The 229,144-nt window shown below is 73.0% G+C and carries 198 protein-coding genes, 1 tRNA gene, 3 pseudogenes and 2 riboswitches (2 of these 204 running past the window's edge); of the genes and pseudogenes, 123 read left to right on the forward strand and 79 right to left on the reverse strand.

The annotated features are described in order from the left end of the window. Positions 1-1,219, reverse strand: the 5' portion of a protein-coding gene (locus ACZ66Z_RS14870) for an aminotransferase class V-fold PLP-dependent enzyme (protein WP_469934375.1). Its footprint begins 167 nt before the window's first position; 1,219 of the gene's 1,386 nt are visible here — the first part of the coding sequence; it begins with the start codon at positions 1,217-1,219; its stop codon lies off the left edge, out of view. 462 nt (positions 1,220-1,681) lie between these two features. Between ACZ66Z_RS14870 and ctaC the strand changes: the two genes are divergently transcribed. The 4 genes from ctaC to ACZ66Z_RS14890 all read left to right on the forward strand — a co-directional run bounded on the left by ctaC (position 1,682) and on the right by ACZ66Z_RS14890 (position 6,151). Further along, positions 1,682-2,647 carry an aa3-type cytochrome oxidase subunit II gene (gene ctaC / locus ACZ66Z_RS14875; protein ID WP_469934376.1) on the forward strand — a complete coding sequence of 322 codons (966 nt, stop codon included), beginning with the start codon at positions 1,682-1,684 and terminating at the stop codon, positions 2,645-2,647. Further along, entirely contained in the window at positions 2,644-4,380 is a 1,737-nt protein-coding gene (gene ctaD, locus ACZ66Z_RS14880; RefSeq protein WP_469934377.1) for an aa3-type cytochrome oxidase subunit I, read from the forward strand. The genes ctaC and ctaD overlap by 4 nt, the downstream gene beginning before the upstream one ends. Continuing rightward, positions 4,377-4,775 carry a cytochrome c oxidase subunit 4 gene (locus tag ACZ66Z_RS14885; protein ID WP_190157189.1) on the forward strand — a complete coding sequence of 133 codons (399 nt, stop codon included), beginning with the start codon at positions 4,377-4,379 and terminating at the stop codon, positions 4,773-4,775. The genes ctaD and ACZ66Z_RS14885 overlap by 4 nt, the downstream gene beginning before the upstream one ends. 122 nt (positions 4,776-4,897) lie before the next feature. Beyond that, a complete protein-coding gene (locus tag ACZ66Z_RS14890; protein ID WP_469934378.1) occupies positions 4,898-6,151 on the forward strand; it encodes a L,D-transpeptidase in 1,254 nt (417 codons plus the stop codon). A gap of 17 nt (positions 6,152-6,168) precedes the next feature. On the opposite strand, the gene ACZ66Z_RS14895 is transcribed toward ACZ66Z_RS14890, so the two are convergent. Then, the gene (locus ACZ66Z_RS14895; RefSeq protein WP_190157187.1) at positions 6,169-6,570 is read right to left on the reverse strand and encodes a DNA-binding transcriptional response regulator; all 402 of its coding nucleotides are present in this window, start codon (positions 6,568-6,570) and stop codon (positions 6,169-6,171) included. 202 nt (positions 6,571-6,772) lie between these two features. Here ACZ66Z_RS14895 and ctaE point away from each other — a divergent pair, with 202 nt between their 5' ends. The 6 genes from ctaE to ACZ66Z_RS14925 all read left to right on the forward strand — a co-directional run bounded on the left by ctaE (position 6,773) and on the right by ACZ66Z_RS14925 (position 13,942). After that, positions 6,773-7,393, forward strand: a complete 621-nt coding sequence (gene ctaE, locus ACZ66Z_RS14900) for an aa3-type cytochrome oxidase subunit III (RefSeq protein ID WP_469934379.1) — start codon at positions 6,773-6,775, stop codon at positions 7,391-7,393. A 74-nt stretch (positions 7,394-7,467) separates the two neighbouring features. Next, on the forward strand, positions 7,468-8,277 hold the full coding sequence (gene qcrC / locus ACZ66Z_RS14905) for a cytochrome bc1 complex diheme cytochrome c subunit (RefSeq protein ID WP_469934380.1): 810 nt from the start codon (positions 7,468-7,470) through the stop codon (positions 8,275-8,277). After that, complete coding sequence (gene qcrA, locus ACZ66Z_RS14910) at positions 8,274-9,326, forward strand: cytochrome bc1 complex Rieske iron-sulfur subunit (protein WP_469934381.1); 1,053 nt, start codon at positions 8,274-8,276, stop codon at positions 9,324-9,326. Before qcrC ends, qcrA begins: the two co-directional genes overlap by 4 nt. Next, entirely contained in the window at positions 9,323-10,948 is a 1,626-nt protein-coding gene (qcrB, locus tag ACZ66Z_RS14915) for a cytochrome bc1 complex cytochrome b subunit (protein WP_469934382.1), read from the forward strand. Before qcrA ends, qcrB begins: the two co-directional genes overlap by 4 nt. A gap of 129 nt (positions 10,949-11,077) precedes the next feature. Then, positions 11,078-12,142: an anthranilate phosphoribosyltransferase gene (trpD, locus tag ACZ66Z_RS14920; protein ID WP_469934383.1), complete on the forward strand. Its 1,065-nt coding sequence runs from the start codon at positions 11,078-11,080 to the stop codon at positions 12,140-12,142. Positions 12,143-12,221: 79 nt separating this feature from the next. Next, positions 12,222-12,338, forward strand: a riboswitch (SAM riboswitch). 209 nt (positions 12,339-12,547) lie between these two features. Next, a complete protein-coding gene (locus tag ACZ66Z_RS14925) occupies positions 12,548-13,942 on the forward strand; it encodes an aminotransferase class V-fold PLP-dependent enzyme (protein ID WP_469934384.1) in 1,395 nt (464 codons plus the stop codon). 72 nt (positions 13,943-14,014) lie between these two features. Here the strand turns inward: ACZ66Z_RS14925 and ACZ66Z_RS14930 are convergent, their stop codons facing one another. After that, positions 14,015-14,296: an Lrp/AsnC family transcriptional regulator gene (locus ACZ66Z_RS14930; protein WP_017238849.1), complete on the reverse strand. Its 282-nt coding sequence runs from the start codon at positions 14,294-14,296 to the stop codon at positions 14,015-14,017. After that, complete coding sequence (locus ACZ66Z_RS14935) at positions 14,293-15,027, reverse strand: rhomboid family intramembrane serine protease (RefSeq protein ID WP_469934385.1); 735 nt, start codon at positions 15,025-15,027, stop codon at positions 14,293-14,295. Before ACZ66Z_RS14935 ends, ACZ66Z_RS14930 begins: the two co-directional genes overlap by 4 nt. 160 nt (positions 15,028-15,187) lie before the next feature. Between ACZ66Z_RS14935 and ACZ66Z_RS14940 the strand changes: the two genes are divergently transcribed. The 5 genes from ACZ66Z_RS14940 to ACZ66Z_RS14960 all read left to right on the forward strand — a co-directional run bounded on the left by ACZ66Z_RS14940 (position 15,188) and on the right by ACZ66Z_RS14960 (position 20,669). Then, positions 15,188-15,430, forward strand: a complete 243-nt coding sequence (locus ACZ66Z_RS14940; RefSeq protein ID WP_055644001.1) for a hypothetical protein — start codon at positions 15,188-15,190, stop codon at positions 15,428-15,430. A gap of 33 nt (positions 15,431-15,463) precedes the next feature. Next, a complete protein-coding gene (locus tag ACZ66Z_RS14945) occupies positions 15,464-16,828 on the forward strand; it encodes an NYN domain-containing protein (RefSeq protein WP_469934386.1) in 1,365 nt (454 codons plus the stop codon). Positions 16,829-17,084: 256 nt separating this feature from the next. Further along, positions 17,085-18,119 (forward strand): C40 family peptidase, encoded by a 1,035-nt coding sequence (locus ACZ66Z_RS14950; protein ID WP_469934387.1) that lies wholly within the window; start codon positions 17,085-17,087, stop codon positions 18,117-18,119. Between the two features lie 195 nt (positions 18,120-18,314). Beyond that, positions 18,315-19,346 carry a C40 family peptidase gene (locus ACZ66Z_RS14955; protein WP_469934388.1) on the forward strand — a complete coding sequence of 344 codons (1,032 nt, stop codon included), beginning with the start codon at positions 18,315-18,317 and terminating at the stop codon, positions 19,344-19,346. A 108-nt stretch (positions 19,347-19,454) separates the two neighbouring features. Beyond that, the gene (locus tag ACZ66Z_RS14960) at positions 19,455-20,669 is read left to right on the forward strand and encodes a hypothetical protein (protein WP_469934389.1); all 1,215 of its coding nucleotides are present in this window, start codon (positions 19,455-19,457) and stop codon (positions 20,667-20,669) included. A gap of 20 nt (positions 20,670-20,689) precedes the next feature. On the opposite strand, the pseudogene ACZ66Z_RS14965 reads toward ACZ66Z_RS14960, so the two are convergent. Next, positions 20,690-20,974 (reverse strand): annotated as a pseudogene (locus ACZ66Z_RS14965) (PadR family transcriptional regulator); the annotation flags it as partial. Between the two features lie 2 nt (positions 20,975-20,976). Between ACZ66Z_RS14965 and ACZ66Z_RS14970 the strand changes: the two are divergent. Then, positions 20,977-21,981: pseudogene (locus ACZ66Z_RS14970) on the forward strand (MATE family efflux transporter); the annotation flags it as partial. Here ACZ66Z_RS14970 and ACZ66Z_RS14975 read toward each other — a convergent pair. Further along, positions 21,942-23,225 (reverse strand): glycosyltransferase 87 family protein, encoded by a 1,284-nt coding sequence (locus ACZ66Z_RS14975; protein ID WP_469934390.1) that lies wholly within the window; start codon positions 23,223-23,225, stop codon positions 21,942-21,944. The pseudogene ACZ66Z_RS14970 and the gene ACZ66Z_RS14975 overlap by 40 nt on opposite strands. A 118-nt stretch (positions 23,226-23,343) precedes the next feature. Between ACZ66Z_RS14975 and ACZ66Z_RS14980 the strand changes: the two genes are divergently transcribed. After that, positions 23,344-24,486 carry a glycosyltransferase family 4 protein gene (locus ACZ66Z_RS14980; protein ID WP_469934391.1) on the forward strand — a complete coding sequence of 381 codons (1,143 nt, stop codon included), beginning with the start codon at positions 23,344-23,346 and terminating at the stop codon, positions 24,484-24,486. Positions 24,487-24,544: 58 nt separating this feature from the next. Here ACZ66Z_RS14980 and ACZ66Z_RS14985 read toward each other — a convergent pair whose 3' ends face one another. Beyond that, complete coding sequence (locus tag ACZ66Z_RS14985; protein WP_469934392.1) at positions 24,545-26,341, reverse strand: AMP-dependent synthetase/ligase; 1,797 nt, start codon at positions 26,339-26,341, stop codon at positions 24,545-24,547. A gap of 267 nt (positions 26,342-26,608) precedes the next feature. Here ACZ66Z_RS14985 and ACZ66Z_RS14990 point away from each other — a divergent pair, with 267 nt between their 5' ends. The 6 genes from ACZ66Z_RS14990 to ACZ66Z_RS15015 all read left to right on the forward strand — a co-directional run bounded on the left by ACZ66Z_RS14990 (position 26,609) and on the right by ACZ66Z_RS15015 (position 31,557). After that, complete coding sequence (locus ACZ66Z_RS14990) at positions 26,609-27,364, forward strand: metallophosphoesterase family protein (RefSeq protein ID WP_469934556.1); 756 nt, start codon at positions 26,609-26,611, stop codon at positions 27,362-27,364. A gap of 101 nt (positions 27,365-27,465) precedes the next feature. Next, entirely contained in the window at positions 27,466-27,906 is a 441-nt protein-coding gene (locus ACZ66Z_RS14995; RefSeq protein ID WP_469934393.1) for an SRPBCC family protein, read from the forward strand. Positions 27,907-28,101: 195 nt separating this feature from the next. Beyond that, a complete protein-coding gene (locus tag ACZ66Z_RS15000; RefSeq protein WP_469934394.1) occupies positions 28,102-29,223 on the forward strand; it encodes an ArsA family ATPase in 1,122 nt (373 codons plus the stop codon). A 43-nt stretch (positions 29,224-29,266) separates the two neighbouring features. Continuing rightward, positions 29,267-29,728 carry a DUF5304 domain-containing protein gene (locus ACZ66Z_RS15005; RefSeq protein ID WP_469934395.1) on the forward strand — a complete coding sequence of 154 codons (462 nt, stop codon included), beginning with the start codon at positions 29,267-29,269 and terminating at the stop codon, positions 29,726-29,728. Between the two features lie 66 nt (positions 29,729-29,794). Further along, on the forward strand, positions 29,795-30,736 hold the full coding sequence (locus tag ACZ66Z_RS15010; RefSeq protein ID WP_469934396.1) for an ROK family glucokinase: 942 nt from the start codon (positions 29,795-29,797) through the stop codon (positions 30,734-30,736). A 77-nt stretch (positions 30,737-30,813) separates the two neighbouring features. After that, positions 30,814-31,557, forward strand: a complete 744-nt coding sequence (locus ACZ66Z_RS15015) for an endonuclease/exonuclease/phosphatase family protein (protein ID WP_469934397.1) — start codon at positions 30,814-30,816, stop codon at positions 31,555-31,557. A 34-nt stretch (positions 31,558-31,591) separates the two neighbouring features. Here ACZ66Z_RS15015 and ACZ66Z_RS15020 read toward each other — a convergent pair whose 3' ends face one another. Then, complete coding sequence (locus ACZ66Z_RS15020; RefSeq protein WP_469934398.1) at positions 31,592-32,242, reverse strand: hypothetical protein; 651 nt, start codon at positions 32,240-32,242, stop codon at positions 31,592-31,594. Beyond that, a complete protein-coding gene (locus ACZ66Z_RS15025; protein WP_469934399.1) occupies positions 32,235-33,017 on the reverse strand; it encodes an alpha/beta hydrolase in 783 nt (260 codons plus the stop codon). The genes ACZ66Z_RS15020 and ACZ66Z_RS15025 overlap by 8 nt, the downstream gene beginning before the upstream one ends. A gap of 172 nt (positions 33,018-33,189) precedes the next feature. Here ACZ66Z_RS15025 and ACZ66Z_RS15030 point away from each other — a divergent pair, with 172 nt between their 5' ends. The 4 genes from ACZ66Z_RS15030 to ACZ66Z_RS15045 all read left to right on the forward strand — a co-directional run bounded on the left by ACZ66Z_RS15030 (position 33,190) and on the right by ACZ66Z_RS15045 (position 36,960). Further along, entirely contained in the window at positions 33,190-33,936 is a 747-nt protein-coding gene (locus ACZ66Z_RS15030) for a lysophospholipid acyltransferase family protein (RefSeq protein ID WP_469934400.1), read from the forward strand. 29 nt (positions 33,937-33,965) lie between these two features. After that, complete coding sequence (gene macS, locus ACZ66Z_RS15035) at positions 33,966-35,177, forward strand: MacS family sensor histidine kinase (RefSeq protein WP_469934401.1); 1,212 nt, start codon at positions 33,966-33,968, stop codon at positions 35,175-35,177. Beyond that, positions 35,174-35,845, forward strand: a complete 672-nt coding sequence (locus tag ACZ66Z_RS15040; protein ID WP_469934402.1) for a response regulator — start codon at positions 35,174-35,176, stop codon at positions 35,843-35,845. The genes macS and ACZ66Z_RS15040 overlap by 4 nt, the downstream gene beginning before the upstream one ends. A 113-nt stretch (positions 35,846-35,958) precedes the next feature. Further along, entirely contained in the window at positions 35,959-36,960 is a 1,002-nt protein-coding gene (locus ACZ66Z_RS15045) for a 2-hydroxyacid dehydrogenase (RefSeq protein ID WP_469934403.1), read from the forward strand. A 10-nt stretch (positions 36,961-36,970) separates the two neighbouring features. Here ACZ66Z_RS15045 and ACZ66Z_RS15050 read toward each other — a convergent pair whose 3' ends face one another. The 3 genes from ACZ66Z_RS15050 to ACZ66Z_RS15060 form a co-directional block, all read right to left on the reverse strand. Then, a complete protein-coding gene (locus ACZ66Z_RS15050; RefSeq protein WP_469934404.1) occupies positions 36,971-38,842 on the reverse strand; it encodes an anthranilate synthase family protein in 1,872 nt (623 codons plus the stop codon). 108 nt (positions 38,843-38,950) lie between these two features. Further along, on the reverse strand, positions 38,951-39,007 hold the full coding sequence (locus ACZ66Z_RS15055) for a trp operon leader peptide (protein WP_371129679.1): 57 nt from the start codon (positions 39,005-39,007) through the stop codon (positions 38,951-38,953). 90 nt (positions 39,008-39,097) lie between these two features. Beyond that, the gene (locus tag ACZ66Z_RS15060; protein ID WP_469934405.1) at positions 39,098-41,929 is read right to left on the reverse strand and encodes an N-acetylmuramoyl-L-alanine amidase; all 2,832 of its coding nucleotides are present in this window, start codon (positions 41,927-41,929) and stop codon (positions 39,098-39,100) included. Between the two features lie 168 nt (positions 41,930-42,097). Here ACZ66Z_RS15060 and ACZ66Z_RS15065 point away from each other — a divergent pair, with 168 nt between their 5' ends. Together ACZ66Z_RS15065 and ACZ66Z_RS15070 are read left to right on the forward strand one after the other, a co-directional pair. Then, positions 42,098-43,450: a class II 3-deoxy-7-phosphoheptulonate synthase gene (locus ACZ66Z_RS15065; protein WP_469934406.1), complete on the forward strand. Its 1,353-nt coding sequence runs from the start codon at positions 42,098-42,100 to the stop codon at positions 43,448-43,450. Positions 43,451-43,570: 120 nt separating this feature from the next. Then, positions 43,571-43,819, forward strand: a complete 249-nt coding sequence (locus ACZ66Z_RS15070) for a (2Fe-2S)-binding protein (RefSeq protein WP_469934407.1) — start codon at positions 43,571-43,573, stop codon at positions 43,817-43,819. 13 nt (positions 43,820-43,832) lie between these two features. On the opposite strand, the gene bfr is transcribed toward ACZ66Z_RS15070, so the two are convergent. Then, positions 43,833-44,309: a bacterioferritin gene (bfr, locus tag ACZ66Z_RS15075; RefSeq protein ID WP_123451457.1), complete on the reverse strand. Its 477-nt coding sequence runs from the start codon at positions 44,307-44,309 to the stop codon at positions 43,833-43,835. Positions 44,310-44,488: 179 nt separating this feature from the next. Here bfr and ACZ66Z_RS15080 point away from each other — a divergent pair, with 179 nt between their 5' ends. Continuing rightward, a complete protein-coding gene (locus ACZ66Z_RS15080; protein WP_469934408.1) occupies positions 44,489-45,145 on the forward strand; it encodes a sulfite oxidase-like oxidoreductase in 657 nt (218 codons plus the stop codon). A 41-nt stretch (positions 45,146-45,186) separates the two neighbouring features. On the opposite strand, the gene ACZ66Z_RS15085 is transcribed toward ACZ66Z_RS15080, so the two are convergent. The 6 genes from ACZ66Z_RS15085 to thiO form a co-directional block, all read right to left on the reverse strand. Then, the gene (locus tag ACZ66Z_RS15085; RefSeq protein ID WP_469934409.1) at positions 45,187-45,816 is read right to left on the reverse strand and encodes a DUF4396 domain-containing protein; all 630 of its coding nucleotides are present in this window, start codon (positions 45,814-45,816) and stop codon (positions 45,187-45,189) included. A gap of 83 nt (positions 45,817-45,899) precedes the next feature. After that, a complete protein-coding gene (locus ACZ66Z_RS15090; RefSeq protein ID WP_469934410.1) occupies positions 45,900-46,760 on the reverse strand; it encodes a deoxyribonuclease IV in 861 nt (286 codons plus the stop codon). A gap of 6 nt (positions 46,761-46,766) precedes the next feature. After that, entirely contained in the window at positions 46,767-48,662 is a 1,896-nt protein-coding gene (gene pknB, locus ACZ66Z_RS15095) for a Stk1 family PASTA domain-containing Ser/Thr kinase (protein ID WP_469934411.1), read from the reverse strand. A gap of 522 nt (positions 48,663-49,184) precedes the next feature. Beyond that, positions 49,185-49,979 (reverse strand): thiazole synthase, encoded by a 795-nt coding sequence (locus tag ACZ66Z_RS15100; RefSeq protein ID WP_469934412.1) that lies wholly within the window; start codon positions 49,977-49,979, stop codon positions 49,185-49,187. Positions 49,980-49,984: 5 nt separating this feature from the next. Then, positions 49,985-50,185 (reverse strand): sulfur carrier protein ThiS, encoded by a 201-nt coding sequence (gene thiS / locus ACZ66Z_RS15105; RefSeq protein WP_469934413.1) that lies wholly within the window; start codon positions 50,183-50,185, stop codon positions 49,985-49,987. Beyond that, the gene (gene thiO, locus ACZ66Z_RS15110) at positions 50,182-51,390 is read right to left on the reverse strand and encodes a glycine oxidase ThiO (RefSeq protein WP_469934414.1); all 1,209 of its coding nucleotides are present in this window, start codon (positions 51,388-51,390) and stop codon (positions 50,182-50,184) included. The genes thiS and thiO overlap by 4 nt, the downstream gene beginning before the upstream one ends. Then, positions 51,388-51,501: riboswitch (TPP riboswitch) on the reverse strand. Its footprint overlaps the gene before it by 3 nt. 144 nt (positions 51,502-51,645) lie before the next feature. Here thiO and ACZ66Z_RS15115 point away from each other — a divergent pair. The 5 genes from ACZ66Z_RS15115 (at position 51,646) to ACZ66Z_RS15135 (ending at position 55,978) form a co-directional block, all read left to right on the forward strand. Then, entirely contained in the window at positions 51,646-52,818 is a 1,173-nt protein-coding gene (locus ACZ66Z_RS15115; RefSeq protein WP_469934557.1) for an NAD(P)/FAD-dependent oxidoreductase, read from the forward strand. A 43-nt stretch (positions 52,819-52,861) separates the two neighbouring features. Continuing rightward, complete coding sequence (locus tag ACZ66Z_RS15120) at positions 52,862-53,227, forward strand: Rv2175c family DNA-binding protein (protein WP_030693433.1); 366 nt, start codon at positions 52,862-52,864, stop codon at positions 53,225-53,227. Between the two features lie 114 nt (positions 53,228-53,341). Further along, positions 53,342-53,995, forward strand: coding sequence for a thiamine phosphate synthase (thiE, locus tag ACZ66Z_RS15125; protein WP_469934415.1), 654 nt, complete (start codon positions 53,342-53,344; stop codon positions 53,993-53,995). Between the two features lie 177 nt (positions 53,996-54,172). Continuing rightward, the gene (gene metF, locus ACZ66Z_RS15130) at positions 54,173-55,090 is read left to right on the forward strand and encodes a methylenetetrahydrofolate reductase [NAD(P)H] (protein WP_469934416.1); all 918 of its coding nucleotides are present in this window, start codon (positions 54,173-54,175) and stop codon (positions 55,088-55,090) included. Between the two features lie 54 nt (positions 55,091-55,144). Further along, positions 55,145-55,978 (forward strand): hypothetical protein, encoded by an 834-nt coding sequence (locus ACZ66Z_RS15135; RefSeq protein WP_469934417.1) that lies wholly within the window; start codon positions 55,145-55,147, stop codon positions 55,976-55,978. A gap of 4 nt (positions 55,979-55,982) precedes the next feature. Here ACZ66Z_RS15135 and ACZ66Z_RS15140 read toward each other — a convergent pair whose 3' ends face one another. The 5 genes from ACZ66Z_RS15140 to ACZ66Z_RS15160 form a co-directional block, all read right to left on the reverse strand. Beyond that, on the reverse strand, positions 55,983-57,392 hold the full coding sequence (locus ACZ66Z_RS15140; RefSeq protein WP_469934418.1) for a phytoene desaturase family protein: 1,410 nt from the start codon (positions 57,390-57,392) through the stop codon (positions 55,983-55,985). A 54-nt stretch (positions 57,393-57,446) separates the two neighbouring features. Next, a complete protein-coding gene (locus tag ACZ66Z_RS15145; RefSeq protein WP_469934419.1) occupies positions 57,447-58,094 on the reverse strand; it encodes a DUF4126 domain-containing protein in 648 nt (215 codons plus the stop codon). Between the two features lie 248 nt (positions 58,095-58,342). Then, positions 58,343-58,951, reverse strand: coding sequence for a TetR/AcrR family transcriptional regulator (locus ACZ66Z_RS15150; RefSeq protein ID WP_469934420.1), 609 nt, complete (start codon positions 58,949-58,951; stop codon positions 58,343-58,345). A gap of 19 nt (positions 58,952-58,970) precedes the next feature. Beyond that, complete coding sequence (locus ACZ66Z_RS15155) at positions 58,971-61,070, reverse strand: YhgE/Pip family protein (RefSeq protein ID WP_469934421.1); 2,100 nt, start codon at positions 61,068-61,070, stop codon at positions 58,971-58,973. Next, positions 61,042-62,040 (reverse strand): ATP-binding cassette domain-containing protein, encoded by a 999-nt coding sequence (locus tag ACZ66Z_RS15160; RefSeq protein WP_469934422.1) that lies wholly within the window; start codon positions 62,038-62,040, stop codon positions 61,042-61,044. Before ACZ66Z_RS15160 ends, ACZ66Z_RS15155 begins: the two co-directional genes overlap by 29 nt. 162 nt (positions 62,041-62,202) lie before the next feature. Between ACZ66Z_RS15160 and ACZ66Z_RS15165 the strand changes: the two genes are divergently transcribed. From ACZ66Z_RS15165 to ACZ66Z_RS15175, 3 genes are all read left to right on the forward strand, one after another. Further along, on the forward strand, positions 62,203-62,721 hold the full coding sequence (locus tag ACZ66Z_RS15165) for an SAV_6107 family HEPN domain-containing protein (protein ID WP_469934423.1): 519 nt from the start codon (positions 62,203-62,205) through the stop codon (positions 62,719-62,721). Positions 62,722-62,788: 67 nt separating this feature from the next. Next, on the forward strand, positions 62,789-63,577 hold the full coding sequence (locus ACZ66Z_RS15170) for a methyltransferase (protein ID WP_469934424.1): 789 nt from the start codon (positions 62,789-62,791) through the stop codon (positions 63,575-63,577). A 285-nt stretch (positions 63,578-63,862) separates the two neighbouring features. After that, complete coding sequence (locus ACZ66Z_RS15175) at positions 63,863-64,267, forward strand: DUF3040 domain-containing protein (RefSeq protein WP_469934425.1); 405 nt, start codon at positions 63,863-63,865, stop codon at positions 64,265-64,267. A 452-nt stretch (positions 64,268-64,719) separates the two neighbouring features. Here the strand turns inward: ACZ66Z_RS15175 and ACZ66Z_RS15180 are convergent, their stop codons facing one another. From ACZ66Z_RS15180 to ACZ66Z_RS15190, 3 genes are read right to left on the reverse strand one after another with little or no spacing between them, the layout of a single operon-like run. Beyond that, complete coding sequence (locus ACZ66Z_RS15180; protein WP_469934426.1) at positions 64,720-67,110, reverse strand: transglutaminase TgpA family protein; 2,391 nt, start codon at positions 67,108-67,110, stop codon at positions 64,720-64,722. After that, positions 67,107-68,459, reverse strand: coding sequence for a DUF58 domain-containing protein (locus ACZ66Z_RS15185; protein WP_469934427.1), 1,353 nt, complete (start codon positions 68,457-68,459; stop codon positions 67,107-67,109). Before ACZ66Z_RS15185 ends, ACZ66Z_RS15180 begins: the two co-directional genes overlap by 4 nt. Beyond that, positions 68,459-69,478, reverse strand: a complete 1,020-nt coding sequence (locus ACZ66Z_RS15190; RefSeq protein WP_469934428.1) for an AAA family ATPase — start codon at positions 69,476-69,478, stop codon at positions 68,459-68,461. The genes ACZ66Z_RS15185 and ACZ66Z_RS15190 overlap by 1 nt, the downstream gene beginning before the upstream one ends. A gap of 508 nt (positions 69,479-69,986) precedes the next feature. Here ACZ66Z_RS15190 and rsmH point away from each other — a divergent pair. The 16 genes from rsmH (at position 69,987) to ACZ66Z_RS15270 (ending at position 87,802) form a co-directional block, all read left to right on the forward strand. Beyond that, complete coding sequence (rsmH, locus tag ACZ66Z_RS15195) at positions 69,987-70,943, forward strand: 16S rRNA (cytosine(1402)-N(4))-methyltransferase RsmH (RefSeq protein ID WP_469934429.1); 957 nt, start codon at positions 69,987-69,989, stop codon at positions 70,941-70,943. Beyond that, complete coding sequence (ftsL, locus tag ACZ66Z_RS15200) at positions 70,940-71,602, forward strand: cell division protein FtsL (protein ID WP_469934430.1); 663 nt, start codon at positions 70,940-70,942, stop codon at positions 71,600-71,602. Before rsmH ends, ftsL begins: the two co-directional genes overlap by 4 nt. Before the next feature lie 7 nt (positions 71,603-71,609). Beyond that, positions 71,610-73,619 carry a peptidoglycan D,D-transpeptidase FtsI family protein gene (locus ACZ66Z_RS15205; protein ID WP_469934431.1) on the forward strand — a complete coding sequence of 670 codons (2,010 nt, stop codon included), beginning with the start codon at positions 71,610-71,612 and terminating at the stop codon, positions 73,617-73,619. A gap of 16 nt (positions 73,620-73,635) precedes the next feature. Next, complete coding sequence (locus ACZ66Z_RS15210; protein WP_469934432.1) at positions 73,636-75,327, forward strand: UDP-N-acetylmuramoyl-L-alanyl-D-glutamate--2,6-diaminopimelate ligase; 1,692 nt, start codon at positions 73,636-73,638, stop codon at positions 75,325-75,327. Between the two features lie 4 nt (positions 75,328-75,331). Then, a complete protein-coding gene (locus ACZ66Z_RS15215) occupies positions 75,332-76,756 on the forward strand; it encodes a UDP-N-acetylmuramoyl-tripeptide--D-alanyl-D-alanine ligase (protein WP_469934433.1) in 1,425 nt (474 codons plus the stop codon). Continuing rightward, a complete protein-coding gene (gene mraY / locus ACZ66Z_RS15220; protein WP_093876542.1) occupies positions 76,753-77,823 on the forward strand; it encodes a phospho-N-acetylmuramoyl-pentapeptide-transferase in 1,071 nt (356 codons plus the stop codon). The genes ACZ66Z_RS15215 and mraY overlap by 4 nt, the downstream gene beginning before the upstream one ends. Then, the gene (murD, locus tag ACZ66Z_RS15225; RefSeq protein WP_469934434.1) at positions 77,805-79,244 is read left to right on the forward strand and encodes a UDP-N-acetylmuramoyl-L-alanine--D-glutamate ligase; all 1,440 of its coding nucleotides are present in this window, start codon (positions 77,805-77,807) and stop codon (positions 79,242-79,244) included. The genes mraY and murD overlap by 19 nt, the downstream gene beginning before the upstream one ends. A 55-nt stretch (positions 79,245-79,299) precedes the next feature. After that, positions 79,300-80,640: a putative lipid II flippase FtsW gene (gene ftsW / locus ACZ66Z_RS15230; protein ID WP_469934435.1), complete on the forward strand. Its 1,341-nt coding sequence runs from the start codon at positions 79,300-79,302 to the stop codon at positions 80,638-80,640. Between the two features lie 6 nt (positions 80,641-80,646). Then, positions 80,647-81,741 carry an undecaprenyldiphospho-muramoylpentapeptide beta-N-acetylglucosaminyltransferase gene (murG, locus tag ACZ66Z_RS15235; RefSeq protein ID WP_093876545.1) on the forward strand — a complete coding sequence of 365 codons (1,095 nt, stop codon included), beginning with the start codon at positions 80,647-80,649 and terminating at the stop codon, positions 81,739-81,741. 26 nt (positions 81,742-81,767) lie between these two features. Then, positions 81,768-82,571 carry a cell division protein FtsQ/DivIB gene (locus ACZ66Z_RS15240; RefSeq protein ID WP_469934436.1) on the forward strand — a complete coding sequence of 268 codons (804 nt, stop codon included), beginning with the start codon at positions 81,768-81,770 and terminating at the stop codon, positions 82,569-82,571. Between the two features lie 278 nt (positions 82,572-82,849). After that, positions 82,850-84,064, forward strand: a complete 1,215-nt coding sequence (gene ftsZ / locus ACZ66Z_RS15245; protein ID WP_469934437.1) for a cell division protein FtsZ — start codon at positions 82,850-82,852, stop codon at positions 84,062-84,064. Then, a complete protein-coding gene (gene pgeF, locus ACZ66Z_RS15250) occupies positions 84,061-84,801 on the forward strand; it encodes a peptidoglycan editing factor PgeF (protein ID WP_469934438.1) in 741 nt (246 codons plus the stop codon). Before ftsZ ends, pgeF begins: the two co-directional genes overlap by 4 nt. Beyond that, positions 84,798-85,517 carry a YggS family pyridoxal phosphate-dependent enzyme gene (locus ACZ66Z_RS15255; RefSeq protein WP_469934439.1) on the forward strand — a complete coding sequence of 240 codons (720 nt, stop codon included), beginning with the start codon at positions 84,798-84,800 and terminating at the stop codon, positions 85,515-85,517. Before pgeF ends, ACZ66Z_RS15255 begins: the two co-directional genes overlap by 4 nt. A 122-nt stretch (positions 85,518-85,639) precedes the next feature. Beyond that, positions 85,640-86,260, forward strand: coding sequence for a cell division protein SepF (locus ACZ66Z_RS15260; protein ID WP_190157125.1), 621 nt, complete (start codon positions 85,640-85,642; stop codon positions 86,258-86,260). Positions 86,261-86,340: 80 nt separating this feature from the next. After that, positions 86,341-86,631: a YggT family protein gene (locus ACZ66Z_RS15265; protein ID WP_017238790.1), complete on the forward strand. Its 291-nt coding sequence runs from the start codon at positions 86,341-86,343 to the stop codon at positions 86,629-86,631. A 67-nt stretch (positions 86,632-86,698) separates the two neighbouring features. Further along, positions 86,699-87,802 carry a DivIVA domain-containing protein gene (locus ACZ66Z_RS15270; RefSeq protein WP_469934440.1) on the forward strand — a complete coding sequence of 368 codons (1,104 nt, stop codon included), beginning with the start codon at positions 86,699-86,701 and terminating at the stop codon, positions 87,800-87,802. Positions 87,803-88,278: 476 nt separating this feature from the next. Here ACZ66Z_RS15270 and ileS read toward each other — a convergent pair whose 3' ends face one another. Beyond that, a complete protein-coding gene (gene ileS / locus ACZ66Z_RS15275) occupies positions 88,279-91,416 on the reverse strand; it encodes an isoleucine--tRNA ligase (RefSeq protein WP_469934441.1) in 3,138 nt (1,045 codons plus the stop codon). 547 nt (positions 91,417-91,963) lie between these two features. Between ileS and ACZ66Z_RS15280 the strand changes: the two genes are divergently transcribed. The 6 genes from ACZ66Z_RS15280 to ACZ66Z_RS15305 all read left to right on the forward strand — a co-directional run bounded on the left by ACZ66Z_RS15280 (position 91,964) and on the right by ACZ66Z_RS15305 (position 97,369). Continuing rightward, complete coding sequence (locus tag ACZ66Z_RS15280) at positions 91,964-92,767, forward strand: TraR/DksA C4-type zinc finger protein (RefSeq protein WP_469934442.1); 804 nt, start codon at positions 91,964-91,966, stop codon at positions 92,765-92,767. A gap of 80 nt (positions 92,768-92,847) precedes the next feature. Beyond that, positions 92,848-93,504: a signal peptidase II gene (lspA, locus tag ACZ66Z_RS15285; RefSeq protein ID WP_469934443.1), complete on the forward strand. Its 657-nt coding sequence runs from the start codon at positions 92,848-92,850 to the stop codon at positions 93,502-93,504. 52 nt (positions 93,505-93,556) lie between these two features. Then, positions 93,557-94,498, forward strand: coding sequence for an RluA family pseudouridine synthase (locus ACZ66Z_RS15290; protein WP_469934444.1), 942 nt, complete (start codon positions 93,557-93,559; stop codon positions 94,496-94,498). Beyond that, entirely contained in the window at positions 94,495-94,962 is a 468-nt protein-coding gene (locus ACZ66Z_RS15295; RefSeq protein ID WP_469934445.1) for a GNAT family N-acetyltransferase, read from the forward strand. The genes ACZ66Z_RS15290 and ACZ66Z_RS15295 overlap by 4 nt, the downstream gene beginning before the upstream one ends. Before the next feature lie 184 nt (positions 94,963-95,146). Beyond that, on the forward strand, positions 95,147-96,733 hold the full coding sequence (locus tag ACZ66Z_RS15300) for a Na+/H+ antiporter (RefSeq protein ID WP_469934446.1): 1,587 nt from the start codon (positions 95,147-95,149) through the stop codon (positions 96,731-96,733). Positions 96,734-96,799: 66 nt separating this feature from the next. Next, entirely contained in the window at positions 96,800-97,369 is a 570-nt protein-coding gene (locus tag ACZ66Z_RS15305; protein ID WP_469934447.1) for a dienelactone hydrolase family protein, read from the forward strand. 69 nt (positions 97,370-97,438) lie between these two features. Here ACZ66Z_RS15305 and ACZ66Z_RS15310 read toward each other — a convergent pair whose 3' ends face one another. The 5 genes from ACZ66Z_RS15310 to ACZ66Z_RS15330 all read right to left on the reverse strand — a co-directional run bounded on the left by ACZ66Z_RS15310 (position 97,439) and on the right by ACZ66Z_RS15330 (position 103,502). After that, positions 97,439-98,398 carry a zinc metalloprotease gene (locus tag ACZ66Z_RS15310; RefSeq protein WP_469934448.1) on the reverse strand — a complete coding sequence of 320 codons (960 nt, stop codon included), beginning with the start codon at positions 98,396-98,398 and terminating at the stop codon, positions 97,439-97,441. Positions 98,399-98,724: 326 nt separating this feature from the next. Continuing rightward, positions 98,725-100,374, reverse strand: a complete 1,650-nt coding sequence (locus tag ACZ66Z_RS15315; protein WP_469934449.1) for an alkaline phosphatase D family protein — start codon at positions 100,372-100,374, stop codon at positions 98,725-98,727. Positions 100,375-100,551: 177 nt separating this feature from the next. After that, positions 100,552-101,367, reverse strand: coding sequence for a thioredoxin domain-containing protein (locus ACZ66Z_RS15320; protein WP_469934450.1), 816 nt, complete (start codon positions 101,365-101,367; stop codon positions 100,552-100,554). Positions 101,368-101,419: 52 nt separating this feature from the next. After that, positions 101,420-102,106: a hypothetical protein gene (locus ACZ66Z_RS15325; protein ID WP_469934451.1), complete on the reverse strand. Its 687-nt coding sequence runs from the start codon at positions 102,104-102,106 to the stop codon at positions 101,420-101,422. Positions 102,107-102,176: 70 nt separating this feature from the next. Next, the gene (locus ACZ66Z_RS15330; protein WP_469934452.1) at positions 102,177-103,502 is read right to left on the reverse strand and encodes a DUF2252 domain-containing protein; all 1,326 of its coding nucleotides are present in this window, start codon (positions 103,500-103,502) and stop codon (positions 102,177-102,179) included. Between the two features lie 169 nt (positions 103,503-103,671). Between ACZ66Z_RS15330 and dnaE the strand changes: the two genes are divergently transcribed. After that, positions 103,672-107,211, forward strand: coding sequence for a DNA polymerase III subunit alpha (dnaE, locus tag ACZ66Z_RS15335; RefSeq protein WP_469934453.1), 3,540 nt, complete (start codon positions 103,672-103,674; stop codon positions 107,209-107,211). 68 nt (positions 107,212-107,279) lie between these two features. Here the strand turns inward: dnaE and ACZ66Z_RS15340 are convergent, their stop codons facing one another. Next, positions 107,280-107,453, reverse strand: coding sequence for a hypothetical protein (locus ACZ66Z_RS15340; protein ID WP_469934454.1), 174 nt, complete (start codon positions 107,451-107,453; stop codon positions 107,280-107,282). Between the two features lie 241 nt (positions 107,454-107,694). On the opposite strand from ACZ66Z_RS15340, the gene ACZ66Z_RS15345 reads away from it, so the two are divergent. Genes ACZ66Z_RS15345 through ACZ66Z_RS15360 form a run of 4 tightly spaced genes read left to right on the forward strand, consistent with a single transcriptional unit; the run spans position 107,695 to position 111,547 of the window. After that, a complete protein-coding gene (locus ACZ66Z_RS15345; protein WP_469934455.1) occupies positions 107,695-109,017 on the forward strand; it encodes an NYN domain-containing protein in 1,323 nt (440 codons plus the stop codon). Positions 109,018-109,037: 20 nt separating this feature from the next. Further along, positions 109,038-110,009: an ABC transporter ATP-binding protein gene (locus tag ACZ66Z_RS15350; RefSeq protein WP_469934558.1), complete on the forward strand. Its 972-nt coding sequence runs from the start codon at positions 109,038-109,040 to the stop codon at positions 110,007-110,009. 40 nt (positions 110,010-110,049) lie between these two features. Next, positions 110,050-110,877, forward strand: a complete 828-nt coding sequence (locus ACZ66Z_RS15355; protein WP_469934456.1) for an ABC transporter permease — start codon at positions 110,050-110,052, stop codon at positions 110,875-110,877. A gap of 34 nt (positions 110,878-110,911) precedes the next feature. Beyond that, positions 110,912-111,547 carry a DUF2567 domain-containing protein gene (locus tag ACZ66Z_RS15360; RefSeq protein WP_469934457.1) on the forward strand — a complete coding sequence of 212 codons (636 nt, stop codon included), beginning with the start codon at positions 110,912-110,914 and terminating at the stop codon, positions 111,545-111,547. A 23-nt stretch (positions 111,548-111,570) separates the two neighbouring features. Here ACZ66Z_RS15360 and ybaK read toward each other — a convergent pair whose 3' ends face one another. The 4 genes from ybaK to ACZ66Z_RS15380 all read right to left on the reverse strand — a co-directional run bounded on the left by ybaK (position 111,571) and on the right by ACZ66Z_RS15380 (position 115,656). Beyond that, the gene (gene ybaK, locus ACZ66Z_RS15365; RefSeq protein WP_469934458.1) at positions 111,571-112,068 is read right to left on the reverse strand and encodes a Cys-tRNA(Pro) deacylase; all 498 of its coding nucleotides are present in this window, start codon (positions 112,066-112,068) and stop codon (positions 111,571-111,573) included. Positions 112,069-112,122: 54 nt separating this feature from the next. Beyond that, positions 112,123-112,860, reverse strand: a complete 738-nt coding sequence (locus tag ACZ66Z_RS15370; RefSeq protein WP_469934459.1) for an LON peptidase substrate-binding domain-containing protein — start codon at positions 112,858-112,860, stop codon at positions 112,123-112,125. A gap of 11 nt (positions 112,861-112,871) precedes the next feature. Continuing rightward, the gene (locus ACZ66Z_RS15375) at positions 112,872-113,951 is read right to left on the reverse strand and encodes a hypothetical protein (protein ID WP_469934460.1); all 1,080 of its coding nucleotides are present in this window, start codon (positions 113,949-113,951) and stop codon (positions 112,872-112,874) included. A gap of 91 nt (positions 113,952-114,042) precedes the next feature. Further along, positions 114,043-115,656, reverse strand: a complete 1,614-nt coding sequence (locus ACZ66Z_RS15380; RefSeq protein ID WP_469934461.1) for an oxidoreductase — start codon at positions 115,654-115,656, stop codon at positions 114,043-114,045. Between the two features lie 216 nt (positions 115,657-115,872). On the opposite strand from ACZ66Z_RS15380, the gene hisD reads away from it, so the two are divergent. The 10 genes from hisD (at position 115,873) to ACZ66Z_RS15430 (ending at position 123,547) form a co-directional block, all read left to right on the forward strand. Further along, complete coding sequence (gene hisD / locus ACZ66Z_RS15385; RefSeq protein WP_469934462.1) at positions 115,873-117,216, forward strand: histidinol dehydrogenase; 1,344 nt, start codon at positions 115,873-115,875, stop codon at positions 117,214-117,216. Next, complete coding sequence (locus tag ACZ66Z_RS15390; protein WP_469934463.1) at positions 117,213-118,325, forward strand: histidinol-phosphate transaminase; 1,113 nt, start codon at positions 117,213-117,215, stop codon at positions 118,323-118,325. Before hisD ends, ACZ66Z_RS15390 begins: the two co-directional genes overlap by 4 nt. Continuing rightward, the gene (gene hisB / locus ACZ66Z_RS15395) at positions 118,322-118,915 is read left to right on the forward strand and encodes an imidazoleglycerol-phosphate dehydratase HisB (RefSeq protein ID WP_030492957.1); all 594 of its coding nucleotides are present in this window, start codon (positions 118,322-118,324) and stop codon (positions 118,913-118,915) included. Before ACZ66Z_RS15390 ends, hisB begins: the two co-directional genes overlap by 4 nt. 2 nt (positions 118,916-118,917) lie before the next feature. Then, positions 118,918-119,082 carry a hypothetical protein gene (locus tag ACZ66Z_RS15400; RefSeq protein WP_356906339.1) on the forward strand — a complete coding sequence of 55 codons (165 nt, stop codon included), beginning with the start codon at positions 118,918-118,920 and terminating at the stop codon, positions 119,080-119,082. Continuing rightward, positions 119,079-119,726, forward strand: coding sequence for an imidazole glycerol phosphate synthase subunit HisH (gene hisH, locus ACZ66Z_RS15405; protein ID WP_469934464.1), 648 nt, complete (start codon positions 119,079-119,081; stop codon positions 119,724-119,726). The genes ACZ66Z_RS15400 and hisH overlap by 4 nt, the downstream gene beginning before the upstream one ends. Then, positions 119,723-120,448 (forward strand): bifunctional 1-(5-phosphoribosyl)-5-((5-phosphoribosylamino)methylideneamino)imidazole-4-carboxamide isomerase/phosphoribosylanthranilate isomerase PriA, encoded by a 726-nt coding sequence (gene priA / locus ACZ66Z_RS15410; RefSeq protein WP_469934465.1) that lies wholly within the window; start codon positions 119,723-119,725, stop codon positions 120,446-120,448. Before hisH ends, priA begins: the two co-directional genes overlap by 4 nt. Beyond that, on the forward strand, positions 120,445-120,855 hold the full coding sequence (locus ACZ66Z_RS15415) for a RidA family protein (RefSeq protein WP_469934466.1): 411 nt from the start codon (positions 120,445-120,447) through the stop codon (positions 120,853-120,855). The genes priA and ACZ66Z_RS15415 overlap by 4 nt, the downstream gene beginning before the upstream one ends. Then, positions 120,852-121,607, forward strand: coding sequence for an imidazole glycerol phosphate synthase subunit HisF (gene hisF, locus ACZ66Z_RS15420; protein WP_469934467.1), 756 nt, complete (start codon positions 120,852-120,854; stop codon positions 121,605-121,607). The genes ACZ66Z_RS15415 and hisF overlap by 4 nt, the downstream gene beginning before the upstream one ends. Positions 121,608-121,736: 129 nt before the next feature. After that, positions 121,737-122,324, forward strand: a complete 588-nt coding sequence (locus ACZ66Z_RS15425; protein WP_469934468.1) for an ArsR/SmtB family transcription factor — start codon at positions 121,737-121,739, stop codon at positions 122,322-122,324. Continuing rightward, a complete protein-coding gene (locus ACZ66Z_RS15430; protein WP_469934469.1) occupies positions 122,321-123,547 on the forward strand; it encodes an MFS transporter in 1,227 nt (408 codons plus the stop codon). The genes ACZ66Z_RS15425 and ACZ66Z_RS15430 overlap by 4 nt, the downstream gene beginning before the upstream one ends. 8 nt (positions 123,548-123,555) lie before the next feature. On the opposite strand, the gene ACZ66Z_RS15435 is transcribed toward ACZ66Z_RS15430, so the two are convergent. Beyond that, entirely contained in the window at positions 123,556-124,191 is a 636-nt protein-coding gene (locus tag ACZ66Z_RS15435; protein WP_469934470.1) for a TIGR03085 family metal-binding protein, read from the reverse strand. 83 nt (positions 124,192-124,274) lie between these two features. Between ACZ66Z_RS15435 and hisI the strand changes: the two genes are divergently transcribed. From hisI to lgt, 11 genes are all read left to right on the forward strand, one after another. Then, the gene (gene hisI, locus ACZ66Z_RS15440; RefSeq protein WP_469934471.1) at positions 124,275-124,643 is read left to right on the forward strand and encodes a phosphoribosyl-AMP cyclohydrolase; all 369 of its coding nucleotides are present in this window, start codon (positions 124,275-124,277) and stop codon (positions 124,641-124,643) included. A gap of 11 nt (positions 124,644-124,654) precedes the next feature. After that, positions 124,655-126,160 carry an anthranilate synthase component I gene (locus ACZ66Z_RS15445; protein WP_469934472.1) on the forward strand — a complete coding sequence of 502 codons (1,506 nt, stop codon included), beginning with the start codon at positions 124,655-124,657 and terminating at the stop codon, positions 126,158-126,160. Next, on the forward strand, positions 126,160-126,810 hold the full coding sequence (locus ACZ66Z_RS15450) for a TIGR02234 family membrane protein (protein WP_469934473.1): 651 nt from the start codon (positions 126,160-126,162) through the stop codon (positions 126,808-126,810). Before ACZ66Z_RS15445 ends, ACZ66Z_RS15450 begins: the two co-directional genes overlap by 1 nt. Positions 126,811-126,947: 137 nt before the next feature. Continuing rightward, complete coding sequence (locus ACZ66Z_RS15455) at positions 126,948-127,202, forward strand: HGxxPAAW family protein (protein WP_469934474.1); 255 nt, start codon at positions 126,948-126,950, stop codon at positions 127,200-127,202. Positions 127,203-127,441: 239 nt separating this feature from the next. Further along, positions 127,442-128,011 carry a DUF2752 domain-containing protein gene (locus ACZ66Z_RS15460; RefSeq protein WP_469934475.1) on the forward strand — a complete coding sequence of 190 codons (570 nt, stop codon included), beginning with the start codon at positions 127,442-127,444 and terminating at the stop codon, positions 128,009-128,011. Positions 128,012-128,155: 144 nt separating this feature from the next. Beyond that, positions 128,156-128,965: an indole-3-glycerol phosphate synthase TrpC gene (gene trpC, locus ACZ66Z_RS15465; RefSeq protein ID WP_123451331.1), complete on the forward strand. Its 810-nt coding sequence runs from the start codon at positions 128,156-128,158 to the stop codon at positions 128,963-128,965. Positions 128,966-128,972: 7 nt separating this feature from the next. Next, positions 128,973-129,254, forward strand: coding sequence for a tryptophan biosynthesis modulator TrpM (gene trpM, locus ACZ66Z_RS15470; RefSeq protein ID WP_469934476.1), 282 nt, complete (start codon positions 128,973-128,975; stop codon positions 129,252-129,254). Between the two features lie 254 nt (positions 129,255-129,508). Beyond that, positions 129,509-130,792: a tryptophan synthase subunit beta gene (gene trpB / locus ACZ66Z_RS15475; protein WP_469934477.1), complete on the forward strand. Its 1,284-nt coding sequence runs from the start codon at positions 129,509-129,511 to the stop codon at positions 130,790-130,792. Then, on the forward strand, positions 130,789-131,619 hold the full coding sequence (trpA, locus tag ACZ66Z_RS15480) for a tryptophan synthase subunit alpha (protein ID WP_469934478.1): 831 nt from the start codon (positions 130,789-130,791) through the stop codon (positions 131,617-131,619). The genes trpB and trpA overlap by 4 nt, the downstream gene beginning before the upstream one ends. Positions 131,620-131,683: 64 nt before the next feature. Beyond that, positions 131,684-132,508 (forward strand): DsbA family protein, encoded by an 825-nt coding sequence (locus ACZ66Z_RS15485; protein WP_469934479.1) that lies wholly within the window; start codon positions 131,684-131,686, stop codon positions 132,506-132,508. Between the two features lie 84 nt (positions 132,509-132,592). Continuing rightward, positions 132,593-133,600, forward strand: coding sequence for a prolipoprotein diacylglyceryl transferase (gene lgt, locus ACZ66Z_RS15490; RefSeq protein ID WP_469934480.1), 1,008 nt, complete (start codon positions 132,593-132,595; stop codon positions 133,598-133,600). Positions 133,601-133,671: 71 nt separating this feature from the next. Here the strand turns inward: lgt and ACZ66Z_RS15495 are convergent, their stop codons facing one another. From ACZ66Z_RS15495 to ACZ66Z_RS15525, 7 genes are all read right to left on the reverse strand, one after another. Further along, positions 133,672-134,466 (reverse strand): HpcH/HpaI aldolase/citrate lyase family protein, encoded by a 795-nt coding sequence (locus ACZ66Z_RS15495; protein ID WP_469934559.1) that lies wholly within the window; start codon positions 134,464-134,466, stop codon positions 133,672-133,674. A 77-nt stretch (positions 134,467-134,543) separates the two neighbouring features. Further along, the gene (locus tag ACZ66Z_RS15500; RefSeq protein ID WP_469934481.1) at positions 134,544-135,782 is read right to left on the reverse strand and encodes a CaiB/BaiF CoA transferase family protein; all 1,239 of its coding nucleotides are present in this window, start codon (positions 135,780-135,782) and stop codon (positions 134,544-134,546) included. Next, entirely contained in the window at positions 135,779-136,699 is a 921-nt protein-coding gene (gene rbsK, locus ACZ66Z_RS15505; protein ID WP_469934482.1) for a ribokinase, read from the reverse strand. The genes ACZ66Z_RS15500 and rbsK overlap by 4 nt, the downstream gene beginning before the upstream one ends. Further along, complete coding sequence (locus tag ACZ66Z_RS15510) at positions 136,696-138,342, reverse strand: ADP-ribosylglycohydrolase family protein (RefSeq protein WP_469934483.1); 1,647 nt, start codon at positions 138,340-138,342, stop codon at positions 136,696-136,698. The genes rbsK and ACZ66Z_RS15510 overlap by 4 nt, the downstream gene beginning before the upstream one ends. Beyond that, positions 138,339-139,490 (reverse strand): ADP-ribosylglycohydrolase family protein, encoded by a 1,152-nt coding sequence (locus tag ACZ66Z_RS15515; protein WP_469934484.1) that lies wholly within the window; start codon positions 139,488-139,490, stop codon positions 138,339-138,341. The genes ACZ66Z_RS15510 and ACZ66Z_RS15515 overlap by 4 nt, the downstream gene beginning before the upstream one ends. Continuing rightward, positions 139,471-140,964, reverse strand: coding sequence for an ADP-ribosylglycohydrolase family protein (locus ACZ66Z_RS15520; RefSeq protein ID WP_469934560.1), 1,494 nt, complete (start codon positions 140,962-140,964; stop codon positions 139,471-139,473). Before ACZ66Z_RS15520 ends, ACZ66Z_RS15515 begins: the two co-directional genes overlap by 20 nt. Before the next feature lie 302 nt (positions 140,965-141,266). Continuing rightward, a complete protein-coding gene (locus ACZ66Z_RS15525; protein WP_469934485.1) occupies positions 141,267-142,262 on the reverse strand; it encodes an ADP-ribosylglycohydrolase family protein in 996 nt (331 codons plus the stop codon). Between the two features lie 251 nt (positions 142,263-142,513). Here ACZ66Z_RS15525 and ACZ66Z_RS15530 point away from each other — a divergent pair, with 251 nt between their 5' ends. The 3 genes from ACZ66Z_RS15530 to ACZ66Z_RS15540 all read left to right on the forward strand — a co-directional run bounded on the left by ACZ66Z_RS15530 (position 142,514) and on the right by ACZ66Z_RS15540 (position 149,754). Next, the gene (locus ACZ66Z_RS15530) at positions 142,514-143,242 is read left to right on the forward strand and encodes a VIT1/CCC1 transporter family protein (RefSeq protein WP_469934486.1); all 729 of its coding nucleotides are present in this window, start codon (positions 142,514-142,516) and stop codon (positions 143,240-143,242) included. 499 nt (positions 143,243-143,741) lie between these two features. Next, positions 143,742-148,301, forward strand: coding sequence for a glutamate synthase large subunit (gene gltB, locus ACZ66Z_RS15535; protein ID WP_469934487.1), 4,560 nt, complete (start codon positions 143,742-143,744; stop codon positions 148,299-148,301). Further along, positions 148,294-149,754 carry a glutamate synthase subunit beta gene (locus tag ACZ66Z_RS15540; RefSeq protein WP_469934488.1) on the forward strand — a complete coding sequence of 487 codons (1,461 nt, stop codon included), beginning with the start codon at positions 148,294-148,296 and terminating at the stop codon, positions 149,752-149,754. Before gltB ends, ACZ66Z_RS15540 begins: the two co-directional genes overlap by 8 nt. 106 nt (positions 149,755-149,860) lie before the next feature. Here ACZ66Z_RS15540 and ACZ66Z_RS15545 read toward each other — a convergent pair whose 3' ends face one another. From ACZ66Z_RS15545 to ACZ66Z_RS15560, 4 genes are all read right to left on the reverse strand, one after another. Beyond that, positions 149,861-150,313 carry a hypothetical protein gene (locus ACZ66Z_RS15545; RefSeq protein WP_469934489.1) on the reverse strand — a complete coding sequence of 151 codons (453 nt, stop codon included), beginning with the start codon at positions 150,311-150,313 and terminating at the stop codon, positions 149,861-149,863. Further along, on the reverse strand, positions 150,310-150,633 hold the full coding sequence (locus ACZ66Z_RS15550) for a hypothetical protein (protein ID WP_469934490.1): 324 nt from the start codon (positions 150,631-150,633) through the stop codon (positions 150,310-150,312). The genes ACZ66Z_RS15545 and ACZ66Z_RS15550 overlap by 4 nt, the downstream gene beginning before the upstream one ends. Beyond that, positions 150,630-155,783 carry an HD domain-containing protein gene (locus ACZ66Z_RS15555; RefSeq protein ID WP_469934491.1) on the reverse strand — a complete coding sequence of 1,718 codons (5,154 nt, stop codon included), beginning with the start codon at positions 155,781-155,783 and terminating at the stop codon, positions 150,630-150,632. The genes ACZ66Z_RS15550 and ACZ66Z_RS15555 overlap by 4 nt, the downstream gene beginning before the upstream one ends. Positions 155,784-155,876: 93 nt before the next feature. After that, positions 155,877-157,004, reverse strand: a complete 1,128-nt coding sequence (locus ACZ66Z_RS15560; protein ID WP_469934492.1) for an LLM class flavin-dependent oxidoreductase — start codon at positions 157,002-157,004, stop codon at positions 155,877-155,879. A 94-nt stretch (positions 157,005-157,098) separates the two neighbouring features. Here ACZ66Z_RS15560 and ACZ66Z_RS15565 point away from each other — a divergent pair, with 94 nt between their 5' ends. The 5 genes from ACZ66Z_RS15565 to ACZ66Z_RS15585 all read left to right on the forward strand — a co-directional run bounded on the left by ACZ66Z_RS15565 (position 157,099) and on the right by ACZ66Z_RS15585 (position 161,708). Further along, positions 157,099-157,683: a PadR family transcriptional regulator gene (locus ACZ66Z_RS15565; protein ID WP_469934493.1), complete on the forward strand. Its 585-nt coding sequence runs from the start codon at positions 157,099-157,101 to the stop codon at positions 157,681-157,683. After that, positions 157,674-158,393 (forward strand): vWA domain-containing protein, encoded by a 720-nt coding sequence (locus ACZ66Z_RS15570; protein WP_469934494.1) that lies wholly within the window; start codon positions 157,674-157,676, stop codon positions 158,391-158,393. The genes ACZ66Z_RS15565 and ACZ66Z_RS15570 overlap by 10 nt, the downstream gene beginning before the upstream one ends. A 98-nt stretch (positions 158,394-158,491) precedes the next feature. Continuing rightward, a complete protein-coding gene (locus ACZ66Z_RS15575; protein WP_469934495.1) occupies positions 158,492-158,872 on the forward strand; it encodes a VOC family protein in 381 nt (126 codons plus the stop codon). Positions 158,873-159,079: 207 nt separating this feature from the next. Then, positions 159,080-159,742: a TetR/AcrR family transcriptional regulator gene (locus ACZ66Z_RS15580; RefSeq protein WP_469934496.1), complete on the forward strand. Its 663-nt coding sequence runs from the start codon at positions 159,080-159,082 to the stop codon at positions 159,740-159,742. Positions 159,743-159,932: 190 nt separating this feature from the next. After that, positions 159,933-161,708: a DEAD/DEAH box helicase gene (locus ACZ66Z_RS15585; RefSeq protein WP_469934497.1), complete on the forward strand. Its 1,776-nt coding sequence runs from the start codon at positions 159,933-159,935 to the stop codon at positions 161,706-161,708. Here ACZ66Z_RS15585 and ACZ66Z_RS15590 read toward each other — a convergent pair. After that, the gene (locus ACZ66Z_RS15590) at positions 161,633-162,532 is read right to left on the reverse strand and encodes a tyrosine-protein phosphatase (RefSeq protein WP_469934498.1); all 900 of its coding nucleotides are present in this window, start codon (positions 162,530-162,532) and stop codon (positions 161,633-161,635) included. The genes ACZ66Z_RS15585 and ACZ66Z_RS15590 overlap by 76 nt on opposite strands. Before the next feature lie 681 nt (positions 162,533-163,213). Between ACZ66Z_RS15590 and ACZ66Z_RS15595 the strand changes: the two genes are divergently transcribed. Next, a complete protein-coding gene (locus tag ACZ66Z_RS15595) occupies positions 163,214-163,657 on the forward strand; it encodes a ribonuclease (RefSeq protein WP_469934499.1) in 444 nt (147 codons plus the stop codon). A gap of 18 nt (positions 163,658-163,675) precedes the next feature. Here ACZ66Z_RS15595 and ACZ66Z_RS15600 read toward each other — a convergent pair whose 3' ends face one another. Both ACZ66Z_RS15600 and ACZ66Z_RS15605 read right to left on the reverse strand, forming a co-directional pair. Continuing rightward, positions 163,676-165,145: an ankyrin repeat domain-containing protein gene (locus tag ACZ66Z_RS15600; RefSeq protein WP_469934500.1), complete on the reverse strand. Its 1,470-nt coding sequence runs from the start codon at positions 165,143-165,145 to the stop codon at positions 163,676-163,678. 45 nt (positions 165,146-165,190) lie between these two features. Then, a complete protein-coding gene (locus ACZ66Z_RS15605) occupies positions 165,191-166,075 on the reverse strand; it encodes a hypothetical protein (protein WP_469934501.1) in 885 nt (294 codons plus the stop codon). A gap of 191 nt (positions 166,076-166,266) precedes the next feature. Between ACZ66Z_RS15605 and ACZ66Z_RS15610 the strand changes: the two genes are divergently transcribed. Beyond that, positions 166,267-167,034: a S1 family peptidase gene (locus tag ACZ66Z_RS15610; RefSeq protein WP_469934561.1), complete on the forward strand. Its 768-nt coding sequence runs from the start codon at positions 166,267-166,269 to the stop codon at positions 167,032-167,034. A 56-nt stretch (positions 167,035-167,090) separates the two neighbouring features. On the opposite strand, the gene ACZ66Z_RS15615 is transcribed toward ACZ66Z_RS15610, so the two are convergent. Further along, positions 167,091-168,845: a glycoside hydrolase family 35 protein gene (locus tag ACZ66Z_RS15615; protein WP_469934502.1), complete on the reverse strand. Its 1,755-nt coding sequence runs from the start codon at positions 168,843-168,845 to the stop codon at positions 167,091-167,093. Positions 168,846-168,925: 80 nt separating this feature from the next. Between ACZ66Z_RS15615 and ACZ66Z_RS15620 the strand changes: the two genes are divergently transcribed. The 6 genes from ACZ66Z_RS15620 to ACZ66Z_RS15645 all read left to right on the forward strand — a co-directional run bounded on the left by ACZ66Z_RS15620 (position 168,926) and on the right by ACZ66Z_RS15645 (position 176,781). After that, entirely contained in the window at positions 168,926-169,813 is an 888-nt protein-coding gene (locus ACZ66Z_RS15620; RefSeq protein ID WP_469934503.1) for a helix-turn-helix transcriptional regulator, read from the forward strand. A gap of 11 nt (positions 169,814-169,824) precedes the next feature. Next, positions 169,825-170,148, forward strand: a complete 324-nt coding sequence (locus ACZ66Z_RS15625; protein ID WP_093876613.1) for a chorismate mutase — start codon at positions 169,825-169,827, stop codon at positions 170,146-170,148. Further along, entirely contained in the window at positions 170,148-171,134 is a 987-nt protein-coding gene (locus ACZ66Z_RS15630; protein ID WP_469934504.1) for an asparaginase, read from the forward strand. Before ACZ66Z_RS15625 ends, ACZ66Z_RS15630 begins: the two co-directional genes overlap by 1 nt. A 50-nt stretch (positions 171,135-171,184) precedes the next feature. Further along, the gene (pepN, locus tag ACZ66Z_RS15635) at positions 171,185-173,668 is read left to right on the forward strand and encodes an aminopeptidase N (RefSeq protein WP_469934505.1); all 2,484 of its coding nucleotides are present in this window, start codon (positions 171,185-171,187) and stop codon (positions 173,666-173,668) included. A gap of 321 nt (positions 173,669-173,989) precedes the next feature. Continuing rightward, the gene (locus ACZ66Z_RS15640) at positions 173,990-175,372 is read left to right on the forward strand and encodes a pyridoxal phosphate-dependent decarboxylase family protein (protein ID WP_469934506.1); all 1,383 of its coding nucleotides are present in this window, start codon (positions 173,990-173,992) and stop codon (positions 175,370-175,372) included. Then, a complete protein-coding gene (locus tag ACZ66Z_RS15645; protein WP_469934507.1) occupies positions 175,369-176,781 on the forward strand; it encodes a lysine N(6)-hydroxylase/L-ornithine N(5)-oxygenase family protein in 1,413 nt (470 codons plus the stop codon). Before ACZ66Z_RS15640 ends, ACZ66Z_RS15645 begins: the two co-directional genes overlap by 4 nt. A 3-nt stretch (positions 176,782-176,784) precedes the next feature. On the opposite strand, the gene ACZ66Z_RS15650 is transcribed toward ACZ66Z_RS15645, so the two are convergent. After that, positions 176,785-178,584 (reverse strand): bifunctional metallophosphatase/5'-nucleotidase, encoded by a 1,800-nt coding sequence (locus ACZ66Z_RS15650; protein ID WP_469934508.1) that lies wholly within the window; start codon positions 178,582-178,584, stop codon positions 176,785-176,787. A 124-nt stretch (positions 178,585-178,708) separates the two neighbouring features. Here ACZ66Z_RS15650 and ACZ66Z_RS15655 point away from each other — a divergent pair, with 124 nt between their 5' ends. Together ACZ66Z_RS15655 and pyk are read left to right on the forward strand one after the other, a co-directional pair. Then, positions 178,709-179,383 (forward strand): SIMPL domain-containing protein, encoded by a 675-nt coding sequence (locus ACZ66Z_RS15655; RefSeq protein WP_469934509.1) that lies wholly within the window; start codon positions 178,709-178,711, stop codon positions 179,381-179,383. A gap of 146 nt (positions 179,384-179,529) precedes the next feature. Next, on the forward strand, positions 179,530-180,957 hold the full coding sequence (gene pyk / locus ACZ66Z_RS15660) for a pyruvate kinase (RefSeq protein WP_469934510.1): 1,428 nt from the start codon (positions 179,530-179,532) through the stop codon (positions 180,955-180,957). A 64-nt stretch (positions 180,958-181,021) separates the two neighbouring features. Here the strand turns inward: pyk and ACZ66Z_RS15665 are convergent. Beyond that, positions 181,022-181,094, reverse strand: a tRNA-Leu gene (locus tag ACZ66Z_RS15665). Between the two features lie 115 nt (positions 181,095-181,209). Between ACZ66Z_RS15665 and ACZ66Z_RS15670 the strand changes: the two genes are divergently transcribed. After that, the gene (locus ACZ66Z_RS15670) at positions 181,210-181,863 is read left to right on the forward strand and encodes an ANTAR domain-containing response regulator (protein WP_469934511.1); all 654 of its coding nucleotides are present in this window, start codon (positions 181,210-181,212) and stop codon (positions 181,861-181,863) included. A gap of 77 nt (positions 181,864-181,940) precedes the next feature. On the opposite strand, the gene ACZ66Z_RS15675 is transcribed toward ACZ66Z_RS15670, so the two are convergent. The 9 genes from ACZ66Z_RS15675 to ACZ66Z_RS15715 form a co-directional block, all read right to left on the reverse strand. Then, positions 181,941-182,657 carry an ABC transporter ATP-binding protein gene (locus ACZ66Z_RS15675; protein ID WP_469934512.1) on the reverse strand — a complete coding sequence of 239 codons (717 nt, stop codon included), beginning with the start codon at positions 182,655-182,657 and terminating at the stop codon, positions 181,941-181,943. Next, on the reverse strand, positions 182,654-183,733 hold the full coding sequence (locus ACZ66Z_RS15680) for an ABC transporter ATP-binding protein (RefSeq protein ID WP_469934513.1): 1,080 nt from the start codon (positions 183,731-183,733) through the stop codon (positions 182,654-182,656). The genes ACZ66Z_RS15675 and ACZ66Z_RS15680 overlap by 4 nt, the downstream gene beginning before the upstream one ends. A gap of 5 nt (positions 183,734-183,738) precedes the next feature. Beyond that, positions 183,739-185,484, reverse strand: coding sequence for a branched-chain amino acid ABC transporter permease (locus tag ACZ66Z_RS15685; protein ID WP_469934514.1), 1,746 nt, complete (start codon positions 185,482-185,484; stop codon positions 183,739-183,741). Beyond that, entirely contained in the window at positions 185,481-186,413 is a 933-nt protein-coding gene (locus ACZ66Z_RS15690; protein ID WP_469934515.1) for a branched-chain amino acid ABC transporter permease, read from the reverse strand. The genes ACZ66Z_RS15685 and ACZ66Z_RS15690 overlap by 4 nt, the downstream gene beginning before the upstream one ends. A 134-nt stretch (positions 186,414-186,547) precedes the next feature. Next, positions 186,548-187,789, reverse strand: coding sequence for a branched-chain amino acid ABC transporter substrate-binding protein (locus ACZ66Z_RS15695; RefSeq protein ID WP_469934516.1), 1,242 nt, complete (start codon positions 187,787-187,789; stop codon positions 186,548-186,550). 470 nt (positions 187,790-188,259) lie between these two features. After that, entirely contained in the window at positions 188,260-188,709 is a 450-nt protein-coding gene (locus ACZ66Z_RS15700; protein ID WP_469934517.1) for a hypothetical protein, read from the reverse strand. Continuing rightward, positions 188,706-189,587, reverse strand: a complete 882-nt coding sequence (locus tag ACZ66Z_RS15705; RefSeq protein ID WP_469934518.1) for a trypsin-like serine protease — start codon at positions 189,585-189,587, stop codon at positions 188,706-188,708. Before ACZ66Z_RS15705 ends, ACZ66Z_RS15700 begins: the two co-directional genes overlap by 4 nt. Before the next feature lie 274 nt (positions 189,588-189,861). After that, on the reverse strand, positions 189,862-190,356 hold the full coding sequence (locus ACZ66Z_RS15710; protein ID WP_469934519.1) for a hotdog fold thioesterase: 495 nt from the start codon (positions 190,354-190,356) through the stop codon (positions 189,862-189,864). A gap of 74 nt (positions 190,357-190,430) precedes the next feature. Further along, complete coding sequence (locus tag ACZ66Z_RS15715) at positions 190,431-192,713, reverse strand: FdhF/YdeP family oxidoreductase (RefSeq protein WP_469934520.1); 2,283 nt, start codon at positions 192,711-192,713, stop codon at positions 190,431-190,433. 122 nt (positions 192,714-192,835) lie between these two features. On the opposite strand from ACZ66Z_RS15715, the gene polA reads away from it, so the two are divergent. After that, positions 192,836-195,547, forward strand: coding sequence for a DNA polymerase I (gene polA / locus ACZ66Z_RS15720; protein WP_469934521.1), 2,712 nt, complete (start codon positions 192,836-192,838; stop codon positions 195,545-195,547). Between the two features lie 798 nt (positions 195,548-196,345). Further along, positions 196,346-196,672: pseudogene (locus ACZ66Z_RS15725) on the forward strand (serine hydrolase); the annotation flags it as partial. Positions 196,673-196,982: 310 nt separating this feature from the next. Here the strand turns inward: ACZ66Z_RS15725 and ACZ66Z_RS15730 are convergent. Next, positions 196,983-197,885 carry a DUF4184 family protein gene (locus ACZ66Z_RS15730; protein ID WP_469934522.1) on the reverse strand — a complete coding sequence of 301 codons (903 nt, stop codon included), beginning with the start codon at positions 197,883-197,885 and terminating at the stop codon, positions 196,983-196,985. A 241-nt stretch (positions 197,886-198,126) separates the two neighbouring features. On the opposite strand from ACZ66Z_RS15730, the gene ACZ66Z_RS15735 reads away from it, so the two are divergent. The 3 genes from ACZ66Z_RS15735 to pgfA all read left to right on the forward strand — a co-directional run bounded on the left by ACZ66Z_RS15735 (position 198,127) and on the right by pgfA (position 201,292). Beyond that, complete coding sequence (locus ACZ66Z_RS15735; protein WP_469934523.1) at positions 198,127-199,980, forward strand: lytic transglycosylase domain-containing protein; 1,854 nt, start codon at positions 198,127-198,129, stop codon at positions 199,978-199,980. Positions 199,981-200,146: 166 nt separating this feature from the next. Then, positions 200,147-200,287 (forward strand): SPW_0924 family protein, encoded by a 141-nt coding sequence (locus ACZ66Z_RS15740; protein ID WP_469934524.1) that lies wholly within the window; start codon positions 200,147-200,149, stop codon positions 200,285-200,287. 9 nt (positions 200,288-200,296) lie between these two features. Continuing rightward, the gene (pgfA, locus tag ACZ66Z_RS15745; RefSeq protein ID WP_469934525.1) at positions 200,297-201,292 is read left to right on the forward strand and encodes a cell envelope lipid trafficking protein PgfA; all 996 of its coding nucleotides are present in this window, start codon (positions 200,297-200,299) and stop codon (positions 201,290-201,292) included. Here the strand turns inward: pgfA and hrpB are convergent. Both hrpB and ACZ66Z_RS15755 read right to left on the reverse strand, forming a co-directional pair. Continuing rightward, a complete protein-coding gene (gene hrpB / locus ACZ66Z_RS15750; RefSeq protein WP_469934526.1) occupies positions 201,276-203,873 on the reverse strand; it encodes an ATP-dependent helicase HrpB in 2,598 nt (865 codons plus the stop codon). The genes pgfA and hrpB overlap by 17 nt on opposite strands. Positions 203,874-204,027: 154 nt before the next feature. Beyond that, positions 204,028-204,867 carry a class I SAM-dependent methyltransferase gene (locus ACZ66Z_RS15755; protein WP_469934527.1) on the reverse strand — a complete coding sequence of 280 codons (840 nt, stop codon included), beginning with the start codon at positions 204,865-204,867 and terminating at the stop codon, positions 204,028-204,030. A 346-nt stretch (positions 204,868-205,213) separates the two neighbouring features. On the opposite strand from ACZ66Z_RS15755, the gene rpsA reads away from it, so the two are divergent. The 4 genes from rpsA (at position 205,214) to ACZ66Z_RS15775 (ending at position 208,918) form a co-directional block, all read left to right on the forward strand. Then, positions 205,214-206,719 carry a 30S ribosomal protein S1 gene (gene rpsA / locus ACZ66Z_RS15760; protein WP_469934528.1) on the forward strand — a complete coding sequence of 502 codons (1,506 nt, stop codon included), beginning with the start codon at positions 205,214-205,216 and terminating at the stop codon, positions 206,717-206,719. 176 nt (positions 206,720-206,895) lie between these two features. After that, positions 206,896-207,834, forward strand: a complete 939-nt coding sequence (locus ACZ66Z_RS15765) for a PAC2 family protein (protein ID WP_469934529.1) — start codon at positions 206,896-206,898, stop codon at positions 207,832-207,834. 31 nt (positions 207,835-207,865) lie between these two features. Continuing rightward, on the forward strand, positions 207,866-208,477 hold the full coding sequence (gene coaE, locus ACZ66Z_RS15770; RefSeq protein WP_469934530.1) for a dephospho-CoA kinase: 612 nt from the start codon (positions 207,866-207,868) through the stop codon (positions 208,475-208,477). 72 nt (positions 208,478-208,549) lie between these two features. Then, the gene (locus ACZ66Z_RS15775) at positions 208,550-208,918 is read left to right on the forward strand and encodes a tetratricopeptide repeat protein (RefSeq protein WP_190157040.1); all 369 of its coding nucleotides are present in this window, start codon (positions 208,550-208,552) and stop codon (positions 208,916-208,918) included. A 13-nt stretch (positions 208,919-208,931) separates the two neighbouring features. Here ACZ66Z_RS15775 and ACZ66Z_RS15780 read toward each other — a convergent pair whose 3' ends face one another. Further along, positions 208,932-209,201 carry a DUF6343 family protein gene (locus tag ACZ66Z_RS15780; protein WP_469934531.1) on the reverse strand — a complete coding sequence of 90 codons (270 nt, stop codon included), beginning with the start codon at positions 209,199-209,201 and terminating at the stop codon, positions 208,932-208,934. Positions 209,202-209,292: 91 nt separating this feature from the next. Further along, complete coding sequence (locus ACZ66Z_RS15785) at positions 209,293-209,628, reverse strand: hypothetical protein (RefSeq protein WP_469934532.1); 336 nt, start codon at positions 209,626-209,628, stop codon at positions 209,293-209,295. A 221-nt stretch (positions 209,629-209,849) separates the two neighbouring features. Here ACZ66Z_RS15785 and ACZ66Z_RS15790 point away from each other — a divergent pair, with 221 nt between their 5' ends. From ACZ66Z_RS15790 to ACZ66Z_RS15800, 3 genes are all read left to right on the forward strand, one after another. Beyond that, positions 209,850-212,741 (forward strand): DEAD/DEAH box helicase, encoded by a 2,892-nt coding sequence (locus ACZ66Z_RS15790; RefSeq protein WP_469934533.1) that lies wholly within the window; start codon positions 209,850-209,852, stop codon positions 212,739-212,741. Then, the gene (locus ACZ66Z_RS15795) at positions 212,738-214,009 is read left to right on the forward strand and encodes an SWIM zinc finger family protein (RefSeq protein WP_469934534.1); all 1,272 of its coding nucleotides are present in this window, start codon (positions 212,738-212,740) and stop codon (positions 214,007-214,009) included. Before ACZ66Z_RS15790 ends, ACZ66Z_RS15795 begins: the two co-directional genes overlap by 4 nt. A gap of 199 nt (positions 214,010-214,208) precedes the next feature. After that, positions 214,209-215,015: a chaplin gene (locus ACZ66Z_RS15800; protein ID WP_469934535.1), complete on the forward strand. Its 807-nt coding sequence runs from the start codon at positions 214,209-214,211 to the stop codon at positions 215,013-215,015. Positions 215,016-215,062: 47 nt separating this feature from the next. Here ACZ66Z_RS15800 and ACZ66Z_RS15805 read toward each other — a convergent pair whose 3' ends face one another. The 3 genes from ACZ66Z_RS15805 to ACZ66Z_RS15815 form a co-directional block, all read right to left on the reverse strand. Further along, on the reverse strand, positions 215,063-215,752 hold the full coding sequence (locus ACZ66Z_RS15805) for a DUF2293 domain-containing protein (protein WP_469934536.1): 690 nt from the start codon (positions 215,750-215,752) through the stop codon (positions 215,063-215,065). Positions 215,753-215,765: 13 nt separating this feature from the next. Further along, entirely contained in the window at positions 215,766-216,224 is a 459-nt protein-coding gene (locus ACZ66Z_RS15810) for a hypothetical protein (RefSeq protein WP_469934537.1), read from the reverse strand. Positions 216,225-216,293: 69 nt separating this feature from the next. Then, on the reverse strand, positions 216,294-217,505 hold the full coding sequence (locus tag ACZ66Z_RS15815; protein WP_469934538.1) for a pyridoxal phosphate-dependent aminotransferase: 1,212 nt from the start codon (positions 217,503-217,505) through the stop codon (positions 216,294-216,296). A gap of 84 nt (positions 217,506-217,589) precedes the next feature. On the opposite strand from ACZ66Z_RS15815, the gene ACZ66Z_RS15820 reads away from it, so the two are divergent. Then, positions 217,590-218,219, forward strand: coding sequence for a winged helix-turn-helix transcriptional regulator (locus tag ACZ66Z_RS15820; RefSeq protein ID WP_469934539.1), 630 nt, complete (start codon positions 217,590-217,592; stop codon positions 218,217-218,219). Positions 218,220-218,288: 69 nt separating this feature from the next. On the opposite strand, the gene ACZ66Z_RS15825 is transcribed toward ACZ66Z_RS15820, so the two are convergent. Both ACZ66Z_RS15825 and ACZ66Z_RS15830 read right to left on the reverse strand, forming a co-directional pair. Further along, positions 218,289-218,636, reverse strand: a complete 348-nt coding sequence (locus ACZ66Z_RS15825) for a MerR family transcriptional regulator (protein WP_469934540.1) — start codon at positions 218,634-218,636, stop codon at positions 218,289-218,291. Between the two features lie 26 nt (positions 218,637-218,662). Then, a complete protein-coding gene (locus tag ACZ66Z_RS15830) occupies positions 218,663-219,415 on the reverse strand; it encodes an SDR family NAD(P)-dependent oxidoreductase (protein WP_469934541.1) in 753 nt (250 codons plus the stop codon). Positions 219,416-219,995: 580 nt separating this feature from the next. Here ACZ66Z_RS15830 and ACZ66Z_RS15835 point away from each other — a divergent pair. Beyond that, positions 219,996-220,631 (forward strand): nucleoside/nucleotide kinase family protein, encoded by a 636-nt coding sequence (locus ACZ66Z_RS15835; RefSeq protein ID WP_469934562.1) that lies wholly within the window; start codon positions 219,996-219,998, stop codon positions 220,629-220,631. A gap of 207 nt (positions 220,632-220,838) precedes the next feature. Here the strand turns inward: ACZ66Z_RS15835 and ACZ66Z_RS15840 are convergent, their stop codons facing one another. Together ACZ66Z_RS15840 and ACZ66Z_RS15845 are read right to left on the reverse strand one after the other, a co-directional pair. Beyond that, positions 220,839-221,753 (reverse strand): carbohydrate kinase family protein, encoded by a 915-nt coding sequence (locus tag ACZ66Z_RS15840; protein ID WP_469934542.1) that lies wholly within the window; start codon positions 221,751-221,753, stop codon positions 220,839-220,841. Beyond that, positions 221,750-222,769, reverse strand: a complete 1,020-nt coding sequence (locus tag ACZ66Z_RS15845) for a pseudouridine-5'-phosphate glycosidase (RefSeq protein WP_469934543.1) — start codon at positions 222,767-222,769, stop codon at positions 221,750-221,752. The genes ACZ66Z_RS15840 and ACZ66Z_RS15845 overlap by 4 nt, the downstream gene beginning before the upstream one ends. Positions 222,770-223,043: 274 nt before the next feature. Here ACZ66Z_RS15845 and ACZ66Z_RS15850 point away from each other — a divergent pair, with 274 nt between their 5' ends. The 4 genes from ACZ66Z_RS15850 (at position 223,044) to ACZ66Z_RS15865 (ending at position 227,373) form a co-directional block, all read left to right on the forward strand. Then, the gene (locus ACZ66Z_RS15850) at positions 223,044-223,400 is read left to right on the forward strand and encodes a cupin domain-containing protein (RefSeq protein WP_469934544.1); all 357 of its coding nucleotides are present in this window, start codon (positions 223,044-223,046) and stop codon (positions 223,398-223,400) included. 307 nt (positions 223,401-223,707) lie between these two features. Then, the gene (locus tag ACZ66Z_RS15855; RefSeq protein ID WP_469934545.1) at positions 223,708-225,063 is read left to right on the forward strand and encodes a discoidin domain-containing protein; all 1,356 of its coding nucleotides are present in this window, start codon (positions 223,708-223,710) and stop codon (positions 225,061-225,063) included. Next, positions 225,063-226,370, forward strand: coding sequence for an MFS transporter (locus ACZ66Z_RS15860; protein WP_469934546.1), 1,308 nt, complete (start codon positions 225,063-225,065; stop codon positions 226,368-226,370). Before ACZ66Z_RS15855 ends, ACZ66Z_RS15860 begins: the two co-directional genes overlap by 1 nt. 22 nt (positions 226,371-226,392) lie before the next feature. Next, the gene (locus tag ACZ66Z_RS15865; protein WP_469934547.1) at positions 226,393-227,373 is read left to right on the forward strand and encodes a TolB family protein; all 981 of its coding nucleotides are present in this window, start codon (positions 226,393-226,395) and stop codon (positions 227,371-227,373) included. Between the two features lie 16 nt (positions 227,374-227,389). Here the strand turns inward: ACZ66Z_RS15865 and ACZ66Z_RS15870 are convergent, their stop codons facing one another. Both ACZ66Z_RS15870 and ACZ66Z_RS15875 read right to left on the reverse strand, forming a co-directional pair. Beyond that, complete coding sequence (locus ACZ66Z_RS15870; protein ID WP_469934548.1) at positions 227,390-228,682, reverse strand: MFS transporter; 1,293 nt, start codon at positions 228,680-228,682, stop codon at positions 227,390-227,392. A 67-nt stretch (positions 228,683-228,749) separates the two neighbouring features. Then, positions 228,750-229,144, reverse strand: partial view of a methylated-DNA--[protein]-cysteine S-methyltransferase gene (locus tag ACZ66Z_RS15875; RefSeq protein ID WP_469934549.1) — the 3' portion only. The gene runs 184 nt beyond the window's last position; only the last 395 of its 579 coding nucleotides appear in the window; the start codon falls outside the window, past its right edge — the gene reads right to left on this strand; it ends in the stop codon at positions 228,750-228,752.

Consider the following 229,144-nt stretch of genomic DNA (forward strand, 5'->3'; position numbering starts at 1 on the left):
TCGCGAGTTCGATCACCGGGATCGGGCACCGCTTGCCCAGGGAGTCCACGACGAGCGAGCCCGGGGCCGACGGGGCCGACGGGGCGGAGGCGGGGGCCCCGAGCCGTTCCCGCACCCCCGCCACCACACCCGGCAGCACGTCCAGGAAACGGTCCACGTCCTCCTCCGAGGTCCCCACGGGCAGCGACACCCGGACGTTCCCCTCGCTCAGGACCCCCATCGCGCGCAGCACGTGGCTGGGCGTCAGCGTCGAACTCGTACACGACGAACCGGATGAAACGGAGAAACCCTCCCGGTCCAGCTCGTGCAGGAGCGTCTCCCCGTCGACGTACAGACAGGAGAAGGTGACGAGGTGGGGGAGCCGGCGCACCGCGTCGCCCACCACCTCCACGTCCGGCACCAGCCGGGGCACCCGTGCCCGGATCCGGTCCACCAGGGCCCGCAGCCGCGCCCCTTCGGCCGCCGCCTCCGCCCGGACCGCCCGCAGCGAGGCCGCCGCCGCCACGATCGCCGGCAGGTTCTCGAAGCCCGGCGCCCGGCCCGACTCCCGCTCGTCCGAGGGCCCTTGCGGCGCGAACCTGACCCCCTTCCGCACGGCGAGCAGCCCGACCCCCGCGGGCCCGCCCCACTTGTGCGCGCTCGCCGCGAGCAGCGACCAGCCGCCGTCCACCGGACCCCAGCCCAGCGACTGGGCCGCGTCCACGAGCAGCGGCACCTCCGCCGTCCGGCAGGCCTCGGCGACCTCGGCCACCGGCTGCTCGGTCCCCACCTCGTGGTTGGCCGACTGGAGGCAGGCCAGGGCCGTGCCGGGGACGAGCGCGGCCGCGAAGGCGTCCGCGTCCACCGCGCCCGACCGGCCCACCGGCACCTCGGTCACCGTGCCGCCCGCCGCCGCGTGCGTCTCGCCCGCGTGCAGGACGGAGGAGTGTTCGACCGCGGAGACGACGAGCCGGTTTCCGACACGCCGACGTCCCGCGAGCGCGCCGGAGACTCCCGCGTGAACCGCGCGCGTCCCCGAAGGAGTGAACACGAGCTCGTCCGGACGGCACCCCACGGCCTCCGCGGCGGCCTCCCGGGCCGCGTCGAGCAGCAGCCGGGCGCGCCGCCCCTCCCGGTACAGCCGGGCGGGGTCGGCCCAGCCCTCGTCGAGGGAGGCGAGCAGCGCCTGACGGGCGACGGGGTGCAGCGGGGCGGCGGACGCGGCGTCGAAGTACGGCATCCGCCCACGGTAGGGCCTGGGGACGACCGTCCCCCCGACGACCCGGGGACGAGCGCCCCCGCCCCCGGGGACGGACGCTCCCCGTCACCCCCGTACGAGCGCCCCCGCCACCCCCGGCGCGGACGCCCCCGCCACCCCCGGCGCGGACGCCGCCCGTCGCCCCGGGCGCGGACGCCCGCCCCCGCCCCACCCCCGGATGAGCCCCCGTCAGAAGCCCCTCCCTCCGGGGCGTCAGCCCGCCGAACGGGCGCCTCCGGTGCTCCTCCGGAAGGACGGAGTCCACCCCTTCGGGGGCTCGGACGGCGCGTTGGGCACCCTCCCCGCGCGACCCCAAATAGCGTCCAGTAGGGTTTGGTCCGCATAAACATCCAAACCCCTGCCCGCGGCCGGGGCGGCGACCGACCAGCGAGACGGACGGCCGTGGCCGACCACTGCGGGCCGAGACTCTCGGGAAGGCGCTACGTGAGTCCCAACGGCTCCGACCGCTCGTCGCGGCGCCCGATGCGGCGGAAGCTGCCGCAGGTGCTGACTGCGGGCCTGATCCTGGCGACAGCCACCGGCTGCTCGTACAACTGGGAAGACTTCCCCCGCCTTGGCATGCCCACCCCCGTCACGGAAGAGGCGCCTCGGATCCTCTCCCTGTGGCAGGGCTCCTGGGCCGCCGCCCTGATCACGGGCATCCTGGTGTGGGGCCTGATCCTCTGGGCCACCATCTTCCACCGGCGCAGCCGGACCAAGGTCGAGGTACCTCCGCAGACCCGTTACAACATGCCCATCGAGGCGCTGTACACGGTCACCCCCCTCATCATCGTCTCGGTGCTCTTCTACTTCACCGCGCGCGACGAGTCCGAGCTCCTCAAGCTCACCCCGAAGCCGGCTCACACGGTCAACGTGGTCGGCTACCAGTGGAGCTGGGGCTTCAACTACGTCGAGAACGTGCCCGGTGTGCAGGGCGACGCCAAGACGGACAAGAACCTGGCGACGCTTCCGGATCGCTACAAGGTCCAGTTCCCGGAGAACGCGGGCGGCGTCTACGACGCCGGCATCCCCGGCGACCGGAACCCCCAGACCGGCAACCCGGGACCGACGCTCTGGCTCCCCAAGGGCGAGAGGGTCCGGTTCGTCCTGACCTCGCGTGACGTGATCCACTCCTTCTGGGTGGTTCCCTTCCTGATGAAGCAGGACGTCATCCCGGGCCACCCCAACGCCTTCGAGGTCACCCCGACGCAGGAAGGCACCTTCCTCGGCAAGTGCGCCGAGCTCTGCGGTGTCGACCACTCCCGGATGCTCTTCAACGTCAAGGTGGTCTCTCCGGAGCGCTACCAGCAGCACCTGAAGGAGCTGGCGGAGAAGGGGCAGACCGGCTACATCCCGTCAGGCATCGAGCAGACGGACCCGGCCAGGAATGCGGAGAAGAAGCAGCTGTGAGCACCCTCAACGAACCCCACGGGGCGGCAGCGGCTGAGGACTCGTACGAGAACGAGCTCCCGGTACGCCGCAAGCAGCCCGGCAACGTCGTGGTGAAGTGGCTGACCACCACCGACCACAAGACCATCGGCACGATGTACCTGGTCACGTCGTTCGCCTTCTTCTGCATCGGCGGTCTCCTGGCGCTCTTCATGCGCGCCGAGCTGGCCCGTCCGGGTACGCAGATCATGTCGAACGAGCAGTTCAACCAGGCGTTCACGATGCACGGCACGATCATGCTGCTGATGTTCGCGACGCCGCTGTTCGCCGGATTCGCGAACTGGATCATGCCGCTCCAGATCGGCGCGCCCGACGTGGCGTTCCCGCGGCTGAACATGTTCGCGTACTGGCTGTACCTCTTCGGCTCGATCATCGCGGTGGCCGGCTTCCTCACCCCGCAGGGTGCGGCCGACTTCGGCTGGTTCGCCTACTCCCCGCTGTCGGACGCCGTCCGCTCGCCGGGTGTCGGCGCCGACATGTGGATCATGGGTCTGGCCTTCTCCGGCTTCGGCACGATCCTCGGTTCGGTCAACTTCATCACCACGATCATCTGCATGCGCGCTCCGGGCATGACGATGTTCCGCATGCCGATCTTCACCTGGAACGTGCTGCTGACCGGTGTCCTGGTCCTGCTCGCCTTCCCGGTCCTGGCGGCCGCGCTGTTCGCCCTGGAGGCGGACCGCAAGTTCGGTGCCCACGTCTTCGACGCGGCCAACGGCGGGGCCCTGCTCTGGCAACACCTCTTCTGGTTCTTCGGACACCCAGAGGTGTACATCATCGCCCTGCCGTTCTTCGGCATCATCTCCGAGGTCATCCCGGTCTTCAGCCGCAAGCCGATGTTCGGCTACATCGGTCTGATCGCCGCGACGATCGCGATCGCCGGTCTGTCCGTGACCGTGTGGGCGCACCACATGTACGTCACCGGTGGCGTGCTCCTCCCGTTCTTCTCCTTCATGACGTTCCTCATCGCCGTACCGACCGGCGTGAAGTTCTTCAACTGGATCGGAACGATGTGGAAGGGCTCGTTGTCCTTCGAGACCCCGATGCTCTGGGCCGTCGGCTTCCTGATCACCTTCACCTTCGGTGGTCTGACCGGCGTCATCCTGGCCTCGCCCCCGATGGACTTCCACATCTCCGACTCGTACTTCGTGGTCGCGCACTTCCACTACGTCGTCTTCGGCACCGTCGTCTTCGCGATGTTCTCCGGCTTCCACTTCTGGTGGCCGAAGTTCACCGGCAAGATGCTCGACGAGCGCCTCGGCAAGATCACGTTCTGGACGCTGTTCATCGGCTTCCACGGCACCTTCCTGGTGCAGCACTGGCTGGGTGCCGAGGGCATGCCGCGTCGTTACGCGGACTACCTCGACGCCGACGGCTTCACCACGCTGAACACGATCTCGACGATCTCCTCGTTCCTGCTCGGCCTGTCGATCCTGCCGTTCCTCTACAACGTCTGGAAGACCGCCAAGTACGGCAAGAAGATCGAGGTCGACGACCCGTGGGGCTACGGCCGTTCGCTCGAGTGGGCGACCTCCTGCCCGCCGCCGCGGCACAACTTCCTCACCCTGCCGCGGATCCGTTCGGAATCCCCGGCGTTCGACCTGCACCACCCTGAGATCGCCGCTCTCGACCAGCTCGAGAACAAGCCGCACGAGGCCGCGGCCCTCACGGGCAGCAAGGAGGCCGGCAAGTGAAGATCCAGGGCAAGATGTTCATCTGGCTGAGCGTCTTCATCCTTGCCATGGCGATCCTCTACGGCGTCTGGTCCAAGGAGCCGGTCGGCACGACGGCGCTCTTCCTGGCCTTCGGCCTGGCCATCATGATCGGCTACTACCTGGCCTTCACGGCCAAGCGCGTCGACGCGATGGCGCAGGACGACAAGGAGGCCGACGTCGCGGACGAGGCCGGTGAGGTGGGCTTCTTCGCCCCGCACAGCTGGCAGCCGCTCTCGCTGGCCGTCGGTGGCGCGCTCGCCTTCCTCGGGATCGCGATGGGCTGGTGGATCCTGTACTTCTCCGCCCCGCTGATCCTCGTCGGCCTGTTCGGCTGGGTCTTCGAGTTCTACCGCGGCGAGAACCAGAACCAGTAGGCATACCCCGCTCCGCACCGGAGCACACCGAGGGGCCCGGACGCTTCGTCACCGAAGCGTCCGGGCCCCTCTTTTGCAGCACTCGGCGCGCCGGTCGCGAGGAACGTACTTAGCGTGAGGTCATGAACGACACGCCGCGCATTCGGACTGTTCTGAGCTGCACCCTTCTGGCCGTCACCGTCACCGCGGGCACCTCCGCGTGCTCGGGCTCCGACGGCCACCCGCTGTCGGAGAAGACCTACGACGCGGCGGACCAGCTCGCGGTCAACGCTCCCGCCGACGGTGCCAAGGCGGACCCCGAGAAGCCCCTGGAGATCACCGCCAAGGACGGCGACGGCCGGATCACCGACGTCACGGCCACCGACGCCTCCGGGCACCACCTCGCCGGCGAGCTCACCGCGGACGGCCGGCGCTGGCGCTCCACGGCGGCCCTGGCGGCCGGCGCCCGCTACACCGTACGGGTGGCCACCGAGGACGAGGACGGCGCTCCGGGCGCCCGTACGTTCACTTTCGAGACGGCTCCGGCCAAACGGGCCCTGACCGTGACCTTCGGGCCGGAGGCGGGCACGTACGGCGTCGGGCAGCCCATCACGGCGGAGCTCAGCCTCCCCGTCAAGGACCGGGCGGCCCGCGCGGTCGTCGAGCGGGCCCTCAAGGTCCGCTCCACACCCGCCGTCGAGGGCGCCTGGTACTGGGTCGACGACAAGAAACTGCACTTCCGTCCGAAGGAGTACTGGCCGGCCGGGGCGCTCGTCACGGCCACCGGCAACCTGGACGGCCTCAAGGTCGGCGACAAGCTCTACGGCGGCGCGTCCAAACCGCTGAAGCTCACCATCGGCGACCGGATCGAGGCGGTCGCGGACGCCGGCGCGCACCAGATGACCGTGAAGCGCAACGGAGAAGTGATCAACACCATGCCGGTGACCACCGGCAAGCCCGGCTTCTCCACCCGCAACGGCATCAAGGTCGTGCTCGGCAAGGAGTACTACGTCCGGATGCGGAGCACCACCGTCGGCATCGCGGAGGGCAGCTCCGACTCGTACGACCTGCCCGTGTACTACGCCACCCGGGTGACCTGGAGCGGCGAGTACGTGCACGCCGCGCCCTGGTCCGTCGGCTCCCAGGGCATCGAGAACGTCAGCCACGGCTGCGTCGGCATGTCGACGGAGAACGCCGCCTGGTTCTACAAGACCGTCCGCCCCGGCGACGTCGTCCGCGTCGTCAACAGCATCGGCGACACGATGGACACCTTCGGCAACGGCTTCGGCGACTGGAACATGGAGTGGGACAAGTGGCGTCAGGGCAGCGCTTTGGTGGAGGCCGCCGGAGTCCCGGTGGCCTCCACCGAGAAGGCCCGGCTGCGGCCCTCGGTCTGAGGCGGGGCCCGACCGGCTCAGGCGCCGATCGACAGGCGCGAGCGCAGCAGGGCCGCCAGGGACGCCGCGAACTCGACCGGTTCCACCGGAAGGGTGACCGCGGCGTCCGCACGGCTCCAGGTGGCCAGCCAGGCGTCCTGCGGGCGCCCGATCAGCAGCAGCACCGGCGGGCAGCGGAAGACCTCGTCCTTGATCTGTCGGCAGACCCCCATGCCCCCGGCGGGCACCGCCTCGCCGTCGAGCACGCACACGTCGATCCCGCCCTCGTCCAGGCGCTTCAGCACCGCGGGCAGCGTCGCGCACTCCACGAACTCGACCGGGGGAACGTCGGTCGCGGGCCTGCGTCCGGCCGCGAGCCGCACCTGCGCGCGGGTGTTCGCGTCGTCGCTGTAGACCAGGACCGTGGCACTCGACTGCATCGTTCCTCCGTGGGGAAGTCCGTGGGAAGGTCGTCGATCGATGCGCCGGATGCTACTCCGCTCCCTACCCCGTCAACACCCGTTCAACACCTGTTCGAACGGTGCTCCGGGGCCCCGGCGATGGGCCGTTCGGGCTGGACACACCCCTCTGACACTCCGAACGGCACCCCCCGGAGTGAGGGCGGGATAAGCGACCGACATAATGTCGGTCGTGGCGACAGTAACGACAGTAGAAACAGGGCACGCGCACCCGTCGGTCAATCGACCGAACCTCACCAGCGTCGGAACCATCATCTGGTTGAGCTCCGAGCTGATGTTCTTCGCGGCCCTCTTCGCGATGTACTTCACCCTGCGATCGGTGATGGGTGCCGAGTTCTGGGCAGAAAAGTCCTCGGCCCTGAACTTCCCGTTCTCAGCGACCAACACCACGATCCTGGTGCTCTCCTCCCTCACCTGCCAGCTCGGCGTCTTCGCCGCGGAGCGGGGCGATGTGAAGAAGCTCCGGACGTGGTTCATCATCACGTTCGTGATGGGTGCGATCTTCATCGGCGGCCAGGTCTTCGAGTACACCGAGCTGGTCAAGAAGGACGGCCTCTCGCTGTCCTCGGACCCGTACGGCACGGTGTTCTACCTGACCACCGGCTTCCACGGCCTGCACGTGACGGGCGGTCTCATCGCCTTCCTGCTGGTCCTCGGCCGGACGTACGCCGCCAAGAGGTTCACTCACGAGCAGGCAACCGCCGCCATCGTCGTGTCCTACTACTGGCACTTCGTCGATGTCGTCTGGATCGGCCTCTTCGCCACGATCTACATGATCAAGTAATCGGCTCCGCCTCCACGGCGGACCGAGACATCCAGCAAGCATCGACGCAGAAGATCCTGACACCGGGGTAATCCGTGAAAAAGCTCTCCGCACGACGACGCCATCCGCTGGCGGCGGTCGTCGTCCTACTTCTCGCGCTGGCGGCCACGGGGGGGCTGTACGCCGCGTTCGCGCCCGCGGGCACGGCGAAGGCCGATGACACCGCCCAGTCCCTCGCCATCGAGGAGGGCAAGAAGCTCTACTCCGTCGGCTGCGCCAGCTGCCACGGAACCGGCGGTCAGGGCACCTCTGACGGCCCCTCCCTGGTCGGCGTGGGTTCGGCGGCCGTGGACTTCCAGGTCGGCACGGGCCGCATGCCGGCCCAGCAGCCGGGCGCCCAGGTCCCGAAGAAGAAGGTCATCTACTCGCAGGCCGAGATCGATCAGCTCGCGGCGTACGTGGCCTCCCTCGGCGCCGGCCCGATCAAGCCGACCGAGGCCCAGTACAGCCCTGACGGTGCCGACGTCGCCAAGGGTGGCGAGCTGTTCCGCACCAACTGTGCCCAGTGCCACAACTTCACCGGTGAGGGCGGCGCGCTGACCTACGGCAAGTACGCCCCCAACCTCGAGGGCGTGGACCCGAAGCACCTCTACGAGGCCATGCAGACCGGCCCGCAGAACATGCCCTCCTTCCCCGACACCACGATGCCGGAGAAGGAGAAGAAGGACATCATCGCGTACGTCCAGGCCGTCAACAGCGACTCGTCCGAGAGCCCGGGCGGTCTCAAGCTCGGTGGCCTCGGCCCCGTCAGCGAGGGCCTGTTCGCCTGGGTCTTCGGCCTGGGCGCGCTGATCGCAGTTGCCGTCTGGGTCGCGGCCCACACCGCTAAGGCCAAGAAGTCATGAGTAGCCAAGAGATTCCAGAAGAGAACCTGCCGGCAGGGCAGGACACCGCGCACGGCGCGGTGACGGTCGCCGACGACCCGTTCGCCGACCCGGGCCTCCCGCCCCACAAGCCCCGCATCCAGGACATCGACGAGCGGGCCGCCCGCCGGTCCGAGCGTGCGGTCGCCTTCATGTTCACGCTGTCGATGCTGGCCACCATCGGCTTCATCGCCTCGTACGTGATCTTCCCGGTCGACGAGATCGTGTACATCTGGCCCTTCGGCCACGTGTCCGCGCTCAACTTCGCCCTGGGTCTGACCCTCGGTGCCGCCCTCTTCTTCATCGGCGCGGGCGCGGTCCACTGGGGCCGCACCCTGATGTCCGACGTCGAGGTCGCCGACGAGCGTCACCCGATTCAGGCGTCGCCCGAGGTCAAGGCGCAGGTCATGGCGGACTTCGCGGCCGGCGCCGCGGAGTCGGGCATGGGCCGCCGCAAGCTCATCCGCAACACGATGTTCGGCGCGCTGACGCTCGTGCCGCTCTCCGGCATCGTCCTGCTGCGCGACATGGGCCCGCTGCCCGAGAAGAAGCTCCGGACCACCATGTGGGCCAAGGGGCTCCAGCTCATCAACATGAACACGCACGAGCCGCTGCGTCCCGAGGACGTCGCGGTCGGTTCGCTGACCTTCGCGATGCCCGAGGGCCTCTCGGAGCACGACGAGCACTTCCAGGTCCAGATCGCCAAGGCCGCCCTGATGATCGTCCGGATCCAGCCGGAGGACATCAAGGACAAGCGCGAGCTCGAGTGGTCCCACGAGGGCATCGTCGCGTTCTCGAAGATCTGCACCCACGTCGGCTGCCCGATCTCCCTGTACGAGCAGCAGACGCACCACGTGCTCTGCCCGTGCCACCAGTCCACCTTCGACCTCTCCGACGGCGCCCGCGTCATCTTCGGCCCGGCCGGTCACCCCCTTCCGCAGCTGCGGATCGGTGTGAACGACAAGGGCTTCCTCGAGGCGCTCGGCGACTTCGACGAGCCCGTCGGCCCGGCATTCTGGGAGCGCGGATGAGCACCGTGACCAACACGCAGAAGAAGGCGCCCGCCGGTGAGCGGGTCGCGGACTGGGCCGACGGCCGCCTGGGGATCTACACGCTGGCCAAGGCCAACATGCGGAAGATCTTCCCGGACCACTGGTCCTTCATGCTGGGCGAGATCTGCCTCTACAGCTTCCTCATCATCATCCTGACGGGCGTCTACCTGACGCTGTTCTTCCACCCGTCGATGAACGAGGTGGAGTACGTCGGACCGTACGTCCCGCTCCAGGGACAGCTGATGTCCGAGGCGTTCAACTCGACCATGCACATCTCCTTCGAGGTGCGCGGTGGTCTGCTGATCCGGCAGATCCACCACTGGGCGGCGCTGATCTTCCTCGCCGGCATGTTCGTGCACATGATGCGCGTGTTCTTCACCGGCGCGTTCCGCAAGCCGCGTGAGATCAACTGGCTGTTCGGCTTCCTGCTGTTCTTCCTGGGCATGTTCACCGGCTTCACCGGTTACTCGCTCCCGGACGACCTGCTCTCCGGCACCGGTGTCCGCTTCATGCAGGGCGCGATCCTGTCCGTGCCGGTCCTCGGCACGTACCTGTCGATGTTCCTGTTCGGCGGCGAGTTCCCCGGCGGCGACTTCGTCGCCCGGTTCTACTCGGCGCACGTGCTGCTGCTCCCCGGCATCATGCTGGGCCTCGTGGTCGCCCACCTCATCCTGGTGGTCGTCCACAAGCACACGCAGTTCGCCGGCCCCGGCCGGACGAACAACAACGTCGTCGGCATGCCGCTGCTGCCCGTGTACATGGCGAAGGCCGGAGGCTTCTTCTTCCTGGTCTTCGGCGTCATCGCGGTCGTCGCGGCGATCGCCTCGATCAACCCGATCTGGGCCATCGGCCCGTACCGCCCGGACCAGGTGTCCACCGGCGCCCAGCCCGACTGGTACATGGGCTTCGCCGAGGGTCTGATCCGCGTCATGCCGGGCTGGGAGATCAACCTGTGGGGCCACACGCTGGTCCTCGGCGTGATGATCCCGCTGGCGATCTTCCCGGCGGTCCTCGCGGCCATCGCGGTCTACCCGTTCATCGAGTCCTGGATCACCGGCGACAAGCGCGAGCACCACATCTCGCAGCGCCCGCGCAACGCTCCGACGCGCACCGCCTTCGGCGTCGCCTGGATCACCGCGTACATGATCATGCTCGTGGGTGGTGGAAACGACCTCTGGGCGACCCACTTCCACCTGTCGCTGAACTCGATCACCTGGTTCGTGCGGATCTTCTTCTTCCTCGGTCCGGTCATCGCGTTCATCGTCACCAAGCGGATCTGCCTCGGCCTCCAGCGCCGCGACAAGGACAAGGTGCTGCACGGCCGCGAGTCGGGCATCATCAAGCGCCTGCCGCACGGTGAGTTCGTCGAGGTCCACGAGCCGCTCAGCCAGGGCGAGCTGCACCGCCTCACCGCGCACGAGCAGTACGAGGCCGCGGAGCTTCCGCCGGCCGTCGACGAGAACGGCGTGGAGCGCAAGATCGGCGCGATGGAGAAGCTCCGGGTCAAGCTCAACAAGGGCTACTACGGCGACGACAGCCAGGTCGCCAAGCCCACGGTCGAGGAGTACAAGGAGATCCAGAGCGGCCACGGCCACCACTGATCTCCCCGAACGCCTGACCTGAAGGTCGCCACGGCAGGAGCCCCGTCCATTCGATGGACGGGGCTCTTTGCCGTCCCCGGGGGTGGATAGGGTGGGACCGTATCCGTCACGTGATCACCAGGAGCTGCCATGAGCGCTGCGACCCCCGCTGGAGGACCCACGTCGGCGGGCCGCTCCTGGCCCGTCCTGCTGAACGGTCTGCTCGACGGCAAGGACCTCTCCGCCGACGACACCGCCTGGGCGATGGACCTGATCATGAGCGGCGAGGCGACCGACGCGCAGATCGCCGGCTTCATGGTGGCGCTGCGGGCCAAGGGCGAGACCGTCCAGGAGATCACCGGCCTCGTCCGCACCATGTACGCGCACGCCAACACCATCGAGGTGCCCGGCCCCGCCGTCGACATCGTCGGCACCGGCGGCGACGGCGCCAAGACCGTCAACATCTCCACGATGGCCTCCATCGTCGTCGCCGGCACGGGGGCGAAGGTCGTCAAGCACGGCAACCGCGCCGCCTCCTCCGCCTCCGGCTCCTCCGACGTCCTGGAGAAGCTCGGCATCAACCTCCACCTCACCCCGCGACGGGTCGCCGAGGTCGCCGAGGAAGCCGGCATCACCATCTGCTTCGCCGTGAAGTTCCACCCCTCGCTGCGGCACGTCGCCGCGGCCCGCGGCCAGCTGGGCATCCGGACCACCTTCAACGTCCTGGGTCCGCTGACCAACCCGGCCCGGGTGAAGGCCCAGGCCGTCGGGGTCGCCGACCCGCGCATGGCGCCGATCGTCGCCGGCGTCCTCGCCGAGCGCGGCAACTCCGCCCTGGTCTTCCGCGGCGACGACGGCCTGGACGAGCTGACGACCACCGCCACCTCCCGGGTCTGGGTGGTCCGGGACGGCGGCGTCACCGAGGAGCGCTTCGACCCGCGGGACGTCGGCATCGAGCTCGTCCCCCTGGAGGCCCTGCGCGGCGCCGACGCCTCGTACAACGCCGACGTGGCCCGCCGACTGCTCGCGGGGGAGACCGGTCCCGTGCGGGACGCGGTGCTGCTCAACGCGGCGGCGGCGCTCACCGCCCTGGAGCCCGGCACGGGCACCCTGGCGGAGCGGCTGGGCGCGGGCATCGCGAGGGCGGCCGAGTCGATCGACTCCGGCGCGGCCCTCCGGTCCCTGGAGCGATGGGTCGCCGCCAGCAACGCGTGACCCGTGCGGCGCACGACCCCGGTCCACCATGCGGACCGGGGTCGTGCGCTTCGGCGATCATGTGGCAGGATGCTCCACAGGTCACGAGTGACAGCGTTTTGGCCCCGGCTTGCTGTCCGGCAACCCTCCTTCCGTGGCGGGGTGCCCCGGGTGATGACCAGGCCGTGGGCAGCGAGGTCTACGGCAAGCGCGGATCCCTCGAACACCAGGGGTCCTGGTCAGTCGAGGAGCTTTTTCCGTGAGCAAGCGAATGCGATAGGGCGACTCCGCCCCTACTTCACCCTCGGAACAGGGTCCCTTCCGCGTACCCCCGTGTCCTCCGAGGCATCACCCGTACCCCGCCGCACCCGGCCGCGTACGGGATTCACCGAAGCCATTCCGCACCGCCCGCCGGGAGATACCGCCATGTCCGCACGCCCGAACGCCGTCACCGCCCCGACCGTCGCCGCCGATTCCGCCGACCCCTGCTGCGACGCCCCGCTGCCGGTCCTCGGCCGGGACGTGACCGTCCCGCTCGTCACCGGCGGCGAGGTGACCTACGCGGCGCTCGACTACGCGGCCAGCGCACCGGCCCTCCAGCGGGTCTGGGACGACGTCGCCGCCTACGCCCCCTACTACGGCAGCGTCCACCGCGGCGCCGGCTACCTCTCCCAGCTCTCCACCGACCTCTTCGAGAACAGCCGCGCCACCGTCGCCGAGTTCCTCGACTGCCGCCCCGGCGACCAGGTCGTCTTCACCCGCTCCACCACCGACTCGCTGAACCTGCTCGCCCAGGTCCTCCCGGCCGGCTGCGAGGTCTTCGTCTTCGAGACCGAGCACCACGCCTCGCTGCTGCCGTGGAGGGACGCCGGCGTCACCTACCTCGACGCGCCGCGCACCCCGGCCCAGGCCGTCGAGACCCTGGAGCGCGCGCTCGCCGACCGTGACCCCCACGGCCCCGCCCTGGTCTGCGTCACCGGCGCCTCTAACGTCACCGGCGAGCTGTGGCCGGTGAAGGAGCTCGCCGCCGCCGCGCACGCGCACGGCGCCCGGATCGTGCTCGACGCCGCCCAGCTGGCCCCCCACCACCCCGTCTCCGTGCGGGAGCTGGACGTGGACTGGGTCGCCTTCTCCGGGCACAAGCTGTACGCGCCCTTCGGCTCCGGCGTCCTGGCCGGCCGCGCCGACTGGCTGCAGGATTCCGAGCCCTACCTCGCGGGCGGTGGAGCGTCCCGCAAGGTGGCCCGTCGGGCCGACGGCGGTGTGGACGTGGAGTGGCACACCACCCCGGCCCGACACGAAGCCGGTTCGCCGAACGTCATCGGCGTCTACTCGATCGCCTCCGCCTGCAAGGCGCTCGCCGAGGCCGGCTTCGACTCCCTCGTCGCCCGCGAGCGGCACCTGATCGCGAAGGTCCGCGAGGGCCTGGCCGAGGTGCCCGAGGTGCGCGTGCTCTCGCTCTTCGGCGACGACGCGCCCCGCGTGGGCGTCATCTCCTTCGTCGTGGAGGGCTGGAACAGCTCCCACTTCGCCGCCGCGCTCTCCGCCGAGTACGGCATCGGCGTCCGGGACGGCCTCTTCTGCGCCCACCCGCTGGTCCGCACCCTGCTCGGCAGCGACCCGCAGGACCCGGGCGAGTGCGGCGCGCCCGAGGCGAACCCGGGCGAGCGCTCCCTCAACGCCATCCGGGTGAGCTTCGGCGCCGGCACGCCGGACGAGCACGTGGAGCGGTTCGTCGGCGCGGTCAAGGAGCTCGTCCGGGACGGCGCGCAGTGGAAGTACCGCACCGAGGACGGCCGCTGCGTCCCCGACCGCGGCTGATCGCTCACTCGTACGGGTGAAGGGGGCCTCCCGGTCGGGAGGCCCCCTTCGGCCGTGTCGCGTGCGCGGTGTTCAGGACTCCAGGCCGATGGCGAAGGCCGCCTCCAGGTCGTGCTGGGAGTACGTCCGGAAGGCGACGTGCGTGTCCGTGGCCTCGACGCCCGGAATCTTGCTGATGCGACCGGGGATCACGTCCGCCAGGTCGTCGTGGCGCGGCACCCGGACCATGGCGATCAGGTCGTACGTACCGGTGACGGAGAAGACCTCGCTGACGCTGTCGAGCGCGGCGATCGACTCGGCGATCTCGGGGATGCGGTCCACGCTGGTCTTGATGAGCACGATCGCGGTGATCACGGCTGGCTTTCTCCCTCGGTCGCCGCGGCTTGGGCTTTCACTCTATCCCCACCGCGGAAGCGCCCCCAGGCGTAGAGGAAGCCGACCGAGAAGCCCACGACGTGGGCCAGATAGGCGACGCCGGGCCCCGCGCCCGCCGCCCGCGCGGCCAGCCACTGCAGCGTGAACCAGAAGATCAGCACGATCCAGGCGGGGAAGCGCAGCGGCAGGAAGAAGAGGAAGGGGAAGAGGCTGGTGACGCGGGAGCGCGGGAAGAGGAAGAGGAAGGCGCCGAGCACCGCCGAGATCGCCCCGGAGGCCCCGACCAGGGTCTGCTCGCTGTCCGCGTGCGCCACCGCGTACCCGGACAGGGCCACGTAGCCGGTGCCCAGGTAGAAGAGGCAGAACCCGACCGGGCCCATCCGCTCCTCGGCCATCGCCCCGAAGACGTACAGGAAGAGCATGTTGCCGAGCAGGTGGAGCCAGCTGCCGTGGACGAAGAGCGCGGTCAGCGGAGTGAGCAGGGCGCCCGGATCGCCGCCCGTCAGCTCGGCGGGGATCACGCCCCAGCGGCGGAAGTAGGCGCCCTGGGCGGCCAGGAGTCCGTCGCCCGTGCCGTACGCCGGATCGAGTCCGGCGACCGGGCTGCTCACGAAGAGGAGACAGCAGGCGGCGATCAGTCCGTACGTCACCGTGGGGCCGCCGCGGAGGCCCCGCCAGGCACCGAGGACTCCGCCTCGCCAGTCGATCATGGACAGATCATGGCGTACCGGGGCCGAAGTGGGCAGAGTGCCTCGCCGTGTCCCGCCCTCCCCGCGAGGCCGTAGGGTTACGGGCACCACCGACCGCAGTTCGACGGCGCACCGCGGCTCCCGCACCTGGTACCACGCAACAGGAAGAAGGACGGCACCGATGACGACGGTTCCCCTGCCGACCGACGAGACCCGCTGGCGCTGCACGCTCTGCGGCAACCTGACCCGCTTCGACGTGACCCGCTCCTCCAAGGTCGTGGAGTACGTCCATCTGGACCTCGCCGGGGACCCGACGGTCGAGGAGCGACAGGTGGTGAGTGAGACCATCGAGTCGGTCCGCTGCCGCTGGTGCAACGCGGTGGACCAGATCGAACTGGTGGACAGGCCGGGCGCCGCCTCCTGAGGGACGGCGCGGACGACATAGGGGTGACGGATCGTGGAGCAGCCCGCGCACGGTGGTGAGCCGGCCGGCGCGGCAGGTGACGCTGCCGAGACGCTCGACCACCCATTGCCGGAAGGCGTACGGCGACGGGTCGTCGCGCTGGTCGCGGACGCCTTCGGCGGCCTCACCGTCGCGGAGCTGCCCGCGCCCCTGCGGCAGTACGCCCGCTTCACCGCGAGCCGGCGGGCCAAGTTCGCCGGCAACGCGATGGCCGCCGCGCTCGACGCCGACCCGCTCTTCCGCCAGCGGATCGGCGAACGGTTCAAGCAGGGCCAGCCCGAGCTGGCCGGAGCCGTGGAGACCGGCACCCTGCCCGCGGCCGCCGACCCCGTCGAGGTGGCGGCGGCGGCCTACGTGCTGCGCCCGCCCGGCTGGGTCAAGCTCGTCGCCGCCGCCGGCGAGGAGGCCCAGCGGGCCGACGCCGAGCGGGCCGACGAGGCCGGCCGGCGCGAGCTGCGGCGGCTGCGCGAGGAGCTCGCCGTCGCCCGGGACCGCTCCCGGAGCGAGACCGAGCAGCTCCGGCACGACCTGGAGGCCGCCCGCAGGGAAGCGGAATCGCTTCACCGCAAGCTGCGCAGCGCCCAGAGCGACGTCAAGCGCGGCGAGGCCGCGCTGCGCAAGGCGCAGGGCGAGATCGAGGCCGCGCGGGGCGAGGCGGCGGCGCAGGTGTCCGCCGCCGAGAGCGAGACCCGTCGGCTCAGGGCGCGGCTCGGCGAGGTCGAGGCCGCCCTGGAGGCGAGCCGCAGGACCGCCCGCGAGGGCCGCTCGGTGGAGGACATGCGGCTGCGGCTGCTGCTCGACACGGTCCTCGACGCGGCCCAGGGGCTGCGTCGCGAACTCGCGCTGCCGCCCGTCTCAGTGCATCCGGCGGACACCGTGGACGCGGTGGAGCCGGGGCGGATGTCCCCGAAGGACATCGCGGCGCGGGCGCTCTCCGAGACGGACCCGGCGCTGCTCGACCAGCTGCTCGCGCTGCCGCAGGCGCACCTGGTCGTCGACGGCTACAACGTCACCAAGACCGGCTATCCGACGATGCCGCTGGAGAAGCAGCGGCTGCGCCTGCTCGGCGGGCTCTCGGCGCTCGCGGCCCGCTCGGGGGCCGAGGTCACCTGTGTCTTCGACGGGGCGGAGCTGGCGGCCCCGGTGCTGCTCGCGCCGCCGCGCGGGGTGCGGGTGCTGTTCTCCAAGCCGGGTGTCACGGCGGACGAGTTGATCCGGCAGCTGGTCCGGGCGGAGCCGCCGGGGCGGCCGGTCGTGGTGGCCTCCACCGACCGCGAGGTCGCCGACGGCGTCGCGAAGGCGGGGGCGCGCCCGGTGGCGTCCGCCTTGTTGCTCAAGCGGCTTTCGCGCCTCTCGTGAGGCATCGCAACCCCTGCGCCTTATGCCCGGATTGTGGGTGGCGCACCGTCAAGTGCCCCTCACGGGCCGTGTGATGCATGTAAATAAAGTGGTGCGTGAGCGAGATTTTTGCCATCGGGATTTGAACTGATCACAACTTGGTCACTAGGGTCGGCCTTCGAACCTTCGCGCGGTTGATCACCCATCCGGGGTGGCAGCGGAGGAACCGCCTGTCCTGACCGGTCGGGCGGCTCTGAGGAAGAAGGAGCTCGCCTTCGTGGCGTCCCACCGTCGACCCAAGCAGCCGAGCCGTACCCGTGTGACCGTGTTCACCGCGGCAGCGGCCGCCGCCGTCGCGCTCTCCGCCCAGTCCGGAGCACAGGCGGCCCCCGCAAAGCCCAAGATCGACGAGGTCAAGTCGAAGGTCGACAAGCTGAACCACGAGGCCGAGCAGGCCACGGAGCAGTACAACCTCGCCGAGGAGCGGCGGGGCAAGCTGCAGAAGGAGATCAGCAACCTCCAGGACAAGGTGGCCCGCGGCCAGGAGGAGCTCAACACCCTGCGCGACCAGATCGGTTCGGTCGCCAGCGCCCAGTACCGCTCCGGCGGCATCGACCCGGCGCTCCAGCTCTTCCTCTCCGCCGACCCGGACACCTACCTCGACAAGGCGTCCGCGATCGACCAGCTGAGCGCCCAGCAGGCCGACGTGCTCACCTCGATCCAGGCCAAGCAGCGCACGCTCGCCCAGGAGCGGGCCGAGGCCACCTCGAAGCTGGCCGACCTCGAGGACGTCCGCAAGACCCTCGGCGAGAAGAAGAAGAAGTTCCAGGGCAAGCTCGCCGAGGCCCGCCAGCTCCTCAACACCCTCACCGCCGAAGAGCGCGCCAAGGTGCAGCAGCAGGAGCAGCGCGCCAGCCGCGCCGCCGGCGAGCGCATCGACCTGGGCCACGAGGTCCCGGCCTCGCAGCGCGGCGCCGACGCCCTCGCCGCCGCGGCCACCCAGATCGGCAAGCCGTACGCCTCGGGCATGGAAGGCCCCAACTCGTACGACTGCTCGGGTCTGACCCAGTGGGCGTACGGCCAGGCCGGCGTCGACCTCACCCGCACCACGTACACCCAGCAGAACGACGGCGTGAAGATCGGCCGCAGCCAGCTCAAGCCGGGCGACCTGGTCTTCTTCAACGGCCTCCAGCACGTGGGCCTGTACGCGGGCAACAACACGGTCCTGCACGCCCCCTACACGGGCGCCTACGTCCGCTACGAGTCCATGAACACCATCGGTGGGTTCATGTTCGGCGTCCGCGTCGGCTGATCCGCCGCGACCCGCTCCGGCACACCGCCCGAACGGGTGGTTCGTCGTGACGCGCACTGACCTGACGCCCCGCCGGTGACCTGTGTTCTCCGGCGGGGCGTCACTTTGTGTGCCCGGCGCCTTCGTTGGTCGGGGACTGATCAGCGGCTACTGTCTGCCGCGCCAGTCTGCGTCGAGCCGAACGGAGCGCGATTCGTGGCGTCCCACCGCCGACCCGCGAGGGTCACCGTCCTCACCGCCGCCGCCGCGGCCACCGCGGCGGCGTCCCTCGGGGCCGTCCCCGCGAGCGCCGACCCCGGGCCCACGCCCGCGGCCACCCGCGCCACGGTCGACCGGCTCTTCGAGGAGGCCGAGAAGGCCACCGAGGGCTACAACCGGGCGGACGAGAAGGCGGACGCGCTGCGCCGGACGGTCTCCCAGGCACAGGACAGCCTCGCCCGCGGCCAGGAACGCATCAACCGCATGCGGGGCGCGCTCGGTTCGGTCGCCGGCGCCCAGTACCGCTCCGGCGGCATCGACCCCGCCCTCGCCCTGCTGCTCTCCTCCGACCCCGACAGCTATCTGGACCGGGCCTCCGCGCTGGACCGGATCACCGCCCGCCAGAGCGCCGCGCTCGACGAGCTGCGGCGCGAGCAGCGCCGCCTGGGCCAGCGGCGGAGCGAGGCCCGCGCGGTCCTCGCCGACCTGGAGCGCAGCCGGGCCGAGGTCGCCCGCCACAAGCGCACGGTCGAGCGGAAGCTGGCCGAGGCCCGCCGGGTGCTCGCCTCCCTCACCGTCGAGCAGCGCGCCGACTACGACCGCGCCTCCCGCACCGGGGAGCGCGCCGGGGGACCGGCCGAGGGCCCTGCGGCGGAGCTGCCGCCGCTCGCCGACCTCGGTCCCTCGCGGGCCGCCGCAGCGGTGATCGCCGCCCGCAGCGCGATCGGCAGGCCGTACGTGTGGGGGGCGACCGGCCCCTCGGCCTTCGACTGCTCGGGCCTGATGGTCTGGTCGTACCGGCAGGCCGGGATCAGCCTGCCCCGCACCTCCTCGGCTCAGCGGTACGCGGGCCGGCAGGTGCCGCTCTCGCAGGCGCAGCCGGGCGACCTCGTCACGTACCGCGGCGACGCCAGCCACGTGGCCATCTACGCGGGCAACGGCCAGGTCATCCACGCCCCGTACCCGGGCGCTCGGGTCCGCTACGACCCGGTGAACATGATGTCGCACGTGACCGTGACCCGGGTCTGAGGCCGCCGCCCCGTTCTCGCCGCCCGCCTCCGGGGCGCGGCCGGGGGAACGGGCCCGAGGGCGCGGAGCCCCGGCCGCGCCCCTTCGGCGCCCCGTACGATCGGGGGCGTGGCGGGACGGCGGAGCACGGGGGCGCGCGGCGCGGCGGCGGGGCTGCTGGCCGCGCTGCTCGCCCTCGCCGGGTGCGCGGCCCCCGAGCCGGCCGGACCGGCGACCGGGGAGGTCCAGGACCTGCTCGACCGGCACGCGCGGGCGCTGCTCGACCGCGACGAGGCCGGCTACCTCGCGGCCCTCGACCCCGCGCTCGCGCCGGCCGCGCGCACCGAGTTCGACCGGCTCGCGAAGATCCCGCTGGGCGGCTGGACGTACCGGGTCACCGACCTCGACCGGACCGGCGGGGACCGGGCCACCGCCAGGGCCGAGCTCGGCTACCGGATCAAGGGCTACGACTCCGGGCCCGCCACCACCGAGCGGGTCCTCGACCTCGCCGAGCGGGACGGCCGCTGGTACGTGACCGGTGACCGCGCCGCCGACGGCGCCCCGCAGCAGCTGTGGCAGCAGGGCGAGGTCACCCCCGTGACCGGCCGGCGCAGCCTCGTCCTGGGCGTGGGGCAGAGCCCGGAGCGGCTGCGGGAGATCGCGGCGGCGGCGGACCGGGCGGTGCCCGCGGTCGGGGACGCCTGGCGCGGGAACTGGGCGGGCCGGATCGTGGTCCTCGTCCCGGCGTCGATCGAGGCGATGGGCCGGCTCCTCGGCGGGCCGGCCGCCTCCTACCGGGGCATCGCGGCCGTCACGACCGGCCGGGCGGGCGGCGGGCCGACGGCGCCCGCGGACCGGGTGATCGTGAACCCGGACGCGTACGCGGTGCTCGGCGCGTTCGGCCGGCAGATGGTCCTCACCCACGAGACCACCCACGTGGCGACCCGCGTCCAGACCACCGGGGCCACTCCGGTCTGGCTCTCCGAGGGCTTCGCCGACTGGGCCGCCTACCGGGGCACCGACCGCACCGCCGCCCAGGCCGCCCCCGAGCTGCGCCGCGCGGTCCTGGCCGGCGACCTCCCGGCGGAGCTCCCCGCCGACGGGGCCTTCGCCTTCGGCGGTGACGCGGAGGCGATGGCCCGGGCCTACGAGGGCGGGTGGCTGGCCTGCGAGCTGATCGCGGACCGCTGGGGCGAGGAGGAGCTGACGGCGTTCTACCGGGCGGTGGGCGCGCACCCGGCCCGGGAGGGCGCGGTGGAGAAGGCGCTCCGGGAGGTCCTGGACACCACGCCGGAGGACTTCACCGCCGACTGGCGCGCGTACCTGACCGAGCGGCTGGGCTAGGGCGCCTTGCCGGCCGGGCCCTACCCCTCCAGGACGTCGAGGGCCTCCGTCAGCCAGGCCTTCTCCTCGGTGCCCGTCGCGCGGGCGATCCGCAGCATCCCCTGCCGGAAGAGGTCGGGCCCCCGCTCGACGCTGAGCGGGGTCCCGTCCTCGTAGAAGAAGCTGGCCGGGGTGAGCAGGAACTCCTGGCGGCGGCGGAGGACGGCCGCCTGGTCCGCCCGGTCGGGGAGGTGCCCGAGGAAGGCGAGCAGGGTGAACCAGCGCTGGCCGTCGGTGATCTCGGCGTCCTTGGGCGTGCGCAGCCGGGGCCGCCCTCCTGCTCGGCGGCTCGGACCACCCCGCCCACGCCCTGGCCACCGCCTACTTCGCGATCTCGCTCCCCGGCACGGCCGTCTTCTTCGCCACGCACGTGCTCGACGGGATCCTCAAGGGCGCCGGCGACACCCGCACCCCCATGCGGCTCGCCTTCCTCGCCAACGGGCTGATCCTCGTCCTCGACCCGCTGCTCATCCACGCGCACGGGGTGCCGGGCGCCGCCCTCGCCACCGTCACCGGCCGGAGCGTCGCCCTCGCCGCGGGCCTCCTCGCCCTGCGCCGCGACCCGCTCCTCAGGGCCGCCCGGGCCGCCGGGGCGGCCCTGCCCACGGCCGCCGCACTGCGCCGCACCGCCGCCACCGGGCTGCCCATGTCCGTCGACTTCGTGGTCCGGATGGCCGGAGCCCTCGCGCTCGTCTCCGTCGTCGCCCGGCTCGGCGTCACCGAGATCGCCGCCTACGGCATCGCCACCAAGGCCATGTACGTGGCGACCATGGCCTTCTACTCCGTCCGACAGGCCGCCGCCATCCACAGCGCCCACCTCCTCGGCTCGGGCCTGGACGAGCGCCGGGCCGTCGGCCGGCAGGCCCTCCTCCTCGGCGGAGCCCTCGGCGCGGGCGCCGCCGGACTGCTGTTCCTCGGCGCGGGACCCGTGATGCGGGCCTTCGGCGCCGAGCCGGAGGCGGCGGCGGGCGCGCTCTTCCTGCGCTGCCTCGGCCCCCACCTGCTGCTCCTGGCCGGGTACATCGCGCTCGCCGGCGTCTTCGAGGGCACCGGGGCGAGCCCGTACCCCGCCCGGATCACCGTCGCGGGCGTCCTCGTGCAACTCCCGCTCGCCCACGCCCTCTCAGGCGCCGGCCTCCCCGGGATCTGCCTGGCCACGGCCCTCGCCACGGGAGCCCAGTGCGCGGCCCTCGGCCTGCTGCACCGCCGCACCCTCGGCGCCTCCCGGAAGCCTCAGCGCGAGCCGGACAGGGTCTTCTCGCGCTCCGGCTGAGTCGCCTGCGCGGGGATCCTCCCGACCCCGGCCGCCGCGAGCCGCGGCTCCGCCACCGTGTGGCGCCACAGGATCCCGCAGGCGATGACGGTGGCGGCGACCAGCAGGCCGTTCCGGGTGAACAGCACCGCCATGCCCAGCGGATCGCTCCGCGTCACGTGCGAGAACCACACCGGGAACTCGAACTGCGTCACCGCCGTCGCCCAGAGCACCAGATGCGCGGGCCGCCGCATCCGGCTCGACCGGTAGGCGAGGCACACCGCGGCCAGACCGACCAGCCACAGCATGTACTGGGGGGAGAGCACCCGGCTCGTCGTCGTGAACAGCAGCACCGCGACGAAGGCCGCGTCCGCCACCGTCGACGAGGCGAAGTGCCGCGCCCGCAGCCGCCACACGAGCAGCCAGCCGAACGCGGCGATCGTGAGGACCAGCGCGGCCGTCGAGACCGCGGACACGTACGGGCCGAGGAACTCGATCGAGCCGTAGTTCATCCGCGCCTCGCCGTCCCAGCCGAAGTGCCGGACGACGTGGAAGACCGTCGCGCCCAGCGACTCGACCTCCGTGCCCCGGTCGCGCTGGAAGCCGAGGAAGGCCAGCGCCCCCGGCATCCACACCACGCAGAACGCGAGCACCGCCGCCGCCGCGCCCGCCGCCGTCGACCAGGAGCGGAGGGTCGCCCGCCCCTTCGGGGTGCCGGCGAGCAGCAGCACCGGCCACACCTTCAGGACAGCGCCGAAACCGGCGAGCGCGCCGAGCACGCGCGGGCTGCGGCCCGCCGCGAGCAGCCCCGCCACCGCGACGGCGGTGACCATCACGTCGTACCGGGCGTACGCCGTCGGGCCGAGCAGCGCGACGCCCGCCAGCCAGAACCAGGCACCCCGGGACGAGCGGCCGGGGCGGCGGCCCGTGTGGAGGAGCAGCCCGAAGACGAGCGCGTCGCAGAGGAAGGCGAGGACGAAGAAGGCGGACGCGTAGCCGAGGAACGGCAGCAGCCTGGGGGAGAGGATCGCGAACGCGGCGGCCGGCGGGTACTGCCAGGTGACGTCGTCCAGCGGATACGTGCCCGTCCGCAGGACCTCGTACCAGCCCTGGTAGATGTTCGACACGTCGAAGGTGATGTCCGGCCCCGGGACCACCACGACCTTGAAGGCGCACAGCAGCAGAAGGACCCGGGACAGACCCCACAGGCCGAGCGGAAGCCGCAGGCTCGTGCGTGACCCGTTCCCCGCCGCACCCGTCGTCACTGTCGCGTCCTTCTCCTGTCGACCCGCGGTGGCGGGGGCGGTCGTGGTCCTGTCGGCCCGCGGTGGCGGGGCAGGTGTGGTGCCGGGCGGTGCAGGCGATCGCGTACTGTCGGCCACGATGCACAAGACCCTGATCGTAACCAACGACTTCCCGCCGCGTCCCGGCGGAATCCAGGCCTTCCTGCACAACATGGCGCTCCGCCTGGACCCCGACCGGATCGTGGTCTACGCCTCCACCTGGAAGCGCAGCCGCGAAGGGATCGAGGCGACGGCCGCGTTCGACGCCGAACAGCCTTTCACGGTCGTGCGGGATCGCACCACCATGCTGTTGCCGACTCCTCGGGTCACCGCCCGCGCCACCGCGCTGCTGCGCGAGCACGGCTGCGCGTCCGTGTGGTTCGGCGCGGCCGCGCCGCTCGGCCTGATGGCGCCCGCGCTGCGCCGGGCCGGCGCCCGCCGGCTCGTCGCCACCACCCACGGGCACGAGGCCGGCTGGGCCCAGCTCCCCGCCGCCCGGCAGCTCCTGCGCCGCATCGGCGAGGGCACGGACACGATCACCTACCTCGGCGAGTACACCCGTTCCCGGATCGCGAGCGCCCTCACCCCGGCCGCCGCCGGCCGCATGGTCCAGCTCCCGCCCGGCGTCGACGAGAAGACCTTCCACCCCGGCTCGGGCGGCGACGAGGTCCGCGCCCGCCTCGGGCTCAGCGACCGTCCCGTCGTCGTCTGCGTCTCCCGGCTCGTCCCCCGCAAGGGCCAGGACACCCTGATCCGGGCCGTGCCCGCGATCCTCCGCCGGGTCCCCGACGCCGTCCTCCTGGTCGTCGGCGGCGGACCGTACGAGAAGGACCTGCGCCGCCTCGCCGCCGAGACCGGCGTGACCGGATCCGTACGCTTCACCGGCGCCGTGCCCTGGTCCGAGCTGCCCGCCCACTACGGCGCCGGCGACGTCTTCGCCATGCCCTGCCGCACCCGGCGCGGCGGCCTCGACGTCGAGGGCCTCGGCATCGTCTACCTGGAGGCCTCCGCCACCGGCCTCCCCGTCGTCGCCGGCGACTCCGGCGGCGCCCCCGACGCCGTCCTCGACGGCGAGACCGGCTGGGTCGTCCGCGGCGAGTCCGCCGAGGAGACCGCCGACCGCGTCGCCACCCTCCTCCTCGACCCCGAGCTCCGCGCCCGCATGGGCGAGCGCGGCCGGGCCTGGGTGGAGGAGCGCTGGCGCTGGGACCTGCTGGCGGAGCGACTGCGCGAACTGCTGTAGGGAGAGCGCGGAGGGGCCCGGGGCGATGCGATCGCCCCGGGCCCCTCCGCACCCGCTCCTACTTGCTGTAGATCGACTCGATCTCGTCCGCGAAGTCCTTCGCCACCACGTTCCGCTTCAGCTTCAGGGACGGGGTGATGTGGCCCGCCTCCTCGGTGAACTGGGCCGGGAGGATGCGGAACTTGCGGACCGACTCCGCCTTGGAGACGGCGGCGTTGCCGTCGTCGACCGCCCGCTGGACCTCCGCGATCAGCTCGGCGTCCTCCCGCAGGGACGCCGCCGTCGAACCGGCCGGCTTGCCGTGCTCGCTCGCCCAGCGGCCCAGGAACTCCTCGTCGATCGTGACCAGCGCGCCCACGAACGGACGCCCGTCGCCGACCACCATGCACTCCGCGACCAGCGCGTGCGCCCGGATCCGGTCCTCGATGACCGCCGGAGCGACGTTCTTGCCGCCCGCCGTCACCAGGATCTCCTTCTTGCGGCCGGTGATCGCGAGGTAGCCGTCCTCGTCGAGCGTGCCGATGTCACCCGTGTGGAACCAGCCGTCCGCCAGCGCCTCGGCCGTCGCCGCCGGGTTGTTCCAGTACTCCGTGAAGATGTGCTCGCCGTGCAGCAGCACCTCGCCGTCGTCGGCGATCCGCACCACCGAGCCCGGCAGCGGCTGGCCGACCGTGCCGATCTTCTGCCGGTCCCACGGGTTGAACGCGGTCGCCGCGCACGACTCCGTCAGGCCGTAGCCCTCCAGGACCGTGAAGCCGATGCCCCGGAAGAAGTGGCCGAGCCGCTCGCCCAGCGGCGCGCCGCCCGAGATCGCGTACTCGCCGCGACCGCCGAGCACCGCCCGCAGCTTGCTGAAGACCAGCTTGTCGAAGACCTTGTGCTTCAGCCTCAGCCCGAAGGACGGGCCCTGCGGGGTGCCGAGCGCCCGGCTGTACGCGATGGCCGTGTGCGCGGCCTTGTCGAAGATCTTGCCCTTGCCGTCGGCCTGCGCCTTCGCCCGCGCCGAGTTGTAGACCTTCTCGAAGACGCGCGGCACGCCCAGGATCAGCGTCGGCCGGAACGAGGCCAGCTCGTCCGTGAGGTTCTTGATGTCCGGGACGCAGCCAAGACGGATCGGCGCCATCACGGACGCGACCTCGACGAGCCGTCCGAAGACGTGCGCGGCCGGCAGGAACAGCAGCACCGAGCACTCGCCCGTACGGAAGAGGGGCTTCAGCCGCTCCACCACGTTGCCGCACTCGGCGAAGAAGGCCCGGTGGGTCAGGACGCAGCCCTTGGGGCGGCCCGTCGTGCCCGAGGTGTAGACGATCGTCGCCGGGTCGTCCGCGTGCGCCGCCGACATGCGCTCGTCGAGCAGCTCGTCGGAGACGTCCATGCCGGTGGCCGTGAGCTGCGCGACCGCGTCGTCCTCGATCTGCCAGACGCCCTTGAGCTCCGGGAGCCGGTCCCGTACGGACTCCACCGCGGCCTGGTGCGCCGGGCTCTCGGCGAGCACCACGGTCGCGCCCGAGTCGCCCAGGATCCACTGGATCTGCTCCGGCGAGCTCGTCTCGTACACCGGCACGGTCACCGCGCCCGCGCTCCAGACCGCGAAGTCGAGGAGCACCCACTCGTAGCGCGTGCGGGAGAGCAGCGCGACCCGGTCGCCCGGCTCCACGCCGGAGGCGATCAGACCCTTGGCGACCCCGCGGACCTCGGCGAGGAACTCGGTGGCGGTGACGTCCGTCCAGACGCCGTCGACCTTGCGCCCCATCACGGCGACGTCTGGGTGCTGGGAGGCGTTGCGGCGGATGAGATCCGTCAGGTTGCCGTCCGTGGGGACCTCGTACAGGGCCGGAAGGCTGAACTCGCGCAAGACTGCTGCTCCTCATCGGGCGCCGGCGCCACGGCTCTGTGTGATGCACCGGTGAAGTCCATGATCGGGCAGGTGCTCAGTGGGGGTGAGCACGACTGGACTGCCCGGACGTTACTCGTCAGTACACGGTTCCCGATAGGGGGTCCCGGCCAGATGTTCCGTGCGTCACACCGGTGTGACGGTGCTCTGCGCACAGTAATCCACAGCTTTCACGACTCCCAAGTAACCGCAGGTGACACCCCCTAAGGTGGGGTCATGCGAGTCCATGTGGTCAGTGACGTACACGGCAACGCCGACGACCTCGCCAAGGCGGGGGAGGGCGCCGACGCCCTCATATGTCTCGGTGACCTGGTCCTCTTCCTCGACTACGCCGACCACAGCCGGGGGATCTTCCCCGATCTCTTCGGCACCGAGAACGCCGACCTGATCGTCGAGCTCCGCACCGCCCGCCGCTTCGACGAGGCCCGCGACCTCGGCCGCCGCCTCTGGGCCGGGCTCGACGTCGACCGCGAGACCGCCGTCGAGACCGCCGTCCGCCGCCAGTACGCCGAACTCTTCGCCGCCTTCCCCACCCCCACGTACGCCACCTACGGGAACGTGGACATCCCCCGGCTCTGGCCCGAGTACGCAGGCCCCGGCACCACGGTCCTCGACGGCGACCGGATCGAGCTCGGCGGCCTGGTCCTCGGCTTCGTCGGCGGCGGGCTGCGCACGCCCATGCGCACCCCGTACGAGATCTCGGACGAGGAGTACGCGGCCAAGGTCGAGGCCCTCGGCGACGTCGACGTGCTCTGCTCCCACATCCCGCCGGACGTCCCCGAACTGACCTACGACACGGTCGCCCGCCGCTTCGAGCGCGGCAGCCGGGCGCTGCTCGACGCCATCCACCGGGTCCGCCCCCGCTACGCCCTCTTCGGCCACGTCCACCAGCCGCTGGCCCGGCGCATGCGGATCGCCTCCACCGAGTGCGTGAACGTCGGCCACTTCGCCTCGACCGGGACGCCCTTCGCCCTGGAGTGGTGACGGCGGGGGCACGGGGGCGCGATAGCCTTCCGTCGGCACGTCTGTGCCCTTTTGCTTCCGCCTTTACTTCCGCCGGACCGCACAGTGGAGGAGCCACCGCGATGGCCGAACACACCAGCTCGAGCATCACCATCGAGGCGGCGCCGGCCGACGTCATGGGCGTGATCGCCGACTTCGCCCGCTATCCGGAGTGGACCGGCGAGGTGAAGGAGGCGGAGGTCCTGGAGAAGGACTCCGCGGGCCGTGCGGAGAAGGTCCGCCTCCTCCTCGACGCGGGCGCCATCAGGGACGACCACACCCTCGCGTACACCTGGACCGGGGACAACGAGGTCAGCTGGACCCTCGTCAAGTCCCAGATGCTCCGCTCCCTCGACGGCTCCTACCTCCTGAAGGCGCTCGGCGCCGGCCGCACCGAGGTGACGTACCAGCTCACCGTGGACGTCAAGATCCCCATGCTCGGCATGATCAAGCGCAAGGCGGAGAAGGTCATCATCGACCGGGCGCTGGACGGCCTGAAGAAGCGCGTCGAATCGGGCGCGTGATTCCGAGCCCCCGATCCCGGCTGGGCGGTGCGCTTCCGCCCCCTGCCCGTGTGGGCAATCCTCCCGCTCGAGCAGGGGGGACCCCCTTCGCCCCGGCGGAACGGTTGCCCGCAACGGGGGTGGGCGGGGGCAACGCCCCCACGGAACGACTGCCCACAACGGGGGGCGCGGGGTGGGCCCGGTAACGTCGCCCGTATGCGGATCATCCTTGTCACCGGCCCCGGCGGCGCCGGACGCACCACCCTCGCCGCCGCCACCGCCCTCACCGAGGCGCGGGCCGGCCGCCGGGTCCTGCTCGTCTCCGAGGACGCGGAACCGGTCGAGGGCCTCCGGATCCTCCGGCCCGAGCCCGGCGCCGACTTCCGCCGGGAGTTCCTCGCCCTCCAGGCCCGCTCCTCCGCCGCCCTCGACCTGCTCGGCGCCGCGCCCTTCGAGGACGCCGAACTGACCGAGCTCCCGGGCAGCCGCCCGTTCGCCCTGCTGCGGGCCCTGCGCGACGCCGCCGCCGGCGACCACGACCTCGCGGTCGTCGACCTGCCCCCGCTCCCCGAGGCCCTCGCCCTCCTCGCCCTCCCCGGACAGCTCCGCCGCTATCTGCGCCGCCTGCTGCCCCCGGAGCGCCAGGCCGCCCGCGCCCTGCGCCCGATGCTCGCCCAGCTCGCCGGCGTCCCCATGCCCGCGCAGTGGCTGTACGAGACCACCGCCCGCTGGGAGGCCGAGCTCGCCGCCGCCCAGGCCGTCGTCGAGGCCCCCGCCACCACCGTCCGCCTCGTCCTCGAACCCGGCCCCGCCGCCGCCCGCACCCTGCGCACCGCCCGGCTCGGCCTCGCCGTCCAGCGCCTCGCCCTCGACGCCGTCGTCGCGAACCGGATCCTCCCGGCCGGCTCCGAGGACCCGTGGCTGGCCGGGCTCACCGCCGAACAGCACCGGCACCTCGCGGAGCTCCGTACCGCCGCCGGCGAGCTGTACGAGCTCCCGCACCTGGGCCGCGCCCCGCGCGGAGCCGAGGACCTGCTCCTCCTCGCGGCCGCCCGGCCCGCGCCGGTCCCCGCCCCCGTACCGGAGTGGACCGTCGAGGACCGGCGCGAGAAGGACGGCGTCCTCGTCTGGCACATCCCCCTGCCGGGGGCCGTCAAGGAGGAGCTCTCGCTCGTCCGCCGCGGCGACGAACTGCTCCTGACCGTCGGCGCGTTCCGCCGCGGCGTCCCGCTGCCGGGCGCCCTGCGCCGCTGCACGGTCACCGGCGCCGGGCTCGTCGAGGGGGACCTCCGGGTGCGCTTCACCCCGGACCCGGGTCTCTGGCCCCGTACCTCCTGAACGGGCGTGTACCGTCGAAGTAACAGCCATTGAGGAGTACGCCATGAGCGATTCGGACGCCTGGGCCAAGGCCTGTGCCGAGGACCTGGAGGCGGAGAGGGCCCGTCGTCGGGCGCAGCGCGCGGCCGAGCCCGGCTCGCCCGCGGAGGAGTTCCGCAGGCTCTTCGAGGCCGTGGCCGACAAGGTCTCCGGCGGCCTCGGGAACCCGCTCCTCGGCGGTCAGGCCGCGCAGGCCGCCGCGCAGACCGTGCAGCAGCTCGTCCACCAGGCGAAGGCCGTCGTCGAGCCCGTCATCGAGCGCAACCCGCAGGTCTTCGACCACCTCGCCGCCGCCGGCAGCGAGCTGCTCGCCGCCTACCGCTCCGCCGTCGAGGGCCACGAGAGCCGCTGGACCCGCGGCGGCGCCGTACCCGAGGACGACGACCCGCGTCGGGACGCCGACCCGGACGTCCCCCGCGAGGACGACGGAGGGACCGGAACCGGCCAGCACATCGACCTCGACTGATCGGTGGGGCACCTCCCCTCGGGTACGGTGGGCCTTAGCGGGGCTCGACCGAAAACTGAGGGACACATGGGACTCACCATCGGCGTCGACATCGGCGGCACGAAGATCGCGGCCGGCGTGGTCGACGAGGAGGGCAACATCCTCGACACGCACACCGTGCCCACCCCGCCGACCCCCGAAGGCATCGTCGACGCCATCTGCGCCGCCGTGTCCGAGGCCGGCAAGGGTCACTCGATCGAGGCCGTCGGCATCGGAGCCGCGGGCTACGTCGACGACAAGCGTGCCACCGTCCTCTTCGCGCCGAACATCGACTGGCGGCACGAGCCGCTCAAGGACAAGGTCGAGCAGCGGGTCGGTCTGCCCGTCGTCGTCGAGAACGACGCCAACGCGGCGGCCTGGGGCGAGTACCGCTTCGGCGCCGGCCAGGGCCACGAGGACGTCATCTGCATCACCCTCGGCACCGGTCTCGGCGGCGGCATCATCATCGGCAACAAGCTGCGCCGCGGACGCTTCGGCGTGGCCGCCGAGTTCGGCCACATCCGGGTCGTCCCGGACGGTCTGCTGTGCGGCTGCGGCAGCCAGGGCTGCTGGGAGCAGTACGCCTCCGGGCGCGCGCTCGTCCGGTACGCCAGGCAGCGCGCCAACGCCACCCCGGAGCGCGCGGAGATCCTCCTCGGCCTCGGCGACGGCTCCCCGGAGGGCATCGAGGGCAGGCACGTCAGCGAGGCCGCCCGCGCGGGCGACCCGGTGGCCATCGACTCCTTCCGCGAGCTGGCCCGCTGGGCGGGCGCCGGCCTCGCCGACCTGGCCTCGCTCTTCGACCCGTCCGCGTTCATCGTCGGCGGCGGCGTCTCGGACGAGGGGGACCTCGTCCTCGACCCCATTCGCAAGTCCTTCCGGCGCTGGCTGATCGGCGGGCAGTGGCGGCCGCACGCGCAGGTCCTCGCGGCCCAGCTGGGCAACAAGGCCGGCCTGGTCGGCGCCGCGGACCTGGCCCGCCAGGGCTGAGCTCCGTACGGGGCCGTACGACGACCGCCCGCCGCGTCCTCCCGGACGCGGCGGGCGGTCGTCGTATGTTGGCCGTCATGGCGATCAGTGAGCTGCCCAACTCCCGGACCGAGAGCGACGGTTCGGCCGTCCTCCGGGTCCTGAGCTACAACGTCCGCTCGATGCGCGACGACGAGGACGCCCTCGCGCGGGTGATCCGCGCCTGCGCCCCGGACCTCGTCTTCGTCCAGGAAGCCCCTCGCTTCTTCCGCTGGCGCAAACACGCCGCCCGGCTCGCCGCCAAGAGCGAGCTCGTCGTCCTGAGCGGCGGCGCCACCGCGGCGGGGCCGCTCCTGCTCTGCTCCCTGCGGGCCGCCGTGGAGCGGACCGAGGACGTCCTGCTGCCGCTCACGCCGGGCCTGCACCGGCGCGGCCTCGCGACCGCGGTCGTCCGCTTCGGCGGGGCCCGGGTCGGCCTCGTCAGCTGCCACCTGAGCCTGCGGAAGGACGAGCGGTACGCCCAGGCCGGGATGGTCCTCGACCGGGTCGCCGCCCTCGGCACCCCGTACGCCCTCGTCGCCGGCGACCTGAACGAACGCCCCGGCGGCCCCGCCTTCACCCGCCTCGCCGAGGAGCTCCAGGACGGGTGGGCGGTCAGCCCCTGGGGCGGCGAGTACACCTCGACCCCCGTCGACCCGCACCAGCGCATCGACGCGATCCTGGCGACCCCGGGCGTCGAGTTCCTCGGCTGCGGAGTCCCGACGGACCTCGACCCGGAGGACCTGCGGGCCGCCACCGACCACCTCCCGGTGCTGGCGGCGGTCCGCGTCCCCGCGACCTAGGGCGGCGGTCCGCGTCCCGCGGGGCGCCCGGCGGTTACACCACCGCCCCGCGCCCCGGGTCGTCGAAGCCGTCGTCATCGTCGTCGTCGTGCTTCATCCGGGCCACCAGGGTCGCGAAGCCGCCCAGGAAGCCGCCCACGCAGAGCGTCGTCAGCCACCAGGTCATGTCCCACTGGAGCAGCACGGCGAGCAGCATCAGGACCGGGCCGCCGACGACCGCGAGCCAGGCGAACTTGGTCGTCGTGTCCGCCTCGGGCAGCGGAGGCGGCTCCGGCGGGACGAAGTGGCCCTCGTCGCCGCCGCCCGCCGTGTCGTCCGGCTCGGCCGGCGAGTGGTCCCGGGGGCCGCCCGTCCGCACCCCGGGCGCGAACACGATCGAGCTGCCGAGCGCCGGCCGCTCGGGGCCCGCCTCCGGGTCCTCCTCCGTCCCGCCGTCCTCCGGCGCGGTCTCCGCGGGCTTCGGCCTCGGCTTCCAGGCCGTGCCCTTCACGGGCCGGACCTCCCCGGCGGCCCCGTCCTCCCCGTCCTCCGGCTCCGGCAGCGACAGGTTCTCGACGGGCCGGAACGGCTTCGTCCCCGGAGGGTCCGCGGGCTCCTCGCCGTACCCGGCGACGATCGCGGCCCAGGCCGCCTCCTCGTCGACGGGCTGCGGCTCCCGCCCGTCGCCGTCCTGCTGCTCAGCCACCGCTCCTGCTCCCCTTCCCGTCGACCAGCTCCGGGGCCAGACGCTCGACGAAGGCCAGGCTCTCGTCGAAGATCCGCTCCGCGTCATGGTCCAACGTCGCCACGTGGTAGCTCTGTTCCAGCAGGATCTCCTCGACGTCCGTCGAGGAGATGCGGGAGAGGATCCGGGCCGAGTCGGCGGGCGGCACGACGTGGTCCTGGGGGCTGTGGAGCAGTACCACCGGCTGGGTGACCTGGGGGAGCTGCGCGTCCACCGTCCGGAAGAGCCGCCGCATGGTGTGCGCGGCGTGCAGCGGCACCCGGTCGTAGCCGAGCTCGGTCACGCCCTCCTTGGCGATGTCGCTGGCGATGCCCCTCGTGGAGGGGACCAGGTGCCGGACGACGGGCAGCGCGTGCGCGGCGACGCCGTGCACCTTGTTCGCCGGGTTGACCAGGACGATGCCGCGCACCGCGTCACCGTGCTGGGCGGCCAGCCGCAGCGCGAGGGCCCCGCCCATGGAGAGGCCGAAGACGAAGACGGTCCGGCACCGGTCCAGGAGCTCGCGCAGGGCCCGGTCCACCTCCGCGTACCAGTCGTGCCAGGTGGTGAGCTGCATGTCCTGCCAGCGGGTGCCGTGCCCCGGCAGCAGCGGCACCGACACCGACAGGCCGCGCTCGGCCAGGTACTCGGCCCACGGACGCATGGACTGCGGGGAACCGGTGAATCCGTGACAGAGAAGGACGCCGACCTCTCCGCCTTCGTGGCGGTACGGCTCGGCTCCGGGAAGGACCGGCACCGGGGTCTCCTGTTCGTTGCGACTCCGGCGTCTTCGGGTGCGCCGGAGCGACGGAATGTGGGGAAGGACCTTCACGGTACGCGACCGGACCGACACCGACCAGGGCCGTAGCCGGGGCCGTGCGCCGGTACGGGATAAAGTCGTGGCGACGGCACACGGAAGGCATGGCGAGTTGATCTACGGCGCAATGAAGTTCTCCCTCGGAGGCTCCCTGAAGCTCGCCTTCCGGCCCTGGGTGGAGGGTCTGGAGAACATCCCCGCCGAGGGACCCGCGATCCTCGCGAGCAACCACCTGTCCTTCTCGGACTCCTTCTTCCTGCCCGCCGTGCTGGACCGCAAGGTCACCTTCATCGCCAAGGCCGAGTACTTCACCACCCCCGGTGTGAAGGGCAAGCTCACCGCCGCCTTCTTCAAGGGCGTCGGCCAGCTCCCGGTGGACCGTTCGGGTGCCCGCGGCGCGGGCGAGGCGGCGATCAAGGCCGGCATCGAGGTCATCGAGGGCGGCGGCCTCTTCGGCATCTACCCCGAGGGCACCCGCTCGCCCGACGGACGCCTCTACCGGGGCAAGCCCGGCGGTCTGGCGCGCGTCGCCCTGGCCACCGGCGCGCCCGTGATCCCGGTCGCCATGATCGACACCGAGAAGATCCAGCCGCCCGGCAAGGTCCTCCCCAAGCTGATGCGCCCGGGCATCCGGATCGGCAAGCCGCTGGACTTCACCCGCTACCAGGGCATGGAGGGGGACCGCTTCATCCTCCGCTCGGTGACCGACGAGGTCATGTACGAGATCATGAAGCTGTCCGGCCAGGAGTACGTCGACATCTACGCGACGGCCGCCAAGCGGCAGATCGCGGACGCGGAGAAGGCGGCCAAGGAGGCCGTCAAGGCCGAGATCGCCGCTCGGGAAGAGTCCGGCGCGTAGGTCCCGCGGGGGACCCGGGGGTGGGGGAGATGGCCAAGCGCGAGCGTGTCGTGCGCATGTCGGTCGAGCAGCCGCTGTGGCGTGCGCTGACCGGCTACCGCGTCCTGACGATGGTCTATGCGGTCCTGCTGTTCGCCTTCAACCGGAGCGGCTACGAGCGGCCCTGGATCGCCGTCGGCTATCTGGCGGTGCTGTGCTGCTGGACCCTGGCCACCCTCCCCAAGGTGGCGAACGCGGCCGGCTGCACCAGGCGCTTCCTCGGCGCCGACCTCGCCGTCGCCCTCGTCGGCATCCTCCTGACCCCGCTCGCCGACGCCCAGGCCCAGTCCTTCGACGGCCCCACCCTGCCGTCGATATGGACCGCCGGCTCCGTCCTCGCCTACGCCGTCAAGGGCGGCTGGCGCTGGGCCGGCGCCGCCTCCTCCCTGGTCGCCGTGGCCAACATCGTCGAGCGCGGCCACCCCAGCCGGGACACCCTCCACAACGTGCTCCTCGTCTGGGTCGCCTCCATCGCCATCGGCTACGTCGTCGAGGTCGCCCGCGCCTCCGAGCGCACCCTCGCCCGCGCCCTGGAGATCGAGGCCGCGACCCGGGAGCGGGAGCGGCTCGCCCGGGACATCCACGACAGCGTCCTCCAGGTCCTCGCGATGGTGCAGCGGCGCGGCACCGCGCTCGGCGGAGAGGCGGCCGAGCTCGGCCGGATGGCGGGGGAGCAGGAGGTCGCCCTCCGCACCCTCGTCGCGGGCGGGCTCGCCCGGCCCAGCCTGGTCTCCGAGGACGAGTCCGAGGGCGCCGTCGTCCGGGTCGTGGACGTGGACGACGAAGCCGACGCGGACGCCCCCGCCGACCTCCGCGTCCTGCTCGCCCCGCGCGCCGGGGCCCGGACCACGCTCTCCGAGCCGGGCGCCCCGGTCCTCCTGCCGCCGGCCGCGGCCCGCGAGCTGGCCGCCGCCGTCGGGGCCGCCCTGGACAACGTCCGGGTGCACGCCGGCGAGGACGCGCACGCGTGGATCCTGATCGAGGACTGGTCGGACGAGGTGATCGTCACCGTCCGGGACGACGGCCCCGGCATCCCGGAGGGCCGTCTCGCGCAGGCGGAGGGCGAGGGCCGGATGGGCGTCGCCCTGTCCATCCGGGGGAGACTGCGGGATCTGGGCGGCACGGCCGAGCTGGTCTCGGTCCCCGGTCAGGGCACGGAAGTCGAGTTGAAGGTTCCACGGGGGAAGGCAGGGGAGAAGTGAGCGAGCAGCGGATCAAGGTGATGGTCGTCGACGACCATCCGATGTGGCGGGACGCGGTCGCCCGCGACCTCGCCGAGGCGGGTTTCGACGTGGTCGCCACCGCCGGCGACGGCGAGCAGGCCGTGCGCCGCGCCGTCGCGGCCGGCCCCGACGTCCTCGTCCTGGACCTGAACCTGCCGGTCAAGCCGGGCGTCCAGGTCTGCAAGGAGCTCGTCGGCGGCCGGCCCGAGCTGCGGGTCCTCGTCCTCTCGGCGAGCGGCGAGCACGCCGACGTCCTGGAGGCGGTCAAGTCCGGCGCCACGGGCTACCTCCTGAAGTCGGCCAGTACGGGGGAGCTGATCGACGCGGTCCGCCGGACGGCCGTCGGCGACCCCGTCTTCACGCCGGGCCTGGCCGGGCTGGTCCTCGGCGAGTACCGCCGGCTGGCCTCCGAGCCCGCCCCGGCGGCCGGCGCCGACGAGCCGAAGGCCCCGCAGCTGACCGAGCGCGAGACGGAGGTCCTGCGGCTCGTCGCGAAGGGGCTCAGCTACAAGCAGATCGCCGAGCGCCTGGTCATCTCCCACCGCACGGTGCAGAACCACGTCCAGAACACCCTGGGCAAGCTCCAGCTGCACAACAGGGTGGAGCTCGTCCGGTACGCCATCGAGCGCGGCCTCGACGACGCCTGAGGCGCCGGGAGGACGAAGGGCCGTACGTGCGCGATACTCGCACGTACGCGTACACGTGCACATACGCGTACATACGCGCACATGCGGCCCGTCGTGACGATGAGGGGAACCTCGTGGACATCCTGGCATTCGGCGTGCAGGCGGACGAGAAGCCCCTCATGGAGAAGGCCTTCGCGGGACACCACGACGTCCGCTGCCTGGACGTCTTCCTCGACGAGGACACCGCCCCCATCGCCGCCGGCTACGAGATCGTCTCCACGAGCGTCAACGCCGACCTGAACCACCGGGTCCTGGAGACCCTCGCGGCCGGCGGGACCCGGCTGATCGCCCAGCGCTCCACGGGCTTCAACAACATCGACCTGGAGGTCGCCGAACGACTCGGCCTCACCGTCGCCCGGGTCTCCTCCTACTCGCCGTACTCCGTCGCCGAGTTCGCCTGGACCCTCGCCCTGGCCGTCAACCGCCGGATCGTCCGCGCCTCCAACCGGACCCGCGACTTCGACTTCCGGCTCGACGGCCTGATGGGACGTGACCTGCGGGGCCGTACCGTCGGCGTCCTCGGCACCGGCAGGATCGGCGAGGCCTTCACCCGCATCGCCCACGGCTTCGGCATGGAACTCCTCGGCTGGGACGTCGCCGAGAACCCCGCCTGCGTGGAACTCGGCATGAAGTACGTAGACAAGGAACGGCTCCTCGCCGAGGCCGACCTCGTCAGCCTCCACGTCCCGCTCATGGAGGCCACCCACCACCTCGTCGACGCCGCCGCCCTCAAGGCCATGAAGGACGACGCCATCCTGGTGAACTCCAGCCGCGGCGGCCTCGTCGACACCGAGGCCCTCGTCACCGAGCTCCGGGCCGGCCGCTTCACCGGTGTCGGCCTGGACGTGTACGAGGCGGAGGCCGGGCTCTTCTTCCTCGACAAGTCCCTGGAGGCCGTGGAGGACGACACCCTGGCCCGGCTGGTCACCTTCCCGAACGTGGTGGTCACCTCCCACCAGGCGTACTACACGGCCGACGCGGTCGGCCAGATCATCGAGGTCACCGTCCAGAACGTCCTCGACCACGTCGCCGGGCGGCGCAGCGAGAACGTCCTGGTGCCGAGGGCCCGGACCTGACGACCAGGCCCTAGACCAGCACGCCCGCCAGCAGGGAGGCGGTGAGCGCCGCCCCGTCCGTCGTGAGCACCGACTCCGGGTGGAACTGCACGCCCGCGAAGCCCGGTCCGCGCAGGGCGTGCACCTCACCGGTCTCCGCGTCCCGGCTGACCTCGATGCGGTGCAGCGCCAGCTCCGTCGCCGTCCGGTCGTCGCACCGCGCCGTGAAGCTGTTGTAGAAGCCGACCGTCTGCCGCCGGCCGAAGAGGTCGATCCGCAGCTGCGCCCCCTGGAAAGGGGTCCGCTTGCGGACGATGTCCAGGCCCAGCTCGGCCGCGATCAGCTCGTGCCCGAGGCAGACGCCCAGCAGACCGTGGCGGTGGTCCCGCACCAGCTCGCCCGTCAGACCGCGCAGGAAGCGCATCTTCGGGTCGGCGGCGTCCGACGGGTTCCCGGGACCGGGCCCCAGGACGACCGGACCCTCGTGGGCGAGGGCCAGCTCCCGCAGCCCCGGCTCGTCGTAGCGGAACACCGACACCTCCAGGCCCGAGGAGCGCAGGACGTGCGCCAGCATCGCCGTGAAGGTGTCCTCGGCGTCGACCACCAGCGCGTGCCCGGACAGCTCCGCGGAGCGGGCCTGCATCTTCAGCCAGAACGGCGCCAGGTCCGCGCGGCGCGCGTCGAGCGCGGCCCGCACCCGGGGGTCGTCGGCGAGCCGCGGCGGCACCGGCGCCGACGGGTCGACCGGCCGGCCCTCCCGCACCCCCAGGGCCGTGAGGACGCCCGCCGCCTTGGCGTGGGTCTCCGCGACCTCCCCCCCGGGGTCCGAGTGCCGCACCAGCGTGGCCCCCACCGGCACCCGCAGCCGGCCGTCGGCGGCGATGTCGGCGGTCCGGATGAGGATGGGGGAGTCCAGCGTCTGCGCCCCGCTCCCGTCCGTGCCGAGCAGGGCGAGCGCGCCCGCGTAGTACCCCCGGCCGCCCTCCTCGTGACGCTCGATCACCCGGCAGGCGTTCTGCACCGGCGACCCGGTCACGGTCGCCGCGAACATCGTCTCCCGCAGCACCTCCCGCACGTCGAGCGAGGACCGGCCCCGCAACTCGTACTCCGTGTGCGCGAGATGGGCCATCTCCTTCAGGCGCGGCCCGACCACCACCCCGCCCATGTCGCCCACCGTGCACATCATCTTCAGCTCCTCGTCCACCACCATGGAGAGCTCCTCGGTCTCCTTGCGGTCGGCGAGGAAGGCGAGCAGGCCCTCGGCGGTCGGGGCGGCCCCGGCCGGGTAGCGGTACGTGCCGCTGATCGGGTTCATCACGACCGTCCCTCCCGTCATCCGCACGTGCACCTCGGGGCTCGCCCCGACGAGCGTCCGCTCCCCGGTGTGCACGACGAACGTCCAGTACGCGCCCCGCTCGCCCGCGAGCAGCCGCCGGAACAGGGCGAGCGCGTCGGCGCGCCCGAAGCCCGGGATCCCGCCGGTGTAGGTGCGCCGGATCACGAAGTTCGCGCCCTCGCCGGAGCCGATCTCCTCGTCGACGACCCTTCGCACGGTCCGCGCGTAGGCCTCGTCGGAGACGTCGAACCCGCCGCCCTCCACCCGCACGTCGTGGGCGGGCAGTGCGGCCAGGGCCTCGGCGAGCGGCAGCTCGTACGCCTCGTCGGCGACCAGCACGGAGAGCGGGGTGCCGTCGTCCCGCACGTCGAAGCCGCGCTCCCGGATCTGCCGGAACGGCACGAGGGCGAGCGTCGGCATCGGGCCGACGGGCAGCTCCGCGAGGCGCTCGGCCTCGTGGACCCGGCCGATCAGCACCTCGACGGTGTCGTGGTCGCGGCCGGGGGTGCGGCGGCGCAGCAGGGCGAAGGGAGGGCAGGAGTCGTCGAGGAGACGGGAGAGGTCCATGGGGCGTGTCGTTCCTTCCGAGCGGATGTACGGAGAGGAGGAACGGCCCGGGTACGAGAAAGGCCGCCCCCTCGGGCGGCCTTCGCGTGTCTGTCGGTGTACGCGCGATCAGTGGGCCGCCGGATGAGCGGTCCACCACCAGTTCTGGTTCGCGTGCGCGTACATGGGAGCACTGTAACCCGGCCGGACACGCGAGCGGGGCCCGTTCCGCACCGTGGACGGTGCGGAACGGGCCCCGGGGCCGACCTGCGTCGATCAGACGATCAGGTTGTAGGCCCCCCAGCCGCTGCCGATGCTGACGCGGGTGGCGTACGGGTTCGGGTAGCCGTTCGTGTTCTTGTAGAACCACAGGGTGCCGGTCGTGTCGCGGGCGATCAGGTCCGGCTTCCCGTCCTTGTCCAGGTCGCTCGGGCCGACCATGACGTTGTAGACGCCCCAGCCGCCGCCGACCTTGGCACGGGTGGCGTACGGGTTCGGGGAGCCGCCCGTGTTCTTGTACAGCCACAGGGTGCCGGTCGTGTCGCGGGCGATCAGGTCCGGCTTGCCGTCACCGGTCATGTCGCCGGTGCTGATGAGCTCGTTGTAGACGTTCCAGCCGCCGCCGACCCTCACCCGGGTCGCGAAGGGGTTCGGGGTGGCGCCCGTGTTCGTGTACAGCCACAGGACGCCCGACGCGTCGCGGGCGATCAGGTCCGGCCTGCCGTCGGCGTTCATGTCCCGCGCGCCGAGGAGCTTGTTGTAGACGTTCCAGCCGCCGCCGACCTTGAGCCGCGCCTTGAACGGGGCGGAGGGGTTGCCGCTGCCCCGGTAGTACCAGAGCACGCCGTCCTTGTCCCGGGCGACGACGTCCCCGGTGCCGTCGGCCCGGAGGGCCGTCAGCGGGGTGACGGCGTTGTAGATCTGCCAGCCGGGACCGACCCGGTACTTGGCCAGGAACGGCGCGGCGCCGGAACCGGTGCCCTGGTACTGCCAGAGGACGCCGGAGGAGTCGCGGGCGATGACGTTGTAGCGGTTGTCGGTGCGGACGGACGCCGTGGTGGCGACCTCCTTGACGTCGCTCGCCTTCACCCACGCCAGACGGTGGTTGTAGCGGATCGGGACGAAGACGTTGGTCTTGCCGACGACCCGGGTGCCGTCGGTGTTGTAGGCGCTGTAGTAGTAGTCGCCCGGGACCGGGTCGCCGGCCTTCACGTACAGCTGCCCGGCCGGGAGGCTGTACTTCGTCAGGGACGCGTTGTTGTTGTTCTGGACCGGGACGCCGGTGCCCGCGTAGGCGGCGTCCTCGGGGTAGGTGCGGCCGTAGACCGGGATCGAGGCGGCGCCGTCCTTGGCGGTGATCGCCGTCTTCACGCCCGCGGGGGCCGTGTACTGGCCGCCGGGGTTGTAGAACCAGGCCTTCTTGCCGCCGTACCAGATGGCGGTCCAGTCGGTGCGCGACTCGGCGACGACGTGGGTGCTGCCGGCCGTGACCTTGTTCGTCCAGTTGGCGCCCTCCTGCCAGTTCGCCTGAACGTACGGGTCGGTCAGCGCCATGCTCTGGTCGGCCACCGGCTCCGAGTAGAGGTAGCCGAAGTTGACCGGCAGCGCCACGGTGGTCTTGGTGACGTACTGGTCGCCGACCTTCTCCGTGTACTTCATCTGCTGCTGGTTGGCCGAGGTGAACGGCGGGACGATCCGGACGAGCTGTCCGGCCTGGAGGAGGCCGCCCGCGCCACCGGCACCGGTGGGGGCGCCCACCAGGCTCATGAAGTGGTTCCAGTCCCAGAACGGGCCCGGGTCCCAGTGGTCCTGGCGCGTGGTGTCCGTGATGCTCGGCACGTCGTCGTGGCCGATGACGTGCTCGCGGTCCAGCGGGATGGAGAACTTCGCGGCCAAGTGCTTCACGAGGGCCGCGGAGGACTCGTACTCCGGCTCGGTGTACCAGCCGGCGTCGCCCTTGATGGCGTAGCCCTCGTGCTCGATGCCGATCGAGTGCATGTTGAGGGTCTTGTTGCCGGCGTGGTACGCCTCGTTCTTGGTCTCCACCATCTGCGTCACGCGGCCGTCGGCGCGCACGATGTAGTGGGCGCTGGCGTAGCTCAGCGGGTTCTGGAAGACCGAGACCGCCCCGTCGTGGTCGCCCTCGATGTCGTGGATGACGATCTGGCGGACGTCGAAGCCGTTCGTGCCGCGACTCGCGATGTTGTAGTTGCCGTCGTTCTGCGAGTAGGCGGCCGGGATGAAGGTGCAGACGGGGGCCGTCGGGCCGGTCGGGCACTCGACCGCCGGGGTGTCGGTGGTGGCCGCGGAGCTCGCCGCCAGCGGCACGTTCGACGGCTTGACCGGCTCCACCGACGGGTCCGCCGGCAGGACGACCTGCTCGCCGTCCGCGGTGATCTCCCGCTCGCCCGTCTTGATGGACTCGAAGACGCGCCTCGCGAAGAGGTCGGCGCCCTTCCGGTCCTCGGACTGGCTGTAGCGGGCCACGGCCGGGTACCAGGCGCCGGGATCCTCGGACAGTTCGGCGCCGGCCTGCTTCTGGTACTCGGCGAGGAGCGCGGCACCGGCGCGGATCGAGGCGGCGCTGTCGTTCTGCACGGACTCGGTCGAGCCGTCGATCAGCTCGGCGGCCTTGTCGAGCGTGTGCAGCGTCGGGTCGGAGGTGTCGACCTTCGTCTCGTCCTCGGGGAGGGCGGCCAGCGCCTTCTTCCCGTCGAACCGCTTCTCGACGCGCGGGTCGCCGCTCCGGTTCATCAGGTCGAGCAGGTGCTCGTCCGTGTCCTGCTCCACGTCCTCGGCGTCGACCTTCGTCAACCCCATGACGTTGTACGCGCCCGTGGTGCTCGGCTGCCCCTCGTGCGACTCCCACCGGGTCTGGCGGTACGACACCGCCATCAGCACGCTCTGCGGCACATCGAACTCACGGGCCGCGTTTGCGAACTGCGTCTGGAGGGAAGCATCGCCTCCGGACCTGCTGTCGCCGGCCGCGCCGAGGAGGCCCGGCGAGGCGACTGCGATGCTGCCGATGGTGGCGGTGGCGACGACAGCAGCCGCCGCCCCGTACAAGAGTCGTTTCTTCTTGCGGTCCCTGCGGTGCCTCTGGGTCACGCCCACCCCTGTGGATTCGACTTTGCTCGTGTCAAACGGGCCAGAGGGTAACACCACTCGACGACTTGAAGATCCTCGGCGGACATTTCGGGTGTGACGCGGGGGGCGCGCGTCTCAGTCATTGGGCAGGGGACAGGACCGGACGAAGAACCCCTTACTGTGGTGGTTGTGACCGTGAACGCTGATTCCCACGCCGTCGCCAAGGCGACCTGGCGAGACCTGCCCGCGGCGCAGCAGCCCGAGTACCCCGATGCCGAGGCTCTGCGCGATGTGATCGCGGACCTCGAGTCGTATCCTCCGCTCGTCTTCGCCGGCGAGTGCGACCAGCTGCGCGCCCGGATGGGAGCCGTCGCCCGTGGCGAGGCGTTCCTGCTCCAGGGCGGCGACTGCGCCGAGGCCTTCGACGCCGTGTCGGCCGACCACATCAGGGCCAAGCTCAAGACGCTGCTCCAGATGAGCGCCGTCCTCACCTACGCGGCCTCCGTGCCCGTGGTGAAGGTCGGCCGCATCGCCGGTCAGTACTCGAAGCCCCGCTCCAAGGGGACCGAGACCCGAGACGGCGTGACGCTCCCCACCTACCGGGGCGACTCCGTCAACGGCTTCGACTTCAACGAGAAGGCCCGCATCCCGGACCCCGAGCGCCTGAAGCGGATGTACAACGCCTCCGCCTCCACGCTCAACCTGGTCCGTGCCTTCACCACCGGTGGCTACGCCGACCTGCGCCAGGTCCACGCCTGGAACCAGGACTTCGTGAAGTCGTCCCCCTCGGGCCAGCGCTACGAGGCGCTCGCCCGCGAGATCGACAACGCCCTGAACTTCATGAAGGCCTGTGGCACCGACCCGGCCGAGTTCAAGGCCGTCGAGTTCTACGCCTCCCACGAGGCGCTGCTGCTCGACTACGAGGGCGCCCTGACCCGTACGGACTCCCGCACCGGGAAGCTGTACGACACCTCCGGCCACATGGTCTGGATCGGTGAGCGCACCCGCCAGCTGGACCACGCCCACATCGAGTTCGCCTCGCAGATCGCGAACCCGATCGGCATCAAGCTGGGCCCGACGACCTCGGTGGACGAGGCGCTCACGTACATCGACCGTCTCGACCCGGACCGCGAGCCGGGCCGGCTGACCTTCATCGTCCGCATGGGCGCCGACAAGGTCCGCGACAAGCTCCCCGAGCTGGTCGAGAAGGTCACCGCCTCCGGTGCGGTCGTCGCCTGGGTCACCGACCCGATGCACGGCAACACCTTCGAGGCCGCCTCCGGCCACAAGACCCGCCGCTTCGACGACGTGCTCGACGAGGTCAAGGGCTTCTTCGAGGTCCACAAGGCGCTGGGCACCCACCCGGGCGGCATCCACGTCGAGCTCACCGGTGACGACGTCACCGAGTGCGTGGGCGGCGGCGACGAGATCTTCGTCGACGACCTGCACCAGCGCTACGAGACGGCCTGCGACCCGCGGCTCAACCGCAGCCAGTCGCTCGACCTGGCGTTCCTGGTGGCGGAGATGTACCGCGATCAGTAAGTAGGTTCCTACGGAGATGGGGCCCGGATCTGTGATCCGGGCCCCATCTCCGCATTCGGGGCTTTTCGGGCCCCGGGCCGCCAGGTAAGGTTAGGTTAGCCTTAACGATCTCGGCGGGAGGTGAACCGCGTGTACGTCTGCTCATGCTTCGGTGTCACGGAGAAGCAGGTCAAGGAGCATGCGGACGCGGGTGCGTGCACGCCCCGCCAGATAGCCTCGGCCTGCAAGGCCGGCACGGACTGCGGTTCCTGCGTCCGTCGCATCCAGGCCATCCTCGGGCGCGGCAACTGCCCGCGACGCGAGCTCCTGGACCAGGGCGTGCCCGCCCTGACGGCGGAGACGGTCGCGGAACTCCAGGAAGCCGCCTGATCCCCCCGGCGCCCTAGCTGGGCTGCTCGATCAGCGTCGAGACGTACAGCGCCTCGCCCAGGGACTCGATCAGCTCCAGCTGCGTGTCCAGGTAGTCGATGTGGTGCTCCTCGTCGGCCAGGATCTCCTCGAAGAGGTTGGCGGACGTGACGTCTCCCTTGGCGCGCATGACCTCGATCCCGCGCCGCAGGCGGTCGATCGCCTCCACCTCGACCTGGCGGTCCGCCTGGAACATCTCGGTGATCGTCTGGCCGACCCGCACGTGGAAGAGCCGCTGGTAGTTGGGCAGGCCGTCGAGCATCAGGATGCGCTCGGTCAGCTTGTCCGCGTGCTTCATCTCGTCGATGGACTCTTCGCGGGTGTACTTGGCGAGCTTCGTCCACCCCTTGTTGTCCTGGATGCGGTAGTGCAGCCAGTACTGGTTGATGGCCGTCAGCTCGCCGGTCAGCTGCTCGTTGAGGAACTCGAGGACCTCGGGGTCGCCCTGCATCGCTCCAGGCTCCTTCCACGCTACGTGTCTACGTCGTCACCAGGCGGTATGGCCGCATCCTCGCACCCCCGAATGGGGGGCGTCCAGTAAGTGCAGGCTTAGTCGTACTTGCCCGAATCGCACCGCCCGGATGATCGCCTGGTCATGACCACCCCTCGCCGTCTGTCACCATGGAGGACATGGGTCAGCCGGAGAGCGGAGCACACCGGGAAGCGGGTCGGCCGGATCGTTCGCCGGACTCTCCGCCGGATCTGCCCCCGGGGCAGCGGCTGCAGCGCGGCTGGCCGGTCACCCATTACGGGCCCGTGCCCAAGTTCAAGCCGGACCGCTGGGAGTTCCGCGTCTTCGGGGCGACCGCCGACGGCGACAAGCGGTGCTGGAACCACGAGGAGTTCTCGGCCCTCCCGTTCTCCTCGGTCGTGGCCGATCTGCACTGCGTCACGAAGTTCAGCATGCTCGGGGCCGAATGGGGCGGTGTCCCCGCCCGCACGATCCTGGAGCTCGCTCCGCCCGCACCCCAGGTGACGCACGTGATGGTCTGGGCCGAGTACGGGTACAGCGCCAACATGCGGCTCGCCGACTTCGCCGCGGACGGCACGATCTTCGCCACCCACAAGGACGGGGAGCTGCTCACCGCCGAGCACGGTTTCCCGCTGCGGCTCGTCGTCCCGCACCTGTACGCCTGGAAGGGGCCCAAGTGGGTCCGGGGCGTGGAGTACATGCCGGCCGACCGCCGGGGCTTCTGGGAGGAGCGCGGCTACCACAACCTCGGTGATCCGTGGACGGAGCAGCGCTACTCGTACCAGGAGGAACCGGGAGACGGCCCGGAGCTGTAGCGGCTCCGGACCGTCCGTGATGCGGTCGTGGGGTCGTGCGGTCAGTGGTGGTACCGGTGGACCACCGCGTGGCCCTTGCCGCGGCCGATCATCCACTTGTTGACCGGCGTGGTCAGCACGAAGGCGACGCCGAGCGAGATCGCGAGCACGATCCAGAAGAGCAGCTCGTCGAGGTGCGCGTCCATGGCGCCGGGCCAGAGGGCGATGACGCCGTTGTCGACGATCTCCATGACGGTGATGGAGAGGGTGTCGGCGGCGAGGGCGACCTTGAAGGCCGTCCTGAAGTCGACGCCGGCGGCCAGGATGCCGCGCAGGGTGAGCGCGTAACCGAAGAAGAAGGCCAGGACGATCGCGAGGACCATCGTCGGCACGTTGCCCCAGCCGAACGCGGTGCCGACGATCATGCCGAGGATCTCGCCGATGGCGCAGCCGGTGAGGCAGTGCAGGGTGGCCCGGGCCGCCATCGCCCAGGAGACGGTGCCGCCGGGGGCGTGATGTCCCTCGTGGCCGGCGTGGGCCGCGTGGCCCTGGTGGTCGCCGTGGCCTGCGTGTCCCTCGTGACCGGCGTGGTTCCCGTGTCCCTCGTGGCCCTCATGACCGCCGTGACCGGTATGGCCTTCGTGTCCTTCGTGGCCTTCATGGTCGTGGTGTGCGTGTGCGTCGTGCTGCATGGGAGGTGCCCCCAACCCGGTGTACGGTTCCTGCCCTCACAGGAACCGTATACCCCCCTAGGGTATTCCTCAAGGGGAAACGATCACCCTCGGCGCTCGCGGAGCTTCTTCAGGAGCTCGATGTCGGCGACGTGCCCCTCCTTGCCGCCCGGGGTCTCGATGATCAACGGCACGTTCTCGGTGGCCGGGTGTCGCAGGAGCCGTTCGAAGGCCTCCTCGCCGATGTGACCCGCCCCGATGTTCGCGTGCCGGTCCTTGTGCGCCCCCACGACGTCCTTCGAGTCGTTGGCGTGGATCAGCTTCAGCCGCCCCTCGCCGACCGTGTCCACCAGCAGGTCCAGCGTCTGCGCCGCCCCGTGCGGGCCCGCCAGGTCGTGGCCGGCCGCGAAGACGTGACAGGTGTCGAGGCAGACGCCCAGCTTCGGGTGGTGGTCGAGCGCGTCGAAGTACGGGCCGAAGTCCCAGGTCCGCGAGCAGAGCGAGAAGCCCTGGCCCGCCGTCGACTCCAGGAGGAGGTACGGGTCGTCCTCGTGCGTCAGCTCGTCGAGGAGCGGCAGCATCCGCTCCCGCACCTGGGCGAGGGCCACCTCGCGCGGCCGGCCGCCGGTCGCCGAGCCGGTGTGCACCACCACGCCCTCGGCGCCGATCTCCCGGCCCCGGCGCAGCGAGTGCCGCAGCGACTCCACCGACTTCTCGACCGTGGCCTCGGTGTGGGACCCGAAGTTGATCAGGTACGGGGCGTGCACCCACGCCGAGATCGACTCGGCCTCGCACGCGGCCCGGAAGCGCTCGTCCTGGGCCGGGTTGCCGACCGGGGTCGCCCAGCCGCGCGGGTTGGCGACGAAGACCTGGACGGACTCGGCGCCGAGCTCACGGGCGTAGCCGAGGCCGACCGTGGCGAGGCCACCGGCCACGGGGACGTGGCCGCCGACGGGGTTGCGCATGGGTTTCTAGAGTCCCTTGATCGTGATGGTGATGGTGGAGCCCTCGGGCGCGGTCTGGCCGCCCTGCACGGACTGGCTCGCGACCGTGTCGCCGAGGTAGGGGAAGGACTTCTTGACCTCCACCTCGAAGCCGGCGTCCTCCAGGGTGGTGCGCGCGTCCGCGGCCGACTTCTCCGTCACGTCCGGGACCTCGACCGGCTTCGGCCCCTTGGAGACGGTGAGGGTGATGACGTCGCCCTCGGCGGCGCGGCTGCCCCCGGCGAGGGACTGGGCCGCGACGGTGCCGGCGCCCTCGGGGGAGTCGATCCGCTCCGGGGCGACCCGGACGGTGAGCCCCTCCTCCTGGAGGGCGGCCGTGGCGTCGGCGACGGTCTCGCCGCCGACGTCGGGCACGTCGATCGGGGAGCCCTTGCTGACCACCAGGGCGACGGCCGAGTCGGGGCTGCGCTCGGTGCCGGGCTCGGGGTCGGAACCGATCACGGAGCCCTGCGCGACCGAGTCGCTGAACTCGTGGGTGATCACCCCGGGGGCCAGGCCCTCCTGCTCCAGGAGGCGCCTGGCCTTCGCGAGCGGCTTGCCCTTGAGGTTGGGCACCTTCACGACCTCCGGGCCGCGGGAGAGCGTGAGGGTGACCGTGCCGTTGCCCCGGACGCGCTCGCCGGGAGCCGGGTCGACGGCCATGACCGTGCCGCGCTCGTACGCGTCGCTGAAGGCGCGCTTCGTGGTGCCGACGTCGAGACCGGCGTCGGTGAGGCGCTTCGTCGCGGCGGCCTCGGACTGGCCGAGGACGGCCGGGACCCGGGTGAACTGGCCGGAGCTGATGTACCAGACGCCGGTGCCCAGGCCGAGGGCGAGCAGGACGGCGACGACGACGAGGAGCGGGCCGCGCGGGGGCATCCGGCGGGCGGCCGGGGGCGCCTCCGGGGCGGGCAGCCGGTTCGTGTGCAGCACCTGCCCGTGGTCCGCGGGCACGGGCCGGGCGATCACGCTCGTCCGGTCCTCGGCGGTGTCCCGGGCCTCGGACCGCGCGAGCGGGGGCGCCGCGTCCAGCTGTTCGTCGCCGAGTCCGGCACGGGCCTCCCGGAGCAGGGCGAGCAGGGCGACGGCGTCGTGCGGACGGGCCTCGGGATCGCGGGCCGCGGCCGCCGCGACCAGCTCGTCCAGTTCCGGGGCGAGCCCGGGGACGCGGGCCGAGGGGGCGGGCACGTCGGTGTTCAGGTGCTGGTAGAGCACCTGGGCGGGGGTGTCGCCGGAGTGCGGCTTCCCGCCGGTCAGCATCTCGTAGAGGACGACGCCGCAGGCGTACACGTCGGCGCGGGTGTCGGCGGTGCCGTGCTCGATCTGCTCCGGCGCGAGGTACGAGACCGTGCCGAGGACCGCGCCGGTGGTGGCCGTCGCCGAGCCCACGGCCCGTACGAGGCCGAAGTCGGCGACCTTCACCCGGCCGTCGTCCCCTATCAGGACGTTCTCCGGCTTCATGTCCCGGTGCACGAATCCCGCCCGGTGCGCGGCGCCCAGCGCGGCGAGCACCGGCTCCAGGATGTCGAGCGCGGCACGGGGCGGGAGGGCGCCGCGCTCGCGCAGGACGTCGCGGAGGGTGCAGCCGGCGACGTACTCCATCGCCAGGTAGACGTACGCGCCCTCGGCGCCCTGGTCGAAGACCCCGACGACGTTCGGGTGCGCCAGCCGGGCCACGGACTTCGCCTCGCGGATGAACCGCTCGACGAAGGCGGCGTCGGCGGCGAGGGCCGGGTGCATCACCTTGAGCGCGAGGACGCGGTCGAGGCGGGTGTCGACGGCCCGGTAGACGGTGGCCATCCCGCCGACGGCGATGCGCGCGTCGACGCGGTAGCGGCCGTCGAGCAGCCGCCCGACGAGGGGGTCCTGAAGGGTCGTGTCCACGGCGACGAGTCTACGAGCCGGGGGCGGGGGGTCCGTGCGGTCGGGCCGGGACTGCAGCGCAGCTGTGACGAGCCCGACGCGCCGACGCGCTTCCGCCCCCGGTGCGGGCCGCGCCTCGGCGGACGGCGCGCTTCGCCCCCGCCCGTGGGGGAGGGTGGGCACACGGGACGGCGCCCCTGACGGCGCCTCCGCGTTCCGCGCCTGAGCCCGCACCACTTCGCGCGGCGGACATCCGGCGCGGGTCAAGGCGCGGGAGCCTGGGCCCGGCAAGGGGCGCCGTTCCGTTGTGCCCACCCTCCCCCAAGCTCTCGGCTTCGCTCGAGCAGGGGGGACCCCCTTCGCCCCAGCGGAACAGTTGCCCACAACGGGGGTGGCGGAAGTAGGGGAGGGCACCGCCCCGGCGGAACAGTTGCCCACAACGGGGTCCAACGGGGGTGGTGGGCACCGCCCCGGCGGAACGGCTGCCCACAGCGGGGCGGGGGTTCCGGCGGGACGGCTGCTCAGGACGGGGGCCCGGTGGGGTCAGAAGGCCGGGTGTTCGGGGTTCAGGTGGGCCCGGCCCGTCGTCGGCGAGGACGCGGACGCGAAGTGGCGGCGCGGAATGCGCCCCGCCCGAAAGGCCAGCCGCCCCGCCGAGACCGCGTGCCGCATCGCCGAGGCCATCAGCACCGGCTCCTGCGCCCGCGTCACCGCCGACGCCAGCATCACCGCCGCGCACCCCAGCTCCATCGCGAGCGCCGCGTCCGAGGCCGTTCCCGCGCCGGCGTCGAGGATCACCGGGACCCCGGCCCGCTCGACGATCAGCTGGAAGTTGTGCGGGTTGCGGATGCCGAGCCCGGAGCCGATGGGCGAGCCGAGCGGCATGATCGCCGCGCAGCCCACGTCCTCCAGCTTGCGGGCCAGGACCGGGTCGTCGTTGGTGTAGGGGAGGACCACGAAGCCGTCGTCGACCAGGGTCTCGGCCGCCGCCAGGAGCTCCTCGCCGTCCGGCAGGAGGGTCCGCTCGTCGGCGACGACCTCCAGCTTGATCCAGTTCGTGCCGAGCGCCTCCCTGGCCAGGCGGGCCGTGAGGACGGCCTCGCCCGCCGTGTAACAGCCCGCCGTGTTCGGCAGGGCCCGGATGCCGAGGCGGTCCAGGACGGAGAGGACCGAGCCCTGGACCGTCGGGTCCAGGCGCCGCATGGCGACCGTCGTCAGTTCCGTACCGCTGGCGACGAGGGAGCGCTCCAGGACGTCGAGGCTGGGGGCGCCGCCGGTGCCCATGACGAGGCGGGAGGTGAAGTCCGTGCCGCCGAGGGTGAAGGTGTCGTCGGACATTCCGGTCAGCCTCCCTGCACCGCGGTGAGGACCTCCACCCGGTCGCCCTCGCCGAGCAGCGTCGTGGCCCACTCGCCGCGCGGCACGACCGTCTCGTTGAGCGCCGCCGCGACGCCCGAGGGGGCCGTGGTCAGGGTCGCCACGAGGGCGTCCAGGGAGAGGGGGCCGGAGAGCTCGCGGGGCTCCCCGTTCACGGACACGTTCATGCGGGCTGCTCCTGTCGTACGGGAGGGGCGGGGGAGAAGCGTCGGGGGGTGAAGGGGCGCGCCTCGTCGGGGAGGGCGCCCGTGGTGAGCGCCTCGGCCATGACGTCGCCGGTGACGGGGGTGAGCAGCACCCCGTTGCGGTAGTGGCCGGTGGCCAGGTGCAGGCCGGGCAGGGCGGTGGGGCCGAGCAGCGGCGCGTTGTCGGGGGAGGCGGGGCGCAGCCCGGCGCGCGTCTCGGTGAGCGGCAGCTCGGTGATGCCCGGGACGAGGTCGTGGGCGTCGCGCAGCAGCTCGTACACCCCGCCCGCCGTCACCGTGGTGTCCCAGCCGAGCTCCTCGCTGGTGGCGCCGACGACGAGCTCGCCGTTCTCGCGCGGCACCAGGTAGACGTGGCTGCCGCGGACGACGGCCCGGACGGTGCGGGACAGGAAGGGGGCGTACGCGGGGGGCACCCGCAGCCGGAGGACCTGGCCCTTGACGGGGCGGACCGGCGGCAGCACCTCCTCGGGCACGCCCGCGAGCCGCCCGCTGAGGCTGCCCGCGGCGAGCACGACCTGGTCGGCCGTCAGCTCCGCGCCGCCGGCGAGCACGGCGCCGCGCGCCCGGTCCCGCACGACCGCGAGCCGCTCCGCGAGGGTCCGGTGGAAGACGACCCCGGACCGTTCGCAGGCGCGCAGGAGCGCGGCGGCCAGCCGGCGCGGGTCGACCTGGTGGTCGCCGTCGACCCGCAGTCCGCCCCGGACACCGGGCGCCAGCATCGGTTCGAGCCGGCGGCACTCACGGCCGCTGAGCCATTCCGAGGCGAGCCCGCAGCGGGTCTGCAGGGCGTGCAGCTCGCGCATGTGGGCCCGGTCGTCGGCGTCGAGGGCGACGGCGAGGGTGCCGCAGGCGCGGTAGCCGAGGTCGTGGCCGGCGGCCTCCTCCAGTTCGGCGACGAACGCGGGGTAGCGTGCCGCGGAGGCGAGGTTGAGCCCGAGCAGGGTCTCCTCGCCGTAGTGGAGTTCGGTGACGGCGGCGAGCATGCCGGCCGCGACCCGCGCGGCCCCGCCGCCCGGGTCCGGGTCGACGACGGCGGTGCGCAGTCCGCGCTGCGCGGCCCGCCAGGCCGTGACCAGGCCGATGACGCCGCCCCCGACCACGAGGACGTCGGACGCGCGGACACCGGACACATGGATGTCGGACGCATGGACATCGGAAGAACGCATGGGCGTCCAGCCCCTCCCTTCGCCGGCATGACCCGGATCAGGTTCGTACGGTCGGAGGCCGTCCCAGCCTCCCTCTCAGCCCGGTGCGTCCGGGCTCCCGCGAGTGCTTTACGCCCGCCAGACTAGCCCGCGCCGCCGGGGGGCCGCAGGCCCCTCCCTCGCCCCTCCCTTCCTGACGATTCGTCAGATGCGTAAGGTGGTCGGGTGAGCGAGCAGAAGCAGGCCCAGCAGCACGTCGTGATCGTCGGCGCCGGAATGGCGGGCGTCCAGACCGCCGTCGCCCTGCGCGAGCAGGGCTTCACCGGCCCCCTGACCCTCATCGGGGCCGAACCCCACCAGCCCTACGACCGGCCGCCGCTCTCCAAGGCGATCCTCCTCGGCAAGGCCGAGGACTCCGCCTTCGAGATCGACTTCGAGGACCTCGGCATCGAGCTCCGGCTCGGCCTGGACGTCACCGGACTGCGCGCCGCCGACCACGAGATCGACACCGAGGCCGGGCCCGTCGCGTACGACACCCTGGTCGTCGCCACCGGCGCCCTCCCCGTCACGCTCCCCGGCGCCGAGGGCGTCCCCGGCGTCCACCTGCTGCGCACCCTCGACGACGCCGTGCGCCTCGGGCCCGTCCTGGAGCGCCGCCACTCCGTCGTGGTCGTCGGCGCCGGCTGGATCGGTGCCGAGTTCGCCACCGCCGCGCGCGGGGCGGGCTGCGCCGTCACCGTCGTCGAGGCCGCCGACCGCCCCCTCGCCGGAGCGCTGCCCGCCGAGGTCGCCGCCCCCATGGCCGAGTGGTACGGGGCGAGCGGCGCCGAACTCCTCACCCACGCGCGCGTGCTCACCGTCGAGCCCGGTGCGCCCGGTCGCGTCGTCCTCGCCGACGGCCGCGAACTGCCCGCCGACGCCGTCGTCGTCGGCATCGGCGCCCGCCCCGCCACCGGCTGGCTCGCCGGCTCCGGCATCGCCCTCGACCCGAGCGGCGCCGTCACCGCGGACGACCGGCTGCGCACCTCCCTGCCCGACGTGTACGCCGTCGGCGACTGCGCCTCCTTCCCCTCCGCCCGCTACGGGGAGCGGCTCCTCGTCCACCACTGGGACAACGCCCTCCAGGGGCCCCGCGCGGTCGCCGCGGCGATCACCGGCGCCGCCGACGTCCCGTACGACCCGGTGCCGTACTTCTGGTCCGAGCAGTTCGGCCGCTTCGTCCAGTACGCGGGACACCACGCGGACGCCGACGAACTGCTGTGGCGCGGCGACCCGGCCGACGAGGCCTGGTCCGTGCTCTGGCTGCGCGCCGGCGTGCCGGTGGCCCTCCTCGCGGTCGGCCGCCCGCGCGACCTGGCCCAGGGCCGCAAGCTCATCGAGGCCGCCGTGCCCGTCGACCCCGAGCGCGCCGCGGACCCGTCCGTCCCCCTGAAGGCGGCAGTCCGGTAGGGCCCGACTACCGGCTGTCGGTCCGGGATGGCAGGCTTGTCCCGTGACCGAGATTGACGTAAAGATCGATGCTCTCGTCCCCGCCTGGCTCAACCTGCCCGAGATCGCGGAGATGCTCGATGTCGAGGTGACGCGCGTGCGGCAGCTGGTCAAGGAGGGCCAGCTCATCGCCGTGCGCCGCGGACCGAACAACGCGCTGTACGTGCCCGCCGCCTTCATCCAGGGCGACAAGGTCGTCAAGGGTCTGGTCGGGACCCTGACGCTGCTGCGGGACGACGGCTTCACCGACGAAGAGATGCTGGAGTGGCTCTTCACTCCGGACGAGAGCCTGCCGGGCACGCCCGCGCAGGCGCTCAACGAGAACCGCGGCACGGAGGTGAAGCGCCGCGCCCAGGCGCTCGCCGTCTGACGCGCCCGCGCCGACGCACGCACGCACCGAAGACACCACCAGCGGGTGTCGCGGCGCCCGCCCCGCACGGGCCGGGCGCCGCGGCACCGGCGCACGAACGGGGGGAACCCACCCATGTCCACGCCTCGTGAGCGGCTCGCCGACGCCCGGCTCTACCTGTGCACCGACGCCCGGAAGCGCCAGGGCGACCTGCCGGACTTCCTCGACGCCGTGCTCTCCTCCGGAGTGGACGTCGTGCAGCTCCGCGACAAGGGCATGGAGGCCGGTGAGGAGCTGGAGCACCTCGCCGTCTTCGCCGACGCCGCCCGCCGGCACGGCAGGCTCCTCGCGGTGAACGACCGGGCCGACGTCGCCCACGCCATCGGCTCCGACGTCCTCCACCTCGGCCAGGGCGACCTGCCCGTGCCCGCGGCCCGCGCGATCCTCGGCGACGGGGTGCTGATCGGCCGCTCCTGCCACGCCGAGGCCGAGGTGGCCGCGGCCGCCGTCGAGCCGGGCGTGGACTACTTCTGCACCGGCCCCTGCTGGCCCACCCCCACCAAGCCCGGACGGTACGCACCGGGGCTCGGCCTCGTGCGGTACGCGGCGGAGTCGGCCCGGGACCGGCCCTGGTTCGCCATCGGCGGGATCGACGAGACCAACCTCGACGAGGTCCTGGACGCGGGCGCCCGCCGGATCGTCGTCGTCCGCGCCATCACCGAGGCCGCCGACCCGGCCGCCGCGACGGCCGCCCTCGCCAAGCGCGTCCGCGAGCGCGCCGAGGCCTGAGGGCGCCGCCGGATCCGGAGGCGCGCCGAGGTCCGGGGACGCGCCCGCGGGACGTCCGGCGCGCGCCTGAACGCCGTCCGACCGCCGTCCGACCGCTGTCCGAAAAGGTGTCCGAAAAGGTGTCCAACACTCGGACGGTGCTTACGCGGTTTCCTGGACCGCGTCTAACCTGCCCGTATGGCCCTTGGTACCGCTTCCGTCCGATCGGACCGTGCGCGCACGGTCCGCGAGATCCTCGCTGCCGGTGACACGTCGTACTCCTTCGAGTTCTACGCGCCCCGCACCGAGAAGGGCGAGCAGGGCCTCTGGAACGCCATGCGCCGGGTCGAGGCGGTCGGCCCCAGCTTCGTCTCCGTGACCTACGGCGCCGGCGGCTCCACCCGCGGCGGCACCGTCAAGGCCACCCAGAAGATCGCCTCCGACACCACGCTCACCCCCGTCGCCCACCTCACGGCCGTCGACCACTCGGTCGCCGAACTGCGCAACGTCCTCGGCCAGTACGCCGACGCGGGCATCCGCAACATGCTCGCCCTGCGCGGCGACCCGGCGGGCGACCCGCTGGGGGAGTGGGTCGAGCACCCGGAGGGCGTGAAGTACGCCGCCGACCTCGTCCGGCTGATCAAGGAGTCGGGGGACTTCTGCGTCGGCGTCGCCGCCTTCCCGGAGATGCACCCCCGGTCCACCGACTGGGACACGGACATCCGTCACTTCGTGGACAAGTGCCGCGCGGGCGCCGACTACGCGATCACCCAGATGTTCTTCGACCCGGAGAACTACCTGCGGCTGCGGGACAGCGTGGTGAAGGCGGGCTGCGAGACCCCGATCATCCCCGAGGTCATGCCCGTCGTGAACGTGAAGACGCTCGACCGGCTGCCCCAGCTCAGCAACGCCGTCTTCCCCGCGGACGTGAAAGAGCGCATCCTCGCCGTCAAGGACGATCCCGCCGCTGTACGCTCCATCGGTATCGAGTTCGCGACGGAGTTCTGCGCGCGTCTGCTCTCCGAGGGTGTCCCCGGACTGCACTTCATCACGCTCAACAGCTCCACCGCGACGCTCGAGATCTACGAGAATCTCGGACTGCACCAGCAGTCGTGACCGGTCGTACCCGCCCCGACCCGCGGCGGTGACCGTGGAGAGGGGCGGCGGGGCATGGGGTGGACGGTCCTCTACATCGCGTTCGGCGTGGTCGCGCTGTGGCTGCTGGGGGAGGTGCTCCTCCAGTACAAGGCGCGGCTGCGCTGGCGCCTGCTCGCCTTCGGCGGCTTCGTCTGCGTGGTCCTGGGCGTCCTGCTGCCCTCGGTCCTCGTCATCATCGCCGGGGCCGTGGCCTTCGCCGTCGGCCAGACCTACGTGACGCTCTCCTTCCGCCGCGGCTTCTCCACCGGCTGGGCGATCGGCGGCAGCCCGGGCGCGAGCCGTCGCCGCAAGGCCGCCGCGCCGGCCGGGGCCGGACCCACCCTGGAGGTCACCGAGGTCTCGTACGACACGGTGGACACCGCGTACGGCACGGAGGACGGTCCCGGCCACGAGGCGGTCGGCCACGACGGGCACCGGGAGGCGGCCGCGGAGACCACGGCGGTCTACGAGCCGCTGCCGCTGCCCGACGAGACCGGCCAGTACGGGATCTACGACGCCGCCGGCCAGGGCGCCGGCTACGGCACGGGATACGACTCCTACGCCCCGGGGTACGAGCAGCCCGCGTACGGACAGCCCTCCTACGAGCAGCAGCTGGCCTACGACTACGGCACCGCCTCCGGGCAGCAGCAGTACGCCGCGTACTCCGACCCGTACATCGGCCCGGGCACGGACAGCCAGCAGTACACCCCGTACTACACGGACCCCTACGCCCCCTCGTACACCTACGACACCCCGCCGGGCGGCGTCTGGGTCCCGCAGCAGCGCGACACCGAGCAGGCCCCGCAGCAGCCCCCGTACGGCCACGAGCAGCCGCACCCGGACGACCAGCAGCAGTACCGCTACTAGCTGCTCACCGGGAGCCGCGGAAGTCCGCGCCCTCCACGATGAGCCCGGCCACCAGCGCGCCCGACATGCCCGCGTGGGCGAGCCCGCCGCCCGGGTGCGACCAGCCGCCCGCGAAGTACAGGCCCGGCAGCGGGGAGCGGTTGGCGGCGGGCAGGAACCGACCGTCCGCCCCGGCGAGCGCGGGCCCCGGCACCTCGGCGGCGCCCGTGTCCCGCCGGACGTCCTCCGGGGTGCGGACGTGCCGCCACAGCAGCCGCTCCGCGAGCCCAGGCACCGCGCGCGCGGCCGCCTCGACCATCCGGTCGGCGAAGGGCTCCCAGCCCTGGCCGGGGGAGAGGCGGACGGTCGCCGTGACCGTCACCGACTCGTGCTCCCCGTCCGGGCGCAGCGCCGGGTCGTCCGGCCGCAGCACGGTCACGGTCGGCCGCCCGCCCTCCGCGTGCACGACGGTCCGGTGGACCGCGTCCGCCTCCCGGGGGCCGCGCAGGGCCAGACAGGCCGTCACCCGGCCCGTGCCGTTCACCTGGTGGCGCGGCACGTCCCGGCCGTGGTGCAGCGCCGGCACCGGCGCCCCGGAGACCACGTGGTCGGCCTCGACGGTCCCGCCGTCGGCCGTCCGCACACCGGCCGCCCGGCCGTCCTCCTCCACGACGGCCTCGACGGGGGTGTCGAACACGAACTCCACGCGCCGCTTCCGGCACCGCTCGTACACCGCGTCGGCGAGCGCCCGCAGGCCCCCGCCCACGTACCAGCTGCCGAAGGTCTGCTCCATGTACGGCAGGACGGCGGCCGAGGCCGGGGCGGTCGCCGGGTCGAAGCCGTACGACCACGCGTACGCGTCGAGGAGGGCGGCGAGCCGGGGGTCGCGCAGCTCCCGCGCCCCGACCCGGGCGAGCGTCGTCGTCGGGCGCCGCAGCAGGCCCGGCTTCAGGGCCGGGTACGGCTCGCGGGACAGCGGCGCCGGATCGGCAGGCTGCGGCTCCTCCAGGAGCGGGCGCCGGGTCCGGTCCCAGGCCTCGCGGGCCCGCGTCAGGAAGTCGCCCCAGCGCTCGCCCGCGCCCGTGCCGAGGGCCGCGTCCAGGGCGGCGACCGTGCCGGCCCGGGAGGCGTTCGGCAGGTCGACGCGGGTGCCGTCGGCGAAGACGTGACGGGCCGCCGGATCGACCTGCGTCAGCGAGACGCACTCCTCAAGGGATTCCCTGCCGGTCTTCACGAACAGGTCCCGGTAGACGGCGGGCAGGTGCAGCAGCCCCGGGCCGGTGTCGAACGCGAAGCCGTCGCGCTCGAAGCGACCGACCGCGCCGCCGTACGTCGACGTCTTCTCGTACACCGTCACCGTGTGCCCGGCGACCGCAAGGCGCGCCGCCGTCGCCATGGCGCCGAGACCCGCGCCGATCACCACAATCCGTGCCATGCGGGCGAGTCTATGGGGCGCCCGGGACGGCGGCGGAAGCCCGGTCGGCCGAGGTCAGAAGTGGTCGGACCCGTCGTCCGGCAGGCGCTGGGCCCGTGGTCGCGCCCCCGGGGCCGCGAGCCGTCCCTCCTCCCGCCGCCGGGCCCGGCGCCGCAGGAAGCGACGGATCCGCCGGGCCAGGAAGACCAGGACCGCCAGGCCCGACAGGAGCAGGACGGCCGCGACGACCGACGCCGCCACCGGATGGAAGACCGCGAAGGTGATGACCGCGGCCACCCCGAGGTCCTCCGCCAGGCTCAGCACGATGTTCGAGAACGGCTCCGGCGAGGAGTTGACCGCCATCCTCGTCCCGGCCTTGACGAAGTGACTGAGCAGCGCCGTCGAACCGCCGACCGCGCCGGCAGCCAGCTCCGGCAGCGAACCGTTCTGCCCGGCGAGCAGGGCGCCGACCACGGCACCCGCGACCGGCCGGATCACCGTGTGGACGGAGTCCCACACCGAGTCGACGTACGGGATCTTGTCCGCCACCGCCTCGCACAGGAACAGCACGCCCGCCGCGACGAGGACGTCGGTGCGCTGCAAGGACGCGGGCACCTCGTCGGTCAGCCCGGTCGCGCCGAAGACGCCGAACAGCAGGACCACCGCGTACGCGTTGATCCCGCTCGCCCAGCCGCTGGTGAACACCAGGGGGAGTACGGACACGCCCGCGATCGTAACCAGGACTGAGTACCCGTACCTAGGGGTCGAGATGAGTAGGCGCGCGGATGGGGCCGGCGGCGTCCGGAGGAGAGAGTGGAGCCCACGGAAGGGGCGCGGCTCCGGTACCGCCGGCACGGGGCTGCGGAACGGGGCCGCGCACCCACCGGCACGGGGGTGCGAAAGGGAAGAGGCCGGTGCGGCGGGGCTCGGGGGGATCGAGCCTCGCCGCACCGGCCTCGCCGCACGTCCCGTCAGCGGCCGCCGACGCGGCCGTGCAGCAGGCGGGAGAGCGCCGCGTGCACGTCGTCGAGCGACCGCTCGCTCTGGAAGGCCTGCCAGTCGAGTGCCGCCACCAGCACCATCCCGACCAGCGCCGCCGCCGTCAGCTGGACGTCGATCTCCTCGCTCAGCTCACCGGCCGCGACCCCCTCGCGCAACACCCCCTCGACCACCGCGACGGCCTCCTGGCGCACCACCAGGAGGGTGGAGTTCCAGGCCCGGTTGGTGCGCCAGAGCTCGGCCACGTACAGCTGGGTGAAGGCCGGGTAGCGGTCGATGAAGACGAGGCCCGCGCGGATCATCGCGTCCAGCGCGTCGACCCGGCTCCCGCCGCGCTCGGCGGTCTCCTCGGCCGCCGCGCGCAGGGAGGCGGCGAGCAGCGACACCCCGTGGCGCAGCAGCTCCTCGAAGAGCTCGGTCTTGCTCTTGAAGTTGTAGTAGACCGTCCCCTTGGCCACGCCGGCCCGCTCGGCGATCTCGTCCACCGTCGTCGCGGAGAAGCCCTGCTCCGCGATGAGGGTGACGGCCGCCTCGTAGAGCTTCGTGCGCGTGGCCCGGCGTCGGGTGCTGCTGCTGTCCATGGCGTCGATTCTCACAGGTTCAGAGCGACAGTTCGGGGTGGAGCCGGTCGAGGGTCCACACCTGCTTCCGGCGCGCCGAGACGGCGGTCAGGGCCAGGGCGCCCGCGGTGAAGGCCGTCAGGACCGCGCAGGCCTGCCAGACCGGTCCGATCCCGCCGCCGGTGATCAGCCGGCGCAGCGCCTCGACCACGTGGCTCATCGGCAGGAACGGGTGGACGGCGTTGAAGAAGGCCGGGCTCGTCTGGACGGGGTACGTGCCGCCCGCCGAGGTCAGCTGGAGCATCAGGAGCGCGAGCACCAGGATCCGGCCCGCCGCGCCGAAGCGGGCGTTGAGCCACTGGATGATCGCGGCGAAGCAGCAGGTGACGAGGGCGAGGAAGCCGATCGTGCCGGCGGCCCGGGTCATCTGGAGGCCGAGGCCCCAGTGCAGGACCGACATCAGGGCCGCGACCTGGAGGACGCCGATGGCGGCCACCGGGAGCCAGCCCGCCAGCGCGATCCGCCAGGCGGAGCCGCCGGCGGCGAGGGCGCGCCGGTTCAGCGGCTGGATGAGCATGTACGCGACCATCGCGCCGACCCAGAGGGAGAGCGGGATGAAGTACGGGGCGAAGCCCGTGCCGTAGTTCGGCGCCTTGTGCAGGGACTGCGAGGCCAGCCGCACCGGGTCGGCCATGACCTCCGTGCGCCGGTCGCGGTCCTGCTCGTCGTAGTCGGGGATCTTGCCGACCCCGTCCTTGAGGCCGGTGGCGAGGGTGCCCGAGCCGTCGGCCAGCTTGAACAGACCGCCGTCGAGGGCGCCCGCACCCTTCTTGAGCTTGCCGACGCCGGTGTCGAGGCTGACCGAACCGGCCTTCGCCTCGGTGAGGCCGGTGTGCAGCCGGTCCGCGCCGTTCGCGACCTTCCGCGCGCCCGCGTTGAGCTCGTTGATCTTCCTGATGGCGCCCTCGACGTCCTCGTCGAGGTGCGGGGCGCGGGCGGCCAGCTCGTCGGCCTGCTTCCGGAGCTTGGTGAGGCGCGCGTCCAGGGTCTTCAGGTCGTCGGCGTCGTCCTCGGTGAGCTCGTGCACGTCGTCGGCGATGGTGGCGACGTCGTCGGCGGAGACCGAGGCCTTCCTGAGCTTCTCGCAGATTCCGGGGTCGAGGGCGGGGGTGGTGACGGGGGCGTTCACGCACAGCTCGCGGTGGAGTTCGGCGAGGTCGTCGTCCGCCTTGTGGGCGGCGGCGCGGACCAGGGGCGCCCGCCTGACCAGGTCGTCCAGGTTGTGCTGGGCGGCCGCGGCGGAGTCGGAGACGAGCCGGGCGGTGTCGCGGATCGACCTGCCGTTGTTCGCCAGGTACGGGCGGACCTTGTCGGCGGTGCCGTTGACCTTGTCGGCGAGGGTCTGCGTGCCGTTCGCGACCTTGCGGGAGCCGTTCTCCAGGTCCTTGGCGCCCTTGTCGAGCTTCTTGAGGCCGGCGGCCAGGTCGCCGCTGCCGGACTTGGCGTCGGTGAGGCCGTCCGACAGGCTCTTGGAGCCCTTCTTCGCCTTGTCCACGCCCTGCTTGAGGTCGGCCGCGCCCTTGGCGGCCTTCGCGGTGGCGTCGTGGATGTCGGAGAAGGAGATGAAGATCCTGTCGAGGAAGGTGCGGGAGGACTTCGTGGAGGCCGCGGTGCGCACCTCGGAGAAGACCGTCCGGGAGATCTGGCCGACGATGTAGTTGTTCGCGTCGTTCGTCCGCACCCGGAGCGCGCCGGTCTCGGGGGAGTCGCCGGAGCTGGAGGCGATGCGGGAGCTGAAGTCGCCGGGCATGGTCAGGGACAGGTAGTACGTCCCGTCCTCCACGCCCGCGCGCGCCTCGGCGTCGCTCACCCGGTGCCACTCGAAGGTCTCGCTCTTCAGGAGCCCCTCGGTGATGTCGTCACCGGCGTGGACCTCCTTGCCGCCGGCGGTGGCGCCCCGGTCCTCGTTGACGAGGGCGACGGGGATCCTGTCGAGCCTGCCGTACGGGTCCCAGAACGAGTACAGGTACAGGGCGCCGTACAGCAGGGGCAGCAGCAGGATCGCGACGAGCGCGGCGCGCGGCAGCTTTCCCCTGCCGAAGCGCTTCAGCTCAAGCGCGGCCAGTTTCGGCGAGCGCATCGGCCGCCCCCTCCTCGGTCGTGGCGTCGGTGGTGTCGTCGGTCGCCGTCTCCCCGACGGCGGTCCGGTCTGCGTCTGCGTCTGTGTCGGTATCGGCGGCGGTGTCCGCGGCGGTGTCGGCATCGCCATCGGCATCGGCATCGGCATCGGCATCGGCATCGGCCTCGGCATCGGCCTCGGCATCGGCGGCGGCGTCCGTGTCGGCGTCGCCGGGAGCCGGGGTCCCGGGGGCGTCCGGGGCGGTCCCGCCGGAGAGCGTCGTGATGCGCAGGGCGTCCTCGGGGGCCTCGCTGCAGACGGCGAGGACCGTCGTCCCGGCGGCGGCCAGGGAGCGCAGCAGCGCCCAGGCCTCGGCGCGGTCGGCGTCCGAGAGCTTCAGGTCCGTGTCGTCCACGGCGAGCAGCCGGGGACGGCCGATCAGGGCGAGGGCGATCGAGAGCCGCAGCGCCTCCAGCCGCTCCAGGTCCCGTACGGAGGTCCGCTCGCCCTTCGGCAGGGCGGCGAGGTCCAGCCCCGCGGCCGCCACGGCCTCCTCGATCCGGGCCCGGGCCGTCGCGGCCCGCTCGGCGGGGCCGCGCAGGAGCGCCCGTACGGAACCGTCGTAGCGGCGCTGGAGCAGGACCCGCTCGCGCAGGTGCTCGGCGACCGTGAAGGCGGGGTCGAGCTCGCTGACGCCCGGGACCTGGCCGAGCGCGCTGATCCGGCGTACGGCGGCCATCTTGCGGGGCAGGGGGAGGCCGCCGACCTCGGCGTGGCCCTCCGTGGCCTTCATCCGCCCGGTGAGCGCCAGCAGCAGACAGGTGCGGCCGGAGCCCGAAGGGCCCTCGACGGCCACCAGCGCGCCGGGCTCGGCGCGGAAGGAGACCTGCCGGAAGGCCCAGCCGCGCGGCCCCTTCAGTCCGAACCCGTCCGCGACGACGGCGGCGCCGTGCGGCTGTTCGCCGGTTTCCGTGCCCGGTTCCGTGCCCAACGGACTCACCCCCACTCCCCTTTTTGAACTGACCAGTCAGTCTAAAAGTTACCCCCGAGTGGGGATTCAGGCAAAACCGCAGGTCGGCGCGATTGTCAGTGGGGCGCGCCACGATGAACACATACGGACACAGTGCCGTCACGCGACGACAGGAGGCTCGACATGGCCGGCCCTTCCGCAGCAGCCGCGCCCCGCCGCCGCCCCGTTCCCGGGGAGACGGGGCCCGCGTCCGACATCCACCCCGTCCCGCGCCGCTCCGCCGCCCCGCCCGCCGCCCTCGACCTCCTCGCCAAGTCCCACGCCGGACTCGCCGAGGCCGCCGCCCTCGACCGCCCCCACGAGCGGTACGCCACCGCCCACCTCGCCGCCCTGCGCGCCGCGGCCGCCGTGCTCGCCGCCCGGAGCAGGCCCGAGGCCGACCCCCGCCGCCGGCAGCGGATACGGAGCGCCTGGGAGATCCTCGCCGAACTGGCGCCCGAGCTGACCGAATGGAGCGCCCTCTTCGCCGCCGGCGCCCAGCGCCGGGCCCGCGCCGAGGCCGGCATCAGCGGCGCGGCCACCCGGCGCGAGGCCGACGACCTGCTCAGGGACGCCGGGCACTTCCTGCGCCTGGTCGAGCGGCTGCTCGCCCTCCAGCCCCCACCGCCCCGCCGGCCCGGGGCCGACGGGGCCGGAGGATGATCCGAAAGGCGGGGACGAGGCCATAGGGTGGGGAGCGTCCGTACCCGTCACCGAGGAGTCAACAACCGTGCCGGACCCTTCCCCTGTCTTCGGTCGAGAGGCGTCGTCGCGTCCGTCGCGCGCCTCCCTGCGTACCGCCGTCGTCTGGGACGTCCTCAAAGACGCCCTGGACCGCCGGGTCGAGGCGACCGGGAAGGACAGCCTCGACGTCCTCGACACGGGCGGCGGCTCCGGGAACTTCGCGGTGCCGGTGGCCCGCCTCGGCCACCGGGTCACCGTCGTCGACCCCAGCCCCAACGCGCTCTTCGCGCTGGAGCGCCGGGCCGCCGAGGCCGGCGTCGCCGACCTCGTCACCGGCGTCCAAGGCGACATCCGCGGCCTCTTCGACGTGGTCGGGCGCGAGGAGTACGACACCGTGCTCTGCCACGGCGTCCTGGAGTACGTCGACGACCCCGCCGAGGGCGTGCGGAACGCGACCGCCGCGCTCCGCCCCGCCGGCAGCCTCAGCCTGCTCGCCGCCGGGGTCGGCGGCGCCGTCCTGGCCCGCGCCCTCGCCGGCCACTTCACCGAGGCCCGGCACGCGCTCGACGACCCCGCCGGCCGCTGGGGCGCCGGTGACCCCGTGCCCCGGCGCTTCACCGCCGAGCAGCTCACCGGGCTCGCCGACGGGGCCGGACTCCAGGTCGGCGCCGTGCACGGCGTCCGGGTCTTCGCCGACCTGGTGCCCGGCGTCCTCGTCGACACCGAGCCCGGCGCCGCCGAGGCCCTGCTCAAGCTGGAGGCGGCCGCGGCGGAGCTGCCCTCCTTCCACGCCATCGCCACCCAGCTGCACCTTCTCGGCGAGAAGCGGGCCTGAGCGGGACGCCCGCGCGCGGCGCCCACCCGCGCGGCGCCGGGATGCCGGGCGCTCCATGGAGTACGCCACAGCCCGCCCGATGAGGGGCTCCGCCCCGTATGATCGGGGGACAGCATCCGGCATGACGGGGAAGGGGCTGGGGAATCAACGCCTCAGCAACCGATCCGCATGGCGGCCCGGATTGGCTATTCGGCATTGAGGGCGGGTTTCACGGGGGCGATTCCCTGCCTATCCTGAAAGGGCCGCAAACCGGTCGCCCCCGCGACCGACGACTAGGAGGACTCCGTGCCGCTCTCGGAGCACGAGCAGCGAATGCTCGAGCAGATGGAGCGAGCGCTGTACGCCGAAGATCCCAAGTTCGCGACAGCGCTCGAGGGAAGCGGACTGCGTACGTACACCCGGCGACGGGTCTACCAGGCAGTCGCCGGCTTCCTGGTGGGTATCGCGCTCCTCATGGCCGGAATGGTCGCACAGCAGATCTGGATCAGCGTGGTGGGATTCCTCGTCATGCTGGGCTGCGCGGTCCTGGCGATCACCGGATGGCGCAAGGCGCCGAAGCCGGGTGAGCAGCGGGCCAGAGGCGGGACGGCGGCCGGTGGCCGTCAGACCCGGCAGCGACGCTCCATGATGAACCGGATCGAGGAGCGGTGGCAGCGCCGCCGTGACGAGCAGCAGGGCGGCGGCCACTGACGGCGCCCGAGCGGTAGCCCCGCCCCCTCCGAAACGACCGAGCCCCGCAGGACACCTTTCCTGCGGGGCTCGTCCCGTGCCCGGACCTGCGGCGGGTGCGGTGCCGCGCCCGGCGGGGCGGCGCCCTCCCCGCACCCCCGTATGGGCCCGCGCGCTCCGGGGCGGTGCCCCCCTCGCCCACCGCCGTGTGGGCAATCGTTCCGCTGGGGCGGGACGGGTGGGCACACGGGACGGCGCCCATAGCGGCGCCTCCGCCTTCCGCGCCTGGACCCGTACCGGCAGCGCGGCGCGCAACAGGGTGCGGGTCAGGGCGCGGGAGCCTCGGGCGCCGGCAAGGGCGCCGTTCCGTTGTGCCCACCCGTCCCGCCCTGCGGGACGATTGCCCACAACGGGGTGGGCGGGGGCATCGCCTCCACGGAACGACCGTTCACAACGGGGCCCCGGTCGCGCGGTCAGTTCGCCTCGCGGGGGCCCCGGCGGAGGAGGCCCGACGCTCGGGTTCTCACCGCCTCGGTACCGGCCGACCAGCGGAGCGTCGCGGTCGCCCAGCGGGACGACGCCGTCCAGCGGAGACGGGCGGCCGAGCGGGGCACCAGAAGAGCGCGGAGCCGGCCGCGGCGGTCGGCGCCCGCGTGGAAACCGGCCCGGACCCGCGCGGCCTCGGCGGCCAGGCCCACGACGGGCTGCGGCCGGGGCGCGTACAGCACCTCCTCCACCGCCCGCGCCACCCGGTGCACCGCGTCCGCGGGCTCGCCCCGCAGCTCACCCAGGCGGACGATCCGCGCCGCCGACTTCCTCGGCGTCAGGGAGTCGTCCGGCTCGACCCCGTGGTCCCAGGCCGTGTCGTTGATCTCCTCCCAGACCGCGAGCACGTCCGAGCCGAGCCGCCGGGCCCGGACCCGGGACCGCCACAGCAGCGGGAGGAAGGGGACGGAGAGGAGGAGCACGGCCGCGAGGGACAGCAGCGCCACCGTCAGGGGGTCGGGGCCCGAGCCGTCCGAGGACACTCCGGCCACCGCCTCGTCCGGGCCGCAGTCGCCGAGCTTCCGCTCCTGCGGAGTGCAGCTCGCCGAGGCGCTCGGCGCGACGGACGGCTGCGCCGAGGCGCTCTGCCGCGGCTGCGCGGGCCCGGTGGCCGTGCCCGAGGGCGTGTTCTGCCGGGTGTACGAGGGGGTGGAGCCCCGCGAGGGGGTCGGCTCGAACCGGGTCCACCCGGCACCCTCGAAGTACAGCTCGGGCCAGGCGTGCGCGTCCCGGATGCCGACGGAGACCGAGCCGTCGGTCTGGGTCGTGCCCGGCATGAAGCCCACGGCCACGCGGGCCGGGATGCCGAGGGAGCGGGCCATCGCCGCCATGGAGAAGGAGAAGTGGACGCAGAAGCCCTCCTTGTCCCTCAGGAAGCGGGAGATCGCCTGCACGCCGGTGCCGGACACCACGTCGACGTCGTAGCGGAAGCCGCCGTCCTGGGCGAACCAGTCCTGGAGCTTCACCGCCTTCTCGTAGTCGTCGCGCGCGCCCTTGGTGACCGACAGGGCCGTCGCCCGCACGTCGGCGGGCAGCGACGCGGGCACCTTGGTGTACTCGCGGCGCAGCTTCTCCGGAGCGGGCCCGGCACCGGCCAGCTGCTCGGCCGTCGGCTGCACGTCCAGGCTGGCGACCTGGTAGCGGGCGCCCTTGGTGGTCTGCTTGGCGTCGCCGACGAGCATCCGGCCGGCCGGCTCGTACCGCCAGCGGCCGTCGATGTCGACCCGGCCGGCCGGGTACGGCATGGGCAGCCACTTCTGCTCGTACGCCTCGGAGGCGACGAAGTTGCTGGTCACCTCGGTGATCTTGACGCTCTGGGAGAGGCCGTCCGGCCAGGGCAGCTGCCCCGGCACGTCCTCGATCGGGCGGACCGAAGACTTCCACGAGGTGCCGTCGAACTGGTCGAGCGCGACGAGCCGCAGGTACATGCCGCTGGTGTCGCGGGCGTTGGTCCGGTAGCGGATGACCTCGCGGTCCTCCGGCTGGCGCAGGTTGTTCTGGAGGGAGACCAGCGGGTTCACGGCGGAGATCGTGCCGCCCTTGCCGGCGCCCCCGCCCCCCTCGCCGTTGCCGCCGAGGAAACCGCCGGAGAAGCCCGGCAGCGCGAGCGGTGCCACCAGCGCGACGCCCATGGCGACGGCGCCGATCCGGCGGCCGGTGCGGACCGGGGCGAAGGCGGGGCCGCCGGCGGCGACGGCCGAGCCGGGGCGCCCGGAGCGCTGGGCGCCGCCGAAGACCCGGCCCCACTGGGAGAGCCGGTCACGGCCCTCGGCGAGGAGCAGCAGCAGATAGCCGGAGGCCGCGAGGAGGAACCAGAGCCGGCCCGCGCCGCCGCCGGAGAGCCCGGCGGCCACCGAGTACAGGGCGAGCAGCGGCAGGCCGGCCGGCGCCGCCTTGCGGAAGGTGACCGCGAGGGCGTCCACCAGGAGCCCGATCGCGACGACGCCGCCGACCAGCATGAGCCGGATGCCCTCGGTGTCGGGCGCGGGGATCGCGTACCGCCCGACGTCCTCGGCGCCCGCCCGGAACAGCTCGACGGCGTGGGTGAAGGCCTCGGGGCCGGGGAGGAGCCAGAGGAGGGCCTGCTCCCGGGCGAAGAACAGGGTCAGCGCGAGGAGCACGGTGACGGTCTGGGCGAGCAGGGTCAGCGGCCGGGCCAGCGGCACCCGTCGCGCCAGCGCGCCCACCCCGCTCACCAGGGCGAGGACGAAGGCCGCCGTGAAGATCCAGGTCGCCGGCTTCACCAGGGGGAGCAGCGCCCCGGCCGCCATCAGGGTGGCGCCCCAGGAAGCGAGCGTCAGCCGTGTGCGGCCGCTCATGACCATCCTCCGTAGGTGTCGGCGGCGGCGGTCTCCGGACGGAGCCCGGCCGCCTGCTGCCACAGGTCGGCGAGCGGGGCGCCGGGCGGCACGGCGAGCGCCGTCCAGCCCGCCTCCCGCAGCTGCCGCACCCGGTCCTCGACGGCTCCGGCGACCGCGCCGCCGGTGAGCCAGGTGCCGGAGTCCAGGACGAAGGCGACGGCCGCGCCGGACCGTCCGCGCATCCGGGCGGTGAGGGCCGCCTGCTCCTCGTCGAGGTCGCCGAGGAAGGCGATGAGCAGCCCGTCGCCGCCGCCGCGCAGCACGTCCGAGGCGCGGGAGAGCCCGCCCCCCTCGGAGTGGTCGACGACCGCGAGGGTGTCCATCATCAGCCCGGCCGCCTCGGCCGAGTCCTGTGCCGAGCCGGCGAAGCCCTCGGAGCCCTCGCCGGGGATCGCGCTGCCGGTGTCGGTGAGCAGCCGGACCGCGTAGCCGCGCTCCAGCATGTGGACGAGCGCGGAGGCGGTGCCGGAGACCGCCCACTCGAAGGCGGAGTCGGGTCCCGCGCCCTGGAAGGCGATCCGGCGGGTGTCGAGGAGGACGGTGCAGCGGGCCCGCTGGGGCAGCTCCTCGCGGCGGACCATCAGCTCGCCGTAGCGGGCGGTGGAGCGCCAGTGGACCCGGCGCAGGTCGTCGCCGTGGCGGTAGGTGCGCGGGATGACGTCGTCGTCGCCGGCGAGCGCGAGGGAGCGCGACTGCCCGTCCCCGTACCCCGAGGCCTCGCCGAAGAGCTTCACCGGCGGGAGGGCCTCGGTCCGGGGCACGACGGTGAGGGTGTCGTACGCGCTGAAGGAGCGGGTCAGCTCGCACATGCCGAAGGGGTCGTTGAGCCGCAGCTGGAGGGGGCCCAGCGGAAAGCGGCCGCGCAGGTCGGAACGGACCCGGTAGGACACCTCGCGCCGCCCGCCGGCCTCGACCCGGTCGAGGACGAAGCGGGGGCGGGGCCCCAGCATGTACGGCACGTGGTCCTGGAGCATCAGGAGGCCGGTGGGGAGCTTGGAGACGTTCTCCATCCGCAGCTGGACCCGCGCCTCGGTGCCGGTCTCCACCCGCTGGGGGGTGAGCCGGCGGGAGGCGGCGACCCGGTAGCGGGTCCGGTGCAGCACGAGGACGCAGATCAGCGGCAGGGCGGCGAGCAGCAGCCCGACGCGCAGCAGGTCGGCCTGGCCGAGGACGTACGCGCAGGCGGCGGCGGCCACCCCCGCAGCGAGGAAGGAGCGGCCGCGGGTGGTGAGACCGCCGAAGGCGGCCCGCAGTCCGCCCCGGTCGTCCTCGTCGCCCCGCTGTCCGTCCGGCACGGCGCCACTCATCACAGCCGCCGGGCGCCGGGCTGCTGCTGGCCGTAGAGCGGTCCGGAGGGCGGGGCCGCGGCCGGGACGGGGGTGCGCTGCAGGATGTCCTGGACGACCTGCTCGGCGGTGCGGCGGTTCAGCTGGGCCTGCGCCGTCGGCAGCAGTCGGTGGGCGAGGACGGGCGGGGCGAGGGCCTGGAGGTCGTCGGGCAGGACGTACTCCCGGCCGCTGAGCGCCGCGGAGGCCTTGGCGGCCCGCAGCAGGTGGAGCGTGGCCCGGGGGGAGGCGCCGAGCCGCAGGTCGGGGTGGGTGCGGGTGGCGGCGACGATGTCGACCGCGTACCGGCGGACGGCGTCGGCGACGTGGACCCCGCGCACCGCGTCGATCAGCTTGAGGACGTCGTGGGCGTGGGCGACCGGCTGGAGGTCGTCCAGCGGGGAGACCGAGCCGTGCACGTCGAGCATCCGGAGTTCGGCCTCGGCGCTCGGGTAGCCGATGGAGACCCGGGCCATGAAGCGGTCGCGCTGGGCCTCGGGCAGCGGGTAGGTGCCCTCCATCTCGACCGGGTTCTGGGTGGCGACGACCATGAACGGGCTGGGCAGCTCGTACGTCTGGCCGTCGACCGTGACCTGGCGCTCCTCCATGGACTCCAGGAGCGCGGACTGGGTCTTCGGCGAGGCGCGGTTGATCTCGTCGCCGATCACGATCTGGGCGAAGATCGCGCCCGGCTTGAACTCGAAGTCCCGCTGCTGCTGGTCGAAGATCGACACGCCGGTGACGTCCGAGGGCAGCAGGTCGGGGGTGAACTGGATGCGGCGCACCGAGCAGTCGATGGACCGGGCCAGCGTCTTGGCGAGCATGGTCTTGCCGACGCCGGGAACGTCCTCGATGAGGAGGTGCCCCTCGGCGAGCAGCACGGTCAGCGAAAGCCGCACGACCTCGGGCTTGCCCTCGATCACACTCTCCACCGATCGGCGGACTCGCTCCACAGTGGTGGTCAGATCAGCGAGGCTCGCTCGATCGTCATAGGTCGTCACCCCGGCCCTCCTCGGCCTTTCGGAACTGTCGTCCGAGCATTGTTGTTGGCCCGGCGGGGCCGTGTCACTCGCCTGCTGACAAGTGAGAGGGAAATGCCGGGGTTTGGTGCGTTGTGCCGGGTCGATCTCGCGCGGCGGACCGGTCGTGACGTCGAGGGCGAAGCCGCGGACGCCGTCGGGACGCGGCAGGAAGGGGGAGGTCCGCCCCCGCCGCGTCGACTGCCGGACGACCAGAAGGACTCGACGGGCCTCGTTGTGAGCCGTGCCACAGGCACGTGCGGCTCCACCCCCGAACGGGTGAGCCGTCCGGAACGTCCGGCCCGGCCGCCGACGCCGGGCGACGCGCCAGTCGGTTGGTTGACCGGCGGGTCCCGTGGACTAAAGTGACGCGGAGTTCACGGAGACAACGAGCGATTTCCCGCGGTTTCTCCCCCCGTGTGTGCGGCGGTACCTCCGGCTCGGCCTCCGCCCGCGGTACGTGCCTCCGCGCCGGACCTGAGAGGGCGCATTGAGCAACGACCGACACGTCCCGGTGATGCTCCAGCGGTGCCTGGACATGTTGGCCCCCGCACTGCAGCGCCCCGGCGCGGTCGTCGTCGACTGCACCCTGGGTCTCGGCGGCCACAGCGAGGCCCTGCTGGAGCGGTTCCCCGAGGCGCGGCTCGTCGCCCTCGACCGCGACAAGGAGGCCCTGCGGCTCTCCGGCGAGCGGCTCGCCCCGTACGGGGACCGGGCCACGCTCGTCCACGCCGTGTACGACGAGCTGCCCGAGGTCCTCGACCGGCTCGGCATCCCGAAGGTGGACGGCGTCCTCTTCGACCTGGGCGTCTCCTCCATGCAGCTGGACGAGGCCGACCGCGGCTTCGCCTACGCCCAGGACGCCCCGCTCGACATGCGCATGGACCAGACGACCGGCATCAGCGCGGCCGAGGTCCTCAACACCTACCCAGCGGGCGAGCTGGTCCGGATCCTGCGCGCGTACGGCGAGGAGAAGCAGGCCAAGCGGATCGTCTCCGCGATCGTGCGCGAGCGCGAGAAGGAGCCCTTCACCAACAGCGCCCGGCTCGTCGAGCTCATCCGCGACGCACTGCCGCAGGCCGCCAAGCGCACCGGTGGCAACCCGGCCAAGCGCACCTTCCAGGCCCTGCGCATCGAGGTCAACCACGAGCTCGACAGCGTCGAGAAGGCCGTCCCGGCCGCCGTGAAGGCCCTCGCCGTCGGCGGACGGGTCGTCGTCCTGTCGTACCAGTCCCTGGAGGACCGGATCGTGAAGGGCGTCTTCGCGGCCGGTGCGGCGACCACCGCCCCGCCCGGGCTGCCGGTCGTCCCCGAGAAGTACCAGCCCCGGCTGAAGCTGCTCACCCGGGGCGCCGAGCTGCCCACGGAGGAGGAGGTCGCCGAGAACCGGCGCGCCGCTCCCGCCCGGCTCCGGGGCGTCGAGCGCATCCGGGAAGACGTCCTGTGAGCACGGCGAAGGGGCCCCTCAAAGGGCGGGCCGAGCGGCTCGGCCGGCTCATGCCGTCGGGGCCCAGCTCGGCCGCCCGCACCCCCTTCGTCCTGCTCGTCGTCGTCCTGCTCGGCGGCGGGCTGATCAGCCTGCTCCTGCTGAACTCGGCCCTCAACCAGGGCTCCTTCAAACTGAACGAGCTCAAGGACAGGACCACCGAGCTCACCGACGAGGAGCAGGCGCTCCAGCGGGACGTCGACGACTACGCGGCCCCCGACGCCCTGGAGCGGCGGGCCCGCGAGCTCGGCATGGTCCCCGGCGGCAGCCCCGCCTTCCTCGGCCCGGACGGCAAGGTGCTGGGCGAGCCCTCGGTCGCGGTCGCCCCCGAGCCGACCCCGAAGCCGACGCCCGCGCCGAAGCCCCCGGTGACCTCCGGGGCCGCACCCGCCACCCGGACCGACACCACCCGCACCTCCGGCCTCCCCGTGACCCCCGGTACGTTCGAGAGCCGGGCCGGCACCGGAACGGCCCCGGCGCACACCGGCACGGGTCCGACCGGCGCCCTCCCCACCGGCGGGAGCCCCACCGGCGTCCTTCCCGCCGGCCCGGGTCCCGCCGGCACCGAGCAGACGCGGACGGCGCCCGCACCCGAGCCCCTACCACCCTTCGGCAGGTGACCGAGCAGTGCCTCCCAAGGATCCCCCGGGCCGTCGCGTCCCCGGTCCCGCCCGGCCCGCCCGCCCCCGGCCCGCCTCCGCCGGGGCCCGGACGCCCGGAGCCCGTCCGTCCGGAGCCCGTCCGTCCCGGCCCGCTCCGCGCCCGGCGGCGAAGCGGCCCGCGGCCCGGCCCCCGGCCCGGCAGCCCCGCACCATCCGGCTCGGCAACCCCCGGCCCCGGCTGCGGCTGATCTCCCTCGGCCTGACCCTCGTCATGCTGGTCTTCGTGGTGCGGCTGCTCCAGGTCCAGGCCGTCGACGCCAGCGCGTACGCCGCCAAGGCCGACAAGTACCGCTTCCAGGAGTACACGCTCTCCGCCGAGCGGGGCGAGATCACCGACCGCAACGGCATCGCGCTCGCCGCCAGCGTCGACGCGTACGACATCACCGCCGACCCCAAGCTCTTCACCCGCGAGGAGTCGAAGACCGTCGACGCCCCCGAGCAGGCGGCCGCGCTCCTCGCCCCGATCCTCGGCAAGCAGCCCGCCGAGCTCGCGAAGAAGCTCCGCACCCCCAAGTCCCGCTACACCCTGCTCGCCCGCAAGCAGACCCCGCAGGTCTGGAACCAGATCAAGGACCTCAAGCGGGTCTACGGGCAGAAGGCCCAGGCCGTCGGCGGGAACGGGATCAACCTCCTCGGCGGCGTCCTCAGCGAGCCCAGCACCAAGCGCGTGTACCCGAACGGCGAACTCGCCGCCGGGATACTGGGATACGTCAACGCCGAGGGCCGCGGCGCCGGCGGCCTGGAGTCCATGCTCGACCGGGAACTCGCCGGCAAGGACGGCAAGATCCGCTTCACCCAGTCCGGCGGCCGCCAGGTGCCCACCGCGGGCTCCCAGGGCACCCCCGCCGTCCCCGGCTCCGACATCGAGCTGACCATCGACCGGGACATCCAGTGGGCCGCCCAGCGGGCCATCACCGAGCAGGTGGAGAAGTCCAAGGCCGACCGCGGCTACGTCGTCGTGCAGGACACCCGGACCGGCGAGGTCCTCGCCATGGCGAACGCCCCCGGCTTCGACCCCAACGACCTCTCCGCCGCCAACTCCGCCGCCATGGGCAACGCCGCCCTCCAGGACGCCTACGAGCCCGGCTCCACCAGCAAGATCATGTCCATGGCCGCCGTCCTGGAGGAGGGCAAGGCCGCCCCCGACACCCACGTCACCGTCCCCAACCGGCTCCACCGCGGCGACCGGCTCTTCAAGGACGACGTCGACCACAAGACCTGGTACCTGACCCTCAACGGGGTCCTCGCCAGGTCCAGCAACATCGGCACCATCCTCGCCACCGGCCAACTCGGCTCCACCCAGGCCGAGTCCAACCGGATCCTCCACTCCTACCTGCGCAAGTTCGGCATCGGCAGCCCCACCGGCCTGCACTACCCGGGGGAGACGCCGGGCATCCTCGCCAAGCCGCAGGACTGGTCCACCTCGCAGCAGTACACGATCCCCTTCGGCCAGGGACTCTCCGTCAGCGCCATGCAGGCCGCCTCCGTCTACTCGACCATCGCCAACGGAGGCGTACGGATCGAGCCGACCCTCGTGCGCGGCACCAAGGGGCCCGACGGGCGCTTCGCCGCGGCCGCCGCGCCCAAGGAGTCCCGGGTCGTCAGCGAGAAGACCGCCAAGTCCCTCGCGCAGATGCTGGAGTCCGTCGTCGGCGACGAGGAGGGCACCGGCACCAAGGCCGCGATCCCCGGCTACCGCGTCGCGGGCAAGACCGGCACCGCCAACCGCGTCGACCCCGAACTCGGCCGCTACAAGGGATACACCGCCTCCTTCGCCGGCTTCGCCCCCGCCGACGCCCCTCGGATCACCGTCTACTGCTCCATCCAGAACCCCACCAAGGGCAACTACTTCGGCGGCCAGATCTGCGGACCCATCTACAAGAAGGTCATGGAGTTCGCCCTGAAGACCCTCCACGTCGCCCCGACGGGCAGCGCACCCGCCCGACTGCCGGTCACCTTCGAACCCACCCCGTGACACTCCGGGAGCACCAGTGACAACGATCACCCCCCATTCCGGGAACCGGAAATCGAACTCCGGCGAGGCCCCGGGCTCTTTTGGCCCCGCACAGGGTGCGCCCGGTACGCTCACCGCCGTGCCACACGCTGATCAGTACCGAAACGCCCCACCCCGGCCGGAGCAGGCCCGCCCCACACCCCTGGGCGACCTGGCCGCGCAGCTCGGGGTCGACGCCCCGCAGGACGCCGAGATCTCGGGCATCACGCACGACTCGCGGGCCGTGCGCCCCGGGGACGTGTACGCGGCCCTGCCCGGTGCCCGCGCGCACGGCGCGGACTTCGTCGCCCAGGCCGCGGGGCTCGGAGCCGCCGCGATCCTCACCGACCCGACGGGAGCCGAGCGCGCCGCCGCGACCGGCCTCCCGGTCCTCGTCGTGGAGAACCCGCGCGGCCGGATGGGCGAACTCGCGGCCGCGATCTACGGACGCCCCGGCGAGGACCTCCTCCAGATCGGCATCACCGGCACCTCGGGGAAGACCACCACCGCGTACCTCGTCGAAGGCGGGCTGCGCGGCTCCGGCCGGAGGACCGGCCTGGTCGGCACCGTCGAGATGCGGATCGGCGACGAGCGCATCAAGTCCGAGCGCACCACCCCCGAGGCCACCGACCTCCAGGCGCTCTTCGCCGTCATGCGCGAGCGGGGCGTCGAGGCCGTCGCCATGGAGGTCTCCAGCCACGCCCTGGTGCTCGGCCGGGTCGACGGCTGCGTCTTCGACGTCGCCGTCTTCAACAACCTCAGCCCGGAGCACATGGAGTTCCACTCCGACATGGAGGACTACTTCCAGGCCAAGGCCGGGCTCTTCACACCCGCGCGCAGCCGCCTGGGCGTGGTCAACCTCGACGACGCGTACGGCCGCAGGCTCGTCGCGGAGGCCACCGTCCCGGTCGTCACCTTCTCCGCCGAGGGCCGCGCCGAGGCCGACTGGCGCGCCGAGGACCTCGTCCTCGGCTCCCACGACTCGACGTTCACCGCCGTCGGCCCCGAGGGGGAGCGGATTCCGGCCACCGCCCCGCTGCCCGGCCCGTTCAACGTCGCCAACACCCTCGCCGCGATCGCCACCCTCGCCGCCGCCGGCCTGGACCCGAAGGCCGCGGCCGAGGGGGTCGCCGCCGTCCCCGGCGTCCCGGGCCGCCTGGAGCGGGTCGACGCCGGCCAGCCCTACCTCGCGGTCGTCGACTACGCGCACAAGACGGACGCCGTGGAATCGGTCCTGCGCTCCCTGCGCGAGGTCACCGAGGGCCGGCTGCACGTGGTCATCGGCTGCGGCGGCGACCGGGACACCACCAAGCGCGGCCCGATGGGCGCCGCCGCCGCCCGGCTCGCCGACACCGCTGTCCTGACCTCCGACAACCCCCGCTCCGAGGACCCCCTGGTGATCCTCGGCGCCATGCTCGCCGGTGCCGCCGAGGTGCCGGCGGAGGAGCGCGGCCACGTCCTGGTCGAACCCGACCGGGCCGCCGCCGTCGCCGCCGCCGTCGCCCGCGCGCGGCCCGGCGACACCGTCCTGGTCGCCGGCAAGGGCCACGAGCAGGGCCAGGAGACCGCCGGGGTCGTCCGCCCCTTCGACGACCGCGAGGTCCTGCGCGCGGCGATCCTCGAACAGAACGCCCCGGCCGCCCCGGCGGACGAAGGCGCCGAAGCCAGCCACGAGAACAGTCAGGGATGAAGCAGTGATCGCCCTCTCCCTCGCCGAGATCGCCGAAATCGTCGGCGGGCAGGCGCACGACATACCGGATCCGGCCACCCGGATCACCGGGCCCGTCGTCATCGACTCCCGCGAGGTGCGGGCCGGCAGCCTCTTCGCGGCCTTCGCCGGTGAGCGCGTCGACGGCCACGACTACGCGGAGCGCGCCGTCGAGGCGGGAGCGGCGGCCGTGCTCGCCGCCCGCCCCGTCGGCGTCCCCGCCATCGTCGTCGACGACGTCCAGGCCGCGCTGGGGGCCCTCGCCCGCGCGGTCGTGGAACGGCTCGGCACCGATGTCGTCGCCCTCACCGGCTCGGCCGGCAAGACCTCCACGAAGGACCTGATCGCCCAGGTCCTCGACCGGCACGCGCCCACCGTGTGGACGCCGGGTTCGCTCAACAACGAGATCGGCCTGCCGCTCACGGCGCTCCGCGCGAGCGACGAGACCCGGCACCTGGTCCTGGAGATGGGCGCCCGCGGCATCGGCCACATCCGCTACCTCACGGAGCTCACCCCGCCCCGCATCGGCCTCGTCCTCAACGTGGGCACCGCCCACATCGGCGAGTTCGGCGGCCGGGAGCAGATCGCCCAGGCGAAGGGCGAGCTCGTCGAGTCCCTGCCGTCCGCCGAGGACGGCGGCATCGCGGTCCTCAACGCCGACGATCCGTTCGTCCGCGCCATGGCGAGCCGCACCAAGGCCCGCGTGACCCTGTTCGGCGAAGCGGACGAAGCGGCCGTACGGGCCGAGAACGTCCACCTCACAGAGACCGGACAGCCCTCTTTCCGGCTTCACACACCCACCGGGTGCAGCGACGTGACCTTGCGCCTGTACGGTGAGCACCACGTGTCGAACGCGCTCGCAGCGGCCGCCGTCGCGCACGAGCTGGGCATGCCTGTCGAAGAGATCGCCACCGCGCTCTCCGAGGCCGGCACCCTGTCGCGCTGGCGCATGGAGGTCACCGAGCGTCCGGACGGCGTGACGATCGTCAACGACGCCTACAACGCGAACCCCGAGTCCATGCGAGCCGCCCTGCGCGCGCTCGCGGCCATGGGCAGGGCCGCACAGGCCCGAGGGGCTCGTACGTGGGCGGTGCTCGGCAAGATGGCCGAGCTCGGTGACGCATCGCTCGTCGAGCACGACGCGGTCGGACGGCTCGCCGTCCGGCTCAACGTCAGCAAGCTCGTCGCGGTCGGGGGCAGGGAAGCGTCCTGGCTGCAACTGGGCGCATATAACGAGGGTTCGTGGGGTGAGGAGTCGGTGCACGTGTCCGACGCGCAGGCGGCTGTCGACCTGTTGCGCAGTGAGCTGCGCCCGGGGGACGTCGTCCTTGTGAAGGCTTCCAGGTCGGTCGGTCTCGAACAGGTCGCGCTGGCGCTCCTCGACACCGAGGGCGAGGTCACCGGCCGATGAGGCAGATCCTCTTCGCGGGGGCCATCGGGCTCTTCCTGACCCTGATCGGCACGCCGCTGCTGATCAAGCTCCTTGCGCGCAAGGGGTACGGGCAGTTCATCCGGGACGACGGCCCGCGCGGTCACGCCGGGAAGAAGGGCACGCCCACCATGGGCGGCATCTCCTTCATCCTGGCCACGCTCATCGCGTACGCGCTGGCCAAGGTCATCACCGGCGAGGACCCGACGTACTCGGGCGTCCTGGTGCTGTTCCTCATGGCCGGCATGGGCCTGGTGGGCTTCCTCGACGACTACATCAAGATCGTCAAGCAGCGGTCGCTCGGTCTGCGGGCCAAGGCGAAGATGGCCGGGCAGCTGATCGTCGGCATCGCCTTCGCCGTGCTCGCGCTGCAGTTCGCGGACCTGCGCGGGCTCACCCCCGCCTCCACGAAGCTCTCCTTCATCGCGGACTTCGGCTGGGCCATCGGCCCGGTGCTCTTCGTGGTCTGGGCGCTCTTCATGATCCTGGCCATGTCCAACGGCGTGAACCTGACGGACGGCCTGGACGGCCTGGCCACCGGTGCCTCGGTGATGGTCTTCGGCGCGTACACCTTCATCGGGCTCTGGCAGTTCCAGGAGTCCTGTGCCAACGCGGTGACGCTGACCAACCCCAACGCCTGTTTCGAGGTCCGCGACCCGCTCGACCTCGCGGTCGTCGCCTCCGCGCTGATGGGAGCCTGTTTCGGCTTCCTCTGGTGGAACACCTCGCCCGCCAAGATCTTCATGGGCGACACCGGCTCGCTCGCCCTCGGCGGCGCCCTCGCCGGTCTCGCCATCTGCTCCCGTACGGAGCTCCTGCTGGCCCTGCTCGGCGGCCTGTTCGTGCTGATCACGATGTCCGTGGTCATCCAGGTCGGCTCGTTCAAGATGACCGGCAAGCGCGTCTTCCGGATGGCACCCCTCCAGCACCACTTCGAACTCAAGGGGTGGTCCGAGGTCCTGGTCGTCGTCCGGTTCTGGATCATCCAGGGCATGTGCGTGATCGTGGGCCTGGGCCTCTTCTACGCGGGATGGGCATCGGAAAAGTGACAGAACAGCCCGACTGGAACGGCAAGAAGGTCACCGTCGCGGGACTCGGCGTCTCCGGCATCCCGGCGGCCCGCGTCCTGCACGCCCGCGGCGCGCTCGTGACCGTCGTCAACGACGGCGACGACGAGCGCTCCCGGTCCCAGGCCGCGGAGCTGGAGGCGGAGGGCATCACCGTCCGCCTCGGCGACGGGGCCACCCTGCCGACCGGCACCGAGCTGATCGTCACCACCCCCGGCTGGCAGCCCGACAAGCCCCTCTTCGCGGCCGCCGCCGAGGCGGGCGTGGAGGTCTGGGGCGACGTCGAGCTCGCCTGGCGGCTCCGCGGCCCCGGAGCGGCGCCCTGGCTCGCGGTCACCGGCACCAACGGCAAGACCACGACCGTGCGGATGCTCGCCTCCATCCTGGAGGCGGCCGGCCTCAGGACCGCCGCCGTCGGCAACATCGGCGTCTCCCTGCTCGACGCCGTCCTCGGCGAGCAGGAGTACGACGTGCTCGCCGTCGAGCTCTCCAGCTACCAGCTCCACTGGGCCCCCTCCGTCCGCGCCCACTCGGCCGCCGTGCTCAACCTGGCGCCCGACCACCTCGACTGGCACGGCTCCATGGAGGCGTACGCCGCCGACAAGGGCCGGATCTACGAGGGCAACCGGGTCGCCTGCGTCTACAACGTCGCCGACCGGACGACCGAGGACCTGGTGCGCGAGGCCGACGTGGAGGAGGGCTGCCGGGCCATCGGCTTCACGCTCGGCACCCCCGGCCCCTCGCAGCTCGGCGTCGTCGAGGGCATCCTCGTCGACCGCGCCTTCGTCGAGAACCGGCAGAAGAACGCCCAGGAGCTCGCCGAGGTCTCCGACGTCCAGCCGCCGGCCCCGCACAACATCGCCAACGCCCTCGCCGCCGCCGCCCTCGCGCGCGCCTTCGGCGTCGAGGCGAAGGCCGTACGGGACGGCCTGAAGGCCTTCCGGCCCGACCCGCACCGCATCGAACTGGTCGAGGAGGTCGGGGGAGTCGCGTACGTCGACGACTCCAAGGCCACCAACACCCACGCCGCCGAAGCCTCGTTGGCCGCCTACGACCCGATCGTCTGGATCGCCGGAGGCCTCGCCAAGGGCGCGACCTTCGACGAGCTCGTCCAGCGGTCGGCGAAGCGCCTGCGCGGGGCCGTCCTGATCGGCGCCGACCGCGCCCTGATCCGGGAAGCCCTGGCGCGACACGCCCCGGAGGTCCCGGTGGTGGACCTCGACCGGACCGACACTGGGGCGATGTCCGAGGCGGTCCGCGAGGCGGCCCGGCTCGCCCGCCCGGGAGACACGGTCCTGCTCGCCCCGGCCTGCGCCTCGATGGACATGTTCACCAACTACAACAAGCGGGGCGAGGCCTTCGCGGACGCCGTCCGCGCCCTCGCCGCCACCGGGGACGCCTGACCCGACCAGCGGGAGGGTCCGGCCGGACCGGGCACGACTGGAGGGGACAGCGACCATGCCGAGCAAGATCGTCGGGACACGCCGGCCCTCCGCCGCACGCGGCGGAGGGCGGGCTCCCGCGACCCCGCGGCGGGCGCGCGGAGGCGGCGTTCGGGGGGCCTACGAGCGGCTCCGCAAGGCCTGGGACCGGCCCCTGACGGCGTACTACGTCGTCATCGGCGCGGGGCTGCTCATCACCACGCTCGGCCTCGTGATGGTCTACTCCGCCTCGATGATCACGGCGCTCCGCTACGACCTGGTGCCCTCCTACTTCTTCCGGAAGCAGTTCTTCGCCGCGCTCCTGGGCACCGGGCTGCTCCTGGTCGCCTCACGGATGCCGGTCAAGCTGCACCGGGCGCTCGCCTACCCGATCCTGGCCGGCGCGGTCTTCCTGATGGTCCTCGTCCAGATCCCCGGGATAGGGCACGCGGTCAACGGCAACCAGAACTGGATCTCGCTCGGCGGCCCCTTCCAGCTCCAGCCCAGCGAGTTCGGCAAGCTGGGGCTGATCCTGTGGGGGGCCGACCTGCTCGCGCGCAAGCAGGACATGCGGCTGCTGACCCAGTGGAAGCACATGCTGGTGCCGCTGGTCCCCGGGGCCTTCATGCTGCTCGGACTGATCATGCTCGGCGGCGACATGGGCACCTCGATCATCCTCGCGGCCATCCTCTTCGGCCTGTTGTGGACGGCCGGGGCGCCCACCCGGCTCTTCGTGGGCGTGCTCACGGTGGCCGGGGCGATCGGCGTGCTGCTGATCAAGACGAGTTCGAACCGGATGAAGCGCTTCGACTGCATCGGCGCGACCGACCCCGGTGGCGAGGGAGCCCCCTGTCTCCAGGCCGCGCACGGAATCTATGCTCTGGCCTCGGGCGGGTGGTTCGGTTCCGGACTCGGTGCGAGCATCGAGAAATGGGGCCAACTCCCCGAAGCGCACACCGACTTCATCTTCGCGGTCACCGGTGAGGAACTGGGTCTCGCGGGGACGCTGTCGGTACTCGCCCTGTTCGCGGCTCTAGGCTATGCGGGTATCCGCGTGGCCGGAGGCACGGAGGACCCCTTCGTGAGGTTCGCCGCGGGAGGTGTGACCACCTGGATCACGGCTCAGGCCGTGATCAACATCGGTGCGGTGCTCGGCCTGCTGCCGATCGCCGGTGTCCCGCTCCCGCTGTTCTCCTACGGAGGGTCGGCCCTGCTGCCGACCATGTTCGCCGTCGGGCTCCTCATCGCCTTCGCGCGACAGGAACCCGCCGCGAAAGCGGCCCTGGCCATGCGTCGCCCCGGCTGGGGCAGGCGGGCCGGGAAGAGATGGAAGTCGATGCGACGGCGCGTCAAGAAGCGCCCGTCCGGAGAGCGGTGAATTTCGGTGCATGTCGTACTCGCCGGCGGGGGGACCGCCGGCCACATCGAGCCCGCGCTGGCCCTCGCGGACGCCCTGCGGAGGCAGGACCCCAGCGTGGGGATCACGGCGCTCGGCACGGAGAAGGGTCTGGAGACCCGGCTCGTGCCCGAGCGGGGCTACGAGTTGGCGCTCATCCCCGCCGTACCGCTGCCCCGCAAGCCCACCCCCGAGCTGATCACCGTCCCCGGACGGCTGCGCGGCACGATCAAGGCGGCCGAGCAGGTCCTGGAGCGCACCAAGGCGGACTGCGTGGTCGGCTTCGGCGGTTACGTGGCCCTGCCCGGCTATCTCGCGGCCAAGCGCCTCGGGGTGCCCATCGTGGTCCACGAGGCCAACGCCCGGCCCGGGCTCGCCAACAAGATCGGTTCGCGGTACGCGGCCGGGGTCGCCGTCGCCACCCCGGACAGCAAGCTCCGCAACGCCCGTTACATCGGCATCCCGCTGCGGCACACCATCGCGACCCTCGACCGGGCGCGGATGCGGCCCGAGGCGCGCGCCGCCTTCGGCCTCGACCCCAACCTGCCGACGCTGCTGGTCTCCGGCGGCTCCCAGGGCGCCCGGCGGCTCAACGAGGTGATCCAGCAGATCGCCCCGGTGCTCCAGCGCTCCGGCATCCAGATCCTGCACGCGGTCGGCCCGAAGAACGAGATGCCGCGCGTCGACAACATGCCCGGTATGCCGCCCTACGTGCCGGTACCGTACGTGGACCGGATGGATCTCGCGTACGCCGCGGCCGACATGATGCTCTGCCGCGCGGGCGCGATGACCGTCGCCGAGCTCTCCGCCGTCGGGCTGCCCGCCGCGTACGTCCCGCTGCCCATCGGCAACGGCGAACAGCGGCTCAACGCCCAGCCGGTGGTCAAGGCGGGCGGTGGGCTCCTCGTCGACGACGCGGAGCTGACGCCGCAGTGGGTGCAGGGCAACGTCCTGCCCGTACTGGCCGATCCGCACCGGTTGTACGAGATGTCCCGCGCCGCCGCCGAGTTCGGCCGCCGGGACGCCGACGACCTGCTCGTCGGCATGGTGTACGAGGCGATCGCCGCCCGCCGCCAGGCGTAGCGGCGGCTGAGGGCAGGAGGCGCCGGGTGGCAGCCGGACCGACGACCGCGGAGAAGAGCGGTACCAGCAAGTCGAAGGGGTCGTCGGAGCGGCCGCCCGGCGGCGGTACCCGGAATCGAAGGTTCCGGGTGCCCGCCCCCCGGCTGCTCCTCGTGGCCCTCGGCGTCGTCGTGCTCGTGGTCGGCGGGGTCTGGGCGCTCTACGGATCGTCCTGGTTCCGTGTGGAAGATGTGAAGACTTCCGGCACCCGGGTCCTGACGCCGGCCGAGGTCGAGGCGGTCGCCGCCGTCCCGATCGGCGCCCCGCTCGTCACCGTGGACACCGACGCGATCGAGGCCCGGCTCCGGCAGGGGCTGCCGCGGATCGAGTCGATCGACGTCGTGCGGTCATGGCCGCACGGAATCGAGCTGAAAGTGACGGAACGGCAGCCCGTTCTGCTGGTCGAAAAGGGCGGAAAGTTCACCGAAGTGGACTCCATGGGCGTGCGTTTCGCCCTCGTCGACACGGCCCCCCGCGGCGTCCCCCGGCTGGTCCTCGACAGCGCCGCCTCGCCGAGCCTCCGCCGCTTCGGCGCGGACCGGCTGCTCCGCGAGGCGGTCCGCGTCCGTGGCGAACTCCCGCCGGAAATCGTCCGGGACACTCGTGTCGTGCGCGTCACCTCGTACGACTCCGTCACCCTGGAGCTTGCCGGGGGTCGAACGGTCCTCTGGGGCAGTGGTGAGCACGGGCCGGCCAAGGCCCGGGTGCTGACCGCCCTCATGAAGGCGAGTCCCAAAGCGGGGCACTTCGACGTAAGTGCCCCCACGGCGCCCGCCTCGTCCGGAAGTTGACGGCCATCTCCGCTGGCCAGCACCCTGGTTGGCCACCGCTACGGGTGATCACATAGGGTGAAAAGAAAAACGGGAGGTTCGGCGTGTTCGTTGAACGTGCGCCACTTGTCGACTTAGTGTCCTGTTCGGAAGAGTCCAGCGAACAGAGACACTGGTAACCCTAAACTTCAACGTTAGGGTTCGGGTCGGCGTTTCGGACCGTCCCAATCGGCATCCGTCGGAGCCGCGCGACCAACCGCGCAGCGACGACACGTAACTCGAGGCGAGAGGCCTTCGACGTGGCAGCACCGCAGAACTACCTCGCAGTCATCAAGGTCATCGGTGTCGGCGGCGGTGGTGTCAATGCCATCAACCGAATGATCGAGGTCGGTCTCAAGGGCGTCGAGTTCATCGCGATCAACACCGACGCGCAAGCGCTGTTGATGAGCGACGCCGACGTCAAGCTCGACGTCGGCCGTGAACTCACCCGCGGCCTCGGGGCCGGGGCCAACCCGGCCGTCGGTCGCAAGGCGGCAGAGGACCACCGTGAGGAGATCGAGGAGGTCCTCAAGGGGGCCGACATGGTCTTCGTCACCGCCGGCGAAGGCGGCGGCACCGGCACCGGCGGCGCGCCCGTCGTCGCCAACATCGCGCGCTCGCTCGGCGCCCTGACGATCGGCGTGGTCACCCGGCCGTTCACCTTCGAGGGCCGTCGGCGCGCCAACCAGGCGGAGGACGGCATCGCCGAGCTCCGCGAAGAGGTCGACACCCTCATCGTCATCCCCAACGACCGGCTGCTCTCGATCTCGGACCGCCAGGTCTCCGTGCTCGACGCCTTCAAGTCGGCCGACCAGGTCCTCCTGAGCGGTGTCCAGGGCATCACCGACCTCATCACCACCCCGGGCCTGATCAACCTCGACTTCGCCGACGTGAAGTCGGTCATGTCCGAGGCCGGTTCGGCGCTCATGGGCATCGGATCCGCCCGCGGCGACGACCGCGCGGTGGCGGCGGCCGAGATGGCGATCTCCTCGCCGCTCCTGGAGGCCTCCATCGACGGCGCCCGCGGCGTGCTGCTCTCCATCTCCGGCGGCAGCGACCTCGGCCTCTTCGAGATCAACGAGGCCGCACAGCTGGTCAGCGAGGCGGCCCACCCCGAGGCCAACATCATCTTCGGCGCCGTCATCGACGACGCCCTCGGCGACGAGGTCCGGGTCACCGTCATCGCGGCCGGCTTCGACGGCGGCCAGCCGCCGGCCCGCCGGGACAACATCATCGGCTCGGTCTCGGCCAAGCGCGAGGAGCCGGCCCCGGCGCCCCGCGCCACCGAGAACCCCCGCCCGCTGGGCGGCCTCGGCACGGTCGCCCCGCGCGAGGAGCCGGCCCCGGCCCCGGCCGAGCCCGCCCCGTCCGTCAACGAGACTCCGCTGGCGCCCGTCCCGCCGGTCGTCCCGACGGCCCGTCCGTACGGGGACAGCCAGGCCGAGGAGCTGGACGTCCCGGACTTCCTGAAGTGATAGGACACCGCTTCGACGCGAACGGCGCCCACTTCGCCTTCACCGACCGGTGGGGCGGGGTGAGCGCCGTTCCGTACGAGGAGCTCAACCTCGGCGGAGCGGTGGGGGACGAGCCGGCGGCCGTGCGCGCCAACCGGGCCGCCGCCGCCGGAGCCCTCGGCCTCGACCCGGCCCGGGTGGTCTGGATGAACCAGGTGCACGGCGCGGACGTCGTCGAGGTCGACGGCCCCTGGGGGGACGCGGACGTTCCGTCCGTCGACGCGATCGTCACCGCCCGGCCCGGACTCGCCCTCGCCGTGCTCACCGCGGACTGCGTTCCCGTCCTCCTCGCCGATCCGGTCGCCGGAGTCGCGGCCGCCGCCCACGCCGGGCGGCCCGGAATGGTCGCCGGAGTCGTCCCCGCCGCCGTCGCGGCGATGGCGAAGCTCGGCGCCGACCCCGCCCGGATCGTCGCCCGCACCGGGCCCGCCGTCTGCGGCCGGTGCTACGAGGTGCCGGAGTCGATGCGCGCCGAGGTCGAGGCCGTCGAACCGGCCGCGCACGCGGAGACCTCGTGGGGGACCCCCGCCGTCGACGTCGCCGCCGGAGTGCGCGCGCAGTTGGCGCGGCTCGGGGTCCGGGACGTCGAGGACGCCGGGGTCTGCACCCTGGAGTCGCGCGACCACTACTCGTACCGCCGCGATCGCATCACGGGGCGACTCGCGGGATATGTCTGGTTGAACCGAGAAGAGACATGACGGATCGCAAGTCGGAACTCGCCGCGAACCTCGCCGCGGTGGAGGAGCGCATCGCCGCCGCGTGCGCCGCCGCCGGGCGCGCGCGGGAGGAGGTGACGCTGATCGTGGTCACCAAGACCTACCCCGCGAGCGACGTCAGGCTCCTGCACGGGCTCGGGGTGCGGCACGTCGCCGAGAACCGGGACCAGGACGCCGCCCCGAAGGCGGCCGCCTGTGCCGACCTCGACCTGACCTGGCACTTCGTGGGCCAGTTGCAGACCAACAAGGTCAGATCCGTGGTGGGTTATGCCGATGTGGTGCAGTCCGTCGACCGCTTGAAGCTCGTTTCCTCGCTCTCCGCGGCCGCGGAGAAGGCGGGCCGCGAGCTCGGCTGTCTCCTCCAGGTCGCGCTCGACGCCGAGTCCGGCGAGCGGGGCGACCGCGGCGGCGTCGCTCCGGACGGGATCGAGGAGTTGGCGGCCGCCGTCGACGCCGCGCCCGGACTGCGGCTCGACGGACTGATGACCGTCGCCCCGCTCGCCGGGGAGTACGCCGGCCGGCAACGCGCGGCCTTCGACCGGCTGATGGATTTGTCGACTGTCCTGCGCACGACCCGTCCGGCTGCGAACATGGTGTCGGCAGGGATGAGTGCGGACCTCGAGGAGGCCGTCGCCGCCGGGGCGACACACGTACGCGTCGGTACGGCGGTACTCGGCGTCCGCCCGAAGCTCGGGTAACGTCGCGAAGCAAGTCGGACCACAGCAGAAAATATGGTCATTCCGCAGAACGGCGGGATGGCCCGTGGATCGCCGGCACTTGGTGACGAGGCCGATCCACCACAGAGCGGAGGACTCAGAGAATGGCCGGCGCGATGCGCAAGATGGCGGTCTACCTCGGCCTCGTGGAGGACGATGGGTACGACGGCCGGGGCTTCGACCCCGACGACGACTTCGAACCCGAGCTGGAGCCGGAGCCCGAGCGCGACCGGCGTCACACCCCTCCGCGCCAGGTGGAGCGCGAGGAGCCGGTGCGCGTGGCACAGCCCCCGGCCCCCCGGGAGCCGATCGCCCATTCTGTTCCGGTACTCGCCGAAAGCGGACGTCCGGCCCGAATTGCCCCCGTGGCATCCATCACACCCGAACGCCCGAGCCTGGAGAAGAACGCACCGGTGATCATGCCCAAGGTCGTGTCCGAGCGGGAGCCGTACCGCATCACCACGCTGCACCCGCGGACCTACAACGAGGCCCGTACCATCGGGGAACACTTCCGTGAGGGCACCCCGGTGATCATGAACCTCACGGAGATGGACGACACGGACGCGAAGCGACTTGTCGACTTTGCCGCCGGACTCGTCTTCGGGCTCCATGGCAGCATTGAGCGCGTGACGCAGAAGGTGTTCCTGTTGTCGCCTGCTAACGTCGATGTCACGGCGGAGGACAAGGCCCGGATCGCAGAGGGCGGATTCTTCAACCAGAGCTGAGAACACGAGAACCGGACGGACCGGTCGCGAAGCGGCCGGACAAGCGAGAGCACGAAAGCCAGGGGAGAGGGAAACGCGGGATGGGCGTCGCACTACAGGTGGTCTACATCGTGCTGATGTGCTTCCTCGTCCTCCTGATCGTCCGGCTTGTCATGGACTACGTCTTCCAGTTCGCCCGTTCATGGCAACCCGGTAAGGCGATGGTGGTCGTCCTTGAGGCCACCTACACTGTCACCGATCCACCGCTCAAGCTTCTGCGGCGACTCATCCCGCCGCTGCGTCTCGGGGGCGTGGCACTCGACCTGTCCTTCTTCGTTCTGATGATCATCGTTTACATCCTGATCTCCATCGTGAGCAGCTTCGCGAGGTGATGGTGGAGGAACAAGTGGACGATACGGTCTTGCCGACTGCCGACGACTACGTAGAGGTGAAGAAGAGATGCCGCTGACCCCCGAGGACGTGCGGAACAAGCAGTTCACGACCGTCCGCCTCCGAGAAGGCTATGACGAGGACGAGGTCGATGCCTTCCTCGATGAGGTCGAATCCGAACTGACCCGCCTGCTCCGCGAGAACGAGGACCTGCGCGCGAAGCTGGCCGCCGCCACGCGTGCCGCCGCGCAGAACCAGCAGCAGGGCATGCGCAAGCCCCAGGAGCCGCAGGATCGTCCCGGCGGTCCCGGCGCCCCCGTGCCCGCCGCCATATCCGGACCGCCGGCCCAGCAGCAGCAGCCGCAGATGGGTCCGCCGCAGCTGCCGTCCGGTGCCCCCGCGCTGCCCGCCGGTCCGATGCAGGGCGGCCCCATGGGCCCCGGTCCGATGCAGGGCGGCCCCATGCAGGGCGGCCCCATGGGCCCCGGTCCGATGCAGGGCGGCCCCATGGGCCACCCGCAGCAGCAGATGCAGCAGCAGATGCAGCCGCAGATGCAGCAGCCGCAGCAGGGCCCCGGCGGCGACAGCGCCGCGCGTGTCCTCTCGCTCGCCCAGCAGACCGCCGACCAGGCGATCGCCGAGGCGCGCTCCGAGGCCAACAAGATCGTCGGCGAGGCGCGCTCGCGCGCCGAGGGCCTGGAGCGGGACGCCCGCGCCAAGGCGGACGCCCTCGAGCGGGACGCGCAGGAGAAGCACCGCGTCGCGATGGGCTCCCTGGAGTCCGCCCGCGCCACGCTGGAGCGCAAGGTCGAGGACCTGCGCGGCTTCGAGCGCGAGTACCGCACGCGCCTGAAGTCCTACCTGGAGTCCCAGCTGCGTCAGCTGGAGACCCAGGCGGACGACTCGCTGGCTCCGCCGCGCACCCCGGCCACGGCCTCGCTGCCGCCGGCCCCGTCGATGGCCTCGGCGGGCGCGGGCGCGCCGTCCTACGGCGGCAGCGGCGCGATGGGCGGTGCGCCGTCCATGGGTGGCGCACCCTCCTACGGCGGCCAGCAGCAGATGTCCCCGGCGATGACCCAGCCGATGGCTCCGGTCCGGCCGCAGGCGCCCCAGCCGATGCAGCAGGCGCCGGCGCCTATGCGGGGCTTCCTCATCGACGAGGACGACAACTGAGGCGGCGGGTTCAACGCGTGTTGAACGCGTAGCCGTCGGCAGTCTTGAAGGGCCGGTCCCCTCCGGGGGACCGGCCCTTCGGCGTGCCCGCGTGTGGCCCGCGCCCGGCGGGGCGGTGCCCCCCGCCCACCTCCGTGTGGGCAATCGTCCCGCTGGGCGGGACGGGTGGGCACACGGGACGGCGCCCCTGGCGGCGCCTCCGCGTTCCGCGCCTTATCCCGCACCACTTCGCGCGGCGCACCACGTGGTGCGGGTCAGGGCGCGGGAGCCTCGGGCGCCGGCAGGGGGCGCCGTTCCGTTGTGCCCACCCTCCCCCAAGCTCTCGGCTCCGCTCGAGCAGGGGGGACCCCCTTCGCCCCGGCGGGACGATTGCCCACAACGGGGGTGGGCGCTGCCCCGGCGGGGCAACGGGGCGAGGGCCCATGACGGAAAGGGCCCGGCACCGGACGTGGGTGCCGGGCCCTTCCTCAGGGGGCTTACGCCTTGCGGAGGCGGAAGGTGAGGGACAGGGGCTCGTCCTCGAACGGGGTGCCGTACGAGCCGTCGGCCTCGCCCTGCGCGTAGTCCGTGGCCAGGACCTCGTCCGCGATCAGGGACGCGTGGGCCGTCAACGCCTCCGTCGTCTCCGGGGACGTGGACGACCACCGCAGCGCGATGCGGTCCGCGACGTCCAGGCCGCTGTTCTTGCGGGCCTCCTGGATCAGGCGGATCGCGTCACGGGCCAGGCCGGCGCGCCGGAGATCCGGGGTGATCTCCAGGTCCAGCGCCACCGTCGCGCCCGCGTCGGAGGCGACCGACCAGCCCTCACGGGGGGTCTCCGTGATGATGATCTCCTCCGGGGTGACGGTGACGTCCTCGCCGTTCACCGAGAGCGTCGCCTCGCCGGAGCGGAGGGCCAGCGAGAGGGCCGCGGCGTCGGTCGCCGCCACCGCCTTGGCCACGTCCTGGACGCCCTTGCCGAAGCGCTTGCCCAGGGCCCGGAAGTTCGCCTTCGCCGTCGTGTCGACGAGGGAGCCGCCGACCTCGGACAGGGAGGCGAGCGAGGAGACGTTGAGCTCCTCCGTGATCTGGGCCCGGAGCTCCGGCGAGAGGGCCGCGAAGCCGGCCGCCGCGACCAGCGCGCGGGACAGCGGCTGGCGGGTCTTCACGCCCGACTCCGCACGCGTCGCCCGGCCCAGCTCGACCAGGCGGCGGACCAGGAGCATCTGCTCGGAGAGGGCGCCGTCGATCAGGGTGGCGTCGGCCTCGGGCCAGGTGGCGAGGTGGACCGACTCAGGGGCGTCCGGCGTCACCGGGACCACCAGGTCCTGCCAGACCCGCTCCGTGATGAAGGGGGTCAGCGGGGCCATCAGCCGGGTGACCGTCTCGACGACGTCGTGGAGCGTGCGCAGCGCCGCCTTGTCGCCCTGCCAGAAGCGGCGGCGGGAGCGGCGCACGTACCAGTTGGAGAGGTCGTCGACGAAGGCCGAGACCAGCTTGCCGGTGCGCTGGGTGTCGTACGTCTCCATCGCCTCGGTCGTCTCGGCGACCAGCGTGTTCAGCTCGGAGAGCAGCCAGCGGTCGAGGACCGTGCGGTCGGCCGGCGCCGGGTCCGCCGCGCTCGGCGCCCAGCCGGACGTCCGGGCGTACAGCGCCTGGAAGGCGACCGTGTTCCAGTAGGTGAGGAGGGTCTTGCGCACCACCTCCTGGATCGTGCCGTGGCCCACCCGGCGCGCCGCCCACGGCGAGCCGCCGGCCGCCATGAACCAGCGGACCGCGTCGGCGCCGTGCTGGTCCATCAGCGGGATCGGCTGGAGGATGTTGCCCAGGTGCTTGGACATCTTCCGGCCGTCCTCGGCGAGGATGTGGCCCAGGCAGACCACGTTCTCGTACGAGGACCTGTCGAAGACGAGCGTGCCGACGGCCATCAGCGTGTAGAACCAGCCGCGGGTCTGGTCGATGGCCTCGGAGATGAACTGGGCGGGGTAGCGGGACTCGAAGAGCTCCTTGTTCTTGTACGGGTAGCCGTACTGAGCGAACGGCATCGAGCCCGAGTCGTACCAGGCGTCGATGACCTCCGGCACGCGGGTCGCGGTCTTCGAGCAACTGGGGCACGGGAAGGTGACCGCGTCGATGTACGGGCGGTGCGGGTCGAGCTCCGACTGGTCGGTGCCCGTCAGCTCCGTGAGCTCCGCGCGCGAGCCCACGCAGGTCAGGTGGTCGTCCTCGCAGCGCCAGATCGGCAGCGGGGTGCCCCAGTAGCGGTTGCGGGAGAGCGCCCAGTCGATGTTGTTGTTCAGCCAGTCGCCGAAGCGGCCGTGCTTGACCGACTCCGGGAACCAGTTCGTCTTCTCGTTCTCCTGGAGGAGACGGTCCTTCACGGCGGTCGTACGGATGTACCAGGACGGCTGCGCGTAGTAGAGCAGGGCCGTGTGGCAGCGCCAGCAGTGCGGGTAGCTGTGCTCGTACGCGATGTGCTTGAAGAGCAGGCCGCGCGCGTCCAGGTCGGCGGTGAGCGCCTCGTCGGCCTTCTTGAAGAAGACGCCGCCGACCAGCGGCACGTCCTCCTCGAAGGTGCCGTCGGGGCGGACCGGGTTCACGACCGGCAGGCCGTACGCCTTGCAGACCTTGAGGTCGTCCTCGCCGAAGGCGGGGGACTGGTGGACCAGGCCCGTGCCGTCCTCGGTCGTGACGTACTCGGCGTTGACCACGTAGTGGGCCGGGGCGTCGAAGGGGATCAGATCGAAGGGGCGCCGGTAGGTCCAGCGCTCCATCTCCGCGCCGGTGAAGGACTCGCCCGTGGTGACCCAGCCCTCGCCGAGCGCCTTCTCGACCAGCGGCTGGGCGACGACGACGCGCTCGTCGCCGTCCGTGGCGACCACGTACGTCACCTCGGGGTGCGCGGCGACCGCCGTGTTGGACACCAGGGTCCAGGGGGTGGTCGTCCAGACCAGGAGCGCCGCCTTGCCCGCGAGGGGGCCGGACGTGAGCGGGAAGCGCACGTACACGGAGGGGTCGACGACCGTCTCGTAGCCCTGGGCCAGCTCGTGGTCGGAGAGGCCGGTGCCGCAGCGGGGGCACCAGGGGGCGACCCGGTGGTCCTGGACCAGCAGGTCCTTCTCGAAGATCTGCTTGAGGGACCACCAGACCGACTCGATGTACGAGGGGTCCATGGTCCGGTAGGCGTCGTCGAGGTCGACCCAGTAGCCCATGCGGGTCGTGAGCTCGGCGAAGGCGTCGGTGTGCCGGGTCACGGACTCGCGGCACTTGGCGTTGAACTCGGCGATGCCGTACGCCTCGATGTCCTTCTTGCCGGAGAAGCCGAGCTCCTTCTCGACGGCGAGCTCGACCGGCAGGCCGTGGCAGTCCCAGCCGGCCTTGCGGGCCACGTGGTAGCCGCGCATGGTCCGGAAGCGGGGGAACACGTCCTTGAAGACGCGGGCCTCGATGTGGTGGGCGCCGGGCATGCCGTTGGCGGTGGGCGGACCCTCGTAGAACACCCACTCGGGGCGTCCCTCGGACTGCTCCAGGGTCTTCGCGAAGACCTTGCTCTCGCGCCAGAAATCGAGCACGTCGTGCTCCAGCGCGGGCAGGTCGACCTGGGCGGGCACCTGGCGGTACTGCGGCGGCGTCATGCGGCGGTCTCTCCTCCGGACGGACGGTTCTCTTCCGTCGGAGGGACGAGAGCACTGCTCCCGCGGTACCACCCTCCTTGGCCCCGGACGTGAGCGTCCTGAGCCCCCTCATTGGGGTCGCGACGCCGGGTCTAGTCACCGCCCTGTCGTGCGGCTTTCTTCCGACGGCTCCGGGGTGATGCTTCACATCGGGCTCGCCCCCGGGCTCTCACCGTCCCCGGGTCGCTCATGGCTGCTTGCGACGCTACTCGTCCCCATCCAAGCCTTTCGCTGTGGCCAGTGTACGGGCCCCGGGGGCGGGCGGCAGACCGGTTTTCCCGTGACCCGAATGGCCAGACGGGCCGTGCCGGACTTCCGGTGCGGCCATGTGGGGGAGGGGCGGGACGGATAACCGGGCGGGGAGCTGGGCACAACGGAGGCAGGCTCGCCCCGCGGGGAGCGGGGGCGGGTGGGAACGGCGGCGTGCCCCGTTGCCGCGGGCCTCGGGCCGATTTATCGTCCCAGCACGATTCGCGAGCAAGATCACAAAATGTGAAGGGGCCGCGACATGGTGGCGAAGAAGACCGCCGCGAAGAAGACCTCGGCCGCCGGTTCCGCCGGCGCGACCGAGGTCGCCAAGGACGTCGTCGGCAAGAAGTCGGCGGTCGCCGGGAAGAGGCCCGCGGGAAAGACCGTCGCGAAGAAGGCGCCGGCCAGGAGGACCGCGGCCCGGAAGGCGGTCGCCGAGGACGCGGCCCCGGAGGACGCCGCCCCCGGCGGGGCCGGGGCGGCGGTCTCCGCCCCCGACGCCTCCGCCCCGAGGACGCCCGCCAAGAAGGCCGTGGCGAAGAAGGCGGCCGCCAGGAAGGCGCCCGCCGCGAAGAAGCAGACAGGAGCCAGGACGGTGGCAGCGAAGAAGACCGCGGGTGGCGTCACGACCGTCGGGGACGAGGCGGCGGTGCCTCCGGCACGGGCCGGCGAGCTCGCGGTGCGGCCCGGCGAGGACCCCTGGACGCCGGAGGAGGTCGCCGAGGCGCGCAGCGGGCTCCAGTCGGAGGTGCTGCGGCTGCGCAGCGAGCTCGTCCACTCCCAGGAGGAGCTGACCGGCCTGATGCGGGACTCGGGCGACGGCGCCGGCGACGACCAGGCCGACACGGGCACCAAGAACATCACGCGCGAGCACGAGCTGGCCCTCGCCGCGAACGCCCGGGAGATGCTGGAGCAGACCGAGCACGCCCTGGAGCGGCTCGACGCGGGCACGTACGGCCTGTGCGAGGTGTGCGGGAAGCCGATCGGCAAGGCGCGGATGCAGGCCTTCCCGCGGGCCACGCTCTGCGTCGAGGACAAACAGCGACAGGAGCGGCGCGGCTGACGATCTCGGATGCCTGTCCCGTACGCCTGTGCCGTACCCTCGGTGCACGGTCAGGCATCGAGGTCGAGGGACTCACTCACGTGGCAGAGGCGGAGCGCATCATCGGTACGCCGGATTCAGCAGGGGCCGACGGGACGGCCGCCTCCGACGAGTCCACGGCCCGCGAGGAGACCGGGGCCCCGGACGGCGCGTCGGACCGCGACGGAGTGTCGGACCGCGACGGTGCGGCCGCTCCCGGGGAGCGGCCCGGGGGCAGGCGCAGGATCGTCGCCCTCTTCGTCGTGGCCGTGCTCGCCTACCTGCTCGACCTCGGCAGCAAGATGCTGGTGGTCGCCAGGCTGGAGGGACACGAGCCGATCGACCTGATCGGTGACCTGCTGCGGCTCGACGCCATCCGCAACCCGGGCGCCGCCTTCGGCATGGGCGAGGCCTTCACGATCATCTTCACCGTGATCGCGGCCGTGGTCATCGCGGTGATCATCCGGCTCGCGCGGAAGCTCTACAGCCTGCCCTGGGCGATCGCGCTCGGCCTGCTGCTCGGCGGTGCGCTCGGCAACCTCACGGACCGGATCTTCCGCTCGCCGGGCGTCTTCGAGGGCGCGGTCGTGGACTTCATCGCCCCCGCGCACTTCGCCGTCTTCAACCTGGCCGACTCGGCGATCGTCTGCGGCGGCATCCTGATCGTCCTCCTGTCGTTCCGGGGCCTGGACCCCGACGGCACCGTCCACAAGGACTGAGCCCGACCCCGGCGGAAGACGGAGTGCCTTCCGCACAAGGCATACTCGACGGGTGAGTACGAGTCCCGAGATCCGCACGCTGCCCGTTCCCGATGGCCTGGAGGGCGAGCGCGTCGACGCCGCCATCGCCCGTATGTTCGGGTTCTCCCGCACGAAGGCGGCCGAGCTGGCCGCCGCAGGGAAGGTCCAGGTCGACGGCTCCGTCGTCGGCAAGTCCGAGCGGGTCAGCGGCGGCGCGTGGCTCGAGGTCGAGATGCCGGGCGCGTCCGCGCCCGTGCAGGTCGTCGCCGAGCCCGTCGAGGGCATGGAGATCGTCCACGACGACGACGACATCGTCGTGATCATGAAGCCGATCGGTGTCGCCGCGCACCCCAGCCCCGGCTGGACCGGCACCACGGTCATCGGCGGCCTCGCCGCCGCCGGGTACCGCATCTCCACCTCCGGCGCCGCCGAGCGCCAGGGCATCGTGCACCGCCTCGACGTCGGCACCTCCGGTCTGATGGTGGTCGCCAAGTCGGAGTACGCGTACACCTCGCTCAAGCGCCAGTTCAAGGAGCGCACGGTCGACAAGCGCTACCACGCGCTGGTCCAGGGACACCCGGACCCGATGAGCGGCACCATCGACGCGCCGATCGGCCGGCACCCGAACCACGACTACAAGTGGGCGGTCACCGCCGACGGCAAGCCCTCCGTCACGCACTACGACCTCATCGAGGCGTACCGCTCGGCCTCGCTGCTCGACATCAAGCTGGAGACGGGCCGCACCCACCAGATCCGGGTGCACATGTCCGCCCACCGCCACCCCTGCGTCGGCGACCTCACCTACGGCGCCGACCCGACGCTCGCCAAGCGCCTCGGCCTCACCCGGCAGTGGCTGCACGCCGTCCGCCTCGGCTTCGAGCACCCGGGCGACGGCTCCTGGGTCGAGTTCGCCAGCACCTACCCCGAGGACCTCCAGAAGGCCCTCGACCGGATCGCGGCGGAGAGCCGGTGACCGTCCCGTACAGCGTCCGCGAGGTGCTCGGCACCGAGGACCGGGAGGCGTGCTTCGCGGTCCGCCGCGAGGTCTTCGTCGAGGAGCAGGGCGTCCCGCAGGAGCTGGAGTACGACGCGTACGACGCGACCGCGGTGCACGTGCTCGCGGTCCGCGGGGACGGGCTGCCGCTGGGCACCGGCCGCCTGCTGCACGGGGCGGACGCGGTCGGCAGGACCGGCGGCGACGCCTCGGTGGGCTCGCTCGGCCGGCTCGCCGTCGCCAAGGCGGCGCGCGGCCTCGGGGTCGGCGCGGCGCTCGTGCGGGGCATCGAGGACGTGGCGCGGGAGCGCGGTCTGAGCGCCGTCGACCTGCACGCGCAGACCCACGCGCTCGGCTTCTACGAGCGGCTCGGCTACGTGGCGTACGGCCCCGAGTTCCCGGACGCGGGGATGCCGCACCGGGCCATGAGGCGGGCCCTGTAGCGAACCGGGCGGCCTGCCCGGTCGCGGCCCCGGGGCGGCGCGGGCGGCCTGCCCGGCCCCGGCCCTGCGGACCGGGCGGTTCTCCGCGACCGGGCGGTCCCCCGTCTCCTGTGGGATGCGTCTCTTCCCGGCATGCACAGGGGGCAATCGACGCCAAAACGGGCGTACGTGACAGGGTGGGGCCGTGGATCAATTGGCCCTGCTCTTCCTGCTGCTCCTCGGCGCCCTGCTCACCGTGCCCCTCGGCGAGCGGCTCGGGCTGCCCGCGCCGGTCCTGATGACCCTCATCGGGATCGTGCTGGCCTTCCTGCCCTTCGTGCCGAACGTCGAGATCCCGCCGGAGTTCATCCTCCCGCTGGTGCTGCCGCCGCTGCTGTACGCCTCCGTGCAGCGGACCTCCTGGCGGCAGTTCGCGGCCAACAGACGGCCCATCTTCCTGCTCGCGGTCGCCCTGGTCTTCGTCACCACCGCCGCCGTCGGCGCGGTCGCGCACTCGCTCGTGCCCGGGCTCCCCCTGGCCGCCGCCGCCGCGCTCGGCGCCCTCGTCGCGCCCCCGGACCCGGTCGCCGCGACCGCCGTGGCCGGCTCGCTCGGGCTGCCCCGCCGGCTGGTGTCGATCCTGGAGGGCGAGGGGCTCTTCAACGACGTCACCGCGATCGTCCTCTACCACGTGGCGATCGCCGCCGTCGTCAGCGGCTCCTTCTCCTGGCCCGAGGCGCTCGGCCAGTTCGCGCTCTCCGCCGTGGTCGCCGTGGCCGTCGGCCTGGCGCTCGGCTGGCTGGCCAACAAGCTCATCGGACTCCTCGGCGACGCCACCCTGCAGACCGGCCTCACCCTCCTCGTCCCCTTCGTGAGCTACGTCATCGCCGAGGAGCTGCACGGCTCCGGCGTCCTCGCCGTCCTGCTCACCGCGCTCTTCCTGGCCGAGCACGCCACCGACGCCGACGACGTCATGGGCCGGCTCGCCGGACAGACCTTCTGGCAGATCGTCGACACCCTCGTCACCGGCATCGCCTTCGGCCTCATCGGCCTGGAGCTCATCCACGTCTTCGGAGTCGCGAAGGGGCACGGCCTGGAGATGCTCGGCTGGGGCGCCGCCGTCGTGGTCGTGGTCGTCGGCGTCCGGTTGCTGTGGCTGCTCCCCGCCACCTGGCTGGCGAAGAAGCTGCACACGCTCCGGGACGTCGACGAGGAGATCCCGATGAGCTGGCGGGAGACCGTCGTCATGTGGTGGGCGGGGATGCGCGGGGTGGCCTCGGTCGCGCTGGCGCTCGCCATCCCGCTCCGCACCGAGGACGGCGCGCCCTTCCCCGGCCGCGACGAGATCGTCTTCATCGCCTTCTGCGTGATCATCGCCACCCTCGTCTTCCAGGGCCTCACGCTGCCCTGGCTGGTCAAGCGGCTCGGGGTGCGGGCCGACGCGGACGCGGAGCGCGCCCTGGAGCGCGAGCTCGCGATCCGGGCCGCGAAGGCCGCCAAGCGCAGGCTCAAGGAGATCGAGGAGGTCGAGGAGCTGCCCGAGGAGGTCCAGGAGCGGCTGATGCGCGGGGCGTACGACATCGGGGTACGGATCAGCCCGGACATGGTGGACGACGAGCGCCGGGCCGCCTTCGTGGAGCGGGCGGAGCGGTTCAAGGCGGTGCAGCGGATCCAGCGGGAGCTGATGTCGGCCGCCCGGCACGAGGTCCTCGCGGCCCGCAGCGAACCCGGCGCCGACCCCGAGGTGGTGGACCGGGTGCTGCGCCACCTGGACGTGCGCAGCATGCGCTGACGGCGGGGGCCCGGTCGGACAGGACGGGCCCGGGGTCCCGCGGTGCCGGATGGCAGGATGGGACGCATGGACATCATGCTCTTCCACTCGGCCTACGGGCTGACCCCTTCCGTCGAGGCGGCCGCCGAGCGGCTCCGGGCCGCCGGTCACCGGGTCTGGACGCCGGACCTCTACGACGGCCGGACGGTCGGGACCGTCGAGGAGGGCGTGAGGCTCCGGGACGAGATCGGCAAGGACGAGCTGCTGAAGCGGGCGGTCCTGGCCGCCGCCCCCTACTCCGAGCGGGGCCTGGTCTACATGGGCCTCTCCCTCGGGGCCTCGATCGCGCAGACCCTGGCGCTCGGGGACGAGAAGGCGCGCGGACTGCTGCTGTTCCACGGCACCTCGGACCTCGCGGAGTCCGCCTCGGTGGACGAGCTGCCGGTCCAGCTGCACGTGGCCGAGCCCGACCCCTTCGAGACGGACGACTGGCTGTCCTCCTGGTACCTCCAGATGCGCAGGGCCGGGGCGGAGGTGGAGGTCCACCGCTACCGGGGCGCGGGGCACGTCTACACGGACCCGGAGCTGCCCGACTGGGACGAGGAGGCGGCGGAGCGGACCTGGTCGGTGGCGCTCGCCTTCCTCGACGAGCTGTAGGACCGTGTGAAAGGGGTGCGGCCCCCGGGGAGTCCCCGGGGGCCGCACCCGTGTTCCGCGGACGGGCCGTCAGGCGCGGTACGCGACCCAGGAGTCGTTCATGCGGGTCACCTGGCCCGAGGTGAACTGGTACATGCAGGAGTCGTACGTGTAGTCCATGAAGTTGTGGATCGGGTCCACACCGGCCTTCGAGGTGCAGGAGTCACGGCCGGTCGGGCACTCGTACGCGGGGCTCTTCTCGGCCGGGGTGTCGGCGACGTAGTCGCCGTTGCCCGTGCAGCCGCCCTGGAAGGTGTGGTACAGGCCCATCCAGTGGCCGACCTCGTGGGTGGCGGTGTCGCCCTCGTTGTAGTTGGCCGCGGAGCCGCCCGGGAGCGAGGTGTCGAGGATGACGACGCCGTCCATCTTCGGGCTGGCCTTGTACGAGGACGGGAAGGTCGCCCAGCCGAGCAGTCCGCCGCCGAGGTTGGCGGTGTAGACGTTCAGCGCGTTGGCGCCGCCCTTGCGCAGGGTGTTCTTCATGTCCTTCTCGGCCTGCGAGCCCGAGGACACGTTGTACCAGGTGGTGTTGTCCGTGTAGTCGGTCCCGGCCAGCGAGAACTGGAAGCCCGTGTTCACGTTGCCGGTGCCCTGGCCCGCGTAGGCGGCGTTGAGAACGGCCATCTGGTTGTTGACGGCGGTGGCGCTGAGCTTGCCCGTCGTGCCGCTGTGGATCACGTGGAAGTAGACGGGGATGGTGGCGCCGGCGGCGGCGGTGGTGGCGCTGAGGCGGCCGGAGTTCCGGGCGGCGGAGACCTTCTTCTTCAGGTCGTCGTCCATGGCCTTGGCCTGGGCCGCGCTGACGGCGTTGGGCTCGGCCTTGGTGGCGTCGCCCTTGGCCTTGCGGGCGCCGGAGAGCGCGGTCGTGCCGTCGGCGCACTTCTCGGCGGAGGCCAGGGTGTCGGTGGCCTGGGCCGCCACGGGGGCGGAGAGCGGGGCGACGGCCAGGGTTCCGGCCATCACGGCGGTGCCGAGCAGACGACGTGACATACGCGGCGATATGCGGACGAGAGCACGCACGGTGACTCCTTGCGGGGGGTTGTGAAGAGGGACTTCCTCGCCACCGCCCGGAGATTACGCGTCCATGTCAGAGGTCGTTGAGCAGGGAACAGGCCCAATCATTCGTGGGGCAATTCGGGTCATCGGGAAGAAAAACTTGCGTCGCTTCCAGGGTTTGAGACGTGGACGTAACGAACGAGGTGACGGAGGCGGGTGGTGTGTCCGGATTCGATCTCCGGAACTCGCCACCCGCCGTAGCGATGTGATCTCCCGTTAACACAAGAGATCATGGCTGAAAATCGCCGTTGAAGGGGCGGTTACAGCACCGGCTGGTACACCCGCTCGACACGCTGCGTTCCGCTCAGCGTGCGGTACGAGCGCGCCCAGGCCGTCGTCGCGGCCGGATCCGTCTTGTCGGAGACCGTGTAGTAGTCCATCTGCGAGCGCGCGGCGGTCACGTCGAGCACGCCGTACCCGTGGTGGTCCATGTCCACCCACTTCACATGGCGGTTGGCGGCCTTCACGGCTCCCGCGGCCACCACCGAGAGCGTGCCCGGGGCCACGTGCAGCAGGTCGTCCAGGTTGTCCGAGGTCACCGAGGTGACCACGAACTCGGTCGCCGCCGAGTCCGAGAGCGGATACGTCGCGGCCTTCACCGGCACGTCGTTGGCCCAGGCCATGTGGATGTCGCCCGTCAGGAAGACGGTGTTCCGGATCGCCCGCGCGGTCAGGTGGGCGAGCAGCTCCCTGCGGTCGTCGGTGTAGCCGTCCCACTGGTCGACGTTGACCGCGAGCCCCTCCTTCGGCAGGCCCATCAACTCGGCGAGCGGCTCCAGGAGGTGGGCGGGCAGGGCGCCGAAGGCGACCGGCGAGATCATCACCGAGGTGCCGACCAGCTGCCAGGTCGCGTCCGAACCGGCGAGCCCGGCCTTGAGCCAGTCCAGCTGCGCGCGGCCGGTGATGCTCCGCTCCGGGTCGTCGACCGCGCCGCTGCCCGTCTTCGCCGGCGCGGACCGGAACGAACGCAGGTCGAGCAGATGGAGATCGGCCAGCCTGCCGAAGCGCAGCCGCCGGAAGACCGTGCCCTCCGTGGAGGCGCGGACCGGCATCCACTCGAAGTAGGCCTGCTTCGCGGCGGCCACCCGGGCCGCCCACGCGCCCTCGGCGCCCGGGGTGTGGTTCTCGGCCCCGCCCGACCAGGCGTCGTTGGCGAACTCGTGGTCGTCCCAGATGGCGATCACCGGGTGCGCCGCGTGCAGCGCCTGGAGGTCGGCGTCCGTCTTGTACTTCCCGTGCCGGGTGCGGTAGTCGGCGAGCGAGACGATCTCGTGGCGCGGCTCGTGCTGCCGGACGACGTACTTCGCCTCCGGGTAGGCCCCGGTGGCGTACTCGTACAGGTAGTCGCCGAGGTGGAGGACCGCGTCCAGGTCGGTGCGGGCCGCGAGGTGGCGGTACGCGGAGAAGTGGCCGGACTCCCAGTTCGCGCAGGAGACCACGCCGAAGCGGACCCCGGGCGCGGCGGCGTCGGCGGCGGGCGCGGTGCGGGTGCGGGCGGCCGGGGAGACGGCGGAGCCCACCGTGAAGCGGAACCAGTAGGCGGTGGCCGGGCGCAGGCCCCGGACGTCGGCCTTCACCGTGTGGTCGGAGGCGGCGCTCGCCGTGGTGCTGCCGGAGGCGACGACCCGGGCGAAGGCGCGGTCCTCGGCGAGCTCCCAGCCGACCCGGACGTCGGGGCCGAGGCCGGACCCGGGCACGGCCTCGGGGACGGGGGTGACGCGCGTCCAGAGCAGGACGCCGTCGGGCAGCGGGTCGCCGGAGGCGACGCCGTGGAGGAAGGCGGGAGCCCCGGTGTCCGCGAGCGCCGGGGAGGCCGCGCCCAGGAGGGCGGGCGCGACGGCGGCGGTGGCGGCGGCGGCCTTGACGACCGAACGCCGGGTGGGGGCAGGTGATATGAAACGACTGGTCACGGGCAGTCAGATTACTGACGGGTACGCCCCGGGGGCAGGCGAATTCCGGAAGTTCGCCCACTCGTCGTCCGGAAGACGCCCGGACCTGCACGCCCCGGCCGCGCGACGTCCCCGGGGGACGCCCCGGCCCCGGACCGGGAGGTCCGGGGCCGGGACGTCACGGGACGGGGCGCGGCGTCAGGCCTTGAGGGCCGCGGCGATCGCCGCGTCGAACTCGGCCACCGTCATCGGCGGGCTGTCCGTGCCCCGCGCGGTGACGGGCTTGCCGTCCATCTTGAGCGTCGGGGTGCCCTGCACCCCGCTGGCGTCGAAGGCCTTCGACATCTTCATCGCCCACGCGTCGAAGGTGCCGTCCTCGACGTTCTTCCTGAACTCGGCGTTGCCCTTGAGGGCCGGGACCGAGTCCGCCACCTTCAGGAGGTAGGAGTCCTCGGCGAACTTGTCGTCCTTCTCCTCCGGGTGGAACTCCGTCGAGTACAGGGCGGACTTGTACCTCAGGAAGGCCTCGGGGCCGACGTCCAGCGCGGCGCCCAGCGCCGAGAGGGCGTTCTTCGAGCCCTCGCCCGGGATGCCGTTGTCGATGAAGGTGGCGCCGACGTACCGGATCTTGTACTTGCCGGCCTCGACGTCCTTCTCGACGGTGGAGCCCACGGTCTGCTCGAAGGTCGCGCAGACCGGGCAGCGCGAGTCCTCGTACAGCTCCAGGGTCTTCTTCGCGGAGTCCTTGCCGATGACGACGGTCGTGCCGTTCGTGCCCGTGGTGTTCTTCGGGGCCGTCACGGTCTTCGCGTCGGCGACGGACTCCCAGTGGGAGGGCTTGTTCGACTGGACCACCGCGTAGCCGATGCCGCCGGCGGCGGCCAGGACGGCCACGGCCGAGACGCCGACGACGAGCTGCCGGCGGGCCCGGTCCTTCTTCGCCTGGCGCTCGCGCTCCTCGCGCAGTCGCTCGCGGGCGGCGGCCTTGTTGGCGTGGCTGTTGCGTGCACTCATGATCGTGATCTCCGTGAAGGGTGGGAAAGGCAGGGGGCGCGTCGGGGCCCGCTCAGACGAGAGCGAGCACCGGACGCGGCGGCCCCCGCCGCCCGACGGAGTGCACGAGGAGCCGGGCGCGGGAGGACCGGGGCCGCTCGACGGGCCGCCCGGCCCGCAGCGGCGCCGGACCGGCGGCCCGGAAGAAGGCCGCCACGAGCAGCAGCGGCCGGAACGCGAAGGCCTCCACCGCGCGGAGCAGCCGGGCGAGCGCCCGCTCGCCGCCGCGCAGCCAGCAGGCCGCCGAGAGCCCCACGCCCACGTGGGCCAGGAGCAGCAGCCAGGGCAGCGCCGGGTCGGGGGAGTCGAGCAGGGCGGCCGCGCCCCCGCTCTCCGGGTCCACCACGCCGGACAGCGGCGTGCCGACGGCGCCGCCGCAGAACACCTCCACGCCCACCGAGCGCAGGGAACCGGCGACCGGGCCGCCGGCGGGGCCGTAACAGACCGCCTGACCGCTGGTGAAGAGGGTGTCGGCGGCCAGCTCCAGCGGGACGAGGAGCCCGGCGATCGGACCGAGGCCGCGCTCGCGGCCGGCCAGCGCGTACGCCACGGCGAAGACGCCGACCGCGACCGGGACGACCGTCCCCAGCGGCAGCGGCACGTGGGAGAGCAGCACGTGGGACGCCACGGACAGCGTCACGACCAGTGCCGTGAAGAACGCCGCCCGCAGCGCCCTCAGCTGCGTCCCTGCCGTGTCCATCGTCGTGGAGTGTCCCACGCGGGCCCGTAAGAGGTCCCTAAGCAGAACCTGTGGACGGTCGCACCCGTCCCTACAGCCCCGGGATCCGGCCGTTGCGGAAGAGGTCCACGAAGATCTGGTGGTCCGCCCGCGCCCGCGCCCCGTAGGAGTGCGCGAAGTCGACCAGGAGCCCGGCGAAGCCCTCCTCGTCGGCGGCGATCGCCGCGTCGATGGCCCGCTCCGTGGAGAACGGCACGAGCGACTGGTCGCTGGAGTCGTCCGCCGCCGCGTGCATCGTGGCCGTCGCCCGGCCCAGGTCGGCGACGGTGGCCGCGATCTCCTCCGGGTCGTCGATGTCCGACCAGTCCAGGTCCACGGCGTACGGCGACACCTCGGCGACCAGCTGCCCGGAGCCGTCCAGCTCCGTCCAGCCCAGCCACGGGTCGGCGTGCGCCTGGAGCGCCCGCTGGGAGATCACCGTGCGGTGCCCCTCGTGGTGGAAGTACCCGCGCACCGCCGCGTCCGTGACGTGCCGCGAGACCGCCGGGGTCTGCGCCTGCTTGAGGTAGATCACGACGTCGTTCTCCAGGGCGTCGGTGTGACCTTCCAGGAGGATGTTGTACGAGGGGAGGCCGGCCGAGCCGATGCCGATCCCGCGCCGCCCGACGACGTCCTTCACCCGGTACGAGTCGGGGCGGGCGAGGGAGGCCTCCGGCAGGGTCTCCAGGTAGCCGTCGAAGGCCGCGAGGACCTTGTACCGGGTGGCCGCGTCCAGCTCGATCGCGCCGCCGCCCGCCGCGAAGCGCCGCTCGAAGTCGCGGATCTCCGTCATCGAGTCGAGCAGCCCGAAGCGGGTGAGCGCCCGGGCCTGGCGCAGGGCGCCGAGCAGGGCCCCGTCGGCGGTCTCCAGGGTGAAGGCGGGGACCTCGTCGCCCTTGGCGCCGGACGCGAGGGCGTGGATCCGCTCGCGGTAGGCCGCGGCGAAGATCCGGACCAGGTGGGTGATCTGCTCGTCGCCGAGCGCCTTGGCGTAGCCGATCAGGGCGAGCGAGGCCGCGAGCCGCTTCAGGTCCCAGGTGAAGGGGCCGACGTAGGCCTCGTCGAAGTCGTTGACGTTGAAGACGAGGCGGCCGTTGGCGTCCATGTACGTGCCGAAGTTCTCGGCGTGGAGATCGCCGTGGATCCAGACCCGGCCGGTCTGCTCGTCCAGGTACGGGCCGCCGTGGGCCTCCCGCTCCAGGTCGGCGTAGAACAGGCACGCGGTGCCGCGGTAGAAGGCGAAGGCGGAGCCGGCCATCTTCCGGAACTTGACGCGGAAGGCCGCGGGATCGGCGGCGAGGAGCTCGCCGAAGGCGGTGTCGAAGACGGCGAGGATGTGCTCACCGCGCTCGCCTGCGGTGGGCTGCGGGACCGACATTCGAGGTGCCTCCTGGTGCGGGGTGATGGGGCAGAATTGTTCTGACAATACGGACAGAAGTTCCGTGTCTCCCAACGCGTGACCGTACCTCCGAGTGCCCGCGTCCTGTCAGTCGGCCGACGTAGACTTCCACGCTGTCCCCCCAGAAATTCATCGGAGGCCTCCCACCGTGACCAAGCCGCCCTTCACGCACCTCCACGTCCACACCCAGTACTCGCTGCTGGACGGTGCCGCGCGGCTGAAGGACATGTTCAACGCGTGCAACGAGATGGGCATGACCCACATCGCCATGTCCGACCACGGCAACCTGCACGGGGCGTACGACTTCTTCCACTCGGCGAAGAAGGCCGGGGTCACGCCGATCATCGGCATCGAGGCGTACGTCGCCCCGGAGTCCCGGCGCAACAAGCGGAAGATCCAGTGGGGCCAGCCGCACCAGAAGAGGGACGACGTCTCCGGTTCCGGCGGTTACACCCACAAGACCATCTGGGCGGCGAACGCCACCGGTCTGCACAACCTCTTCAAGCTCTCCTCCGACGCCTACGCCGAGGGCTGGCTGCAGAAGTGGCCCCGGATGGACAAGGAGACCATCTCCCAGTGGTCCGAGGGCCTGATCGCCTCCACCGGCTGCCCCTCCGGCGAGCTCCAGACCCGACTGCGCCTCGGCCAGTTCGACGAGGCCCTGAAGTCCGCCTCCGAGTACCAGGACATCTTCGGCAAGGACCGCTACTTCCTGGAGCTGATGGACCACGGCATCGAGATCGAGCGCCGGGTCCGCGACGGGCTCCTGGAGATCGGCAAGAAGCTCGGCATCCCGCCGCTGGTCACGAACGACTCGCACTACACGTACGCGCACGAGGCCGGCGCGCACGACGCCCTGCTCTGCATCCAGACCGGCAAGAACCTCTCGGACCCGGACCGCTTCAAGTTCGACGGCACCGGCTACTACCTGAAGTCCACGGACGAGATGTACGCCGTCGACTCCTCGGACGCCTGGCAGGAGGGCTGCGCGAACACGCGGCTCGTGGCCGACCAGATCGACGTCTCCGGCATGTTCGAGGCCAAGAACCTCATGCCGAGGTTCGACATCCCCGAGGGCTACACCGAGGTCACCTGGTTCCGCGAGGAGACCATGCGGGGCATGCACCGCCGCTTCCCGAACGGGATCCCGGAGGACCGCATGAAGCAGGTCGAGTACGAGATGGACACCATCATCTCGATGGGCTTCCCCGGCTACTTCCTCGTCGTCGCCGACTTCATCATGTGGGCGAAGAAGCAGGGCATCGCCGTCGGCCCCGGCCGGGGCTCGGCGGCCGGTTCGATCGTCGCGTACGCCATGGGCATCACCGACCTCGACCCGATCCCGCACGGCCTGATCTTCGAGCGCTTCCTCAACCCCGAGCGCATCTCGATGCCCGACGTCGACATCGACTTCGACGAGCGCCGGCGCGTCGAGGTGATCCGGTACGTCACGGAGAAGTACGGCTCCGACAAGGTCGCCATGATCGGCACGTACGGAAAGATCAAGGCGAAGAACGCCATCAAGGACTCCGCGCGCGTCCTCGGCTACCCGTACGCCATGGGCGACCGGCTCACCAAGGCCATGCCCGCCGACGTCCTCGGCAAGGGCATCGACCTCAACGGCATCACCGACCCCTCGCACCCGCGCTACAGCGAGGCCGGCGAGATCCGCGCGATGTACGAGAACGAGCCGGACGTCAAGAAGGTCATCGACACCGCCCGGGGCGTCGAGGGCCTGGTCCGCCAGATGGGCGTGCACGCCGCCGGCGTGATCATGTCCAGCGAGCCGATCGTCGACCACGCCCCGATCTGGGTGCGGCACACCGACGGCGTCACCATCACGCAGTGGGACTACCCGCAGTGCGAGTCGCTCGGCCTGCTGAAGATGGACTTCCTCGGCCTGCGCAACCTCACGATCATGGACGACGCCGTCAAGATGGTGAAGTCCAACAAGGGGATCGACATCGATCTCCTGGCGCTGCCGCTCGACGACGCGAAGACCTTCGAACTGCTCCAGCGCGGTGACACCCTCGGCGTCTTCCAGTTCGACGGCGGGCCGATGCGCTCGCTGCTGCGGCTGATGAAGCCCGACAACTTCGAAGACATCTCCGCCGTGTCCGCCCTGTACCGGCCGGGCCCGATGGGCATGAACTCGCACACCAACTACGCCCTGCGCAAGAACGGCCAGCAGGAGATCACCCCGATCCACCCCGAGCTGGAGAAGCCGCTCGAAGAGGTGCTCGCGGTCACCTACGGCCTCATCGTGTACCAGGAGCAGGTGCAGAAGGCCGCGCAGATCATCGCCGGCTACTCGCTCGGCGAGGCCGACATCCTCCGCCGCGTCATGGGCAAGAAGAAGCCCGAGGAGCTGGCGAAGAACTTCACCATCTTCCAGGCCGGCGCCAAGAAGAACGGCTACAGCGACGAGGCCATCCAGGCGCTCTGGGACGTCCTGGTCCCCTTCGCCGGCTACGCCTTCAACAAGGCGCACTCCGCCGCGTACGGCCTGGTCTCCTACTGGACCGCCTACCTCAAGGCGAACCACCCCGCCGAGTACATGGCGGGACTGCTCACCTCGGTCAAAGACGACAAGGACAAGTCCGCGGTCTACCTCAACGAGTGCCGCCGCATGGGCATCAAGGTCCTGCCGCCCAACGTGAACGAGTCCGAGTCGAACTTCGCCGCCCAGGGCGACGACGTGATCCTCTTCGGCCTGTCCGCCATCCGGAACGTCGGCACCAACGTCGTCGAGTCGATCATCAAATCGCGCAAGGCCAAGGGGAAGTACTCCTCCTTCCCCGACTTCCTCGACAAGGTCGAGGCCGTCGTCTGCAACAAGCGGACGGTCGAGTCGCTGATCAAGGCCGGCGCCTTCGACGAGATGGGCCACACCCGCAAGGGCCTGGTCGCCCACCACGAACCCATGATCGACAACGTGGTGGCGGTCAAGCGCAAGGAGGCCGAGGGACAGTTCGACCTCTTCGGCGGGATGGGCGACGAGACGAGCGACGAGCCGGGCTTCGGCCTGGACGTCGAGTTCTCCGACGTCGAGTGGGAGAAGTCGTACCTGCTCGCCCAGGAGCGCGAGATGCTCGGCCTCTACGTCTCCGACCACCCGCTCTTCGGCATCGAGCACGTCCTGTCCGACAAGACGGACGCGGCGATCTCCCAGCTGACCGGCGGCGAGCACGGCGACGGCGCGGTCGTCACCATCGGCGGCATCATCTCCGGCCTCCAGCGCAAGATGACCAAGCAGGGCAACGCCTGGGCGATCGCCACCGTCGAGGACCTGGCCGGCTCCATCGAGTGCATGTTCTTCCCGGCCACCTACCAGCTGGTCTCCACCCAGCTGGTCGAGGACACGGTCGTCTTCGTGAAGGGACGGCTCGACAAGCGCGAGGACGTGCCCCGGCTCGTCGCCATGGAACTGATGGTCCCCGACCTGTCGAACGCCGGGACCAACGCACCGGTGGTCCTCACCATCCCGACGGTGAAGGTCACCCCGCCGATGGTCAGCAGGCTCGGCGAGATCCTCCGGCACCACAAGGGCAACACCGAGGTGCGGATCAAGCTCCAGGGTCCCCGGAAGACGACCGTCCTCCGGCTCGACCGGCACCGGGTGCAGCCCGACCCGGCGCTCTTCGGCGACCTGAAGGTGCTGCTCGGCCCGTCCTGCCTGGCCGGCTGAACCCACCCCGCACACGCGCAAGGGGCGCGCCCGTCGTCACGGGCGCGCCCCTTTGCCGTCGGACCGCGTCAGTTGTGGCCGAAGCGCTTCTGACGACCCTTGCGGGCCATGTCGCCGGGCGTGACCTGGCTCGCGCGCGACTCGGCCTGCGACTCCATCGCGGTCCGCTGTGCGTCCTGCGCGCCGCGCTCGGCGGGCGACGACTGCTTCTGACTGCGGTTCTGGTTGCGGTTCTTGGCCATGGGGATGCCTCCTCAAAGGGTCCTAGGGGCCAGGGCCGCTGCCAGACTCACACACGGTGCGAACCGCCGCATGTTGGATCATTACGGACCGTGAGGGCCCATCGGGACGTGACATCCGCCACGCCGATGATCCAGTTCCGACGGTCAAGCCCCCGGCGGTCGGGCAGACTCGAAGGAAACCCGAAGCACCTTCCGATCCCGATTCCGATCCCGAGCCCGACGCCGAGGCTCACGAAAGAGGGTGGAACACGTGGACCGCTGCGTCGTCCTGGTGGACGCCGGCTACCTGCTGGGCGCCGCCGCCAGTCTCCTCGCCGGGGAACCGGCCCGCTCCAGGATCACCGTCGACCACGCCGGCCTGATCCAGCAGCTGCGGCAGCGCGCCGAGGCCGAGACCGCGCTGCCCCTCCTGCGGATCTACTGGTTCGACGGCGCGCCCGACCGGGTGCCCCAGCCCGAGCACCGCAGACTGCGCGTGATGCCCCGCGTCACCGTCCGGCTCGGTGCGCTGACCAGGAGCGACGGGCGCTGGGCGCAGAAGGGCGTCGACGCGGCCATGCACACCGAGCTGACCGAGCTCGCCAGGAACAGGGCCTGCTCCGACATCGTGCTCGTCACCGGCGACGGCGACCTGCTGCCCGGCCTCATGTCGGCCAAGGAACACGGCGTCGCCGTCCACCTGTGGGCCGTCCAGGCCGCCGACGGCGACTACAACCAGTCCGAGGACCTCGTCGCCGAGGCCGACGAGCGGCGGGTCCTCGACCGGACCTGGATCACCCGCGCCGTCCGCGCCAAGGACCTCACCGGCGTCTGCGCGCCGCCCCCCGCCCCGCGCCCGGAGATCGCCGCCATCCTCTCCGCGCCGCTGCCCGAGGCGGCCCTCGCCGCCTCCGCCGAACGGGCCGCCGGGGCGGCCGCCGCGGCCGCCCGGGACGGGGCCCCGGTCACCGCCGACGCGGGCGGCGACGGCGGCCACGAGCACGCCCGCACCAACGGCCACGTCCGCGACGCCGAGCACGCCCTCGGCCCGGGCGTGCCCTCCCCGGCGAACGGCAGGGGCGTCCCCACCCCCAAAGACCTCGCGGGCCTGCGCGGTCCCGGCACCCCGGTCCCGCAGGGCACGAGCGCGCTCCGCTGGTCCTCCGACCGGGGCTGGGTCGAGCGCCCCGCCCCCTCCCTCGGGGAACCGGCCGAGACCGCCACCCTGCCCACCCTCGCCACGCTCACCAGCGCGGAGCAGCGCTGGGCCGACCGCGAGGAGGACATCACCACCGTCGGCGGCGACCCGTTCGAGGTGGGACAGGTGTTCGCCCGCCGGTGGATGGAGCGGCTCCCCGAGCAGAGCCACGTCCAGAAGCTCTCCGCCCTCTACCCGCGCATCCCGCACCGCATCGACGGCGAACTCCTCCGTTACGCCGCCCGATTCGGACTTCTCGCCCACAAGGACGACCAGATCGACGAGCACGACCGCTACGCCATCCGGGCCGGATTCTGGCGCGAGATCGACGTCCGGGCCGCCGCCGAACCCGCCCCCGCGCCCGGAGCGGGCCCGGCGACCCCGTAGGCTCTTACCCCGTGAGTACGGTGTGCGCGGTGCGGGATCTGGTCAAGACGTACCCCGCCACGCGCGGCAGGCGCGGCGCGCCCGCGACCCCCGAGGTGCGCGCCACCGACGGGATCAGCCTCGACGTGCGCGGCGGCGAGATCTTCGGCCTGCTCGGCCCCAACGGCGCCGGCAAGTCCACCCTCGTCCGCCAGCTCACCGGGCTCATGCGCCCCGACTCCGGCACCGTCGAACTCCTCGGCCACGACCTCGTGCGCCACCCCGAGCGGGCGGCCCGGCTCCTCGCCTACCTCGGCCAGGAGTCCACCGCCCTCGACGAGCTGACCGTCTCCCTCGCCGCCGAGACCACCGGACGCCTGCGCGGCCTCACCGCCCACGACGCCCGCGCCGAGCGCGACGCCGTCCTGGACGAGCTCGGGCTCGGCGGGATCGCCGGCCGCCCCCTCAGGAAGCTCTCCGGCGGACAGCGGCGGCTCGCCTGCTTCGCCGCCGCGCTCGTCGGCCGCCGTCCCGTGCTCGTCCTCGACGAACCCACCACCGGCATGGACCCCGTCGCCCGGCGTGCCGTCTGGGCCGCCGTCGACCGGCGCCGCGCCGAGCAGGGCGCCACCGTGCTGCTCGTCACCCACAACGTCATCGAGGCCGAGACCGTCCTCGACCGGGTCGCCGTCATCGACCGCGGCCGGGTCATCGCCTGCGACACCCCCGCCGGCCTCAAGGAGCGCGTCGCCGGCGAGGTCCGCGTCGAACTGGTCTGGCGCGACGCGCCGCCGCTCCACCTGCCCGAGGTCGCCGCCCTGCGCGGACGCGCCCAGGAGACCGGGCGCCGCTGGCACCTCCGGCTCGCCCCCGACGCCGCCCGCGCGGCCGTCGCCACTGTCACCGGCGGGGCCGCGTTCGCCGCGCTCGACGACTTCACCCTGGCCACTCCCAGCCTGGAGGACGTGTACCTCGCGCTGGGCGGCGCGACCGAAGGACTGGTGAAGGCGTGACCCGCCACGAACCGCCCGTGACCGTCAGGAGCTGTACGCAGTGAGCACCGTGCCCGCCGAGGTCCTGCCGACCGGCGCGCTCCCCGCCACGGACCGGGACGCGGAGGCCACCGCCGCGCCCCTCGCCCCCCGTGCCCGGCTCCTTCCGGCCCTGGCCGCCGTCTACCGGGCGCAGCTCTCCCGCGCCCGCGTCGCCCGCATCCCGCTGCTCTTCGTCGCCACCTTCCAGTCGATCGGGATCATGGTCCTGATGCGCGGGGTCGTCGACGGCGGCTCCGAGGCGCGCGCCGTCGTGGCCGGCTCCACCGTCCTCGTCGTCGCCTTCGTCGCGCTCAACCTGCTCGCCCAGTACTTCGGGCAGCTGCGGGCCGGCGGCGGCCTCGACCACTACGCCACCCTGCCCGTGCCGCCCGCCGCCGTCGTGCTCGGCGCGGCCGGGGCGTACGCCTCCTTCACCGTGCCCGGGACGGTGGTCACCGCCGTCGCCGGCTCGGTCCTCTTCGGGCTGCCCCTCGGCCACCTGTGGATCCTCGGCGCCGTCGTCCCGCTCGCCGGCGCGGCGCTCGCCGGGCTCGGCGCGGCCCTCGGGCTCCTCGCCCCCCGCCAGGAGCTGGCCACCCTCCTCGGACAGCTCGGCATGTCGGCGGCCCTGCTCCTCGGGGTCCTCCCGGCCGAGCGGCTGCCCGGACCGATCGGCTGGGCGCGGGACCTGCTGCCGTCGACGTACGGCGTGGAGGCCCTCGCCCGCACCTTCGGCCCGCACCCCGACTGGGCGGCCGTCGCCGTCGACCTCGCCGTGTGCGGGGCGGTCGGCCTCGGCTCGCTCGCCGTCGCCACCTGGGCCTACCGACGGGCCGCCGTCCGCTGAGGCGGGCCACAGGGACACCTGGCACGATGGCGGGGTGACCGCACCTCTGACTCCGCCTCACCAGCCGCCGAACGACCACGACCGGCCCCCGTCCCCGCCGCCGCACGGCCCGGCCGGAGACCCGATCACGGCGGCCGAGGTCGTGCAGGGCGCGGTGGTGACCCTCGCCTCCGCGGTCGCCGGGGCGCTGCTCGGGGTGCTGTGGCTGAACCTGGCCCCGCGCGTCCTGCTCATCTCCGACGGCAAGGGCGTCTACCTCCGGAACTCCGAGGGGGAGCAGGCGATCGGCGCCGACGGCACGTTCGTGCTCCTCGCGCTGGCCTTCGGCGCGGCCGCCGCGCTCGTCGTCTTCCTGCTGCGCCGCAGGGGCGGGGTCCCGCTCGTCCTCGGCCTGGCGCTCGGCGGCGGGCTGGGCTCGCTGATCGCATGGGGGATCGGAACGCGCTTCGGCCCCACCGACGACGTGGTCGCCCACGCGAAGGCGGTCGGTCCGAACGTCACCTTCGAGGCGCCGCTCGAACTGAACCTGGGGGCCGCCGCGATGCTGGCCTGGCCGCTCGCCGCGATGATCGTCCACCTGGCGCTGACGGCGGCCTTCGGCCCCCGCGACCCGGAACCGGAACCCTGGGACCTGCCGAAGGCGTACACCCAGGGCCCCGGCCCGCACTGACGGACCCGGGCCGCGCCCGTCCGTCAGGCGCGGCCGATCGGGGCCAGCACCGCCGAGGTGAGGGCGGCCAGGTCCGCGGGGGAGAGCTCCACCTCCAGGCCGCGGCGGCCCGCCGAGACGCAGACGGTCGCGTGCTCCGAGGCCGAGGAGTCGAGGACGGTACGGAGCCGCTTGCGCTGGCCCAGCGGGGAGATGCCGCCCCGGACGTACCCCGTGGTGCGCTCCGCCGCCGCCGGGTCGGCCATCGCGGCCCGCTTCCCGCCGACCGCCGAGGCCAGCGCCTTCAGGTCCAGCTGGCCCGCCACCGGGACCACCGCGACCGTCAGCTCGCCGTCGACGTCCGCGACCAGCGTCTTGAAGACCCGGTCGGGGGAGACGCCGAGGGCCTCCGCCGCCTCCTCGCCGTACGAGGGGGAGGCCGGGTCGTGGTCGTACGCGTGCAGCGTGAACGGCGTGCCGGCCGCCGTCAGGGCCACCGTCGCCGGAGTGCCCCCGCCGTTCTTCTTCTGCTTCTTCGCCACGCGCTCTTCCTCGGCTCGGTCGCTCGGTCGCTCGGTCCGTCTCGCGGGGCCGGCTCAGTTCGGGTACGTCGGGGCCTGCGTCAGGTCCACCACCGGCAGCGACGGCAGATGCCGCAGCACCGCGGTCTCCGCCCGCAGCAGCGTCAGCTCCTCGCGCAGCCGGGTCGCCGTGTCCGGCGCCTGGAGCAGCCGCTGCTTCGCCGGGGTGTCGAGCACCGCCGCCGCCGCGACCAGGTACGAGACCACGGAGGGCTCGTCCGGCAGCTCACTCGTCGTCAGTGAACGCTCCCGGGCGCCCGCGAGACGCTTCTGGTAGCTCCGGAAGGCCCGCAGCACGCCCTCGGCGAGCGTGCCCGCCTCCTCGCCCTGCTCCTCGGGGACCTCCTCGACCTCGGCCGTCAGGAACGGCCCGCTCGCGTCGACGGACAGCAGCTTCACCCGGGTCGTACCGGTGGCCATCACCTCGAAGCTGCCGTCGGCGCGCTCCCGGATCGACGCCGCGTCGGCGACGCAGCCGACCCGGTGGAAGGCTTGGAGGGGGTCGGCGCCGAAGCCCGCCGCCGGGCCCTTCTCCGGCAGCGCCGTCTGGTCCGGCATGCCGGGAGCCGTCGGCGCGACCTCGCGGCCGTCGCGGATGGCGACGACGGCGAAGCGGCGCGGTTCCGCGTCGTCGAGCGCGAGCAGCTCGCGCATCATGGCGCGATAACGCTCCTCGAAGACGTTCAGGGGCAGTACGAGGCCCGGGAACAGCACCGTGTTGAGCGGGAAGAGAGGCAGACGGGCGGTGGTCACAGCGGCCAAGCCTAATGGCCGCCGGGCCCGCCCCGTCCGGCCCGTCCACGACCGGCTCCCCGCAGGGGCGTCCGGCCGACCAGTTCGCCCCGCGTCCGGTCCCGCGCGGCCAGGAAGCGGAAGAGGGGATCACCCCCGCTCGAACGAAGCCGAGAGCCCGACGGAGGACCCTCCGGTGCGGCACCCCGCGCGGCCCCCCAGGGGAACGAGGTCGCGTACGGGCCGATCCGCCCGAACTCCTCCCACGCCTCCGCCCAGCGCGCCCGCTCGACCAGCACGTACGCGAGCAGGTTGCGGACCTCGGCCGGCCACGGGTCGCCCGCCGGGAACGCCGCCGACAGGGCCTGGGCGCGGACCACCGCCCGGTCGACCCGGGCGGCGGGCACGGACCCGTCGGGGCCGGGCGGCACCCGGAGTCCGCCGTAGGCCGCGCGGACCGGCAGCGCCCCGACGAGCGAGTCGGGCGCGGCGTCGTCGGCGGCCTGCTCGGCGAAGTCGAAGGCGGCCCGGTGTGAGCCGTACCACTGCGCGGAGAGGTACTTCAGCGCGGCGACGTGGCAGCCGTAGTGGTGCGGGGAGCGGCGCACGGCCTGCTCCCACAGCGACTCGAAGACCGCGTGCCCGACGTGCGCCCCGCGCGCGTGGTCCAGGGCCAGCCGCCACGGCACCGGGTCGTGCGGAGCCTCCTCGGTGACCTCCCGCACCAGCGGGGCGAGCTCGCGCAGCCGCTCGGCCCGCGCCGGGGACTCCCAGGCCCTGCGGACGGCCAGCTGCGCCGTGACGAGCAGGGCGTCGGGATCGCCGGGCGCGGCGGCGAGCCATCCGGCGAGCCAGTCCCCCTTGCTGTACGCGAAGGTGGCGAGCCGGGTGACGTACCGGTCGCGGTCCTCCCACTCGCCGGCGTCCCGGGTGGTGGAGAGCAGTTTCGCCGCGGGTTCCGGGTCGCCGAGGGCGGCGGCGACCAGGGCGGGGGCGAGCCGCTCGTCCGGGGCGTCGAGCAGCACGTCGGCGTCCGGCACGAGCGCGGTGGCGAGCCGCGGTGCGTGCCGGGCCGGGCGGACGGTGCCGAGCAGGGCGCGGAGCAAGGACATGGTGCTGTGCATTCTCCCCCGCCCCGGCCCGTCACGGCAGCCGCCTCACGGGGTCGCGACAGCACCCTCACCTCGTGGTGACACCACCCCCTCACCCCCTCCGCAGCAGCCGGGTCGCACCGGCCGCCACCGTCGTCGCCAGGATCCAGCCGAGCAGGATCAGCACCGCCGCCACCCACTGCCAGATGCCCTGGAGACGCCAGTACCCGTCCTGGCCCAGGGTGATCACGGGCAGCAGCAGGTCGAGCGCGTACAGCGTGCCGTTCCACTCGGGCCCCTCGCCCTCCTTCATCGGTATCGGGCGGTAGTGGGAGAAGACCACCGTGCCCGCCGCCCACAGCACGGCCATCCACAGCGCGGCGCGGCCCGGCCGGTAGCCGTACGCCACGGTCCAGTCCTGGACGTAGCCCCACAGCTTCCCCGCGATCGGCAGGGTCTCCCGCCGGCGCCGCTGCTTGGCGAGCAGCACCTCGCGGGCGTCCGCGTCCTCGCCGCTGCTCCGCAGGACCGTCGCGAGTCGCTCGTACGGCTCGGGGGCGTACTCCGGGGTCGCCGCCGCCACCCACTCCAGACGCCGGGCCAGCGGGAAGTGCCCGTACGGCACCAGGTTCTCGTAGGCGAAGCCGCCCATCGCGAGCCCGCCGGGCCCCGGCCAGCTGGTCGACAGGTCGATCAGGGTGACGACCTTGGCGCCGTTGAGCACCACGCGCCCCTCCTCCGGGCGCTCGCCGTTGAACCGCAGCTCCGGGGTCACGATCCGGCGCAGCGACACCTCGTCCCGCCGGGCGCCGTCCAGCAGGAAGCGGGCGTGGTGCAGGTCCACCGCGTCACCGAACCGGCCGTCGTCGAGCCGCACCCCGCCGTGGAACTCCACCGGCTTGCGCCGGGTGCCCTGGGCGGGCGTCACCCCGTACGGCGGAGTGGCCGTGGAGTTCCCCGTCCGGCCCGCGCTCCCCGTCTCCTCGTACACCCAGGCCGCGTTCAGATAGAGGGAGCGCTCCACCGTCAGCTGCGGAGCGTTCAGCGCGCGGCGGCCCTGCGCCCCGCGCAGCACGCTGCCCCGCAGGCTGAGCGAAACCCCGATCTTCGCCCCGCGCAGGCTCAGCTCCCCGTGGCTCTCGATCAGCTCGGCCTGGAGGTCCTGGGCGACCACCATCCCGTCCGCCGTGATCGCCCGCCCCCGCCGGTCCGGCCACACCTGGATCTGGTTGATCAGCAGGTCCGTGCCGATCTGCGCGTCCGTCAGCCGGATGCCGCGCCGCACCCGGCAGCGCGGCAGGTGCAGGTCCCCCTCCGTGTGCAGCCGGGCCGCCTCCAGGCGCGGCAGCGCGCACTCGACCATCCGCAGGGTGCCGAACCGGGCCTCGGGCAGCACCACCTCGTCGTCGAACCGGCAGCCGTGCAGCTCCACATAAGGCCCTATCGTCCCGCCCGCCAGGTCCAGCACGCCGACGATCCTGACCCCGCGCAGCTTCAGCGCGGCCACCCGCCCGGACCGGGCCACCGGCCCGTCGAGCAGCAGCAGCGCCACCACCTCGGCGCGGACGCTCCGCTCCTCCCCCCATGCCCACCCCCCGAAAGGGTCGTCCCGCTCCGCGATCCCCTCCGTCAGATCGCAGGTCCTGCCGATCCGGAACGCCCGCCACATGGCCCGCTCCGGACCCGTGAGACCGTCCGGCATTCCGTCCTCGTGCGGCTCGGTCACTGCCGCCCCCTCGCTTTCCACGATGCGCTCCCACGATTCCGTTCACCGGCGTTCGTGGATTCGTACAGCCGTTCTTCCCGCTGGGTGACGGGCTGAACGCTAACGGTCAGCTGTGGCGACAAGACGCCAGTGGGGCACGTATCAGTCACTGATTGGCATGTATCAGCTGTTGATACGGACGACCGGCGTCGGAGACCCGTCTGCGAGAATTGACCCGTGATCTCTCGAATCGATCTGCGCGGCGAGACCCTCCCCGAGGGCTCCGCCCTGCGCGACCTGCTGCCCCGTGCCGAGTTCGACGTGGAAGCCGCCCTGGAGAAGGTGCGGCCGATCTGCGAGGACGTCCGGCATCATGGCGCGGCCGCGGTGATCGACTACGGGGAGAAATTCGACGGCGTCCGCGTCCCGGGCCTCCGCGTCCCCGCCGAGGCGATCGCCCGCGCCCTCGACGAGCTCGACCCGGCCGTCCGCGCCGCCCTCGAGGAGTCCATCCGGCGCGCCCGGCTCGTCCACCGCGAGCAGCGCCGCACCACCCACACCACCCAGGTCGTCCCCGGCGGCACGGTCACCGAGAAGTGGATCCCGGTCGAGCGCGTCGGCCTGTACGTGCCGGGCGGCCGCTCCGTCTATCCGTCCTCCGTCGTGATGAACGTCGTCCCGGCCCAGGAGGCCGGCGTCGAGGGCGTGGCCATCGCCTCGCCCCCGCAGAAGGAGTTCGGCGGCCTTCCGCACCCGACGATCCTCGCCGCCTGCGCCCTGCTCGGCGTCGACGAGGTCTACGCCGCCGGCGGCGCCCAGGCCGTCGCCATGTTCGCGTACGGCACCGAGTCCACCGCCGACGAGCCCGGCTGCGCCCCCGTCAACCTGGTCACCGGCCCCGGCAACATCTACGTGGCCGCCGCCAAGCGCCTCCTCAAGGGCCGCATCGGCATCGACGCCGAGGCCGGCCCCACCGAGATCGCGATCCTCGCGGACTCCACCGCCGACCCGGTGCACGTCGCCGCCGACCTCGTCAGCCAGGCCGAGCACGACCCGATGGCCGCCTCCGTCCTCGTCACCGACTCGGACGAGCTGGCCGCCGCCACCGAGGCCGAGCTGAAGGCCCAGGTCGCCGCCTCCAAGCACGTCGACGACCGGATCGTCCCGGCCCTGGCCGGCCGCCAGTCCGCGATCGTCCTCGTCCGCGACCTCGCCGACGGCCTCAAGGTCGTCGACGCGTACGGCGCCGAGCACCTGGAGATCCAGACCGCCGACGCCGCCGCCGTCGCCGACCGCGTCCGCAACGCCGGCGCGATCTTCGTCGGCCCCTGGGCCCCGGTCTCGCTCGGCGACTACTGCGCGGGCTCCAACCACGTCCTGCCCACCGGCGGCTGCGCCTGCCACTCCTCGGGCCTCTCCGTGCAGTCCTTCCTGCGCGGCGTGCACATCGTGGACTACACGCGCGACGCCCTCGCGGACGTCGCCCACCACGTCGTCACCCTCGCGGAGGCCGAGGACCTCCCGGCCCACGGCGCCGCCGTCAAGGCCCGTTTCGGTGGGAAGGTGCCGGAGGGCAAGTGAGCCAGATCAAGATCGACGACCTGCCCGTCCGGGACGAGCTGCGCGGCCAGTCCCCCTACGGCGCCCCCCAGCTCGACGTGCCCGTCCAGCTGAACACCAACGAGAACCCCTATCCGCTGCCCGAGCCCCTGGTGGCCCGGATCGCGGAGCGGGTCGCCGAGGCCGCCCGCGGCCTCAACCGCTACCCCGACCGGGACGCGATCGAGCTCCGCACCGAGCTGGCCCGCTATCTCACCCGCACCGGGAAGCACCCGGTCGACGTCGGGAACGTCTGGGCGGCCAACGGCTCCAACGAGGTCCTCCAGCAGCTGCTGCAGACCTTCGGCGGCCCCGGCCGCACCGCGATCGGCTTCGAGCCCTCGTACTCGATGCACGCCCTGATCGCCCGCGGCACCGGCACCGGCTGGATCTCCGGCCCGCGGAACGAGGACTTCACGATCGACGTCGAGGCGGCCGTCCGGGCCATCGCCGAGAACGCGCCGGACGTCGTCTTCGTCACCTCCCCGAACAACCCCACCGGCACCGCGGTCGCGGCCGACACGGTCCTCGCCCTGTACGAGGCGGCCCAGGCGGCCAAGCCCTCGATGGTGGTCGTGGACGAGGCGTACGTGGAGTTCAGCCACCGCGACTCGCTGCTGCCGCTCCTGGAGGGCCGCCCGCACCTGGTGGTCTCCCGGACGATGTCCAAGGCCTTCGGCGCCGCGGGCCTCCGCCTCGGCTACCTCGCCGCCGCCCCGGCCGTGGTCGACGCCGTGCAGCTGGTCCGCCTGCCGTACCACCTCTCGGCCGTCACCCAGGCCACCGCGCTCGCCGCCCTGGAGCACACCGACACCCTCCTCGGGTACGTCGAGCAGCTCAAGGCCGAGCGCGACCGGCTCGTCGCCGAACTGCGGGCGATCGGCTACGAGGTCACCCCCTCCGACGCCAACTTCGTGCAGTTCGGGAAGTTCCCCGACGCGCACGCGGCCTGGCGGAAGATCCTCGACCGGGGCGTCCTGGTCCGGGACAACGGCGTACCCGGCTGGCTGCGGGTCACCGCCGGCACCCCCGAAGAGAACGACGCGTTCCTCGACGCGGTCCGTGAACTGATGAAGGAGCAGGAACGATGAGCCGCGTAGGCCGCGTTGAGCGCACCACCAAGGAGACCTCCGTCGTCGTCGAGATCGACCTCGACGGCACCGGAAAGGTCGACGTGTCGACCGGGGTCGGCTTCTACGACCACATGCTCGACCAGCTCGGCCGGCACGGGCTCTTCGACCTGACGGTCAAGACCGACGGCGACCTGCACATCGACTCGCACCACACCATCGAGGACACCGCCCTCGCCCTGGGCGCCGCCTTCAAGCAGGCCCTCGGCGACAAGGTCGGCATCTACCGCTTCGGCAACTGCACCGTCCCGCTGGACGAGTCGCTCGCCCAGGTCACCGTCGACCTCTCCGGCCGCCCGTACCTCGTGCACACCGAGCCCGAGAACATGGCGCCGATGATCGGCTCGTACGACACGACGATGACCCGGCACATCCTGGAGTCCTTCGTCGCCCAGGCCCAGATCGCGCTGCACGTCCACGTGCCGTACGGCCGCAACGCCCACCACATCGTGGAGTGCCAGTTCAAGGCGCTGGCCCGCGCGCTGCGCTACGCCTCCGAGCGCGACCCGCGCGCCGCCGGCATCCTCCCCTCCACGAAGGGCGCGCTCTAGCAGTGAACGGCCTCTCCAGCATCCTGATCCTCGTCGGGCTCTTCCTGCTCGGCGGCATCTACTCCTTCGTCAAGCAGCAGATGCCCAAGAGCCTGATCGTGCTCCTCTCCATCGGTGCCGCGATGTGCCTCTCCGCCGGCGTGCTGCGCCTGGAGGTGTGGGCATGAGCACGACGTCCCCGAAGAAGGTCGTCGTCTTCGACTACGGCTTCGGCAACGTGCGCTCCGCCGAGCGCGCGCTCGCCCGGGTCGGCGCCGACGTCGAGATCACCCGCGACTACGACAGGGCGATGAACGCCGACGGGCTCCTCGTCCCCGGCGTCGGCGCCTTCTCCGCCTGCATGCAGGGACTCAAGGAGGCCCGCGGCGACTGGATCATCGGCCGCAGGCTCTCCGGCGGCCGCCCGGTCATGGGCATCTGCGTCGGCATGCAGATCCTCTTCGCCCAGGGCATCGAGCACGGCGTGGAGACCGAGGGCCTCGACGAGTGGCCCGGCACGGTCGAGCCGCTGAACGCCCCCGTCGTCCCCCACATGGGCTGGAACACGGTCGACGCGCCCGCCGACACCCAGCTGTTCGCGGGGCTCGACGCCGACGCCCGGTACTACTTCGTGCACTCCTACGCGGTGCGCGAGTGGACCCTGGAGGTCGGCAACCCCAACATCCGCGCCCCCAAGGTCACCTGGGCCACCCACGGCGAGCCCTTCGTCGCGGCCGTGGAGAACGGCGCCCTGTGGGCGACCCAGTTCCACCCCGAGAAGTCCGGCGACGCCGGAGCCCAGCTCCTCACCAACTGGATCGGAACCCTGTGAGCACTCTCGAACTCCTCCCCGCCGTCGACGTCCGCGACGGCCAGGCCGTCCGGCTCGTCCACGGCGAGTCCGGCAGCGAGACCTCCTACGGCTCTCCGCTGGAGGCCGCCCTGGCCTGGCAGCGCGCCGGCGCCGAGTGGCTCCACCTGGTCGACCTGGACGCCGCCTTCGGCACCGGCGACAACCGCGACCTGGTCCGCCGGGTCACCGAGGCCATGGACATCAAGGTGGAGCTCTCCGGCGGCATCCGCGACGACGCCTCGCTCGCCGCCGCCCTCGCCACCGGCTGCACCCGCGTCAACCTCGGCACCGCCGCCCTGGAGACCCCCGAGTGGGTCGCGAAGGTCATCGCCGAGTTCGGCGACAGGATCGCCGTCGGCCTCGACGTGCGCGGCACGACCCTGCGCGGCCGCGGCTGGACCCGCGACGGCGGCGACCTGTACGAGACGCTGGCCCGCCTCGACTCCGAGGGGTGCTCCCGGTACGTCGTCACCGACATCGCCAAGGACGGCACCCTCCAGGGCCCCAACCTGGAGCTCCTGAAGAACGTCTGCGCGGCCACCGACAAGCCCGTCGTCGCCTCCGGCGGCGTGTCCTCCCTGGACGACCTGCGGGCCCTGTCCGGCCTCGTCCCGCTGGGCGTCGAGGGCGCGATCGTCGGCAAGGCGCTGTACGCCGAGGCCTTCACCCTCGAAGAGGCGCTCGCGGCGGTGGCGTCGTGACCTCGGAGATCCAGGGCGAGGTCCGCAAGGTCGTCACCGGCGCTCCCTGGGAGGAGCAGTTCGGCTACTCCCGCGCGGTCGAGCTGCCGAACGGCACGGTCCTGGTCTCCGGCTGCACGTCGGTGGTCGGCGGTCAGATCGCCGGGGGAGGCCCGTACGAACAGGCGATCAACTCCTTCAACGTGGCCTTCGACGCGCTGAAGAAGCTGGGCCTGGGCGCCGAGCACGTCGTACGGACCCGGATGTACATCACGCACGCCCGGGACGTGGACGAGGTCGGCCGCGCCCACAAGGAGCTGTTCGACGCCGTCCGCCCCGCCGCCTCCATGATCATCGTCTCCGGCTTCGTCGACCCGAGCCTGGTCGTCGAGGTCGAGGTCGAGGCCTACAGGGGTGACGCCGCATGAGCCTCGCCGTACGCGTGATCCCCTGCCTGGACGTGGACAACGGCCGGGTCGTCAAGGGCGTCAACTTCCAGAACCTGCGGGACGCGGGCGATCCCGTCGAGATGGCCAAGCTGTACGACGCCGAGGGCGCCGACGAGCTGACCTTCCTCGACATCACCGCCTCCTCCGGCAACCGGGAGACCACCTACGACGTGGTGCGCCGCACCGCCGAGCAGGTCTTCATCCCGCTCACGGTCGGCGGCGGCGTCCGCGCGGCCGAGGACGTCGACAAGCTGCTGCGGGCCGGCGCCGACAAGGTGGGCGTCAACACCGCCGCCATCGAGCGCCCCGAGCTGATCCAGGAGATCGCGGAGCGCTTCGGCCGGCAGGTGCTCGTCCTGTCCGTGGACGCGCGCCGCACCGCCTCGGGTTCCTTCGAGGTGACGACGCACGGCGGCCGCAAGGGCACCGGCATCGACGCCGTCGAATGGGCCCACCGGGCCGCCGAGCTGGGCGCGGGCGAGATCCTGCTCAACTCGATGGACGCCGACGGCACGAAGGACGGCTACGACACCGAGATGATCGCGGCCGTGCGCAAGCACGTGACGGTGCCGGTGATCGCCTCCGGCGGCGCCGGCAAGCTCGCCGACTTCCCGCCGGCCGTGGCGGCGGGCGCGGACGCGGTGCTCGCGGCCTCCGTCTTCCACTTCGGCGACCTGCGGATCTCGCAGGTCAAGGACACGCTGCGGGAGGCGGGCCACCCGGTCCGCTGACCGGGGGATCCGCTTCTGTTCCGCTCCTGGGAAGGGCCCCTCCGGGGGCCCTTCCCCTTTCCCGGATGCGCAGGATCATTTGTGCAATTTTCATTGCGCAACTTTTCTTTCGCATCTACGGTCGTGGACATGACCTCGTCGGAGAACCGCCGGATCACCGATCTCGGCACCCTCAAAGCCATCGCGCACCCGCTGCGGATGCGCCTCTACCGCGCCCTGCACGTGACCCGCACCGCCACCGCCTCCCAGCTCGCCGAGCAGGTCGACGAAGCCGTGTCACTGGTCAGCTACCACCTGCGCAAGCTCGCCGAGCACGGCCTCATCGAGGAGGCCGAGGCCCGGTCGGCGGACGGCCGGGAGCGCTGGTGGCAGCCCGGCTCGTACGGGTTCAGCATCCACGACGAGGACGTCCGCGACGCCCCGGAGCTCGCCGCGGCCACCGCCGCCTTCGGCCGTACCGTCGACGAACAGCGCACCGAGCTCCACCGCCGCTTCCTCGACGAGCGCCTCACCTGGTCCGACGAATGGCGCTCCGCCTCCATCAGCTCCGAATGGCTCCCGCGCCTCACCGCCGCCGAACTCGCCTCCCTCGGCAAGGAGCTCGACGCGCTCCTCAGGACGTACGACCAGCGGGCCCGCGCCGCCGAGGCCGCCGGCGACACCGAGGGCCGCGAGAACGTCGCCGTCCACCTCCACGGCTTCCCCTACCGCACGTGACCGCCGTCGTCGCCCCCGCGGCGGCCCACCGCGACCCCCAGGTCCTGCGCTGGCTCGGTGCCTACACCGCCTCCACGCTCGGCGACAGCGTCTACCACCTCGGGCTCTCCTGGACCGCCGTCAGCAGCGGCACCCCCGCCCAGGCCGGACTCGTCATGGCCGTCTCCGCCGTGCCCCGCGCGCTGCTCATGCTCGGCGGGGGAGTCGTCGCCGACCGCCTCGGCCCCCGCCGGGTCGTCATCGCCTCCGACGCCGTCCGCGCCCTGGTCGTCCTCGGCCTGGCCGCGACCCTCTTCCTCGTCTCGCCCGGCCCGTGGGCGCTCGCCGCCGTCGCCCTCGTCTTCGGCGTCGTCGACGCCCTCTTCCTGCCCGCCGTCGGCGCCCTGCCGCCCCGCGTCGCCGAACGCGACCAACTCGCCCGGGTCCAGGGCATGCGCGGCCTCTCGTACCGCCTCGGATCCGTCCTCGGCGGCCCGCTCGGCGGTCTCGCCGTCGCCCTCGGCGGCCCGGCCTCCGCCTTCGGGGTCGCCGGACTGCTCTTCGCCCTCTCCGTGCCCCTGCTGAGCGCGCTCCGCCTCCGCCCGCTGCCCGACGCCGACGGGGCCCGCGACGGCACCGCCCTGCGCGACCTCGCCGACGGACTGCGCTACCTGCGCGGGCACCGCGTCCTGGGCCCGCTGATGATCGTCGTGCTCCTCGGCGACCTCGGCTTCGTCGGCCCCTTCAACGTCGGCCTCGCCCTCCTGTCCGAGCACCGCGGCTGGGGCGCCTCCGGCATCGGCTGGATCCTCGCCGGCTTCGGCACGGGCGCGGGCGCCGCCTCGCTGCTCCTGACCGTCCGGGGACGCGTCCCGCGCGCCGGAGCCGTCAGCGGCTGGACCATGATGCTGGGCGCCGTCTCCCTCGGCGCCCTCGCCACCACCTCGCACCTGCCCGTCGCGGTCGCCCTGGCCCTGGCCGTCGGCCTGCTCGCCGGACTCTCCGGGGCGCTGTGCAACGCCCTCGTCCAGACCGAGTGCGACCCCGCTTACCTCGGCCGGGTCAGCGCCGTGTCCAGCCTGCTCTCGCTCGGCATCGCACCGCTCGGCTTCCCGCTCACGGGCGCGGCGACCGAGCTGTGGGGCCTCGGACCGGTGTACGCCGTGAGCGCGGCCGTCTGCGCCCTCGCGGGCGCCTACAGCCTCCTGGTCCCGGCCGTGAGGCGCGCCGAACTGCCCCGCTGAGCCGCTGGTCAGATCCCGAGCTGCTTCGTCTCCCGCAGCCGCTCGATCGCCTCCGGCTCGCCCTCCAGGGCCACCTTCGCCGTGTCCTGACGGCCGTGCAGGTACATCACCAGCTCGCCCGGCTCCCCGGAGGCCGTCACCACCGGGGTGCCGCGGTGGGCGACCACCGTCTGGCCGTTCGGACGGCGCAGCACCAGGCCCACCGGGGCCTTGCGGCCGAGGATCCGGGCCATCCGCTCCAGACGGGACCAGAGGACGTCCGCGAACACCGGGTCGAGCTCCCGCGCCGACCAGTCGGACTGGGCCCGCCGGACGTCCTCCGCGTGCACGTAGAACTCGACGACGTTCGCCCCCTCGTCCACCTGCTTGATGGTGAACGGCGAGAACCGCGGCGGACCCGTACGGATGAGCTGGATCAACTCCTCGTACGGTTTGTCGGCGAACTCCGCCTGCACCCGGTCGAGCCGCTCCTTCAGCACCGGCACGAGGGAACCCGCCGCCGCGTCCGGACGCCGCTCCCGCACCACCACGTGGGCCGCGAGGTCCCGGGTCCGCCAGCCCTCGCAGAGCGTCGGGGCGTCCGGGCCCGCCGCCTCCAACAGATCGGCGAGCAGAAGCCGTTCACGTTTCGCATGGGTCGACATGTCCGCCAGCGTACGACCGGGGCGCGCGGTCCGCCCAGTGGACGCCCGGCCGGACCCCGCCCGGAGCGCGGCACAATGACCCCATGAGCAGCACGCCCCGGACCCCCAGCGACCTCGATCCGGCCATCGCCGCCCGCCTCAAGCGCAGCCCCGACGGCCTGGTCCCCGCCATCGCCCAGCAGTACGACACGGGCGAGGTGCTGATGATGGGCTGGATGGACGACGAGGCCCTCCACCGCACCCTCACCACTGGCCGTTGCACCTACTGGTCCCGCAGCCGGGGCGAGTACTGGGTCAAGGGCGACACCTCCGGACACGTCCAGCACGTCAGGTCCGTCGCCCTCGACTGCGACGCCGACACCCTCCTCGTCAAGGTCGACCAGGTCGGCGCCGCCTGCCACACCGGCACCCGCACCTGCTTCGACTCCGACGTGCTCCCCGTATCCCAGTAAGGTCCGGTGCCATGGATCTCGAGACCTTCCGCAAGCTGGCGGCAGACCGCCGCGTCATCCCCGTCAGCCGCAGGCTCCTCGCGGACGGCGACACCCCGGTCGGGCTCTACCGCAAGCTCGCCGCAGAACGCCCCGGGACCTTCCTCCTCGAATCCGCGGAGAACGGCCGCAGCTGGTCCCGCTACTCCTTCATCGGCGTCCGCAGCGACGCGACCCTGACGGTCGCGGACGGGCAGGCGCACTGGCTGGGCACCCCGCCCGTCGGCGTCCCCACGGACGGCGACCCGCTGGCCGCCCTGCGCGCCACCGTGGAGGCCCTCCACACCCCGCGCGACCTCGCGTCCGGCATGCCGCCGTTCACCGGCGGCATGGTCGGCTACCTCGGCTACGACATCGTCCGCCGCCTGGAGAAGATCGGCGAGCACGGCCGCGACGACCTGGAACTCCCCGAGCTGACCATGCTCCTCACCAGCGACCTCGCGGTCCTCGACCACTGGGACGGCTCGGTCCTGCTGATCGCCAACGCGATCAACCACAACGACCTGGAGACCGGCGTCGACGAGGCGTACGCGCACGCCGTCGCCCGCCTCGACGCGATGGAGGCCGACCTGGCCCGCCCCGTCGCCACCGCCCCCGTCGCCCTGCCGGACTCCGCCCTGCCCGAGTTCTCGGCCCTCTGGGGCGGACCGGCCTACCAGGACGCCGTCGAGGACGTCAAGGAGCGCATCCGGGCGGGGGAGGCCTTCCAGGTCGTGCCCTCGCAGCGCTTCGAGACCCCCTGCGCCGCCTCCGCGCTCGACGTGTACCGGGTCCTGCGGGCCACCAACCCGTCCCCGTACATGTACCTCTTCCGCTTCGAGAACGGCTTCGACGTCGTCGGCTCCTCGCCCGAGGCCCTCGTCAAGGTCGAGGACGGGCGGGCGATGCTCCACCCCATCGCCGGCACCCGGCACCGCGGCGCCACCCCGCAGGAGGACCACGACCTCGCCGAGGAACTGCTCGCCGACCCCAAGGAGCGCGCCGAGCACCTCATGCTCGTCGACCTCGGCCGCAACGACCTCGGCCGGGTCTGCGCGCCCGGCTCCGTGGAAGTCGTCGACTTCATGTCGATCGAGCGCTACTCGCACGTCATGCACATCGTCTCCACCGTCACCGGCGCGGTCGCCGAGGGCCGGACCGCCTTCGACGTCCTCACCGCCTGCTTCCCCGCCGGCACCCTCTCCGGCGCGCCCAAGCCCCGCGCCATGCAGATCATCGAGGAGCTCGAACCCTCCCGGCGCGGCCTCTACGGCGGATGTGTCGGTTATCTCGACTTCGCCGGAGACGCCGACACCGCCATCGCCATCCGCACCGCCCTGCTCCGCGACGGAACGGCGTACGTGCAGGCCGGAGCCGGTGTCGTCGCCGACTCCGACCCGGTCGCCGAGGACAACGAGTGCCGCAACAAGGCCGCGGCCGTGCTCCGCGCCGTCCACACCGCCAACCGGATGAACGGCAGCCGAGCACGTAGGGGATAGTGGGGTACGTGAGTGCCGTACCCGTACCCCAGCCCCGGGCCGCCCGCGCGGCCGTCCCCACCGGCGGCCGCCGCAGCCTGGCCGCGGCCCTCCTCCTCGGCGCCCTCGGCGCCACCGTCGTCCTGCTCTCCGCCGGCCAGATCTGGGCGGAGGGCACCGCGTCCGTCGGCGGCGGCAGCGTCCCCGTCGAGGCCGACGGCGGCACCGTCACCGGCGTGCCGACCGCCCTCGCGATCGTCGGCCTCGCCGCGCTCTTCGCCGTCTTCGCCGTCCGCCGCACCGGGCGCACGCTCGTCGCCGCGCTCCTCGCGCTCAGCGGCGCGGGCGCCGCGCTCGCCGCGCTCCTCGGCGCCTCCGACAGCGCCGCGCTCGACGCCGAGGCCGCCCGCATCAGCGGCGACACCGCCGCCGCCGTCGCCGGCCTCACCCACACCGTCTGGCCGTACGTGACGGCCGCGGGCGCCCTCCTCATCCTGCTCGCCGGCCTCTTCGCCCTCCGCTTCGGCAAGAACTGGCCGGCGATGGGCGGCCGCTACGAGCGCTCCGGCGCCCCGCGCGCCGGCCGCAGGGCCCCCACGACCGACCCCGACCGGCCCGAGGACCTCTGGAAGGCCCTGGACCGCGGCGAGGACCCGACGCAGGCGACGTGAGCGGGGAGCCCCGCCGCGACGCGTGATCGTCCCGGCACCCCCGATTCATCCTCGCGCGCCCGCGTACGGGACAATGAGCGCCGAGTGTCCGCGCACGCGAGACCTCACCATCGAGCAACTGCAACGAGGAGCAACTCATGGCGGGCAGCGCCCACGGACACACCCCGGCCGCCTGGACCGGTGTCATCATCTCCTTCATCGGCTTCTGCATCGCCGGCGTCTTCATGGTGGCCGCCAACGTGCCCGGTTTCTGGGCCGGCATGGGCGTCATCGTCCTCGGCGGCATCGTCGGCGGCGCGATGAAGGCGGCGGGCCTCGGCATGCCGAAGGAGTCCGCCGACGTCGCCGCCGCCCGCGAGGCCGCGACCACGACCGCCCGGGCCCGCGCCTGACGCGACACGACGCACCCGGGGGCGCAGTCCGGCACCGCCGGACTGCGCCCCCGCGCGTCAGGGGCGAGAATCACCGCGTGGACGCGCAGCCGACGGCCGGAGCCGAGACCGACGATTCCCCCACCCGCCCGGGTGAACCCACCCGACCGAATGCCACGGCACCACCGGAGCCGCACGCGCCGCCACGAGAAACCGCGGCGCCGGGGGCCGCGGTGCCGACCGCGCCGCAGGGAGCCGTGATGCCGACCGTGCCGCCGGGAACCGTGGTGCAGCCCCCCGTGCCGCAGGGGGCCGCCGTGCCGCAGGGGGTCCCCGTGCCGCAGGGGGCCGCCGTGCCGCCGGAGGCGTCCGTGTCCCGTGGGCCCGCCCCTTGGCCCGGGGGGTACGCACCGGCCCCGCCGCCCCCCGCGCGGTCGCTCGGGCGGCGGCTGGTGCCGCCCGTCGCCACCCTCGCCGGGGTCGTCGCCGCGTTCGCCTACGTCGGGGCCGTCGACCCCAACGAACCCGGGCACTACCCCGTCTGCCCGCTGCTCCGCTTCACCGGCGTCTACTGCCCCGGCTGCGGCGGGCTCCGCAGCGCCCACGCCTTCGCCCACGGCGACCTCCCGGCCGCCCTCGGCGCCAACGCCCTCGCCGTCGTCGGCTACGGCGTCTTCGCCGTCGTCATGGCCGTATGGCTGGTTCGCGCCGTCCGCGGAGTGCCCATGCGCCTCGCGGTCCCCCCGGCCCTGTGGTGGGGGACCGGAGCCGTCCTCGCCCTCTTCACCCTGGTCCGGAACCTCCCCTTCGGCTCCGCGCTGGCCCCCTGAGGGCCTGCCCAAATCCCACCGGGAGTCCCAGCAGGTGGGATGCGAATCCGGTCGATGCGAATCCCGGGCCGTCCTGCGGATAGGATCGAAGTGGCTGAACCCGGTTCATCAACACCGTCACCGTCCCGGAAGGGGGCCCCTCGCGTGAGTGTGCTCGACGAGATCATCGAAGGCGTGCGCGCCGACCTCGCAGAGCGGCAGGCGCGGGTCACCCTCGACGAGCTCAAGGAGCGCGCCGCAAAGGCGCCGCAGGCCAAGGACGGCGTCGCCGCACTGCGCGGGGACGGCGTCAAGGTGATCTGCGAGGTCAAGCGCTCCAGCCCGTCCAAGGGCGCGCTCGCCGCGATCGCCGACCCGGCCGGACTCGCCGCGGACTACGAGGCGGGCGGCGCCGCCGTCATCTCCGTCCTCACCGAACAGCGCCGCTTCGGCGGCTCGCTCGCCGACCTGGAGGCCGTCCGCGCCCGGGTCGACATCCCCGTGCTGCGCAAGGACTTCATCGTCACCGCGTACCAGCTCTGGGAGGCACGGGCGTACGGAGCGGATCTCGCGCTCCTCATCGTCGCCGCCCTGGAGCAGGAGGCGCTGGTCTCCCTCATCGAACGCGCCGAGTCCATCGGGCTGACCCCGCTGGTCGAGGTGCACGACGAGGAGGAGGTCGAGCGCGCCGTCGACGCGGGTGCCCGCATCATCGGCGTCAACGCGCGCAACCTCAAGACCCTCAAGGTCGACCGCTCGACCTTCGAGCGCGTCGCCCCCGAGATCCCCGCGCACATCGTCAAGGTCGCCGAATCCGGCGTCCGCGGCCCGCACGACCTCATCGCCTACGCCAACGCGGGCGCCGACGCGGTCCTCGTCGGCGAGTCCCTCGTCACCGGCCGCGACCCGAAGGCCGCCGTCGCCGACCTCGTCGCCGCCGGCGCCCACCCGGCGCTCCGCCACGGCCGGAGCTGACCGGACCGTGACCCCCCGCCACGACACGCCGACACCCCCGGGCAGTGCCCGGGGGCCGGTCGACGTGCCGTCGGCGACCCCCGTGGGGCGCCGCCGCCTGCTCCGTACGGCCGCGTCCGTCCCCGCGCACGCCCCGCTGGCCCGGGGCTGCCGTCCGCGCGGCTGCCGCGCGCCCGCCCGCCGTGTCCACGGCCGCCGGGTGCGGTACGTCATCGGCTCCGAGCCGGGCCAGGTCAACGGGATGCGATGGCGCCCGCGCCTCGCGCGCGTTCTCACGTACGCCACCTAGCCTCCGACCCCCCGTGTGGGCATGCGTCCCGCAGGACGGGACGGGTGGGCACACGGGACGGCGCCCGTGGCGGCGCCTCCGCGTTCCGCGCCCGGACCCGCACCACTTCGTGCGGCGCACATCCGGTGCGGGCTCGGGTTCGGGTGCCCGCAACGGGGGGGTAGGCGGGGTTGCCGTACGTGGACCGCTCGCGCGCATACCGTGACCATCGACCCCACGTATCCCGGGGCATCCGCCCCGCGAGGAGCATCCGCATGTCCAGCGAGTTCTTCATCCCGGACCTGGAAGGCCAGGTCCCCAGCCCGGAGGGCTACTTCGGCGCCTACGGCGGCAAGTTCATCCCGGAGGCCCTCGTCGCCGCCGTCGACGAGGTCGCCGTCGCGTACGAGAAGGCGAAGTCCGACCCCGAGTTCGCCCGTGAGCTCAACGACCTGATGGTCGACTACACCGGGCGGCCGAGCGCCCTCACCGAGGTGCCCCGGTTCGCCGAGCACGCCGGCGGCGCCCGGATCTTCCTCAAGCGCGAGGACCTCAACCACACCGGTTCGCACAAGATCAACAACGTGCTCGGGCAGGCCCTCCTGACCAAGCGCATGGGCAAGACGCGGGTCATCGCCGAGACCGGCGCCGGTCAGCACGGCGTGGCCACGGCCACCGCCTGCGCCCTCTTCGGCCTCGACTGCACCATCTACATGGGCGAGATCGACACCCAGCGCCAGGCCCTGAACGTGGCCCGGATGCGGATGCTCGGCGCCGAGGTCGTCGCCGTGAAGTCCGGCAGCCGCACCCTCAAGGACGCCATCAACGAGGCCTTCCGCGACTGGGTCGCCAACGTGGACCGGACGCACTACCTGTTCGGCACCGTCGCCGGCCCGCACCCCTTCCCCGCCATGGTCCGCGACTTCCACCGGGTCATCGGCGTCGAGGCCCGCCGCCAGCTCCTGGAGCGCACCGGGCGCCTGCCCGACGCCGCCATCGCCTGCGTCGGCGGCGGCTCCAACGCCATCGGGCTCTTCCACGCCTTCGTCCCGGACGCGGACGTGCGCCTGATCGGCTGCGAGCCGGCCGGCCACGGCGTCGAGACCGGCGAGCACGCGGCCACCCTCACGGCGGGCGAGCCCGGCATCCTCCACGGCTCCAGGAGTTACGTCCTCCAGGACGACGAGGGCCAGATCACCGAGCCGTACTCGATCTCGGCGGGCCTGGACTACCCGGGCATCGGCCCCGAGCACGCCTACCTGAAGGACAGCGGGCGCGGCGAGTACCGGGCCGTCACCGACGACGCCGCCATGCAGGCGCTGCGGCTGCTCTCCCGTACCGAGGGCATCATCCCGGCCATCGAGTCGGCGCACGCCCTCGCCGGGGCCCTGGAGGTCGGCAGGGAGCTCGGCAAGGACGCCCTGCTCCTCGTGAACCTCTCCGGACGCGGCGACAAGGACATGGACACCGCCGCCCGCTACTTCGGGCTGTACGACACCGACGCCGAGGTGGCCGCGAACCAGGCGGACACCGCCGAGATCCAGGGGGACGCGAAGTGACCGGCAACATCCAGCTGCTCGGCGACACCCTCGCCGCGGCGAAGGCCGAGGACCGGGCCGCGCTCATCGCGTACCTGCCGGCCGGCTTCCCGACCGTCGACGGCGGGATCGCCGCGATCAAGGCCGTCTTCGACGGCGGCGCCGACGTGGTCGAGGTCGGGCTCCCGCACAGCGACCCGGTCCTCGACGGGCCGGTCATCCAGACCGCCGACGACATCGCGCTGCGCGGCGGCGTGAGGATCGCCGACGTCATGCGGACGGTCCGCGAGGCCCACGAGGCCACCGGCAAGCCGGTCCTCGTCATGACGTACTGGAACCCGATCGACCGGTACGGCATCGAGCGCTTCACCGAGGAGCTCGCCGAGGCCGGCGGCGCGGGCTGCATCCTGCCCGACCTGCCGGTCCAGGAGTCCGCCGTCTGGCGCGAGCACGCCGACAAGCACGGTCTCGCGACCGTCTTCGTCGTCGCGCCCAGCAGCAAGGACGAGCGCCTCGCCACGATCACCGCCGCCGGTTCCGGCTTCGTCTACGCCGCCTCGCTCATGGGCGTCACCGGCACCCGCGAGTCGGTCGGCGAGCAGGCCGCCGACCTGGTCCGCCGCACCCGCGCCGCCGACCGCTCCCGTCGTGGTCTCCCCGTGTGCGTCGGACTCGGCGTCTCCAACGCCACGCAGGCGAAGGAGGTCGCGGGCTTCGCCGACGGCGTCATCGTCGGCTCCGCCTTCGTGCAGCGGATCCTCGACGCCGGCGGCGACGAGGCGGCCGGGCTCGCCGCCGTAAGGGAACTGGCGGCCGAACTCGCCGAGGGCGTCCGCCGCACCTCGTAGCCCGATCGGGTGGATCTGGGACCGGGGAGGCGCGGATGTGCCTCCCCGGTTCGTTGCCTGGGGCGTGAGCGAGAACAACCGTGGTGACGGTAACCGGAGCGCGCGGGAGCGCCTCCAGCAGCAGCGCGAGCGCGACAAGGCCCGCGAGAAGCAGCGGCGCGTCCTGATCGTGTCGGCGGCCGTGGTGGGTGTCCTCGGCCTGGCCGCCGTCGTCGGCGTGATCGCCGCGGGCGGCGACAAGAACGGCGAGTCGGACAAGGCGGGGCCGGTGGTCGCGCCGACCGCGGCGACGGACGAGGACGGCAAGCCCGCCATCCCCACGGGCAGGGCGGACGCGCCGTCGACGCTCGCGGTCTGGGAGGACTTCCGCTGCCCGGCCTGCGCCCAGTTCGAGAACGTCATGCGGGACACCGTCCACGAGCTGGAGGCCTCCGGCGCGCTCAAGGTCGACTACCACCTCGCCACCCTCATCGACGGGAACATGGGCGGCAGCGGCTCGCTGCGCGCGGCGAACGCGGCGGCGTGCGCCCAGGACGCGGGGAAGTTCACCGCGTACCACGACACGCTCTACGTCAACCAGCCGCCGGAGACCGACGACGCCTACGGGAAGAACGACAAGCTGATCGAGCTGGCGGCGAAGGTGCCGGGGCTCGACACGCCGGCCTTCCGCGCGTGTGTGAACGACGGCACGCACGACGGCTGGGTGAAGAAGTCGCACGAGGCCTTCCAGAACGGCGGCTTCCGCGGCACCCCGTCCGTCCTCCTCAACGGAGAATCGATCTTCCCGACCAAGGGGAACGAGCAGATCTCCCCGGAGAACCTGAAGAAGTGGGTCGCCGAGGCCAACAAGGGCAAGAAGCCGGGGACCGCCTCCCCGTCGGCGGGCTAGGGAGCCGTCCGGCGGATTGGTTACCCAGAAGTTGCCGGGCGGGCTGCCGTCCGGCCCTCCCGGCAAGGTAGCGTCGGTCCTGTCATGGACCTTGCCTACATTCCCAGCCCGTCGACCGGCGTGATCCACCTCGGACCGATCCCGCTGCGCGGCTATGCCTTCTGCATCATCATCGGTGTCTTCGTCGCCGTCTGGCTCGGCAACAAGCGCTGGATCGCCCGGGGCGGCACCGCCGGCACCGTGGCCGACATCGCCGTCTGGGCGGTGCCCTTCGGCCTCGTCGGCGGACGCCTCTACCACGTGATCACCGACTACCAGCTGTACTTCAGCGAGGGTGAGGACTGGGTCGACGCCTTCAAGATCTGGGAGGGCGGCCTCGGCATCTGGGGCGCCATCGCGCTCGGCGCGGTGGGCGCCTGGATCGGCTGCCGTCGGCGCGGGATCTCCCTGCCCGTGTACGCGGACGTCATCGCCCCCGGCATCGCCTTCGCCCAGGCCATCGGCCGCTGGGGCAACTGGTTCAACCAGGAGCTGTACGGCAAGCCGACCGACGTGCCGTGGGCGCTGAAGATCACCGAGGGGACGAACCGCGAGGCCGGGCTCTACCACCCGACCTTCCTGTACGAGTCCCTGTGGAACGTCGCCGTCGGCTTCCTCGTCATCTGGGCCGACCGCCGCTTCAAGCTCGGCCACGGGCGGGCCTTCGCCCTGTACGTCGCCGCGTACTGCTCGGGCCGCGTGTGGACGGAGGCGCTGCGCGTCGACGAGGCGCACCACATCCTGGGCCTGCGGCTCAACGTGTGGACCGCGATCGTCGTCGGCCTGCTGGCCGTCGTCTACATGGTGCTCTCGGCCCGCTTCCGGCCGGGCCGCGAGGAGATCGTGGAACCGAAGGCCGCGGGGAAGGACGCCGAGAAGACGGACGCCGTCGAGGGCGCCGGGACCGCCGACGCGGCCGGGCCCGTCGAGGACCGGACCGACGCGCCCGGGGACGAGGCCTCCGGGTCCGAGACCTCCGGGTCCGAGGACGAGGGCGGGAAGACCGACGGCGACGGCGCCGACCACGGCGCCCGGCCGGCCGCCAAGAGCTGACACCGGGCCGTACGACGAGGGCCGCCGGGACCGAAGGGTTCCGGCGGCCCTTTCGCGTGCGGGGGTACGGGTCAGCCGGCGCGGGCCGCGAGGGAGAGGACCCGGTGGGCGCCCTCCACCACCGCCGCGTCGACGAAGCGGCCGTCCGGCAGGGCGAGGGCCCCCTGCCCGGCCGTGGCCGCCTCGACGACCTCACGGGCCGCGTCCACCTCCTCGGGGGTGGGGAAGTAGGCGCGTTCGATGACCGGGAGCTGACGGGGGTGGATGGCCGCCCGGCCGAAGAAGCCCATGGCCCGGCCCCGGGCGCAGCCGGCCGCCAGCGCGTCCAGGTCGCGGACGTCCGGGTGGACGGACTGGGCCGGCGGGGGGAGGGCGGCCGCGCGGGCCGCGACCACCACGCGTCCGCGCGGCCAGTCGAGGCCGCTGTCCTCCCGCACTCCCAGGTCGGCGCGGAGGTCGGCCTCGCCGAGGGCGATGCCGCGGACGGAGGGGTGGGCGGTGGCGATGGCGTAGGCGTGCTCCACCGCGAGGGCGTTCTCCAGGAGCGGATAGAGGGGCAGACCCGGGGCGAGGCGGGCGATCCGGTGGATGTCAGTGGCGTGTGCCACCTTGGGGACACGGAGACCGCAGAGGCCGGGGAGGGGGGCCAGGGTGGGGATGTCGCGCGGGGTGTGGACGCGGACGTGGACCGGGACGGGGTGGACGTCCGCGAGGAGATCGGCCGTGGCGTCGAGGGCGTACGCCTTGCGCTGCGGGGCGACCGCGTCCTCCAGGTCGACGATCACGACGTCGGCGCCGGAGGACAGGGCCTTGCGGACGACCTCGGGGCGGTCGCCGGGGGCGTACAGCCAGGTGAGGGGGGCCAGGGCGCGCGCCGCGGAGGGCGCGCCGGCGACTTCGCCGACGTGCGTCCGTTCCTCCTCCGCGGGGCCGCTGAGGGGGCTCATACCGCTCCTTGCTCACGGAGGGCGTCGATCTCGGCGGGGGTGAGGCCGAGCTCGGAGAGCACGGCGAGGGTGTCGGCACCGTGCGGCCGGCCGGACCAGCGGATGGCGCCGGGGGTCTCGGAGAGGCGGAAGAGGACGTTCTGCATCTTGATCGGGCCGAGTTCGGGGTCCTGCACCTCGGTCACGGTGCGGAGCGCCCGGTACTGGGGGTCGTCCACGACGTCCCGGACGTCGTAGACGGGGGCGATGGCCGCCTCCGCCTTCTCGAAGGCCGCCATCGCCTCGTCCCGGGTGCGGCGGGCGATCCACGCGCCGACCGCCTCGTCGAGGACGTCCGCGTGCTCGGCACGGCCCGTGCCGTCGGCGAACCACGGCTCGTCGATCAGCTCCGGACGGCCGACGAGCCGCAGCACCCGCTCGGCGATCGACTGGGCGGAGGTGGAGACGGCGACCCAGGAGCCGTCGGAGGTCCGGTAGGTGTTGCGCGGGGCGTTGTTGCGGGAGCGGTTGCCGGTCCGGGGCTGGACGTAACCGAGCTGGTCGTACCAGAGGGGGTGGGGTCCGATGACGGAGAGCATCGGTTCGATGATGGCCATGTCGACGACCTGGCCGCGGCCGGTGGTCGTCCTGGCGGTGAGCGCGGTCATCACCGCGTACGCCGTGGCGAGGGCGGCGATCGAGTCGGCGAGGCCGAAGGGCGGCAGGGTCGGCGGGCCGTCCGGCTCGCCGGTGATGGCGGCGAAGCCGCTCATCGCCTCGGCGAGGGTGCCGAAGCCGGGACGGTGGGAGTACGGCCCGAACTGGCCGAAGCCGGTGACCCGGGTCAGGACCAGACGCGGGTTGACGGCGGACAGCTCCTCCCAGCCCAGGCCCCAGCGCTCCAGGGTGCCCGGCCGGAAGTTCTCCACGATCACGTCCGCGTCGGCGGCGAGGGCGAGGAGGGTGTCGCGGCCGCCCGGCGAGGAGAGATCGAGGGTGATCGTCCGCTTGTTGCGGCCGAGGACCTTCCACCACAGGCCGATGCCGTCCTTGGCGGGGCCGTGGCCACGGGACGGGTCCGGCTTGCGGGGGTGCTCGACCTTGACGACGTCGGCGCCGAAGTCGCCCAGCATCATGGCCGCGAGGGGGCCGGCGAAGAGGGTCGCGAGGTCCAGGACGCGCAGTCCGTGCAGGGGTGCCGCGGGCGTCTCGGAGGCCGTGGGGTCCGGCGGGGTGGCCGGGGCGTGGACGGTCATACGGCGTCGGCCTCCAGGTTGCCGGGGGAGCGGAAGGCGTCCTCGATCTCGACGCGGTAGGGCATCGAGGTCGACGCGCCCTCGCGCCTGACGGAGAGCGCGGCGGCCGTCTGCGCCCAGGCGAGGGCCTCCGGGGCGGGACGGCCCTCGCCGAGGGCCACTGCGAGGGCGCCGACGAAGGTGTCGCCCGCTCCCGTGGTGTCCACGGCCCGGACCCGGGGCGCGGGCACGGTGACCGGTTCGGCGCCGCGCGCCGCGTACAGGCTGCCGGCCGCGCCCAGCGTGACGACCACCTCGGGGACGTCCCGCAGCAGGGCCTGGGCGGCCGCGCGCGGGTCGGCGAGCCCGGTGAGCGCGGCGGCCTCGTGCTCGTTCGGCACCAACAGGTCCGTGGCGGCGAGGAGTTCCGGCGGAAGCGGCTGTGCGGGAGCGGGGGTGAGGACGGTGCGGACGCCGAGCCGGCGGGCGGTGACGGCGCCCTCGACGACGACGGAGAGGGGGAGTTCGAGCTGGAGGAGCAGGGCGTCGGCGGTGCCGATGAGGGCCTCGTCGCCATGGGTGAGGGAGGTGACGGTGCCGTTGGCGCCGGGGACGACGACGATCGCGTTGCCGCCCTCGTCGTCGACGACGACGTGGGCGGTGCCGGAGGGGCCCTCGGAGGTGCGCAGGAGATCGGTGTCCACCGCGCAGTGCTCCAGGGTGGCGCGGAGCCGTGCCCCGAAGTCGTCCGCGCCGACCGCGCCGATCATCGCCACCTCGGCGCCCGCGCGGGCGGCGGCGACGGCCTGGTTGGCGCCCTTGCCGCCGGGGATCGTACGGAAGGAGCGGCCGGTGACCGTCTCACCGAGGGCGGGGGTCCGCGGCACGTAGACGACGAGATCCATGTTCGTGCTGCCGAGCACGACGATGCTGGTCATGGGCGTACTGCCTCCAGGTGTGTCCGTTCGGCCAGGGTGTCGAAGCCGATGCCGTCGAAGGACGGCACCGAGGTCGCGAGCCGGTTCTTGAGGGGGGAGGTCCAGCGCTCCGGCAGCCGGTCCGGGTGCCCGGCGAGCAGCCCGGCGAGCGAGCCGGCGGTGGCGCCGTTGGAGTCGGTGTCCCAGCCGCCCGAGACCGCCGCGCAGATCGAGCGGGAGAAGTCGCCGTCGGCGTGGGTGAGGGCGGCGGCGAGCAGCGCGGCGTTGGGGACGGCATGCACCCAGTGGTACCCGCCGAGTTCGGCGTGCAGCCGGTCGACGACCGCGTCGAAGTCGGCCGTGGCGCGGGCCGCCGTGATGCCCAGCCGGACGGCTGCCGCCAGGCGCGAGCGCGGCGGGACCACGGTGAGGCCGGCGGCGAGCGCCTGGTGGACGTCGGCGGTGCCGGTCGCCGCGGTGGCGAGGGCGGCGGCGACGAACATGGCGCCGTAGACGCCGTTCGCGGTGTGCGTGAGCACCGCGTCCCGGTGTGCCTGCGCGGCGGCGGCCACCGGGTCGCCCGGACGGGTCCAGCCGTGGACGTCGGCCCGGATCTGGGCGCCGATCCACTCGCGGAAGGGGTTGCGGCGGACGGCGGTCAGCGGGGGTTCCACGCCGTCCAGGAGGTTGCGGTAGGCGATGCGCTCGGCCGTGAAGGTGCGGCCGGCGGGGAGTTCGTCGAGCCAGAGGCGGGCGACGTCGGCGGTGGTGAAGTCGCGGCCGTACCGCTGGAGGAGCAGCAGGTTGAGGAGGGGGTAGTCGAGGTCGTCGTCCTCGGGCATGCCGTCGATGTTCTCGGCGAGTGAGGTGGTGGCGGAGCGGCGGTTCCAGGGGTGCGCGGCGAGCAGCTCCGGCGGGACGCCGCGGGCGGTGAACCAGGTGGTGAGGGGCCAGTTGCCGGCGGCGCGGGCGAGGGCGCGGAGGGCGGGGAGGGGGAGCTTCTCGACGGGCTTGCCGAGGAGGCAGCCGGCGGCGCGGCCGAGCCAGGCGGCGTGCAGCCGGTTCCGGAGGGCGGTGTCCCCCCGCTCCGGCCTCACGGGCGGGCACGCGCCCCGTCGCCCGTGGCGGGCAGCCGTCCCGCTGGGGCGAGGGGGTCCCCCCTCCTCGAACGAAGCCGGGAGCTCGGGGGAGGGTGGGCACAGCGGAACAGCGCCCTCGCCGGCGTCGGGGGCTTCCGTGCCCGGACCCGCACGTGCGGTGCGGCGCGCTGATGGTGCGGGCCCGGGCGCGGGACGCGGAGGCGCCGCCAGGGGCGCCGTCCCGTGTGCCCACCCGTTCCGCCCTGCGGGACGACTGCCCACACGGGGGTGGGCACCGTCCGCCCCGGCGGGGGCCGTCGACGCCTGGATGGCGGCCAGGGCCGTGGGTTCCCGAGCCGACAGGGGGGCGTGCAGGGACGCCAACGCGTCCAGGAGTTCCTCCGCCAGGGAGCGGAGGTCCGGGCGGGGGGTCGGAGACGCGCCGGCCGTCTCCGGGGCGGGCGGGCCGCCCGCCGCCGTCCAGCGGGCCGCGAGGGCGCTCGCGTCGCGGCCGTCCTCCGCCGCCTGGCGGAGTTCGTGGCCCACCAGGTCCTCCGGCTGGACCCAGGTCAGACGGAGGGTCATCGGTCCGCGCCCGTCAGCATCGCGAAGGCCGATTCATGGGCTCTGCGTGCTTCCGCGTCCCGGGCGAAGACCTCGCGGGCGACCGCGGCCAGCGCCCTCGCCGGGGCGTGCAGGTCCAGGCGGCTCGCCTCCGCCACCTGCTTCGCCCACGCGGAGGGGACGGCCGGCTCGCCGCGCAGCGCGCCCACGATCGCGCCCGCCATCGTGGCGATCGAGTCGCAGTCGCGGCCGTAGTTGACCGCGCCCAGGACCGTACGCCGGAAGTCGCCCTCGCCGACGAGCAGCATGCCGAGGGCGATCGGCAGCTCCTCGATCGCGTGCAGCCGGGAGGGGCGGCGGGCGCCGAGGGAGGGGGCGCGGTAGTCGGGCCCGACCGTGTCGAAGGGGGCGACCGCCTTGCGGAGGGGCACGAGGGCGGACTCGAAGTCCGTGTGGGCCGAGGCGACTTCGGCGACCGCCTCGATCGCCGCGCGCGTTCCGTCCTTCGCCAGGGACAGGGCCGTCGCGACCACGGACGCCGGCGTGGCGTCCGGCGCGCAGGCCGCCGCGACCGCCGCCGCGAAGACCCCCGCCGCCTCCCGGCCGTACGAGGACTGGTGCGCGCCCGTCAGGTCGATCGCCTCGGCGTAGGCGGCGGCCGGGTGGGCGGCGTTGACCAGGCCGACGGGCGCCACGTACATCGCCGCCCCGCAGTTGACGACGTTGCCGTTGCCGGCCTCGCGCGGGTCCGCGTGGCCGTAGTGGAGCCGGGTCACGATCCACTTCTCGGCGAGGAAGATCCGCTGGAGGGGCAGCGCCTCGGCCTCCAGCTCCGGGATCCAGACGGGGGAGCCCATGAGTTCGGGGACGAGGTGGTCCGCGACCGCGTACGCGTCGAGGTGGTCGCGGACCTTCTCGTACACCCGGATCAGCGCGTGGGTCATCAAGGTGTCGTCGGTGACGTGCCCGTCGCCCTTGTGGTACGGCGCGATGGGGCGGGCGGTGCGCCAGTCGCCGCCGTTCCAGGGGCCGACGATCCCGGTGACGCGGCCGCCGTGGCGTTCCAGGATCTGCTCGGGAGCGTAGCCCTCGACGGGGCCGCCGAGCGCGTCGCCGACGGCGGCCCCGAGGAGGCTGCCGGTGATCCGGTCATCCAGTGTGGGTGTCATGTCGGAATTGTCCACCTGGGGTGGCCGGTTCCGTGGCTCCGAGCAGCCCGGCGAGTTCCACCAGGTCCGTGCCCGCGAGCCGGGGCAGCGCGCAGCCCGCGAGCGTCCTGCACGCCTCGCGCCAGCTCGGCGGTACCGAACGGCCGCCGCCCAGCGCGCCGGTGAGCGCGCCCGCGAGTGCAGGGGCCGAGTCGGCGACCCGGGAGAGGCAGGCGGCGGCCGGTACCGCCGCCGTCATCTCACCCCGGGCGGCGGTGGCGAGGGCCAGGGCGACCGGGACGGTCTCGGCCGCGGCGATGCCGTAGCTGTAGACGTGGTCCACGATCTGGTGCTCCAGGAGCGGGACGAGCTCGAAGGCCGAATCGGCGGCCCGGGCCAGCTGCACGGCGTGCCGGGCGTTGCGGCCGATCTCGGTGGCGGGCGGGAGCTCGGCGAGCGCCGCCTCGACGGCGTCGTGGACCGTCGCCCCGCCCAGGGCCGCGGCGACGGCCGCCGCCGTCGCCCGGGCGCCGTGGACGCCGTCGCCGTCCTGGGTGTACCGGGCGTCGAACTCGGCGAGTTCGGCGGCGGCGCGGGGGTCGGCCGGATGGACCAGGGCCAGGACGGCGGCCCGGACGCAGGCCGCGTCGTCGAAGTAGTGCGGGTTGTCGTGGCCCGTGGCGGGCGGACGCAGACCGGTGGCGAGGTTGCCGAGGCCCGCGCGCACCGAGATCCGGGCACGGAGGGGGAGCACGGCCGACTCGACCTCGGGGGCGCGGTCGGCCGCGGCGGCGACCTGCCCGGCGAGGGCGTTCCAGGCGAGGTCGACGGCGGCCCGGAGCCGGCGGTCCCGGGGGAGGCCGGCGAAGACCGGGCCGGAGGCGGCGAGGACGGCCTCGGCGGTGAAGGCCGCCCACTCGGCGTCGTCGGAGGGACCGAGGCGGAGGGGCTCGGGGGGCTGGTTGAGGGCGATGGGGACGGGGAGGGTGGTCGTCGCGTTCTGCTCGGCGAAGGTGTCGAGTTCGCGGGTGAGGCGGCGGGTCCACTCGGGCATGCGGGCGGCGCGGTGCCGTGCGGCGGGCCAGCCCGCGGCGTCGCCCGCGGCGATCCCGAGGAACAGGCCCTCGACCGCGTCGCGGCCGGCCCTGCGGGGGGCGCGCGCCGTCGGGGAGTCGTGCGCGTCATGGGCGCACCGCGCTGCCGGGTCCCTGCGGGCGCTCCCGCCCCCGCCTCCGCCCCAGGAGCCGGTGCCGCGCACCGGGGCGGCGCCGTGGTCCGGAGCGGGGGCCCGGAGCGCGCCGACCGTCGGGGCGCCGCCCGGGACCGTGGCCGGGTCCCGCAGGGCGTCGACCGCCGGGACGGTGCCCGGCACCGGGGGCCGCGCCCGCTCTCCCCCGGGCTCGCGGCCCCGCTCGACCAGGGGGGACCCCCCTCGCCCCGCGGAACGGTCACCCACGGCGGTGGCGGTACTGCTCGGCACCGGGGCCGCACCCATGGCGGTGGCGGGGGTGATGCCCGGGGCCGCGCCCACGGCGGTGGCGGTGGTGATGCCTGGGGCCGGGGCCGCGCCCACGGCGGTGGCGGTGGTGATGATGCCTGGGGCCGGGGCCGCGCCTACGGCGGTGGCGGTGATGCCCGGGATCGGGGCCGCGCCTACAGCGGTGGCGGTGGTGATGCTCGGGGCCGACGACGTGTCCGCAGCGGTGGCAGTGGACGGGCTCGCGGTCGGGTCCGCGGGGCGGGGGCCCGCAGGGCAAGTGTCCGCGGGGGGTGTCGTCGGCGTCGGGTCCGCGCTCATCAGGACTCCTCCTCCGGGGTCAGCAGGTCCGCCACGTCCAGGACGTGGTAGCCGCGCATCGAGGGGAGGCAGCTGCCGGTGACCGGGGCGATGGCCGCGGCCCAGTCGGGCGGGATCGCGCCCGTGCCGCCCGCCGCGCCCGCCAGCGCGCCCGCCACCGCCGCCGTCGTGTCGGCGTCGCGGCCCATGTTGACGGCGGTGAGGACGGCCGTGCGGAAGTCGCCCCGGGCCGCCGCGAACGCGCCGAACGCCAGGCCCACCGCCTCCGGGGCCAGGTCCGTCCAGGGATAGCCGCCGATGACGACGGCCGAGCGGACCTGGCGTTCGCGGGTGAGCGGGTCCGCCTGGACGCGCTGGGCCGCGACGACCGCGCGGCGCAGCGAGCGGGCCGTCCAGGAGTCCATCGGGACGACCGAGAGGGCCGCCGCGATCACCGAGGTGACGGTCGCCCCCGTCATCGCGGCCGCCACGCCCGCCGCCACCGCCTGACCGCCGTAGATGCCCTCGCCGTCGTGGCTGACGCTGCCGTCGATCGCGACGAGCCGGGCCGCCTCCGCCGGGCGTCCGGCCGCGAACACCCCGAAGGGGGCGGCCCGCATGGCCAGTCCGTCCGACCACGCGTGGCGGTGCTGGGCGGAGATGGGGGCGGCCAGGCCCCGGCGGAGGTTCTCCAGGGTGCCGCGCTCGGAGAAGCCGGCGCCGCGGAAGGGGCCCTCGTCGAGGTCGGCGATCCAGTGGTGCCAGGCCCGTTCGACGTGGTGGACGGTGAGGGCGGAGCCGTGCCGGGCGAGGAGCAGCGCCGAGAAGATGGCGTACTCCGTGTCGTCGGTGCCGGCCGGACTGTCCGTCACGAAGCCTTCGATGCGGCCCCAGCGGCGGCGGATCTCGGAGGGCCGCATGTTCTCGGCGGGCGCGCCGAGCGCGTCGCCGACGGCGAGGCCGAGGAGCGCCCCCCTCGCCCGTTCACGCGTGTCGCAGGCCGTGCTGGTCACCATCTCGCGCCCCTTCCTCGACGGGGGCGCCGACAGCGGCGCCCCGATGCCTGGATCTGTGCCACCACGGGCCGCGAACTCGCCGAAGAAACGTCTCTGTCACCCGGCTGACACCCCGCCAGGTTGGGGTGTCCTCACTGAGGCGGACCTTAGTAAGTACGGCCTGGCTTGCTGGCGCGCCCCTTACATCGGGCGTATTTTCGACGTGTTGGGGGAGACGGGTGCATCCGACCCGCAGGAACGAGGGGAGAGCCATGTCCATCATCGAAGCTCAGGCGCCACTGCACGAGGCCCACCGCGACAACCACACGCACCGGGACGTGAACGGCGGCTGGCTGCGCCCGGCGGTGTTCGGTGCGATGGACGGACTCGTCTCCAACCTCGCCCTGATGACCGGTGTCGCCGGCGGTGCGGTCTCCTCGGGGACCGTCGTCATCACCGGCCTGGCGGGCCTCGCGGCCGGCGCCTTCTCCATGGCGGCCGGCGAGTACACCTCCGTCGCCTCGCAGCGCGAGCTCGTCCAGGCGGAACTGGACGTCGAGCGCCGCCAGTTGCGCAAGCACCCGGTCGACGAGATGGAGGAGCTCGCCGCGCTCTACGTCTCCCGCGGCGTCGAGCCCGAGCTCGCCCGCGAGGTCGCGATGCAGCTGTCGAAGGACCCCGAGCAGGCGTTGGAGATCCACGCCCGCGAGGAGCTCGGCATCGACCCCGACGACCTGCCGTCGCCGACGGTCGCCGCCGTCTCGTCCTTCGGCTCCTTCGCCCTCGGTGCGCTCCTGCCCGTCCTGCCGTACCTGCTCGGGGCGACCGCGCTCTGGCCGGCCGTGCTGCTCGCGCTCCTCGGCCTCTTCGCCTGCGGCGCCCTGGTGGCCCGGGTGACCGCCCGCGGCTGGCTCTTCAGCGGCATGCGCCAGCTCGCCCTGGGCGGGGCCGCGGCGGCCGTCACGTACGGGCTCGGCATGCTCTTCGGGGCCGCCTTGTAGCCGGACGGAGCCGGTGCGGATTCCGCACCCCCGCAGAAGACCGAGAGGCCCCTCAAAGGGGCCTCTCGGTCTTTTCGTGACACCTTTTCGGGGCAGAGCGCTCGAAACGGCTGTGACGTATCTCCCTGGCCCGATCCGCCACGGCGATGAGACACTATGCGGGACGCCACATATGTAGCCGGTTACTCGGCGGTTTCGAACCCGTGACCAACGGGAAAGAGGCCTGAGCGCCATCGGGCAACGAAGCCCACTTCCAGTGACGGGTCGCCGGAGCCCCGAAGAACCTCCGGACCTCCGACCCGTCCCCCGCGGGGCAGCCCCTGCCGCCGCATCCCACAGGTGAACCCACACCATCGCTGCGTATCGGTGATGTCCGCATGCTGGAATGAGCTATCCACTTCGCGAGAAGCCAGCCATCATGTAACCTGCACGAAATTTCGCGGAGGGCCAACGTCGTCCCTCGGCAGCTCCATATGCCACGACGACGACGGGAGAGCCGATGCGTTCCGACGCCTGGTCGCCCATGGACGGTCGCCCCGCTGCTCAGGGGATGTACGACCCCCGTAACGAACACGACGCCTGTGGCGTCGGGTTCGTGGCCACCCTCACCGGTGTAGCCAGCCACGCGCTGGTCGAGCAGGCGCTGACCGTACTGCGCAACCTCGAGCACCGCGGCGCCACCGGCTCCGAGCCCGACTCCGGCGACGGCGCCGGCATCCTGCTCCAGGTCCCGGACGCCTTCCTGCGCGAGGTCGCCGGATTCGAGCTCCCCGAGGCCGGCGCGTACGCCGTCGGCATCGCCTTCCTCCCCGAGGACGGCATCGACGAGACCCTCGCGAAGATCGAGACGATCGCCGCCGAAGAGCGCCTGAACGTCCTCGGCTGGCGCGAGGTCCCCGTCGCCCCCGAGCTGCTCGGCGCCTCCGCCCGCGCCACCATGCCGGTCTTCCGCCAGCTCTTCGTCGCCGACGGCGAGAACACGGGCATCGCGCTCGACCGCAAGGCCTTCGTCCTGCGCAAGCGCGCCGAGCGCGAGGCCGCGACGTACTTCCCGTCGCTCTCCGCCCGCACCATCGTCTACAAGGGCATGCTGACCACCGGCCAGCTGGAGCCCTTCTTCCCGGACCTGTCGGACCGCCGCTGCGCCACCGCCGTGGCCCTGGTCCACTCCCGGTTCTCCACCAACACCTTCCCGAGCTGGCCGCTGGCCCACCCGTACCGCTTCGTCGCCCACAACGGTGAGATCAACACCGTCAAGGGCAACCGGAACTGGATGACCGCCCGCGAGGCGCAGCTCGACTCCACGACCTTCGGCGAGGGCTCCCTGGAGCGGATCTTCCCGATCTGCACCCCGGACGCCTCCGACTCGGCCTCCTTCGACGAGGTCCTGGAGCTCCTCCACCTCGGCGGCCGCTCCCTGCCGCACGCGGTCCTGATGATGGTCCCGGAGGCGTGGGAGAACCACGAGACCATGGACCCGGACCGGCGCGCCTTCTACCAGTACCACTCCACGCTGATGGAGCCCTGGGACGGCCCGGCCTGCGTCACCTTCACCGACGGCGTCCAGGTCGGCGCGGTCCTCGACCGCAACGGTCTGCGCCCCGGCCGCTACTGGGTCACCGACGAGGGCCTCGTCGTCCTCTCCTCCGAGGTCGGCGTCCTCGACATCGACCCCGCCAAGGTCGTCCGCAAGGGCCGCCTCCAGCCCGGCAGGATGTTCCTCGTCGACACCGCCGAGCACCGCATCGTCGAGGACGACGAGATCAAGGCCGCCCTCGCCGCCGAGCACCCCTACGCGGAATGGCTGGAGACCGGCGAGATCGAGCTCTCCGACCTCCCCGAGCGCGAGCACATCGTGCACACCCACGCCTCGGTCACCCGCCGCCAGCAGACCTTCGGCTACACCGAGGAAGAGCTCCGCGTCATCCTCGCCCCGATGGCCCGCACGGGCGGCGAGCCGCTCGGCTCCATGGGCACGGACTCGCCCATCGCGGCCCTGTCGGCCCGCCCGCGGCTGCTCTTCGACTACTTCACGCAGCTCTTCGCGCAGGTCACGAACCCGCCGCTGGACGCCATCCGCGAAGAGCTGGTGACGAGCCTGCGCTCCTCGCTCGGCCCCGGCAGCAACCTGCTCGAGCCCACCGCCTCGTCGTGTCGCAGCGTCACCCTGCCCTTCCCGGTGATCGACAACGACGAGCTGGCCAAGCTCATCCACATCAACCACGACGGCGACATGCCCGGCATGAAGGCCGTGACCCTCTCCGGCCTCTACCGGGTCTCCGGCGGCGGCGAGGCCCTCGCCGCCCGCATCGACGCGATCTGCGCCGAGGCCGACGCGGCGATCGAGGGCGGCGCCCGCCTCATCGTGCTCTCCGACCGGCACTCCGACGCCGAGCACGCGCCGATCCCCTCCCTGCTGCTCACCGCGGCCGTCCACCACCACCTCATCCGCACCAAGCAGCGCACCAAGGTGGGCCTGCTCGTCGAGGCCGGTGACGTCCGCGAGGTCCACCACGTCGCCCTGCTCATCGGCTACGGCGCCGCGGCGGTCAACCCGTACCTCGCCATGGAGTCCGTCGAGGACCTGGTCCGCGCCGGCACCTTCATCGAGGGCATCGAGCCCGAGCAGGCCATCCGGAACCTGATCTACGCCCTCGGCAAGGGCGTCCTCAAGGTCATGTCCAAGATGGGCATCTCCACCGTCGCCTCCTACCGCGGCGCCCAGGTCTTCGAGGCCGTCGGCCTCGACGAGGCCTTCGTCGCCACGTACTTCAACGGCACGGCCACCAAGATCGGCGGCGCCGGCCTCGACGTCGTCGCCAAGGAGGTCGCCGCCCGCCACGCCAAGGCGTACCCCGTCTCCGGAGTCCCCTCGGCGCACCGCGCCCTGGACATCGGCGGCGAGTACCAGTGGCGCCGCGAGGGCGAGCCGCACCTGTTCGACCCGGAGACCGTCTTCCGCCTGCAGCACGCCACGCGCACCAAGCGGTACGACATCTTCAAGAAGTACACGGAGCGGGTGAACGAGCAGTCCGAGCGCCTCATGACGCTCCGCGGCCTCTTCGGCTTCGCCCCGGACCGCCCCTCGATCCCCGTCGACGAGGTCGAGCCGGTCTCCGAGATCGTCAAGCGCTTCTCCACCGGCGCCATGTCGTACGGCTCCATCTCCCGCGAGGCGCACGAGACGCTCGCCGTCGCCATGAACCGGCTGGGCGCCAAGTCCAACACCGGTGAGGGCGGCGAGGACCCGGAGCGCCTGTACGACCCGGTGCGCCGCTCCGCGATCAAGCAGGTCGCCTCCGGCCGCTTCGGCGTCACCAGCGAGTACCTGGTCAACGCCGACGACATCCAGATCAAGATGGCCCAGGGCGCCAAGCCCGGCGAGGGCGGTCAGCTGCCCGGCCACAAGGTCTACCCATGGGTCGCCAAGACGCGTCACTCGACGCCCGGCGTCGGCCTCATCTCGCCGCCGCCGCACCACGACATCTACTCCATCGAGGACCTGGCCCAGCTGATCCACGACCTCAAGAACGCCAACCCGGTCGCCCGCATCCACGTGAAGCTGGTCTCCGAGGTCGGCGTCGGCACGGTCGCCGCCGGTGTCTCCAAGGCCCACGCGGACGTCGTCCTGATCTCCGGCCACGACGGCGGAACGGGCGCCTCCCCGCTGACCTCGCTGAAGCACGCGGGCGGCCCCTGGGAGCTCGGCCTCGCCGAGACCCAGCAGACGCTGCTGCTCAACGGCCTGCGCGACCGGATCGTCGTCCAGACCGACGGCCAGCTGAAGACCGGCCGCGACGTGATCATCGCCGCGCTCCTCGGCGCCGAGGAGTTCGGTTTCGCCACCGCGCCGCTCGTCGTCTCCGGCTGCGTCATGATGCGCGTCTGCCACCTCGACACCTGCCCGGTCGGCATCGCCACCCAGAACCCGGTCCTGCGCGACCGCTTCTCCGGCAAGGCCGAGTTCGTCGTCAACTTCTTCGAGTTCATCGCCGAGGAGGTCCGCGAGCTCCTCGCCGAGCTGGGCTTCCGCACCCTCGAAGAGGCCGTCGGCCACGCCGAGCTGCTCGACACCAGCCGCGCGGTCACGCACTGGAAGGCGCAGGGTCTCGACCTGGAGCCGCTCTTCTTCGTGCCCGAGCTGGCCGAGGGCGCGGTCCGCCACGCCCGGGTCGAGCAGGACCACGGCCTGGAGAAGGCCCTCGACAACGAGCTGATCCAGCTCGCCGCCGAGGCCCTGAACGCGCCCTCCGCCGAGGAGGCCCAGCCGGTCCGCGCCCAGGTCGCGATCCGCAACATCAACCGCACGGTCGGCACCATGCTCGGCCACCAGGTGACGAAGAAGTTCGGCGGCGCCGGCCTCCCGGCCGACACCATCGACATCACCTTCACCGGCTCCGCGGGCCAGTCCTTCGGCGCCTTCCTGCCGGCCGGCGTCACCCTCCGCCTGGAGGGCGACGCCAACGACTACGTCGGCAAGGGCCTCTCCGGCGGCCGGGTGATCGTCCGCCCGGACCGGGGCGCCGACCACCTGGCCGAGTACTCGACCATCGCGGGCAACACCATCGGCTACGGCGCGACCGGCGGCGAGCTGTTCCTCCGCGGCCGCACCGGCGAACGCTTCTGCGTCCGCAACTCCGGCGCCCTGGTCGTCTCGGAGGGCGTGGGCGACCACGGCTGCGAGTACATGACCGGTGGCACGGCGGTCGTCCTCGGCGAGACCGGCCGCAACTTCGCGGCCGGCATGTCGGGCGGCGTCGCCTACGTCGTCGACCTCGACCGGGACAACGTCAACTCCGGGAACCTGGAGGCGGTCGAGACCCCGTCGGACACCGACAAGGCGTGGCTGCACGACGTCGTGCGCCGCCACTTCGAGGAGACCGGTTCGACGGTCGCCGAGAAGCTCCTCGCCGACTGGGACGCCGCCGCGGCCCGGTTCAGCAAGATCATCCCCGCCACGTACAAGGCCGTGCTCGCCGCCAAGGACGCCGCTGAGCTCGCCGGTCTCTCCGAGGCCGAGACCACCGAGAAGATGATGGAGGCTGCGTCCCATGGCTGACCCCAAGGGCTTCCTGACCACCGGGCGCGAAGTCGCCCAGACCCGACCGGTGGGCGAGCGCGTCAGGGACTGGAACGAGGTCTACGTCTCCGGCTCCCTGCTGCCGATCATCAGCAAGCAGGCCGGCCGCTGCATGGACTGCGGCATCCCGTTCTGCCACAACGGCTGCCCCCTCGGGAACCTGATCCCCGAGTGGAACGACTACGCCTACCGCGAGGACTGGTCGGCGGCGCAGGAGCGGCTGCACGCCACCAACAACTTCCCGGAGTTCACCGGCCGTCTGTGCCCGGCCCCGTGCGAGTCCGCGTGCGTGCTCGGCATCAACCAGCCGGCCGTCACCATCAAGAACGTCGAAGTCTCCATCATCGACAAGGCCTGGGACGCGAACGACGTCAAGCCGCAGGTGCCCGAGCGCCTCTCCGGCAAGACCGCCGCCGTCATCGGCTCGGGCCCGGCGGGCCTCGCCGCCGCCCAGCAGCTGACCCGGGCCGGCCACACCGTGGTCGTGTACGAGCGGGCCGACCGCATCGGTGGTCTCCTCCGCTACGGCATCCCCGAGTTCAAGATGGAGAAGCGGCACATCAACCGCCGCATCGAGCAGATGCGCGCGGAGGGCACCAAGTTCCGCACCGGCATCGAGATCGGCCGCGACCTGACGTCGACGGACCTGCGCAAGCGGTTCGACGCCGTGGTCATCGCCGCCGGCGCCACCACCGCCCGCGACCTGCCCGTCCCGGGTCGCGAGCTGAACGGCATCCACCAGGCGATGGAGTACCTGCCGCTCGCCAACAAGGTCGTCGAGGGCGACTTCGTGGCCCCGCCGATCACCGCCGAGGGCAAGCACGTCGTCGTCATCGGCGGCGGCGACACCGGCGCGGACTGCGTCGGCACGGCGCACCGCCAGGGCGCGGCCTCGGTCACGCAGCTGGAGATCATGCCGAAGCCGGGCGACGAGCGGAACGCCGGCCAGCCCTGGCCGACCTTCCCCATGCTCTACAAGGTCACCTCGGCGCACGAGGAGGGCGGCGAGCGGGTCTACTCCGTCTCCACCACCCACTTCGAGGGCGACGAGGAGGGCAACGTCCAGTTCCTCCACCTCGTCGAGGTCGAGTTCGTCGACGGCAAGCTGACCCAGAAGCCGGGCACGGAGCGCAAGATCCCCGCCCAGCTGGTCACGCTCGCGATGGGCTTCACCGGCACGGACGTGGAGAACGGCCTGGTCGCGCAGTTCGGTCTGGCGCTGGACGAGCGGGGCAACATCGCCCGTGACGCGGACTTCGCCACCAACGTCGACGGCGTGTTCGTCGCCGGTGACGCCGGCCGCGGCCAGTCCCTCATCGTCTGGGCCATCGCCGAGGGCCGCTCGGCCGCCCGCGGCGTGGACCGCTACCTGACCGGCGCCAGCTCCCTGCCGGCCCCGATCCGCCCGACGGACCGTGCCCTGACGGTCTGATCCCCCGGATCACCCCCGAACGTCCCGCACAACGACGTGCGGAACTGAGCGCAGCGCCCCCCGAACGTCCCCGACCGGACGACCTGGGGGGCGCTGCGGTGCGTCTTCAGCCCTTGCCGGGCCAGACCCAGGTGATCAGCGAGGCCGCCGAGACCGCCAGGATGCCGACCAGGCCCATCCAGCGGGCCCAGCCGGTCATCAGCCGAACGGTCTCGGCGCGCTCCTTCTCGTACCGCAGCAGGTACTCCGCACCCGAGGGCAGCTTCCGCCCCGGCCGCTCGTGCACGGCCGAGACCATCAGCCAGGACGCCAGGAGGAGCAGCAGGAACGCCCCGGCGAGCAGCCCGATCACCCACCACCGGGGCCCGGTGGTCATCTTGCCCAGGTTCTCCTGCCCCTTGAGCACGAAGACGACGGTGAGCAGCCCGGTGAGCGTGGCGAGGAAGTTCCGGTAGCCCTCGGCCTGCTGGAGTGCCGCCCTGAGCTGCTCGGGCGGGGTGGCCATGGCCAGGACCCGGTCGTCGGCGTCGCGCAGTTCCTCGGGAGTGAACTCGTTCACAGCGACAGCCCCCGGGGCGGTGCGAGGTAGAACGAGGCGCCGCAGCCCTTCTCCACCCCGGCGGGCCGGTCCACGTGCCAGGTCGGGCAGGCGCACCGCGCGTACTTCGGCTCGCCGTTGTCGAAGGCCTGCCTGTCCGGGCCGGCGGGGCCCTTGGTGACGTACTGGACGTTCTCCCACATCCGGGTGGTCACGCACCGGCACTGCGGGCACTCGCCCGTGGCCTCCAGGCGCCCGGCGCCCCGGGACTGCCAGAGGAAGGTCGTGACCGGCGCGGTGGGGGGCCGGTCCGTGACGCGGTAGGGAACGGCGGAACTCACGGGCGGGGGCCTCCTGGGGCGCTGGGAAGGTCGAGGTCGAAGAGGCGGCGGTACCGCGCGAGCCGGTCGAGGACCTCCGGCTCGGACAGGTCCGTCTCCTCGGAGCAGAGGAGTACGTGATCGGGGTCGACGGTTCCTTCGAGGGCCGGGGCACGGCCGGTCAGCCGGGCGGTGAGCACGATGACGTCGCGCCAGTCGGGCTCCAGGTCCCGTTCGTCCCCGACGGGCTCGGGGACGGTGACGTCGAGCCCGAGGCAGCGGAAGGGCGCGTAGCGCTCGTACGCCCACCAGAGCGTGCGGCCGAACCGGCCCGCGACGAGGACGAGTTCGAGGGGACCGAGGGTGCCGGCGCCGAGCAGATCCGGCCCGAAGGCGGCCAGGTCGAAGTCGTCGGGGTCGAAGTCGTCCAGGGTCGCGGCGTCGGGACCGGTGAAGGGGCCGGGGAGGGCGGGGCCGCCGGCCGGGAGGAAGGCCTGGGCGATGCGGACGACGTCGCCGAGGCTGCTGCCCGTGCGGACCGCGCCCAGGAGGTCCCGGCAGGTGAGCTCGGTGCGGAGCGCCGCCGCGGTGAGGTTCCTGTGGTCGAAGAGGAAATGCGTCGTGGCGTACGGAGCCACCGACCGGAGGGAGTCCGGGAGGTCGACGACCTTCAGGGGGAGGGGCAGGGGAAGCGCCGCCAGGCGGTCCGCCTCGTCGCCCAGCGTGTTCCGTTGCTGGGCGGCGAGGCGGGTCAAGGGCCCCAGACCGAGGCCGTCCGTGTCGAGGTCCCAGGGACCCCTGCCGTACTCCAGGCGGGGATAGACGATGTTGAGCAGCTCGTCGACGAGGGGGTCCTGGGCGAGCTGCTGAGCGCTCGCTTCGACGAGGGCGCGACAGCCGGGGGCGAGAACGCCGCAGGCGTCCAGGAGCCTCAGATCCCGAAGGGCCGAGGCGAAGCCGGGCCCGGAAGCGATGTGCCGAATCGCTCCGACGAGACGCCAGGGGCCGATGTTTCCGCAGTCCTGTCCCTGTCCGGGGCGAAGAGCGCTGATCCAGCCCGGGACCGTCCAGTCGCGGATCTCGTCCGGCACCGGAGGCGCCGACACGCCGGTGACGGGCGTGAGGCCGTTGATCTGGTCCACCACGTCGCCGACCGGGAGATCCATCCTGCTGGATCGGTCGAGGACGTCGAGCATGTCGAGGGGGCCGTCGACCCAGGGCGGCCTGCCGTTCACCGCGTGCGACAGGAGGCGGCGCTCCTCGCCGGTCAGGGGCCGATGGCCGAGCGTCGCGGCGGAGACCTCGGGGGCCAGGGAGAAGCCCAGGCTCTTCAGCTCGTCGATGCGCTCGGCGAGGTCCTTGCGCCGTTCGACGGACGGGGCCCGCACCAGGAGGTCGACCGGGTGGACGACGCCCTCGTGCCAGTCCCGTGCCGTCCTCCACACGGCCATGGGTTCGGGGCTGGCCAGTGCGCGGACCTCCGCCTCCAGGACGACGCCCGCGGAGTGCTCGGGCACCTCCTCCCATCCGGGCAGCGGCACGATGCGCGTCAGCTCCCGTACCGACGCGAGCGCCTCGGCCAGGGTGATGCCGTGGGTGTGCGCGACCGGCAGGAGCGGAGCGAAGGCGGCCGGGCGCGCAGAGGGCCCCCTGGTCGACTCACGCCTCGCGTTGTCGTGCGCGTGGACGGAGTCGGCCATGACCGCGGTCGGGAAGAGCGTTCTCAACGCACGTACGTCGGCGACGTCCGGCACCTGCACGCCGACGACGGCGAATCTCCGCTGGGCGCGGACGGCCGCGGCGAGGGACTGTCCGCTCCGCGCGGCCGCGCGCAGGGGCGCGGCCCAGCCGCCGGGCATGCCCTGCAGGAAGAGCAGCATGTCCAGACCGACGGGTCGGGGATAGCTGTCCGGAGCGAACCGGTCGCCCTGGTTGCGGAGCGCGCCCAGCGCGGAGTGCCGCCACCGCTTCAGCGTCGTGCTGTCGATGGTCGGGGCGATGGTGTAACTGCGCAGTCGGATGAGTTCACTGTCGGAGGGGAAGCACCCCACCTCGCGCAGCCGGAACGTCGGCGAGGCCAGGCTGTACTCCTCGTGCGTCGCGTGCAGGACCCCCACCGCGTCCCCGGGCAGCGAGTCGAAGACCTCCACCGCCAGTTTCGGTTCCGTGCGGGCGAGCCCCCACAGCCAGCGCAGCGACACCTCCTCGAAGGCGGCCACCGCCTCGGGCACGCCCGCCAGCAGGCGGAGCAGGACGCCTTCCTCGTCGTGGCCGATCAGCCCGTTCCGGTCCACCGTCGGCACCGGTTGGTCCCGTTCGCGCAGGTTGAAGACGTAGCCGTCGACCTCCGGCGCGTTCTTGATCACCACGCCGTCCAGGAGCAGTTGGCCCCTGCCCTGGACGAGCCAGGCGTCCGTCCCCGCCGCGGCGGGCTTGGCCGGCCAGTTCGCCGAGGCCTGGAGCTCGCCGGGCGACCACTCCGCCCAGCGGATCCGGTTGCCGTCCCGGTCCAGCTCCTCCGCCGTCACCCGGTGGTCGCTCACCCACAGCAGCGAGCGCAGCGTCTCCACGAGCGACGGCGGCGTCCCGCCGTCCGCGTTCAGGTAGAGGCGGACCACGGTGCCCCCGCGCTCCGGGGCCTCGGTCGTCCCCACGATCTCCAGGAGGCCCGAGCCGGACTGGATGGTGGCCTGCAGGGGTGCTTCCGTACGGGAGGGGTTGCCGTGGAGGTCGGTGGTGGCGGTGGTGACCACGACCTCCTCCGCCAGCATGAAGTAGCTGAACACGCCGATGCCGAAACGGCTGTTGAACGGGACCGGCTCGATGCCCGCCCGCCGCCAGTTCCGTCGCTCCTGCACGAAGTCCGGGTCCTGCTCGTACCGCTTGCCCGCGCGGGCGAACATCGAGGTGAGCTTTCTGCGGCTCATGCCGGTGCCCGTGTCGCGGCACTCGATGTACGGACGGTCCTCCTCGTCGTACCCCTGGACGAAGGAGATCTCCGGCTCACGGCCCTTCGCCCCGCACTTGCGCAGGCTCCGCCCGTACTCGGCGCGCAGCTGCCGGTGCCGGCAGGCGTCCAGGGCGTTCTGGTAGAGCTCCCGGACGGCGAGCATCCTGTCCCCGTACAGCTGCGTGCCCATGAGCAGCGGGCGGATCTCGTCCTCGGCGAGGCGGAAGCGCTCCAGCGGCTTGGTGTACTGCTGTTCCAGTGGTTCGAGGAACTCGGTGGTCACCTTGCGCGGGATGCCGCGCAGCAGGTCGGGGGCGGTCGTCCGGGCCTCCTTCCAGCTCTTGTGCCGGGCCCGGACCGACGCGTCGGCGGTCGCCGCCAGCTCCTCCACGGCCGCGTGCAGCGCGGGGTGCGGGCAGAGGAAGTGGACCGCCAGGTCGTACCCGTCGCCGCCCGTCCGCGCGTGCTCGTCGGGGGACTCCAGGCGGTACTCGGAGAGGGCCGAGGTGACGTCCGAGGGCACGAGCCGGCGGTGGGCGCCCAGGTGGTCGACGAGGACGCTGGACATGCGCCGGGGGTCCGCGGCCAGGAGCGAGGCCAGCCAGACGAGGTACGCGAGGTCACGGGCGCGCCAGGTGTTGCCGGGCACGGCCGGGTGCTCGTTCCAGCGGAGTTCGCCGCTGTCGTTGATGCGGGGGCTGCTGCCGGGCGCGACCGTGACGTGGGCCAGGACCTGGCGGAGCTGGCGGTCGATCAGGGCGCGGTTCTGCGGGGAGGTCTCGCCGGCGTACCCGGCCGTCACGGCCGAGACCACCATGGCGAGCAGGTGGTCGACCGCCGCGTAGTCGCCCGTACCGTCCCACAGGCGGTCCCAGTCGGCGATGAACCGGTGGCGCAGCCAGTGGTCGGCCGCCGTGGCGGGCCCGGTCAGGTGGCGTCGGCGCAGGGTCTCCGCCGCCAGGCTGACCTGCGAGTGCGCCCGGGACACGTCCCGCGCCGCGTCGCACACCAGATGGTCGTGCGGGGTGGCGGGCGCCCGCCCCCGCCCGTCCTCGGACCGGTCGATCCGGTCCGGCCGGAGTGCCGCCAGCTCGCTCAGGGCGATGGCGACGACCCCCTCGTGCAGCAGGGGCGCGGCGAGCAGGGCCGCCGTCTCGGCGGGGGAGAGGCGCTCGCGCCCGGTGAGGCGGGCGGCCTCGACGAGCCGGCCGAGCCGGTCGACGACCCGGATCGGGTAGTCCGGGTCGCTCCAGGGGGTCGCGAGGGCCGAGTCCGTGCCCAGGCGGCTCTTCGCGACCTCGCGCGCCAGGTCGGCCAGTTTCTCCTTGACCCGCTCGTGCGCGTCGGCGTGCGAGGTGTGCCGCCAGAGCACGGAGTCGGCGACCGCTTCGGACCAGCGCTGGGTCTCCTGGGAGCCCCGGCAGAGGACCAGCCGTTCGGCGAGGCCCGGCACACACAGGAAGTCGATCGTCGGCGGGGGCTCCGTGAGCCGGGCGGTCAGCCGCTCGACCCGGGCCCGGACGAAGTCGTGGACGTCCTTCAGGGTCTTCGGGGGGCTGTTGCGGGACAGGGCCTCGGAGAGGGCGATGCCGAAGTAGCTGCCCTTCTCGGGGTCGGCGTAGGCCGGCTGACCGCGGCCGGTCGCGAGCAGCCAGGCCACGTCGCGGTAACCGGAGTTCACCAGACGCGCCTCGTCCGCGTCCGCGGGCGAGGGCGGTTGGTCGGTCCGGCAGGTGTCGAGGCAGACCACGACCGTGACGCCCGGGGGCACCGCGCCCAACAGGACTTCGGGGGCGGTTTCGAGGATCGTCTGCGCGATGAGGGAGCCGTCGGCGCGGGGCCGGGTGTCCGAGGTGAGCAGGTACTCGCGCTCGCCGACGGTCACCCCGTGGCCGGAGACGTAGAGGAACGCCGTGTCCCCGGCCGTGCAGGAGAGGAGGAAGTCCTCCACGGCGCTCACGATCGAGCCGACCCCGGTGTCCTGCCGCTCCGGGCTGGGATGACCGGGGTGGAGGGCGTCGACGGTGTAGCCGGACTCGGCGAGGGCGGCTCCGACGAGCTCGATGTCGCGGTCGACGAAACCGAGCGCGGGGAAGAGCCCGGCGAGGGTCTCGTCCCGTTCCAGGAACGCGGTCCTGCCGACTCCGATGAGCAGAGCCCGCCGTGCTCCGGTCACCGGCTCCTCGGTCGTGTCCCCCGACGTGGCCGTCGTCGCGCTCACCCGTACCCCCGATTCCCGTGTGCGGCGCCCCCGAACGTCCATGATTCCAGAACGTCAGGACCGGCCGGGGGCCCTGCCGGTGATCCGCGGGCCTCACGGGGACGCCGGTGCTCGGCGGAAGTGCGGGATCACGTGCTCGCCCCACTGGCGGATCGTCTCCAGGCAGGCGTCCTGCGGCACCGTGCCCATCTGGATCAGGCACATCACCTCGTCGACGCCGATCTCCCGGAGGCGTTCGACGTAGGCGATCGCGGTGGCCGCGTCCCCGTAGGCGTGGTCGGTGTTGTACGGGCCGGTGTCGACCGGGCGGGCGGGGACGTCGGCCTCGTGGAGCCGGGCGACCAGTCGCCGCCGTTCCTCGTCGAGCACCCCGGTGTGGTCCTCGTCCTCCGCGTGGCCCGTGGGAGCGGGAGCCCCGCCGTACCAGTGCGCGATCGACTCGGCGAAGAAGCGCTGGCCCCGGGTGCCGAGCCGGAGGGCGCGGGCGGCGTCGTCGAGGACGATCGTCGGGCACAGGGCGGAGAAGTGGTCGTTGACCTCGGTGGAGACGAACCGGGATCCGTCCCGCGCGCCGATCGCCTCGTCGTACACCGCGCGCATCGCCCGCACGTCGTCGGCCCCGGCGAAGCCCATCACCAGGGCGCCGATGCCGAGTTCGGCGGCCTGCCGGAGCGACTCGTGCTGCGAGCAGGCCATGAAGAGCGGTGGGTGGGGCGTCTGCACGGGGCGGGGCAGGACCGCGCCGGGGCCGATGTCGAGGGTGCCGTGCCACTCCAGCTCCGGCTCCCGCCAGGCGGCGGCGAAGATCCGCAGGGCCTCCTCGGTCTGCGGGCGGGTGTCCTCCGGGCGCACCCCGAACATCCGGGTCTCCTGGCGGGTCGCGCCCCGGCCGGCGCCCACGTCGACCCGGCCTCCGGAGAGCACGTCGAGCATGGCGGCGCGTTCGGCGACCCGGACCGGGTGCTGGTAGCCGAAGGGCATGGTGACCACGCCGTGGCCGACGCGGATGGTCCGGGTGCGGGCGGCGACCCAGGTCAGGAAGATCTCGGACGCGGTCATGTGGGCGTACTGGGTGAGGGAGTGGTGCTCGACCGCCCAGATCCGGTCGAAGCCCGTCTCCTCGGCGAGGACGGCCTGTTCGACGCAGTCGTGGAGGACCTGGCGTTCGCGGTCGGGGGTCGGGTCGACGAGCTGTGCTTCGAAGATCATGGAGAACTTCACGGGACGCTCCTCCCGGGGCAGGCTTGCGCTATGCCTAATCGAAATACTTCTAGCAGGCACAGGGGGAGGAGGGAAGAACCGTAGACTGCCCTCCGTGGTGGACCGAGAGAGCGTGCCAGGGCTTCCCGCGACCGGCTGGGCGGTGCTCGGACTGCTGTCCCACGGACGGGAGTTGTCCGGCTACGACGTCAAGAAGTGGGCCGACCGGTCCCTCGGCCTCTTCTACTGGAGCCCGTCCTTCAGCCAGGTCTACGGCGAGCTCAAGCGCCTGGAGAGCAGCGGTTACGCCACCTCGCGGCTCGTCGCCCCCGAGGCCGGCACCCGTGACAAACGCGTCTACCGGATCACCGACGAGGGCCTCGCCGCCGTCCGCACCTGGGCCCGCACCGCCCCCCTCGACCCGCCCGTCCTGAAGCACGGGCCGATGCTGCGGCTCTGGCTGGGCCACCTCCTCGAACCCGAGCGGATGCGGGAGATCCTGGCCGCGCACCGGGAGTACGCCGAGCGCATGCGGCGGCGCGCCGAGGCGGACGCGGCGGACGCGGAGGCGGACGAGGCGTGGGCGCACCCCCGGCTGACCCTCGTGTGGGCCGAGCGGTACTACACGGCCGAGCGCGACCTGGCCGACGCCATGCTCGCGGACATCGAGGAACTGGAGGGGGAACGGCCATGGCACTGAGCCTGCGGAAGGTCGAGGAGACCGCGCCCGCCCTGGTGAGCCTCTACAAGGAGGCCGGGGCGTCACTGGCGCGGCACGGGATCGGCGGGCAGCGGGTCGCCGTCTACCTCGTCATCGACTACTCGGGCTCCATGAAGCCGTACTACGCGAACGGCACCGTGCAGGCCCTCGCCGACCGGGTCCTCGGGCTCTCCGCGCACCTCGACGACGACGGACGGGTGCCGGTGGTCCTCTTCTCCACCGACGTCGACGCGGAGACCGAGATCCGGCTCGACGACCACGCCGGCCGGATCGACCGGATCGTCGCCGGGCTCGGCCACATGGGGAAGACGAGCTACCACCTCGCCATGGACGCCGTCATCGACCACTACCTGGACAGCGGCTCCACCGCGCCCGCGCTCGTCGTCTTCCAGACCGACGGAGGGCCGATCAACAAGCTCGCCGCCGAGCGGTACGTCTGCAAGGCGGCCCGACTGCCGATCTTCTGGCAGTTCGTCGGCTTCGGCGACCCCGGCAGCCGGCAGTTCGAGTTCCTGCGCAGGCTCGACGAACTGGACGTGCCGGCGAAGCGGCCCCTGGACAACGCCGGCTTCTTCCACGCGGGCCAGGACCCGAGCCGGGTCCCGGACGCCGAGCTGTACGACCGGCTCGTCTCCGAGTTCCCGGCCTGGCTCGCCGCGGCCCGGGCCCAGGGCGTCGTCCGGTCGTGAACCGGCGGCCGCCAGGCGGAGGGCAGGCGACTCTCCGCCGTCGGCCCGGCTTTGCGAATCGGGTGGCTCCCGGACGGGGCACGGGCGATCATGACGCCATGAGCTCTCTCGTACGCCACACGACCATCGACTGCGCCGACGCCCACGCCCTGGCGACCTTCTGGGCGAAGGTGCTCGGCTCCAAGGTCTCCGACGACGACAAGCCCGGCGACCCGGAGGCGCTCGTCGAGTCGGCCGGCGCGGGCCTCCTCTTCATCCAGGTGCCCGAGGGGAAGACGGTGAAGAACCGCGTCCACCTCGACCTCCAGCCGCAGGACCGCACCCGCGACGAGGAGGTCGAGCGGCTGCTCGCCCTCGGCGCCACGCTCTTCGAGGACCACCGGAACCCGGACGGCACCGGCTGGGCGACCCTGACCGATCCGGAGGGCAACGAGTTCTGCGTGGAGCGCAGCGCGGCGGAGCGCGCGGCCACCGCCTGAGCCGCCGACGGCCTGAGCCGCCGACGGCCTGAGCCGCCGACGGCCTGAGCCGCCGACGGCCTGAGCCGCCGACGGCCTGAGCCGCCGACCGCCTGAGCCGCCGGCTACCTGGACCGCCGGCTACCTGGACCGCCGAACCCGAGCCCGCCGTGACAGGACGCCCGAGTCCCGGGCGGGCCCGCGCGCGGGGGGGACCAGAATGGGCACGTGCCGAACACTGCAAGCAAGAAGAAGACCCACGTGAGCGGGGGGCCCGAGCGGCGCCGTGAACTCCTGGACACGGCGGCCGAGGTGTTCGCCGCCCAGGGGTACAACGCCACCACCGTCCGCAAGATCGCGGACGCCGCCGGGATGCTCGCGGGCAGCCTCTACTACCACTTCGACTCCAAGGAGTCGATGCTCGACGAGATCCTCTCCACCTTCCTGGACGAGCTGTGGGAGGGGTACGACGCCGTCCTCGGCGCCGCGCTCGGCCCCCGCGAGACCATCGAGGCCCTGGTCACCGAGTCCTTCCGGGAGATCGACCGGCACCGCGCCGCCGTCGCCATCTACCAGAAGGAGTCCCTGCACCTCGTCGACCAGCCCCGCTTCGGCTACCTCGTCGACTCGCAGCGCAAGTTCGAGAGGGCCTGGCTCGGGACCCTGGAGCGCGGCGTCGCGGACGGGGTCTTCCGCGCCGACCTCGACGTCCGCCTGACCTACCGCTTCGTCCGCGACACCGTCTGGGTCGCCGCGTCCTGGTACCGGCCGGGCGGGCAGCACAGCCCGGAGGAGATCGCCCGCCAGTACCTGTCCATGGTGCTGGACGGGATCGCCGTGCGCGGTCCCGGGGCGTCCGGAGGGCGGGGGGTCGGGGCGGGAAGGTCCTGAGGCGCACTATTGTTCCGGTAGAGACATCCGGAAACCGTTTCGCGTTCCGGGAGAGACAGCCGGGACGCGCATCTCGTGTTCCGGGAGAGACAGCCGGGGCCCGTATCTCGTGTTCCGGGCGGTACAGCCGGGGCCCGCATCGCGCAGGTGCGGGCCCCGGCTGCGCCGCGCACCGGCCAGGAAGGCACGAATGACCCGCTCCGAACGCCCCCACAAGCGCGGCCCCCGCACCGCCCAGGCGAAGTCCACGTCCCAGCCGAAGGGCCCCCGCGGCGGCCGCCGTCCCGCCGCGCCCCCGCCGCCGCAGGAGTTCACTCCGCCGGAGACGGTGACGCCCGCGCTGCCGCCCGTGGCCTCCTTCGAGGACCTGGACATGCCGGCCGCGCTGCTGCGGACGCTCACCGAGCAGGGCGTCACCGAGCCCTTCCCGATCCAGGCCGCGACCCTGCCGAACTCGATCGCCGGGCGCGACGTCCTCGGCCGGGGGCGCACCGGCTCCGGCAAGACCCTCGCCTTCGGGCTGGCGCTCCTCGCCCGCACCGCCGGCCGCCGCGCCGAGCCGACCGCGCCCCTCGCGCTGGTCCTGGTGCCGACCCGCGAGCTCGCCCAGCAGGTGACCGACGCCCTCACGCCGTACGCCTCCGCGCTGCGGCTGCGGATCACCACGGTGGTCGGCGGCATGTCGATCTCCCGGCAGTCCTCGTCCCTGCGGCGCGGCGCCGAGGTCCTCATCGCCACCCCCGGCCGGCTCCACGACCTCATCGAGCGGGGGGACTGCCGACTGGACCAGGTCGCCGTCACCGTCCTCGACGAGGCCGACCAGATGGCCGACATGGGCTTCCTGCCGCAGGTCACGAAGCTGCTGAAGCAGGTCGAGCCGGGCGGGCAGCGGCTGCTGTTCTCCGCGACCCTCGACCGGAACATCGACAAGCTGGTCAAGATGTTCCTGGACGACCCGGTCGTGCACTCGGTCGACCCGTCGGCCGGCGCGGTCACCACCATGGAGCACCACGTCCTGTACGTGATGGACGAGACCGACAAGAAGGCCGTCACGCTGCGGATCGCGGCCCGCGACGGCCGGACGATCCTCTTCCTCGACACCAAGCGGTCCGTGGACCGGCTGGTCAAGCGGCTCCTGGCCAACGGCGTCCGGGCCTCCGGGCTGCACGGCGGCCGCTCGCAGCCGCAGCGCAACCGGACCCTGGACCAGTTCAAGACCGGCCAGGTCACCACGCTGGTCGCGACGAACGTGGCGGCCCGCGGCATCCACGTGGACGACCTCGACATGGTCGTGAACGTCGACCCGCCGATCGACCACAAGGACTATCTGCACCGGGGCGGCCGCACCGCCCGCGCCGGCGAGTCCGGCAGCGTCTTCACGCTGGTCCTGCCCGAGCAGAAGCGGGACATGGGCCGGCTGATGTCGAACGCGGGCATCAGCCCCCGCACGGCGCAGATCAGGTCCAGCGACGAGGAGCTCGCCGAGCTCACCGGCGCCCGGGAGCCCTCGGGCGTCCCCGTCGTCATCGAGGTCCCGCAGCCGACCCCGCCGCGCAAGGCGACGGGCACCGGCGGCGCCGGCACGGGTGGCGGCCGCCGTCGTCGCCGTCCGGCCTCCGGCGGTTCGGGCGGCGGTACGGGCACGGGCACGACGGGCGCGGGCCGCGGTTCCGGCCCGTCCACCGGACGGGCGCCCGGTTCGGGCACCACGGGCCGGGGCTCGGCCTCCGGGACGCCGACGGGCCGGGGCTCCGGCGCCGCGGCCGGCTCCGGCCGTGCCGCGGCCGGATCGGGGCGCGGTTCGGGCGCGGGCCGGGGTGCCGGCTCCGGTTCCGGGGCGGGCGCGGGCGCCGGGCGCGGTGCGGCGGCCGGCGCCGGCCGGAGCGGGCGTCAGGCGTCGGGCACCAGCCGTTCGCGGAGCGCCGCCAGCTCGCGCAGCTCCAGGCCGAGGCCGACCGACACGTAACGGAAGAGGCCGCCGTAGGAGGTGCGGACCTGGTCGAGGGCGGTGTCCAGGTACTCGGCCCGCACCTCCTGCAGCGGCACGATCAGCTCCGGGTTCTGCATGAGCCCGCCCTGCTTCAGCCCCTCGCGCACCCGCGCGTCGTACGCGGCGCGGAAGGTGTTGGAGGCCAGGTAGTCGGCGCGGGCCGAGCTCTCGGGCACGCCGAGCAGGGTGAGCAGGAGCCAGCTCGTCCAGCCGGTGCGGTCCTTGCCGGAGGTGCAGTGCAGGAGCAGCGGTCCCCGGCGGGGATCGGCCAGGTCGCGCAGGGTGGCCGCGAGGGCGGCCCGGTTCGCCGGGTCGGTGACGAAGGTGCGGTACACCTCGCGCATGAAGGCGGCGGCCCGGCCGCCGCCGAGCATCTCCTCCTGCCGCACCGGGTCGCGGGAGCCGATCGCGGCCGTCAGCTGCCCGAAGAGGCCGTGGTCGGTGACGGGCCGGGCGACCGGGACCGTACCGGCGGGCAGCCGGTCGGCGCCGTCGTGGCCGACCTCCAGCGGGATCCGCAGGTCGACCACGGTGCCGAGGCCGAGCCCGGCGAGGGTGGTGAGGTCGGCGTCGGTGAGCCGGGCGAGGTGGTCCCCCCGGTAGGCGAGACCGTGCCGGACCCGGGCGCCGTCGTAGGTGACGTACCCACCGAGGTCGCGGACGTTGACCGCGCCCTGGAGCGGGATCTGCCGGATCGCGGTGGCGGTCGTGGGGCGGGGGCGGGCGACGGCGGGTGGCGCGGCGCCGAGGAGCAGTGCGGCGCCGGTGGCGGTGAGCAGGGCGCGTCGGGACAGGGGCATGGCTGGGCTCCCTTGCGGACTGACCGGCGTACGGCCGGCGGCCGTACGTCTGACGGACTCGGAGGGGACAGCCGTGGGCGGACGGGCCCGCGGAGCCGCTCTTCCACCTAACGTTAGTTAGGCGCGGTGCTGGCGAGGAAGGTAGCAGCCCCGGGGGCCGAAGGGGAGGGGCGCGCCCGCCCGGGTTGCGGGCCCGGCCGGCGGGGCGGCCCGGAGCCGCGGGCCGCCACTCCGTGAGGCGCTTGGCCGCGGCGCGCCGGCGTTCCGTCGCGCCCGTCGGGAAACGGGTGACCGTCGCCAGCCCCTCGGTCGTGAACTCCTGGTGGAGCTCGTGCACCTCGCGCGCCCAGTCGTCGAAGGGCGGGGCGAGCTCGGCCGGCTTCTCGGGGCGGGGTTCGACGAGCACCCGGCGCTTGTCCCCGGGTGCTTCACCCTGCGCACGAAGTCCTTGCGCTCCAGGCGGTCGACGAGCCCTGGGTCCTCGCGGCCTACGCGGGCGCGGCCCTGCTGAGCCTGCGACTCCCGTCCGGGGGGGTGAGCCCCCGTCACCGACGGCGTGCGCCGGGCCCCGGCGCACGCCGTCCACGGAATCCGCACGTCGGGGAGGAACGGGTTAACGTCCGTGGAACTGAGGGCCGTCGGGGTTCCCTCCGGAGATCTACGCGCGTCATCATCGCAGCCATGCGAATCCCCCCTCGATTCACCCTCGCCGGCGGTGTCGCCGCCGCCCTCCTCTCCTCCCTCCTCCTCGGCGCCCCGGCCACCGCCGCACCGGCCCCCGCGCCCGTCGCCGCCGTGTCCTCGGTCTCGGCGGCGTCCTCGGCCTCTGCGGTCTCGTCCGTCGGGGACATCTGCTACTCGGACCTGCCCGCCCAGGCCTACGACACCCTCCGGCTGATCGACGCCGGCGGCCCCTTCCCGTACAGCCAGGACGGAGTCGTCTTCCAGAACCGCGAAGGCGTCCTGCCGGCGCACGCCTACGGCTACTACCACGAGTACACGGTCAAGACGCCGGGCGTCTCCACCCGGGGCGCCCGCCGGATCGTGACCGGCGGCGCGGTCGACGAGGACTACTACACCTCCGACCACTACGCCACGTTCGACCTGATCGACCACACCTGCTGAACCCCGCCGGACGGGGCGTCAGGCGCGGCGCGGGGTCGTCCACTCCAGACGGGTCCTGACCCGGGGGTCGCGGACGTGCTCCAGGGCGGCGAGCGCCGTCTCGCGCGGCGCCCCGTCCGCCGCCCCGTCCGCGAGGATCGACGCCAGCGCGTCGACGGCGCGGGGGTCCTGACGGATCGCCAGCCCCCGCGCCGCCTCCGCCGCGGTCTCCGGATCGGAGTCGCCGAGCCGCTCCGCGAGCCCCTCCCGTACGAGCGGGGTGTCGTCGGGCAGCTCGGCGAGCGCCAGCGTCGCCCAGTCCCGCACCCGGGGGTCGCCGTCCCGGCTCAGCGTGAGCAGCACCCCGAGCGCCTCGACGTGCCCGGTCGGCACGATCCCGGCGAGGGCCGCCGCCACGGCCCGGCGCACCACCGCGTCGGGGTGCCCGGCCGCCGCGAGCAGTTCGGGCACGGCGGCCGCGTCCGCGCACTCCCCGAGGGCGAGGACCGCCGAGAGCAGCGGCTCCCGCGACGGCGGCACCGCCTCCGCCGCGAGGCGCCGCAGGACCGGGACCGCGCTCGGGCCGAAGCCCGGCAGCGCGCCGAGCACCCGCGCGCCGAGGGCCCGGCGCAGCGGATCGCGGTAGGCGCACCACCCGGCCGCCGCCACGAACGTCTCCTCGTCGGCCCGGCCCGCCAGTTCGGCCACCGCCGTGGTCCAGTCGTCGAGCTCCGGGTCGCCGCGGCGCAGCGCCCGCGCCGCGAGCTCCTCGTGCGGGGTGCGCAGTCCGAGCGCCGCCTCCAGGAGCGTGGCGACCGCCGCGTGACCGGTCCCCCGGTCGTCGCCGCGCCCGGGCGCCCCGTCCTCCCGCAGCAGCTCGACGACGACCGTGATCCCGCCGTCCTCCCGGATCCGCCGGACGGCCGCCTCGTACGTCTGCCCGCCCTCGTTCCCGGCGACGAGCCCGCGCCGCAGCTCGGCCGCGATGTCGACGCCGATCCACCGACGGGCCTCCCGCAGGGCGGCCTCCCGGGCCCGCGCCCCGTGGTCGAGGAGCGCCCGCACGCAGCCGGTGGAGCCGCGCCGCGCGGCGGCGACGAGCGGGAGGACCCCGTCGGGTCCCGGCCGGTCCGGGTCGGCGCCGTGCTCCAGGAGGACCCGGGCGGTGTCGGCGTGGCCGAGGCGGAGGGCCCAGGCGAGGGCGGTGAAGCCGTACGCCTCCTCCTGGTCGGCCGCCGCGCCCGCCGCGAGCAGCGCCCGCACGACCTCGGTGTGTCCGCCGCAGGCCGCCCCGCACAGCGGCAGGTCCCCGTCGTCCTCGCCGCTGCCCCGGGCGGGGTCGGCCCCGGCGGCGAGCAGCACCCGCACGATGCCGGCCTCGTCGCCGACGGCCGCGCGGTACAGCGCGGTCTCCCCGTCCTCCCGGTCCTCGGGGTCCGCCCCGTCGCGCAGGAGCCGCACGGCCCCGTCCTCGTCCCCGTCCCGGATGGCGTCGAACAGCGTGCTCATGCACCGACCCTGACCCGCCGTCGGCGCGCGGCGCAAATCGATGCGTCAGGAGGCGCACTCCAGGACCGAGCCGCAGGTCCCGCACCGGGCCCGCAGGGCGCGCCCCGCCGGCACCCGCAGCCGCTGGAGGCAGACCGGGCAGGAGAAGGAGACGCCGGTCGCCGGGGCCCCGCCCTGGAAGGCGTAGGGAGCGTCCTCGGAGGCCCGGCCCCGGTGCCGCTGCAGGGCGTACCGGCGGCGCTCGGCCCAGCCCGCCCCGGCGAGCGGCGGCGCGGTCCGCTCCCGCCCGGCCTCCGCCCGGCCCCGCAGCCACGCCTCGTACGCCACGGCGCTGGTGAACCAGGGCGAGGGGTCCTCGCCGAAGACCTCGGCCCGTTTGGCGAGGACGTAGCCGAACTCCTCCGGGGTGAGGTAGCCGAGCTTCTGGCTCTCGACGCCGTCCCGCCGGTACGCGTCGAGCAGCAGCCAGCCGGCGCCCAGATAGGCGGTGGTCACGTCGGTGAGGACCTCGTTCTCCGCGGTGCCGGGGAAGCCGAGGCCGAGCCGGTGCAGCAGGACGTGGGTGATCTCGTGGGCGAGGGCCGCGCCGACGTCCCTGCGGCGGGTCCGGAACCGGTCGTTGAGCTCGACGAAGTACTCGGGGCCGGCCGTGAGCTCGACGGCCGCCGCGTACTCCATGGGGCGGAAGCTCACCACGATGCGCGCCTCGGGCAACTGCAGGTGCCGGACGAGGGCGTGGGCCACCCGCTGGGCGCCGAGGTGGAGGTCCTCGTCGTCGCCGAGGACGACGTCGTCGGCGGTCACGCTGGCCGGATAGCGGTGCACGCCGTCGGGGGAGAGACGGCGGTAGAGCGCGGTGAGCGAGGCCCGCACGGTGGCGCGGTGCGGAAAGCCGTGGATGACACGGTCGGCCCCATGACGGTTCGGCATGCCGGATCCTCCCTCCTCCCCACTGTACGGTCCCCCCACCGGATCTGGCCGAAAAGGCTTTCTTGTGGTGCCAGTTGGACGCTGCTCATAATCCGGACATGCCTTGACGAGCGCATGTCATCGCGTTCATGTCATCCCTCCGTCGAGGCCGACCCCCCACGAGAGAAGGAAGACACGTGAAGCAGAACCGCATGGTCCGTGCCCTCCAGAAGCTGGCGGCCGCGGGCGCCGTCGTCCTGGCGGCCGTCAGCCTCCAGCCCACCACCGCCTCCGCGGCCCCGGCCCCCGTCGTCGGCGGCACCCGTGCCGCACAGGGCGAGTTCCCCTGGATGGTCAGGCTCTCCATGGGCTGCGGCGGCTCCCTGATCAGCCCTCAGGTCGTCCTCACCGCCGCCCACTGCGTCAGCGGCTCCGGCAACAACACGAGCATCACCGCCACCACCGGAGTCGTGGACCTCCAGTCGAGCAGCGCCGTCAAGGTCAGGTCGACCAAGGTCCTCCAGGCCCCCGGCTACAACGGCCAGGGCAAGGACTGGGCCCTGATCAAGCTCGCCACGCCGATCACCTCGCTGCCCAACCTGAAGATCGCCGACACCACCGCGTACAACAGCGGCACCTTCACCGTCGCCGGCTGGGGCGCCGCCCGCGAGGGCGGGGCGCAGCAGCGCTACCTGCTCAAGGCGAACGTCCCGTTCGTCTCCGACGCCACCTGCCAGGCCGCCTACGGCAGCGACCTGGTCCCGGCCGAGGAGATCTGCGCCGGCTACAGCCAGGGCGGGGTCGACACCTGCCAGGGCGACTCCGGCGGCCCCATGTTCCGCAAGGACAACGCCGGAGCCTGGGTCCAGGTCGGCATCGTGAGCTGGGGCGAGGGCTGCGCGCGGGCCGGCTACCCCGGCGTCTACACGGAGGTCTCGACCTTCGCCGCCGCCATCAAGTCGGCCGCGGCCACGCTGTAGCCGCTCGCCCCGAACGGGTGCCCCGGAGCGGCCTCGGCTCCGGGGCACCTCCACGTTCACACCGGGTCCAGCTCCACCGAGGACGGCCCCCCGCCCTCCACCTCCAGGACCCACACCTCGTTCGCGCCCTCCCGCAGCACCGGTCCCGGCACGAACAGCGCCTCCTGCGGACCGACCGACCAGTAGCGGCCCAGGCAGAAACCGTTCACCCACACGAAGCCCCGGGTCGCGCCCGGCAGCCGCAGCCGGGCGTCCCCGGGCCCGGCCACGGCAAGGACCCCCCGGTACAGGCCGGGGGCTTCCGCGACCGGGCCGAAGGGCACCTCGGCGACCGTCTCCGGGGCGAAGGCGTCCAGGCGCAGCGCCCGGGCCCGTACTCCGTGCAGGTACTGCCGCTCGTGCCGCACGCCCCCCGTGATCCCCTTCGGCTCCGCCAGCCGCGGCCCGTAGTTGACCCGGCCCAGCGACTCCACCCACAGGTCCACGAGCGCCGGACCCGCCACCGGCTCGGGAAGGACGGCGTCCTCCCCGTCCGAGGCGTCGAGCACCCCCACCGGCCGTCCGTCGACGCGCACCACCGCCCGGTCGCGCAGCCCCGTCACCCCCAGCGGGTACGGCTGCCGGGGGCCCGGCACCGCCACCCGGTAGCGGACCAGACCCCGGTCCACCCCCAGCTCCTCGAAGGTCGGCGGCACCGGCGTCACCGTCTCCTCGCCGCCGAGGACCTCCAGGACCCCGTCCAGCGGCGCCCACCCGTCGAGCCCGCCCGAGACCGGCGCGCCGAGCCGGGCCGGCGGCTCCGGCACCTCCGGCAGCGGCCCCTCCGCGTACTCCGCGAGCACCTCGCGGAAGGCCCGGTACTTCTCCGTCGGCCGCCCCGCCTCGTCGATCGGCGCGTCGTAGTCGTACGAGGTCACCGTCGGCCGCAGCGGACCGTCGTGCAGCTCACCGTCCCGGTTCGCGCCCGCCCAGCCCCCGAAGTTCGTCCCGCCGTGCGCCATGTACACGTTGACCGAGGCCCCGCACTCCAGGATCTCCCGCAACGCCGCCGCCGCGTCCGCCGCGCCCCGCACCGCGTGCTCCGTGCCCCAGTGGTCGAACCAGCCGCACCAGAACTCCATGCACATCAGCGGCCCCGACGGCTGGTGCCGGCGCAGCGTCGCGAAGCCCTCCCGCGCCCCCGAGCCGAAGTTCGCCGTCGCGAGCACCCCCGGCACCGAGCCGCCCGTCAGCATGTGGTCCTCGGGCCCGTCCGAGGTGAACAGCGGCACGCCCACCCCGCAGTCCCGCAGCAGCCCCGCGAGCCACTCCAGATAGCCCCGGTCGCTCCCGTAACTCCCGTACTCGTTCTCCACCTGCACCAGGACCACCGGCCCGCCCCGGTCCACCTGCCGCTCCACCACCTGCGGGAGCAGCCGCCGGAACCAGGCCTCCACCGGCGCCAGGAACCCCGGGTCCAGGCTCCGCACCCGCCGCCCGAGCGGACCGGTCAGCCAGTGCGGAAGCCCGCCGTTCTCCCACTCGGCGCAGACGTACGGACCCGGGCGCACGATCGCCCGCATCCCGGCCCGCCCCACCGCGTCCAGGAACCGCCCCAGCGCGTCCGCGTCCGCGTACCGGCCGGGCTCCGGCTCGTGCAGGTTCCACGGGACGTACGTCTCGACGCAGTCGAGGCCCATCGCGCGCAGCATCCCGAGCCGGTGCTCCCAGTGGCCCTCGTGCACCCGGAAGTAGTGCAGCGCCCCCGAGAGCAGCCGCACCGGCCGCCCGTCGAGCAGGAAGTCCTCGTCACCCACAGCGAACGTGCTCATGGCCTCACCCTCGCCCCCTGGCGGCGGCGCGGTCCATGGACAAAGATCGTCGCAGTTTGGACGTTAGGGAAGGGCCCGCGATGTACCACACCTGGATGCGCTATTTCACGCCCGGCCCCGTCCACCACCGCCTCGGCCTCGTCTGCCTCGGCGTCGGGCTCCAGCACGGCACCCTGCCCACCGTCGGGCCGCGCACCCTCGACCACCACGTCGCCGTCGTCGTCTCCGCCGGCAGCGGCTGGCACCGGGGCCCCGACGGCCGCCGCACCACCGTCACCGCCCCCGCCCTCCTCTGGCTCACCCCCGGCACCCCCCACCACTACGCCGCCGACCCCGGCACCGGCTGGGACGAGGCCTTCGTCGACTTCACCGGACCCGCCACCGCCACCTACACCGAACTCGGCTACATCGAGCCCGACCGGCCCGTCGTCCCCCTCTCCGACGCCGCGCCCGCCCGCGCCGCCATCGGCCGGATCGCCCGCGCCGCCCGCCCCGGCAATCCCCTCCTGGAGGTCGAGACCGGCGCCGCCGTCCACGAGCTGCTCGTCGCGCTGCGCCGCGCCCGCGCCGACACCAACGCCGACGGCGACCCCGTCCTCACCGCCCTCGCCCGCGACGCCTTCCAGCCGCTCTCCGTCGCCGAGCACGCCGCCCGGCACGGCATGACCGCCGCCGAACTGCGCACCGCCGTCCGCCGCGCCGCCGGATGCAGCCCCAAGGACTACCTGCTCACCGTCCGCCTCGGCCGCGCCAAGGAGCTCCTCGCCGCCACCGAGCTGCCCGTCGCCGCCGTCGCCCGCCGCGTCGGCTACGACGACCCCGCCTACTTCTCCCGGCTCTTCACCCGCCGCGTCGGCACCGCGCCCATCCGGTTCCGCGAGCAGCAGGGACGGTCCGTGCACGGCGGCTGGAGCGACAGCGTTCCGGATCCCGAACACCCGCCCACGATCCCCCCGAGATCCGTCTAAGCTCGCAGATCATGAGCGACACCAGCGACACCAGTGCCATCGACCCGTCCGTCATCGCCGAGCTGACCCGGCTGCGCGAAAGCATCGACAACATCGACGCCGCGGTCGTGCACATGCTCGCCGAGCGCTTCAAGTGCACCCAGCAGGTCGGCGTCCTCAAGGCCGAGCACCAGCTCCCGCCCGCCGACCCCGCCCGCGAGGCCCGCCAGATCGCCCGGCTGCGCGAACTCGCCGAGAGCGCGAAACTGGACCCGGCCTTCGCGGAGAAGCTCCTCAACTTCATCATCGCCGAGGTCATCCGCCACCACGAGACGATTGCGGACGGAGCACGCTGATGGCGCGCGTCACGGTCTTCACCCTCGGAGGCACCATCTCCGCCCGCGGCGGCGACGCGGCCCGCATGACCGGCCAGGAGGTCCTCGCGGGCCTCGGCGCCCCCGAGGACGTCGTCCTGCGCGACTTCCGCCGCGTCCCCAGCTCCACCCTCTCCTTCGAGGACCTCGCCGCCCTCGCCGACGAGGTGCGCAAGGCCGTCGCCGACGGCTCCGGCGCGGTCGTCGTCCAGGGCACCGACACCCTGGAGGAGACCGCCTTCCTCCTCGACCTGCTCTGCACCACCGAGCAGCCGATCGTCGTCACCGGCGCCATGCGCCGCCCCGACCTGCCCGGCGCCGACGGCCCCGCCAACCTCGCCGCCGCGCTCGCCGTCGCCGCCGACCCCGCCTGCCGGAACCTCGGCGTCCTCGTCGTCCTCGCCGACGAGATCCACGCCGCCCGCCTCGCCCGCAAGACCCACACCACCTCCGTCGCCACCTTCGCCTCGCCCGGCGCGGGCCCCCTCGGCGCCGTCGTCGAGGGCGAACCCCGGATCCTGCTCCGCCCCGCCGTCCCCGCCGCGCTCCGCCCGCTCGCGCTCGACCCCTCCGTACGGGTCGCCCTGGTCACGCTCTCCCTCGGTGACCGCGGCGAGCTCCTCGACGCCGTCGACGACCGCTTCCAGGGCCTCGTCGTCGCCGCCTTCGGCGGCGGACACGCCCCGGCCCCGCTCGTCGAACCCCTCGCCGAACTCGCCCGGCGCATCCCGGTCGTCCTCGCCTCCCGCACCGGCGGCGGCGCGACCCTCACCGACACCTACCGCAGCCCCGGCTCCGAGCACGACCTGCTCCACCACGGACTGATCCCGGCCGGCCCGCTCGACCCCGCCAAGGCCCGGATCCTGCTCCACACCCTGATCTCCAGCGGCGCCGCGGGACCCAGCGGCTACGACCGGCCCCGCATCACCGCCGCCTTCGCCCACCTGAACGGCTCCGGCCTGGCCTGAGGCCCCGCACCCCCTGCCCGGGAACGGAGCGATCGGGCAGCATAGGGCCCATGTCCGTACTGACGCGCGACGAAGCGCAGACCCGTGCCCAGCTCCTCGACGTCCACCACTACCGCGTGGACCTCGACCTCACCACCGGCGACCAGACCTTCCGGTCACGGAGCCTCATCCGCTTCACGGCCCGCGCCGCGGGGGACACCTTCGTCGAGCTCAAGCCCGAGACCCTCCACTCCGCCGAGCTCGACGGCGAGCCCCTCGACGTCACCGCCCTCGACGGCAACCGGCTCCCGCTCGGCCTCACCGAGGGCGAGCACACCCTGAGCGTCAGCACCACCATGCGGTACTCCCGCACCGGTGAGGGCATGCACCGCTTCACGGACCCCACGGACGGCGAGTCGTACGTCTACACCCAGCTGTTCATGGAGGACGTCCAGCGCGTCTTCGCCGCCTTCGACCAGCCCGACCTGAAGGCCGTCTTCGAGCTGGGCGTCAAGGCCCCCGAGGGCTGGACCGTCCTCTCCAACGGCATCACCGAGCAGCAGCCCGACGGTCACTGGCAGGCCGCGCCCACCCCGCTGCTCTCCACCTACTTCGTCTGCGTCGCCGCCGGCCCCTGGCACACCGTCCGCACCGAGCACGCCGGCCTGCCCTTCGGCATCCACTGCCGCCGCTCCCTCGCCGCCCACCTCGACGCCGACGCCGACGAGATCCTCGCCGTCACCAAGGCCTGTTACGACCGCTACCACGAGAAGTTCGACGAGCCCTACCCCTTCGACTCGTACGACCAGGCCTTCGTCCCCGAGTTCAACGCCGGCGCCATGGAGAACCCCGGACTCGTCACCTTCCGCGACGAGTTCGTCTTCCGCTCCGCCGTCACCGTCACCGAGCGCCAGACCCGCGCCATGGTCATCGCCCACGAGATGGCCCACATGTGGTTCGGCGACCTCGTCACCCTCCGCTGGTGGGACGACATCTGGCTGAACGAGTCCTTCGCCGAGTACATGGGCTTCCAGACCGTCAACGAGGCCTGCTCCGACCTCTTCCCCGACACCTGGATCGACTTCGGCGTCACCCGCAAGGCCTGGGGGTACGAGGCGGACCAGCGCCCCTCCACCCACCCCGTCGCCCCCGACCCGGAAGCCGTCCCCGACACCGCCTCCGCCCTCCTCAACTTCGACGGCATCTCCTACGCCAAGGGCGCCTCCGCGCTGCGCCAGCTCGTCGCCTGGCTCGGCGAGGAGGACTTCCTGGCCGGCATCAACATCCACTTCAAGCGCCACAGGTTCGGCAACGCCACCCTCGCCGACTTCATCGACAACCTCGCGGCCGCCACCGACCGCGACGTCCACGCCTGGGCCGAGCAGTGGCTGCGCACGACGGGCGTCGACACCCTCACCCCGCGCCTGACCGGCGAGGGGACCCACTGGCAGCTCCACGTCGACCGCGACGGCAGCCGCCCGCACCGGATCCGGGCCGGGATCTACGACCGGCAGCCCGACGGCGAACTCACCCTGCGCGAGCGCCGCGAGCTCGACGTCCCGCAGGAGGCGCCCGCCGAGCTGACCGGCCCGCGCCCCGCCCTCGTCGTCCTCAACGACGGCGACCTCACCTACGCCAAGCTCCGCTTCGACGAGGTCTCCGAGGAATCCGTCCTGCGCGGCCTCTCCCGCATCCCCGACGCCCTCACCCGGGCCGTCGTCTGGAACGCGCTGCGCGACATGGTCCGCGACGGCGCCCTCGCCCCCGCCGACTACCTGGAGGTCGCCCTCGCGCACCTGCCCGAGGAGACCGAACTCGCCCTCGTCCAGGGAATCCTCGGCTTCGCCCGCACCCAGATCGCCGACCGGTACACCTCCGAGGAGGAGCGCCCGGCCGCCCTCGCCACCATCGGCGAGATCGCCCGCGCCCTGCTGCGCCGCACCGAGGACGGCGAGGAGCCCGGCCTGCGCCTCACCGCCGTCCGCGCCTTCATCGACAGCGCCACCACGCCCGACAAGATCGCCTCTTGGCTCGACGAGGGCACCGTCCACGGCGGCCCGGAGCTCGACCCCGAGCTGCGCTGGCGGATCCTCGCCCGCCTCGCGGTCCTCGGCGCCGCCGACGAGACCGTGATCGCCGCCGAACTGGAACGGGACCCCAGCGCCACCGGCCAGGAGGGCGCGGCCCGCTGCCGGGCCGCCCTGCCGGCCCCCGAGGCGAAGGCCGCGGCCTGGTCGTCCCTCTTCGACTCCGACGAGCTCTCCAACTACCTCTTCACCGCCACCGCCCAGGGCTTCTGGCAGCCCGAGCAGGCCGAGCTCGTACGGGAGTACGTGCCGCGCTTCTACGAGGCGGCCGTCGCGCTCGGCGACCGCCGGGGCCCCGCGATGGCCGAGGCCGCCGGGCGCTACGCCTTCCCGTCGTACGCGATCGACGAGGAGTCCCTGGCCCTGGGCGAGTCCCGCCTCACGTCCGACACCATGATCCCGGCCCTCCATCGCAAGCTCGTCGACCAGCTCGACGACCTGCGCAGGGCCCTGCGGGTGCGCGGCTAGGGGACGTCGGGCCCGGTCGGTCAGCGCCGCGTGCACCGGGCGCGCGGCGCTGACCGGCCGTCCCTCACGACGCGGGACACGAGGACCTGGGCACGACGGCCGACCCGCGAGTGACCTGACACCGCCCCGCCGCGGGCCCGCGCCCCGCCGCCGTGAAGCCCGTGCCCCGCCGTCACGGGCCTGTGCCCGGCCGTCACGGGCCTGTGCCCGGCCGTCACGGGCCTGTGCCCGGCCGTCACGGGCGGGGCACGCGTCCCTCGTTCGGGTCACAGCGTCCGACTCCCCGGACAAGCCCCCGCCGGGCCCGCCACCCTGTCGTCCATGCGTGCCGCACCCCCGCCCCTCGCCGCCGACCCCAACGCCCTGAGCCGTCTCCTCGGCGAGACCGTCGACGCCCTCCGGGAAGGAGCGCGGGCCAGGGGCGGCCCGCTCCCGGCCGGCGGCCCGGAGGCCGTCGCCCGACGCGTGCGCGAGGTGCTCGGGGAGCCGCTCCCGGAGGCGGGGCAGGGCCCCCACGAGGCGCTCCGCACCCTCGTCCGGCTCCTCGCGGAGGGCGCCGCCGACCCCGCCCACCCCCTCTGCGCCGCCCACCTCCACACCCCGCCCCTCGCGCTCGCCGCCGCCGCCGACCTGGCCGCCTCCGTGCTGAACCCGTCCATGGACTCCTGGGACCAGGCGCCCTCGGCCTCCGCCCTGGAGGCCGAGGTCACGGCGGCGCTGGCCGCCGAGGTCTTCCCCGACGCGCCCCGCCCCGATGCGCTCGTCACCACCGGCGGCACCGAGTCCAACCAGCTCGCCCTGCTCCTTGCCCGGGAACGGCACGGCACCGCCGTCCGGACCGTCGTCGGGGCCAACGCCCACCACTCCTTCCACCGCGCCGCCTGGCTCCTCGGCCTGCCCGAGCCGCTCACCGTGCCCACGCCGAGCGGCACGATGGACCCGGAAGCCCTCCACGAAGCCCTGGCCCGCACGGGTGAGGGGCCCGTCCTGGTCGCCGCCACCGCCGGCACCACCGACGAGGGCCTGATCGACCCGCTCCCCGCGCTCGCCGACGTCTGCGCGGCCCACGGCGCCCGCGTCGAGCTCCACGTCGACGCCGCGTACGGCGGCCCGCTCCTCTTCAGCCGCACGCACCGCCGGCTCCTCGACGGCCTCGACCGGGCCCGAACCGTCACCGTCGACCTGCACAAACTCGGCTGGCAGCCGGCCGCGGCGGGACTCCTCGCCGTACGCGACGCCGCCGACCTCGCCGTCCTCGGCCACACCGCCGACTACCTCAACGCCGACGACGACACCGAGGCCGGCCTCCCCGACCTGCTCGGCCGCTCCCTGCGCACCACCCGCCGTCCCGACGTCCTCAAGACCGCCGTCACCCTCCGCGCCCTGGGCCGCACCGGCCTCGGCGCGCTCGTCGACGCGTGCATGGGCCTCGCCCAGGACCTCGCCGACCTGGTGGAGAAGGCCCCCGGCCTCGACCTCAAGGACCGGCCCACGCTCACCACCGTCCTCTTCCGGCCGGCCGGCGCCACCGACGAGGCCGTCGCGGCGATCCGCCGCACCCTCCTGGCCGAGGGCCGCGCCGTCCTCGGCCGGGCGAAGGCCGACGGCCGCCTCTGGCTCAAGGCCACCCTGCTCAACCCCCACGCCACCCCCGGCGACCTGGACCGGATCCTCACCCTCGCGGAAGGCGGCACGCACCGATGACCGGCGACACCCCCCAGCAGGACCTCGATCAGCCCCACGACCTGGTGGGCGTCGGCATCGGCCCCTTCAACCTCTCGCTCGCCGCCCTCGCGCACGGCGTCCCCGGCGGTCTCGCCGCCACCTTCTACGAGCAGCGGCCGGCCTTCCACTGGCACCCCGGGCTGCTCCTCGACGGCGCCACCCTCCAGGTCCCCTTCCTGGCCGACCTGGTGACCCTCGCCGACCCCGCCAGCCCCTGGACCTTCCTCAACTACCTGAAGAGCCGCGAGCGCCTCTTCCCCTTCTACTTCGCCGAGAAGTTCCACATCCAGCGCGCCGAGTACGACGCCTACTGCCGCTGGGTCAGCGAGCGGCTCCCCGGCCTCCGCTTCGGCCACCAGGTCGACTCCGTCCGCTGGAACCCCGAGCGGCGGCTGTTCGAGGTCGACTTCACGCAGGTCGACCCGGCGGGCGGGGCCGAGGCCCTGGGCCGTGCCTACACCCGGAACGTCGTCCTGGGCGTCGGCACCGAGCCGTACGTCCCCGAGCCGCTCCGGCCGCTCGCCGACGCCCCCGGCGTCCCGGTGTTCCACTCCGCCGACTACCTGACCCACCGCGAGTCGCTGCTGAGCGCCGGGCACGTCACCGTCATCGGCTCCGGCCAGTCCGGCGCCGAGGTCTTCCTCGACCTGCTCCGCGCCCGCCCCGCGGGGGCGGAGGGGATCCACTGGCTGGCCCGGACCGAGGCCTTCGCCCCCATGGAGTACTCCAAGCTCGGCCTGGAGCACTTCACCCCCGACTACACCCGCTACTTCCACGCCCTGCCCGAGCCGGTGCGGAGCGAACTCGTGCCCCGTCAGTGGCAGTTGCACAAGGGCATCGACGCGGAGACCATCGCCGCCATCCACGACGAGCTCTACCGCCGCACCCTGCACGGCGGCTGGCCGGACGCCGTCCTCACCCCCGGCGTCCGGGTCCGCACGGCGGGGCGGGTCGCCACCACGCGGGTCGAGCTGCACCTCGAGCACGTCCAGCAGTCCACCCGCTCCCGGCTCACCACCGACGCCGTCGTCCTCGCGACCGGCTACCGGGAGCGCCCGGTGGACCGGATGCTCGCCGGACTCGACCCGTACCTCCGTCACGACTCCGCCGGGCGCCCCCGGGTCGACGAGCGGTACCGCCTGGTCCTCGACCCCTCCGTCACGGGCTCCGTGTACGTCCAGAACGCCGAGCGCCACACCCATGGCGTCGGCGCCCCCGACCTGGGCCTGGCGGCCTGGCGCAGCGCGACCATCCTCAACTCGGTCACCGGCAAGGAGCCGTACCCGCTGCCGCGCCGCACCGCCTTCACCAGCTTCGGCCTGGACGTGCAGGAGGCGCCGGGCATCCCGGCCCAGGACCGGAAGCTGACGCCCCTCGTGCAGCAGTAGGAGCTAGAAGACCGGCACGCCGTCCCGGGTCAGCTTCCAGTCCACCGACGCGAAGAGGCCCGGGTCGACGGTCCCCTTGGCCTTCACCCACTGGATGATGGTGTTGCGGATCTCGTCCGAGTTCGCCCACAGCTGCTCGGCCTGGGCGACGTGCGGGAAGGCACCGCCGCCGCTGGCGCGGTAGTTGTTGACCGCGAGGACGAACTTCGCCGCGGGATCGAGCGGCTTGCCCTCGAAGGACAGGTTCGCGATCCGCTGCCCGACCGGCTTCGCGATGTCGATGTCGTACGTCAGGCCCGACACGGCGTCGTAGTTGTAGTCCGGGGTGTTGTCCGCGTTGGTGAGCTTCGCGGTGTCGACGGGGGCGTCCGCCGGGGTCCGGACGTAGTACCTCGCCGAGTACTCCAGGTAGTCCTTCAGCTGGGCGCCCGTCAGCAGACGGGCCTCCAGGGTGTTCTCGAAGGGGTAGAGACCGGCGGCGTCCTTGATGCTGATCCGGCCGGCGGGGATCCGGGCCGTGCGCGAGAAGCAGGAGGCCTGCGAGAGCACGGGCAGACCGGCGTGCGCGCCGCCCGCGAGGGCCGCCTTCACCGTCTCGGCCTGGACGACGTTGATCAGGTCGATGATCGGCTCGTCCTTCCAGGGCGCGTCGGCCGTCGTCATGGCCGCCGTGGAGGTGCCGATGACCTGGTTGACGTACGCGACGACCTTCTCGTGCTCGTCGGCGAGGAGCCCGGTGATCTCCGGGTCCTCGGCGACCGTGTTGGAGTCGAGGACCTGCGCGCCGACCTTCTCGACCACCCAGCGGCCCTTCTCCCACACCAGGTCGAAGTCGAAGAGGGTGAGGCGCTGGCCCCACTTCAGCGGCTCGGACAGGACCACGTCCTTGCCGGTCGCCTTGTTCGTGACCCTGTACTCGGGGATCTCGGTGTGCGCGTGGCCCACGAGGATCGCGTCGATGCCGGGGACCTGCTCGGCGACGAGCGCGGCGGCGTTCTCGACGTACGGGAGCTGGTCACCGTACGAGGAGGTGCCGGAGGAACCGGAGTGGGCGGAGACGACCACGACGTCGGCGCCCATGGAGCGCAGCTTCGGCACCCACTTCGCGGCCTGCTCCTCCAGGCCGGGGAAGACCATCTTCCCGGTGACGTTCGCCTTGTCCCAGATGGCGATGCCCGGGTTGGTCAGGCCGAGCACCGCGACCTTGACGTCCTTGCCGTGCGGGGTGCACAGGCGGTGCATGCTGTACGGGGCGAAGGCCGGGCGCAGGGACTTGGCGTCGAGCGCGTTGGCGCCGAGCAGCGGGAAGTCGCACTGCTCCTCGAACTTCCGCAGCACCGGGATGCCGTAGTTGAACTCGTGGTTGCCGAGCGCGGCGGCGTCGTAGCCGATGGCGTTCATGGCCTGGGCCATGGGGTGGACGGGGCCGTGGTGGGCGGTGATCGGGTCGACCTTGGCGTAGTAGTAGGACAGCTGGGTGCCCTGGATGGTGTCGCCGGCGTCGATGAGCAGGGTGTTGCGGCGGCCCTTCGCGGTGCGGACCTGGTCGACCAGGGTGGAGATCTTGGCGAGGCCGACGTCGTTGTGCGCCTTGTCGTCGAACTCCTTGTCCGTGAAGTAGTCCCAGTTGAAGACGTTGCCGTGCAGGTCGGTGGTGCCCATCACGGTGAAGGAGTACCGCTTCTGCGGACGCGGGCGGCCGGGGCCGGCGGCCTCGGCGGGCACGGCGACGGCTCCGGCGACGGCCACTCCGGCCCCGGCGGCGGCCGAGCGCTCCAGGAACGTCCTGCGGTTCAGCGGCATGTGTGTTCTCCCCTTTGGTTCTGTGGCGCCGGCGCCGACCATGGCGCACAACGCGCGTAGATTCTGGCTCAGACCGCACGTCGGCAACAGGCCTTTCGGGTTACGGAGTGGGAAAGTGTTCGGTATGACACAGCCGCATCCCACCCCCGAGGCACCCCAGGTGACGGTCCGTGGCGAGGGCCGTCTGGAAGTGGAGCCGGAGCTCGCCCGTATCGGCGTGTCGGTACGGGCCAGGGGCACCGACCGGGCCGAGGTCCTGGCCGCCCTGACGGCGCGCAACGCCGAGGCGATCGCGCTGATCAGGTCGTACGGCGAGGACGTCGCCGCGCTGGAGACCGGTGCCCTGTCCGTCACGCCCGAACCGGCCGGCCGCGGCCGCGGCGAGCGGGTGCGCGCACACCAGGGCTGGGTGCACCTGACGGCCGAGCTCACCGACTTCACCGCGCTCGGCGAGCTGAGCACGCGCCTCGCCGATCTGGAGTGGACCCGGGTGGACGGCCCGTGGTGGTCGCTGCGCCCGGACTCCCCGGCCCACGCGGAGGCCCGCCGACGGGCGGTGGGGGAGGCGGTGCGGCGGGCGCGCGAGTACGCGGAGGCGCTCGGCACCTCCCTCGTGGCGCTGCTCGAACTCTCCGACACGGGACTCGTGCCGGGCATGCCCGCGCCGGCCGGCGGGATGCGCATGGCCTTCGCCGCCGAGGCGGTGGAAGCCCCCGCTCCGCTGGACCTCGAACCGCAGCGGCAGACGGTCACGGCGGAGGTCGCGGCGCGCTTCACGATGGCGTCGCCCGCACTCTGAGACGAACGGCCTTTCGGTCCGTCACCCGCTCATCGGAGCACCCCGGCGCACAGATTCAAGACTTGTCAACAACCTTTCACGGAAAGGTTGTTGAGTAGTCATGGCGAGCCAATTTCCTACTGGTGGGTAGGCCCTAGGCTCGACCCATGCGCCGAGCGAAAATCGTTTGTACCCTTGGGCCCGCCACCGAAACATACGACCAGATCAAGGCGTTGATCGAGGCCGGAATGGACGTGGCCCGCTTCAACCTCAGCCACGGCAGCTACGCCGATCACGAGAAGCGCTACCAGCACGTTCGTGAGGCCTCCGACGAGACCGGCCGCAGCGTCGGCGTCCTGGCCGACCTTCAAGGCCCGAAGATCCGCCTCGGCCGCTTCCGCGAGGGGCCCGTACTCCTTGAACGCGGCGACGAGTTCACCATCACCGTCGAGCCGGTGGAGGGCGACCGGCACCACTGCGGCACGACCTACTCCGGCCTCGCCGAGGACGTGACCGCGGGTGAGCTCGTCCTCGTCGACGACGGCCGGGTCACCCTGGAGGTCACCTCCGTCGACGGCCCCCGCGTGCACACCCGCGTGATCGAGGGCGGCATGGTCTCCGACCACAAGGGCCTCAACCTGCCCGGCGTCGCCGTCTCGGTCCCGGCCCTCTCCGACAAGGACGTCGAGGACCTGCGCTGGGCGCTGCGCACCGGTGCCGACGTCATCGCCCTCTCCTTCGTGCGCAACGCCCGGGACATCGAGGACGTGCACCGGATCATGGACGAGGAGGGCCGCCGGCTCCCCGTCATCGCCAAGATCGAGAAGCCGCAGGCCGTCGAGAACATCGAGGAGATCGTCGCCGCCTTCGACGGCATCATGGTCGCCCGCGGCGACCTGGGCGTCGAGATGCCGCTCGAACAGGTGCCGATCGTCCAGAAGCGCGCGGTGAAGCTGGCCAAGCGCAACGCCAAGCCGGTCATCGTCGCCACCCAGATGCTCGACTCGATGATCGACAACTCCCGCCCCACGCGCGCCGAGGCGAGCGACGTGGCGAACGCGGTCATCGACGGCACCGACGCCGTGATGCTCTCCGGCGAGACCAGCGTCGGCCGCCACCCGATCGAGACGGTCCGCACCATGAGCCGGATCGTCGAGGCCGCGGAGGAGGACGTCCTCGCCAAGGGCCTGCCCCCGCTGACCGACCGGAACAAGCCCCGCACCCAGGGCGGCGCCGTGGCCCGCGCGGCCGCCGAGATGGGCGACTTCCTGGGCGCCAGGTTCCTCGTGGCCTTCACCCAGTCCGGCGACACGGTCAGGCGGCTCTCCCGCTACCGCTCGCCGATCCCGCTGCTCGCCTTCACCCCGGACCCGGCGACCCGCTCCCGGCTCAACCTCACCTGGGGCGTCGAGACTTTCCTCGGGCCGTCCGTGGACTCCACGGACGCGATGGTGGCGCAGGTCGACGAGGAGCTGCTGCGGATCGGCCGCTGCCGGCCGGGCGACATCGTGGTCATCACGGCCGGTTCCCCGCCGGGCGTCGCGGGCTCCACGAACCTGGTGCGGGTGCATCACATCGGTGAGCCGCTGACCTAGGGGGCGTCGAGGGGGCGGACCGCGATCACCCCGTTCGTCTCATACCTTGGAATCAAAGGTAAAGTGCCCCGGGTGGGATTCGAACCCACGCTGTATGGTGTTTGAGACCACTGCCTCTTCCGCTGGGCTACCGGGGCATCCTTCGAAACGAAGGTCGGTGATCACCCGCCGTGTCCCTACCTTACAGGAGGTGGGTAGGCTCATGGGGAGCTGTATCCGCCTCGGAACGAGGCCATCGAACGAGGAGCCCGCGTGACCGCCCCCGAGTCGCCCCAGCCCGCCGACGACGCCGAGTCGTCGCACGTCCCGCCGCTGACGACCCGCGTCGTCATCGCCGAGGACGAGGCCCTCATCCGCCTCGACCTCAAAGAGATGCTGGAGGAAGAGGGCTACACGGTCGTCGGCGAGGCCGGGGACGGCGCCACGGCCGTCGAACTCGCCCGTGAGCACCGCCCCGACCTCGTCATCCTCGACGTGAAGATGCCCGTCCTCGACGGGATCTCCGCCGCCGAGAAGATCGCCGGCGAGTCCATCGCCCCGGTCCTCATGCTCACCGCCTTCTCGCAGCGCGAGCTCGTCGAGCGGGCCCGGGACGCCGGTGCCATGGCGTACCTGGTGAAGCCCTTCAGCAAGAGCGACGTGGTGCCGGCCATCGAGATGGCCGTCTCCCGCTTCGCCGAGCTCCGCGCCCTGGAGCAGGAGGTCGCCGACCTCTCCCAGCGCCTGGAGACCCGCAAGCTCGTCGACCGCGCCAAGTCGGTCCTGCAGACCCAGTACGGCCTGACGGAGCCGGCCGCGTTCCGCTGGATCCAGAAGACCTCGATGGACCGCCGCATGTCGATGCAGCAGGTCGCCGAGGCCGTCATCGAGGACGCCGAGGAGAAGAAGGCGGCCAAGGGCCAGTAGCGGCCCGGCACGTGCACGAGAGGAGGCCCGCCCCGCGCGATGCGGGGCGGGCCTCCTCGTACCCGTGACGGGTGGTGCTACTCCTCGCCGAGGTACGTCTTGCGGACGTCGTCGTTCACGAGCAGGTCCCGGCCGGTGCCGGACAGCTTCATCGTGCCGACCTCCAGGACGTACCCGTGGTCCGCGAGGGAGAGCGCGGCCTGCGCGTTCTGCTCGATGAGCAGGATCGTCATGCCCTCGGACTTCAGCGTCGCGATGGTCTCCATGATCTTCTGCATCATGATCGGGGAGAGGCCCATCGAGGGCTCGTCCAGCATCAGCAGCTTGGGCCGGGACATCAGCGCCCTGCCCATCGCCAGCATCTGCTGCTCACCGCCGGAGAGGGTGCCCGCGGCCTGCTTGCGGCGCTCGCCCAGGATCGGGAAGAGGTCGTAGGACTTCTGGATGTCCTTCTCGATCCCGTCCTTGTCCTTGCGGAGGAAGGCGCCGAGCCGGAGGTTCTCCTCGATGGTGAGCCGGGGGAAGATGTGCCGGCCCTCGGGGGAGTGCGCGAGGCCCAGCGACACCACCTTGTGGGCCGGGATGCCGTTGAGCGCCTGGCCGTCGAAGGAGATCCTGCCCGAGGTGGGCTTGAGCAGGCCGGAGAGGGTCCGCAGGGTCGTGGTCTTGCCGGCGCCGTTGGTGCCGATCAGGGCGACGACCTGGCCGGCCTCGACGGAGAAGGAGATGCCCTTGACGGCCTCGATCTTGCCGTAGGCGACCCTGAGGTCCTCGACCTCCAGAAGCGCGGTCACTTGGAGTCTCCTTCGGTGGTGCTGTCCGCGTCGGCGGCCGGAGCCGCGTCGGCGGGGGTGTCGTCGGCGGGAGCCGCGGGGGCCTCGTCGGCTTCCGCGGCGGGGGCCTCGTCGGCGGGCTCGTCCGCGGTCCCGGCGGTCTCCGCCTCGACCTCGGCGGCCTCTTCGGCGGCCTCTTCGGCGGACTCGTCCGCGGCCTCGACCCCGGCCGCCTGCGTGGCCGCCTGCTCCGCGGCCTCGACCTCGGCCGCCTCCTCCGCGCCGGGCGCGTCCTCGTACGGCGTGCCCAGGTACGCGGCCACGACGCGCTCGTCGCCCTGGACGACCTCGGCCGTGCCCTCGACGAGCTTCTCGCCCTGGACGAGGACGGCCACCCGGTCGCACAGCTTGAAGATGAACTTCATGTCGTGCTCGATGACCAGGACCGCGATGCCGCGGTCGCGGATCGCGAAGACGAGCTCCTCGGTGGTGCGGGTCTCGCTCTGGTTCATGCCGGCCGTCGGCTCGTCGAGCAGCAGCAGGCCCGGCTCGCTGGCGAGCGCGCGGGCGATCTCCAGCTTGCGCTGCTCGCCGTACGGCAGGTTGCGCGCCAGGTGCTCCGCCTTGCTCGCCAGGCCCACGAACTCCAGGAGCTCCATGGCCCGCTCGCGCGAGGCGGCCTCCGCCTTCTTGAAGCCGGGGCCGCGCAGCAGCGCCGACCACAGGCCCTCCTTGGTCCGGGTGTGCCGTCCGACGAGGACGTTCTCCAGGACCGTCATGTTGGAGAAGAGGCGGATGTTCTGGAAGGTACGGGCGATGCCGGCCTGGGTCACCAGGTGCGGCTTCGGCGGCAGGACCGTCCCCTTGTAGCTGACCTGGCCCTCGGTCGGGACGTACAGACCGGTCAGGCAGTTGAAGAAGGTGGTCTTGCCGGCGCCGTTCGGGCCGATCAGGCCGACGATCTCGCCCTCGCGGACGGTCAGGTCGACCCCGCGCACGGCGGTCAGACCGCCGAAGCGCATGGTGACGCCGCTGGCTTCCAGGACCGGCGCGGCCGTGACGGTGCCGGTGGCGGTTTCCGTGGTGGTGGTCGTCATGGCTTTCACGCCCCTGCCTTCGCCGTGCCGACGCCCGCGTCCTCGGACTGGCGCTGCTCCGGCACGACCTGCTGGTCGTCGTCGTTCTCGTGGAATTCCAGCTGCGCCCGCTTGTTGGCGATGAGGCCCTCGGGACGGAAGCGCATGAGCAGGATCAGGGCGATGCCGAAGCCGAGCAGCTGGTAGTCCTGGAGGAAGGACAGCTTGGCCGGGATCAGGAAGAGGAGCGCGGAGCCGACGATCGGGCCGGTGATGGTGCCCATGCCGCCGAGGATGACGGCCGCGAGGAGGAACGCGGAGTTCGGCGGGACAGGACCGGCGAAGACGTAGTTCTCCGGGACCACCGTGGTGTTGACGTGCGCCTGCACCGTGCCCGCGAGGCCGGCCAGGGACGCGCCGAGGGCGAAGGCGACCAGCTTGACCCGGAAGCCGTTGATGCCCATCGCGGTGGCGGCGGTCTCGTCCTCGCGGATGGCGACCCAGGCGCGGCCGATGCGGCTGTTGCCGGCGCGGGAGAAGACGACCACGACCAGCGCCATGACGAGGATCATGAGCAGGTAGTAGTTGGCGTAGGCGCCGAGCTCGATGCCGAGGACGGTGTGCGACTCGCCGAAGTTGTACCCGAAGAACTCCAGCTGAGGGATGTTCGGGATGCCGTTCGGGCCGTTGGTGATCTGCGGGCCCGAGGTGCCGTCGAGGTTGCCCATGGCGATGCGGAAGATCTCACCGAAGCCGAGGGTCACGATGGCGAGGTAGTCGCCGCGCAGCCGCAGGGTCGGCGCGCCGATGACGACGCCGAAGACCAGGGAGGCCGCCATGCCGGTCAGCGCCGCCGCCCAGAAGGGGAACTGGACGCCGAAGGCGGAGGAGGTGGCGCCGGAGACGAGGGCCGCGGTGTACGCGCCGACGCCGAGGAAGGCGACGTAACCGAGGTCGAGGAGGCCGGCGAGGCCGACGACGATGTTCAGGCCGAGGGCGACGGTCGCGAAGATCAGGATGTTGACCGCGATCAGCGTGTACGTGTCGCCGCTCTGCTGGAGGAACGGGAAGGCGATCGCCATGACGATGGCGGCCGTGACCGTCACCTGCCGGTTCCGCGCGGTGATCGCGGAGAGTCGCCGGGTCAGCCCGGACTTGACCAGCGCGGTGGCGGAGAAGGCGACGAGGATCAGGTACGCGATGAAGAGCTGCGGCTCCGAGTCGTCGGTGTCGATGCCGAAGGTGACGACGTACAGGCCGAGGGCGAAGACCGCGACGATGATCAGGATCTCGGCCCAGGACGGCAGCTGCTTGGCGGGGGCGGCCTTGCGGGTGTCGTCGGGCAGCAGGTACGCGGCGACGGCCGGGGCGGCCGAGGCGAGGACGGCGACGCCGGCGCCGGGCTCCAGGTCCACCAGGGCGCCCAGCTCCACGACGATCGAGATCGCGGTGAAGAGGGTGGTGGCGAAGGTGCCGAGGGCGAGGATCCACACGGCCTTGCGGGCGCCGGTCGGCGTCAGCCAGCCGAGGCCCTTCACCCCGAGGGCGGAGAGCGCGAACAGGCCGGTGAGGACCGCGCCGACCAGCGTGAGGAGCTGGAGCGGGGCGGGGTTGCCGTAGATCGTGAGGTTGCCGGGGAAGGCGGTGGTCCACGTCCACGCGAGGAAGGCGCTCACGACGGTGACGACGCTGCCGGCGACGACCGTCCAGAGCAGGGCGGCCGGCTTCGGCGCGCTGGAGGTCTTGGTCTGGTTCTCGGTCATGGTGCTCACGCCCTGTCCGCGACGCGCTCGCCCAGCAGGCCCTGGGGCCGTACGAGGAGCACGAGGATGAGGAGGACGAAGGCCCACACGTTGGACCAGGCACCGCCGCCGAGCTGCTGCATGCCGGGGATGTCCTCGATGTAGGCGATCGAGAGGGACTCGGCGATGCCGAGGACGACGCCGCCGACCATGGCGCCGTAGATGTTGCCGATGCCGCCGAGGACGGCCGCGGTGAAGGCCTTGAGACCGAGGATGAAGCCCATCTCGAAGTTGATCTGACCCTTGTCGACGCCGTAGGCGACGGCGGCGACGGCGGCGAACGCGGCACCGATGGCGAAGGCCATGACGATGATGCGGTCCGTGTTGATGCCCATCAGCTTCGCGGTGTCCGGGTCCTGCGCGGTGGCCTGCATGGCGCGGCCGCTGCGGCTCTTGGAGACGAAGAGGCCGAGGGCGAGCATGCACAGCGGGGCGAGGACGAGCACGAAGGCGTCGGCGCGCTGGATCGAGAGGTTCCCGGTGATCCGGAAGGCCTCCCCCTGGAACTCGGGGAAGCTCACCGCCTTCTTGGCGTCCGGGTAGAACTGCCAGACCAGCTGCTGGAGCGCGATGGACAGACCGATCGCCGTGATGAGCGGGGCCAGTCGGGGCGCGTTGCGCAGCGGGCGGTAGGCGAACCGCTCGGCGGCGGTGGCGACGGCCACGGAGGCTATCGCGCCACCGACGATCATGAGCGGTATCGCCACCAGCAGGGACGTGCCGCTCGGCAGAGCGCTGTAGGTGGTGAGGGCGCCGAAGCCCCCGATCATGAAGATCTCGCCGTGGGCGAAGTTGATGAGCTGGACGATGCCGTAGACCATGGTGTACCCGATGGCGATGAGGCCATAGAGGGCACCGAGGGCCAGGCCGTTGGCCAGCTGTTGCGGCAGTTCGTGCACCGCAGGCCTCCGATGAGCTTGTCGGATAAGACTCCGCGCGAGGGCGCTGTTTGCGCCCTCGCGCGGGTTGGTTCAGGTGGAGCGGGCTCCCTCGCGGGTGCCGGTGATGCCGGTGATGCGGGTGACGCCGGTGATTACTGGTTGAAGGTGTCGCTCTTGACGTCGACCCACTTGCCGCCCTCGACCTTGTAGACCGTGAGCTGCTTGTTGGTGGTGTCGCCGAACTCGTCGAAGGAGACCTTGCCGGTCACACCGTCGAAGGAGACCTTGCCCAGGGCCTCGGTGACCTTGGCGCGGGCGTCGGACGGGACCTTGCCGTTGTTGGCGGCGACGACGGCCTTCACGGCCTGGATGACGGCCCAGCCGGCGTCGTAGGAGTAGCCGCCGTAGGCCGCGTACGGGTCCTTGTAGCCGCCCGCGTTGTAGTCCGCGATGAACTTCTTGGCGGTGGGGAGCTTCTCGACGGGGTAGCCGATCGAGGTGGCGAGGTCACCGTCGTTGGCCTCGGCGGAGGCGCTGATGAAGGCCGGGTCGTAGATGCCGTCGCCGCCCATGACGGGGATCTTGGCGCCGGTCTTCTTGATCTGGTCGGAGAGCAGACCGCCCTCGGGGTATTGGCCGCCGAAGTAGACGGAGTCGGCGCCGGAGGACTTGACCTTGTCGGCGGTGGAGGAGAAGTCGGTCTCCTTCACGGTGACGTGGTCGGTGCCGACCACGGTGCCGCCGAGGCGCTTGAACTCGTCGGAGAAGATCGCCGCGAGGCCGGCGCCGTAGGTCTGCTTGTCGTCGACGACGAAGACCTTCTTCTTGCCGGCGTCCTTGAAGAGGTACTGGGCGGCGAACTTGCCCTGGACCACGTCGGTGGCGGCGGTGCGGAAGTAGGTCGGGAAGGGGCGCTTGTAGTCGCCCTTGCCCCAGTTGTCGCCCTGGCTCAGCGCCGGGTTGGTGTTGGCCGGGGAGACCTGGGCCAGCTTGGCGGAGGCGAAGACGCCCTGCATCTGCTGGGAGACGCCGGAGTTCAGCGGGCCGACGACGCCGAGGACGTCCTTGTTGCCGACGAGCTTGGTGGCGTTGGCCTGGCCGGAGGCCGGGACGGCCTGGTCGTCGAGCGCCTCGACCTTGAAGGTGACGCCGGGGACTTCCTTGTTCTTGTTGGCGGTCTGGACCGCCAGGTCCACGGAGTTCTTGATGCCCTGGCCGAGCGCCGAGAGGGAGCCGGTCAGCGGGGCGTCGACGCCGATGACGACGGTGACGCCGTCCCCACCGCTCGCGTTGTTGTCGCTGCCACCCTTGTCGTCGCGCGAACCGCAGGCGGTGAGAGTGAGCGCTCCCGTGGTGAGCACGCTGGTGAGGATGAGCAAAGAACGGTGTCGCACGAAGAATCCTTTCCCTGGCGCGGCCCCCTCAAGCTGAGGCGGTGCCGTGAAGCTGTGTAGCGAGAGGTGCCGTTTTCGATGCCGGGCCGTACGGGGTCGAGCAGGGCCGTGCAGTGGAAGCGCCCGGCGGCGCGGTGACTGGCCGTGACTCTAGGCGCAGGTGGGGAACGGCGGGGAGCGCCCAGGTCAGGATGTGACTGTCTTGTTATGCCGACGGGCAGAGACGGTGTGCATGCAGGGTGCAAACCCGGGCACAGCGGTCGGTAGCGCGGTGTTCACATCGTGAGAACCCCCAGTTCCGCTAAGGGGCTTGAGTGGATCACGGTCCTGACGGACGGCCCGTGAGGGTCTCCGGATATCGGACACCACCTCATTCGTCAGCGGACGGAGGGCAGGTCGGGTGTCGACCCGGCCATTCCGCTCCCGAATGGCTCGAATGTCACGCAGGGTTACGGCAACCGTGGCCTGGATCATTCGCCGGGAGGGGCCCCGGAAGGCGTGGGAGCGGTGGTCCACTCGTCGGGCGGGCGCCAGTTCTCCGAGCTTCCCGTCGCCCCCTTCGCCGCCTCGCAGCGCCGCCGCGACTCCCGGTCGGCCAGCGCCTCGGCGGCCTTCCGCCCCGCCCGCCGCTCCTCGGCCCGGGCCGCCGCGAGCACCTGGTCGTGGATCTCGTACTGCTCGTTGGAGAGCCCCTTCTGCTCCCAGTCGAGCCCCGCCCACCTCGACCCCTTGAGCGCCTCCTTCACCCAGTACGAGACCAGGTTCGCGCAGACGTCGGCGGGGGTGCTGGTCCGAGGCGCGGGTGACGGTGCGGGGCGTGGTTCCGGGGCCCGGCCGCAGCCGGCGGACAGGGCGAGCGCACACCCGGCCAGGACCGCCGCGAGGGCGGCCCCGACCGGTCGTATCCGGAGGCGCGTCACGGGAGTTGGACGTACGGCTTCAGGAAGTCGCGCGCGCCGGGCGTGTCCAGGCGGTACGTGACGTTCGTGGCGTAACAGGGAGTGTCGCCGGTGATCGTGGTGGCGACGAGCGTCAACTTCCCGTTCAGAGTAGCGAAGTTGGGGCCGCCCGAATCGCCGTAACAGGCACCGCCGTTGCCCTGGGGCGCGGTCATGGCGAGCCGGACCCACGCGTCGTTGAGGGCGTCGAAGGAGACCGGCGCCTTCATGCGGACCCCGCCGCCCGGGTGGGTCTGGCCGCCCGGTCCGCGCTCCGCCTCCTGCGTGCCGTACCCGGCCGTGAGGAACGCCGTGGAGTTCAGCCCCCGCGGGCCGAGCGCGGCCAGGGCGCCCGCCTTCGGCAGCGCCGCCGGAGCGAAGGACCAGCGGCCCTTCACGGCCTTCGCCTGCAGTTCGATCACCGAGATGTCATGGGGGTCGGAGGCCGGGCCGGGGTAGGCGGGGTGACTGTGCGCGGTCCCCTCGACGGCCACGCTCCGTGCAACGGCGGCGGGGTCGCCCGGGTGCTCGGCGGCCGCCCGGTCGAGGCCGGCCTGCACGTCCTGGTCGAGCGAGACGTGGAAACGCACGTTCTCCGGCCAGTCCGTCGTGCAGTGGGCGGCCGTGAGGAAGGTGTCCGCGTCGATCATGGTGCCGGAACAGACCCAGTCGACCCGGTCCGGCGTCACCGGGTCGCCGTCGTCGTCCCAGGTCGCCACGAGCGCTCCGACCTCGGTGCGCTCGGGGGCGGGGACCGCGTTGTACGAGTTGATCGCCGAGGACGGGATCGCGGTGGCGATCACGGCGGCGCAGGCGGCGGTGACGGCGGTCATCGCGGTGGTGGTGCGTACGGCTGTCACGAAGAACCCCTCGCTGGATGAATGGATCGGGTGTTCTCCTGTGGGGGAGGCCGCCAGTGAAGCGGCTGCGCCCACCACGCGACAAGAGGGTCGACAAGAGGGCGGAACGGGGCGGGTGAGGGGCGCGCGGGGCGGCGAAGGGAGCGGAGCCGACGCGGGGGCGGAGCGCCGGAGGGGGCGGCACGGCGGAGGGGGCGGCACGGCGGAGGGGGCGGAGCGCCGTGCGCCCCGCCCCCTCCGTTCGCTCCGCCGCAATGGCCCGCGCGAGGCGCCGTTACGGCCGGCCCGCCGCCGGCAGCTTGTCCGCGTCCTTCGCGTCGACCTCGCGCAGCAGACAGGTCAGCCGCGCCGAGCAGACCCGCTTGCCCTGCTCGTCCGTGATCACGATCTCGTACGTGGCGGTCGACCGGCCCCGGTGGACCGGGGTCGCCACGCCGGTCACCAGACCGCTGCGCACCCCCCGGTGGTGGGTGCAGTTGAGGTCGACGCCGACGGCGATCTTCGAGACCCCGCCGTGCAGCATCGAGCCGATGGAGCCCAGCGTCTCGGCGAGCACCGCCGACGCGCCGCCGTGCAGCAGCCCGTACGGCTGGGTGTTGCCCTCGACCGGCATGGTGCCGACGACCTTCTCGGCCGAGGCCTCCAGGATCTGGACACCCATCCGGTTCCCCAGGTGCCCGGCCGAGAAGAGGGCCGGGAGGTCGACGCCCAGCGCCGCGTACTCGTCGATGACCTCCTGCGGGAACTTCACGTGCTGCTGCTCACCCATGGGCCCGGCTCCGTTCGTCTTCGTACGGCTGCTGATCTGTGTGGTCCGGCTGCTGCGCGTGCCTGAGCAAATGCTTAGGCGGTCTGCGATTGTTCCAGACGCACGATCACGGACTTGCTGGCGGGGGTGTTGCTGACGTCCGCCGTCGACTCCAACGGGACCAGCACGTTCGTCTCCGGGTAGTAGGCGGCCGCGCACCCCCGGGACGTCGGGTAGTGCACCACCCGGAAGCCGGGCGCCCGCCGCTCCGTGCCGTCCGTCCACTCGCTCACCAGGTCCGTGTACGCCCCGTCCGCGAGACCGAACGCCGCCGCGTCCTCCGGGTGCACGAGGACCACCCGGCGGCCGCCCTTGATCCCCCGGTAGCGGTCGTCCAGACCGTAGATCGTGGTGTTGTACTGGTCGTGCGAGCGCAGCGTCTGCAGCAGCAGCCGGCCCTCGGGCACCCTCGGGTACTCGACGGGGGCGGCCGTGAAGTTCGCCTTGCCGGTCCTCGTGGGGAAGCGGCGCTCGTCGCGCGGGCCGTGCGGCAGCGCGAAGCCGCCCGGATTCGCCGCGAGCCGGGCGTTGAAGTCCTCGAAACCGGGCACCACGCGCGCGATGCGGTCCCGGATCGTGGCGTAGTCCGCCTCGAACTCCTCCCAGGGCGTGGCCGATCCGTCGCCGAGGACGGCCCGGGCCATCCGCGCCACGATCGCCGGCTCGGACAGCAGGTGCGGGCTCGCCGGCGGCAGGTTGCCCCGGGAGGCGTGCACCAGGCTCATCGAGTCCTCGACCGTCACGACCTGCCGGCCGCTCTTCTGCGTGTCCCTGTCGGTGCGGCCGAGCGTCGGCAGGATCAGCGCACGCGTGCCCGTCACCGCGTGCGAGCGGTTCAGCTTCGTCGAGACGTGCACGGTCAGGCGCGCGTTCCGCATGGCCGCCTCCGTCACCTCCGTGTCGGGCGTCGCCCCCACGAAGTTGCCGCCCATCGCGAAGAACACCTTCGCCTCGCCGTCGCGCAGCGCCTGGATCGAACGCACCACGTCGAAGCCGTGGTGGCGCGGCGAGACGATCCCGAACTCCTTGTCCAGGGCGTCGAGGAAGGCCGGCGCGGGGCGCTCGAAGATGCCCATCGTGCGGTCGCCCTGCACGTTCGAATGGCCGCGCACCGGGCACACGCCCGCGCCCGGCCGGCCGATGTTCCCGCGCAGCAGCAGGAGGTTGACCACCTCGCGGATGGTCGGCACGGAGTGCTTGTGCTGGGTGAGGCCCATCGCCCAGCAGACGATCGTGCGCTCCGAGGCGAGCACCATCTCCAGCGCCCGCTCGATCTCGGGGCGGGCGAGACCGGTCGCGGCGAGCGTCTCGTCCCAGTCGGCGGCCCTCGCCGCCGCCGCGAACTCCTCGTACCCGTGGGTGTGGTCGCGTACGAACTCCTCGTCGACCGCCCCGGCCGTCTCCAGGACCAGCTTGTTGAGCAGCCGGAAGAGGGCCTGGTCGCCGCCGATCCGGATCTGCAGGAAGAGATCGGTGAGCGCCGCGCCCCTGAGCATGCCCTGCGGGGTCTGCGGGTTCTTGAAGCGCTCCAGGCCCGCCTCCGGCAGCGGGTTCACCGAGATGATCCGGGCGCCCGAGGCCTTCGCCTTCTCCAGGGCCGAGAGCATGCGCGGGTGGTTCGTCCCCGGGTTCTGCCCGGCCACGATGATCAGGTCCGCCCGGTGCAGGTCCTCCAGGGACACGCTGCCCTTGCCGATGCCGATCGTCTCCGTCAGCGCCGAGCCCGAGGACTCGTGGCACATGTTGGAGCAGTCCGGCAGGTTGTTCGTGCCGAACTCGCGCGCGAAGAGCTGGAGCAGGAACGCCGCCTCGTTGCTCGTCCGCCCCGAGGTGTAGAAGAGCGCCTCGTCCGGCGAGGCCAGGGCGCGCAGCTCCTCCGCGATGACCGCGAAGGCCCGCTCCCAGGTCACCGGCTCGTACCGCTCGCCGCCCTCCGGGAGCAGCATCGGCTGCGTGATCCGGCCCTGCTGGCCCAGCCAGTACCCGCTGCGGGTCGCCAGGTCCGCCACCGGGTGCGCGGCGAAGAACTCCGGCGTCACCCGGCGCAGCGTCGCCTCCTCGGCGACCGCCTTCGCGCCGTTCTCGCAGAACTCCGCCACGTGCCGCTTGTCGCCCTCCGGCCAGGCGCAGCCGGGACAGTCGAAGCCGTCCTTCTGGTTGACCTTGAGCAGGGTCCGCGCGGTCCGCCGCAGACCCATCTGCTCCTGCGCGATCCGCAGCGTGTGCCCGATGGCGGGCAGGCCGGCGGCGGCGTGCTGCGGCGGCGTGACCTGCGGTGCGTCCTGGACCGGGTCACCGGCCGGCGGCTTGCTGACCATCGCGCTCTCCCTTGAGCGGTAATCCTCTGGCGTACGTCCCCGATCCTGTCACGCGGCACCGACAGCCCGGCACCCCGACCGCTGTGGACGGGATTGTCAGCGGGCCGTGGCAGGATCGTCCCGTGGCCGAGACAGCATCGAAGACCCCCGCAGACACCCGCCCCCGCCTGCTCCTCATGGACGGGCACTCGCTCGCGTACCGGGCGTTCTTCGCGCTGCCCGCGGAGAACTTCACCACCGCGACCGGACAGCCGACGAACGCGATCTACGGGTTCGCCTCGATGCTGGCGAACACGCTCCGCGACGAGGCGCCCACGCACTTCGCGGTCGCCTTCGACGTGTCCCGCCAGACCTGGCGGTCCGAGGAGTTCCCGGAGTACAAGGCGAACCGCTCGAAGACCCCCGACGAGTTCAAGGGCCAGGTCGAGCTGATCGGCGAACTCCTCGACGCGATGCACGCGCCGCGCTTCGCCGTCGACGGCTTCGAGGCCGACGACGTCATCGCCACCCTCGCCACCCGGGCCGAGGCCGAGGGCTTCGAGGTCCTCATCGTCACCGGCGACCGGGACTCCTTCCAGCTCGTCACCGATCGCACCACCGTGCTCTACCCGACCAAGGGCGTCTCCGAGCTCACCCGCTTCACCCCGGAGAAGGTCCAGGAGAAGTACGGCCTGAGCCCCTCGCAGTACCCCGACTTCGCGGCCCTGCGCGGCGACCCGTCCGACAACCTCCCGGGCATCCCCGGCGTCGGCGAGAAGACCGCCGCCAAGTGGATCAACCAGTTCGGCTCCTTCGCCGAGCTCGTCGAGCGCGCCGACGAGGTCAAGGGCAAGGCCGGCCAGAACTTCCGCGACCACCTGGAGTCGGTCAAGCTCAACCGCCGCCTGACCGAGATGGTCCGGGACGTCGAGCTGCCGAGGACCGTCACGGACCTCGCCCGCGAGCCGTACGACCGCGCGGCCGTCGCCCTCGTCCTCGACACCCTGGAGATCCGCAACCCCTCGTTGCGCGAGCGGCTCCTCGCCGTCGACCCGGGCTCCGCTGAGGAGGCCGCGCCCGCCCCCGCCGCCGGCCTGGAGCTCGACTTCACCGTCCTCGGCGCGGGCGAGCTCGCCCCCTGGCTCGCCGAGCACGCCGACGAGCCCCTCGGCATCGCCACCGTCGACAGCTGGGCCCTCGGCACGGGGAACGTCAGCGAGGTCGCCCTCGCCGCCGCCGGGGGAGCCGCCGCCTGGTTCGACCCCAGCACGCTCGACGAGGCCGACGAGCAGGCCTGGGCCGCGTGGATCTCCGACCCCGACCGGCCGAAGGTCATGCACAACGCCAAGGGCGCCATGCGGGTCTTCCCCGAGCACGGCTGGAGCATCGCCGGCGTCACCATGGACACCGCCCTCGCCGCCTACCTGGTCAAGCCCGGCCGGCGCTCCTTCGCCCTCGACGCCCTCACCGTCGAGTACCTCGGCCGCGAGCTCGCCCCGGCGGCCCCCGCCGACGGCCAGCTCGCCTTCGGCGCCGACGACACCGCCGAGGCCGAGGCCCTCATGAGCCAGGCGCGGGCCGTCCTCGACCTCGGCGCCGCCTTCGACGAGCGGCTCCCCGAGGTCGGCGCCCGCGAGCTCCTCCACGAGGTCGAGCTCCCCACCTCCGCCCTCCTCGCCCGCCTGGAGCGGCACGGCATCGCCGCCGACCGCGACCACCTGGAGGCCATGGAGCAGCAGTTCGCCGGCGCGGTCCAGCAGGCAGTCAAGGAGGCCCACGCCTCCGTCGGCCACGAGTTCAACCTCGGCTCGCCCAAGCAGCTCCAGGAGGTCTTCTTCGGCGAGCTGAACCTCCCGAAGACCAAGAAGACCAAGACCGGCTACACGACGGACGCCGACGCGCTCGCCTGGCTGGCCGGCCAGACCGAGCACGAACTGCCGGTGATCATGCTCCGCCACCGCGAGCAGGCGCGCCTGCGCTCGACGGTCGAGGGCCTGATCAAGACCGTCGCGGCGGACGGCCGCATCCACACCACCTTCAGCCAGACGGTCGCGGCGACCGGCCGTCTGTCCTCCACCGACCCCAACCTGCAGAACGTGCCGGTCCGGACGGACGAGGGCCGGGCCATCCGGCACGGCTTCGTCGTCGGCCAGGGCTTCGAGGCCCTCATGACCGCCGACTACAGCCAGATCGAGCTGCGCGTCATGGCCCACCTCTCCGAGGACGAGGGCCTCATCGAGGCCTTCACCTCCGGCGAGGACCTGCACACCACCGTCGCCTCCCAGGTCTTCGGCGTCGAGCGGTCCGCCGTCGACGCCGAGATGCGCCGCAAGATCAAGGCCATGTCGTACGGTCTGGCCTACGGCCTCTCCGCCTTCGGCCTCTCGCAGCAGCTGACCATCGACCCGGCCGAGGCCCGGATCCTGATGGAGACCTACTTCGAGCGCTTCGGCGGGGTACGGGACTACCTGCGCCGCGTCGTCGACGAGGCCCGCGCCACCGGATACACCGAGACGATGCTGGGCCGCCGCCGCTACCTCCCGGACCTCAACAGCGACAACCGGCAGCGTCGCGAGGCCGCCGAGCGGATGGCGCTCAACGCCCCCATCCAGGGCACGGCCGCCGACATCGTCAAGATCGCCATGCTGAACGTCGACCGGGCGCTCACCGAGGCGGGCCTCGCCTCCCGGATGCTCCTCCAGGTCCACGACGAAATCGTGCTCGAACTCGCCCCCGGCGAGCGCGAGCAGGTCGAGGCCCTGGTCCGCGAGCAGATGTCGGCCGCCGCCGACCTCCGCGCCCCCCTGGACGTCTCGGTGGGCGTAGGCCAGAACTGGGACGCAGCAGCCCACTGACACCCGCGACCGCCCACCCCGTTGTGGGCAGTCGTTCCGCCGGGGCGGAACGGGTGGGCACAACGGAACGGCGCCCTCTGCCGGCGCCCGAGGCTCCCGTTGCCCTGACCCGCACCACGTGGTGTGGCGCACTTCGTGGTGCGGGTCCAGGCGCGGAAGGCGGAGGCGCCGCTGGAGGGCGCCGTCCCGTGGGCCCACCCTCCCCCAAGCTCTCGGCTTCGCTCGAGCAGGGGGGACCCCCTTCGCCCCAGCGGGACGATTGCCTACACGGGGGGGGTGGGCGGGGGGACCGCCCCGCCGGGCGCGGCCCACACGGCGGGCGGGCCCACCGGGTGGCGGAAGCGCACCGCCCCGCCGGGCGCAGCCCGCCCGGCGGATGTGCGCCAGTCGGACCAGTCAGAGGGCGCCCCAGCCCCCCGCCTCCCGAAACTGGGGAGCATGATCCGCCGCCCCCACCTCCCCACCTGGGCCCTCCTCGGCGCCCTGCTCGGCGCGTCGGGCACCGCCTGGTCCTGGCCCGCCGAGGCACACCGGGCTCCCGCACTCTGCGCCTCGTCCCGCGAACCGGTCCTCGCCGCCCGGCTGTCCCAGGACCTCGCGGTGGCGCTCAAGGGCCGCGGGAGCACGGTCTCCGTCGCGGTCCACGACCCCGTGCGCGGACTGCACTGCCGGTTCGCCGACACCCTGGCGTACGACTCCGCCAGCATCGCCAAGGTCCTGATCATGCAGGCCGTCCTCGGACGCGCGGAGGAGCTGGGCCGGGCGCCCACCCGGCTGGAGGCGCGGCGGCTGAAGGCGATGATCACCCGCTCCGACAACACCGCCGCCACCGAGCTGTGGGAGGGGCTGTCCCGCGCCCGGCTGAACAGAGTGCTGAGGGAGGCCGGAGCCAAGGACACCGTCCTGGGCCAGGGCAACTACTGGGGCCTCACCCGCACCACCGCGCGCGACCAACTCGCCCTCCTCGCCGCGGTGTCACGCCGCAGCGAGGCCCTGTCCCTGATGGGACAGGTCGTCCGCGCACAGGCCTGGGGCGTCACGGCGGGCGCGCCCCGCGCGGTCAAGGTCCACCTCAAGAACGGCTGGCTGCCCCGCGCGACCCACGCCTGGCGTGTCCACAGCGTCGGCATCGTCCGCCCGCTGCCGGCCCCGACGAGCCCGCACACGAGCACGGGCACGGGAAAGAGCACGGGCACGGGCAGGGACGCGAGCACGGACACCGGACCGGACACGAAGACGGGCACCGGCAAGGACACCCGAACCGGCAAGGAGACCGGCACCGCGAGCCCCGCGGTCGACTACCGGATCGTCCTCCTGAGCCACGACAACCCCACCATGCGGTACGGCGTCCGCACCCTGGAGAGCATCGCCCTGGTCGTGCACCGCAGGCTCTCCGGCGGCGCCGCGGCCCGCGGCTTCACCCCGCCGGAGAAGATCAGCGAGATCCCTGACGGGAGCGCTCCGGCCGAGGCGCCGGGTCGGGGAGAGGAGGACCCGGGCGTTCCGGCACGGCCGGGGCCGTCCGGTTCCGAGGCGACCCGAGGAGCCGCGCCCCCGTCCCGTACAGCACGAGCCCGACGGCGAGCCCCGCGCCGGCCCCGAAGCAGGCCGTCGGGATGACGTCGAGGGGCGTCTCGATCCGGTCCCAGCCCCAGTACGCGGCCCAGCGCAGCACCCGGTGGGCGACACCCGCGAGGACGCAGCAGCCGATCAGCCCGGCGGCGAGGAGTCGGCCGCGCCGGCCCGGCACGGGGACCCCGGACGGCAGCTCCGCCCCGGGAACGGAGGAACGCAGCGCCCGCGCCACGCACCAGCCGAGCAGGGTGAGGGCCAGCGCCGAACCCCCGTACTGCGCGTAGAGATAGACCGGGAACCCGGCGACGACCTCGCCGAGGAAGGGGATCGCGCGGGTGCCCCAGCGGTCGAGGTGGGTGAAGGAGTCCCACACCACGTGCGTGGTGGCGCCGAGGACCGCCGAGAGGAAGAACCACCCGGCGAGCGCCACCGGATGCCGCTCCCGCCAGGGGCGGCCCCGGACGAGCCCGTACACCCGACCGCGCCACCGTTCGGGCAGCAGCGCGGCGAGCGGCTCGCGCACGGTCAGCCACAGGGCCACGAGAGCGGCGGTGATCAGCACGTCGGCCGTGACGATCCCTACGGGGGAGTGGGTCACGTCCCCGAGGACCATCGCCCCGGGGAACGCGGTCGCGGCGAAGTAGGTCATGTCGGGCGAGAAGGACCCCGCGACGAGGGCGGACGCGACCAGCGGCCCGCGCGCGGACCCGTCCCGGCGCAGCGCGGGCAGCACGGCGGCGGCGTGGCTCAGCGTGAACGGCAACGGGAGTTCCCCCAGGGTTCCGACGGTGACGGCGGCCGGTGTGCGTGGCCGACCGGAGTGCAAGAGGGGCGGGACGCTCCGGTCGGTTCCCGAACTCGTCCGGTCGGCAGAAGGCCAAGAGGTGACGAAACCGTGAAACACGGTCAGGGGCCGGTGTTCGACGGTTCGGAGTTGGCATAGGGTCGCCTGGGGTCTCACGCGGGGAGCGTGGGACCGCGTCGACGGGGAGGGGACGACGGATATGGCAGCGCACATCGGCCGCCGACTGCGCAAGGGCGCGACCAACGGTGCGGTGGTGGCCGCGGCGGTCGCCGCGCTCGCCGCCTCGCAGGCGCCGGAGGTCGCCCCGCCGGCCACGGACAACACCGGCGGAGACCAGGCCATCGGCGCCGGTGACACGGCTTCGCCGTCCGGAGGCGGGTCCGTGACGGGCGATTCCCCGTACTACACGGACCTGCCGCCGCTGACCACGCCGAACCAGCCCGGGGCGAGCACCAACCTGCCGGTGACGACCGGCCCCGCCGAGGCCGGCATACCCGCGTCCGTCTACTCCGCCTACAAGCGGGCCGAGCTCTCCATACGCTCGACCGATCCCGGCTGCAACCTGCCGTGGCAGCTGCTCGCCGGCATCGGAAAGGTCGAGTCCGGTCAGGCGAACGGCGGCCGGGTCGACGCCAACGGCACGGCGTCGCCGCCGATCCTCGGCCCCGCCCTCAACGGCAACGGCTTCGCCCTGATCACCGACACCGACGGCGGCGCCTACGACGGCGACACGAAGCTCGACCGGGCCGTCGGCCCGATGCAGTTCATCCCGTCCACCTGGGCGACCTGGGGTCAGGACGCCAACAGCGACGGCAAGAAGGACCCGAACAACATCTACGACGCGGCGCAGGCCGCCGGCCTCTACCTCTGCGCGAACGACCGCAACCTCGCGCTCAAGGCCGACCTCGACCAGGCGGTCCTCAGCTACAACCGGTCGAGGGAATACCTGAACACGGTCCTGTCCTGGGCCTCCTTCTACGAGCGCGGCACCCACCAGATCCCGGACGGCACGGGCGTGCTGCCGGGCGAGCGCAGCGACGACGGCACCAGGGGCGACCGCCTCCGGCCCACCATTCCGCTCCCGACCGTCCCCACGACGCCGTCCCCGTCGCCGACGCCCGGGACCCAGAAGCCGAAGCCGCCGTCGGAGAACCGTCCCGAAACGGCCAAGCCGCCGACCGTCCCCACCAAGCCCCCGGTCACCCCGCCGGTGACGCCGCCCGCCCTCCCGGCGGCCGCCAAGGTCGCGCGACTCGCGGTCGTGGCCAACGAGAAGCCGACCACGACCACCGGCAGTGCCTTCACGGGACTTCCCCGGGTCGCGGCGCTCGACGCCTCGGGCAAGCCGGTCCCCGGCGTGAAGATCCGCTTCGAGATCACCGGGGACACCGACACCCGGTTCGGCGGCGGCGGGACCACCGCCACCGTCACCACCGGATCGGCCGGTCTCGCCACCTCGCCCGCCCTCCGGGCCGGCGAGAAGACGGGGTCCTTCACCGTGCGGGCCACCGTCGTGGGCCGGACCCGGAAGGCGGCCGACTTCACCGCGACCGTCACGGAGCGCCGGGCGGACACCCTCACCCGGCTCGCCGGCGACCCGCTGTCGGCCACGACCGGCACCTCCTTCGCCCAGAAGGTCCAGGTGAAGGCCACCGACAAGGGAGCCCTCGCCCCCGGCGTGCGCGTCACCGCGGTGATCGTCACCTCGAAGGCGGCCCCCGAGGAGAGCGCCGAGGGCCCGTCCTTCAAGCGCGCGGACGGCACCACGGTCCGTACCGTCACCCTCGTGACCGGCACGGACGGACTGCTCACCCTCGCGCCCGGCGACCTCCTCGCGGGCGACAAGGCCGGCACGTACTACGTGCGGCTGACCGCGCCGGGCGGCGGCACCACCTTCATCGACCTGACGGTCGCCGCCCCCGCCACGACGGACCCGGAGCCGACCCCGGACCCGACGCCCTCCGGCGGCACCTCGCCCGGGACCACCCCCTCGCCCGGGACCACTCCCTCGTCCGAGGCCACCCCCACGCCCAGCACCTCGCCCTCGGCCTGACCGCCCGCGCCTCCGCGCCGCGTTCCTCCGCGCCGCTCCCTCGTCCGCACCGGACGAGGGAGCGGCGCTTCGCGTCACCCGGGTGCGACGTGTTCTCATCTCGCGGCCGCGTTGCTACGGTGCCCCCGCCCTGACGACCCATCAGATCACATTCGGGAGGCCGACCATGCGCGCCCTCGTCGCCGCCGCCATCGGACTCGCCCCAGTCCTCCTCTTCGTCCTCCTCCTCTCCGTGGTCGATCTGCCGCCCGACGGCCCCACCTCGCCCAAGCCCCTCCTGACCGCCGTCCCCGGTCCCGAGAAGTAGGGGGCGACCGTGCGCCGCCGAGCCAGCCTCGTCCTGCTCGCCCTCGCCGTCTTCTGCGCCGCGATGGCCCCGACCCTGCGCTGGTACGCCTTCCCCCGCCTCGCGAAGATCCCGCCCAACCAGTACCAGGAGACCGTCCTCGAGGCACGGCCCGCGACCCTCCTCGACTACTCCACGCTCCGGGCCGAGAAGGTCGACAAGATCACGATCATCCAGACCCTCAAGGGCAACGTGGAGGAGTCGCGGCGCATCGAACGCGACGCCGGGCGTGACGTCGTCGTCTGGGACGCCCTCGCCTACGTCACGGGGCCCGACGGCAAGATGGTCTCCAAGGTCCCCGAGCGGTACGTCTTCGACGCCCACACCCAGGACCCCGTCCACGCCACCGGCGAATCGGTCGACGGCGATCCGGTCCGGCGCGAGGGCATCGAGTTCAAGTTCCCCTTCCTGACCGAGAAGCGCGACTACCAGTACTTCGACGCCCAGACCCGCACCGCGGCCCCCATCCACTACAAGGGCACCCGCACCTTCCGCGGCATGGAGGTCTACTACTTCGAGCAGACCGTCCCCTGGACCAAGGTCCCCATGCCCAAGACCATGCCGGTCAAGGGCATCACCCCGAAGATCCTCGCCGACTCCGGCCTCACCCGCTGGTACACGACCAAGCGCATGTTCTGGATCGAGCCGGTCACCGGAGCCCCCGTCAACGGCGAGGAGATCCACGAGGAGGAACTCCGCAACGCCAAGGCGCTGATGGGCCGGGACACCCTCACCGTCTTCGCGGGACACGTGAAGATGCGCGAGGACTACCTCGAGAGCGTCGGCGAGATGGTCTCCTCCAACCGCCTCATGGTCCTCATGCTCGTCTCCTACCTCCCGTGGAGCCTCACCCTCCTCGCCCTGGCCCTCCTCGCCCTCTCCCTCTGGCTGGAGGCCCGCTCGCGCCGTCCCGAACCGGAGCCGCCCGCCGCTCCCGCCCCGACCCCGGTCAGCGCTCCCCTCTGAGCCGCGCGCTGGTGTGCCGGGTCGGCACCGCGGCGGACGGGTCCTCCGGCCACGGGTGCTTCGGGTACCGCCCCCGCAACTCCGCCCGCACCGCCCGGTAGCCGTCTCTCCAGAACGACGCCAGGTCGGCCGTCACCGCCGCCGGCCTGCCGGCGGGGGAGAGGAGGTGGACGAGCACCGGGACCCCCGCCACCCGGGGCGTCTCGGCCAGACCGAACATCTCCTGCAGCTTCACCGCGAGCACCGGCCGCTCGCCCCCGTACTCGACCCGTATCCGCGAACCGCTCGGCACCTCGACCCGCTCCGGCGCCAGCTCGTCCAGCCGGACCGCCTCGCCCGACGCCCACGGCAGCAGCCGCCGCAGTGCCTCCCCGGCGTCGATCCGCCCCAGATCGGCCCGGCGCGACGCCCGGGACAGCTCCGGCTCCAGCCACTCCGCGGCCCGGTCGACCAGGGACCCCTCCGACACGTCCGGCCAGGGCTCCCCCACCTCCCGGTGGAGGAAGGCGAGCCGATCGCGCAGCTCCTCGGCCTCCCGGCGCCACCGCAACAGCCCGAGGCCCTCACGCCGCAGTCCGTCGAGCAGCGCCTCCCGGACGAGAGCCGGCTCGGCCCCGGCGCCCAGGGGACGGACCGTCAGCTCCACCGCGCCCAGCCGGTCCACCGACCGCGCGACCACGTCCCCGTCCTCCCAGCGGACCTCCTCGCCGGCGCTCCGCAGGTGCCCGGCCGCCCGGCACGCCATGGACTCGTCCACCACCGCCGCGAGCCGCACCCGCGCCGTGGCGTCCCGCGCGGTGCGGTCCGCCACCGCCACGGCGAGCCACGGGCTGGACCGCAGCCGGGAACCCTCGGCCAGCCGCGCCCCGCTCCCCGACACCATCAGATAGCCGCCCTGCTCCCGGGCCCTGGCCACCCGCTCCGGAAACGCCAGCGCCGTCACCAGACCGGCCACGGCGTCGTCGCCCTCCCGCTCCCCGCCGCCGTCCCCCGGCGCCGGGGGCGTCGCCCCGCCCGCCGACCGCTCCGCGACGGCGGCGCCCCCGCCCACCACTTCGCCGGCCGACCGCTCCAGGCGCCGCGCCTCCGTCCTCCACCGCGCGCCGTACCCGTCGGTGCCCCGACGGGCCGCGCGCCAGGCCGCCGCCAGATCGTCCCCGTAGTCGCGCGGCGGCTCCTCGCTGAGCAGCGCCACCACCTCCGCCGCCCGCCGCGCCCCGACCTCGGGGGCGCCGTCCAGGAGGGCGCGCCCCAGTCGGGGGTGCAGCCCGAGCCGGGACATCCGCACCCCCCGCTCCGTGGCCCGGCCGTCCCCGTCGACGGCCCCGATCGACCCGAGCACCGCGCGGGCCGCCGCCATCGCCCCGGCCGGCGGCGCGTCGAGCAGCGCGAGCCCCTCCGCCCTCGGGTCGCCCCAACAGGCGGCCCGCAGCGCGAAGTCCGCCAGGTCGGCGATCCGGATCTCGGGCGAGGGGAACCGCGCCCGGCCGCCGTCCTCCGCCTCGGCCCAACAGCGGTAGACCACACCGGCCGCCTCACGTCCGGAGCGCCCCGCCCGCTGGGTCGCCGCCGCGGTCGACACCGGCACCGTCGCGAGGGAACCGAGACCCCGGGCATGGTCCGTCCGGGGCTCCCGCGCGAGCCCCGAGTCCACGACGATCCGCACCCCCGGAACCGTCAGGCTCGACTCCGCCACCGAGGTCGACAGCACCACCCGCCTGCGGCCGTCCGGCCCGGCGCCCCGCAGCACCGCGTCCTGGACGGCGGCGGGCGCCCGTCCGTGCAGCTGGAGCACCTCCGCGTCGACGCCGTCGAGCAGCCCCGCCGTCCGCGCGATCTCCCCCGTGCCCGGCAGGAAGCAGAGGACGTCGCCCTGGTGCCGCTCCAGTGCGAGCCGGACCGTCGACGCCACGTGACGCAGCAGGGCCGGATCCACCCAGGTGCCGTGCGCGGGCCTGATGCCGGCCGGCGGCGCGGCGAACCTCACCGCGTACCCGTGGCCCTCGCCCTCGCTCCGCACGATCGGCGCGGGCCCGCCGCCGTCCAGGACCGTGAGCAGCTCCGCCCACGCCTCGGCGTCGCTCGTCGCGGACGCCGCGATCAGCTTCAGCTCCGGCCGCAGCGCCGCCCGGACGTCCACCAGGAAGGCCACGGCCGTGTCGGCGTCGAGATGCCGCTCGTGACACTCGTCGAGCAGCACCACGTCCACGCCCGCCAGCTCCGGATCGCGCTGGAGCCGCTGGAGCAGGACGCCCGTCGTCACCACCTCGACCCGTGTCGCGGCACCGGTCCGCCGCTCGCCGCGCACCGAGAAGCCGACCGCGCCGCCGACCTCCTCGCCGAGCAGCCAGGCCATCCGCCGGGCCGCCGCCCGCACCGCCATCCTCCGCGGCTCGGCCACCAGCACCCGCCGCGCCGGTCCGTCCCCTATGAGCCCCGCCAGCGCCAGCGGAACCAGCGTCGTCTTGCCGGTGCCGGGAGGAGCGGACAGCACCGCCGCGCCGCGCTCCGCGAGCGCGGTGAGCAGCCCGGGGACGGCATGGCGGACGGGGAGACGGTCGAGTGCGTCGTTTCGGATCACGCACTCAGTCTCGTACGGGCCGCGAAGAAGAAGGACCCCGTTGTCCACAGGGCCCTCCATTAATAGGACTGTTCACGTCGTGAGGCCGTTCGGCGCCACAGGGCTGTTCGCGGCACGGGGCCGTTCGGCGCCACGGGGCTGTCCACGGCGGGTGTCAGTCGTCCCGCTCGCAGACGAAGATCGCCGTCCCCGGGATCAGGTTCCCCCGCAGCGGGGACCAGCCGCCCCACTCCTGGCCGTTCCAGGCCGGCCACTCCGGCTCGACCAGGTCCACGAGCCGGAAGCCGCCGGCCACCACGTCCCGCACCCGGTCCCCGACGGTCCGGTGGTGCTCCACGTAGACGGCCCGGCCGTGCTCGTCCTGCTCGACGTACGGCGTGCGGTCGAAGTACGAGGCGGCGACCGAGAGGCCCTCCGGCCCCGGCTCGTCCGGGAACGCCCAGCGGATCGGGTGCGTCACCGAGAACACCCAGCGGCCGCCCGGCCGCAGCACCCGGCGCACCTCGTGGAAGACCCGCACCGGGTCGGCGACGAACGGCACCGCGCCGTACGCCGAGCACGCCAGGTCGAAGGAGCCGTCCCGGAAGGGCAGCGCCCCCGCGTCCGCCTCCACCAGCGGCACCTCCCCGCCGATCCGCAGCGCGTGCTGGAGCTGCCGGTGCGAGAGGTCGAGAGCCACCGGCCGCGCGCCCTGCGCCGCCAGCCAGCGCGAGCACTGCGCGGCGCCCGCGCCGATCTCCAGGACGTCGAGGCCCTTCAGCGAGGCGGCCGGCCCGAGGAGTCCGGCCTCGGCCTCGTCGAGCCCCTCGGGGCCCCAGACGAACCGGTCGTCGCCCAGGAAGGACCCGTGCTCGCTCTGGTACTCGTCGGCGTTCCGGTCCCACCAGCCGCGGCTCGCCCGGCTGCTCTCCGCGTCCCCCGCGTCACGCCGGGTCGCCTCGGCCCCGTCGGCGTCCCCGTCGACCGCGTCTTCGTGTCCGTACTCTTGGTTCATCTCGCCCGCCGATGTAGTTTGCGCTCAGTGCCGACGTGCGGCGGACCCCCGCCGCGACGGCGCAAGAGGCATAAGTGGTGCCGGAATTGAGTGGATCTGCCTCGGGTGCGCGCTTCGCGCATTGACCCTGTCCGGCCGCCCCCGTATGCTAAAGGTTGCGCTGCGGGCCTGCGCGCCTCAGACGGAGCAGGCCGCGCTCGTACCTGTTGTATGTCCCCTCGGTTTTCGAGGTTCCCTGCCGTTCGCGGAAGGGTGCTTCATTGGCTGTCCGGCTTCTTGGTGCGATACGGGCTCTCGGCGTAGCAGTACCTACGACTTTCTGTCCGTAACCGGAGCCCTTTCCCACATGACGAGCAGCACCGAGACCACCGCCACCACCCCGCAGGTTGCGGTCAACGACATCGGTAACGAGGAAGCCTTCCTCGCCGCGATCGACGAGACGATCAAGTACTTCAACGACGGCGACATCGTCGACGGCGTCATCGTGAAGGTCGACCGGGACGAGGTCCTGCTCGACATCGGTTACAAGACCGAAGGTGTCATCCCGAGCCGCGAGCTCTCGATCAAGCACGACGTCGACCCGAACGAGGTCGTCAAGGTCGGCGACGAGATCGAGGCCCTGGTTCTCCAGAAGGAGGACAAGGAAGGCCGCCTGATCCTCTCGAAGAAGCGTGCCCAGTACGAGCGCGCCTGGGGCACCATCGAGAAGATCAAGGAAGAGGACGGCATCGTCACCGGTACCGTCATCGAGGTCGTCAAGGGTGGTCTCATCCTCGACATCGGCCTCCGCGGCTTCCTCCCGGCCTCCCTGGTCGAGATGCGCCGCGTCCGCGACCTCCAGCCCTACGTGGGCAAGGAGCTCGAGGCGAAGATCATCGAGCTGGACAAGAACCGCAACAACGTGGTCCTGTCCCGCCGCGCCTGGCTGGAGCAGACCCAGTCCGAGGTTCGCCAGACCTTCCTCACGACCCTCCAGAAGGGTCAGGTCCGCTCCGGCGTCGTGTCCTCGATCGTCAACTTCGGTGCCTTCGTGGACCTGGGTGGCGTCGACGGCCTCGTGCACGTCTCCGAGCTGTCCTGGAAGCACATCGACCACCCCTCCGAGGTCGTCGAGGTCGGCCAGGAGGTCACCGTCGAGGTTCTCGACGTGGACATGGACCGCGAGCGTGTCTCCCTGTCGCTGAAGGCGACGCAGGAGGACCCGTGGCAGCAGTTCGCCCGGACCCACCAGATCGGCCAGGTCGTCCCGGGCAAGGTCACCAAGCTGGTTCCGTTCGGTGCGTTCGTCCGCGTGGACGAGGGCATCGAGGGTCTGGTCCACATCTCCGAGCTGGCCGAGCGCCACGTGGAGATCCCGGAGCAGGTCGTCCAGGTCAACGACGAGATCTTCGTCAAGGTCATCGACATCGACCTCGAGCGCCGTCGCATCAGCCTCTCGCTGAAGCAGGCCAACGAGTCCTTCGGTGCCGACCCGGCCTCGGTCGAGTTCGACCCGACCCTGTACGGCATGGCCGCGTCCTACGACGACCAGGGCAACTACATCTACCCCGAGGGCTTCGACCCCGAGACCAACGACTGGCTCGAGGGCTACGAGACGCAGCGCGAGGCCTGGGAGACCCAGTACGCCGAGGCGCAGGCTCGCTTCGAGCAGCACCAGGCTCAGGTCATCAAGTCCCGCGAGGCCGACGAGGCCGCCGCTGCCGAGGGCGCTGCCGCCCCGGCCGCCGGCAACGCCGGTGCGGGCATCTCGGGCGGTTCGTACTCCTCGGAGTCGGACGACAACTCCGGCGCCCTGGCGTCGGACGAGGCGCTCGCCGCCCTGCGCGAGAAGCTGGCCGGCGGCCAGAGCTGAACAGGCTCTCCGCTGAGCGCTAGCCGCTAGCGAATCCGAGGCCCGCTCCCCTCCGGGGGGGCGGGCCTCGGTCGTTTCCGCCTCCTCGCCGACTCCTCCGTCGGAAGATCGCGCGCCCGGGAATGGTGGTGCCGCGCCCGACGTTCCCAGAGAGAACACGAGGAGGAGCGGTAATCGTGCTTGATCCCCAGGATTTGTACGAATGGGACCCGAAGGGCGTGGCCGTCGTCGACCTGGCCCTGGCGCAGGAGTCGGCCGGGCTGGTCATGCTGTACCACTTCGACGGCTACATCGACGCGGGCGAGACCGGTGAGCAGATCGTCGACCGGCTGCTCGACACCCTTCCGCACCAGCTGGTGGCCCGCTTCGACCACGACCGGCTGGTGGACTACCGGGCCCGCCGCCCCCTGCTGACCTTCCGGCGCGACCGCTGGACCGCGTACGAGACGCCGTCCATCGAGGTCCGCCTCGTACAGGACGCCACCGGCGCGCCCTTCCTCGTCCTCTCCGGGCCGGAGCCGGACGTGGAGTGGGAGCGCTTCGCCGTCGCCGTCCGGCAGATCGTCGAGCGCCTCGGGGTGCGCCTCTCCGTCAACTTCCACGGCATCCCCATGGGCGTGCCGCACACCCGCCCGGTCGGCCTCACCCCGCACGGCAGCCGCACCGACCTCATGCCGGGCCACCGCAGCCCCTTCGACGAGGCCCAGGTTCCCGGCAGCGCCGAGTCCCTCGTCGAGTACCGGCTCACCGAAGCCGGCCACGACACCCTCGGCGTCGCCGCCCACGTCCCGCACTACGTGGCCCGGTCCCCCTACCCCGACGCGGCCCTGACCGTCCTGGAGGCCGTCACCGCCGCCACCGGCCTGGTCCTCCCGGGCGTCGCCCACTCCCTGCGCACCGAGGCCCGCCGCACCCAGACCGAGATCGACCGCCAGATCGGCGAGGGCGACGAGGAGCTGGTCGCGCTCGTGCAGGGCCTTGAGCACCAGTACGACGCGGCGGCCGGTGCGGAGACGCGCGGCAGCCTCGTCGCCGAGCCGGTCGACCTGCCGTCGGCCGACGAGCTGGGCCGCGAGTTCGAGCGCTTCCTCGCGGAGCGGGAGGGCGACGCCTAGCCCCGCCGTGGCAGGCCCTAAGCTGCCGCTCATGCTGAAGGTGGGCCTGACCGGCGGGATCGGCGCCGGCAAGAGCGAAGTGTCGCGGCTGCTCGTCTCGTACGGAGCCGTACTGATCGACGCGGACCGGATCGCGCGCGAGGTCGTCGAGCCCGGGACCCCGGGGCTCGCGGCCGTCGTCGCGGCCTTCGGGGACGACGTCCTCACCGAGGGGGGGACGCTGGACCGGCCCAGGCTCGGCTCCCTCGTGTTCTCCGACGCGGACCGTCTCGCCACTCTCAACGCCATCGTCCACCCGCTGGTCGGGGCCCGGTCGGCGGAGCTGGAGAGCCGCGCCGCCGCCGGTGACGTCGTCGTCCACGACGTACCGCTGCTCACCGAGAACGGGCTCGCGCCGCTGTACGACCTGGTCGTGGTCGTGGACGCGTCCCCGGAGACCCAGCTCGACCGGCTGGTACGGCTCCGCGGCATGGCCGAGACCGAGGCCCGGGCCCGGATGGCGGCGCAGGCCACGCGCGCGCAGCGGCTGGCCGTCGCGGACCTCGTGATCGACAACGACGGACCGCTCGACGCGCTCGAACCCCAGGTGCGGAAGGTGTGGGACGAGCTGGAGCGCCGCGCGAAGGTCGCCGGGGAGGCCTAGGGGACGTCTTCCGGCGGAATGCGGTCGCGGGGTCCGGTGTTCAACCACCGGATCGAGGGGAAGGATTCCATCGTGGCCGACAGGAACCCGGAAACGCACGTCATCGACTTCCGCGCCGCCGAGCACCTGCTGGCCGCGCGGGATCCTCGTGGGGCCGTGAAGCTGCTGGACTCGGTCATCGCCGCCCACCCCGAGAACACGGCCGCGCGCCTGCTGCGCGCCCGGGCGTTCTTCGCCGCCGCGCAGCTCCGGCCGGCGCAGCTGGAATTCGAACTGGTCCTGGAGCGGGAGCCGGACAACGCCTTCGCCCACTTCGCGCTGGCCCGCACCTTCGAGCGCTCCGGGCAGACCGCCCAGGCCACGCGGCACTTCCGCCTCGCCGCCGCGCTCGACCCGAAGCCGGAGTACCTCCAGGCGGCGGGCTTCGACACCCGGAACTGAGACGGCCGGGACGTCAGCGTCCCGTGTCCCCGCGATCGGGTTCGTACGGAGGGATGCTCCGGCCCGGCTGCCAGTGAGCGCCCTGGTGCAGACGGCGCAGCACCACCGCCAGGTCGACCGCGACGACCAGGAACAGCACCCCGCAGGCCGCCGCCCAGCCGGAGCGGCCCACCAGGGAGAACACGGTCGTGCCGAAGGCCGCCCAGAGCAGCCCCCACACGCTCAGCCAGAACCGCAGACGCAGGGCGCTGCGCGCGTTGGCCGGCTCGTTCCCCGTTCGCATGACGGTCGCATCTCCCCTCGGGGTACCGAGGTCACTTCCAGCATGTACCCCGGGCGGAGGAAACGGAACGCCGCCGGACGGCCGCCCCGACCTAGTGGACGACGCTGTAGCTGCGCCAGGGCAGGGTGTCGGAGACGATCTTGTCGCCGGTGTTGCTGGGCACGTAGGTGGAGACCTTGCCCCGGCAGTCGCGGGTCGGGTACATCACGATGTCGTTCAGGGTGTTGTTCTCGATCTTGGTGATCCCCGACGGCGCGAGACGGTGGCAGCCCTTCACCGACGGACTGGTCACGGTCACCACCAGGTCGCGTTCCGTCTCGTACGAGATCGTGCCCACGGCGCTGCGGCCGAGGCCCGAGCAGCCGGCGACGGCGAGAGTGAGCAGCACGGCCCCGATGGCGGTCGTGAGACGCCGGCGAACGGACATGGCGGATCCTCTTCTGTCGTGTCGTGCGGACGTCGCGTCCTCGGACGTCCAGGCCACGATGACGCCTGCGCGGCCCGCTGTCATCCGGTGTTGGGCCACCCGGGGGAACCCTCGCCGTGCGGTCGTTGTCAGACCCCGCCCGTAAGGTCGGAGATCCAGTCGGATCCCCGTCCCGGGCTCCGGCAGCCGAACGACGTCACAACGGGGAGGGGAGCGCAGCCGTGGCACACACCTGGACGACCAGCGCCGCCGTCTTCCTGCCGGCCGCCCTTCCCCGTGACGGCCGGGTCGCCTTCTGGGCCCCCGACGGCGGCTCGCCGCCGGACCCGGCGGCGAGCGGGGCGGAGCGGGTCGAGCTGACCGTGGCCCGGCGGCACGGCAGCGGCGCCCGGAGCCGCTCAGTGCCCGCCGTGACCCTGCCCGTCGAGGCCGCGCTGCCGCACCTCGTCGCGGCCCGCCACCACCCGGCCGCACACCCCGCCACCGCCGGCTGGGGTGCCGCCGCCCTGCACGCCCTGCACCTGGCCGCGCGCGGGCGGCTGCTGCCCGGACTGACCGCCGACGACCTGGACGCCTGGCGGGCCGGACCGCTGGACGCCGAGGACATCGCCCATCTGAGGGCCGTCGCCGCCGCCCTGCCGTACGAGGGGTACGCCGTGCCGGTGCCGGGGCGCGGACCTCTGCGGCTGCCCGAGCCCGAGGCCCTCGTGCGCGCCTTCCTCGACGCGGTCGCCGACGTCCTGCCCCGGACCCCGGCAGCCGCCCACGCGGTCGGCGCGCCGTTCGCGGCGCGCGCCCCGCAGCACCTGCCCCGCGCGCGTGCCTGGGCCGCCGAGGCGGCGGCCGGGATGGACGCGGGAGTGCGGGTCTCGCTCCGCCTCGACCTGTCACCGTACGAACTCTTCGACGCCACGGACGCCGCAGATGCCACGGACGCCGCAGACGCCACCGACACCGTCGGCCCGGGCGGCGAGGGGGGCGGCGGGGAGCGTCACGCAGCCGCCGCACTCCTCCAGATCCACAGCCTCGCCGACCCCACCCTCGTCATCGACGCCGCCGACCTGTGGGCGGGGGACGGCGAGCACTTCGGGCCCCGCGCCCGGATCGACGCCGTCCTCGCGCTGCGCCGGGCCGCCCGCGTCTGGCCCCCGCTCTCCCGCCTCCTGGAGCGGGACGTCCCCGACGTCCTCGCCGTCACCGAGGACGAGTTGTACGAACTGCTCGGCCCGGCCGCCGCCCGCCTCGCCGACGCCGGGGTCGCCCTCCACTGGCCGCGGGAACTCGCCCGCTCGCTCAGTGCCTCCGCCGTCGTCCGCCCCGCACAGGCCGCGCCCGGCTCCGCCACCGACGGCACCTCCTTCTTCGACAGCGAGGAGCTCCTGCGGTTCAACTGGCAGCTGGCGCTCGACGGCGATCCGCTCACCGAGCGCGAGATGGACCTCCTGGCCGAGGCCCACCGGCCCATCGTGCGCCTCCGCGACCAGTGGGTCGTCGTCGATCCCGCCCTCGTCCGCAAGGCCCGCAAGCGCGAACTCGGCCTGCTCGAACCGGTCGACGCCCTCGCGGCAGCGCTCACCGGCACCGCAGAGGTCGACGGCGAGTCCGTCCCCGCCGTTCCCGTCGGGGCCCTCGCCGCGCTCCGCGACCGGCTCCTGGCCGGCCCCGAGGACGTGCAGGCGCCGCCCGGCCTCACCGCCACCCTGCGCGACTACCAGCTCCGCGGCCTCGCCTGGCTGGACCTGATGACCTCCCTCGGCCTCGGCGGCTGCCTCGCCGACGACATGGGACTCGGCAAGACCGTCACCCTCATCGCCCTCCACCTGCGCCGTGCCCGCCGCGCCCCCACCCTCGTCGTCTGTCCGGCCTCCCTCCTCGGCAACTGGCAGCGGGAGGTGCGGAAGTTCGCCCCCGACGTGCCCGTCCGGCGCTTCCACGGCACGGACCGGGACCTCGACGGCACCGAGGGCGGCTTCGTCCTCACCACCTACGGCACCCTGCGCACCAGCGCCGCCCGGCTCGCCGGGCGGGAGTGGGGGATGGTCGTCGCCGACGAGGCGCAGCACGTCAAGAACCCCTTCTCCGCGACCGCCAAGGCGCTGCGCGAGATCCCCGCCCCCGCGCGGGTCGCCCTCACCGGCACCCCCGTGGAGAACAACCTCTCCGAGCTCTGGGCGCTCCTCGACTGGACCACCCCCGGTCTCCTCGGCCCGCTCAAGGCCTTCCGCTCCCGCCACGCCCGGGCCGTGGAGAACCACGAGGAGATCGAGCACGAGGAGGCCGTCGAGCGGCTCGCCCGGCTCGTGCGGCCCTTCCTGCTGCGCCGCCGCAAGTCCGACCCCGGGATCGTCCCCGAACTCCCGCCGAAGACGGAGTCCGACCATCCCGTCGCCCTCACCCGGGAGCAGGCCTCGCTCTACGAGGCGGTCGTCCGCGAGACCATGGCCCGCATCGAGGGCGCCGAGGGCATGGCCCGTCGGGGCCTCGTGATGAGCCTGCTGACCTCCCTCAAGCAGATCTGCAACCACCCCGCGCAGTACCTCAAGGAACAGGCCCCGCGCGGCAGCGGCACCGCGCGGCTCGCCGGCCGCTCCGGGAAGCTCGCCCTGCTCGACGAGCTCCTCGACACGATCCTCGCGGAGGACGGGTCCGTGCTCGTCTTCACCCAGTACGTGTCGATGGCGCGGCTCCTCGCCGACCACCTGGCCGCGCGGGGCATCCCCGCCCAACTCCTGCACGGCGGGACGCCGGTGGCCGAGCGGGAGCGGATGGTCGACCGCTTCCAGGCAGGTGAGGTCCCCGTCTTCCTGCTGTCCCTGAAGGCCGCGGGCACCGGTCTCAACCTCACCCGGGCCGGGCACGTCGTCCACTACGACCGCTGGTGGAACCCGGCCGTCGAGGAGCAGGCCACCGACCGGGCCTACCGCATCGGCCAGACCCAGCCGGTGCAGGTCCACCGGCTCGTCGCCGAGGGCACCGTCGAGGACCGCATCGCCGAGATGCTCCGCGCCAAACGGGCCCTGGCCGACGCCGTCCTCGGCTCCGGCGAGGCCGCCCTCACCGAACTCACCGACCGGGAGCTCGCCGACCTGGTGTCCCTGAGGAGGCCCTCGTGAACCACGCAAGGGGCGCCCGGGGCGCCGCTCCCCGTCACGACGACCGCCGCCGCAGCTTCCCGCGGGTCGCGCCGCGTTCGGCCCCCGACGGCCGGTTCGCCGCCACCTGGTGGGGGAACGCCTGGGTGACGGCCCTGGAGGACACCGCCCTCGACGCGGCCCGTCTCGCGCGGGGCAAGGCGTACGCGGGGCGCGGCCACGTCGACGCGATCACGGTCACCCCCGGCCGGGTCGTCGCCTACGTCCACGGCAGCCGGCCCCGCCCGTACCGCACCGAGATCAGGATGCGCACCCTCGGCGACGACGGCTGGGAGCGGTTCCTCGACGAGGTCGCCGCCCGCCCCGACCACATCGCCGCCCTCCTCGACAAGGACGTGCCGCACGTCCTGGAGGCGGTCACCGGACTGCTGCCCGCGCCCGGCGACCTCGTCCCCGACTGCTCCTGCCCGGACGACGGTTACCCCTGCAAGCACGCCGCCGCCCTGTGCTACCAGGCCGCCCGCCTCCTCGACGAGGACCCGTTCGTCCTCTTCCTGATGCGCGGCCGCGGGGAGCAGGAGCTCCTCGCCGAGCTGACCCGGCGCAACGCCGCCCGGGGCGCCGCCGAGACGGGCGCCGCCGCCCCGTCGATGCCCACGGTCCCCGCCCGCATCGCGCTCGCCGCGGCCACGGGGGCCGGGCTCCCGCCGCTGCCGCCCGAGCTGCCGGTCCCGGACCGCCCCGGCCGCCCGGCCGTCTTCCCGCCGGACCCGGCCGCCCCCGACCCGCTCTCCCTCGACCTCCTCGCCACCGAGGCCGCCGCCCGGGCCCACGCCTTCCTCGCCACCGGTCACGACCCGGTCGCCGCGCTCACCCCCTGGCAGGACGCGGTCCGGCTGGCCGCCGCGCACCCCGGCTCCGGACTCACCGCCTCCTCGCGCGCGCTCTACCGCGACCTGGCGCACGCCCTCGACCGCACCCCCACGGACCTCGCCCGCGCCGTCGCCGCCTGGCGCCAGGGCGGCGCGGCGGGCCTCGCCGTCCTCGAAGAGCCCTGGGACCCGCCGGCCGGGCCGTTCGACCGGGCCAGACCCGCGCTGCTCGCCGCCGACTTCCCCGCCTTCCGTCCCTGGCGCAACCGGCTCTCCGGGGAGTCCCTCCAGCTCCGGCTCGGCCGGGACGGCCTCTGGTACGGGTACGAGTCGGACGCCGGTCGCGAGGACTGGTGGCCGCGCGGTGCCCCCGACCCGGACCCGGTGGGTGCCCTCACCGATCTCCTGGGGCGCTGACGGGCGTCTGCGGGTGTCTGCAGGCATCTGCCGGTGTCGAAAGAGCGCCGGTGGGCGTCGACGGGTGTTGGCCCGACACTCGAACGGATCCCCACTCGATGGAGTGAAACCCGTCAACGGCGGGATCCGGCACGCGTGTTTGTCGCGTTGTTTCCGGTACGGGCACTTGCCCGTGCACACCTCCGGAAGGCAGGAAGCCATGAGGCAGATTCGCCGAAGTGGTCTGGCCACACTGTTGGTCACGGGCGGAGCGCTCGCCCTCTCGGCGGGCGCCGCGCACGCCGACGCCGGCGCCGAGGCCGCCGCGGTCGGTTCGCCGGGAGTCGGTTCCGGCAACACGATCCAACTGCCGGTCCACGTGCCGGTCAACGCCTGCGGCAACACGGTCAACGTCGTCGGACTGCTCAACCCGGCCATGGGCAACAGCTGTGCCAACCGTTCCGCCGAGCGCGGGACCGGGGGCTACGGGGACGAGAAGGGCGGCGGCTCCCACAAGGACCTGCCCGGCACCCCGCGCGGCGGCGACCAGGCCGGCGGCACCCGGGGCGGCTCCCACGGTGCCGGCTCCTCCCACGGTGGCGGGTCCTCCAACGGCGGCGGGTCCACCGCCGAGACCCACGCCCAGGGATCCCCCGGCGTGCTCTCCGGGAACGGCCTCCAGCTGCCCGTCGACCTGCCCGTGAACGTCAGCGGCAACTCGGTCAACGTCGTCGGACTGCTCAACCCGGCCATCGGCAACACCTCGGTGAACGGCCCGGCCAAGCCCGAGCAGCCGATCGAGACCCCGACGCCGCGCCCGCAGACCCCCGTGCGGAACGTGCCGGTGCCGCAGGCCGAGACCGTGACCCCCGCCCCGGCCCCCGCGCCGCAGGGTGAGACGAGCAGGTCCTCGCTGGCCGCCACGGGTTCGGACGCCATGGGCTACGCCGGTTCCGTGAGCGCCGCGCTGCTCCTCGGCGGCGCCCTGCTGTACCGCCGTGGACGCCGCGCCGGCGACCAGGCCTGAGGATCGGTCCCTCGCGGCCCGGCCGACGCGGGCTGACGCCCGAGCCGTCAGCCGCGTTCCCGGCCGCCCGTGGTCCCGCCGCCCTGGCGCCAGGTCCGGAGCACCGCCTCGATGGCGGGCGCGACCCTCGTCCGGGCCTGGTGCCGGGGGACCCCCCGCATCAGCAGGGAGTCGTACGGCGTGTCGACATGCCGTACGGAGGCTCGTACCGCGGCGGTGACCGCGCCGCGGTCGAGCGAGCGGCCCGCGGCCGTGCGCCCCACCCGTCCGCTGCCCTTCACCGAGGCGTGGACGGCGATCTCCGTGGCCCGGTCCGCCGGGCAGGACGGGAAGAGCCGCAGGACCTCCGCCAGGAGCACCGCGGTGATCTCGGCGTCGAGGGCCGCGCGCCGCACCGCGTCCCGGGCCCGCCGCGCGGCCCGCGCCTCGGCGTCCGCCAGGCAGGCCCGCTCCGCCTCGGCGAGCGCGGCCTCCTCGACGAGCAGGCCCTGACGCTCGTACCGCGTGCGGCGCCGGTTGTGCCGGACGACCACGGCCCAGAGCGCGCTGCCCTCCCGGGCACGGCGGGTGAGCGCCGTGTCGCCCCTGCGCAGGAAGACCAGATGGCCGAGGTCCGCGCAGTCCAGACAGACCGGCGCGTTGAACTCGACGATCATCCGCTCCAGTGGCCCCCGGCGGCATTCCGCGCAGCGACGGCGCCGGAGCGGCTCGACGACGACGGGGGCGACGAGGTCCACGGCCGGTCCCCGCTCAGCGGACGCCGGGCGCGGCGGCGGCGATGAACAGGGCGAGCGCCTCCTTGGCCTGCTCGGAGCGGCGGGCGCGGTCGGCCTCGTCGACCGCCTCGTGCATGCAGTGGGACTCCACGAACGCCTCCTCGGCGAGTCGCCGGGTCTCCGGGTCGTCGCAGACCAACTGGACACGGAAGAGGGCCTGTCGGGCGGCGGTGCGCTGCCGGTAGGAGGCGTGGCGGGACTCCTCCGCCTCCTCCGAGCCGGGATGCGCGAGGGCCCGGAACCAGCGGTCGTTCTGGCTGTGCCGGTAGTCGACGACCGCGCCCGCGAAGGCGCTGTAGGTCTCGATCCGCTCCTGCCGGAGCTGCTCGCTGCGGGCGAGCGCTGCCGTGCGCTCGGTGGCCCGCGCCTGGAACCAGTGCGTGAAGACCACGCCCAGCAGGGTTCCCGCCACGGCTATCAGCGCCGCATCCATGACCGGCCGCCCTCCCGTACTCCCTCGGCCTTCAGACCCGTAGATCATGACAGCACCGGGGGCCCGGCGTCACTGCCGGTAGCCGCTCAGGAATCGGCCGATCCGGCTGACGGCGGCGTCGAGGTCGTCGGCGTACGGCAGGGTCAGGATGCGGAAGTGGTCCGGACGCGGCCAGTTGAAGCCGGTGCCCTGCACGACCTGGATCTTCTCCCGCAGCAGCAGGTCGAGGACGAACTTCTCGTCGTCGTGGATCTTGTGCACGGCGGGGTCGAGGCGGGGGAAGGCGTACAGCGCGCCCTTCGGCTTCACGCAGGAGACGCCGGGGATCTCGTTGAGCTTCTCCCAGGCCCGGTCGCGCTGTTCGCGCAGCCGGCCGCCCGGGGCGCACAGCTCGTGGATCGACTGCCGGCCGCCGAGGGCGGCCTGGATGGCGTACTGGGCGGGGGCGTTGGGACAGAGCCGCATGGAGGCCAGCATCGTGAGGCCCTCCAGGTAGTTCCCGGCGTGCTGCTTCGGTCCGGTGACGACCAGCCAGCCGGAGCGGAAGCCCGCGACCCGGTAGGTCTTGGAGAGGCCGCCGAAGGTGAGGACGACCAGGTCGGGGGCGAGGGAGGCGATCGGGTGGTGGACGGCCTCGTCGTAGACGATCTGGTCGTAGATCTCGTCGGCGAGGACCATGAGGTCGTGGCGGCGGGCGAGGTCGAGGATGCCCTCCAGGACCTCCTTCGGATAGACCGCGCCGGTGGGGTTGTTGGGGTTGATGACGACGACGGCCCGGGTCCGGTCGGTGATCTTCGACGCCATGTCGTCGAGGTCCGGGTACCAGTCGGCCGACTCGTCGCAGAGGTAGTGCACGGGCCTGCCGCCCGCGAGGGTCGTGACGGCCGTCCACAGGGGGTAGTCGGGGGCCGGGATCAGGACCTCGTCGCCGTCCTCCAGGAGGGCCTGGGTGGCCATCGAGATGAGTTCGGAGACGCCGTTGCCGAGGTAGACGTCGTCGACGTCGACCTCGGTCAGGCCCATCGACTGGCAGCGCTGGGCGACGGCGCGGCGGGCGGACAGGATGCCGCGGGAGTCGGTGTAGCCGTGGGCCCCGGGAAGCATCCGGATCATGTCCTGGACGATCTCCTCGGGCGCCTCGAAGCCGAAGAGCGCGGGGTTGCCGGTGTTGAGGCGCAGGACGCTGTGGCCCGCCTCCTCCAGGGCGTTGGCCTGCTCGATGACCGGGCCGCGGATCTCGTAGCAGACCTCGCTCAGCTTGCTCGACTGCCGGAACTCCATGCGTCGACCTCCCCAGAAGTGTTGTTGCTTGGTTTTACCAAGTTCGAGCTTGGAAAGTCCAACAACATGTCTAGACTGCGTCGCATGCCACGTCAGCCACGCCGCCGCAGCTACGACCAGCACTGCGCCGCTGCGCGCGCCCTCGACCTCGTCGGCGACCGCTGGACCCTGCTCGTCGTCCGCGAGCTCCTCGCCGGGCCGCGCCGCTACACCGACCTCCACGCCGACCTGCCCGGCGTCAGCACCGACATGCTCGCCGGTCGGCTCAAGGACATGGAGGGCGCCGAGCTCGTCACCCGGCGCCGGCTGCCCCCGCCCGCCTCGGCGTACGTGTACGAGCTCACCCCGCGCGGCCGCGACCTGCTGCCCGTCCTGCGCACCCTCGCCGCCTGGGGCGCGCCCGAACTCGGCGAGCCGCGCCCCACCGACGCCGTCCGGGCCCACTGGTACGCGATCCCGCTCCTCGGCGCGCTGGCGGAGCTCGGCGCGGGGGTCGTCCAAGTCACCCTCGACGAGGGCGAGTTCCACGTAAGAATCGGGGTCGACGGCGGTGTGGCCTACGGGGACGGAGGGGTGGACGCCCCCGACGCCCGGCTGAGGACCGACGCGGCGACCTGCAGGGCCCTCGCCGCGGGGGAGCTGACGCTCGGCGAGGCGGTGGAGTCGGGCCGCGCGGTGCTCGAACGGCCCGCGCCGGTGGTCGCGCAGGGCTGAGGCCGGGACCGCGCGGCGAGGGGCCGGTTCACGATCGCGCGGACCGTGCGGTGCGGTGGGGATCCGGGCTCAGCCCTGCGCGGCCAGGGCCTTCGCCAGGCGGTCGCGGGCCGCGGTCTGCGCCGCGATGCGCGCGTCGATCACGGCGAGGCGCTCGCGGGCGATCTCCAGGGCGCGGGCGGACGGCGTGACCGCCGAGACGTCCCCGTCCAGGCAGGTGCGGAACGCGGACACGTCGTCCAGCGTGAACCCCGCGTCCAGCAAGTACCGGATGTTCCACACCCGCGCGACGGCGGTCTCCCCGTACGCCCGGTACCCGTTGGCCGCGCGGACCGACGTGATCAGCCCCGCCTGCTCGTAGTGCCGCAGCGCGCGGGCCGACACTCCGGTCCGCCGGGCCAGTTCACCGATGCGCAAGGACGCCACCTCCTCGCGCAGTCGTATCACGAGACCAGCGCGCCCCCGTCGACGGGCAGGACGGTGCCGGTGAGGAAGGCGGCGTCCGGAGCGGCGAGGGCGGTGATCGCCCAGGCGACCTCCTCCGGCCGCCCGACCCGTCCCAGCGGTGTGTGCGCGAGCTGCCAGGCCCGCACCGTCTTCCGCCGCTCGGGGGAGAGGCCCATGTGGTCCGCGATCGGGGTCTCGATCGCGCCGGGCGCGACCGCCACGACCCGGACGCCGAACGGTGCGAGCTCCACCGCCCAGCAGCGGGTCAGGGTCTCCAGGGCGCTCTTGGTCGCCGGATAGACGGAGTTGCCGGGCCAGCCGCGTTGGCCGATCGTCGTCGTCACGTTCACCACGACGCCCCGGGACTCCCGGAGCGCGGGGACGGCCGCCTGGGTGAGCAGGACCGGGGCGACGAGGTTCGTCTCCAGGAGCGGGGCGATCACGGAACGGTCGAGGGTCCCGAGCGGGCCGCCGGCGGAGATCCCGGCGTTGTTGACGAGGACGTCGAGCCGGCCGTGGGCCGTCAGCGCGGCGCGGACGATCTCCTCGGCCGCGCCCTCCGCCGTGACGTCGGCGGCGAACGGACGGATGCCCGGGTGTCCCCCGGCGGTCTCCCGGAGCGGTTCCTCCCGGCGGCCGACCGCGACGACCGTCGCTCCCCGCGCGGCGAAGGAGCGCGCGGTGGCCCGGCCGATGCCGGTGCCCGCGCCGGTGACGACGACGACCCTGGTGGGTGTGGTGGTGTCCATGGAGCCGATGGTCGAACCCTGACGCCAGTGACAAGGTCAAGCCCGGTTCGGCGCTCGGGGCGGAGGAACTCCAGCCGGTTGCCGTGGCGGTCGGCGACGTGGAAGCGGCGGTGGCCGGGGAAGTCGTCGCCCCAGGTCACCTCGGTGCCCAGGCCGGTCGGCCGCTCGGTCGGACCGTCGAGGTCGGCGACCAGGACGCCCGGGTGTCCCTTGCGGGCCGGCCGGAAGTCCCCCCCCCGACGCCCGGACGGATCTCCAGCGCGTCCGGACGCGCCCGCAGGCCGCCGCGCGCCGCGAGGGCGGACGGCCTCCTGATCACGGTCACGCCCGGCACGTCCACGTAGAATCGGCGGCACGCCTCCCCCTCGTCCGGCGGCGGGGAGAGCTGTACGTGGCGCGGCCCGAGGCCGAAGGGCGTCGTCGCCCCCGCGGTCCCGTGGGGCAGGGCTTCCTGACGCGGGCTCATGGGAAAGCGAGTCCTCTCCTCCGCGGGTGCCGTGCGGTCGCTCGGCCGGATCACCGCAGTGCCGGGGGTGTCGGCCGGTGCAGGTCAGGGGGAGCGACGGGCAGGATGAGCGGGATGCGATACGAGGCGATCACCTGGGACCGGCTGGCGGAGGCGCTCGCCGGCCACCTCGACGCGTCCGCCGCCGCGACGGGCGACGCCTGGCTCAAGGTGGGCATCGACGGGCCGCCCGCCGCGCCCGGCGACGCACTCGCCGGGCTCCTCGCCGAGGCGCTGCGCACGCGCGGGCGAGCGGTCCACGTCGTGGGGACCGGCGGCTTCCTGCGGCCCGCGTCCCTGCGGTACGAGTACGGCAAGCAGGACCCCGACGCGTACTACAGCGGGTGGACCGACACCGGGGCCCTGTGGCGGGAGGTCTTCGGCCCGCTGGAGCCCGGTGGCAGCGGGCGCGTGCTGCCCGACCTGTGGGACCCGGTCACGGACCGCGCGACCCGCAGTCCGTACGTCGCGCTGCCGCCGCGCGGGGTGCTCGTGCTGCACGGGCCCTTCCTGCTCGGCCACTGGTTCCCCTTCGACCTCACCGTGCACCTGAGCCTCTCGCCCGCCGCGCTCGCCCGGCGCACGGAGGAGTCCTGGACCCTGCCCGCCTTCGCCCGGTACGAGGCGGAGGTCGACCCCGCCGGGGCGGCGGACGCGGTCGTACGGGCCGACGACCCGCGCCACCCGGCCTGGACGGGGCTGCGGACGTGACGCCGGGCTTCCGGACCGCCCGGCGCGCGGACCGGTCGGCCGACGGTCGGGCCGTCCACCCCCCTGGCCTCGTCCGAGTCGGGCCGCCCCGCTCCGAGCCGTCCGGCTCCGGGCCGTCCCGCTTCGGGCCGTCCCGCTCCGGGCCGCCCGACCCCGGGCCGTTCAACTCCAGGCCGTGCGCCTCCTCGCCGTCCGCGCATGGACCGGTCAGTCGGCGGCCGGGTCCTCCGGGGGTCTGCCGCCCACGGTGGTGACCGCCTCCGCGCCCGCGCGACAGCCCGCCTCCGCCGCCTGCACCGGGTCCGCGCCCGTGAGCCGCGCGGCCAGGAACGCCCCGGTGAACGCGTCGCCCGCGCCCGTCGAGTCCACCGGTCGCACCTGCGGCGCCGCCACCCGCGCGGTGACCGCGCCGCCCTCGGCGACCAGCGCGCCCGCCGCCCCCAGGGTGACCACGACCAGCGGGAAACGCCGGCTCAACTCCGCTGCCCCCGCCTCCGGTTCGCCGCACCCGGTGAGCGACCGGGCCTCGTCCGCGTTGGGCAGCAGCGTCTCGACGCCCTTCACCGCCGCGAGGAACCGGTCCGCCCCCAGCTCCGCCAGGAACCCCGCCGAGGCCGGGTCCACGCTCACCGGCACCCCCGCGGCCCGTGCGTCCCGCAGCGCCCGGCGGGCCGTCTCGCGACTCGGCTCGGCGAAGAACAGGTACCCCGAGAGGTGCAGCCGGGCCACGCCGTCGAGCAGCCCCGCGGACCAGTCGGTGGGGGAGAGGCGCAGCGCGGCGCCGCTGTCCGTCAGGAAGGTGCGCTCCGACGAGCCGTCCACCAGCGCGATCACGGTGGCCGTCGCCGCGTCCGGGTCCGGTACGAGCAGGGGGTGCACGCCCGCCCGGCGCAGCGCCCGTTCGTGCCAGTCGGCCGCGTCCGTCCCCACCCGGCCGAGCAGCCGCACGTCGTCCCGCCCCGAACGCGCCGCCCAGCAGGCGGCGTTGGCCCCGGCCCCGCCGGGGAGGGTCCGTATCTCCGCCGCCGTGTCCGTGGCGGGGGCGAGCGGCGTCCGGTGCCGGGCGACGACGTCCGTGACCACGTCCCCGACGACCAGCAGCGCGCCTCCGGTCCGGGTCACCGTCCGTCGGCGCCGGCCGCCGACGGACGGTACGTCCCGGTGTCACGGGCCTCCGGGCCGGGAGCCGCCGCACCGCCGGGCCCGGCCCCCGCGGCACGGCCCGGTCCCGTCCCCGCCGCGTACGCCCCCGCGACGCTCGCCGCGAGCCGTACGTTGCCGCGTACCGCCGCGAGGTTGGCCTCCAGAGACGCTCCTTCCGTGTGCACCATCAGGTATTCGAGGAGGAACGGCGTCACCGCCTGCCCGGTGATCCCCTTCTCCTTCGCCGCCGCCAGGCCCTGCGCGAGCACCCGGTCGTGCAGCGCGGGATCCAACTGCTCGGCCACCGGCACCGGGTTGGCCACCACGAGCGCGGCCCGCGGGCCGTCGAGCCCGTCCTGCGCCCGTATCACTCCCGCCACCTCCGCCGGAGTGCGCAGGGTCCAGTCGACGGGCTCGCCCGAGGAGGAGAGGTAGAAGCCGGGGAAGCGGTCCGTGCCGTAGCCGACGACCGTCACCCCCAGGGTCTCCAGGCGCTGGAGCGTCGCGGGCACGTCGAGGATCGACTTGACCCCGGCGCACACCACGGTGATGCCGACCCGGGCGAGCAGTCGCAGGTCGGCGGACTCGTCCTGCGTCTCGCTCCACTCGCGGTGCACGCCGCCGAGCCCGCCCGTCGCGAACACCCGTATGCCGGCCGCGTCCGCCAGCCAGGCCGTCGCCGAGACCGTCGTCGCACCCGTCGCCCCGGTCGCCAGGGCGGGGGCCAGGTCGCGGTGGCCCAGCTTCCGCACCGACGGGTCCTCGGCGATGCGGGTCAGGGCCGCTTGGTCGAGGCCGACCCTGGCCGTGCCGTCGATCACCGCGATCGTGGCGGGGACGGCGCCCCCGGCCCGTACGCACTCCTCCAGCTCCGCCGCCACGGCGAGGTTGCGCGGGCGCGGCAGGCCGTGGGCGATGAGGGTCGATTCCAGCGCGACGACGGGCCGGCCTTCGTGGAGGGCTTCCCGTACCTCTTCGGACACCTGTGTGGACATGTGTGATTCCTTGGCGCGATCACCGGCCCCGCAAACCTCGTTGGCAACCTCCTGCCACCTCCGGGGAGCGGCCTGCGGAATCCGTGACGGGGTGCCGGGCGGAAGCGGCGGAGACGGCCGCGGCGCCCTTGGGTGCTGCGGCGGAGGACCGGTGCGGATTTCGTCGCCGCCGCCCCTCCTCGGCGTCGCGCCTGGTCGGAGCCGAAACGGAGGCTGTTCTTCCAGCCGGTCCCGGCCTCGGAGGGCCCTCGGAGCCCGGCTACAGTCACCGCCCATGACGACTCATGACCTGCCTTCCTTCGCCGTGCACATCCCCGACGCGGAGCTCGAGGCCGAGCCCCTCGACCCCGCCCAGATCGTCTCCGGCACGCCCGAGGTGACGGGCAAGGTGCTGTGGGAATCGGCCGACGGCAAGCAGCTGCGCGGCATCTGGCAGATCACGCCCGGCGTCGTCACCGACACCGAGGCCAACGAGCTCTTCGTGGTGGTCTCCGGGCGGGCGACCGTCGCCGTCGAGGGTGGCGACACCCTGGAGGTCGGCCCCGGTGACGCGTGCGTGCTGCGGGAGGGCGACCGGACGACCTGGACCGTGCACGAGACCCTGCGCAAGGCGTACCACATCAGCCTCTGAAGGCCACCCGGCCCCTGAACTCCGGCCGGGGAAGGGGGAGTACGAGAGACTGGTAGGAAACCTTCCTGTCCGCTATCCTCCCGGGCAGCGGCTTGGCGCGGCGCCCCACCCGAGGGGCGTGACGCGCTCAGCGAGAGCTCTGACCCGGCCGCCGAGCACCACCCCCGCCGTGTGGCGCCCGAATCGCCACCCGGTCGGTCGCCCGTGCCCGTCTCCCGCGGCACGGGCGTCCCAGCCCGCGGCCGGTCCGTGGTGCGCCGCACCGGTGTCCAGCTCTCGCCGACCCCTCAGGCCAGGGAGCCCAGGAATGCGCCCGTTCGCCTCAGCCCCGCCACGCCGCACCACCGACCGACTGCCCCTCGTCCTCGCCGCCGTGCTGCTGCTCGTCGGCGGACTCCTGCTCGCCCTGCCGGACCGGGCCGGAGCCGCCGCCGACGCCCTGATCTCCCAGGGCAGGCCGGCCACGTCCTCCTCCGTCGAGGACTCCACCTTCGGCCCGGAGAAGGCCTTCGACGGCGTCTCCACCACCCGCTGGGCCAGCACCGAGGGCGTCGACCCGCAATGGATCAAGGTCGACCTCGGCCCCTCGGCCACCGTCTCCCGCGTCAAGCTCGTCTGGGAGGCCGCCTACGCCAAGGCCTACCGCGTCGAGACGTCCGCCGACGGCACCGCCTGGACCCGCCTCGCCACCGAGACCGCGGGCAACGGCGGCACGGACGACTGGACCGGGCTCACCGGCACCGGCCGCTACCTGCGCGTCTACGGAACCGCACGCGGCACCTCGTACGGCTACTCGCTCTACACGGTGGAGGTCTACGGCACCACGTCCACCACGCCGCCGCCCACCACGCCCCCGCCCACCGGTGCCTTCACCGTCGTCGCGGCCGGTGACATCGCCGCCCAGTGCACCGCCTCCAGCAGTTCCTGCGCCCACCCGAAGACCGCCGCGCTGGCCCAGCGGATCGCGCCGTCCTTCTACCTGACGATGGGGGACAACCAGTACGACGACGCCCGGCTGTCGGACTTCCGCACCTACTACGACAAGACCTGGGGCGCCTTCAAGGCGCAGACCCGGCCCGTGCCCGGCAACCACGAGTCCTACGACCCGGCCGGCGCGTTCTCCGGCTACAAGTCGTACTTCGGCGCGATCGCCTACCCCCAGGGCAAGCCCTACTACAGCTACGACCAGGGCAACTGGCACTTCGTCGCCCTGGACTCCAACACCTTCGACGACGCCGCGCAGATCCAGTGGCTCAAGGACGACCTCGCGCGGAACACCAAGGGCTGCGTCGCCGCCTACTTCCACCACCCGCTGTACTCCTCCGGCGGCCACGGCAACGACCCCGTCTCCAAGCCCGTCTGGCAGATCCTCCACGGCGCCAAGGCCGACCTCGTCCTCAACGGACACGACCACCACTACGAGCGCTTCGCCCCGCAGGACCCGAACGGACGGGCCACCGCCGACGGCATCGTCGAGATCGTCGGCGGCATGGGCGGCGCCGAGCCCTACGACATCGAGACGGTCCAGCCGAACAGCCAGAAGCGGATCAGCGGGACGTACGGCGTGCTGAAGCTGGACCTCACCGACACCACCTACACCTGGCAGTACGTCGGCACCGACGACCAGGTCAAGGACTCCGGCCCGACCTACACCTGTCACTGATGTACCTCGCGACCACCGGTCGCCGCGACGCGCCGCCCCGCCCCACCGGGGCCCGGCGGCGCGTCCCCGGCACCGTCCTCGTCCTCGGCACGGTCAGCCTCGTCACCGACGTCTCCTCGGAGATGGTGACTGCCGTCCTGCCGCTCTACCTGGTCCTCGGACTCGGCCTCTCCCCGCTCCAGTTCGGCCTCCTCGACGGCCTCACCACCGGTGCCACCGCGCTCGTACGGCTCCTCGGCGGCGCCGGCGCCGACCGCGGCGGCCGCCACAAACAGGTCGCCGGCCTCGGCTACGCCCTCTCCGCCTGCTCCCGGCTCGGCCTCCTCCTCGCCGGCGGGGCGACCGGCTGGATCGCCGGGGCCCTCGCCGCCGACCGGCTCGGCAAGGGCGTCCGCACCGCGCCCCGCGACGCGCTCATCACCCTGCACAGCCCGCCCGAGGACCTCGGCCGGGCCTTCGGCACCCACCGCGCCATGGACACCACCGGCGCCCTCCTCGGACCCCTCGCCGCCTTCGCCCTGCTGTGGGCGACGGCCGAGACGTACGAGACGGTCTTCGCCGTCAGCTTCTGCGTCGGCGCGCTCGGCGTGCTGATCTGGCTGCTCTTCGTGCCGGGCCGGGCGCGGGACCCCGGCCCGCCGCGGGACGACCGGGGCACGCGGCCGAAGGCCCCGGTGGCGCCACGCGCGCGTGGCGGGCTCCTCACGATCCCGCGTTCACCCGCGTACCGCCGGATCGTGCTCTGCGCCGCCCTCCTCGGCGCCGCCACCGTCGGCGACTCCTTCCTCTACCTGCTGCTCCAACGGCGCCTCGACCTCGACGCCACCTGGTTCCCGTTCCTGCCGTTGGGCGCGGCGGCCGTCTACCTGCTGCTCGCCGTTCCGGCGGGCCACCTCGCCGACCGCTTCGGGCGCCGCCGACCCCTGCTGTACGGGCACGGAGCCCTGCTCCTCGCCTACGGACTGCTCCTCGCCCCCGTGCCCGGCGCGGCGGCCCTCGTGGGCGTCCTCGTCCTGCTCGGGGTCTTCTACGCCGCCACCGACGGCGTCCTGATGGCCCTCACCGGACCGTTCCTCGCCGAGGGACGGCAGGCCGGCGGCCTCGCGGTCGTCCAGACCGCGCAGGCGCTCGCCCGGCTCGGCGCCGCCGTCGCCTTCGGCGCCGTCTGGACGGCGAGCGGACCGGAGACGGCCCTCGTGGCGGCCCTCCTGGCCCTCGCGGCGGCCCTGGCCCTCGCCGCCCGTCTGCTGCCGCCCGGCACCCGAAGGGAGGGCGACACGACCGTCCCCGAAGGGAGTACGACATGACCGTCCCCGAAGGGAGCGCGACATGAACATCCCCGCCTCCACGCGCGCGCGTGTGGTGATCCTCGTCCTCGCCCTCCTGCTGCTCGGCGGTGGAGCCACCGCCTACACCCTCCGCGCCGCCTCCGGGCGGGCGGCCGCCACCGGGACCGCCGACCCCGGCTTCACCCTCGACGGCGGCACCGGCGCGCTCTACGTCCGGGACACCGCGAGCGGGCGCGTCGCGCGCGTGGACCCGGCCGCGCCCGGCGGCCGGACGGTGGGCGGACCTTCCTGCGACCGGTTCCACGCGGCCGGTTCCACCGCCCTCTGCCTGCAACGGCGGCCGGGCGTACCGGCCCGCTCCTACGTCCTGGTGCTCGACGGCCGGCTCCGCGAGGTCCGCCGCATCGGCCTGCCCGGCATCCCCAGCCGGGCGAGGGTCTCCGCCTCGGGACACATGCTGTCCTGGACGATGTTCGCCACCGGCGACTCGTACGCGCGCTCGGCCTTCTCCACGCGCACCTCGATCCTCGACCTGCGCACCGGATACCTGGTGAAGAACATCGAGCAGATCCCGCTCACCCTCGACGGCCGCCGTCACCACGCACCCGACGTCAACTACTGGGGCGTCACCTTCGCCGCCGACGACGACCGCTTCTACGCCACCGTCTCGACGGGCGGCCGCACCCGTCTCGTCGAGGGCGACATGAGCGACTGGTCCGCCCGGACGCTGCGGGAGAACGTGGAATGCCCCTCGCTCTCCCCGGACGGGACCCGGATCGCCTTCAAGAAGCGGGTGTCCGACGGCCCGCGCGAGCCGTGGCGGTTGTACGTGTACGACCTGCGCACCGGACGCGAGCACCCCGTCGCCGAGCGGCGCGGCATCGACGACCAGGCGTTGTGGACGGACCCGAAGACCCTCGCGTACGGATACGGGGGAGCGGTCTGGTCGGTGCCCGCCGACGGCACGGGCGCCCCGCGACGGCTGGCCGACGGGGCCTCGTCCCCGGCGGTGCCGCACTGAGGCCGGGGCGGTCCGGTCAGGCCTTCCGGAGGGCGCCGCGCAGCGCGAGCGCCGCCATCGGCAGCAGCAGACAGGCGGCGATCGCGTTCAGCGGCCCGTAGCCCGCCTGCGAGACGATCAGGCCCGCCACGAGGCCGCCTACTCCGGCGGCGGTGTTCATCACGAAGTCGGAGAGCCCCTGGACGGCGGCCCGCGCGGCCTGCGGCACCGAGTCGGTGAGCAGCGCCGAGCCGGACACGAGACCCGCCGACCAGCCCAGGCCGAGGAGGAAGAGGCCCAGCGCGGTCCGGCCGTGGGACGGGCCCGCGGTGCCCGCCACGAGCGCCGCCGTACCGATGAGGCCGACCGCGAGCCCGATCACCGAGAGCCGGCCGAGGCGGTCGGACAGCCAGCCCATCAGCGGCGAGAAGGCGTACATCCCGGTGATGTGCCCGCTGATCACGAGTCCGATCAGCTGGATGTCCGCGCCGTGATGGGTGAGCGCCACCGGGGTCATCGACATGATCGACACCATGGCGGTGTGCGAGCCGGCGATGGTGACCAGGGCGAGGCGGGCGCGCGGGGACTTGCGCACCGCGGCCGTCCCGGCCCGCAGGGAGCGGCCGTCCTCCGCCCCGTCCGGCCCGGCGGACGACAGCGCGCGGGCGGTGAGCAGCGGGTCCGGGCGCAGCAGCACGGCCACCACGGCCGCCGCGAGCACGAAGACGCCGGCGGCCCAGACGAACGGCCCGGCGGCAGCCGGGACGCCCAGACCCGCGACGCTCTTCCCGGCGGGCGCGGCGACGTTCGGGCCGAGCACCGCGCCGATCGTGGTCGCCCACACCACCGTGGAGATGGCCCGGGCCCTGCGGTCCGGCTCGGCGAGGTCGGCGGCGGCGAAGCGGGCGGCCAGGTTCGCCGAGGACCCGGCGCCGAAGCCGACGAGCCCGACGAGCAGCAGGGGGAAGTTCCCGAGGACCGCGCCGAGCACCACCACACCGGCACCGAGCGCCGCCAGCAGGTAGGCGAGGACGAGTCCCGTCCGGCGCCCCCGCGAGGCCATCAGCGTGGCCAGCGGCATGGCGAGCAGCGCCGAGCCGACCACCGACGCCGTCGACGCGAGACCGGACAGCGCCTCGGTGCCGCTGACGTCCCTGGCCAGGACGGCGGCGAGGGCGAAACCGATGGCGATGCCGAGGCCTCCCAGGATCTGGGTGGCGATCAGCGTGGCCTGAACCCGTCGGCGGAGCGCCGGCAGCTCGGCGGGGGCGACGGGGACGGGTATCTCGTCGGACGCGGCAGCGTCAGGGGCACTGGGGGCATGGGTCACTTACGTGAGTGTGCCAGCCGTCTCATCCGATGGGAACGGCCCCTCTCGCCTCCGAGGCGGCCCGCACTCAGAAGAGCGGTGCCGGCAGCACCCCCTCCAGGGCCAGCAGCTGCCGCTTCGTCTCCAGACCGCCACCGAAGCCGCCGAGACCGCCGTCGCTCTCCACCACCCGGTGGCACGGCACCACGACCGGCAGCGGATTGGCGCCCATCGCCGCTCCGACCGCCTGCGCCGCGCCCGGCTGTCCCACGCGCCTGGCCAGCTCCCCGTACCCCACGACCGTGCCGTACGGAACGCCCGTCGCCAGCTCGCGCAGCACCTGCCGGTTGAAGCCGGTCGTCAGGCTCCAGTCCAGCGGCAGGTCGAGGCGGTCCGGCTCGCCCGCGAAGTACCGGTCGAGCCGGCGTATCGCCTCGGCGAGCCGCCCCGAGGCGCACTCCACCGGCTCCGCGCCGAGCTGCC

The organism is Streptomyces sp. NPDC107498, from assembly GCF_055582805.1.

What these genes read in the sequence shown, in the direction of transcription:
- ACZ66Z_RS14890 (WP_469934378.1), top strand. Translation starts at nt 4,898, where the DNA reads ATGAACGACACGCCGCGCATTCGGACTGTTCTGAGCTGCACCCTTCTG.
- ACZ66Z_RS14895 (WP_190157187.1), bottom strand. Translation starts at nt 6,570, where the DNA reads ATGCAGTCGAGTGCCACGGTCCTGGTCTACAGCGACGACGCGAACACC.
- ctaE (WP_469934379.1), top strand. Translation starts at nt 6,773, where the DNA reads ATGTCGGTCGTGGCGACAGTAACGACAGTAGAAACAGGGCACGCGCAC.
- qcrA (WP_469934381.1), top strand. Translation starts at nt 8,274, where the DNA reads ATGAGTAGCCAAGAGATTCCAGAAGAGAACCTGCCGGCAGGGCAGGAC.
- qcrB (WP_469934382.1), top strand. Translation starts at nt 9,323, where the DNA reads ATGAGCACCGTGACCAACACGCAGAAGAAGGCGCCCGCCGGTGAGCGG.
- trpD (WP_469934383.1), top strand. Translation starts at nt 11,078, where the DNA reads ATGAGCGCTGCGACCCCCGCTGGAGGACCCACGTCGGCGGGCCGCTCC.
- ACZ66Z_RS14925 (WP_469934384.1), top strand. Translation starts at nt 12,548, where the DNA reads ATGTCCGCACGCCCGAACGCCGTCACCGCCCCGACCGTCGCCGCCGAT.
- ACZ66Z_RS14935 (WP_469934385.1), bottom strand. Translation starts at nt 15,027, where the DNA reads ATGATCGACTGGCGAGGCGGAGTCCTCGGTGCCTGGCGGGGCCTCCGC.
- ACZ66Z_RS14940 (WP_055644001.1), top strand. Translation starts at nt 15,188, where the DNA reads ATGACGACGGTTCCCCTGCCGACCGACGAGACCCGCTGGCGCTGCACG.
- ACZ66Z_RS14980 (WP_469934391.1), top strand. Translation starts at nt 23,344, where the DNA reads ATGCACAAGACCCTGATCGTAACCAACGACTTCCCGCCGCGTCCCGGC.
- ACZ66Z_RS14995 (WP_469934393.1), top strand. Translation starts at nt 27,466, where the DNA reads ATGGCCGAACACACCAGCTCGAGCATCACCATCGAGGCGGCGCCGGCC.
- ACZ66Z_RS15000 (WP_469934394.1), top strand. Translation starts at nt 28,102, where the DNA reads ATGCGGATCATCCTTGTCACCGGCCCCGGCGGCGCCGGACGCACCACC.
- ACZ66Z_RS15005 (WP_469934395.1), top strand. Translation starts at nt 29,267, where the DNA reads ATGAGCGATTCGGACGCCTGGGCCAAGGCCTGTGCCGAGGACCTGGAG.
- ACZ66Z_RS15010 (WP_469934396.1), top strand. Translation starts at nt 29,795, where the DNA reads ATGGGACTCACCATCGGCGTCGACATCGGCGGCACGAAGATCGCGGCC.
- ACZ66Z_RS15015 (WP_469934397.1), top strand. Translation starts at nt 30,814, where the DNA reads ATGGCGATCAGTGAGCTGCCCAACTCCCGGACCGAGAGCGACGGTTCG.
- macS (WP_469934401.1), top strand. Translation starts at nt 33,966, where the DNA reads ATGGCCAAGCGCGAGCGTGTCGTGCGCATGTCGGTCGAGCAGCCGCTG.
- ACZ66Z_RS15050 (WP_469934404.1), bottom strand. Translation starts at nt 38,842, where the DNA reads ATGGACCTCTCCCGTCTCCTCGACGACTCCTGCCCTCCCTTCGCCCTG.
- bfr (WP_123451457.1), bottom strand. Translation starts at nt 44,309, where the DNA reads ATGCAGGGCGACCCCGAGGTCCTCGAGTTCCTCAACGAGCAGCTGACC.
- ACZ66Z_RS15080 (WP_469934408.1), top strand. Translation starts at nt 44,489, where the DNA reads ATGGGTCAGCCGGAGAGCGGAGCACACCGGGAAGCGGGTCGGCCGGAT.
- ACZ66Z_RS15085 (WP_469934409.1), bottom strand. Translation starts at nt 45,816, where the DNA reads ATGCAGCACGACGCACACGCACACCACGACCATGAAGGCCACGAAGGA.
- ACZ66Z_RS15090 (WP_469934410.1), bottom strand. Translation starts at nt 46,760, where the DNA reads ATGCGCAACCCCGTCGGCGGCCACGTCCCCGTGGCCGGTGGCCTCGCC.
- ACZ66Z_RS15100 (WP_469934412.1), bottom strand. Translation starts at nt 49,979, where the DNA reads ATGTCCGACGACACCTTCACCCTCGGCGGCACGGACTTCACCTCCCGC.
- thiS (WP_469934413.1), bottom strand. Translation starts at nt 50,185, where the DNA reads ATGAACGTGTCCGTGAACGGGGAGCCCCGCGAGCTCTCCGGCCCCCTC.
- thiO (WP_469934414.1), bottom strand. Translation starts at nt 51,390, where the DNA reads ATGCGTTCTTCCGATGTCCATGCGTCCGACATCCATGTGTCCGGTGTC.
- ACZ66Z_RS15115 (WP_469934557.1), top strand. Translation starts at nt 51,646, where the DNA reads ATGGCGGGCGTCCAGACCGCCGTCGCCCTGCGCGAGCAGGGCTTCACC.
- thiE (WP_469934415.1), top strand. Translation starts at nt 53,342, where the DNA reads ATGTCCACGCCTCGTGAGCGGCTCGCCGACGCCCGGCTCTACCTGTGC.
- metF (WP_469934416.1), top strand. Translation starts at nt 54,173, where the DNA reads ATGGCCCTTGGTACCGCTTCCGTCCGATCGGACCGTGCGCGCACGGTC.
- ACZ66Z_RS15135 (WP_469934417.1), top strand. Translation starts at nt 55,145, where the DNA reads ATGGGGTGGACGGTCCTCTACATCGCGTTCGGCGTGGTCGCGCTGTGG.
- ACZ66Z_RS15140 (WP_469934418.1), bottom strand. Translation starts at nt 57,392, where the DNA reads ATGGCACGGATTGTGGTGATCGGCGCGGGTCTCGGCGCCATGGCGACG.
- ACZ66Z_RS15150 (WP_469934420.1), bottom strand. Translation starts at nt 58,951, where the DNA reads ATGGACAGCAGCAGCACCCGACGCCGGGCCACGCGCACGAAGCTCTAC.
- ACZ66Z_RS15155 (WP_469934421.1), bottom strand. Translation starts at nt 61,070, where the DNA reads ATGCGCTCGCCGAAACTGGCCGCGCTTGAGCTGAAGCGCTTCGGCAGG.
- ACZ66Z_RS15165 (WP_469934423.1), top strand. Translation starts at nt 62,203, where the DNA reads ATGGCCGGCCCTTCCGCAGCAGCCGCGCCCCGCCGCCGCCCCGTTCCC.
- ACZ66Z_RS15180 (WP_469934426.1), bottom strand. Translation starts at nt 67,110, where the DNA reads ATGAGCGGCCGCACACGGCTGACGCTCGCTTCCTGGGGCGCCACCCTG.
- ACZ66Z_RS15185 (WP_469934427.1), bottom strand. Translation starts at nt 68,459, where the DNA reads ATGAGTGGCGCCGTGCCGGACGGACAGCGGGGCGACGAGGACGACCGG.
- mraY (WP_093876542.1), top strand. Translation starts at nt 76,753, where the DNA reads ATGAGGCAGATCCTCTTCGCGGGGGCCATCGGGCTCTTCCTGACCCTG.
- murD (WP_469934434.1), top strand. Translation starts at nt 77,805, where the DNA reads ATGGGCATCGGAAAAGTGACAGAACAGCCCGACTGGAACGGCAAGAAG.
- ftsW (WP_469934435.1), top strand. Translation starts at nt 79,300, where the DNA reads ATGCCGAGCAAGATCGTCGGGACACGCCGGCCCTCCGCCGCACGCGGC.
- ACZ66Z_RS15255 (WP_469934439.1), top strand. Translation starts at nt 84,798, where the DNA reads ATGACGGATCGCAAGTCGGAACTCGCCGCGAACCTCGCCGCGGTGGAG.
- ACZ66Z_RS15260 (WP_190157125.1), top strand. Translation starts at nt 85,640, where the DNA reads ATGGCCGGCGCGATGCGCAAGATGGCGGTCTACCTCGGCCTCGTGGAG.
- ACZ66Z_RS15265 (WP_017238790.1), top strand. Translation starts at nt 86,341, where the DNA reads ATGGGCGTCGCACTACAGGTGGTCTACATCGTGCTGATGTGCTTCCTC.
- ACZ66Z_RS15270 (WP_469934440.1), top strand. Translation starts at nt 86,699, where the DNA reads ATGCCGCTGACCCCCGAGGACGTGCGGAACAAGCAGTTCACGACCGTC.
- ileS (WP_469934441.1), bottom strand. Translation starts at nt 91,416, where the DNA reads ATGACGCCGCCGCAGTACCGCCAGGTGCCCGCCCAGGTCGACCTGCCC.
- ACZ66Z_RS15280 (WP_469934442.1), top strand. Translation starts at nt 91,964, where the DNA reads ATGGTGGCGAAGAAGACCGCCGCGAAGAAGACCTCGGCCGCCGGTTCC.
- ACZ66Z_RS15305 (WP_469934447.1), top strand. Translation starts at nt 96,800, where the DNA reads ATGGACATCATGCTCTTCCACTCGGCCTACGGGCTGACCCCTTCCGTC.
- ACZ66Z_RS15310 (WP_469934448.1), bottom strand. Translation starts at nt 98,398, where the DNA reads ATGTCACGTCGTCTGCTCGGCACCGCCGTGATGGCCGGAACCCTGGCC.
- ACZ66Z_RS15320 (WP_469934450.1), bottom strand. Translation starts at nt 101,367, where the DNA reads ATGAGTGCACGCAACAGCCACGCCAACAAGGCCGCCGCCCGCGAGCGA.
- ACZ66Z_RS15325 (WP_469934451.1), bottom strand. Translation starts at nt 102,106, where the DNA reads ATGGACACGGCAGGGACGCAGCTGAGGGCGCTGCGGGCGGCGTTCTTC.
- ACZ66Z_RS15330 (WP_469934452.1), bottom strand. Translation starts at nt 103,502, where the DNA reads ATGTCGGTCCCGCAGCCCACCGCAGGCGAGCGCGGTGAGCACATCCTC.
- ACZ66Z_RS15340 (WP_469934454.1), bottom strand. Translation starts at nt 107,453, where the DNA reads ATGGCCAAGAACCGCAACCAGAACCGCAGTCAGAAGCAGTCGTCGCCC.
- ACZ66Z_RS15375 (WP_469934460.1), bottom strand. Translation starts at nt 113,951, where the DNA reads ATGTCCTTGCTCCGCGCCCTGCTCGGCACCGTCCGCCCGGCCCGGCAC.
- hisB (WP_030492957.1), top strand. Translation starts at nt 118,322, where the DNA reads ATGAGCCGCGTAGGCCGCGTTGAGCGCACCACCAAGGAGACCTCCGTC.
- hisH (WP_469934464.1), top strand. Translation starts at nt 119,079, where the DNA reads ATGAGCACGACGTCCCCGAAGAAGGTCGTCGTCTTCGACTACGGCTTC.
- hisF (WP_469934467.1), top strand. Translation starts at nt 120,852, where the DNA reads ATGAGCCTCGCCGTACGCGTGATCCCCTGCCTGGACGTGGACAACGGC.
- ACZ66Z_RS15425 (WP_469934468.1), top strand. Translation starts at nt 121,737, where the DNA reads ATGACCTCGTCGGAGAACCGCCGGATCACCGATCTCGGCACCCTCAAA.
- ACZ66Z_RS15435 (WP_469934470.1), bottom strand. Translation starts at nt 124,191, where the DNA reads ATGTCGACCCATGCGAAACGTGAACGGCTTCTGCTCGCCGATCTGTTG.
- hisI (WP_469934471.1), top strand. Translation starts at nt 124,275, where the DNA reads ATGAGCAGCACGCCCCGGACCCCCAGCGACCTCGATCCGGCCATCGCC.
- ACZ66Z_RS15445 (WP_469934472.1), top strand. Translation starts at nt 124,655, where the DNA reads ATGGATCTCGAGACCTTCCGCAAGCTGGCGGCAGACCGCCGCGTCATC.
- ACZ66Z_RS15455 (WP_469934474.1), top strand. Translation starts at nt 126,948, where the DNA reads ATGGCGGGCAGCGCCCACGGACACACCCCGGCCGCCTGGACCGGTGTC.
- ACZ66Z_RS15460 (WP_469934475.1), top strand. Translation starts at nt 127,442, where the DNA reads ATGCCGACCGTGCCGCCGGGAACCGTGGTGCAGCCCCCCGTGCCGCAG.
- trpB (WP_469934477.1), top strand. Translation starts at nt 129,509, where the DNA reads ATGTCCAGCGAGTTCTTCATCCCGGACCTGGAAGGCCAGGTCCCCAGC.
- lgt (WP_469934480.1), top strand. Translation starts at nt 132,593, where the DNA reads ATGGACCTTGCCTACATTCCCAGCCCGTCGACCGGCGTGATCCACCTC.
- ACZ66Z_RS15500 (WP_469934481.1), bottom strand. Translation starts at nt 135,782, where the DNA reads ATGACCGTCCACGCCCCGGCCACCCCGCCGGACCCCACGGCCTCCGAG.
- rbsK (WP_469934482.1), bottom strand. Translation starts at nt 136,699, where the DNA reads ATGACCAGCATCGTCGTGCTCGGCAGCACGAACATGGATCTCGTCGTC.
- ACZ66Z_RS15510 (WP_469934483.1), bottom strand. Translation starts at nt 138,342, where the DNA reads ATGACCCTCCGTCTGACCTGGGTCCAGCCGGAGGACCTGGTGGGCCAC.
- ACZ66Z_RS15515 (WP_469934484.1), bottom strand. Translation starts at nt 139,490, where the DNA reads ATGACACCCACACTGGATGACCGGATCACCGGCAGCCTCCTCGGGGCC.
- ACZ66Z_RS15520 (WP_469934560.1), bottom strand. Translation starts at nt 140,964, where the DNA reads ATGGGTGCGGCCCCGGTGCCGAGCAGTACCGCCACCGCCGTGGGTGAC.
- ACZ66Z_RS15525 (WP_469934485.1), bottom strand. Translation starts at nt 142,262, where the DNA reads ATGGTGACCAGCACGGCCTGCGACACGCGTGAACGGGCGAGGGGGGCG.
- ACZ66Z_RS15530 (WP_469934486.1), top strand. Translation starts at nt 142,514, where the DNA reads ATGTCCATCATCGAAGCTCAGGCGCCACTGCACGAGGCCCACCGCGAC.
- gltB (WP_469934487.1), top strand. Translation starts at nt 143,742, where the DNA reads ATGCGTTCCGACGCCTGGTCGCCCATGGACGGTCGCCCCGCTGCTCAG.
- ACZ66Z_RS15540 (WP_469934488.1), top strand. Translation starts at nt 148,294, where the DNA reads ATGGCTGACCCCAAGGGCTTCCTGACCACCGGGCGCGAAGTCGCCCAG.
- ACZ66Z_RS15570 (WP_469934494.1), top strand. Translation starts at nt 157,674, where the DNA reads ATGGCACTGAGCCTGCGGAAGGTCGAGGAGACCGCGCCCGCCCTGGTG.
- ACZ66Z_RS15575 (WP_469934495.1), top strand. Translation starts at nt 158,492, where the DNA reads ATGAGCTCTCTCGTACGCCACACGACCATCGACTGCGCCGACGCCCAC.
- ACZ66Z_RS15585 (WP_469934497.1), top strand. Translation starts at nt 159,933, where the DNA reads ATGACCCGCTCCGAACGCCCCCACAAGCGCGGCCCCCGCACCGCCCAG.
- ACZ66Z_RS15590 (WP_469934498.1), bottom strand. Translation starts at nt 162,532, where the DNA reads ATGCCCCTGTCCCGACGCGCCCTGCTCACCGCCACCGGCGCCGCACTG.
- ACZ66Z_RS15595 (WP_469934499.1), top strand. Translation starts at nt 163,214, where the DNA reads ATGCGAATCCCCCCTCGATTCACCCTCGCCGGCGGTGTCGCCGCCGCC.
- ACZ66Z_RS15600 (WP_469934500.1), bottom strand. Translation starts at nt 165,145, where the DNA reads ATGAGCACGCTGTTCGACGCCATCCGGGACGGGGACGAGGACGGGGCC.
- ACZ66Z_RS15605 (WP_469934501.1), bottom strand. Translation starts at nt 166,075, where the DNA reads ATGCCGAACCGTCATGGGGCCGACCGTGTCATCCACGGCTTTCCGCAC.
- ACZ66Z_RS15610 (WP_469934561.1), top strand. Translation starts at nt 166,267, where the DNA reads ATGGTCCGTGCCCTCCAGAAGCTGGCGGCCGCGGGCGCCGTCGTCCTG.
- ACZ66Z_RS15615 (WP_469934502.1), bottom strand. Translation starts at nt 168,845, where the DNA reads ATGAGCACGTTCGCTGTGGGTGACGAGGACTTCCTGCTCGACGGGCGG.
- ACZ66Z_RS15620 (WP_469934503.1), top strand. Translation starts at nt 168,926, where the DNA reads ATGTACCACACCTGGATGCGCTATTTCACGCCCGGCCCCGTCCACCAC.
- ACZ66Z_RS15625 (WP_093876613.1), top strand. Translation starts at nt 169,825, where the DNA reads ATGAGCGACACCAGCGACACCAGTGCCATCGACCCGTCCGTCATCGCC.
- ACZ66Z_RS15630 (WP_469934504.1), top strand. Translation starts at nt 170,148, where the DNA reads ATGGCGCGCGTCACGGTCTTCACCCTCGGAGGCACCATCTCCGCCCGC.
- pepN (WP_469934505.1), top strand. Translation starts at nt 171,185, where the DNA reads ATGTCCGTACTGACGCGCGACGAAGCGCAGACCCGTGCCCAGCTCCTC.
- ACZ66Z_RS15640 (WP_469934506.1), top strand. Translation starts at nt 173,990, where the DNA reads ATGCGTGCCGCACCCCCGCCCCTCGCCGCCGACCCCAACGCCCTGAGC.
- ACZ66Z_RS15645 (WP_469934507.1), top strand. Translation starts at nt 175,369, where the DNA reads ATGACCGGCGACACCCCCCAGCAGGACCTCGATCAGCCCCACGACCTG.
- ACZ66Z_RS15650 (WP_469934508.1), bottom strand. Translation starts at nt 178,584, where the DNA reads ATGCCGCTGAACCGCAGGACGTTCCTGGAGCGCTCGGCCGCCGCCGGG.
- ACZ66Z_RS15655 (WP_469934509.1), top strand. Translation starts at nt 178,709, where the DNA reads ATGACACAGCCGCATCCCACCCCCGAGGCACCCCAGGTGACGGTCCGT.
- pyk (WP_469934510.1), top strand. Translation starts at nt 179,530, where the DNA reads ATGCGCCGAGCGAAAATCGTTTGTACCCTTGGGCCCGCCACCGAAACA.
- ACZ66Z_RS15680 (WP_469934513.1), bottom strand. Translation starts at nt 183,733, where the DNA reads ATGACGACCACCACCACGGAAACCGCCACCGGCACCGTCACGGCCGCG.
- ACZ66Z_RS15710 (WP_469934519.1), bottom strand. Translation starts at nt 190,356, where the DNA reads ATGGGTGAGCAGCAGCACGTGAAGTTCCCGCAGGAGGTCATCGACGAG.
- ACZ66Z_RS15715 (WP_469934520.1), bottom strand. Translation starts at nt 192,713, where the DNA reads ATGGTCAGCAAGCCGCCGGCCGGTGACCCGGTCCAGGACGCACCGCAG.
- ACZ66Z_RS15735 (WP_469934523.1), top strand. Translation starts at nt 198,127, where the DNA reads ATGGCAGCGCACATCGGCCGCCGACTGCGCAAGGGCGCGACCAACGGT.
- ACZ66Z_RS15740 (WP_469934524.1), top strand. Translation starts at nt 200,147, where the DNA reads ATGCGCGCCCTCGTCGCCGCCGCCATCGGACTCGCCCCAGTCCTCCTC.
- ACZ66Z_RS15755 (WP_469934527.1), bottom strand. Translation starts at nt 204,867, where the DNA reads ATGAACCAAGAGTACGGACACGAAGACGCGGTCGACGGGGACGCCGAC.
- rpsA (WP_469934528.1), top strand. Translation starts at nt 205,214, where the DNA reads ATGACGAGCAGCACCGAGACCACCGCCACCACCCCGCAGGTTGCGGTC.
- coaE (WP_469934530.1), top strand. Translation starts at nt 207,866, where the DNA reads ATGCTGAAGGTGGGCCTGACCGGCGGGATCGGCGCCGGCAAGAGCGAA.
- ACZ66Z_RS15780 (WP_469934531.1), bottom strand. Translation starts at nt 209,201, where the DNA reads ATGCGAACGGGGAACGAGCCGGCCAACGCGCGCAGCGCCCTGCGTCTG.
- ACZ66Z_RS15785 (WP_469934532.1), bottom strand. Translation starts at nt 209,628, where the DNA reads ATGTCCGTTCGCCGGCGTCTCACGACCGCCATCGGGGCCGTGCTGCTC.
- ACZ66Z_RS15800 (WP_469934535.1), top strand. Translation starts at nt 214,209, where the DNA reads ATGAGGCAGATTCGCCGAAGTGGTCTGGCCACACTGTTGGTCACGGGC.
- ACZ66Z_RS15810 (WP_469934537.1), bottom strand. Translation starts at nt 216,224, where the DNA reads ATGGATGCGGCGCTGATAGCCGTGGCGGGAACCCTGCTGGGCGTGGTC.
- ACZ66Z_RS15815 (WP_469934538.1), bottom strand. Translation starts at nt 217,505, where the DNA reads ATGGAGTTCCGGCAGTCGAGCAAGCTGAGCGAGGTCTGCTACGAGATC.
- ACZ66Z_RS15820 (WP_469934539.1), top strand. Translation starts at nt 217,590, where the DNA reads ATGCCACGTCAGCCACGCCGCCGCAGCTACGACCAGCACTGCGCCGCT.
- ACZ66Z_RS15830 (WP_469934541.1), bottom strand. Translation starts at nt 219,415, where the DNA reads ATGGACACCACCACACCCACCAGGGTCGTCGTCGTCACCGGCGCGGGC.
- ACZ66Z_RS15835 (WP_469934562.1), top strand. Translation starts at nt 219,996, where the DNA reads ATGCGATACGAGGCGATCACCTGGGACCGGCTGGCGGAGGCGCTCGCC.
- ACZ66Z_RS15845 (WP_469934543.1), bottom strand. Translation starts at nt 222,769, where the DNA reads ATGTCCACACAGGTGTCCGAAGAGGTACGGGAAGCCCTCCACGAAGGC.
- ACZ66Z_RS15850 (WP_469934544.1), top strand. Translation starts at nt 223,044, where the DNA reads ATGACGACTCATGACCTGCCTTCCTTCGCCGTGCACATCCCCGACGCG.
- ACZ66Z_RS15855 (WP_469934545.1), top strand. Translation starts at nt 223,708, where the DNA reads ATGCGCCCGTTCGCCTCAGCCCCGCCACGCCGCACCACCGACCGACTG.
- ACZ66Z_RS15860 (WP_469934546.1), top strand. Translation starts at nt 225,063, where the DNA reads ATGTACCTCGCGACCACCGGTCGCCGCGACGCGCCGCCCCGCCCCACC.
- ACZ66Z_RS15865 (WP_469934547.1), top strand. Translation starts at nt 226,393, where the DNA reads ATGAACATCCCCGCCTCCACGCGCGCGCGTGTGGTGATCCTCGTCCTC.